General features: G+C 71.9%; 160 protein-coding genes, 3 pseudogenes and 1 riboswitch (1 of these 164 cut by a window edge). Of the genes and pseudogenes, 83 read left to right on the top strand and 80 right to left on the bottom strand.

The window, feature by feature from the left end; translation table 11 throughout:
• Positions 1-154: 154 nt before the first annotated feature.
• The 11 genes from ACIBJC_RS30115 to ACIBJC_RS30065 all read right to left on the bottom strand — a co-directional run bounded on the left by ACIBJC_RS30115 (position 155) and on the right by ACIBJC_RS30065 (position 9966).
• Positions 155-1435 carry an SPFH domain-containing protein gene (locus ACIBJC_RS30115; protein WP_399297823.1) on the bottom strand — a complete coding sequence of 427 codons (1281 nt, stop codon included), beginning with the start codon at positions 1433-1435 and terminating at the stop codon, positions 155-157.
• Between the two features lie 113 nt (positions 1436-1548).
• The gene (locus ACIBJC_RS30110; protein ID WP_399297821.1) at positions 1549-1770 is read right to left on the bottom strand and encodes a hypothetical protein; all 222 of its coding nucleotides are present in this window, start codon (positions 1768-1770) and stop codon (positions 1549-1551) included.
• 268 nt (positions 1771-2038) lie between these two features.
• Positions 2039-2203: a hypothetical protein gene (locus ACIBJC_RS30105; RefSeq protein ID WP_399297819.1), complete on the bottom strand. Its 165-nt coding sequence runs from the start codon at positions 2201-2203 to the stop codon at positions 2039-2041.
• A gap of 159 nt (positions 2204-2362) precedes the next feature.
• Entirely contained in the window at positions 2363-3175 is an 813-nt protein-coding gene (locus ACIBJC_RS30100) for an SAM-dependent methyltransferase (protein WP_399297817.1), read from the bottom strand.
• 99 nt (positions 3176-3274) lie between these two features.
• Positions 3275-3856 carry a helix-turn-helix domain-containing protein gene (locus ACIBJC_RS30095; protein WP_329825436.1) on the bottom strand — a complete coding sequence of 194 codons (582 nt, stop codon included), beginning with the start codon at positions 3854-3856 and terminating at the stop codon, positions 3275-3277.
• Between the two features lie 33 nt (positions 3857-3889).
• The gene (locus ACIBJC_RS30090; protein WP_399297815.1) at positions 3890-5059 is read right to left on the bottom strand and encodes a pyridoxal phosphate-dependent aminotransferase; all 1170 of its coding nucleotides are present in this window, start codon (positions 5057-5059) and stop codon (positions 3890-3892) included.
• A 26-nt stretch (positions 5060-5085) separates the two neighbouring features.
• A complete protein-coding gene (locus tag ACIBJC_RS30085) occupies positions 5086-5880 on the bottom strand; it encodes an SDR family oxidoreductase (RefSeq protein ID WP_399297813.1) in 795 nt (264 codons plus the stop codon).
• A 75-nt stretch (positions 5881-5955) separates the two neighbouring features.
• Positions 5956-6957, bottom strand: a complete 1002-nt coding sequence (locus ACIBJC_RS30080) for a biotin-dependent carboxyltransferase family protein (protein WP_399297811.1) — start codon at positions 6955-6957, stop codon at positions 5956-5958.
• Positions 6954-7691 carry an allophanate hydrolase subunit 1 gene (locus ACIBJC_RS30075; RefSeq protein ID WP_399297809.1) on the bottom strand — a complete coding sequence of 246 codons (738 nt, stop codon included), beginning with the start codon at positions 7689-7691 and terminating at the stop codon, positions 6954-6956. Before ACIBJC_RS30075 ends, ACIBJC_RS30080 begins: the two co-directional genes overlap by 4 nt.
• 21 nt (positions 7692-7712) lie before the next feature.
• On the bottom strand, positions 7713-8519 hold the full coding sequence (locus tag ACIBJC_RS30070) for a 5-oxoprolinase subunit PxpA (protein WP_399297807.1): 807 nt from the start codon (positions 8517-8519) through the stop codon (positions 7713-7715).
• Positions 8520-8589: 70 nt separating this feature from the next.
• Positions 8590-9966, bottom strand: a complete 1377-nt coding sequence (locus ACIBJC_RS30065; RefSeq protein ID WP_399297805.1) for an MFS transporter — start codon at positions 9964-9966, stop codon at positions 8590-8592.
• A gap of 699 nt (positions 9967-10665) precedes the next feature.
• Between ACIBJC_RS30065 and ACIBJC_RS30060 the strand changes: the two genes are divergently transcribed.
• From ACIBJC_RS30060 to ACIBJC_RS30045, 4 genes are all read left to right on the top strand, one after another.
• Positions 10666-11301, top strand: coding sequence for an RraA family protein (locus ACIBJC_RS30060; protein WP_329825429.1), 636 nt, complete (start codon positions 10666-10668; stop codon positions 11299-11301).
• Positions 11302-11375: 74 nt separating this feature from the next.
• Entirely contained in the window at positions 11376-12446 is a 1071-nt protein-coding gene (locus tag ACIBJC_RS30055; RefSeq protein ID WP_399297802.1) for a D-2-hydroxyacid dehydrogenase, read from the top strand.
• 40 nt (positions 12447-12486) lie between these two features.
• Positions 12487-13257 carry an SDR family oxidoreductase gene (locus ACIBJC_RS30050; protein WP_399297800.1) on the top strand — a complete coding sequence of 257 codons (771 nt, stop codon included), beginning with the start codon at positions 12487-12489 and terminating at the stop codon, positions 13255-13257.
• A 91-nt stretch (positions 13258-13348) separates the two neighbouring features.
• Complete coding sequence (locus tag ACIBJC_RS30045; protein ID WP_399297798.1) at positions 13349-14383, top strand: zinc-binding dehydrogenase; 1035 nt, start codon at positions 13349-13351, stop codon at positions 14381-14383.
• A 33-nt stretch (positions 14384-14416) separates the two neighbouring features.
• Here the strand turns inward: ACIBJC_RS30045 and ACIBJC_RS30040 are convergent, their stop codons facing one another.
• The 3 genes from ACIBJC_RS30040 to ACIBJC_RS30030 all read right to left on the bottom strand — a co-directional run bounded on the left by ACIBJC_RS30040 (position 14417) and on the right by ACIBJC_RS30030 (position 17899).
• Positions 14417-15070 (bottom strand): response regulator, encoded by a 654-nt coding sequence (locus tag ACIBJC_RS30040; protein ID WP_399297797.1) that lies wholly within the window; start codon positions 15068-15070, stop codon positions 14417-14419.
• Between the two features lie 4 nt (positions 15071-15074).
• Complete coding sequence (locus tag ACIBJC_RS30035; RefSeq protein ID WP_399297795.1) at positions 15075-16592, bottom strand: sensor histidine kinase; 1518 nt, start codon at positions 16590-16592, stop codon at positions 15075-15077.
• Between the two features lie 80 nt (positions 16593-16672).
• Positions 16673-17899 (bottom strand): Clp protease N-terminal domain-containing protein, encoded by a 1227-nt coding sequence (locus tag ACIBJC_RS30030; protein WP_399297793.1) that lies wholly within the window; start codon positions 17897-17899, stop codon positions 16673-16675.
• A 381-nt stretch (positions 17900-18280) separates the two neighbouring features.
• Here ACIBJC_RS30030 and ACIBJC_RS30025 point away from each other — a divergent pair, with 381 nt between their 5' ends.
• Complete coding sequence (locus tag ACIBJC_RS30025) at positions 18281-19738, top strand: cation:dicarboxylate symporter family transporter (protein ID WP_399297836.1); 1458 nt, start codon at positions 18281-18283, stop codon at positions 19736-19738.
• 36 nt (positions 19739-19774) lie between these two features.
• Here ACIBJC_RS30025 and ACIBJC_RS30020 read toward each other — a convergent pair whose 3' ends face one another.
• From ACIBJC_RS30020 to ACIBJC_RS30000, 5 genes are all read right to left on the bottom strand, one after another.
• Positions 19775-20947 carry an ROK family protein gene (locus ACIBJC_RS30020; RefSeq protein ID WP_399297791.1) on the bottom strand — a complete coding sequence of 391 codons (1173 nt, stop codon included), beginning with the start codon at positions 20945-20947 and terminating at the stop codon, positions 19775-19777.
• 118 nt (positions 20948-21065) lie between these two features.
• A complete protein-coding gene (locus ACIBJC_RS30015; RefSeq protein WP_399297789.1) occupies positions 21066-24365 on the bottom strand; it encodes a PQQ-dependent sugar dehydrogenase in 3300 nt (1099 codons plus the stop codon).
• Between the two features lie 37 nt (positions 24366-24402).
• Positions 24403-25386, bottom strand: coding sequence for a sugar phosphate isomerase/epimerase family protein (locus tag ACIBJC_RS30010; protein ID WP_399297788.1), 984 nt, complete (start codon positions 25384-25386; stop codon positions 24403-24405).
• Positions 25387-25604: 218 nt separating this feature from the next.
• Positions 25605-26558 carry a hypothetical protein gene (locus tag ACIBJC_RS30005; RefSeq protein WP_329825419.1) on the bottom strand — a complete coding sequence of 318 codons (954 nt, stop codon included), beginning with the start codon at positions 26556-26558 and terminating at the stop codon, positions 25605-25607.
• A 411-nt stretch (positions 26559-26969) separates the two neighbouring features.
• Positions 26970-27500, bottom strand: coding sequence for a DinB family protein (locus ACIBJC_RS30000; protein WP_399297786.1), 531 nt, complete (start codon positions 27498-27500; stop codon positions 26970-26972).
• 122 nt (positions 27501-27622) lie between these two features.
• Here ACIBJC_RS30000 and ACIBJC_RS29995 point away from each other — a divergent pair, with 122 nt between their 5' ends.
• From ACIBJC_RS29995 to ACIBJC_RS29985, 3 genes are read left to right on the top strand one after another with little or no spacing between them, the layout of a single operon-like run.
• On the top strand, positions 27623-28498 hold the full coding sequence (locus ACIBJC_RS29995) for an ABC transporter substrate-binding protein (protein ID WP_399297784.1): 876 nt from the start codon (positions 27623-27625) through the stop codon (positions 28496-28498).
• Between the two features lie 17 nt (positions 28499-28515).
• Positions 28516-29427 (top strand): amino acid ABC transporter permease, encoded by a 912-nt coding sequence (locus ACIBJC_RS29990; RefSeq protein ID WP_399297782.1) that lies wholly within the window; start codon positions 28516-28518, stop codon positions 29425-29427.
• A complete protein-coding gene (locus ACIBJC_RS29985; RefSeq protein WP_399297780.1) occupies positions 29424-30275 on the top strand; it encodes an amino acid ABC transporter ATP-binding protein in 852 nt (283 codons plus the stop codon). The genes ACIBJC_RS29990 and ACIBJC_RS29985 overlap by 4 nt, the downstream gene beginning before the upstream one ends.
• Before the next feature lie 55 nt (positions 30276-30330).
• Here ACIBJC_RS29985 and ACIBJC_RS29980 read toward each other — a convergent pair whose 3' ends face one another.
• Complete coding sequence (locus ACIBJC_RS29980) at positions 30331-31080, bottom strand: SDR family NAD(P)-dependent oxidoreductase (protein ID WP_399297778.1); 750 nt, start codon at positions 31078-31080, stop codon at positions 30331-30333.
• A gap of 93 nt (positions 31081-31173) precedes the next feature.
• On the opposite strand from ACIBJC_RS29980, the gene ACIBJC_RS29975 reads away from it, so the two are divergent.
• Positions 31174-31782, top strand: coding sequence for a TetR/AcrR family transcriptional regulator (locus tag ACIBJC_RS29975; RefSeq protein ID WP_399297776.1), 609 nt, complete (start codon positions 31174-31176; stop codon positions 31780-31782).
• Between the two features lie 74 nt (positions 31783-31856).
• The gene (locus ACIBJC_RS29970) at positions 31857-32171 is read left to right on the top strand and encodes a hypothetical protein (protein WP_399297774.1); all 315 of its coding nucleotides are present in this window, start codon (positions 31857-31859) and stop codon (positions 32169-32171) included.
• Between the two features lie 122 nt (positions 32172-32293).
• Here the strand turns inward: ACIBJC_RS29970 and ACIBJC_RS29965 are convergent, their stop codons facing one another.
• The gene (locus ACIBJC_RS29965; RefSeq protein WP_399297772.1) at positions 32294-33472 is read right to left on the bottom strand and encodes a low temperature requirement protein A; all 1179 of its coding nucleotides are present in this window, start codon (positions 33470-33472) and stop codon (positions 32294-32296) included.
• Positions 33473-34123: 651 nt separating this feature from the next.
• Between ACIBJC_RS29965 and ACIBJC_RS29960 the strand changes: the two genes are divergently transcribed.
• The 5 genes from ACIBJC_RS29960 to ACIBJC_RS29940 all read left to right on the top strand — a co-directional run bounded on the left by ACIBJC_RS29960 (position 34124) and on the right by ACIBJC_RS29940 (position 52260).
• On the top strand, positions 34124-38146 hold the full coding sequence (locus tag ACIBJC_RS29960; RefSeq protein ID WP_399297770.1) for an amino acid adenylation domain-containing protein: 4023 nt from the start codon (positions 34124-34126) through the stop codon (positions 38144-38146).
• The gene (locus ACIBJC_RS29955; RefSeq protein ID WP_399297768.1) at positions 38143-47559 is read left to right on the top strand and encodes an amino acid adenylation domain-containing protein; all 9417 of its coding nucleotides are present in this window, start codon (positions 38143-38145) and stop codon (positions 47557-47559) included. Before ACIBJC_RS29960 ends, ACIBJC_RS29955 begins: the two co-directional genes overlap by 4 nt.
• Before the next feature lie 73 nt (positions 47560-47632).
• On the top strand, positions 47633-48505 hold the full coding sequence (locus tag ACIBJC_RS29950; protein WP_399297766.1) for a TauD/TfdA dioxygenase family protein: 873 nt from the start codon (positions 47633-47635) through the stop codon (positions 48503-48505).
• 252 nt (positions 48506-48757) lie between these two features.
• Positions 48758-49090, top strand: coding sequence for a hypothetical protein (locus ACIBJC_RS29945; protein WP_399297764.1), 333 nt, complete (start codon positions 48758-48760; stop codon positions 49088-49090).
• Positions 49087-52260: an ATP-binding protein gene (locus ACIBJC_RS29940; protein ID WP_399297762.1), complete on the top strand. Its 3174-nt coding sequence runs from the start codon at positions 49087-49089 to the stop codon at positions 52258-52260. Before ACIBJC_RS29945 ends, ACIBJC_RS29940 begins: the two co-directional genes overlap by 4 nt.
• On the opposite strand, the gene ACIBJC_RS29935 is transcribed toward ACIBJC_RS29940, so the two are convergent.
• Positions 52241-53029, bottom strand: a complete 789-nt coding sequence (locus ACIBJC_RS29935) for an ABC transporter permease (RefSeq protein WP_399297760.1) — start codon at positions 53027-53029, stop codon at positions 52241-52243. The genes ACIBJC_RS29940 and ACIBJC_RS29935 overlap by 20 nt on opposite strands.
• Positions 53026-53997 carry an ATP-binding cassette domain-containing protein gene (locus ACIBJC_RS29930; protein ID WP_399297759.1) on the bottom strand — a complete coding sequence of 324 codons (972 nt, stop codon included), beginning with the start codon at positions 53995-53997 and terminating at the stop codon, positions 53026-53028. Before ACIBJC_RS29930 ends, ACIBJC_RS29935 begins: the two co-directional genes overlap by 4 nt.
• Before the next feature lie 146 nt (positions 53998-54143).
• On the opposite strand from ACIBJC_RS29930, the gene ACIBJC_RS29925 reads away from it, so the two are divergent.
• Complete coding sequence (locus ACIBJC_RS29925; RefSeq protein ID WP_399297757.1) at positions 54144-55859, top strand: tannase/feruloyl esterase family alpha/beta hydrolase; 1716 nt, start codon at positions 54144-54146, stop codon at positions 55857-55859.
• Between the two features lie 46 nt (positions 55860-55905).
• Here the strand turns inward: ACIBJC_RS29925 and ACIBJC_RS29920 are convergent, their stop codons facing one another.
• A complete protein-coding gene (locus ACIBJC_RS29920; protein WP_399297755.1) occupies positions 55906-56481 on the bottom strand; it encodes a TetR/AcrR family transcriptional regulator in 576 nt (191 codons plus the stop codon).
• Between the two features lie 101 nt (positions 56482-56582).
• On the opposite strand from ACIBJC_RS29920, the gene ACIBJC_RS29915 reads away from it, so the two are divergent.
• The 3 genes from ACIBJC_RS29915 to ACIBJC_RS29905 all read left to right on the top strand — a co-directional run bounded on the left by ACIBJC_RS29915 (position 56583) and on the right by ACIBJC_RS29905 (position 59649).
• The gene (locus ACIBJC_RS29915; protein WP_399297753.1) at positions 56583-57434 is read left to right on the top strand and encodes an SDR family oxidoreductase; all 852 of its coding nucleotides are present in this window, start codon (positions 56583-56585) and stop codon (positions 57432-57434) included.
• 383 nt (positions 57435-57817) lie between these two features.
• On the top strand, positions 57818-58534 hold the full coding sequence (locus ACIBJC_RS29910) for a lysophospholipid acyltransferase family protein (protein WP_399297751.1): 717 nt from the start codon (positions 57818-57820) through the stop codon (positions 58532-58534).
• Positions 58535-58599: 65 nt separating this feature from the next.
• Positions 58600-59649, top strand: coding sequence for an NAD-dependent epimerase/dehydratase family protein (locus ACIBJC_RS29905; RefSeq protein ID WP_399297749.1), 1050 nt, complete (start codon positions 58600-58602; stop codon positions 59647-59649).
• 79 nt (positions 59650-59728) lie between these two features.
• Here ACIBJC_RS29905 and ACIBJC_RS29900 read toward each other — a convergent pair whose 3' ends face one another.
• The 8 genes from ACIBJC_RS29900 to ACIBJC_RS29865 form a co-directional block, all read right to left on the bottom strand.
• Entirely contained in the window at positions 59729-61324 is a 1596-nt protein-coding gene (locus tag ACIBJC_RS29900; RefSeq protein ID WP_399297747.1) for an alpha/beta hydrolase, read from the bottom strand.
• Positions 61325-61447: 123 nt separating this feature from the next.
• Entirely contained in the window at positions 61448-62257 is an 810-nt protein-coding gene (locus ACIBJC_RS29895; RefSeq protein WP_399297745.1) for an urease accessory protein UreD, read from the bottom strand.
• A complete protein-coding gene (gene ureG / locus ACIBJC_RS29890) occupies positions 62254-62931 on the bottom strand; it encodes an urease accessory protein UreG (RefSeq protein WP_399297743.1) in 678 nt (225 codons plus the stop codon). Before ureG ends, ACIBJC_RS29895 begins: the two co-directional genes overlap by 4 nt.
• A gap of 76 nt (positions 62932-63007) precedes the next feature.
• Positions 63008-63682, bottom strand: coding sequence for an urease accessory protein UreF (locus tag ACIBJC_RS29885; RefSeq protein ID WP_399297741.1), 675 nt, complete (start codon positions 63680-63682; stop codon positions 63008-63010).
• 49 nt (positions 63683-63731) lie between these two features.
• Positions 63732-65489: an urease subunit alpha gene (locus ACIBJC_RS29880; RefSeq protein ID WP_399297739.1), complete on the bottom strand. Its 1758-nt coding sequence runs from the start codon at positions 65487-65489 to the stop codon at positions 63732-63734.
• The gene (locus tag ACIBJC_RS29875) at positions 65482-65793 is read right to left on the bottom strand and encodes an urease subunit beta (RefSeq protein ID WP_329823112.1); all 312 of its coding nucleotides are present in this window, start codon (positions 65791-65793) and stop codon (positions 65482-65484) included. Before ACIBJC_RS29875 ends, ACIBJC_RS29880 begins: the two co-directional genes overlap by 8 nt.
• A gap of 13 nt (positions 65794-65806) precedes the next feature.
• Positions 65807-66109 (bottom strand): urease subunit gamma, encoded by a 303-nt coding sequence (locus ACIBJC_RS29870; protein WP_329823113.1) that lies wholly within the window; start codon positions 66107-66109, stop codon positions 65807-65809.
• A gap of 274 nt (positions 66110-66383) precedes the next feature.
• Positions 66384-66704, bottom strand: a complete 321-nt coding sequence (locus ACIBJC_RS29865; protein ID WP_399297737.1) for a type II toxin-antitoxin system Phd/YefM family antitoxin — start codon at positions 66702-66704, stop codon at positions 66384-66386.
• A 70-nt stretch (positions 66705-66774) separates the two neighbouring features.
• Between ACIBJC_RS29865 and ACIBJC_RS29860 the strand changes: the two genes are divergently transcribed.
• The 3 genes from ACIBJC_RS29860 to ACIBJC_RS29850 all read left to right on the top strand — a co-directional run bounded on the left by ACIBJC_RS29860 (position 66775) and on the right by ACIBJC_RS29850 (position 68695).
• Positions 66775-67401, top strand: coding sequence for an ATP-dependent Clp protease proteolytic subunit (locus ACIBJC_RS29860; protein ID WP_399297735.1), 627 nt, complete (start codon positions 66775-66777; stop codon positions 67399-67401).
• A gap of 6 nt (positions 67402-67407) precedes the next feature.
• Positions 67408-67716 carry a hypothetical protein gene (locus tag ACIBJC_RS29855; protein WP_399297733.1) on the top strand — a complete coding sequence of 103 codons (309 nt, stop codon included), beginning with the start codon at positions 67408-67410 and terminating at the stop codon, positions 67714-67716.
• A 305-nt stretch (positions 67717-68021) separates the two neighbouring features.
• Positions 68022-68219: riboswitch (cyclic di-AMP (ydaO/yuaA leader) on the top strand.
• Between the two features lie 2 nt (positions 68220-68221).
• Complete coding sequence (locus ACIBJC_RS29850) at positions 68222-68695, top strand: C40 family peptidase (protein ID WP_399297731.1); 474 nt, start codon at positions 68222-68224, stop codon at positions 68693-68695.
• A gap of 59 nt (positions 68696-68754) precedes the next feature.
• Here the strand turns inward: ACIBJC_RS29850 and ACIBJC_RS29845 are convergent, their stop codons facing one another.
• Positions 68755-69198 (bottom strand): ATP-binding protein, encoded by a 444-nt coding sequence (locus ACIBJC_RS29845; RefSeq protein ID WP_399297728.1) that lies wholly within the window; start codon positions 69196-69198, stop codon positions 68755-68757.
• 260 nt (positions 69199-69458) lie between these two features.
• On the opposite strand from ACIBJC_RS29845, the gene ACIBJC_RS29840 reads away from it, so the two are divergent.
• Positions 69459-70316 (top strand): helix-turn-helix domain-containing protein, encoded by an 858-nt coding sequence (locus tag ACIBJC_RS29840; RefSeq protein WP_399297726.1) that lies wholly within the window; start codon positions 69459-69461, stop codon positions 70314-70316.
• A gap of 8 nt (positions 70317-70324) precedes the next feature.
• The gene (locus ACIBJC_RS29835) at positions 70325-70564 is read left to right on the top strand and encodes a DUF397 domain-containing protein (protein ID WP_399297724.1); all 240 of its coding nucleotides are present in this window, start codon (positions 70325-70327) and stop codon (positions 70562-70564) included.
• Between the two features lie 8 nt (positions 70565-70572).
• On the opposite strand, the gene ACIBJC_RS29830 is transcribed toward ACIBJC_RS29835, so the two are convergent.
• Positions 70573-71832: an 8-amino-7-oxononanoate synthase gene (locus ACIBJC_RS29830; protein ID WP_399297722.1), complete on the bottom strand. Its 1260-nt coding sequence runs from the start codon at positions 71830-71832 to the stop codon at positions 70573-70575.
• A gap of 208 nt (positions 71833-72040) precedes the next feature.
• Between ACIBJC_RS29830 and bioB the strand changes: the two genes are divergently transcribed.
• The 4 genes from bioB to ACIBJC_RS29810 all read left to right on the top strand — a co-directional run bounded on the left by bioB (position 72041) and on the right by ACIBJC_RS29810 (position 76298).
• The gene (bioB, locus tag ACIBJC_RS29825; RefSeq protein ID WP_399297720.1) at positions 72041-73231 is read left to right on the top strand and encodes a biotin synthase BioB; all 1191 of its coding nucleotides are present in this window, start codon (positions 72041-72043) and stop codon (positions 73229-73231) included.
• Positions 73224-74555, top strand: coding sequence for an adenosylmethionine--8-amino-7-oxononanoate transaminase (locus ACIBJC_RS29820; RefSeq protein WP_399297718.1), 1332 nt, complete (start codon positions 73224-73226; stop codon positions 74553-74555). Before bioB ends, ACIBJC_RS29820 begins: the two co-directional genes overlap by 8 nt.
• 6 nt (positions 74556-74561) lie before the next feature.
• On the top strand, positions 74562-75329 hold the full coding sequence (bioD, locus tag ACIBJC_RS29815; RefSeq protein ID WP_399297716.1) for a dethiobiotin synthase: 768 nt from the start codon (positions 74562-74564) through the stop codon (positions 75327-75329).
• Positions 75330-75422: 93 nt separating this feature from the next.
• Positions 75423-76298, top strand: a complete 876-nt coding sequence (locus tag ACIBJC_RS29810; protein ID WP_399297714.1) for a TIGR03621 family F420-dependent LLM class oxidoreductase — start codon at positions 75423-75425, stop codon at positions 76296-76298.
• A gap of 25 nt (positions 76299-76323) precedes the next feature.
• Here the strand turns inward: ACIBJC_RS29810 and ACIBJC_RS29805 are convergent, their stop codons facing one another.
• The gene (locus ACIBJC_RS29805) at positions 76324-77355 is read right to left on the bottom strand and encodes a medium chain dehydrogenase/reductase family protein (protein ID WP_399297712.1); all 1032 of its coding nucleotides are present in this window, start codon (positions 77353-77355) and stop codon (positions 76324-76326) included.
• A 100-nt stretch (positions 77356-77455) separates the two neighbouring features.
• Between ACIBJC_RS29805 and ACIBJC_RS29800 the strand changes: the two are divergent.
• The 13 genes and pseudogenes from ACIBJC_RS29800 to ACIBJC_RS29740 all read left to right on the top strand — a co-directional run.
• A pseudogene (locus ACIBJC_RS29800) lies at positions 77456-77872 on the top strand (GNAT family N-acetyltransferase); the annotation flags it as partial.
• A 147-nt stretch (positions 77873-78019) separates the two neighbouring features.
• Complete coding sequence (locus tag ACIBJC_RS29795) at positions 78020-79462, top strand: hemolysin family protein (RefSeq protein WP_399297710.1); 1443 nt, start codon at positions 78020-78022, stop codon at positions 79460-79462.
• Positions 79462-80475 carry a hemolysin family protein gene (locus tag ACIBJC_RS29790; protein ID WP_399297834.1) on the top strand — a complete coding sequence of 338 codons (1014 nt, stop codon included), beginning with the start codon at positions 79462-79464 and terminating at the stop codon, positions 80473-80475. Before ACIBJC_RS29795 ends, ACIBJC_RS29790 begins: the two co-directional genes overlap by 1 nt.
• 104 nt (positions 80476-80579) lie before the next feature.
• Entirely contained in the window at positions 80580-81410 is an 831-nt protein-coding gene (locus tag ACIBJC_RS29785) for an SGNH/GDSL hydrolase family protein (protein WP_399297708.1), read from the top strand.
• 73 nt (positions 81411-81483) lie between these two features.
• Positions 81484-82917: an adenylosuccinate lyase gene (gene purB, locus ACIBJC_RS29780; protein ID WP_399297706.1), complete on the top strand. Its 1434-nt coding sequence runs from the start codon at positions 81484-81486 to the stop codon at positions 82915-82917.
• A gap of 18 nt (positions 82918-82935) precedes the next feature.
• Positions 82936-83481: a G/U mismatch-specific DNA glycosylase gene (gene mug, locus ACIBJC_RS29775; RefSeq protein ID WP_399297704.1), complete on the top strand. Its 546-nt coding sequence runs from the start codon at positions 82936-82938 to the stop codon at positions 83479-83481.
• Positions 83482-83689: 208 nt separating this feature from the next.
• Positions 83690-84760, top strand: coding sequence for a LacI family DNA-binding transcriptional regulator (locus tag ACIBJC_RS29770; protein WP_399297702.1), 1071 nt, complete (start codon positions 83690-83692; stop codon positions 84758-84760).
• On the top strand, positions 84757-85746 hold the full coding sequence (locus ACIBJC_RS29765; protein WP_399297700.1) for a 2-hydroxyacid dehydrogenase: 990 nt from the start codon (positions 84757-84759) through the stop codon (positions 85744-85746). The genes ACIBJC_RS29770 and ACIBJC_RS29765 overlap by 4 nt, the downstream gene beginning before the upstream one ends.
• Positions 85743-86966, top strand: a complete 1224-nt coding sequence (gene manD / locus ACIBJC_RS29760) for a D-mannonate dehydratase ManD (RefSeq protein WP_399297698.1) — start codon at positions 85743-85745, stop codon at positions 86964-86966. Before ACIBJC_RS29765 ends, manD begins: the two co-directional genes overlap by 4 nt.
• A gap of 5 nt (positions 86967-86971) precedes the next feature.
• A complete protein-coding gene (locus tag ACIBJC_RS29755; RefSeq protein ID WP_399297696.1) occupies positions 86972-88495 on the top strand; it encodes a mannitol dehydrogenase family protein in 1524 nt (507 codons plus the stop codon).
• Positions 88496-88614: 119 nt separating this feature from the next.
• Positions 88615-89649, top strand: a complete 1035-nt coding sequence (locus ACIBJC_RS29750; protein WP_399297694.1) for an NAD(P)-dependent alcohol dehydrogenase — start codon at positions 88615-88617, stop codon at positions 89647-89649.
• A gap of 229 nt (positions 89650-89878) precedes the next feature.
• Positions 89879-91336 (top strand): MFS transporter, encoded by a 1458-nt coding sequence (locus tag ACIBJC_RS29745; RefSeq protein ID WP_399297692.1) that lies wholly within the window; start codon positions 89879-89881, stop codon positions 91334-91336.
• 202 nt (positions 91337-91538) lie between these two features.
• Positions 91539-92696, top strand: a complete 1158-nt coding sequence (locus ACIBJC_RS29740; RefSeq protein ID WP_399297690.1) for an ROK family transcriptional regulator — start codon at positions 91539-91541, stop codon at positions 92694-92696.
• Positions 92697-92790: 94 nt separating this feature from the next.
• Here the strand turns inward: ACIBJC_RS29740 and ACIBJC_RS29735 are convergent, their stop codons facing one another.
• Both ACIBJC_RS29735 and sigJ read right to left on the bottom strand, forming a co-directional pair.
• Positions 92791-93564: a GntR family transcriptional regulator gene (locus ACIBJC_RS29735; RefSeq protein ID WP_399297687.1), complete on the bottom strand. Its 774-nt coding sequence runs from the start codon at positions 93562-93564 to the stop codon at positions 92791-92793.
• A 201-nt stretch (positions 93565-93765) separates the two neighbouring features.
• Positions 93766-94662, bottom strand: a complete 897-nt coding sequence (gene sigJ, locus ACIBJC_RS29730) for an RNA polymerase sigma factor SigJ (protein WP_399297684.1) — start codon at positions 94660-94662, stop codon at positions 93766-93768.
• Positions 94663-94914: 252 nt separating this feature from the next.
• On the opposite strand from sigJ, the gene ACIBJC_RS29725 reads away from it, so the two are divergent.
• The 5 genes from ACIBJC_RS29725 (at position 94915) to ACIBJC_RS29705 (ending at position 104415) form a co-directional block, all read left to right on the top strand.
• Positions 94915-96534: an alkaline phosphatase D family protein gene (locus tag ACIBJC_RS29725; RefSeq protein WP_399297682.1), complete on the top strand. Its 1620-nt coding sequence runs from the start codon at positions 94915-94917 to the stop codon at positions 96532-96534.
• 112 nt (positions 96535-96646) lie between these two features.
• On the top strand, positions 96647-98053 hold the full coding sequence (locus ACIBJC_RS29720; protein ID WP_399297680.1) for an SWIM zinc finger family protein: 1407 nt from the start codon (positions 96647-96649) through the stop codon (positions 98051-98053).
• Entirely contained in the window at positions 98050-100932 is a 2883-nt protein-coding gene (locus ACIBJC_RS29715; RefSeq protein ID WP_399297678.1) for a DUF6493 family protein, read from the top strand. The genes ACIBJC_RS29720 and ACIBJC_RS29715 overlap by 4 nt, the downstream gene beginning before the upstream one ends.
• Before the next feature lie 31 nt (positions 100933-100963).
• On the top strand, positions 100964-102391 hold the full coding sequence (locus ACIBJC_RS29710) for a GNAT family N-acetyltransferase (protein ID WP_399297676.1): 1428 nt from the start codon (positions 100964-100966) through the stop codon (positions 102389-102391).
• A 341-nt stretch (positions 102392-102732) separates the two neighbouring features.
• Positions 102733-104415, top strand: a complete 1683-nt coding sequence (locus tag ACIBJC_RS29705) for a DUF885 domain-containing protein (RefSeq protein WP_399297674.1) — start codon at positions 102733-102735, stop codon at positions 104413-104415.
• A 24-nt stretch (positions 104416-104439) separates the two neighbouring features.
• Here ACIBJC_RS29705 and ACIBJC_RS29700 read toward each other — a convergent pair whose 3' ends face one another.
• Positions 104440-104844: a GNAT family N-acetyltransferase gene (locus tag ACIBJC_RS29700; protein WP_399297672.1), complete on the bottom strand. Its 405-nt coding sequence runs from the start codon at positions 104842-104844 to the stop codon at positions 104440-104442.
• Positions 104845-104932: 88 nt separating this feature from the next.
• Between ACIBJC_RS29700 and ACIBJC_RS29695 the strand changes: the two genes are divergently transcribed.
• Complete coding sequence (locus ACIBJC_RS29695) at positions 104933-105820, top strand: ATP-grasp domain-containing protein (protein WP_399297669.1); 888 nt, start codon at positions 104933-104935, stop codon at positions 105818-105820.
• A 130-nt stretch (positions 105821-105950) separates the two neighbouring features.
• On the opposite strand, the gene ACIBJC_RS29690 is transcribed toward ACIBJC_RS29695, so the two are convergent.
• Entirely contained in the window at positions 105951-106922 is a 972-nt protein-coding gene (locus tag ACIBJC_RS29690) for an ArsR/SmtB family transcription factor (protein ID WP_399297667.1), read from the bottom strand.
• Positions 106923-107158: 236 nt separating this feature from the next.
• On the opposite strand from ACIBJC_RS29690, the gene ACIBJC_RS29685 reads away from it, so the two are divergent.
• On the top strand, positions 107159-108379 hold the full coding sequence (locus ACIBJC_RS29685) for an MFS transporter (RefSeq protein WP_399297665.1): 1221 nt from the start codon (positions 107159-107161) through the stop codon (positions 108377-108379).
• 19 nt (positions 108380-108398) lie between these two features.
• On the opposite strand, the gene ACIBJC_RS29680 is transcribed toward ACIBJC_RS29685, so the two are convergent.
• From ACIBJC_RS29680 to ACIBJC_RS29665, 4 genes are all read right to left on the bottom strand, one after another.
• Positions 108399-111605 (bottom strand): AAA family ATPase, encoded by a 3207-nt coding sequence (locus tag ACIBJC_RS29680; RefSeq protein WP_399297663.1) that lies wholly within the window; start codon positions 111603-111605, stop codon positions 108399-108401.
• The gene (locus tag ACIBJC_RS29675; RefSeq protein WP_399297661.1) at positions 111602-112768 is read right to left on the bottom strand and encodes an exonuclease SbcCD subunit D; all 1167 of its coding nucleotides are present in this window, start codon (positions 112766-112768) and stop codon (positions 111602-111604) included. The genes ACIBJC_RS29680 and ACIBJC_RS29675 overlap by 4 nt, the downstream gene beginning before the upstream one ends.
• A gap of 119 nt (positions 112769-112887) precedes the next feature.
• Positions 112888-113523 (bottom strand): YigZ family protein, encoded by a 636-nt coding sequence (locus ACIBJC_RS29670; RefSeq protein ID WP_399297659.1) that lies wholly within the window; start codon positions 113521-113523, stop codon positions 112888-112890.
• A gap of 68 nt (positions 113524-113591) precedes the next feature.
• The gene (locus ACIBJC_RS29665; protein ID WP_399297657.1) at positions 113592-114008 is read right to left on the bottom strand and encodes a cold-shock protein; all 417 of its coding nucleotides are present in this window, start codon (positions 114006-114008) and stop codon (positions 113592-113594) included.
• A gap of 122 nt (positions 114009-114130) precedes the next feature.
• On the opposite strand from ACIBJC_RS29665, the gene ACIBJC_RS29660 reads away from it, so the two are divergent.
• Entirely contained in the window at positions 114131-114643 is a 513-nt protein-coding gene (locus ACIBJC_RS29660) for a CoA-binding protein (protein WP_399297655.1), read from the top strand.
• An 86-nt stretch (positions 114644-114729) separates the two neighbouring features.
• Here the strand turns inward: ACIBJC_RS29660 and ACIBJC_RS29655 are convergent, their stop codons facing one another.
• A complete protein-coding gene (locus ACIBJC_RS29655) occupies positions 114730-115302 on the bottom strand; it encodes a helix-turn-helix domain-containing protein (RefSeq protein WP_399297653.1) in 573 nt (190 codons plus the stop codon).
• 529 nt (positions 115303-115831) lie between these two features.
• On the opposite strand from ACIBJC_RS29655, the gene ACIBJC_RS29650 reads away from it, so the two are divergent.
• The 5 genes from ACIBJC_RS29650 (at position 115832) to ACIBJC_RS29630 (ending at position 120447) form a co-directional block, all read left to right on the top strand.
• A complete protein-coding gene (locus tag ACIBJC_RS29650) occupies positions 115832-117697 on the top strand; it encodes an ATP-binding protein (RefSeq protein ID WP_399297651.1) in 1866 nt (621 codons plus the stop codon).
• Positions 117698-117814: 117 nt separating this feature from the next.
• Positions 117815-118234: a roadblock/LC7 domain-containing protein gene (locus ACIBJC_RS29645; RefSeq protein WP_399297649.1), complete on the top strand. Its 420-nt coding sequence runs from the start codon at positions 117815-117817 to the stop codon at positions 118232-118234.
• On the top strand, positions 118231-118587 hold the full coding sequence (locus ACIBJC_RS29640) for a DUF742 domain-containing protein (protein WP_399297647.1): 357 nt from the start codon (positions 118231-118233) through the stop codon (positions 118585-118587). Before ACIBJC_RS29645 ends, ACIBJC_RS29640 begins: the two co-directional genes overlap by 4 nt.
• Entirely contained in the window at positions 118568-119182 is a 615-nt protein-coding gene (locus ACIBJC_RS29635; protein WP_329823159.1) for an ATP/GTP-binding protein, read from the top strand. Before ACIBJC_RS29640 ends, ACIBJC_RS29635 begins: the two co-directional genes overlap by 20 nt.
• Entirely contained in the window at positions 119179-120447 is a 1269-nt protein-coding gene (locus ACIBJC_RS29630; RefSeq protein ID WP_399297645.1) for a cytochrome P450, read from the top strand. Before ACIBJC_RS29635 ends, ACIBJC_RS29630 begins: the two co-directional genes overlap by 4 nt.
• A gap of 94 nt (positions 120448-120541) precedes the next feature.
• On the opposite strand, the gene ACIBJC_RS29625 is transcribed toward ACIBJC_RS29630, so the two are convergent.
• The 3 genes from ACIBJC_RS29625 to ACIBJC_RS29615 all read right to left on the bottom strand — a co-directional run bounded on the left by ACIBJC_RS29625 (position 120542) and on the right by ACIBJC_RS29615 (position 123218).
• Positions 120542-121768: a cytochrome P450 gene (locus tag ACIBJC_RS29625; protein WP_399297643.1), complete on the bottom strand. Its 1227-nt coding sequence runs from the start codon at positions 121766-121768 to the stop codon at positions 120542-120544.
• Positions 121769-121876: 108 nt separating this feature from the next.
• Positions 121877-122545, bottom strand: coding sequence for a DedA family protein (locus ACIBJC_RS29620; protein WP_399297642.1), 669 nt, complete (start codon positions 122543-122545; stop codon positions 121877-121879).
• Positions 122546-122765: 220 nt separating this feature from the next.
• Positions 122766-123218: a DUF4442 domain-containing protein gene (locus tag ACIBJC_RS29615; RefSeq protein WP_399297640.1), complete on the bottom strand. Its 453-nt coding sequence runs from the start codon at positions 123216-123218 to the stop codon at positions 122766-122768.
• Between the two features lie 93 nt (positions 123219-123311).
• Between ACIBJC_RS29615 and ACIBJC_RS29610 the strand changes: the two genes are divergently transcribed.
• Entirely contained in the window at positions 123312-124400 is a 1089-nt protein-coding gene (locus ACIBJC_RS29610) for a hypothetical protein (RefSeq protein WP_399297638.1), read from the top strand.
• 117 nt (positions 124401-124517) lie between these two features.
• Here ACIBJC_RS29610 and ACIBJC_RS29605 read toward each other — a convergent pair whose 3' ends face one another.
• From ACIBJC_RS29605 to tuf, 3 genes are read right to left on the bottom strand one after another with little or no spacing between them, the layout of a single operon-like run.
• Complete coding sequence (locus ACIBJC_RS29605; protein WP_399297636.1) at positions 124518-125165, bottom strand: class I SAM-dependent DNA methyltransferase; 648 nt, start codon at positions 125163-125165, stop codon at positions 124518-124520.
• A gap of 28 nt (positions 125166-125193) precedes the next feature.
• Positions 125194-126054, bottom strand: coding sequence for a spermidine synthase (locus ACIBJC_RS29600; protein ID WP_399297634.1), 861 nt, complete (start codon positions 126052-126054; stop codon positions 125194-125196).
• A gap of 57 nt (positions 126055-126111) precedes the next feature.
• On the bottom strand, positions 126112-127290 hold the full coding sequence (gene tuf / locus ACIBJC_RS29595) for an elongation factor Tu (RefSeq protein WP_399297632.1): 1179 nt from the start codon (positions 127288-127290) through the stop codon (positions 126112-126114).
• A gap of 377 nt (positions 127291-127667) precedes the next feature.
• On the opposite strand from tuf, the gene ACIBJC_RS29590 reads away from it, so the two are divergent.
• Positions 127668-128390, top strand: a complete 723-nt coding sequence (locus ACIBJC_RS29590) for a TVP38/TMEM64 family protein (RefSeq protein ID WP_399297630.1) — start codon at positions 127668-127670, stop codon at positions 128388-128390.
• Positions 128391-128397: 7 nt separating this feature from the next.
• Here ACIBJC_RS29590 and ACIBJC_RS29585 read toward each other — a convergent pair whose 3' ends face one another.
• Genes ACIBJC_RS29585 through ACIBJC_RS29570 form a run of 4 tightly spaced genes read right to left on the bottom strand, consistent with a single transcriptional unit; the run spans position 128398 to position 134644 of the window.
• Positions 128398-129483 (bottom strand): enoyl-CoA hydratase/isomerase family protein, encoded by a 1086-nt coding sequence (locus ACIBJC_RS29585; RefSeq protein ID WP_399297628.1) that lies wholly within the window; start codon positions 129481-129483, stop codon positions 128398-128400.
• Between the two features lie 58 nt (positions 129484-129541).
• Positions 129542-130528, bottom strand: a complete 987-nt coding sequence (gene meaB / locus ACIBJC_RS29580; RefSeq protein WP_399297626.1) for a methylmalonyl Co-A mutase-associated GTPase MeaB — start codon at positions 130526-130528, stop codon at positions 129542-129544.
• Positions 130529-130532: 4 nt separating this feature from the next.
• Positions 130533-132734: a methylmalonyl-CoA mutase gene (gene scpA, locus ACIBJC_RS29575; protein WP_399297624.1), complete on the bottom strand. Its 2202-nt coding sequence runs from the start codon at positions 132732-132734 to the stop codon at positions 130533-130535.
• Positions 132734-134644 carry a methylmalonyl-CoA mutase family protein gene (locus ACIBJC_RS29570; RefSeq protein ID WP_399297622.1) on the bottom strand — a complete coding sequence of 637 codons (1911 nt, stop codon included), beginning with the start codon at positions 134642-134644 and terminating at the stop codon, positions 132734-132736. Before ACIBJC_RS29570 ends, scpA begins: the two co-directional genes overlap by 1 nt.
• Before the next feature lie 524 nt (positions 134645-135168).
• Between ACIBJC_RS29570 and ACIBJC_RS29565 the strand changes: the two genes are divergently transcribed.
• On the top strand, positions 135169-136041 hold the full coding sequence (locus tag ACIBJC_RS29565; protein WP_399297620.1) for an undecaprenyl-diphosphate phosphatase: 873 nt from the start codon (positions 135169-135171) through the stop codon (positions 136039-136041).
• Positions 136042-136088: 47 nt separating this feature from the next.
• On the opposite strand, the gene ACIBJC_RS29560 is transcribed toward ACIBJC_RS29565, so the two are convergent.
• Entirely contained in the window at positions 136089-136268 is a 180-nt protein-coding gene (locus tag ACIBJC_RS29560) for a hypothetical protein (RefSeq protein WP_399297618.1), read from the bottom strand.
• A gap of 166 nt (positions 136269-136434) precedes the next feature.
• Between ACIBJC_RS29560 and ACIBJC_RS29555 the strand changes: the two genes are divergently transcribed.
• From ACIBJC_RS29555 to lnt, 3 genes are all read left to right on the top strand, one after another.
• Entirely contained in the window at positions 136435-136605 is a 171-nt protein-coding gene (locus tag ACIBJC_RS29555; protein WP_329823175.1) for a hypothetical protein, read from the top strand.
• Positions 136606-136730: 125 nt separating this feature from the next.
• Positions 136731-137186, top strand: a complete 456-nt coding sequence (locus ACIBJC_RS29550) for a nuclear transport factor 2 family protein (protein ID WP_399297616.1) — start codon at positions 136731-136733, stop codon at positions 137184-137186.
• Between the two features lie 78 nt (positions 137187-137264).
• Positions 137265-138896 carry an apolipoprotein N-acyltransferase gene (gene lnt / locus ACIBJC_RS29545; protein ID WP_399297614.1) on the top strand — a complete coding sequence of 544 codons (1632 nt, stop codon included), beginning with the start codon at positions 137265-137267 and terminating at the stop codon, positions 138894-138896.
• On the opposite strand, the gene ACIBJC_RS29540 is transcribed toward lnt, so the two are convergent.
• Positions 138820-139725, bottom strand: a complete 906-nt coding sequence (locus ACIBJC_RS29540; protein ID WP_399297612.1) for a Gfo/Idh/MocA family protein — start codon at positions 139723-139725, stop codon at positions 138820-138822. The genes lnt and ACIBJC_RS29540 overlap by 77 nt on opposite strands.
• Positions 139726-139877: 152 nt before the next feature.
• Between ACIBJC_RS29540 and ACIBJC_RS29535 the strand changes: the two are divergent.
• The 3 genes and pseudogenes from ACIBJC_RS29535 to ACIBJC_RS29525 form a co-directional block, all read left to right on the top strand.
• A pseudogene (locus tag ACIBJC_RS29535) lies at positions 139878-140375 on the top strand (TetR/AcrR family transcriptional regulator); the annotation flags it as partial.
• A 32-nt stretch (positions 140376-140407) separates the two neighbouring features.
• Positions 140408-140971 (top strand): DinB family protein, encoded by a 564-nt coding sequence (locus tag ACIBJC_RS29530; RefSeq protein WP_399297611.1) that lies wholly within the window; start codon positions 140408-140410, stop codon positions 140969-140971.
• Between the two features lie 159 nt (positions 140972-141130).
• Positions 141131-141625 (top strand): hypothetical protein, encoded by a 495-nt coding sequence (locus ACIBJC_RS29525; RefSeq protein ID WP_399297610.1) that lies wholly within the window; start codon positions 141131-141133, stop codon positions 141623-141625.
• Positions 141626-141646: 21 nt separating this feature from the next.
• Here the strand turns inward: ACIBJC_RS29525 and ACIBJC_RS29520 are convergent, their stop codons facing one another.
• The 7 genes from ACIBJC_RS29520 to ACIBJC_RS29490 form a co-directional block, all read right to left on the bottom strand.
• Entirely contained in the window at positions 141647-142105 is a 459-nt protein-coding gene (locus tag ACIBJC_RS29520; RefSeq protein WP_399297608.1) for a hypothetical protein, read from the bottom strand.
• A gap of 70 nt (positions 142106-142175) precedes the next feature.
• The gene (locus tag ACIBJC_RS29515) at positions 142176-142859 is read right to left on the bottom strand and encodes a uracil-DNA glycosylase (protein ID WP_329823188.1); all 684 of its coding nucleotides are present in this window, start codon (positions 142857-142859) and stop codon (positions 142176-142178) included.
• Between the two features lie 161 nt (positions 142860-143020).
• Positions 143021-143809 carry an SDR family oxidoreductase gene (locus ACIBJC_RS29510; RefSeq protein ID WP_399297606.1) on the bottom strand — a complete coding sequence of 263 codons (789 nt, stop codon included), beginning with the start codon at positions 143807-143809 and terminating at the stop codon, positions 143021-143023.
• Positions 143810-143826: 17 nt separating this feature from the next.
• Entirely contained in the window at positions 143827-144588 is a 762-nt protein-coding gene (gene fabG / locus ACIBJC_RS29505) for a 3-oxoacyl-ACP reductase FabG (RefSeq protein ID WP_329823190.1), read from the bottom strand.
• 241 nt (positions 144589-144829) lie between these two features.
• Positions 144830-145258 (bottom strand): DUF3037 domain-containing protein, encoded by a 429-nt coding sequence (locus ACIBJC_RS29500; RefSeq protein ID WP_399297603.1) that lies wholly within the window; start codon positions 145256-145258, stop codon positions 144830-144832.
• The gene (locus ACIBJC_RS29495) at positions 145255-146115 is read right to left on the bottom strand and encodes a HipA family kinase (protein ID WP_399297601.1); all 861 of its coding nucleotides are present in this window, start codon (positions 146113-146115) and stop codon (positions 145255-145257) included. The genes ACIBJC_RS29500 and ACIBJC_RS29495 overlap by 4 nt, the downstream gene beginning before the upstream one ends.
• Positions 146116-146246: 131 nt before the next feature.
• Positions 146247-146417: a tyrosine-type recombinase/integrase gene (locus ACIBJC_RS29490; RefSeq protein ID WP_399297599.1), complete on the bottom strand. Its 171-nt coding sequence runs from the start codon at positions 146415-146417 to the stop codon at positions 146247-146249.
• 143 nt (positions 146418-146560) lie between these two features.
• On the opposite strand from ACIBJC_RS29490, the gene ACIBJC_RS29485 reads away from it, so the two are divergent.
• Together ACIBJC_RS29485 and ACIBJC_RS29480 are read left to right on the top strand one after the other, a co-directional pair.
• Positions 146561-147088 (top strand): tyrosine-type recombinase/integrase, encoded by a 528-nt coding sequence (locus ACIBJC_RS29485; protein WP_399297597.1) that lies wholly within the window; start codon positions 146561-146563, stop codon positions 147086-147088.
• Positions 146986-147558 carry a tyrosine-type recombinase/integrase gene (locus ACIBJC_RS29480; protein WP_399297832.1) on the top strand — a complete coding sequence of 191 codons (573 nt, stop codon included), beginning with the start codon at positions 146986-146988 and terminating at the stop codon, positions 147556-147558. Before ACIBJC_RS29485 ends, ACIBJC_RS29480 begins: the two co-directional genes overlap by 103 nt.
• A gap of 17 nt (positions 147559-147575) precedes the next feature.
• Here ACIBJC_RS29480 and ACIBJC_RS29475 read toward each other — a convergent pair whose 3' ends face one another.
• Complete coding sequence (locus tag ACIBJC_RS29475) at positions 147576-148049, bottom strand: hypothetical protein (protein ID WP_399297595.1); 474 nt, start codon at positions 148047-148049, stop codon at positions 147576-147578.
• 75 nt (positions 148050-148124) lie between these two features.
• On the opposite strand from ACIBJC_RS29475, the pseudogene ACIBJC_RS29470 reads away from it, so the two are divergent.
• Positions 148125-148478 (top strand): annotated as a pseudogene (locus ACIBJC_RS29470) (Tn3 family transposase); the annotation flags it as partial.
• Positions 148476-148748 (top strand): MerR family transcriptional regulator, encoded by a 273-nt coding sequence (locus tag ACIBJC_RS29465; RefSeq protein WP_399297830.1) that lies wholly within the window; start codon positions 148476-148478, stop codon positions 148746-148748. The pseudogene ACIBJC_RS29470 and the gene ACIBJC_RS29465, both read left to right, overlap by 3 nt.
• Here ACIBJC_RS29465 and ACIBJC_RS29460 read toward each other — a convergent pair.
• Positions 148715-149203 (bottom strand): TetR/AcrR family transcriptional regulator, encoded by a 489-nt coding sequence (locus tag ACIBJC_RS29460; RefSeq protein ID WP_399297593.1) that lies wholly within the window; start codon positions 149201-149203, stop codon positions 148715-148717. The genes ACIBJC_RS29465 and ACIBJC_RS29460 overlap by 34 nt on opposite strands.
• Positions 149204-149340: 137 nt before the next feature.
• Here ACIBJC_RS29460 and ACIBJC_RS29455 point away from each other — a divergent pair, with 137 nt between their 5' ends.
• Positions 149341-149925 (top strand): TetR/AcrR family transcriptional regulator, encoded by a 585-nt coding sequence (locus tag ACIBJC_RS29455; protein ID WP_399297591.1) that lies wholly within the window; start codon positions 149341-149343, stop codon positions 149923-149925.
• A gap of 10 nt (positions 149926-149935) precedes the next feature.
• On the opposite strand, the gene ACIBJC_RS29450 is transcribed toward ACIBJC_RS29455, so the two are convergent.
• On the bottom strand, positions 149936-151636 hold the full coding sequence (locus ACIBJC_RS29450) for an FAD-dependent monooxygenase (RefSeq protein ID WP_399297829.1): 1701 nt from the start codon (positions 151634-151636) through the stop codon (positions 149936-149938).
• A gap of 87 nt (positions 151637-151723) precedes the next feature.
• On the opposite strand from ACIBJC_RS29450, the gene ACIBJC_RS29445 reads away from it, so the two are divergent.
• The 8 genes from ACIBJC_RS29445 to ACIBJC_RS29410 all read left to right on the top strand — a co-directional run bounded on the left by ACIBJC_RS29445 (position 151724) and on the right by ACIBJC_RS29410 (position 157711).
• Entirely contained in the window at positions 151724-152098 is a 375-nt protein-coding gene (locus tag ACIBJC_RS29445; RefSeq protein WP_399297589.1) for a hypothetical protein, read from the top strand.
• 11 nt (positions 152099-152109) lie between these two features.
• Entirely contained in the window at positions 152110-152235 is a 126-nt protein-coding gene (locus ACIBJC_RS29440) for a hypothetical protein (RefSeq protein ID WP_399297587.1), read from the top strand.
• 20 nt (positions 152236-152255) lie between these two features.
• Complete coding sequence (locus ACIBJC_RS29435; RefSeq protein WP_399297585.1) at positions 152256-152900, top strand: VOC family protein; 645 nt, start codon at positions 152256-152258, stop codon at positions 152898-152900.
• The gene (locus ACIBJC_RS29430; RefSeq protein WP_399297583.1) at positions 152897-153736 is read left to right on the top strand and encodes a fumarylacetoacetate hydrolase family protein; all 840 of its coding nucleotides are present in this window, start codon (positions 152897-152899) and stop codon (positions 153734-153736) included. The genes ACIBJC_RS29435 and ACIBJC_RS29430 overlap by 4 nt, the downstream gene beginning before the upstream one ends.
• An 87-nt stretch (positions 153737-153823) precedes the next feature.
• The gene (locus ACIBJC_RS29425; RefSeq protein ID WP_399297581.1) at positions 153824-154567 is read left to right on the top strand and encodes a hypothetical protein; all 744 of its coding nucleotides are present in this window, start codon (positions 153824-153826) and stop codon (positions 154565-154567) included.
• A 96-nt stretch (positions 154568-154663) separates the two neighbouring features.
• On the top strand, positions 154664-155653 hold the full coding sequence (locus ACIBJC_RS29420) for a hypothetical protein (protein WP_399297579.1): 990 nt from the start codon (positions 154664-154666) through the stop codon (positions 155651-155653).
• Positions 155653-156756: an alcohol dehydrogenase catalytic domain-containing protein gene (locus ACIBJC_RS29415; RefSeq protein WP_399297578.1), complete on the top strand. Its 1104-nt coding sequence runs from the start codon at positions 155653-155655 to the stop codon at positions 156754-156756. The genes ACIBJC_RS29420 and ACIBJC_RS29415 overlap by 1 nt, the downstream gene beginning before the upstream one ends.
• A gap of 67 nt (positions 156757-156823) precedes the next feature.
• Positions 156824-157711 (top strand): SDR family oxidoreductase, encoded by an 888-nt coding sequence (locus ACIBJC_RS29410; RefSeq protein WP_399297576.1) that lies wholly within the window; start codon positions 156824-156826, stop codon positions 157709-157711.
• A 201-nt stretch (positions 157712-157912) separates the two neighbouring features.
• On the opposite strand, the gene ACIBJC_RS29405 is transcribed toward ACIBJC_RS29410, so the two are convergent.
• The 5 genes from ACIBJC_RS29405 to ACIBJC_RS29385 all read right to left on the bottom strand — a co-directional run bounded on the left by ACIBJC_RS29405 (position 157913) and on the right by ACIBJC_RS29385 (position 163356).
• Entirely contained in the window at positions 157913-158068 is a 156-nt protein-coding gene (locus ACIBJC_RS29405) for a hypothetical protein (protein ID WP_399297574.1), read from the bottom strand.
• A gap of 109 nt (positions 158069-158177) precedes the next feature.
• The gene (locus ACIBJC_RS29400; protein WP_399297572.1) at positions 158178-159332 is read right to left on the bottom strand and encodes a sensor histidine kinase; all 1155 of its coding nucleotides are present in this window, start codon (positions 159330-159332) and stop codon (positions 158178-158180) included.
• Positions 159333-159458: 126 nt separating this feature from the next.
• A complete protein-coding gene (locus tag ACIBJC_RS29395) occupies positions 159459-160163 on the bottom strand; it encodes a response regulator (protein WP_399297570.1) in 705 nt (234 codons plus the stop codon).
• A gap of 697 nt (positions 160164-160860) precedes the next feature.
• Positions 160861-161949 (bottom strand): amidohydrolase family protein, encoded by a 1089-nt coding sequence (locus tag ACIBJC_RS29390; RefSeq protein WP_399297568.1) that lies wholly within the window; start codon positions 161947-161949, stop codon positions 160861-160863.
• An 807-nt stretch (positions 161950-162756) separates the two neighbouring features.
• Complete coding sequence (locus ACIBJC_RS29385; protein WP_399297566.1) at positions 162757-163356, bottom strand: TetR/AcrR family transcriptional regulator; 600 nt, start codon at positions 163354-163356, stop codon at positions 162757-162759.
• 143 nt (positions 163357-163499) lie between these two features.
• Between ACIBJC_RS29385 and ACIBJC_RS29380 the strand changes: the two genes are divergently transcribed.
• Both ACIBJC_RS29380 and ACIBJC_RS29375 read left to right on the top strand, forming a co-directional pair.
• The gene (locus ACIBJC_RS29380; RefSeq protein WP_399297564.1) at positions 163500-164294 is read left to right on the top strand and encodes an alpha/beta fold hydrolase; all 795 of its coding nucleotides are present in this window, start codon (positions 163500-163502) and stop codon (positions 164292-164294) included.
• 92 nt (positions 164295-164386) lie between these two features.
• On the top strand, positions 164387-164758 hold the full coding sequence (locus tag ACIBJC_RS29375; RefSeq protein ID WP_399297562.1) for an antibiotic biosynthesis monooxygenase family protein: 372 nt from the start codon (positions 164387-164389) through the stop codon (positions 164756-164758).
• A gap of 381 nt (positions 164759-165139) precedes the next feature.
• Here the strand turns inward: ACIBJC_RS29375 and ACIBJC_RS29370 are convergent, their stop codons facing one another.
• The 6 genes from ACIBJC_RS29370 to ACIBJC_RS29345 are packed head-to-tail and all read right to left on the bottom strand — an operon-like array spanning position 165140 to position 173040.
• Positions 165140-166801, bottom strand: coding sequence for a (2,3-dihydroxybenzoyl)adenylate synthase (locus tag ACIBJC_RS29370; RefSeq protein ID WP_399297560.1), 1662 nt, complete (start codon positions 166799-166801; stop codon positions 165140-165142).
• Entirely contained in the window at positions 166791-168848 is a 2058-nt protein-coding gene (locus ACIBJC_RS29365) for an acetate--CoA ligase family protein (RefSeq protein WP_399297558.1), read from the bottom strand. The genes ACIBJC_RS29370 and ACIBJC_RS29365 overlap by 11 nt, the downstream gene beginning before the upstream one ends.
• A complete protein-coding gene (locus tag ACIBJC_RS29360) occupies positions 168845-170398 on the bottom strand; it encodes an FAD-dependent monooxygenase (RefSeq protein WP_399297556.1) in 1554 nt (517 codons plus the stop codon). Before ACIBJC_RS29360 ends, ACIBJC_RS29365 begins: the two co-directional genes overlap by 4 nt.
• Before the next feature lie 16 nt (positions 170399-170414).
• Positions 170415-171140 carry a maleylpyruvate isomerase family mycothiol-dependent enzyme gene (locus tag ACIBJC_RS29355; protein ID WP_399297554.1) on the bottom strand — a complete coding sequence of 242 codons (726 nt, stop codon included), beginning with the start codon at positions 171138-171140 and terminating at the stop codon, positions 170415-170417.
• The gene (locus ACIBJC_RS29350) at positions 171137-171967 is read right to left on the bottom strand and encodes a fumarylacetoacetate hydrolase family protein (protein ID WP_399297552.1); all 831 of its coding nucleotides are present in this window, start codon (positions 171965-171967) and stop codon (positions 171137-171139) included. Before ACIBJC_RS29350 ends, ACIBJC_RS29355 begins: the two co-directional genes overlap by 4 nt.
• Positions 171964-173040, bottom strand: coding sequence for a cupin domain-containing protein (locus ACIBJC_RS29345; RefSeq protein ID WP_399297550.1), 1077 nt, complete (start codon positions 173038-173040; stop codon positions 171964-171966). The genes ACIBJC_RS29350 and ACIBJC_RS29345 overlap by 4 nt, the downstream gene beginning before the upstream one ends.
• Before the next feature lie 120 nt (positions 173041-173160).
• Here ACIBJC_RS29345 and ACIBJC_RS29340 point away from each other — a divergent pair, with 120 nt between their 5' ends.
• Entirely contained in the window at positions 173161-173934 is a 774-nt protein-coding gene (locus tag ACIBJC_RS29340; RefSeq protein ID WP_399297548.1) for an IclR family transcriptional regulator, read from the top strand.
• A 410-nt stretch (positions 173935-174344) separates the two neighbouring features.
• Here the strand turns inward: ACIBJC_RS29340 and ACIBJC_RS29335 are convergent, their stop codons facing one another.
• On the bottom strand, positions 174345-175607 hold the full coding sequence (locus ACIBJC_RS29335; protein ID WP_399297546.1) for an amidohydrolase family protein: 1263 nt from the start codon (positions 175605-175607) through the stop codon (positions 174345-174347).
• Between the two features lie 703 nt (positions 175608-176310).
• Here ACIBJC_RS29335 and ACIBJC_RS29330 point away from each other — a divergent pair.
• The 3 genes from ACIBJC_RS29330 (at position 176311) to ACIBJC_RS29320 (ending at position 179901) form a co-directional block, all read left to right on the top strand.
• Complete coding sequence (locus ACIBJC_RS29330; protein WP_399297544.1) at positions 176311-177375, top strand: zinc-binding alcohol dehydrogenase family protein; 1065 nt, start codon at positions 176311-176313, stop codon at positions 177373-177375.
• A gap of 769 nt (positions 177376-178144) precedes the next feature.
• Positions 178145-178813, top strand: a complete 669-nt coding sequence (locus tag ACIBJC_RS29325) for an RNA polymerase sigma factor (RefSeq protein WP_399297542.1) — start codon at positions 178145-178147, stop codon at positions 178811-178813.
• On the top strand, positions 178810-179901 hold the full coding sequence (locus tag ACIBJC_RS29320; RefSeq protein ID WP_399297540.1) for a CU044_5270 family protein: 1092 nt from the start codon (positions 178810-178812) through the stop codon (positions 179899-179901). The genes ACIBJC_RS29325 and ACIBJC_RS29320 overlap by 4 nt, the downstream gene beginning before the upstream one ends.
• Before the next feature lie 54 nt (positions 179902-179955).
• On the opposite strand, the gene ACIBJC_RS29315 is transcribed toward ACIBJC_RS29320, so the two are convergent.
• Positions 179956-180354, bottom strand: coding sequence for a MerR family transcriptional regulator (locus tag ACIBJC_RS29315; protein WP_399297538.1), 399 nt, complete (start codon positions 180352-180354; stop codon positions 179956-179958).
• A 253-nt stretch (positions 180355-180607) separates the two neighbouring features.
• Here ACIBJC_RS29315 and ACIBJC_RS29310 point away from each other — a divergent pair, with 253 nt between their 5' ends.
• Complete coding sequence (locus ACIBJC_RS29310) at positions 180608-181528, top strand: NmrA/HSCARG family protein (protein WP_399297536.1); 921 nt, start codon at positions 180608-180610, stop codon at positions 181526-181528.
• A gap of 87 nt (positions 181529-181615) precedes the next feature.
• Here ACIBJC_RS29310 and ACIBJC_RS29305 read toward each other — a convergent pair whose 3' ends face one another.
• A protein-coding gene (locus ACIBJC_RS29305; RefSeq protein ID WP_399297534.1) for a hypothetical protein crosses the window boundary here: on the bottom strand, positions 181616-181672 show its end. Its footprint extends 297 nt past the window's final position; the window shows 57 of its 354 coding nt (coding positions 298-354); its start codon lies beyond the right edge, outside the window; the stop codon is at positions 181616-181618.

The raw sequence follows: 181672 nt of genomic DNA, 5'->3' as shown, positions 1-181672 counted from the left end.
GGCCGAGGGGCCCGCCCGGCTCTCCCTCACCACGGGGCGCGCCGGGGGGGGGGGGGCGCCCGGCGCCGGCGGGGGGGGGGGGGGGTCGCGGGGGGGGGGGGGGGGGCCCGGGGGGGGCCCCCCCCCCACCACACAGGCCGGACGCCCTGTCACCTCACGCGCTCTCGCTCCTCGGCGGCTCCTCACTCCGTGTCTCGGTGGCACGGAGCGTGGGCTTCCCGTTGGCGCTCGGGGCCTTGGTGTCGGCCTTGGTGTCGGCCTTGGTGTCCCTGCCGTCCTTGGACGCGTCGGACGCGCCGGACGCGTTCTTCAGCGAGTTGAGGATGGCCATGCCCTGTCCGACCAGTCCGGCCGCCATGTCGTTGACGCCGCCGGTGCCGTTCAGGACGGTCAGATGGGCGCCCGCCATGCCCCGGGCCGCCGCGTCGGCCAGCGTCGGCAGGTTCTCGACGGTGCGGTTGGCGGCGATGAGCTCCTGGTTGCCGTTCTTCAGGGACTCGGCGCGCGCGGTGTTGGCGTCGGCCTGGGCCTGGGCGAGGGTGCGCTCGCTGTACGCGGACGCGTCCGCCTCGAACTTCACCCGGTCCCTGGCGGCCTCCGCCAGGGTGCGCTGACGGTACGCCTCGGCGTCCGCGGGGCGCCGTACCTCGGCCTCCAGCCGCTGCGCGGCCAGATCGGCCTGCCGCTGCGCCAGGGCCGTCTGCTGTTCGATGGTCTCCTGGGAGGCCCGCGCCTCGGCCAGCGGTCCCGCCTGCGCGGCGCGGGCGTTGACCTGCTCCGTCTCGGCGTGGAACCCCGCCCGCTTGATCGCGGTGTCCCGTTCGTACTCGGCCTTCAGCGCGGCGGCCTGCTGCTCGCGCTCGCTGGCCTCCTGGTCCGACTTGGCCTGGGCGATCCGCGCCTGGCTGGCGACGGCCGCCGCGTGCGGGGCGGCCAGGTTCTCGATGTAGCCGGTGGCGTCGTCGATCTCCTGGATCTGGAGCGCGTCCACGACGATGCCGAGCTTCTCCATCTCGCTGTGGCTGCCCTGCTTGACCTCCTGGGCGACCCGGTCGCGCTCCCGGATGATCTGTTCCACCGTCAGTCCGCCGATGATGGAGCGGAGGTGACCGGCGAAGATCCGGCCCACCAGCTCCTCCATCCGGTCCTGTTCGGCCAGGAAGCGGCGGGCCGCGTTGGCGATCGACACCGTGTCGTCGCCGACCTTGAACACGGCCACGGCACGGACGTTGAGACGGATTCCCTGCTGGGTGACGCAGTCCTCGACGATCTCCGCCTCGCGGAGCGCCAGGGAGAGCATCCGTACCTTGTGCTTGACCGGCATCACGAAACTGCCGTGTCCCGTGACGATCCGGAACTGAGTGTCCTGCGCCTGCCGTTTGGAGCCGGAGATGAGCATCGCCTCGTTGGGCGCGGGGACATGCCAGAACAGCATGGTGTGCTCCTGTCGTACCGCGCGTGTGCGCCGGTACCGCTCGGTATTGCTGGGTACTGCTCGCTACCGCTTCCTCGTGCTGGAGTGCGTCGTTCGGGGTTCAGGGTTCAGGTTCAGGAGGGGAGGGGTTCCACGATCACCGAGCGCGCCGAGATCGACTCGACGACGACCACACGCAGATCCCGGCCGATCGGGCGGTACGCCCAGGCCGCGTAGGCCTCGGAGCCACCCCGTACGGCCACCAGCACCTCACCGGGCCCGTCCGCCGGGATCGGGACGGTGACTCTCCCGACGGCCCCGACCGGGCTCTGCGAGAACTCATCTGCCACGGACATACGTCGCTGCCGCGATCATGTCGACCACGCCTCCCGGAGGCCGCGCCCGGCCACCTCGTCCTTCATCGAGAACGCCCTCGGCGAAGCGGCCGACGGCGACATACCCTCGATGTCTTCACAGTACTCCGCGGAGCGTCGGGAAGCCCTCGGGATGACGCGACCGAGCCGCCCCGCGCGGTCGGCGCGGGGCGGCTCGGTGGTGGCGCTCTCGTCCCGGCGAGGCGACCCGGGGGGGGCGGCCCGGCGGACGGCCCGGTCGGGACGGGGTTCAGTCGTGGCGCGCCGGCTCGGTGGGGAACCGCCGGTGCAGCCCGCTCCAGTCCAGCACGTGTTCCGCCTGCCGGGTCGTCTGGTGGGCCGCCTCGCGAGCTTCGGTGACGACGTCGCCGTGCTCCCGGAGAAGCTGGTCGTAGATCGGGGGGTTCGATGACACGTTCATGGTCTGTCAGGTCTTCCAGTCGTCGATCGTCCGGCGGTGCACTCTACTTCGGAGCCCACGGGCACGACCCACCAGGCCAGCGCCTCGACCTGTAATGATTGCCCGGCTGGAGCGGCGCAAACCTTCCCGGGATTCCCTGTCCGGGAGAGGAGGCTACGCCTTGCGGGCGATGGCGCCGTACATCGCGATGGCGCGGTCGTCCATGACCTCCTGGCCGACGTCCGGACGCCACTTGTGGACCTGGGTCACGCCCGGCTCGATCAGCTCCAGGCCGTCGAAGAACGTGGTGGCCTCGGCCAGCGTACGGAGCTGCATGGGCATGCCGCGCTTCGCATACTCCTCGGCCACATGGCCGACCTCCACCGGGGCGAAGTCGGCGGTGCCGATGGTCATCGCCAGATAGCTGCCGGACGGGAGCGGGTCGAGCAGCCGCTGGACGAGGCCGTGGTCGTCGTCGTTCTCCAGGATGAAGTGGAGAATCCCGATGATCATGAGGCCGACCGGCTCCCGCAGGTCCAGAAGCTCCTGGAACTGGGCCGAGCCGATGATCGCGTCGGGGTCCCGCATATCGGCGTCGATGTAGGCCGTACGGCCCTCGGGAGCGCTGGTCAGCAGGGCGCGGGCGTGCGCGAGGACGATCGGGTCGTTGTCGACGTAGACGACCCGGGAGTCGGGGGCGACCTTCTGTACGACCTCGTGCATGTTGGGCTGGGTGGGCAGACCCGTACCGATGTCCAGGAACTGCCGGATGCCCTTCTCCTCGGCGAGGTAGCGGGCCGCGCGGTGCATGAACTCGCGGTTGGCCCGCATGTGGATCGGGAGTGCGGGCCACTCCCGGCACATCGAGTCGCCGGCCTCCTGGTCGACCTGGTAGTTGTCCTTGCCCCCCAGGATGTAGTCGTACACCCGCGCGGAATGCGCCTCCCCGGTGTTGAAACGATCTTCTGGAGAGTTCTGCGGTGCCATGTTCGCTCCTCCCCGGTACGGCGGCCGGCACGACGCCGGGGCGCGCGTACCGGTACCGGTCCCGTCCCAAACTGAAGCCTTGGCCCAGAGCTTAGACGTTCAGTGACCTTGCGCCGCCGCGGACCAGCCGATCAGAGCGCCGCGCAGGGCGGCCACCAGACGGGTGGCGGCCTCCTCCTCGGGGCGTCCGCTCTTGATGAGGTCGAGGATGTCCCGGGGGTCGAACAGGGCGTTCCACAGGAAGAGGGCCTCGTCCCCGAGGTCCCCGAGCCCGAGTTCCTCGGCGGTCTGCCGCAGGGGCTCCGCGAGTGCCTCGGCCTGCGGGGTGAGATAGCCGGTGCCCTCCCGCAGCCGTTCGAGGTAGCCGCGGTGCGAGCGCATCTGCGCCATCGCCCCGCCGTGTTCGAGGACGAGCGACACCCAGTAGCGGGACACCTCCTCCAGCCTCGCCATGCCCCGGGTGGTCTGCCGCGCGCTGAAGTCACTCAGTTCGGAGCCGACTTGGGCCCGGAAGGCGTGCAGGATCTCCTCGACGGAGGAGAAGTGCCGGTAGGCCGTCGCGGTGGACACCTCGGCGTGCTTGGCGATCTCGGCCAGACTGACCGGCGTCGGCGAGTTCTCGAACAGCAGCGCGGCGGCCTTGATGAGGTGCCTGCGGTTGCGCTCGGTGTCGCTGCGCATGGGACGACTCCCCGGTTGCATGTGGGACGGCGGTCACTGAAGGGCTGAGAGGCCGCGGCCCAGTCGGCGGACGCCCTCGGTGATGGACTCCGGGCTGGCAGCGTACGACAACCGCAGATGGCCCTCGCCCTGGGCGCCGAACTCGCTTCCCGGCCGGACGGCGACGCCGTGCGACCGCAGTTCGGCGACGACCTGTGCCGAGGGCAGGTCGAGGTCGTACTGCGGGAACTGGTAGAACGCGCCTTCCTGCGTGCTCAGGGTGAGGCCGGGGATCGCGGCCAGTTCGGCGCGCATGATCTCGCCGCGCCGCTCGTACGCGGCGCGCATCCTGGCGATGTCGGCGTCGCAGGTCCGCACGGCGACGAGCGCGGCGTCCTGGACGACCGTGTTCACGGACCCGTTGAAGGTGTTGTGGATACGGGCGGACGCCTGGATGAGCGGTGACGGGCCCCAGAGGTAGCCGACGCGCCAGCCGGTCATCGCGTAACTCTTGGAGAAGGTCTGGCAGTAGACCGTACGGTCGCGCAGTCCGTCGACCGAGATCGCGGAGGTGAAGGGCCGGCCGGTGTAGTCCAGGTCGGAGTACGCCTCGTCCGAGATGACAATCGTGGACGTGCCCGCGAGCAGGGCGGCGAGCGCGTCGAGTTCCTCGCGGCTGTGCACGATCCCGGTCGGGTTGCTCGGGTTGCAGAAGACGAAGAGCTTCGCGCCCGTGAGGGCGTCGGCCAGCCGGTCGAGGTCCCAGTGCAGGTCCGGCGCGAGCGGGACGGGTACGACGACGCCTCCGGCCATGCTGACCAGGTCGGCGTAGAGGGAGTACGTGGGGTCGGGTATGACCACCTTGTCGCCGGGGTCGACGATGCCGAGGATCGACGCGGCGAGCCCGGCGGTTCCGCCCTGGGTGATCAGGATGTCGGCGGCGGAGACCGGTGTCCCGGCGATCCCGGCGAGCTTCTCGGCCAGCGCCTCGCGCAGCGCCGGTTCGCCGAGCAGCGGCGAGTAGTGGGTGCGTCCGGCGCGGATCGCGGCGTGGGCCGCCTCGACCACCTGCTCGGGTGTGTCGAAGTCGGGCTCGCCCATGGCGAGGGAGACGAGGTCGCCTCCGGACTGCGGCTGCTGCGTCCGGCGGGAGGCCGCGGCGATCCGGGCGACGGCTTCGGCGGGCGCGAAGGGGGGCAGCGAGGTGGTGACGGTGGGCGGCATACGGTCCTCCTGGAGGCGAGAGTTGGTCAGACTTGGCGTGAGGCGTCGGCGGGAGCGCCCGCCCAGCGGCTGATCTCAAGGTCGGCCGAGGTGTCGCGCTGCCGGGTGGGGGCCACGACGATCTCCTGGAGGACGACGCGCTGGGGCAGCGTGACCGCGAGGCGGACGGCCTCCGCCACGTCCTCGGGCCGCACCATGTGGGCGCGCTCCTCGGCGGCCGGCGGCCGGGCCCGGTTGTCGAGGATCGGGGTGTCCGCCTCGCCGGGCAGTACGGTGATGGCCCGCAGCCCCTGGTTGCGGAAGGTGTTGTGCAGGAAGGTCATGAAGTTGCGGACACCGGCCTTGGCCGCGCCGTAGGCGGCCCCGCCGAGCAGGTTGGGGTTGACGGCGGCGAGCGAGGAGACCGTGACGATCGTTCCGGTGCCGCGGCCGAGCATGTCGGGGAGCACGGCCTGGGTGAGCTGGAAGACCGCCGTGAGGTTCACTTCGAGAACATGGCGCCACTCCTCGTGCGGCAGCCACTGCGGGTTGAGCACTGTCGAGGCGCTTCCCGCGTTGTTGATCAGCACGTCGACCGGGCCGAGTTCGGTGTGGACGCGGTCGACGAGACGGTTCACGGCGTCCGTGTCGGTGATGTCCGCCGCGATCGCGAGGGCGGTTCCGCCCTCGGCGTGGATCGTGTCCCGAACCTCGTCCAGCGCCTCCTGCCGGCGGCCGACGAGGACGACGGTGGCGCCGTCCCGGGCGAGGAGCCGAGCGGTCTCCCGCCCCATTCCGCTGCCGGCCCCTGTGATGAGCGCGGTCCTGCCGGTCGACGTCACCGTTCCTCCTCCACGAAAGACTTGAGATACTTGAGACACTTGAGACGCGAATACTAAATGAGAATATCTTCTCATCTATGGCCGGGGCAAGGGTGCCGCGAAGCCCAGCGCGCCGAACGCCCGGGCGGCGGCGCGCTCCAGCGCGCGCACCTCGCCTTCCCGTTCGGCGTGGGTACGGAGCGAGGTCTCCCGGTCGACCCAGCGGAACCGCAGCTCCCGGCCCGGCCCGGCCTGACCCAGCAGAGGCAGCGACACCCGTGAGGCGACCCCGACGATCGGGTAACCGGCCGTCAGGCTCCGGTATCTGCCCAGGACGATCAGCTCGTCCGCGTGCGGAATCTGCAGGGCCCCGATCGGAACCCCGTGCGACACGATCTCGGTGTCGGTGTCCGGGTGGAGCACCGGTCCTTCGAGCCGCAGACCGACGTGGTTGGAGCGAGCGGTGACGACATAGGGCGACGCCTCGATCACCTCGCGGACCCCGGGGATCTCGTGGATCCCGTGGCTCTCGACGACATCGATGTCCCAGGGCCCCTCCGCGCAGCGCAGGACCGGGACGGGGAGCCGGAACAGCGGCGGTTCGAAGAGCCCGCGCGGGAAACCCCGGAACTCCGTCTCCAGCAGCACCTTCGATCCCCGCGCGAGGATCTGCCCGAACCCCATCCGCGCGTCCGGGGCCGCGCTGCCGAGGAAGGTCTCCGCGGCGATCGCGCCGTTCACGGCCAGGTAGGTGCGGGTTCCCCGGCCGATGTCGCAGCGGACCCGGATCTCGTGACCCGCCGGCACCACCACGGGCGACCAACTGTCGACCGGTACGTCGCCGACGGTCACCCGGGCGGGGGCGCCGGTCACGGCGACCAGGACGTCCGCGTCGGGAACGAGGGCCAGCTCGCCCCCGAGGTTCTCGATCAGCGTGGCGCCGCGCGCATTGCCCGCCAGGACGTTCGCGACGACCGCGGAGTGCTGGTCGGCCGCGCCGCCGGTGGGGACACCGCGGCGCTCGGCGTCCCGGCGGCCGAGGTCCTGGAACGTCGTGATCCACCCCGTGGCGGTGAGGTCGAGGCCCACGGTCGTCATGCCGGCACCTCCACCGGCAGCAGGAAGCCCGCGTCCAGCGCCGCCGCCTCGTCCCTGGTGACGGGGACGAACCGTACGAGGTCCCCCGTACCGAACGAGACCGGGTCCGGGCGGGAGATGTCGACGATGGTGTGCGGAGTACGCCCGACCACCCGCCAGCCGGTCGGGCCCGGGAACGGCTGGATGATCGCGTTGGTGCCGGCGATCATGATCGCTCCTGGTGCCACATCGGTACGCGGCTCGGCACGTCGGCGCACCGGACCCGGCACCCTGAGCCCGTCCATCATCGGGGCCATCGCCGCGCCCAGGAGGGAGATGGTGAACGTGGACTCCGCGATCGCCTCGACCACTTCGGCCGGGGCCAGACCCACTTCCTCGGCGACGGACGCCAGATCGGGTCCGGTCTCCTCGTCGAAGACGACCGGGATGGCGAACCGGTGGACCGGACGCGGCCGTGCCCGATCACCGGCCGGCAGGTGTTCGGCCAGGAGCCGGGCCGCGTACGTGACGTGCTGGAGCGCGGTCTCCAGCGGGTCGAACTCGATGAGCAGCGACTCCAGACCGGAGACGACGTCGAGCACGCCGTGCGGGCGGTACGCGAGGAACCGATCGCGGAAGGCGACGACGGCGGACCTGCGGATCGCCTGGTCGGCGTCGGGAACGGTCACCATCACCGCCGAGTCCCCGAAGGGTTCGACGGTGAGGGCGACGGTGGCGAACTGTGCGGTGGTCATGGAAGATCGCGCGCTCGTCCCTCAACGGGGGAGCGCCACCTCCGCCTTCTCCGCCAGGACGTCCCGCAGGCCCGTGACCCGGACGTCCGCCGCGTCGAGTGCGGCACGCAGCGCGGTGCCGTTCTCCAGCACCGTGGGGTGGTCGCCGTGCAGCAGCAGCACATCGGCGTCGTGGCCGAGCGGTACGACGTTGCCGTTGACCGAGCGCACCGTGCCCTCCCGTACGACCTGGACGCCCCGCTCGCCGATGAGCCCGGGGTCGTGGACCAGGCCCTGCTCGTGCGAGCGCGGGACGGGCATGCCGTCGTCGCCGTATCCGCGGTCGGCCAGGAACACGTAGCCGACCTCCAGGTCCCGCTTGCGCGACTCCTCGGCGAGCAGGCCGCGCTGACAGATGACGATGTAGTCGGTGTTGTACGCGGCGATCGCGTCCGTGATGGCACGGGCGTGTTTGGCGTCGGTCTGCGCGATCGAGCCCATCCGGCCGTGCGGGGCGACATGGCTGATCGTGCCGCCGTGGACGCGTGCGAAGGCGTCGAGCGCACCGAGCTGGTAGAGGACGTCGGTACGGATCTCCTCCTCCGACGCCTCGATGAGCCGGCGGCCGAACCCGACGAGGTCGGGGTATCCGGGGTGGGCGCCGAGCTCGATGCCGCGGGCGACGCATTCGGCGACGGTCCTGTCGATGATGCGCGGGTCACCGGCGTGGAAGCCGCAGGCGATGTTCGACGAGGTGACGAGGCCGAGCAGGGCGTCGTCGTCGCCGATCGTGTAGTTGCCGAAGCTCTCGCCGAGGTCGGCGACGACGGCTACCGAGTTGATTCCCATGGTGTCTCCCGGGAGTGGTGGCGGTTCAGTGGGACGCGAGTCGGTGGGATTCGAGTCAGTGGGATTCGAGTCAGTGGGTTGCGAGCGGCCGGCCCTTGGTCTCGCGGAGGAACGCGAGGGTGATCAGGGTGATCAGGGCGGTGATGATGGAGGCGAACGCCGGGATCAGGTTGGATCCGGTCGACTCGATCAGCGTAGTCATCAGGAGCGGGGCGCTGCCGCCGAAGATGATCGTCGAGATGCTGAACCCGATGCTGTACGCGGAGTAGCGCACCGTGGTCGGGAACAGCTCGGCGAGCACGGTGTGCACCACCGCGGCGTGACCGGAGAACGCGATCGCGAGCACGGTGGTGCCGATGCACGCGAGGCCGAACTCGCCGGTGGTGATGAGCAGGAACATCGGGTAGGAGACCACGGCCATCGCGACCGCGGAGAGGACGAGCACGGGCTTGCGGCCGATACGGTCCGACAGCCGGGCCATGAGCGGGATACAGATCACGATGGCGATCAGGCTGACCGCGGTGACCATGAGCGCCCGCAGCATCGGGAAGTTGTGTTCGCCGAGCGAGGTCTTCAAGTAGGTCGGCATGTACACGAACAGCAGGTAGTAGCCGGGGCCGTTGAGCGCGGGCAGGAAGATCGTGAGCGCGATCGCCTTCAGGTGGCGCGGGGAGGTCAGCGCGGCCTTCAGCGGGTTGCGTACGACGATGTTCTGTTCGCGCAGCGCCGTGAAGTGCGGGGTCTCCTCCAACTGGCGGCGGATGTAGAAGCCGACGTAGCCGAGCGGGACGGCGAGGAGGAACGGGACCCGCCAGGCCCAGGAGGTCATCGCGTCGTCGCCGAGGGTCGTGATGAGGACGGCGGAGAAGGCGCTGCCGAACATGAGGGCGACGAACGAGCCGACGGCGATGAAGCTCATCATGTAGTTGCGGCGCGCGTCCGGGGCGTACTCGCCGACGAAGGACATCGCGCCGGCCACCTCGCCGCCCGCCGAGAAGCCCTGCAGCACACGGAGCAGGACCAGGAGGATGGGCGCGAAGACACCGATGGCGGCGGAGGAGGGGATGAGCCCGATGGCCGCTGTCGCGGCGGATATGAGCACCAGGAGGGTGGCCAGGAGGGATTTGCGCCCGATCTTGTCCCCGAGGTATCCGCAGATGACACTGCCGAAGGGGCGCGCGATGAAGCTGACCAGGAAACCGACGTTGGTGAGGAAGAGCCCCCCGGCCTCGGCCTCGCCCATGATGTTGATCGCGAGATAGGTGACGAGCAGGCCGTAGATGCCGTAGTCGTACCACTCCACGAAAGAGCCGACCGCGCCGGCGACGGTGGCCTTGCGGACGACCTTGCCGTTCGCGGTGACGACGTCGACCTCTGTCGCGTCGGGCTGCTCCGACGCGGTCTCGTGCCGATCTGACGTGATGTCGAGTCGATCTGACGTTGTCATACGTTCACTTTCGGGGTCGCGGACTCCTGGAACGGTGTCCTGAGAATCGTGCGCTGAACGTGGTCGCTGTCGCTGTCGGCAGTCGCCCCTTGCCGAGGCGGTTCCGTCGGCGTTCCGGGTCCTCGTGGGAAGGCGACGACGGCGTCTCGGCGGAGTTGTGCGGCTTCGGCCCCGTTCGGGGACCCATTCACCGGCTCGGGCCGCCGCCCCCTGCCCGAGTGGGGCCGGGGAAGACATTCACGGCGCGGCGCCGTGGAAAAGTGCCGGAGCCAAGTTGAGACTTGAATCGCGAATGAGAATAGATTCGCATTCCTGGGCGGTCAAGGACTTGCGTTGCCCCGACGTCAACCTTGCGTTTCCATCAGGCTTCCACCCCGGCCACCAGGGGATCTTCCGGTGCCGTCGCGAGAATTTCCGGCGCCCGCGAGACCGCGCCACCTCACCGAAGCACCACTCCGACCAGGGGGACACCCCCCTTCGACCCTTGCCCCGGGACACGGATGGATGCACACTGGCTCTTGCGAAACGCGAAAGGTTTCGCACTTTATGGACCCGAGGGGATGCCCCTGGCCCTCCCGAGCAGGGCGACACCTCTCGGAACCAGGCAACTTCCCTGAGGCGTAAGCCGGTTGGGCGACGCCATGCACCGCAGCCACCCGCGGGCCTCCCCCGCCTCCCCACCCTCCGAAGGAGACCGTGATGCCCGAGGACAACGTTCGCGTGAACACCACATGGGACCGGGTCGACCCCCAGGTGCTCGATCAGTTCCGCGAACACTCCGTGGCCAACCTGGGTGACGCCCTCGACCGGCTGAACATCGTCGACGGAGGCATCGCGCCGATCTGGAGCGGGGCCAGGGCCGTGGGCACGGCGCTCCCGGTGCTCACCGTCGCGGGCGACAACAAGGCCGTGATCGCCGCGCTCGACCACATCCGCCCCGGCGACATCCTCGTCATCAACGCCTTCGGCTACGACGGCCGCGCCATCGTCGGCGACAACCTCGCCCAGCGGTTCGCCCTCTTCGGTGCCGCCGGCGCGGTCATCGACGGCTACGCGCGCGACGGAGCGATCATCGAGAAGCTCGGCGTCCCGATCTTCGCGCGCGGGCTCACCCCCGCCGGTCCGTTCAAGAACGGGCCGGGCACGATCGGCGAGGCGGTCGCCATCGGCGGCGTCGTGGTGAACCCCGGTGACATCGTCGCCGCCGACGAGGACGGCGTCATCGTCATTCCGCCGCACCGCGCCGAGGAAGCGCTCACGGCGGTCAAGGCGATCGTCGCCCGTGAGGCCGAGCTGGACGCCGAGGTCGAGGCGACGCGGAACAGGCTCGCGTGAGTACGGAACAGGCTCGCGCGGGTGCGGAACAGGCGGGTGCGGAACCGGCTCGCGCGGGTGCGGAACCGGCTCGTGTGAGTACGGCCGAAGGCCGGGCGGAGGACAGGCTCAGGGTCGTGGTCGCCGCGCCGCTGTCCGAGGAGAACTGCGCCCGTGTCCGGGAGCTGGAACCCCGGATCGACCTCGTCGTCGACCACGCGCTGCTCCCCCCGATGCGCTGGCCCGCCGACTTCGCCGGCGATCCGTCCTGGCGGCGCACCCCCGACCAGCAGCGTTCCTACGAGGCGGCCGTCGATTCGGCGGACGCCCTGTACGGCGTCCCCGACGTGGCCCCGTCCGCCCTGGCGCGAACGGTCCGTGCCAACCCGCGGCTGCGCTGGGTGCACACGATGGCCGCGGGCGGGGGGAGCCAGGTGAAGGCCGCCGGGCTCAGCGGTGACGAGCTCGACCGGGTCCGGTTCACCACCTCGGCCGGTGTGCACGGCGGGCCGCTCGCCGAGTTCGCCGTCCTCGGGGTGCTCGCGGGCGCCAAGGACCTGCCCCGGCTCAACCGCCAGCAGCGCGACCACGAGTGGAGCGGACGCTGGACGATGCGGCAGGTCGGCGAGCAGACCGTGCTCGTGCTCGGCCTCGGGGGGATCGGCCGGATCGTGGCGGCGAAGCTGCACGCGCTGGGCGCGACCGTCATCGGCACGAGCCGGAGGGACATCGACGTTCCCGGTGTCTCCGCCGTGGTGCATCCCGACCGTATCGTCGAGGTGGCACCGACGGTGGACGCCGTCGTGAACACACTCCCCGGCACCGCGGCGACCGAGCACCTCCTCGGCACACGGTTCTTCGACGCCCTCAGGCCCGGGGCCACCGTCGTCAGCGTCGGCCGGGGAACCGTCGTCGACGAAGCCGCCCTGATCGGCGCGCTCGACTCCGGGCAGGTGGGTTTCGCCGCGCTGGACGTCTTCGAGACGGAACCGCTGCCGGCCCACAGCCCGCTCTGGGACCACGAGCACGTGCTGGTGAGCCCGCACACCGCGGCGCTCGACCCCGCGGAGGACCGTCTCATCGCCGAACTCTTCGCGGCCAACGCCACCCGGCTCCTGGACGGACAGGACCTGCTCAACCGCGTGAACACCGTCGAGTTCTACTGACCAGGTCGCGTTCCACGCACCAGGAAGACGAGCAAGCAACATGACCTCAGCCTTCGATCTGACCGGCCGCGTCGCCCTGGTCACCGGTTCGAGCCGTGGAATCGGACTCGCCCTCGCCGAGGGACTCGCGGACGCCGGGGCCACGATCGTCCTCAACGGCGTCGATCAGGACCGTCTCGAAGCGACGCGCGCGGCGCTCGCCGGGCGGTTCGGCGACGACCGGATCGCGGCCCGGGCCTTCGACATCGTCGACGAGGACGCGGTGGCCAGGGCCGTGGACTCGATCGAGTCCGAGGTGGGCGCCCTCGACATCCTGGTGAACAACGCCGGCGTCCAGCACCGCGAGCCCCTCGTCGACGTGAGCCTCGACGACTGGCGGCGGGTGGTCGACACCGACCTCACCGGCGCCTTCGTGGTGGGCCGCCAGGTCGCCCGGCGGATGCTGCCGCGCCGGGCGGGCAAGATCGTCAACATCTGCTCGGTCCAGACCGACCTCGCCCGCCCGACCATCGGCCCCTACACGGCGGCCAAGGGGGCCCTGCGCAACCTCACCCGGGCCATGACCGCGGAATGGGCGGGTGAAGGGCTGCAGATCAACGGGATCGCACCCGGATACATCCACACCGAGATGACACAGAAGCTCGTGGACGACGAGACGTTCAACGCGTGGATCCTCGGCCGCACCCCGGCCCGGCGCTGGGGGACGGTGGCCGATCTGGTCGGCCCCGTCGTATGGCTCTCGTCCAGCGCGTCCGCCTATGTCAACGGCCAGGTCGTCTTCGTCGACGGCGGCATGACCGTCGTCGTCTGAGAGCCGTCGTCCGAGAGTCGTCGGCTGTCGACGTCCGAGAGTCGTCGACTGAGAGTCGTCGACTGTCATCGTCCGAGAAAGGGAATCGTTCATGACACCGCACACCACCACGGCTGTCGTCGCCCACGGTGCGGACGACCTGCGCGTCGAACGCGTCGCCGTGCGGTCCCCCGGGCCCGGCGAGGCGGTCGTCGCCGTCGCCTACGGCGGCATCTGCGGCTCCGACCTCCACTACTGGCGGCACGGCGCCGTCGGGGAGTCCGTCCTGCGGGCACCGATGATCCTCGGGCACGAGGTGGTCGGCACGGTCGTACGGGAGGCCTCGGACGGCTCGGGACCCGCTGCGGGTACCCCGGTCGCCGTCCATCCGGCGACGCACGAACACACCGACGTCCGCTTCCCGGGGGACCGGCCCAACCTCTCCCCCGGGGTGCGCTACCTCGGCTCGGCCGCCCGCTTCCCGCACACCGAGGGGGCCTTCGCCCGCGAGATCGTGCTGCCCGTGGGAATGCTCCGCGCACTGCCCGCCGGGATCGACCTCCGCGTCGCGGCGCTGGCCGAGCCGGCCGCCGTCGCCTGGCACGCCGTGTCGCAGGCCGGCGACCTCGGCGGCAAGCGCGTCCTCGTCGTCGGCAGCGGTCCCATCGGCGCGCTCGCCGTCGCCGTGGCCGCACGCGCCGGCGCCGCGGAGATCGTGGCGGTCGACCTCCACACCAAACCCCGCTCCATCGCGACCGCCGTCGGAGCGACACGGACACTCGACGCCACCGACACCGCGGCCATCGCCGCGGTGGACGCGGACGTCGTGATCGAGTCCTCCGGCAACCACCGTGGTCTCGCCTCCGCCCTCGCCGGGGCCACCCGGGGCGGCACGGTGGTCATGGTCGGCCTGCTGCCCAAGGGCGACCAGCCGGTGCCGATCGCTCACGCCATCACCCGCGAACTGCGTCTGGTCGGCTCGTTCCGGTTCAACGACGAGATCGACGAGGTGATCGCGGCGATCGCCGACGGTTCCCTGGCCATCGGCCCGGTCGTCACCCACACCTTCCCGGTCGACGAGGCGCTGGAGGCGTTCGGCGTCGCCGCCGACGCGTCGGTGTCGGGCAAGGTGCTCCTCGCGTTCTGACCACCCGGCCTGGGGCGAGGGCCGGAGGGAGTGTCAGCCGTCGGTGAGGAGGCCCGCATCGTGGGCCAGGACGGCGGCCTGTACGCGGTTGGCGCAGCCGGTGCGGGTCAGGATGCGGCTGATGTGCGCCTTGACCGTACTGGCGCTCAGATGGAGTTGATCGGCGATCTCCGCGTTCGACAGGCCCGTACCGAGCAGCCGCAGGACGTCGCGCTCGGCCGCCGTCAGTCCGTCGGTCCTGCGCAGGGCGGCCTCGGTCTCGTGGCCGGAGCGTACGTGCCGTTCCAGGAGCTGCCGGGTGATCCGGGGCGCCAGTACGGGTTCGCCGGTCGCGGCGAGCCGTACCGAACGGATCAGCTCGGTCGGGCCCGTGTCCTTGAGCAGGAAGCCGGTCGCGCCGACACGCAGCGCCCGGGTGACGCTCCGTTCCTCGCCGAAGGCCGTCAGCATCACCACGTGGGTACGGGGCGAGGTCCTGGCGATCTCCTCGGCGGCGGCGATGCCGTCCGTGCCGGGCATCTGGATGTCGAGCAGCGCCACGTCGATGTCCTGGCCCCGGCAGGCGGTGACCGCCGCACGGCCGTCGGCGGCCTCGGCGGTCACCTCGATGTCCTCCGCGTTCTCCAGGATCAGCCGGATGCCGGCGCGCATCAGGGTCTCGTCGTCGGCGATGAGGACTCGGATCATCGCCTCATCCTACGACCGCCACCACCAGCAGAATGACGAGGAAGGCCACAGTGGGAAGGATGACGAACGCCGCCGCGCAACCGGCGCCCAGCACTCGCGGCCAGGTCAGCACGGCGGTCGAGAGCGGGGGGTACGCCCCGGCGGTCTCCCCGGCCCTCTCCCCCGGACGCCCGGGGCGCGCCGCGTGCGCGGACGGCTCCCGGTGCGCGAACGGGTCCGGATGAGCGGACTGTTCCGGGTGTGCGGGCAGCAGGGCCTCGACGCGGAATCCGCCGAGCGCGACGGGGCCCGCCCCGAACGAGCCGCCGAGCAGCGCGATCCGCTCGTCCAGGCCGACCAGCCCGCTGCGGTTCCCGGGCTGCGGCCGACGGGCCACCCGGGGGCGCTCGTTGGTGACGGAGACCGCGATCCGGCCGTCCGCGGGGCGGACCTCCACCCGGGTGGGCGCGCCGGACGCGTGCTTGAGCGCGTTGGTCAGCGATTCGCGCACCACCCGGTGCAACGCCTGACGGGCCTGCGGGGCGGCGTCGGTGGTGTCGGGTCCCGACCAGTCGAGCGTGACGGCCATGCCCGTCCGCCCGGACTCGGCCACCAGGGCCGTGATGTCCTCGCGGGTGCCCCGGCGGCTCCCGGGGTCCGCGGTGGGGTCCTGAAGCTCCGCCCGGCGCAACACCCCCAGGATCTCGCGCAGTTCCTCCATCGCCGTACCTGCGGTGGTACGCAGCAGTTCGGCCTGCCCGGCCAGCGGCGGCGCCTGCCGGGCCGCGGCCATTTCCAGCGCGCCCGCGTGCACCGAGATCAGGCTCAGTTTGTGGCCGAGCAGATCGTGCATCTCCCCCGCGATCCGGTTCCGCTCCTCCATCCGCGCCGCCACGGCGGTCAGCGAACGGGCCTGCTCCAGATAGGCGTTGCGCTCCCGCAGCAGGCTGACGAGCGGACGCCGCTGCCCGAGCAGGGTCCCGGCCAGTGCGGGGAGGCCCAGCAGCAGCACCAGCGAGACCACGTCGCCCGCCAGTATCTGGGGCCATGTCAGGGATTCGGCCGCCAGGTCGCCGCTGATCCGGCCGCCGGTCACCAGGCCGTCCGCCACCCCCAGGACGACGGCCAGCGCGCAGGCCGCGCCCACGGCCTGCCAGGCGCGGCGCGAGGTGACGCGGCGGGTGGCGGACACCACGATCAGGGGCACCGCCACCAGGATCCACACGCTGGAGCCGATGAGCAGCGGCGCCGTGGCGGCCACGACGAGCGCGGGGTGGCGGTGGCGCCCGAGCACCAGGAGAACCGTCCACAGCCCTTCCAGGGCGGCGAGGACGGGCCGGTCCTGGGAGAGTTCCTCGGGCAGGAAGGTGAGCGGGATCAGGGCGAGGGCGGCGACCAGGGCGCAGGCCAGCGCCTCGGTGACGACGGTGCGGCGGCGAGCCGCGCGGAGGGCCGCCGCGCACTCCACCACCTCGCGCCGGGCGACGCCGCGTGCCTTCCGCAGGCCCCTGCGGGCCCGGTCCCTTATGTGTGTCCCCGACACCTTCGCCTCGCTCCTCGTCGTGTTTCCCCCCGGGACCGTAGCGCCCGTCCGACCGGCCGGGGGACGGCGGGTTCGCGTCCTCACGCGCCGGGGCTCGGGCTCAGCCGGTCCTTGAGCGCGGTCACGTCGACGCCCTCGGCGCGCAGCAGCCGCGCGGCCTCCCCCTCGTCGTCGGCGAGCAGGGCGGCCAGGAGATGTACGGTTCCGGCCGTGGTGGAGCCCTGCTCGGCCGCCGTGAGCTGGGCGACGGACTGGGCGCGTTCGGCGGCGGGCGAGCGCGGCACCTCGGTGGCGGCGGGGAAGGGGCCGGGGACCGGGGCGGACACGCCCGCCCTCGCCGCGCGGGCCAGGGAGGCCGGCCGGGCGCCGTACGTACGGAGCAGCGCCGCGGCCTCGTTGACGGCGGCGGTCGTCTCCGGGAACGAGCGGCCGGTGACGGCGAGTGCCCGGTCCAGCGCCATGACGGCCAGCAGCAGATCCGTCAGCTCGACCACGCCGTGTCCGCGCCGTACGGTCTGGCGCTCGGCCTCCAGGAACACCGTGGTGAGCATCCCGTCGCCGTCCGGGCCGCTGCGGAACATCCAGGACAGGAGGACGCGGGAGAGCCCGCCGCCCCCGTCCAGCACGCCCGTACCGCGCATGCCCCGGACGCTCGGAGGCTCCGGGAAGTCCGGATCCGCGGCGGCTCCCGCGTCCAGGGTGTCCAGTGCGGTGGACGCGGCGGCCTTGTCGATCCGTTGCAGCGTCATGGCCTCCAGCGCCCGGCTGTCGGGGAGTTGCAGCAGGGCGCGGGCCACATGCCTGCACCGGACGCTCGGCGTTCCTTCCAGGCGGGCGAGCCGCAGAGCGCGCAGGAGGCAGGCGCGCAGCGCCTCGGACGGCTCGGGCGGGAGGGTGCCCGCCTCGGGGGCGCCACCCCGCTTCTTCTTCTGCGCGGCGCGCCAGGTGGCTTCGCGCCACACGGCGTCGGCCTCGGCCTCGTCGCCGGAGTGGGCCGGGAGGGGATCGGGGGCGGCGGCCGTGTCGTCGTGCGCCCAGGGCCGCTTGCTGTCGGGGAAGGTGAGGGCCTGGATGATGCCGCCGAGGCCGCCGGCCTGGCGTATTCCGGGGGCGATCGCCTCGCCCGCCGTCGTCTCGCCCATGACGAGCATGTGCACCAGGTGTTCGGTGCCTGCGGTCCGGCTCTCGCACGAGGTGGCCTCGCGCGCGGTCTCCGTGAGGAGTTCGACGACGTCGTTCTCGAACTCCGTGGTGTGGACGGTGTCGGCGGGTGTACCGGCTGTGGTGGGTGTCGACGGCTCGGTCATCGGAAAGGTCCCCCCTTGGGTGCGGTGGCCGGTGGTCCGGCCTGTGACCACCGACGCTAGGCCCGGGTCCCGGGTCCGCGCGTCGGCCGACCGGCCATCTCCACCGGCCGATCGGCCATTCCCGTCGGCCGATCGGCCAGGACGGGGCAACCGGTCGGCCAGGGCGGCGGGCGGCCCGCACGTGGCCGTCCGGATTCCCGAACCACATCCCGACGTACCGCGGGGGGCAAGATCCGCAATTTTTTCCTGGCCGTAACACAGGGCCCTCCATCGGAAATACGGGCCCGGCCATAGTGAGCAGCGATCGGAAAAGATCTTCCGCATGACAGAACGCAACAGAAGCTCTCTGAGAAGAGCTGAGTGGAGCTGGAGAGAGTGACTGTGCCGCACACGTCCCCGTCCCTGGTCCGGCGCGCGGCCGGATCCCTGCGTACCTCGCTGTTCACGCAGGTCGTCTTCGCCCTGGTGCTGGGCATCCTGCTCGGCCGGCTCTGGCCGGACGCGGCCACGGCGGTCCAGCCGCTGGGCGACGGCTTCATCCGCCTGATCAAGGCCGTCATCGCCCCGCTCGTCTTCTGCGTCGTCGTGGTGGGCATAGCCGGGGCGGGCGACCTCAAGGGGTTCGGACGGATCGGCGTCAAGGCGCTGATCTGGTTCGAGGTGGCCACGACGGCGGCGCTGCTGCTCGGTCTGGTCGCCGCCAACCTCGTCGGTCCCGGCACGGGCATGAACGTCGACCCTGCCTCGCTCGACCCGTCGGCCGTGGACGGCAGGACGGGGGGCGGGGAGCTTCCCTCGACCTCCCAGTTCATCCTGGAGGCCCTGCCGGACAGCGCGGTCGGCGCCTTCGCGCAGAACTCGCTGCTCCAGGTCCTCGTCCTGGCCTGTCTGGTCGGCGCGGCGGTGCTGCACCTCGGGAAAACGAAGGTCCCCGCGATCCTCCCGGCCGTCGAGCAGGCGCAGCAGGTCGTCTTCGCGGTCGTCGGCTTCATCATGCGGCTCGCACCGCTGGCCGTCTTCGGCGCCACCGCCCATCTCGTGGGCGAGTACGGGCTCGGCGCGCTGAAGACGTACGGAAAGCTGATCGCGCTCTGCTACGGGGTGGCGCTGCTCTTCCTGCTCCTGCTGGCGGTCGCCCTCAAGGTGGTCACGGGGCTCAGTCTGTGGAAGTTCGTCCGGTACACCCGTGAGGAGTTGCTGCTCGCGCTGGGCACCGCCTCCAGCGAGACCGTCATGCCGCGCATGATGCAGAAGCTGCGGGCCGCCGGGTGCCGGGACGACGCGGTCGGGCTGGTGCTGCCCACCGGGTACTCGTTCAACCTCGACGGTGCCTCGATCTACCTGTCGATCGGCACGCTGTTCATCGCGCAGGCCGTCGAGGTGGATCTGAGCCTCGGCCAGCAGGTCACCGTGGTGCTGGTCCTGATGCTCACCAGCAAGGGCATGGCGGGCGTGCCGGGCTCGGCGTTCCTCGCGCTCTCCGCGACGGCGTCGGCGCTGGGCGTGATCCCGGCGGGCGCGGTGGCGCTGCTGCTCGGGGTGGACCGGATCATGGACTCGATGCGCGTCACCACGAACCTGCTCGGCAACTGTGTGGCGGTCTTCGCGGTCTCGCGGTGGGAGGGCGCACTGGACACCGAGCGCGCCGTGCGCGTACTCGACGGGAAGGAGCCGGTCGCGGTCGTGGCGAAGACGGAGGAGGCGGTGGAGGCAGGGGCCGGGGTCCCGCCCCAGGCGGAAGCAGCCGCCGAGCCCGTCAAGCCCGCCGAGCCTGCCGGGCTCACCAAGTCCGCCGAGCCCACCGCGCCGTCCGTGCCCGCCGGGCCCGCCGGAGGCTGAGGTCCCGCCCGTACGCCGGGGTCGTCGGTGCCGCGCTCAGGACTTCTCGTCCTCGCCGTACGCGAGTTCACTCGCCAGGAGCGCCGCGCCGACGACCCCGGCGCGCGGGCCGAGTTCGGACATGACGATCGGCAGGTTGCCGGTGGCCAGCGGCAGCGAGCGCTGGTAGACGACGCTGCGGATCTCGGCGAGTAACAGGTAGCCGAGTCCGGAGAGTCCGCCGCCGATCACGATCATCGACGGGTTCATGAAGCTGACCAGGGTGGCGAGGACCTGTCCGACCCGGTGGCCGCCGGCCCTGATGAGGTTGACGCAGGTGTTGTCGCCGCCGACGGCGCACTCCGCGACGTCGACGGCGGTCAGTGTCCCCTGGGCCGCGAGCCGTTCGGCGAGGGCCGGGGAGTCGCCGGAGCGCGCGGCCTCGGTGGCGTCCCTGGCGAGGGCGACCCCGCCGAAGTACGCCTCCAGGCAACCGGTGTTGCCGCAGGTGCAGACGGGCCCGTCCGCCTCGACCTGGATATGGCCGATGTCGCCGGCGCACCCCTCGGCGCCCCGGTAGATACGGCCGTGGTGCTGCATGCCGGAGCCGATACCGCTGCCGATCTTGACGAAGAGCAGATGTTCGACGGACCGGGCGACCCCGCTGTGCTGCTCCCCGAGGGCCATCACGTTGACGTCGTTGTCGACGACCACGGGGCAGCCGTGCTCCCGGGCGAGGGTGTCGCGTACGGGGAAACGGTTCCAGCCCACCATGATCGGCGGGGAGACGGGGACGCCCTCCCGGAAGCTGACCGGTCCTGGCAGGCCGATGCCGATGGCGTCGAGCCGGGCGCAGTGGCCCTGCGCGGCCAGTTTGTGGAGGAGTTCGCTGATCCGGTTCAGTACGGCGACCGGCCCCGAGCGGATGTCGGCGGCCTCGGAGTAGGAGGCGACGGGTTCGAGTTCGCCGTCGGTGATCTCGATGTCGAGCGAGCTGGCGCCCAGGTCCACGGCGGCGAACCGGAGTCCGGGGTCGAGCTGGACGAGCGTGGAGCGTCGTCCGCCGCGCGAGGCGGCGGGGCCCGCCTCCAGGACCTTGCCGGCGGCAAGCATCCGGTCGAGTTCGGCGAGGAGCCGTGGGCGCGGCACCTCCAGCCGGCCCGCCAACTGGGCGCGGGACAGTGGGCCGTTGTCCCGTAGCAGGGACAGAACGCGGTACTGGATGCTCACAGGCTCACTTCCTCCGACCGTCACTTTTCCACAACGTGGCAGAAGTTGCGTACATCTTGACGAAACTCGCACAGAGCTGCCCCGCCGGGGCGGGGCAGCTCCACGGTGCTTCTGGCCGTCAGCCGGCCAGTCCTCCCTTCACGGCCCGGGCGTCCCTGACGAGGGCCGCGCGCGCCGCCGCGTCCGGGACCAGCGCGGGGTCGCCCGCGGCGGTGGCGAACGCGTCCAGTACGGCTCCGGCCTGGCTCGTCCTGCCCGCTTCGGCGTGTGCGCGTGCCTGGTCGAGCCGGACCGTCAGCCGCTGCCGGCCCTGGTCCGTGACGAGTCCGTCGCCGTGCAGGCGCGGGATCAGCGCGGCGAGGTCACCGAAGGAGGTACGGGTGGTGAAGCGCACCGTCTTCGTGGTGGTGTTGCCCGCCCGGTCCACGGCCTTCACCGTGAGCTCATGGCCGCCGAGCGGGAGCCGCCACAGGTCGAGCGGCTGCCCCGGGGTGATCGCGGCGCCGTCCAGGGTGGTGGTCGTGGTGACCCCGCCCGAGACCGCGTCGGTGGCGGTGACCACGGGCTTCGGGCGCTGGGAGTCCCCGTACACCCCGTCGGCGTCGAGGCCGGTGACGGTGACCGCGGGTGCGGTGCGGTCGATCCGTACGGTCAGGCTGCCGGTCTCGGAGACGTTGCCGCCGCTGTCGGTGGCCCGGTAGCGGACGGTGGTGGTGCCCTCCGCCGACAGGGTGACGGCGGCGTTCGCCGACAGCCAGGTCGTACCGCCGTCGACCGAGTACTGGCGGCTGCTGACCGTGCCGTTGTCGGTGGCGGTGACGCTCAGCGACACGTTGCTCGTGTACCAGCCGCCCGCGCCGTTGGGCCGGGGCGGGTCGAGGGTGGCGGTGGCCTTCGGCGGGGTCCTGTCGGCGACGCCCGCGCCCTGGAAGGCCAGGGAGTCGAGGTCCACGCCTCCGGAGGTGGTGACGTAGAGCTGTCCGGTGCCCGTGGGCGCGTTCGGCAGCGGGGTGGTAACGGCCTGCCAGCCCTCGCCCGCCGGTACGGTCACGGTGGCGAACGGCGCGGCGTCGGCGGCGTTCCAGCGCAGCGCCAGCGTTCCGGCGCCGGAGGCGCGCGTCTTCACCCCGGTGATGCCGGCGAAGGAGACCGGATCGTAGGCGATCCAGTCCCCCGCGTCGAACGAGGTGACCTTGCGCTGTCCCGACGCGGTGGTGTCTTCGGTGACGGTGACCCCTTCGGCGGAGTCGTGGTGCTCGGCCTGCATGAGGGCCGGGTTGAGGATCACCTGGGCGTCCCCGGTGGCGGGCGGGACGCCGCCCGCGCCCTTGTCGGTGTAGGTGATGCCGAGGACGCCGAAGACGTTCTCGGTGTCTCCGTGTCCGGCGTCGGTCGGCGTGACGACGGCGCCCGCGCAGCCGGTGCCGCTGTTGACCGGGTGACCGTGCTGGTTGTGTCCGAGGCCGAAGGTCCAGGCGGCCTTGGCGCAGTCGGGCGTGGCGCCGTCCTCGGGGTCGTCGACGGAGATCGCGTACGGCACGGCGTCGCCCCAGGTGAAGAAGGACCCGTCCGGCGGTGAGGTGATCTTCACGGTGGGCGCGGTGTTGCCGACGGTGATCTGGCGGCTGGTCAGCCCGGTCTTGCCCTGCGGGTCGGTGACCTTCAGCCGGGCCTGGAACTGGCCGTTGTCCGGGTAGGTGCGGCTCGCCGTGGGACCGGTGGCGTCGAAGACACCGTCGCCGTCCAGGTCCCACTGGTAGGTGAGGGCGCCGTTCTCCGGGTCGCTGGAGCCGGTGGCGCTGAAGCTGACCGCGAGGGGGGCCTGTCCGGAGGTCGGGTCGGCCTTGATCACGGCGGTGGGCGCCTTGTTGCCCTCGGCGTAGTCGATCCGGTAGAGGCCCGCGTCGGGGTTCTGGCGGAAGAAGCCGTCACCGTAGTCGAGGACGTAGAGCGCGCCGTCGGGGCCGAACTCCAGGTCCATCGGGTTGTCCCAGGGCGGGATGCCGTTCTCGGACCGTTCGCTGTTGGGGAGGACGTTCTCCAGCTTGCTGACGGGCCCGTCGGGGCCTTCGAGGGTGAGGGCGGCGACGTAGTCCTGGGAGAACTCCCCGAAGAACGCCTTGCCGTCCCAGTACGCGGGGAACTTGCCCGGGGCCGGGTTGTCCGCGTCGTAGTGGTAGACCGGCCCCGCCATCGGGGCCTGGCCGCCGGGGCCGCCGGGACCGCGGAACGCGGTCAGCTCGGGCCAGGGCTGGTCGGTGTCCTTGTCCCCGTACCAGAGGGTGGCCGGGGTGGCCGGGGGCAGCACGCTCGCGCCGGTGTTCCAGCGCGAGTCGTTGACGGGGGCGGCGCAGTCGAAGGCCGGTCCCGGGGTGAGCGTGGCGAAGTCGAAGTCACGGTAAGGGCGCGTGTTGTCACCGGTGCAGTAGGGCCAGCCGCCGTTCATGGGCTTGGTGGTGGTCTGCCACTCGACGTACCCCATGGGTCCGCGGTTCGGGTCGGCGGTGCCCGCGTCGGGGCCGTAGTCGCCCCACATCACGGCGCCGGTCGCCCGGTCCACGGTCATCCGGAAGGGGTTGCGCAGCCCCATCACGAAGATCTCGGGGCGGGTCTTCGGGGTGCCGGCCGCGAAGAGGTTGCCGTCCGGGACGGTGTAACTCCCGTCGTCCTGCACGTCGATACGGAGGATCTTGCCCCGCAGGTCGTTGGTGCTGCCCGCGCCGCGGCGCTCGTCCAGACCGGGGTTGTAGCCGGCCGCGTCGTTGATCGGTGTGTACCCGTTGACGTTGGGTCCGGACGCCGGTGTGTTCCCGCCGGTGGAGAGGTAGAGGTTGCCGTCCGCGTCGAAGTCGACGTCACCGGCGACATGGCAGCACTGTCCCCGGTTGCTGTCGACGCGGATGATCTCCTGGGCGGTGGACAGGTCGAGCTTGTCGCCGGTCCACTTGAACCGGGTGAGGGTGTCGTACCCCTCCCACTGCTTCCAGTACGCGTCGGTCTGCCCGGCGGGGAGCTGGAGCGGGGCGGAGCCCGCCGGAGTGTCGAGCGGCGGGGAGTAGTAGAGGTAGACCCACTGGTTGGTGGCGAAGTCCGGGTCCAGGGTGACGGTCTGGAGCCCCATCTCGGAGTTCTGGTACACGTCGATGTGGTTGACGACCTTCGTCACCCCGCTGCCGGGGTCGGTGAGCCGCAGATCGCCGTTGCGGGCGGTGTGCAGCACCCGGCTGTCGGGCAGGACGGCGAGGTCGATGGGTTCGCCGGTGTCCTTGGTGAGGGTGGCCTTCTCGTAGTTCGCCCAGTCCAGGGCGTGTTCATGGTTCTCGTGCGCCTGGGCGGCGGGGGCGAGCCCCACCAGTCCCAGCGCGGGCAGGGCGGTGAGCAGGACCCCTGCCATCAGACGTCTCAGGGAACGGTGCACGGTGAATGCGTCTCCTCGGTCGTCGGCGGGCGGGGTCTCAGCGCAGGAGCTGGTCGATCGCCGCGAAGCTGCGTGCGGCGGCGCCGAGCGAACCCGGCGGGTTGGGCAGGGTGTTCGGCGCCGTGTCCTGCTCCCAGATGCCGATGTGGGCGGCGCGCGGGCCGATGTCGCGGATGAACCGCTCGTACGGCAGGTCCCCGGCGCCGAACTCGACGATGTCGTAGCCGTTGGCGTTGGCCGGGTTGGCGTCGCCGTCCTTCATGTGGAACAGCGGGTAGCGGTAGGGCTGGTTGCGGACGTACGCGGCCGGGTCGAACCCCGGGAAGCGGTACTGGCCCACGTACGCCCAGTAGATGTCCAGCTCCAGATAGACATGGCGCGGATCGGTGTTCTTGAGGAAGACGTCGTAGAGCCGTACGGAGGGCTGGTCGGTGGCGAAGGCGAACTCGCCCGCGTGGTTGTGCTGGTAGAGCTTGAGGCCGCGGGCGGTGGCCGCCGCGCCCCAGACGTTGAACTCGTCGGCGGCGGCGCGGTAGCCCGCGACCGTGTTGAGGTTCGAGGGCGCGTTGGCCGTCCCGACGTGCGGCATGCCGAGGATCTGCGCGGCGTCCAGCTCGGCCTGGAGGTTCGTGCGGAGATTGCCGATGCCGACATGGCTGCCGACGGCGCGCAGCCCGTTGTCGTCGAGCAGCTTCCGGATCTCGGGGAGGGTGATCTGCCGGCCCAGGATGGCGGTGTCCTGGGTGTATCCGGCGAACTCGACCTCGCGGTAGCCGATCCGGGACAGCTCCGCGAAGACGACGGCGAAGCCGAGGGAGGCGACCTTGTCGCGGATGCTGTAGAGCTGGATGCCGATGCGGTCCTGGGGAATGGTGAGCCCGCCGGCGGCGGTGCGCGGAGCCGGGGCCGCGGAGGCGGCCGTGGCCCCGGTGACGGAGGCGGCGGCGAGCGCCACGGTGGTGCCGGCGGTGGCCCGCAGGAAGTCCCTGCGGTCGAAGGACTTGCGCGAAGAATGGCCCATGGTCACTCCTGAGGGGATGGGCGGGGGGTGTCCGTCACGGGGAGGTGGCGGTGTGGGCGGGGAAGCGGGTGCGGGGGGGCGTGCGGACCCGGCGAGGTGCGCCGACAGGGCGAGGCCGCCGGGCGGTGTACGTACCGGCGGGGCACCGGCGGCGTACGGACCGGCGAGGTGTACGGACCGGGCGAGGCGCCCGGTGTGCCGTCATGAGCCGCCGGGGCTCACTTCAGCCGGGAGTCGCCCGCCGCGTGGGCGTCGGCCCGTGCCTCGGCCGCGCGCTCCGCCGCCTTCCCGGCGAGTTCGTTCCCGCGGTCCCGCGCGGCCACCTTGGCGGAGCGGGCGGACGAGGCCGCCGGGGCGGTCTCGCCGGTGATTCCACCACGGACCCGGGCCAGGTCACCGACCTTGAGCACGGGCGTGTTCCCGGTGGCGGTGAGCGCGCCCCGGACGATCGTGTTGTCGAGTACGGCGTTCGCGGTGTTGCCGGTGACCGCGAGATCGCCGCCGAGGTACGTGGCGCCCCGGCAGGAGCCGAGCAGCCCCTCGCCGCCGAGCTGGAGGGCGTCGGCGTTGTTCTTGTACACGGTGTTGCCCTGGACCTCACTGGCGCAGAGAACACCGCCCAGGGTGTTCCCGCTGACCGTGAGGGCGCCCTTGACGGTGGTGTCGTACACGTCGGTGTACTGGTTACGGTCCCCGGTCAGGGCCCCGCTGAGGGTGGAGCCCGACACGTACAGCTCGCCCGACTCGGCTCTGACGGTCCCGCCGAGGGTGGAGTCGACGGCGTACACGAAGCCCTCGGTGGCGGTGACGCCGGCCTTGACGGTGCTGTCCTGGAGGTGGGCGCCGAAGGCGGCGCGGGTGGTCAGCGTGCCCTTGACGGTGGTGTCGGTGAGGTCGAGATAGGCGTTGTCGCCCACGTTGACGGCGCCGTTGAAGGTGGCTCCCGCGGCGACGAGGTCGCCTCCGTCCTCGACGGTGACCGTGCCCTTGACCTTCGTTCCGGTCAGGGTGCAGGACTTGCCCGCCGGTACGACCAGGTCGCCGCTGACGGTGACGGCGCCGCCGTCCCCGACGCAGGTGGTGTAGAGCGCGGCCTGCGCGGAGCCGGCGAAGGCGACGATTCCTCCGGAGGCCACCAGCGAGGCCGTGGCGATGAACGTGCGTACCTTCATGTCGTTCCCTTCCGCTGCGGTGACGGCCGTGCCGGTGGCGCGGCCGTGACCCCGTACGTCGACGGGGGTGCTGCACAGTGCGTGAGCGTGCGACCGCCGGGGCGGCGGGCGCGCAGCGCCTCGGGACGGGTTCGGTCAGGAACCGACCCGGCCGTGGGGGGAGAGACGTGGAAAGACTCGTGCGGTGGAGGGCGTTCGAGGGAACGCCGGGCGGCTGCGGTGTTACCGCGGCGAAACACTTGTCCGGTGGGCCGAGACATTAGGACGCCGCGTGAGGGCTGTCCAGAGGTTCGGAACGAATCCGTGAAACTTTCCCATGATCCGTCAAAAGATCTGCCGCTCAGAAGAAAAGACTTTCCGGCGGTGCGGGGCCGCACCGCCGGAAAGCCCGTCAGGAAAGAGGTCGGCAGGTCAGTCGGTCCGTGCCGCGTGGAAGCGCTGGGTCAGGCCGATCTCCGCGACGTTCTTGGCCAGTTCGAAGTTGGCCCAGCCCGCCACGTCCACCAGGGCCAGTCCCTCGCCCCAGGGCAGCCCGGCGGTCCGCTCGGTGGAGTCGAGATCGGCGTCGGTGAGCGGGAGCAGCGCCGCGCGCCACTCGTCCCGCAGCCCGCGCAGCCAGTCGGCGGCGGCGTCGGCACCCCCCGGCCAGGTGATCTCCTCGCGCGCGGGCGCGCCGGACCCGAAGCAGTGGGCGTGGGTGGTCGTCCACCAGTAGCCGATGTGCCAGGTCAGCCAGGCGATGGAGGTGTACGGGGCGGGGTCGGGCTCCGGTGTCTCCCAGTCGGCCACCCAGTTCCCCCGGCCGTCGGGGCGCACGGTCCAGCAGCCCGGCACCGGCTCCCAGAGGCAGGCGTCGTCGTCCAGCTCCCGCAGGTAGTACTCGAACAAGGACCAGGTCAGGTCGAGTTGGCGGGTCAGCAATTCGACTCGGGCTGCTGTCATCCGAGGAGCCTGGCAGTCCCCCGATCGCCCGGCAAACCCTTTTGCGGCGTCCGGCGCGGAATTCACCCGCACGCAACGCTGTGATCTCGACAGATCCCCCCGGACGGTGGCACTCTCCCGCCATGCGCCTCACCGCCCGGAGTCCTCTCGTCACCCTTCTCGCCCTCACGGTCGCCGCCGCCACGGGGTGTGCCCCGCAGGAGGAGCCGTCGGCCGCCGGTACGCAGGCCGGCGCCTCCGCGTCAGCCTGTGCCTCGGGCGGGCTCGCCACCGAGACCGAGGGGAAGCTGACGGTCGGCACGGACAAACCCGCGTACGCGCCCTGGTTCCAGGGCGACGACCCGGCGAGCGGCAAGGGCTTCGAGTCCGCCGTCGCGTACGCCGTGGCCAAGGCCCTCGGTTACGGAAGGAGCCAGGTCGTCTGGCAGACCGTCCCGTTCAACAACTCCTTCGCACCGGGCGCCAAGAACTTCGACTTCGACCTCAACCAGGTCTCCATCAGCGACGAGCGCAAGCGGGCCGTCGACTTCTCCTCCGGCTACTACGAGGTCCGCCAGGCCGTCGTCGCGCTGAAGTCGTCCCCGTACGCGGGAGCGAGGAGCGCCGAGGCGCTGAAGGGCGCGAAACTCGGTGCCCAGGTCGGCACCACGAGCCTCGACACGGTCGACGGGATCATCAAGCCGACGCGGCAGCCCGCCGTCTTCCAGAAGAACGACTTCGCCAAGTCCGCGCTGCGCAACGGGCAGGTCGACGCGATCGTCGTCGACCTGCCGACCGCGTTCTACATCACCTCCGCCGAGGTCCCCGACGCGAAGGTCGTCGGACAGTTCGCCAACTCCTCAGGGAAGGCCGAGCAGTTCGGGCTGGTACTCGACAAGGGCAGTGCGCTGACCCCGTGCGTCACCCGGGCGGTCGACGCGCTCCGCGCGGACGGCACCCTCGCCGCGCTGGAGAAGCGGTGGCTCTCCGACGCCGTCGACGCGCCGGTCCTCAAGTGACCGGCGGGAGCGTACGCGTGGCGAAGGGCGGCGGCGGGGAACCGGCGAACGAGGGTGCGCGCGGCGGGCCTCACGACGGGGATCCGTACACGCCGTCGGCGCGGCGGCTCGCCCGCGAACGGTACAAGCGCGCCCGGGCCCGTCGCGCCACCGCGATCGCCGCGCTCTCCACGCTGGTGACGGGCGCCGTCCTCTTCGTCGTCATCACCGGGTCGCCGGGCTGGCAGCGCACCCGCGAGACCTTCTTCAGCGCCGAGTACGCCCGGATGGCGCTGCCCCGGGTCCTCGACGGACTGCTGCTCAACCTGCGGCTGCTGGCGGTCTGCGGCATCTGTGTCCTCGTCCTCGGGCTGCTGCTCGCCGTCGCCCGCACCCTGCGCGGCCCGGTCTTCTTCCCGGTCCGCGCGCTGGCCGCCGCGTACACCGACTTCTTCCGTGGACTGCCCCTGATCATCTGCCTGTTGATGGTCGTGTTCGGGGTGCCGGCGCTGCGGCTCCAGGGTGTCACCACCGATCCGGTGCTCCTCGGCGGCACCGCGCTCGTGCTCACGTACTCGGCCTACGTCGCTGAGGTCTTCCGCGCGGGCATCGAGTCCGTACACCCCTCGCAGCGGGCGGCGGCCCGTTCGCTGGGGCTGTCCAGCTCCAGAACACTGCGGTACGTGGTGCTCCCGCAGGCGGTACGGCGGGTGGTGCCGCCGCTCCTCAACGATCTGGTGTCGCTCCAGAAGGACACCGGCCTCGTCTCGATCGCGGGGGCCGTGGACGCCGTGTACGCGGCGCAGATCATCGCCGGAAAGTACTTCAACTACACGCCGTACGTGGTCGCGGGGCTCGTCTTCGTCGCGCTGACGATCCCCATGACCCGCTTCACGGACTGGGTCACCGCCCGGATGGACCGCCGCCGCGCGCAAGGAGGGACCGTATGACCGCCGACGCCCCGGACATCACCCCCGCACCCGCGCCGGACACGCCGGACAGCGGGGGCGGCGCCCCTCCCGTGCTGCGTCTGGAGTCCGTGCGCAAGACCTTCGGGCGGGACCGGGTCGTGCTGCGGGACGTCACCCTGGACGTGGCCCCGCACACCGTGACCGCGCTGATCGGGGCCTCCGGCTCCGGCAAGTCGACCCTGCTGCGCTGCGCGAACCTGCTGGAGGAGATCGACGACGGGGCGATCTTCCTCGACGGGGCGGAGATCACCGACCCACGGGCCGACGCCGACGCGGTGCGCCGCCGGATCGGCGTGGTGTTCCAGTCGTACAACCTCTTTCCGCACATGACGGTTCTCCAGAACATCACCCTCGCACCGCGCCGGGTCCTCGGCGTCCCCCGCGAGGAGGCGGAGGCGCGTGCCCGCGAACTCCTGACTCGGCTCGGCCTCGGCGACAAGGCGCGGGAGTACCCGGACCGGCTCAGCGGCGGCCAGCAGCAGCGCGCCGCGATCGTCCGCGCCCTCGCGGTACGCCCACGGCTGCTGCTGCTCGACGAGATCACGGCGGCGCTCGACCCCGAACTGGTGGGCGAGGTCCTGTCGGTCGTACGGGATCTCAAGGGCGAGGGGATGACGATGGTGCTGGCCACCCACGAGATGGGGTTCGCCCGCGAGGTCGCGGACCAGGTGTGCTTCCTGGACGGCGGCGTGGTGCTGGAACGCGGCACACCGCAGGAGGTCTTCGGCGCCCCGGAGAAGGACCGTACGCGGCGGTTCCTGCGCCGGATCGTGGAGGCGGGGCGCCTCGGGGACGTGTCGCGCGGGCCGCTCACCGACGATCAGTGAACGTTGACAGCGCGCCAACTCCGGGACCAGCCGTCGCCGAGCCGCGCGGGCCGCATCAGATCTGGTTCTCTCCGCCGTCGACGTACAGGTTGGCGCCCATCATGTAGCTGCTGTCCGCAGAGGCGAGGAAGGCGACCGCGGCGGCGACCTCCTCCGGGCGTCCGATCCGGCCGATGGCGACCTTTGAGCCGATGTCCGCCTTGAAGGCGGCCGAGTTCTCCTCGCCGACGAGTTCGGTGATGCCGGAGGTGTCGATGGGACCGGGCGAGATCGCGTTGACACGAATGCCCCGGCTGTTGAGTTCGTTGGCCCAGGTCCGCGCGAAGGACCGGACAGCGGCCTTGGACGCCGCGTACGCGCCGAACGCCGGTGTGCCGTGGTCGGCGGCCGTGGAGGCGTTCAGGATGACCGAGGCACCGTCGTTGAGGAGAGGGAGTGCCTTCTGCACGGTCAGGAGCGTGCCCTTGACGTTGACCGCGAAGATGCGGTCGAAGTCCTCGTCGGTGATCTGCTCCAGCGTCGCGAACGAGGCGGTGGCAGCATTGGCGAACAGCACGTCCAGGCCCCGGCCCCGCTCGCGCACCAGGTCGTACAGCCGGTCCAGATCGGCCGGGTCCGTGATGTCCCCCGGCACCGCGGTGACCGCGGAGCCGATGGATTCGACCGCCTCCTTCAGCTCGGCCTCGCGTCGGCCGGTGATGAACACGTGCGCCCCCTCGGCCGCCAGCCGTGCAGCAGTGGCCCGGCCGATCCCCCGGGTTCCGCCACCCGTGACGACAGCCGTCTTACCTTCGAGCGTTCCCATGATGTGACCTCTCCCTATTTCTGTTCCGATCGGGACAGAATAAGACCGTAGCACTTCTGGTCCGATCGGGACAGAAGAAGTACGATCTGGAGCGTGGAAGCTACGAGCAGGGCACCGATCGGCCGGCCGCGAGGGTTCGACACCGACGAGGCACTGCAACGGGCCATGGTCGTCTTCTGGGAACACGGCTACGACGGCGTCAGCCTCACCGACCTGACCCGAGCCATGGGAATCACCAAGACCAGCATGTACGCGGCCTTCGGCAACAAAGAAGACCTCTTCCGAAAGGCCCTGGAACGCTACGCCGAGGGCCCCGCCTCCTACAGCGCCCGCGCACTGCAGGAGCCCACCGCCCGGGAGGTGGCCACCGCCTACCTCACCGGCTCCATCCATGCCTCCACCCGGGCCGGCTGTCCGAGCGGATGCCTCGGCGTCCAGGGCTTCCTGGCCGCAGGCCACCTCGGACAGAGCGCCGGCGACGCGCTCGCCGCGTGGCGCAACGACAACCGAGCGCACCTTCGCGACCGCTTCCAACGAGCCATCGACGAAAACGACCTGCCCGCCGGCGCCCACCCGGACACCCTCGCCCACTACCTCATGACCATGGCGAACGGCATCGCAGTCCAGGCGGCCACGGGCGCCACCCGCGACGAACTCCAACGGGTCGCGGACGCCGCCCTCCACAACTGGCCACCCACCTGAGCCTGCTCTTTGGCACGTCGAGCGCGCCCGCGCCGGCTTTCCCGCTCTTGCGCGGGTTGACGCCCGGCGCCTGGATGCCTCTGTCCGGGCCGGCGAGGACGGCGCTGTCGCGGACGGCCCCGCACGAGGTACGCGACGGCGCGGTGGCCGTCGACGGCGGCCCCCAGGACCTGGCTCCCACCGGCGCCGAGACGATCACCGTCTCCGGGCCGGAGCCCCTCAATGCCGGACATGTCCCGGCCATGGCCCGCGTCCTCTCCGACGGCCGCGAGTTCACCGCCCGGGTCCGCCTGGACACCGCCCGTGAGGCCGACTGCTTCCGCCACGGCGGGGTCATGCCGTACGTCCTTCGGGGCCTGCTCGCCGACACGGCCGAAACCGGCCGGTGAGGTGCGCCGATGAACCATCTGCCCTCCCGGAGGACCGTGCTCCTGGCGTCAGCCGGCTCCCCGCTCGCCTCAGCGGCCACCGCGCCCTCGGCAACGGCGGCCACGCACGCGCGTGCCTCCGCTCACGTGCCCGCGTCACGAGGGCGGGCGAGCGTCACGCCCGCCGCGACCGTCGCCGTCGCCACCAGACCGGCGGCCGGTACGGCCCAGGCGCCCGCGAAGGTGCAGGCGGCCGTCGCCACCGCCGAGAGCGGCAGGACGAGTTGCTGGGCCGGGCCGGTCTTGAAGTGGCGTGCGTGCAGCAGCCAGACCGTGAACGGGAAGAGGGCGGCCGGTACGGTCACGGCCGAGGCGGCGGCGAGCGCGGAGACATGCGCCTTGCCGACCGCGTGTTCCACGGCCACCTCAAGCCCGGCACCGATCGCGGCGGCCGAGGCGAAGATCACGAAATGTCCGTAACCCCACTGGAAGGCCTGCCGGTTGCCGGTCAGCCGCTCGTGCGCGGGTACCGCGAAGTAGACCCACCAGGCGGCGAACACGATGAGGACGCCCCCGCCGGCGAGGGGCAGCAGTTCCCCGAGCGCCCGGCCCTCGTCGAGGGCCTCCTGGACGGCGACGGTCGTGGCCGACATCGTCTCGCCCAGCACGATCAGGGTGAACAGCCCGTACCGTTCCCCGATGTGGTGGGGGTGCCAGGGCGTCCGGTGGTCCCGCTCCGCGACCACCGGCACCAGGAGTTCGGCCGCGACCCCGGCCAGGAACAGCCAGCGCTTCAGGGGCTCAGGGGCGGCCAGCAGCGCCACCCAGGCGGCCTGGCAGAGCGCCACGCCGGCCGCGTACCGCAGGGCGGTGTGCCGGGCCGGGCCCGCGGGTTCCGACCAAGCCGCCCGGAGCCACTGCGCGGTCAGCGCCACCCGCATCACCAGATAGCCGAGGACGGTGACCGTCCAGTCGTCGTCGACGAACGCCCGGGGCACACCGGCGGCGTAGACGAGCACCCCGCAGATCTGCACGAGGACCGCGATCCGGTACGGGATGTCGTCGCAGTCGTAGGCGGAGGCGAACCAGGTGAAGTTCATCCAGGCCCACCACACGCCCCAGAAGACGAGGAGGTAGCCGATGACCCCGGCGCCCGCGTGCCCCTCGGCCAGCGCGTGCACGAGCTGCGCCCCCGCCTGGGCGACCGCCACGACGAAGCACAGGTCGAAGAAGAGTTCCAGCGGAGTCGCGGTGCGGTGCGCCTCGGTACGGCTGCGCGCGGTCATCCGGCGCAGCGGCCCCGCTGCGGAGGTCGGCGTCATGGGGCACAGCACACCAGAGGGGCGCGGGGTGTACGGGGAAGGCGCGCTTGTCAAGGTGTCCTGAAGGGCACGGTGCCAGGATCGTACGGGCACCACGAGGCGGCCCTGAGGGCCTTACGACGGGGCCGGGAGGGGGCATCCGTGCCCTCGCGCCGCCGCGCGGCGGAGAGCTGACGCGCCCTCCGCGAGATGCTGTTCCGCCCGCTCGAACGCCGAGGCGCCCGTGGTCAATTGCCATCAGCAACCCCGCCCGGACGCGAATGGCCTTACCCCGGACGACCATTGACATGATCAGAATCATGTCCAATCATCATCGAGCCAGCGATGCCGACCAGGTGTCGGTGGCCCGGCGTCCGGCCGGTCGACACGCAGCAACGCACGCACACGTACAGCACAGGTACGGGTACCGGCACCCCCGTACGGACGACACCGACAGCTACAACCACACTGCCACGCACACCATCATGCACACCGCCACGCACACTGACACTGTCTGACCCGGGCACGAACAGGGAACCACCGCCGGTGCGTCGACTGCACCGTGGAGGCGCGCAACGCTCCCCCGCGTGACGACGACGTCCGCCGCGCCCGTCACACCCACCCGCGCGATCTCACTCCCCACTGAGCTTCCCCCAGGGGAAAGGGCTGGTCTTGTCGGCGATACGCAGCTCCTCGGACACCTCCCACACCACGACCACGGCGCGGCAGCGCGCGATCCGGGCCCCCGGCGGCGGCAAGCCGCACGGGGAGCGGGGGACGCCGGTGCCGCTGTCGCCGACGCAGCAGCGGCTGTGGGTGCTGGCACAGCGGGAGGGGGGCGGCGAGGCGTACAACGAGCCGGTGGCCTTCTCCCTGCGGGGGCCGCTGGACCGTACCGTACTGCGGCGGGCGCTCGACGCGCTGGCTGCCCGGCACGAGTCGCTGCGTACCCGGATCGTCTCCGTGGACGGTGAGCCCTGCCAGTGGATCGACCCGCCGGAGACGGGGTTCGGGCTCGTGGTGGAGGATCTGACGGGCCGTCCCGACGCGGAGGCGCTGCTCGCCGCCCGGCGGTACGAGGAGTGCGCGGCGCCGTTCGATCTCGGCCGGGGCCCGCTGTCCCGTGGCCGGCTGCTGGTGCTGGGCGAGGAGCACCACGTCCTGCTCATCACGGTGCACCACATCGTGTTCGACGGGGCGTCCCGGGACATCATGCTCCGCGAACTCGGCCTCATCCACACCGCGTTGGCGCACGGTGAGCGGGCCGACTCCGTACTGCCCCCGCTGACCTCGCGGTACGCCGACCACGCCGCCTGGCAGCGGCGGTGGCTGGACGGCGAGGAGCCCGGTGCCGCAGGGGAGTTCGCCGCGCAGAGCGCCTACTGGGCCGGGACGCTGGCCGACGCCCCGCCGCTGCTGGAGCTGCCGACCGACCGGCCGCGCCCTCCCGAGCAGGACTTCCGGGGCGGCCGGGTACGGGTCGACCTCGACGCGGAGCTCACTACGGCGCTCAAGGACCTCGCGCACCGGCAGGGCGTCACCCTGTACGCAACACTGCTGACCGGCTGGTCCGTGGTGCTCGCGCATCTGACCCGCCGGTCCGACATCGTTGTCGGCGCGCCGACGGCGAACCGCCGGCGCGGCGATGTCGGCGGGCTGATGGGCTTCTTCGTCAACACCCTCGCGCTCCGGATCGACCTCTCGGGCACCCCGACGGGCGGGGACCTGCTGCAGCGGGTGCGCGGCACGCTCCGCGGCGCCCTGCGCCACAGCGACCTGCCGTTCGAGCGGGTGGTGGAGCTGGTCAACCCGCCCCGCAGCCCCGCGTACTCACCGCTCTTCCAGACCATGTTCGCGTGGGTGCCGTCGCTGCGGGGCCTGCTGGAGCTGCCCGGCGTCGAGACGGAGCCGCTGGACATCCCGCACGCGCCCGCCAAGTTCGACCTGGTGCTGGCGCTGACGGAGGAGGACGGCCGGATCACCGGCGATCTGGACTACGCGAGTGCCCTGTTCGACCACGGGACGGTCGAGCGGTACGCGCGCTACCTGCCCCGGGTGCTGGCGCAGATGGCCGAGCGGCCCGACCGTGAGATCGCGGACCTCGCCCTCATGGACGCGCGGGAGCAGCGGGAGCTGCTGGCGGAGTGGAGCACCGGGGAAGACGGCCCGGCCGGCCCCGCGCTCTCCCTCGTCGAGCGCTTCGAGGCGCAGGTACGCCACCGCCCCGCCGAAGCCGCCCTGGTGGCCGAGGGGGCACGGCTGGACTACGCCGCGCTGGAGCGGCGCGTCAACCGGCTGGCCCACGCCCTGATCGCCCGCGGCGCCGGGCCCGGCCAGGTGGTGGGCCTGCACGCCGGGCGGTCGGCGGAGCTGGTGGTGGGGGTGCTCGGCATCCTCAAGGCGGGCGCTGCCTATCTGCCGCTCGACCCCGGCCAGCCCGCCGAGCGGCTGGCCGCCATGGTGGAGGACGCCGTACCCGCGCTGGTGCTGAGCGACCTCGCCGTACCGCCGGCGCACTGGTCTTCTCTGACGGGGGTCGAGGCGGAGGGCGGACGCGACGACGCCCCCGGGGTCGCGGTCCGCCCGTCGGATCCGGCGTACGTCATCTACACCTCCGGCTCGACCGGCCGCCCCAAGGGTGTCGTGGTGACGCACGGATCGGTGACCAACCTGTTCGACCAGTGGCTGGCCCGGTTCGGGGACGCCCCCGGCGAGGCGGCGTCGGCCTGGTCGAGCATCGGCTTCGACGCCTCGGTGCACGAGCTTCTCCTGCCGCTCACGACCGGCGCCGTACTGCACCTGGTCCCCGACGGGCTGCGCGGCGACCCGCGGGCGCTGATGGGCTGGCTGCGGGAGCACCGCGTCACCCAGGCGTTCCTGCCCCCGGCCTACGTCAAGTGGATCGACGAGGCTCCGCAGGAGCGCCTGGCGGGGCTGGCCCTGCGGCAGTTGCTGACGGGGGTGGAGTCCCTGCCCGAGACGGCGCTGTACCGGATGCGGCAGGTCCTGCCCGCGCTGCGGATCTGTTACGGCTACGGGCCGACCGAGGCCACCCTCTACACCACCGCGTACACCGACTTCCGGCCGCTGGAGCGGCCCTGTCCGATCGGCAGGCCGCTGCCGGGCACCCGGCTCTATCTGCTGGACGACCGGCTGCGGCCGGTGCCGCCGGGGGTGGCGGGCGAGGTCTGCGTCGCGGGGGCGAGCCTGGCCCAGGGGTACGCGCACCGGCCGGACCTGACGGCGGAACGGTTCGTGCCCGACCCCTTCGTCCCCGGGGAGCGGATGTACCGTACGGGCGATCTGGCCCGGTGGCTGCCGGACGGCAACGCCACCTACGCGGGCCGGGTGGACGACCAGATCAAGCTGCGGGGCTTCCGGATCGAACCCGGCGAGGTGGAGGCGGCGCTGCTGGCGCTGCCGGGCGTGCGGGAGGCGGCCGTACTCGTCGACCGTACGGGCCCCGGGGAGCCGCGTCTGGTGGCGGGCATCGGCCGGGGCGACGCCGAACCCCGGCCGCCGCACGTGTGGCGGGCTGCGCTCGCGGAGCGGCTGCCCGACTACATGATCCCGTCCGCGTTCGCCGAACTCCCGTACCTGCCGCTGAACCGGAGCGGCAAGCTGGACCGTACGGCGCTGCTGGAGCACTCCCGGGCCGCGCGGCCGTCCCAGGTCAACACGGCCACCCCGCGCGACCAGGTCGAGATGGCGCTCCACCGGATCTGGAGCCGGCTGCTGCTCCATCCCCGTATCGGCATCACCGACAACTTCTTCGACCTGGGCGGCACGTCGATCTCCGCCATCAAGGTGGCCCACGCCGTCCACGAGGAGTTCGGCGAGGAGCTGCCGATCCGGGACATCCTGCTGCATCCGACCGTCGAGGCGCTGGCCGAGCGGCTGCGGAAGGGCGCCACGGGGCGGCCGGGTCCTGGCGGCCCGGACGATCACCTCATCGAGTTCCGCGCGGGGGACGGGGAGCGGCGGGTGGTCTGTGTGCATCCGGCCGGCGGGACCGCGTTCTGCTATCTGCCGCTGGCCGCCGCGCTGCCCGCGGCGGTCGGGGTCCAGGGCATCCAGTCCCCCGGCATCAACGCGGGCGAGCTGCCGCTGCCGAGCGTCGAGGCCATGGCGGAGGAGTATCTGAAACGCGTCGACCCGCGGCCCGGCGAGTCCCTGGTCCTGTGCGGGCTCTCGTACGGCGGTCTGGTCGCCCACGAGATGGGGCGGCGGCTGGCGGAGGCCGGACACACCAGGCTGAGTGTGGTCCTGCTCGACACCCACGGCACGGAGGACCCGGCGCGACGCACGGCGATCGAGCCGGTGGACGCGGCCGAGTTCCGGGAGAAGCTCGTCCGGTTCAACGGGATGTACCCGGGCATCGAGGACGACCAGGTCGACCGGTACTTCCGTATCTACAACCACAACCGGATGACCGCCCGCGACTATCTGCCGCCGCCGTCGGCGGCCCGGCTGGTGTTCGTCCAGGCCACCGCGGACGGCTCGGACGGCGAGGACGGCGAGGACGGAGCCGAGGTGCGCGAGTTCTGGCAACGACGTGCGGAACAGGGGCTGTTGACGGAGCCGGTGGAGTGCGGCCACTGGGACATGCTGGAGAGCGACGAGGTGCCCCGGGTGGCCGAGCTGATCACCGCGGAGCTGACCCGGCTCGCCTCCGTCGCGCTGGAGGCACGATGAGAACGGGAACCGGCCTGGCGCGGGCGGTGTACGAGCAGGCGCTGCGCACCCCGCGCGCCGTCGCCGTGGCCGACGGGGAGCGGCGGCTCGACTACGGTGAACTCGCCGCCGCGGGACGGGCGGTGGCCGAGGGGCTGCGCCGGGCCGGTGTCCGCCCCGGCGAGGCGGTGGCCCTCGCGCTGCCCCGCTCCTGGCGGCAGGTGTGCGCCATGCTGGGCGTCCTGCGCCTCGGCGCCCGCGTCGTACCGCTCGACCTGCAGAGCCCGCCGGAGCGGCGCCGCCACATCCTGACCGACTCGGCCGCTGTGGCGGTGATCCACGACGGGACGCCTCCGGACGCCCCTGACACGTCCCCGGACCCGGTGCGCCCGCTGTCCGTCGCCGGGCTCCTCGTCACGGAGACGGGGGACCTGGGAGAACAGGACCTGCCGGAGGCTCCGTTCGCGGATTCGCCGGTCTCCTTCCTCTTCTACACCTCGGGAACGACCGGTGTTCCCAAGGGGGTCGAGGTACGGGACGCGGGCATCCTGCGCCTGGCGATGCCCGGCTACATCCGTACGGCCGAGGGCGCGCGCTTCGCCGCACTCGCCAACCCGGCCTTCGACGCGCTGAGTTTCGAGGTGTGGGTGCCGCTGCTGACCGGCGGCTGCACGGTGATCCTGAGCGACGAGGCCGTGGGTACCCCGCACGAGCTGGCGGCGGCGCTGGAGCGCGAGCGCATCGACACGGTGTTCGTCACGACGGCGCTGTTCAACGCGGTGGTCGACACGGTGCCCGACTGCTTCTCCGGGGTCGGTCAGGTCCTGGTCGGCGGCGAGCAGCTCAACGCGGCTCTGATACGCCGCTGGTACGAGCACAACGCGTCGAGCGCGACCCGGCTCCACAACGTCTACGGGCCGACGGAGGCGACCACGTTCGCCCTGTGCCATGCCATCCCGCGCGACTTCGCCGGGGACCGCGTACCGATCGGGCGGGCGCTGCCGGAGACCGGGACCCTGCTGGTGGTTCCCGGCACCGAGCGGACAGCCACGCCCGGCGAGACGGCCGAACTCCTGCTGTCCGGAGCTGGGTTGGCGGCCGGGTACCGCCGTCTCCCCGAGGAGACGGAGCGCCGCTTCGTCCGGCTTCCCTGGCACGACGGCGGCCGTACGCTCCACTACCGCACCGGTGACCTCGTGCGCGCGGACGCCGACGGTGTCATCGAGTACATCGGGCGCGCCGACCGCCAGGTGAAGGTCCGCGGTTTCCGGATCGAGCCCGGCGAGGTGGAGCGGCGGATCGTGGCGCACCCCGCGGTACGCCAGGCGTATGTGTGCACCCGACGGGACGGGGAGTACGGGCCGAACGAGCTGCTGGCGTACGTGGTGTGCGAACAGGAGCTGTCCTTCGAGGAGTTCGACCGTCATCTCGCGGCCGGGCTGCCCGCCTACATGCGCCCGCACCACCTCCACCGGGTCGACGCCCTCCCCCGCAACGCCAACGGCAAGGTCGACCGGGCCGCGCTGCTGCGCCGCGACACTCCGCCCTGGCGTGCCGGCAGCGGCAAGGATCCGGCCGCGGTCACCACCGCCCGGCAGCGTGAGGTGCTGGACCTGGCCTCGGAGATCCTCGGCGTGCCGGACGTACGGCTCGACGACCGCTGGATCGCCCTCGGCGGCGACTCGCTCAAGGCCCTGCGGCTCCGCTTCGAGGTACGGCGGCGCTGGGGGCGTGAACTGCCCCAGCGGGCCGTGCTCGACGCAGACCTCGCCGGGATCGCCGAGGCGGTCGGGGACACGGCCGACGGCATGAAGGAGGTACCGGCCACCGGGGGCGCGGATGGTTCGCCCTATCCGGTGCCAGCCGCCCCCTCCGGGGCCCGGACCGCGCCCGCCACCAGCGAGCAGCAGCGCCTGTGGTTCCTGCAACAGCGCTCCCCCGGCTCCCGGGCCTACAACGTGGGCCAGGCGTTCCGGCTGGACGGTACGGTCGACGCGGTCGCCCTGCGCCGCGCGCTGCGCGGGCTGGTCGAGCGTCACCCGGCGCTGCGTACCGCCTTCGAGGCGGCGCCCGAGGGGCTGCGCCAGGTGGTGGGCGGGCCGTACGACCCGTGGAGCGAACCGGGTCCCGGCGCGCCCCGCGACGAGGCGGGCGTCCTGGCCTTCACCGACGCCTTCTTCGGCCGCCCCTTCGAGCCGGCCGAACCCCGGATGTTCCGGGCGTGCTGGCTGCCTCGGGACGGCGGCGGGGTGCTCCTGCTGCATCTGCACCACATCGCGGTCGACGGCTGGTCCCTCAACGTCCTGCTGGCCGACCTGTCCGCCGGTTACGCCGACGCGCTACGGGACGCGGACACACCGACACCGGCGGAGCCCGTGCCGCTTCCCGCGCCGCTTCCCGTGTCCGGGGCGCCCACCCCGCTCGACTACGCCGTCTGGCAGAACGACTGGTTCGCCGGTCCCGCCTACCAGGAGCAGCGCCGCGCGCTGCGCGACCACTACGCGGGCCCGGCGGGGACGGCGGAACAGCAGTCCGTACCGCCGACCGCCCACCCCTGCTCCCCCGGGCGGCTGCTGCACACCTCGCTCGACGCGGGACGCCGCGCCTCCGTGGACCGGCTCTGCACCGAACTCGGCCTGACCCGCTTCGAGTTGATGTACGGCGTCTTTGCGTGCTCGCTGTACGGAGTGACGGGCATGACCCGGCCACGGCTCGCCGGCCCCGTGGCCAACCGGCCGGTGCGGGAGTTCGAGGACAGTGTGGGGATGTTCGCCAACACCGTTCTGCTCCCGCTGACCGTCGCGCCCCGCGCCGGTCTGCGGGAGCAGGTGGCGCGCCTGGGCGCCGGTGCGCGGGCGGTGCTGGAGCGGCAGGACGTGGCGCTGGCCGATGTCCTGGCCGACCGGGAGCGCGGCCCGGGTGCGGCGAGCACCCGTACGGGCGGCGTCGGTACGTCACCGTTCGACTTCCTGTTCGTGCTGGAGAACACCGACTTCAGCGCGCTGGCCCTGCCGGGATGCGACTCCCGGCCGGTGTGGTCGGCGCCCGCCGAGGCCAAGTGCCCGATGACTCTCTCCGTGGTCGAGCGCGCGGACGGTCTCGACTGTCTGTGGGAGTACGCCGACGACCACTTCGAGGCGGCCGAAGTGGCGGCGCTGGCCGACCTGTTCACCCGGGGTCTCGACCTGCTCGCCGACGGGGCCACCACGACCCCGGCCGAACTGGCCGCACCGTACCGCCGCACCCTGCCCGAGCCGGGACGCGGGGCGACGGCGTCCCTGACCTGGACGACGGTGGCGGAGGGGTTCGCGCGGCAGGTCGCCCGGGCGCCCGACGCGCCCGCTCTCAACGACGGTGAGCGCGACGTCAGTTACGCCGAACTCGACACCTACGCTGCGGCCCTCGCGGCCGAGCTGCGCGCCGCCCATCGGCTGCCGGAGGAGGACGACGCCCCCTGCCATGTCGCACTCCACCTCGAACCCTCCGTCGAGCATGTGGTGGCGCTCCTGGCCCTGGCCCGGCTCAATCTGACCGTCGTACCGCTCGACCCGTCCTATCCGCCGGCCCTGCTGCGGGGCATCCTGGAGCGGGTGCGCCCGCTGTGCGTCCTGCTCCCGCCGGGCGGGGAGGCCGCGTTCGACACCGTCGACCCGGGTGGCATCGCACGGCACACCGTCACCCTGTCGACGGCCACGGCTCCGCCCGTACCACCGCACCACGGCGCCCGGCCGCTCTACACCCTGTTCACCTCGGGCTCCACCGGCGTGCCCAAGGGGGTGCGGGTGTCCGACCGTACGCTGTGCAACCTGCTCCAGTGGCAGGCGGAGTCCGGCGGTCTCGCGGGGGACGCCGCCACCCAGCAGTTCTCCATGCTCTCCTTCGACGTCTCCTTCCAGGAGATCTTCGGCACGCTCTGCGGCGGCGGCCGTCTGCATCTCGTACGGCCCGCCTGGCGGCAGGACCCGCCGGCGCTCCTCGCCCAACTGGAGTCGGCCGGCGCGGAACGCGTCTTCATGCCGTACGTGGCGCTGCAGCTCCTCGCCGAACACGCCGTACACCTCGGCCGGTACCCCACGCGGCTGCGCGAGGTGGTGACCGCGGGCGAACAACTCGTGTGCACCGACGCCATCCGACGGTGGTTCGCGGGGATGCCGGGCGCCCGGCTGTTCAACCACTACGGTCCCACCGAGACCCACGTGGTGAGCGCGCTCCGCCTCGACGGCGACCCGGCGCACTGGCCGGACCGCCCCGCCATCGGACGGCCGGTGGCGGGCGCCGTGCTGCGGGTGGTGGACGGGACGGGCGAACCGGTTCCGCCCGGACACACCGGCGATCTGCTGATCGGCGGCACGATGGCCACCCGCTGCTACCTCGGCGATCCGGCGCTCAACGAGACACGGTTCGTGGAGGTGCCCGGCCTCGGCCTCTTCTACCGCAGCGGCGACCGCGCCTCCTTCGACCGGGAGGGCCTGCTGCACTACCGGGGCCGGGACGATCGGCAGATCAAACTGAGCGGCCACCGGCTGGAGCTGGGCGAGGTCGAGGCGGCGCTGCTGCGCCACCCGGAGATCGTCCAGGCCGTGGTGGTACGCGACGGCGAACGCCTGGTGGCCTGCCTCCAGTTCCGCGGCCAGACGCCCGCGGCCGGAACACCGACGCCCCAGGCACCGCCGGTCGGGACACCGACCGTACGGGCGCTCACGGCGCATCTCGCGCCGCTGCTGCCGCCGTATGTACGGATCGACCGCTTCCGCCGGCTGGACGCCCTGCCGCGTACCCCCAGCGGCAAGCTCGACCGCGACGGCGCCCTGCGCGCCCCCGGCGAGGAGCTGCCCCGCGACACCGAAGGACCGGGCGGCACCGCGACCGCACTCCCGGAGACGGTGACGGGCGGCCCTTCGGGGCCGGAAACACGGCCGGAAGCGCGGCTGGAGGCGCGGCTGGCCGCGGCGTTCGAGGCGGCGACGGGCTCGCCGATCCGCCCCGACCAGACCTTCTTCGACGCCGGGGCGTCGAGCCTCGGTCTGATGCGCTTCCATCTGCGCTGCACCACCGAACTGGGCCTGCGCCTCACCGTCGCCGACCTGTTCGAACATGTCACACTCCGCACGCTGGCCCGCTTCCTCGACGGCCGGACACCCGCGACACACCCCGCCACGCCCGGAGCCGCCGCCCCCGCCCCGCATCGGCGCGGTGCCACGGCCGGTGAGCCCATCGCCGTCATCGGCATGGCGGTACGGCTGCCGGGCGCCGCCGATCTCGGCGCGTTCTGGGAGATGGTGCGGACGGGTGGCAGCGGGATCGAGTACTTCGACGCCCCCGACGGTGTCGTCGGGGCGCGCAGCCAACTGGACGGCCCGCTCGCCTTCGACCCCGACCACTTCTCCCTCAGCCGGCAGGAGGCCAGGCTGATGGACCCCCAGCAGCGCCATCTGCTGATGAGCTGCGCCGACGCGCTGGCCCACGCGGGCATCGCCGATCCCTCCGCTCTGCGCGTGGGGCTGGTCGCCGGCGCCGGGGAGAACACGTACTTCCAGGCCATGCTGCGCGAGGCCGACCCGGCGCTCCTGCCCGACGGCTTCCAGCTCGCCCTGCACCACGAGAAGGACTTCCTCGCCACCAAGGCCGCCTACCATCTCGGCCTGACGGGACCCGCGTTCACCGCCCAGGCCGCCTGCGCCAGCTCCCTGGTCGCCGTCCATCTCGCGGCCGGTCTGCTGCGCCAGGGCGATGCCGACGTGATGCTGGCGGGCGGTGTGCTGATCGACCTGGAGCTGACCGGCGGCTACCGCTACCGGCCGCAGCACATCTTCTCGGCGGACGGCCACTGCCGGCCCTTCAGCGACGACGCGAGCGGCACCGTCGGCGCCAGCGGGGTCGGGGTGGTGGTGCTCAAACCGCTGAGCCTGGCCGAACGCGACGGCGACACGGTCTACTCGGTGATCACCGGCTCCGCCCTCAACAACGACGGTTCCGAGAAGCTCAGTTACAGCGCTCCCTCCCTCACGGGCCAGCGTGAGGTGATCCGGGCGGCCCTGCGCCGCGCCGGCCGGACCGGGGCCGACCTCGGCTATGTCGAGGCCCACGGCACCGGCACCACGCTGGGCGACCCGGTCGAGGTCGGCGCCCTGCGCCAGGCCTTCGACGTCACGGAATCGGGCCGCTGCGCCCTGAGTTCGGTCAAGAGCCAGATCGGGCATCTCGGCGCGGCGGCCGGGGTGGTCGGGCTGATCCGGGCCACCCTCGCCGTCCACCACGGTGTCATCCCGCCGCACTCCGACTTCCGCGCCCTCAATCCGCGGATCGGCCCGGATCCGACGCCGTTCCACATCCCGGCCGAGGCGCGGCCCTGGCCCGCCGGGCGGGACCAGGTGGCGGCGGTGAGCAGCTTCGGCATCGGCGGCACCAACGCCCATGTGATCCTCGAAGCGGCCGGGCGGGACGGTTCGTTCGGGCCTGCCTCGCCCCCCACCACGCCCTGTCTGACGCTGTCGAGCAGCAGCGAGAGCGGTCTGCGCGCCGACGCCGCCCGCGTCGCCGACTACCTGACGGACCGCCCCGAGGCGTACGGAGAGGTCCTGCGCCATGTGCAGGCGGGCAGGCCCGCGCGCCGCTGGCGGATCGCGGCGGTCTGCCGGGACGTCGCCGAGGCCGTGGAGTGGCTGCGTACGGCGGTCCCGGTCGCGGTGACCCCGGCCGGGGACCCGCTCCCGGCGACCGGCGGTACGGCGCGGGAGCTGGCCGAGGCGTGGACGGCCGGGCGGCCGGTCGACTGGCCCGCGGGCCCCGCGCAGGCACCATGGGACTTCCCGCCGCCCGCCTTCGCGACGGCGGAGTACGACTTCGCGCGGGCCGCCCACCCGACCGACGGGAGCGGCCCGGCGGTCGAGGAGGGGCCGCGACGGCTTCCGGAGGGCGCCTGGCTGCACCAGCCCCAGTGGGTGCGGCTGCGCCACGCCGCCACCACGACCGCGGCGCGCACCTCCCGGCTCCTGGTGGTGATGACGGACGGTCCGGTACTGGCGGAGACGATCCGGGCCTTCGAGGCCGGCCACGCCCGGGTGGTGCCGGTCGTCGCCGCCGGTGGGTTCGCGCGGCGGGACGACGGTGGGTTCGAGGTCGACCCGGCCGACCCCGCGTCCCTGCGCGCACTCCTCGACGCCCTGGCGGAGGCGGGCCGCGACGGCATCGACTGGCTGCACACGCTGCCGCTCGGGCTCGAAGGGCCGGTCGGCGCCGACACACTGGAGCGCGCCCGCTGGGCCTGCCTCGACACACCGGCCGCCCTGCTGCGGGCGGTCGCGGAGGCGCCAGGGACGCCGCGGTTGCGTCCGTGGTGGCTGTCGTACGGGGCGCGGCCGGTGGACGGTCCCGTACGGCGGCCGGAGGCGAACCTGCTGGCCGGGGCGGTGGAGGTGGCTCCGCAGGAAGGTGCGTCGGCCGGACGGTGGCTGGATCTCCCGAGCGCGGAACCGGCCGACTGGGCCCCGCAGGTGGCCGCGCTGCTGGCCGGATCCGATGACACCGACACCGACACCGCGACCGCGCTGCGGCAGGGCTTCTGGTGGGAGCGGATCACCCTGCCGGTGTCGGCGGGCGGGGACGACACGGGCGGCGCGCAGGCCCCGGCGAGCGTGACGGGCGCCGACAGCGTCCATCTCGTCCTCGGCGGTACGGGCGGGATCGGCACCGGCGTCGCGGCCTGGCTGCTGGAGCGTACCGGGGGCCGGGTCCTGCTTCTGGCCCGAACGCCGCTGCTCCCACCGGAGTTGACGCCCTGGGCCGACCGGGTCGAGCTGATCGGGGCGGATCTCGCCGGGACGGCGCCCGAGGAGGTCGCGGCCCTGATCGGCGGGCGGACCGGGCGCCTCGACAGTGTGGTCCACGCGGCCGGGGTGGCGGCGGGCGGCCTGATCTCCCGGCGTGACGCCACGGCGATGCGCGCGGCGACGGCGGCGAAGGTGCGGGGCGCGCTGCTGACGGAGCTGCTGATCGCGCGCTACCTGCCGGGGCTCGCGGTCTACTGCTCCTCGATGTCGGCGGTGCTCGGTGGTGTCGGCCAGTTCGACTACGCGGCGTCCAACGCGCTGCTCGACGGCTTCGCCCACCACCGGTCCGGTGACGGGGAGACCACGGTGCGGCTCACCGTCAACTGGGACGTGTGGAGCGAGGCGGGCATGGCGTTGCGCGCGCCGCGCGCGGACGCCCGCCATCAGGCGCATCTCGCGGTCGGCCTGACCGTGGCGGAGGGAAAACGGCTGTTCGGGCGGGCCCTCGCGCTGCGACTGCCCCAACTCCTCGTCTCCACCACGGATCTCGACGCGTCCCGGGCGTTCTACGAAGAACCGGCGGCGCACTCCCCGGCGGCCGTGGCGCAGGCAACGCCCGCGGACGTCGCGGTGGGGCTGCTCACCGACCGGCTGTGCGAGTGGATGGGGGTGGACCACCTCGACCCGGACGTCCCGCTGTACGACCTGGGCGCCGACTCGCTGACCATGCTGGACCTGATCAGCGAGGTCAAACGGCACTTCGGGGTCGAACTCGAACTGTCCTGGCTCAGCCACCGGGTCTCGCTCGCCGAGATCCTGACCCGGCTGGCCACGGCGCCCCGCGACGGGACCTCTTCGGACGGAGCCTCTTCCGCCGGGGCCGCCTCCGGCGTGGCCTCTTCCGACGTGGAACTGGAGATCTGGCAGGAGGGCACCGGGCGCGAGGTGCTGTGTCTGGTGCACCCGGTCGGCGGTGACATCCAGGCGTACCGCTCGCTGGTCTCGGCGCTCGACCCGCGGCTGACCGTCTGCCTCATCGCCGACCCGGCGCTGCGCCGGCCCGGCCTCCCGGAGTGGTCACTGGCCGACCGGGCCGGCCGCTACCACGCCGCGCTCCTCGCGCGCTTCCCCGCCGGGGAGTGGCGACTCCGGCTGGCCGGCTGGTCCTTCGGCGCCTGGGTGGCCGCGGAGATGGCCGCCGAGGCCGAGGCGGCGGGCCGGGCGGTGGCCTCGCTCGACCTGCTCGACCCGCCACCGCCGGGCTCCGGGGCGCGCTTCCAGGCGTACGACGAGACCCAGCTCGACACGGTGTTCGCGGCCGAACTCGACCACGGCAGGGGCGCGTCGGCCGGTGAGAACGCGCGGGCCTACGCCGAACGGCTCGCCGCGTGCTGCCGGGCCAATCTGCGCAGCATGGCCGCGCACCGGGTACGGCCGCTCGCGGCCACCCCCGCGCGGTTGTGGCCGGCACGGCGGCCGGTGGCGGGCGTCCCCTCGCTGGGGTCGCCGGAGGAACAGTGGGCGCTGTGGCGGCCGTACCTCCCGGAGCCCCGCTCCTGGCATCCGCTCGACACCACCCACTACGGGGTGGTCCGGCAGCCGTACGTGGCCGCGGTGGCCGAGGCGATCAACGCGGCCTCGTACGACGCCCCCCGGAGCGGCTGACCCGGCGCGTGGGTCGCGCCCGTGCAACGCCCTTTTGTGTCACCCCCGTTCGCCCACCTCACAGGAGGAAGTTGTGGAGAGTTACGAACTGGAGGCGCTCGCACGCGTCACCACCCGGCCCGCGAAGGAGTACCGGACCCTGGAGGTCGCCCCCCTCACCCCCGTCATCGGCGCCGAGGTCTCCGGCGTCGATCTCTCGCGGGAGCTGTCGGAGGAGCAACTGGCCGAGGTGAAGGAGGTGTTCCTCGACCACCATGTGCTGGTCTTCCGCGACCAGGTCCTCACACAGGAGGATCACAAGCGCTTCGCCGGTCACTTCGGTGAGCTGCGCCCGGTCAACCCGCCGCCGCCCGAGGGCGATCCGTACGTCCTGGAGATCAGCACCACCGCGGAGGCGGCCAACGTAGCCGGCAACGGCTGGCACGCCGACGGCACCGCCGACGTGGAGCCCTCCCTCGGATCGATGCTCTACCTCACCCGGGTGCCGGAGCCGGGCAGCGGGGGCGACACCCTGTTCGCCAACATGCACCTCGCCTACGAGATGCTGTCCCCCGCCCTGCGCTCCCTCCTCGACGGTGTGACGGCCGTGCACGACGGTCTCGTCGCCTTCCAGGGGCAGACTCCGCCGCCGGGCTATGTGGTCCCCAAGAGCGAACATCCGCTGGTGGTGCGTCACCCGGAGACCGACCGGAGGATCCTGTACGTCAACCGGGCGTACACCGCGCGGATCCCCCAACTGTCGTCCGACGAGAGCCGGGCCCTGCTCGACATGCTCTTCGACGTGGTGCCGAACCGGCCCCTGCTGAGCTGCCGGGTCCGGTGGACGCCCAACACACTGGTGTTCTGGGACAACCGCTGCGTGCAGCACCACGCGACGTACGACTACTACCCGTACAGCCGCTACGGCCAGCGGGTCGCCATCAACGGCGGTCCGCTCAAGGGCTAGATTCGCACCCCTCCGCCGGGTCCGCCGCCACGATCGCGATTGGCGGACCCGGCGGGGCGCGGGACGTCCCCGGATTGACATTCCGTGGTGTTGACGAAATTCGGCGCGCCTTCGCATGCTGTACGGCATGCCACCCCAGGACGGCTTTCCGGCGGGACACCGGCATCCTGGACGACTGAGAAGGGCGTGACCGATGACCAGTTCGGAGAACGAGTCGCATGTCGACCGGCGGTCCTTGCCGGCGGGGGCAAGGTGTTGCAGCAGGCCAACGACTGGCGCGAGAAGCACCCCGAGGAGTCCATCGCCCCCGTCGCCGAGATGCTGGACGCCAGCCCGGCACAGGCGAAGGCCGACGCCTCGCACGTCGAGACCTTCCCCACCGACGATCTGGTGCCGAAGACCGGGAACGGCGAGATCGGCCGCGCGCTGACCAAGCTCGGGGACCTGTTCGTCCACAACAAGCAGTGGGAGAAGGCCCCCGACCCCGCCGAGTTCTACGACGGCGACCTCTACCGCAAGGTCCACGCCGGACAGTCCGCGGCGGGAGTTCCGGCGGTCGGCGCCTTGGCTAATCTGCACGGGTGACCACCGACCTGACCCTGCTGCCGCGCGTCGCCTATCGCGGGCGGGAGGTCACCGCGCCCCGGCTCCGCGGACTCCTCGCGCTGCTCGCGGGCGATGTGCGTACGGGCTGCGGCACCGAGCGGCTGGTGGCGGGACTGTGGCCGGACGAGGTGCCGCAGCGGCCGGCGAAGGCGGTGCAGGTCCTCGTGTCCAGGGCGCGGGCGCAACTCGGCGCCGACGTCCTCGTCAGCACGCCGACCGGATACCGGCTCGCCCTGGCCGAGGAGCAGGTCGACAGCTCCGCCCTGCTGCTGAACGCCGCCGCCAGCGCGGACCGGGCCAGGGCCGGGGACCACGCGGGGTCGCTGGCCGCGGCCGAGGCCGGTCTCGCGCTGTGGGAGGGCGCCCCTGACGGGTCCGGCGACACCGGCGACCCCGTGGCCGCGCTGCGCGCCGAGCGCGCCCCCGTACGCGGCACACTCGTCCGCGCGCGGTCGCTCGCGCTCGCCCGGCTGGGCCGGCACGCCGAGGCGGCCGGGCCGCTGGCCGTGGCCGCCGCGGAGCAGCCGCGCGACGAGGAGGTGCTCGCCGAACTGCTGCGCGGCGAGGCGGCGACGGCGGGCCCGGCCATGGCGCTGATGCGGTACGAGGCGTACCGCCGTGAGCTGCGCGACGAGCTGGGCACGGAGCCGGGCGCCGGACTCAGCGCCGTACACCGGGAGTTGCTGCGCGGCGGGGCACCTGTGGTCAGGCATGGTGTGCCGCACGAGCCGAATCCGCTGCTGGGCCGGGACGAGGACATCGCGGCCGTGGTACGGCTGTTGGGCGTCTCCCGGGCCGTCACCGTCGCCGGGCCCGGTGGTCTGGGCAAGACCCGGCTCGCGCACGCCGTCAGCCGCCGGGCCGAGCAGCGCGTGGTGTACTTCGTGCCGCTCGCCGGCGTCACGGCGGACGAGGACGTGGCCGTGGAGGTGGCCTCCGCGCTCGGCGCGGGCGAGGGGCGGCACGGCGCCGTGGGCGGGTACTCCCCGGTCTCCGGCATCCTCGGTGTGCTCGGCTCCGGGCCCGCGCTGCTGGTGCTGGACAACTGCGAGCACGTCGTCCGGGGCGCCGCCCGCCTCGTACAGGCTCTGGTGTCGGCCTCGAAGGACCTGCGGGTGCTCACCACCAGTCGGGCCCCGTTGGCCCTCACGTCGGAGGCGGTGTACGCGCTGCCGGAGCTCGGTCTCGACACCTCGGTCGAGCTGTTCACGCAGCGGGCCCGGGCCGCCAGGACCGGTGTGGAGCTGCCGCCGGACGCGGTGGACGGGCTGTGCCGCCAGCTCGACGGGCTGCCGCTCGCCGTGGAGTTGGCCGCGGCGCGGGTGCGGGCGCTGTCGGTGCCGGAGATCGCCCGCCGCCTCGGCGACCGGTTCGCGCTGCTGCGCGGCGGGGCCCGGGACGCACCGGAGCGCCACCGCACCCTGCACGCGGTCGTGGAGTGGAGCTGGAACCTGCTCGCGGATGACGCCCGGGCGGCGCTGCGCACCCTGTCCGTCTTCCCCGGCGGCTTCTCGGGCGAAGCTGCGGAACAGGTCCTGGGCGAGGACGCGCTGATCCTGCTGGAACAGTTGGCCGGTCAGTCGCTGCTCACCGTCGCCGACACTCCGGCCGGCGTGCGGTTCCGGATGCTGGAGACCGTACGGGAGTTCAGCGCGGCCCGGCGTGCGGAGGCGGGCGAGGAGGAGGAGACCGTCGGCCGATTCCTCATCTGGGCACGGGAGTTCGGGGTCACGTACCACGACGTGCTCTTCGGCTCGGACCGGCTGGCCGCCTGGGAGCGGTCCAGGGCCGAGCAGGACAACCTCGTCCTGGCCCTGCGGCACGCCCTGGCCCGTACCGACGGTCCCGCCATCGCCGCCCTCACCGCCGTCCTCGCGGCCCTGTGGGCCACCGACTCCAACTTTCCCCGCCTCGCCGCCCTCGCCGCGGACACCGGCCCGGCGCTGTCGCACTACTACCCCGAGCCCGAGTACGTCGAGGTCGCCCGGGCCGCCGCGGTGGTGTGCACGGCGGGCCTGTTGATGGGGTACGGCCTGCGCGCAGTACGCCAGCTCGTCACCCTCCGGCGGCTGCCCCCGGCCCCGCCGGACACACTGCTGCGGGCCACCGCGGTGGTGCTGAGCGCGGTTCCCGAGATGCGGCCTCCCGGCTACGAGGTGCTGCACGAACTCTGCGACGGCGACAGCGACAGCGACGGGACCGGGAACAGGAACAGGAGGGGGAACGGGAACGGCAAGCAGCCGCTGGTCGTCGGCATCGCCGAGTGCGTCGCCTCCTACATCTGGGAGTACGAGCACGACATCGACCGCGCGCTCGCCTCGGCCCGCCGGATGATCACCGCACTGGCTCCGGTCGACAACCCGTCCCTGCGACTCATGGGCCACTCCCGGCTGGGCGAACTGTGCCTGCGGACGGGGCAGGGCGAGGCGGCGTACGGCCATCTCAGGGCGGCGCTCACGGCGCTGCCGCAGCTCGGCGACGGGCACGACTACATCGGCATCCGCTCGGCCCTGGTCCTCGCCTGCCTGCAGCGTGGCGACCCCGACGAGGCCGAGTACTGGCTGCGGCAGGCGGAGAGCGACAACACCCCGCAGCAGGACGCCTTCTACAGCCCCGACCTCGGCGGGCGCGCCGAGATCGCGCTCGCCCGCGGGCGGACGGAGGCCGGGCTCGGCCTGTGGCGCGGCGCCGTGGAGCGGATGCCCGAGGCCGGTTCGATACACAGCGGCGATCCCTGGCTCGACCCGTGGGCGCTGGAGATCCAGGCGGCGGCGGTGACGGCCCACGCGCACGCCGGCCGTCTCGACCTCGTCACGGAGCCCGTCGACCGGCTGCGGAAACGGCTGCGGACACTGCTCCGCGGCCCGTCCCGCTCACCCATGGAACTCCCGGTGTACGGCACGGTGCTGCACGCGCTCGGGATGGCGGGGCTCGCGTCCGGCGACGCCTCCGCCGTACGGATGATCGCGCTGGCCGAACGGCTGCGGGTGCTGCGCGAGTTCCAGCCGACGATGTCGGCGGACCGCGCCCGGCGGGCGGCGCGGGAGGCCGACGGGGCGGCGTACGCCGACGCGGTGTCGGCGTACGCCGCCCTGGGGCGGGACGAGCTGCGGGAGGCAGCCCGCGTGCTCACTTCGGGTCGCGATTGAACAGTGAGGTGGACCAGAAGTAGCCGAGTGCGGCCAGGGCGAGGCACCAGGCGACGGCCAGCCAGCCGTTGTGGCCGATCTCGGTGCCGAGCAGCAGGCCGCGCAGGGTTTCGATGGCGGGGGTGAACGGCTGGTATTCGGCGATCGGCCGGAACCAGCCCGGCATCGCGTCGATCGGGACGAAGGCGCTGGAGAGGAGCGGCAGGACGAACAGCGGCAGTGCGTTGTTGCTGGCCGCCTCCGCGTTCGGACTGGCCATGCCCATCCCGACCGCGATCCAGGTGAGCGCCAGGGCGACCAACGTGAGCAGCCCGAACGCCGCCAGCCACTCCAGGGCCGTGGCGCCCGTGGACCGGAAGCCGATGGCCACGGCCACGGCGCCGACGACCAGCACGCCCGCGAGCGCCTGCAGCACACTGCCGACGACGTGCCCGATGAGCACCGACCCGCGGTGGATCGCCATCGTACGGAAACGGGCGATGATCCCCTCGGTCATATCCATGGCGACGGACACGGCGGCCCCCACCACGGTGCCGCCGATGGTCAACAGCAGGATGCCCGGGACGAGATAGGCGATGTACGCGGAGCGATCGGCGCCGCCACCGATTCCGGCGCTCATCACGTCGCCGAAGATGTAGACGAAGAGCAGCAGCAGGACGACCGGTGTGAGCAGGAGGTTGAGGGTGAGGGACGGGTAGCGCCGTACGTGCAGCAGGTTGCGGCGGAGCATGGTGTTGGCGTCGCGTACGGCGAGGGAGAGGGCGCTCATCGGACGGTCTCCTTGGACTGGTCGGGGATGTGGGTGGAGCCGGTCAGGGCGAAGAACACGTCGTCGAGGTCGGGGGTGTGCACGGTCAGCTCGTCCGCCTCGACACCGGCCGAGTCCAGCCGGTCCAGGACGGAGCGCAGATCACGCTGGCTGCCGTCGCTGGGAATCTGCAACGCCAGCGCCTCGTCGTCGCGTTGGACCTCGGTCAGGGCGAGGGCGGCGGACCGGTACGCGACCGGGTCGGTGAACCGCAGCCGCACATGTCCCCCGGGGATGAGGCGCTTCAGCTCGTCGGCGCTCCCCTCGGCGGCGATCTTCCCGTTGTTCAGCACCGCGATACGGTCGGCGAGTTCGTCGGCCTCCTCCAGATACTGGGTCGTGAGGAAGACCGTGACACCACCGGAGACCAGCTCGCGGATGATCCCCCACATGGTGTGACGGCTGCGCGGATCGAGACCCGTGGTCGGCTCGTCGAGAAAGATGATCCGCGGACCACCCACCAGCGTCATCGCGATATCGAGACGGCGCCTCATACCACCGGAATAGCTCTGGGCGGGCTTCTTCGCGGCCTCCACCAGGTCGAAGCGCTCCAGCAGTTCGGCGGTGACCCGCCGCCCCTCACGCCTGGACAAGTGGTGCAGGTCCGCCATGAGAAGCATGTTCTCCTCACCGGTGATCAGCCCGTCGACGGCCGAGAACTGCCCGGTGACACCGATCACGGCCCGCACCAACTGCGGTTCGGCGGACAGGTCGTGGCCGCCGACGCTCAGGTCACCGGCGTCGGCGGTGATGAGCGTGGAGAGGACCTTCACGGCGGTGGTCTTGCCGGCGCCGTTCGGGCCGAGCAACGCGAACACGGACCCCGCCGGGATACGCAGATCGATCCCGTCCAGGACGGTCCTGTCGCCGTAGGCCTTGCGCAGCCCCTTGGCCGCGACGGCGAGTGAGCACGATGTCGTTGTCGTCATGCCGCAGAGGGTGCGGCAGGGCGCATTCAGCGCGGTTTCACGATGGTTTCAGCGCCCCGGCACCCTTGTTGAGTACGTGAGTGGGTACTAAGTTACCTACTCCAGTACCGGATACTGCAACCCCATCGGGACGGGAGCAGAACCGCATGCGAGGTACCCAGCGGAGGAAACGGCTGCGCGTCCACGGCGTGGTGATCGCCGTCGTCATCGCGTTGACCGGCGCCACGAGCCCCACGACAGCCGACAGCGACAGACCCGTGGCACGCAGCGCGGTCACAACGCCGCGGATGGACTGCGCCGCGCTGGCCCAGCGCCCGATCGAGGCGCTGCCGGGCGAGTTGGCGACGATCGATTTCGTACGCGTCGCGCCCGCGACGGCGGACACCCCCGAGCGGTGCGAGGTGACCGCGCTCATCGCGCCGCAGCACCAGTTCACGCTGAAGCTGCCGACGAAGACCTGGACGGGGCGGTATCTGCAGTTCGGCTGCGGCGGGTTCTGCGGCCTCACCGAGCCGTACGGACAGACGCGGATGGCCGAGGAGTGCCCCGCCTACCGGAGCGGCGAGTTCGCGGTCGCCTCCGGCAACGGAGGGCACGTCGGGTCCAACGCGACCTTCGCGACCGACCCGAACCTTGTGGAGGACTTCGCCTACGAGGCGGAGCACCAGCTCTCGGTGGTGGCGAAGAACATCATCGAGCTGTACTACGGGAGCCCGCCGGAGCACAGCTACTTCACCGGCTGCTCGGGAGGCGGACGGCAGGCCCTGAACCTGGCGCAGCGCTATCCGAAGGACTTCGACGGGATCGTCGCCGGCGCCCCCGCGAACAACTGGGTGGCGATGTTCGTCTTCTCCGCCGGGTGGAACGCGCGGGCCAACCTGGCCCCGGACGGCACGCAGATCCTCACCTCCGAGGATCTGCCCGTGCTGCACAAGGGGGCGCTGGCCGCCTGTGACTCCGTCGACGGGCTCACCGACGGGCTCATCACCGATCCGCGGGCGTGTTCGTTCGACCCGGGAACGCTGCGCTGCACCGCGGACCGTACGACCGGTTGCCTCGGCGCGGCCGAGGTCGAGGCGGCGCGGAAGATCTACCGGGGCGCGGTCGACGAGCGCGGGGTCCCGTTCTACCCGGGGTACCCCGGTGGCGGGCAGCCGATCGGTTCCGAGCCGGCCTGGCAGAGCAACATCGTGCGCGACCACCCGGATGTGCCGTCGGGCGTCGAGCAGCTCGCCGACGGTCACCTGCGCCACCTGGCCGCGCCGAACCAGGCGAAGTCCTACGACTGGCGGACGATCTCCTTCGACCGCAGGACGTTCCGCGAGCTGTCGGTGATGTCGCCGGTCATGGACGCGACCGACCCGGATCTGCGCCCGTTCCGGGACTCCGGCGGCAAGTTGATCCTCTGGCACGGCTGGAACGACGCGCCGATCATGGCGCAGGGCACCATCGCCTACTGGGAGGCCATGCGGAAGGTCACCGGTGCCCGCACCGGCGAGTTCGCCCGGCTCTATCTCATTCCGGGGATGTACCACTGCGAGGGCGGTGACGGCCCCGACCGGGCGGACATGCTGACCCCGCTCACCGAGTGGGTCGAGGGCGGCACCGCGCCGGACCGCGTCATCGTCTCCGAACGTGACGAGGCCGGCGCCACGGTCCGTACCCGCCCGGTGTTCCCGTACCCCCGCGTGGCCGTCCACGACGGCACCGGCGACCCGGACAAGGCGGACAGCTTCGTCTCGGGACCGGGCCGTTCGTACCCGCCGGCGCGCTGGGTCGGTACGTTCCGCTCCGGTGACCAGCAGTGGTGCGAAGTCCGCGACGGCAAGCTGGTCTGCACCCCGCACCGCGGCGACAACTGAGCCCGGACCACACGTACGCGGGTAGCGCCGGTCCGGGGGCTCGGGCTCAGCTCGCGGTCGAGCCCTTGGTCAGCGCGTCCATGAAGAGGTCGACGATCGGGCGGGCCTGCTCCTCGGTGCCGTGCCGTACGGAGTAGGCGATGCCCCCCATGAGGAGCAGGACGTCGCCGGGGGCGATGTCGGTGCGCAGGCTGCCGTCCCGGGCGCCGGCCGCGAGGAGGGCGGCGACGGCGTCGGTGAGGAGGGCGCGGCTGTCGGAGTAGGGGTCGACTCCCGAGGCGATGACCGCGTTGAGGGCTTCGGACATGCCGCTCTTGGCCGTGGCGTAGTGGATGAAGTGTTCCATCCACATCCGGGTGGCCTCGGCGGCCGGATGCCGGGCGAGGAGTCCGTCCACCTTCTCGCACACGTGGGTGAGTTGGCGCCGGTAGGCGGCGTCGATGAGGACTTCCCGGGTCGGGAAGTGCCGGTAGAGCGTGCCGACACCGACGCCCGCCTGCTGGGCGATGGCGGCCGGGGCGGTGTCCAGCCCCTGTTCGGCGAAGACCCGCGCGGCGACCTCCAGCAGGCGCTCGCGGTTCTGCAGCGCGTCGCTCCTGGTGCGGCGGGGTGTGGCGGGCATGCGGGTTCCTTCGGTGTCGATCCCGGTTGCTTTCCGGAATACGTTCCGCTTAACTTCTAAGCGGAACGTATTCCGGTAACACTCTATGCCAGGAGACTCCCATGCCCGCTCCCTCCGACAAGGCCGTACGCCACTGGTTCGTCACCGGGGCCTCGGGCGGCCTGGGCCGCCACCTCACCGAGCACGCCCTCCGGAAGGGCGACCGCGTCACGGCGACGGTCCGCCGCCCCGCGGCTCTGGACGACCTGCGCGAGACGTACGGCGACCGGCTGACCGTCGAGATCCTCGACCTCACACGGCCTGCCGACGTCGACACGGTGGTCGGCAGGACACTCGGATCCGGGCCGGTGGACATCGTGGTCAACAATGCCGGATACGCGATCGTGGGCGCCGCCGAGGAGATGACCGCCGCGCAGGTCCGTGACCAGATGGAGGTCCTCCTGCTCGCCCCGATGGCGATCACCCGGGCCTTCCTGCGGCCGATGCGCGAGCAGGGCGGAGGCCGGATCATCCAGATCTCCAGCCTGGGCGGCCAGGTCGGCATCCCCACGCACAGCTCCTACCACGCGGGCAAGTGGGGGCTGGAGGGCTTCACCGAGAGCGTCAGCCGCGAGGTCTCCGACTTCGACGTCCACCTCACCCTGGTCGAGCCCGGCGCCACCCGCACCGGCTTCGCCTCGGCCCTGCACTACACCACCGAAACGGCCGTCTACCGCGACCATGCCGTCGGCCGGATCCGGCGCCACCTGGAAACCATCACCGAGAGCGACTTCCCCGGCGACCCGGCCAAGCTCGCCGCCGCCGTCTACGACACCACCCGCCACCCGAGCCCGCCCCTGCGTCTGGCCTTCGGCTCCGACACCTACAGCGCCGTCCACACCGCACTCACCGAACGCCTCACCGCGCTCGAAGCCCAGAAGGACCTTGCCGAATCCATCGCCTTCTCCCACTGATCCGGCCCACTGATCCGGCCCACTGATCCGGCCCACCGGGGCGCCGGTCCGGGCCCGTGTCGCGTCCATGGCCCTGCCGTACGGCGGTGGTGCGCGGCAGCGCGATCTGTCCGGTGACAGGCGCACTTCTTGCGGCGGTCGCCTTACGTGTGCGGCGTTGACGTTGTGGGCCGAATTGTTTTGCGGGGCGGCGCACGGGCTTACCCGAAAGCGATAAAGGAAAACACGCGTCCCTCCGGCACCTCGCATTCGTCCGGTGCATCTGAACCGGCGCCGCGAGCGGTTACAACCGGCCACGCCTGCACATACACTTGCGTCCGCCGAATCGCCATTGACCTGGGACAACGCCGTCCTGTGGCCGGTCGGGCCAGTGAGGAGCGCTCGTGTTCTACTACGTCCTGAAATACGTGCTGTTGGGGCCGCTGTTGCGGTTGCTGTTCCGGCCGAGGATCGAAGGTCTTGAGCACATCCCCGCCGAGGGCGCGGCGATCGTCGCCGGAAACCATCTCTCCTTCTCCGACCACTTCCTGATGCCCGCAATCATCAAACGGCGTATCACCTTCCTCGCCAAGGCGGAGTACTTCACGGGCCCCGGGGTCAAGGGGCGGCTGACGGCCTTCTTCTTCCGCAGCGCCGGGCAGATCCCGGTGGACCGTTCGGGCAAGGAGGCGGGGCAGGCGGCCATCCGGGAGGGGCTGGGGGTGCTCGCCGAGGAGGAATTGCTGGGGATCTACCCGGAGGGCACCCGCTCGCACGACGGCCGGCTCTACAAGGGCAAGGTGGGGGTCGCGGTGATGGCGATCAGGGCGCAGGTGCCGGTGGTGCCGTGCGCCATGGTGGGGACGTTCGAGATCCAGCCGCCGGGGCAGGTCCTGCCGAGGATCAGGCAGGTGACGATCCGGTTCGGTGAGCCCCTGGAGTTCTCGCGCTACGCCGGGCTGGAGAACGAGAAGGCGGCGGTACGCGCGGTCACCGACGAGATCATGTACGCGATCCTCGGGCTGTCCGGGCAGGAGTACGTCGACCGGTACGCGGCCGAGGTGAAGGCGGAGCAGGCGAAGGCCTCGTCGGCCAGGAAGTTCCCCCGTTCGCGTCGCTGACAGCGGATTCGCCACCAGCGAAAGGCCCTGGGCCGCGGTCCTCCCCCGCCTCTAGCGTGCCTCGTATGACCAGGGGAAACGCGATAGTGATCGGTGCGACAGGGCAGGTGGGGCGCGCCGCGGTGCGGGCGCTCGCCGGGGACGGCTGGGAGGTGTGCGCGGCCTCGCGCGGCGGGGGTGTGGACGACCGGTGGCCCGGGGAGGTGCGGGCCGTACGGCTGGACCGGGAGGACGACGCGGCGCTGGCCGCGGTGGTGGGTGACGGGTGCGACGTGCTCGTGGACGTGACGGCGTACGGCGCGGAACACGCCCGGCAGCTCGTCTCGCTGGCGGGGCGGATCGGTTCGGCCGTGGTGATCTCCAGCGTCTCGGTGTACGAGGACGACGAGGGCCGGAGCCTCGGCACCCAGGGCGAGCCGGGCGGCGCCCCGCGGTTTCCGGTGCCGGTCCCCGAGACGCAGCGTACGGTGGCGCCCGGTGAGGGGACGTACGCCGCCCGGAAGGCGCTGCTGGAACGGGAGTTGCTCGTGGCGGGCGGCGCACTGCCGGTGACACTGCTGCGGGCGGGCGCGATCCACGGCCCGTACTGCCGCTCCCCGCGCGAGCTGTACTTCGTCCAGCGGCTGCTGGACGGCCGCGGGCGGCGGGTCCTGGCGTACGGCGGCCGGAGCCGCTTCCATCCGGCGCATGTGTCGAACGTGGCGGAGCTGATCAGGCTGGCGGCGCTGCGGCCGGGGTCGCGGGTGCTGAACGCCGGGGATCCGCAGGCGCCGACGGTGGCGGAGATCGGGGCGGCGATCGACACGGCGATGGGCCGGGAGACGGAGACGGTGCTGGTGGAGGGGGCTCCGCCGGAAGGGGGCGTCGGCGATACGCCGTGGAGCCTGGAGCATCCGATCGTCCTGGACATGACCGCGGCGGAGCGGGAGTTGGGCTACCGGGCGGTGACGGGGTACGTGGAGTCGCTGCCGCAGACCGTCGCGTGGCTGGTGGGACAGGTACGCGAGCGGGGGTGGGAGGACGCCTTCCCCCGGATGATCACGGCGTACGGCCGGGACGCTCTCGTCGGGTACGCCGCGGAGGATGCCTGGCTGGAGCGGGCGGGAGGCGTCTGAGGGGAGGCAAGTGAGGGGCGTCGTGTGAGGGGCGGCCGGCCCGGGCCGGCCGCCCCCGTTCACCGTGGAGCGGTTGTCCCTACGGCTTGGGCGTGGCGTGCGGGGCGCAGGTCACGTCCGCGCGGTCCACCGCGCCCGTCAGGAGGTAGGTCTTCACCCGGTCGTTGACGCACGGGTTCACCAGGTTGGTGATGCCGTGCGAGCCCGCGTCGCGCTCGGTGATCAGGCGCGAGCCCTTGAACCGCTTGTGCAGTTCGACGGCGCCCCCGTACGGCGTGGCGGCGTCCCGGGTGGACTGGGTGATCAGCACCGGCGGCAGCCCCTTGCCGGTCCCCACCTCCACCGGGGTCTGCTGCTTGACGCCCCAGGTGGCGCACGGCAGGTTCATCCAGGTGTTGGACCAGGTGAGGAACGGGTGGTCGCGGTGGAGCCGGGTGGTGTCCCGGTCCCACTTCCGCCAACTGGTGGGCCACTTGGCGTCGGTGCACTCGACGGCGGTGTAGACCGCGTTGCCGTTCTCCGACTTGGCGTTGCCCACGGTGTCGGAGAGGTCGGGCGACCCCGCGTCGATGAGCGGCTGCGGGTCCCCGGCGACGTACTTGCTCCAGAGGGTCGCGGTGGGCACCCACGAGGAGTCGTAGTAGGGGGCGCTCTGGAACACACCGAGGAGTTCGGCGGGTCCGACCACACCACCGAGCGGGCTCTTCTTGGCGGCGGCGCGCAGGGTGTCCCACTGCCCCCGCACCTTGGCGGTGGTGTCACCGATGTGGAAGGTCGCGTCGTTCTTGGCGACCCACTCCAGCCAGTCGGTGAAGCGGGTCTCGAAGGCGACATCCTGGTCCAGGTTGGCCTGGTACCAGATCTTCTCCTTCGACGGGTTGACCACACTGTCGACGACCATCCGGCGCACATGCGTCGGGAAGAGCGTGCCGTAGACGGCGCCCAGGTAGGTGCCGTACGAGACGCCCAGGTAGTTGAGCTTCTTCTCGCCGAGGGCGGCGCGGACGACATCCAGGTCGCGCGCGGTGTTGGGGGTCGTCATGTGCGGCAGCATCCAGCCGCTGCGCTCCTTGCAGCCGTCCGCGTACTCGGCCGCCAGCTTGCGCTGGGCGCGCTTGTCGGCCTCGCTGTCGGGGACGGGGTCGGCCTTCGGGGCCTTGACGAACTCCTGCGGGTCGATGCAGGAGATGGGCGTCGAGCGGCCCACTCCGCGCGGGTCGAAGCCGACGAAGTCGTACGCCTTGGCGGCGTCGGCCCAGACGGCGTTCTTGGTGACGACGCGGCGCGGGAAGGCGAGTCCGGAGCCGCCGGGGCCGCCGGGGTTGTAGATCAGGGCGCCCTGGCGTTCGTCCTTGGTGCCGGTGGAGCCGATCCGGTCGACGGCTATCCTGATCTGCCGGCCGTGGGGCTTGGCGTAGTCGAGCGGGACGCTGACGTAGCCGCACTGGATGGGCTTCTCCAGCGCCCAGTCGGCCGGGCAGTCCTGCCAGTCGATGCCCTTCTTCGCGGCCCGCTCGGCGGCGGTCTTCGCGCCGTACGCCGCCGGGTCGCCCTGGTGGCGGCCGTCGGCGGTCGCCGCCGGAGCGGCCATGGCGCCCGCTATGAGTGTGCCGGCGAGCAGTGTGCCTGCCGAGCCGAGCACTGCGGTGCGTCTCACGTGGTACCTCCCCCTCATGGAGCGCCGCCCGCGCGGCGCCGTTACGTGCGAGCTTCCCGGATCCTTTCGCCTGTGAGGTGGCCGGGAACAGGGCGGACGGGGATTTCTTTACCCAACCAATAACCGGTGAGCCACCTCCGCTCAGCGGTACGCCGCCGCGCCGGTGCCGTACGGAACCCCCTCGGGCGGGTCTTCGGGTGGACGGCCGGGCAGGCCGTCGAGCAGGTCGTCCAGCGCCTCGTCGAGGATGTGCCGCAGCAGCAGCGCGTCCGGGGCTACCGCCGTGACGAGTGCGCCGGGTCCGGCGAGCGGGGTGCGTACGGCGGCCTCGCCCAGCAGCATCGGCGATACGGGCTTCTCCTCGAACCCGGGTGCCACCACGAGGAGTTGACCGACGGCACGGTGGCCGGCGAGGACCGCGGGACCGTCCCAGCCGGCCGGTGCGCCGGGCCCGTAGGAGAGTTCCTGGTCCAGGAGGGGGCGGCCCGCGCGCCGTACCGTGAGCCGGCTGAACAGGGTGCCGGGGGCCTCGCCGTGGCGGCCGAGGATCTGCTCCTCCCGCAGCACCAGCAGGGCGGTGGGGGCCAGTTCGACCTGGGTGCGCATGCGCAGCTCGCTGCCGTACGCCGAGATGAGCTGCTCGGGCAGCCAGCGCAGCTCCGCGCCCTCCCCCACGGTCAGCCGCACGTCGTAGTGGGCGGGTTCGGGCACCCGGCTGGGCAGGGCGACGGTCGCGGCTGCGGCGTCCACGGTGAGCGTGGCCCCGTCCCGTACCTCGGCCTCGACGGCGAGCCGGTCGCCGCCGAGCGGGGCGCTCATGGCACCGACGACGGTGACGCGGCTGCCTGGTCCGGTGGCCCGGGTCCGGCGGGGCGCGAGCGGCCCCTCGCCGGTCAGTACGGGCAGTCCGCTGCGGGTGGCGACGATCCGGGCGGTGGCGCGGACGCTCATGCGGTCCAGTCGGCGAGTCGGCCGAGCACCCAGTCGGTGACGGGCCGGACACCGTCCTCGCTCTTCAACGAGGTGAAGGCGACGGGGAGTTCGCCGCGCTGTTCCTTGGCGTCGCGGGCCATCCTGCCGAGGTCGGAGCCGACGTACGGGGCGAGGTCGGTCTTGTTGACGACCAGCAGGTCGGCGGTGGTGACGCCGGGGCCGCCCTTGCGCGGGATGTCGTCGCCGCCCGCCACGTCGATGACGAAGATCTGGGCGTCCACGAGGCCCTTGGAGAAGGTGGCGGTGAGGTTGTCGCCGCCGGACTCGACCAGGATCAGGTCGAGCGGTCCCACGGTGTCCTCCAGGTCCTCGACGGCTTCGAGGTTGGCGGAGATGTCGTCGCGGATCGCGGTGTGCGGGCAGGCGCCGGTCTCGACGGCCTGGATGCGCTCGGGCGGCAGGACGGCGTGGCGCAGGAGGAATGCGGCGTCCTCGCGGGTGTAGATGTCGTTGGTGACGACGGCGAGGGAGAGCCGGTCGCGCAGGGTGCGGCAGAGCGCGGCGACGGTCGCCGTCTTGCCGGAGCCGACGGGTCCGCCGAGGCCGATGCGCAGGGCGCGGCGCCGTCCGTCGGGGCGTACGGCGTCGGCGGAGACGGCCGCCGGGCCGGCGTGGCCGTGGTCGAGATGCATGGTGCGGCTCCGGTGTGTGAGGGGAGGTACGGGCGCGGGTGCGGGGACGGGGCTTCGGGCAGGGGCGGTTACGGGCTCACGAGGCGAACAGCCTGACCGGCCACTGCGCGTGGGCCTGCGCCATGATGTCGAGCAGGGGGGCGGAGGCGGCGGGCAGCGCGCAGGTCCCCTCGTCCACGGCCCGTTCCGCGCACGCGGCGGCCTGCGCGGCGACCTCGTCCAGCGCGGGCGCGAGCCGGGCGAGGACGGCGGTGGCCTCGAAGGGGTCGAGCCCGAGCAGCCGTACGACCGCCGTGACGGGGCCGCTGACGCTTTCGTACGCCGCGCAGTGCCCGGCGTCCAGGGGGGTGAGGCCCGCCGCGCGCGCGGTCACTCCGAGCACGACGGGCTGGTGCGCGCCGCGCGGGCGGGCGGCGGCGAGCGCGTCCAGTTCCGCGCTCGGCCAGGTGACGCGGGCGGCGCGCATGAGCTGGCGGCCGAGCCTGCGGGCGGTGGTCCGCAGGGCGGGTGCGGGCGTACGGGCGTCGGCCGCCTCGTCCAGTGCCAGGGGGTCCAGGCCCCGGGCCGCCGCGGCGGCGAGCGCCGCCGCGGTGAGCCCGGTGGTGTGCAGCCGTCCCCGGCAGAAGGCGGCCAGGTCCTCGGCGTCACGGATCCGGCCCGCCTTGACGGCGGGTTCCGCGCCGCCGGAGTGGGCGTGGCCGCCGGCGGGGAACCGGCCGTCGGCGAGGACGAGCAGGGCGGAGCGGCTCATCGCGCGCCTCCCCGCGGACCCGGGCGGCGGACCTTCGTGAGGGTACCCATCAGAAGAGGAAGTAGCGCTGAGCCAGCGGGAGTTCGGCGGCGGGCGCGGGCTCCACCGGCTCGCCGTCGATCCGTACCGTGAACGTGTCGGCGTCGACCTCCACGCGCGGCAGCGCGTCGTTCTCCCGCATGTCGGCCTTGGTGGTCCGCCGCGTGTTGCCGATCGGTACGAACTCCTTGGCCAGGCCGAGGCGTTCGGGCAGCCCGTCCTCGATCGCCGCCTGGGCGACGAAGTTGAGGGAGGTGGCCGCCGCCGCCCGTCCCAGGGCCCCGAACATCGGGCGGGGCAGCACCGGTTGCGGGGTGGGGATGGAGGCGTTGGCGTCGCCCATCTGCGCGTACGCGATCTGGCCGCCCTTGACGACGACCTGTGGCTTCACCCCGAAGAAAGCCGGGTCCCAGAGCACCAGGTCCGCGAGTTTGCCGGTCTCGACGGAGCCGATGCGCCCGCCGAGGCCCTGTGCGATCGCCGGGTTGATGGTGTATTTGGCGATGTAGCGGCGGACCCGGTGGTTGTCGGCGCGGCCGTCGCCGGGCAGGGCGCCGCGGCGCTTCTTCATCACATGCGCGGTCTGCCACGTCCGCATGACGACCTCCCCCACGCGCCCCATGGCCTGGGCGTCGGAGGAGATGATCGAGATGGCTCCGAGGTCGTGCAGGATGTCCTCGGCCGCGATGGTGGAGGGCCGGATCCGGGACTCCGCGAAGGCGAGGTCCTCGGGGACGGCCGGGTTGAGGTGGTGGCAGACCATCAGCATGTCGAGGTGTTCCTCGATGGTGTTGACGGTGTGCGGCCGGGTCGGGTTGGTGGAGCTGGGCAGGACGTACGGCTCGGAGACGACGGTGATGATGTCGGGTGCGTGGCCGCCGCCCGCGCCTTCGGTGTGGTACGCGTGGATGGTGCGTCCGGCGATGGCGGCGAGGGTGTCCCCGACGAAGCCCGCCTCGTTGAGTGTGTCGGTGTGGATGGCGAGCTGGGCGCCGCTCTCCTCGCAGACGCGGAGGCAGGCGTCGATGACGGCGGGGGTGGCACCCCAGTCCTCGTGGATCTTGAACCCGAGTGCTCCGCCGCGCAGTTGGGCGTGCATCGCGTCGCGGGACATCGTGTTGCCCTTGCCGAGCAGCCCGATGTTGACGGGGAAGGTCTCCAACGCCTCGAACATCCGGGCGAGATGCCAGGCGCCCGGGGTGACGGTGGTGGCCTTGGTGCCCTCGGCCGGTCCCGTGCCGCCGCCGACGAGTGTGGTGACCCCGGCCGACAGGGCCTGGTCCACGATCGTGGGCGAGATGAAGTGGACGTGCGCGTCGACCGCGCCGGCGGTGAGGATCCGCCCGTTGCCCGCGATGATCTCGGTCTCGGGGCCGATGACCAGGTCCGGGTGGACCCCGTCCATGGTGTCGGGGTTGCCGGCCTTCCCGATGCCGGTGATCAGGCCGTCCCTGATGCCGATGTCCGCCTTGACGATGCCCCAGTGGTCGATGACGACGGCGCCGGTGATCACGGTGTCGGGCGCGCCCTCGGCCCGGGTCGTACGGGACTGGCCCATCGACTCACGGATCACCTTGCCGCCGCCGAACACCGCCTCGTCCCCGGCGCGTCCGGGCCCGCCGCAGCGGTCCTCCTCGATCTCGACCAGCAGATCGGTGTCGGCGAGCCGGATCCGGTCGCCGGTGGTGGGGCCGAACAGGTCGGCGTACCCGGCGCGGGACAGCTCGTACGGTACGGGTCGACCCGCCGGCTCTGACGCGTCAGTCATCGAGGGAACCTCCGGTCTCTCCGCGCAGTCCTGGCACGATGCGCAGACCGGCGAGGGGTACGAGTGCGACGGCGACGGGGATGCCGGGTTCGAAGCGGACGGCGGTGCCCGCGGCGATGTGCAGCCGCTTGCCCCGCGCGGCGGCCCGGTCGAACTCCAGGCCGGGGTTGGCCTCGGCGAAGTGGTAGTGGGAGCCGACCTGGACGGGCCGGTCGGCGGTGTTGACGACGGTGAGCCGGGTGACCTCGCGCCCCTCGTTGAGGGCCACGGGCTCGTCGGCGTACAGGATCTCTCCGGGAATCATCGGCGCTCCCCCGTCAGACGATCGGGTCGTGGACGGTGACGAGCTTGGTGCCGTCGGGGAACGTGGCCTCCACCTGGACGTCGTGGATCATCTCGGGGATGCCCTCCATGACGTCGCCTCGGCCGAGGACCGTGCGTCCCGACGCCATCAGTTCGGCGACGGTGCGGCCGTCCCTGGCGCCTTCGAGGATGTGCGAGGTGATCAGGGCGACCGCCTCGGGGTGGTTCAGCCGCAGTCCACGTGCCCGGCGCTTGTCGGCCACGTCCGCTGCCACATGGATGAGCAGACGCTCCTGCTCGTGCGGGGTCAGTTGCACGCTTCCACCTCATCGTCTCCGGCCCGGTTCCGGCCGGGCGCGGCGCGACCCCAGCCAGCATCAACACTTCGTCGAACGGTGGTCGGGACTCTCCCCACCTGTCGGATCGCACCGTAGGACGGAAGTTTTTCCAACGCGTTAACTCGTGCGCCCGGAGACCTCCCGGCGCGCCGGTTCGTATACGGAACCCCGCACAGGGACCCGCACGGAGACACGCGTGGAAACCCGCATGGAGACCCGTACGGGGACCGGCCGCCCCGGCCGCCGCAAAGGGTCACCTGCCGGGCCCGGGAGGGCGCTCCCCGCCCTCCGGGCGGCGGTCGGGACGGTGTTCCGCGGCGATGCCGAACCGGCGCGGTTCACCCGGAGCGGACGACAGGGGGCGGATCGCCGAGACCGAGCTGACGACACGCTCCTCCGTCTCCTCCCCCTCCTCCGGTTCGCTCTCCAGCCGTTCCAGGTCAGCGGCGGACACGAGCGCGACCAGCGGCTTCCCGTGGCGGGTCACGACCACGCGCTCGCCGCCGTAGACGACGCGGTTGATCAGATCGGCGAGCTCTGCACGGGCTTGCGTCACCGGAATCTCATAGGCCATGCTCCCCATTCTAACGGCCTGTACGTCCTGTACATTTTTTACAGAGCCGCGTCATGAGGAGAGGTCTGCCATGAACCGCCCTTCGGCCCGCCACGTCCTGCCCGAGTTCACCGAGCGGACGAGCAACGGAACCCGCACCCTCGACCCGTACTCCCGGCTCCTGGAGGACCGGATCGTCTTCCTGGGGACGCCCGTCGACGACACCGCGGCGAACGATGTGATCGCGCAGTTCATCCACCTGGAGTACGCCGCGCCCGACCAGGACATCAGCCTCTACATCAACTCGCCGGGCGGCTCCATCAGCGCGATGTCCGCGATCTACGACACGATGCAGATCATCACCTGCGACGTGGCCACGACCTGTCTCGGCCAGGCCGTCTCGACCGCCGCCGTCCTCCTGGCGGCGGGCGCGCCCGGCAAACGGCTGGCGCTGCCCGGCGCCCGGATCGTCCTCCAGCAGCCCGCCGCCGAGGAGCCGATGCGGGGACAGCCGTCCGATCTGCTGATCCACGCGCAGGAGTTGCTGCGACTGAGGGAGCTGGTCACCGCGACGCTGGCGCGCCACACCGGACGGAGCGCGGAGCGGATCGCCGGCGACATCGACCGGGACACGATCCTCGACGCGCCGGGGGCCCAGGCGTACGGACTGATCGACCACGTCATCCAGAACCGCAAGACCTCCGCCGGCGGGCGGTGAGCGCCGGTGCTGCCCCCCGAACTGCCGCCGCTGCCCGCCCTCACCCGGGCCGAGGGCGAGGTCGTCGACCACTATCTGCGGATCGTGGACCTGCTGGGCCGGATCAACCCGGCGCGCGGGACGGACACGTACGGCGCCCTGCGCGCGGCCCAGGCGCTGCCGGCCCAAGTGACCGGGCTGCGGGACGCCCTGACGGCCATGCACCAGCGTGGCGAGAGCGAGGTGTACGCGGCGACCCTGGCCAGGGCGTTGCGGACGCTCGACGGGGAACGGCGGGCCGCGCGGGTCACCGTGCCGCCCGCGCGCCCGACCTGACGGGGCGTCGCGTTCCCGTATGGCCGCGTCCATATGAGAAGAACTCGCACGTTCGGCGTATGAACTGACTGGACGGATTCGGCGAGGCGAGTTGCGCGAACCGACCGGAGTGTCGGCGCGCGTGATCGTTACGTCGCAGGTAAGGCCCTCATCGGCCCGCGCCGACCGGGAGCGGAATACCCCCTCGCCACCCACATGGACCAAGGGTGAGGAACTTCACATATCGTCGTTTCAACTCGGAAATCCACTGGTTTCTGGGTCAAGATCCCTGGGACGACAAGCCCCCGCCACCCCTGGCGGGGCGGTCCGGGCGGACGCCGAGTCCTGCCGCCGTTCCGGATGTCGGGTCGACAGGAGTGGATCGGCAGGAGTGGAGGACCCAGGCAGTACGGGACGACGCCCGTTGTGGTCGTCCCTCGGGGTGAAGCCGTTCACGCGGCCGGGCAACTTCGCCAGCCCGAACCCGACAGGTCATCCTTCACAGGCGGCTGACGAAGGGGTGCGCATGACCGCGCAGACATATGTCCCGTCTTTGCTGTCCCGGGCGGGGGCCGTATCGGCCCTCACGATCGCCGCCGTCGCCGGCACCATGCTGGCACCTGGCGCGGCGTCAGAGGCCGAGGCCGCCACGCTCAGCGTCAAGGCCCTGAAGGTCGCGGCGTCGAAGAAGGGGTCCCCGTACAGGTACGGCGCGACGGGGCCGCACCGCTTCGACTGCTCGGGGCTGACGCTCTACTCGTTCAAGAAGGCGGGGAAGAAGCTCCCCCGTACGGCACAGGCCCAGTACAACAAGACGCGGCACGTCTCCTCCTCGTCGCGGCGCAAGGGTGACCTGGTGTTCTTCCACTACGGGAGGAGCGTGTACCACGTCGGGATCTACGCGGGCAGGGGAAAGATCTGGCACTCGCCGAAGACCGGTTCGCTGGTACGGCTGGAGAGGATCTGGTCCAAGAAGGTCTGGTACGGCCGGGTGAAGTGAGCACGCGTCGGCCGCCCCGCCCCGTGGAGCCCTGAAGGCCCGCCATGCCCTTGAAGGCCTCAGGCAGGGGTGGCCGGCGTCAGCGGGACCGTCCAGGGCAGCGCGATCCAGACGGTCTTGCCGCCCTCGGCCGTCGGGATGACCGACACCCGCCCGCCGGCCTCGGCCGTCAGCGAGCGGATGATGACCATCCCGCGGCCGTTGTCCTGCTGCACGGCCGCGGGAAGCCGCTGGGGCCAGCGCGGATGGCTGTCGGTGACCCCGACGCGCAACCGCTCCTCGCGGTCGAGCCGTACCTCCACGGTGAACGTGGGCGACTGGCCGAAGGTGTGCTGCACGGCGTTGGTCGCCAGCTCGGAGACGATCAGCCGGACGGTGTCCGCGGTGGCCGCCTCGCCCGGCAGCCCCCAGTCGGTGAGGAGGTCCGCGACGTATCTTCGGGCCGTCGGCACCGATGCGGGCTCGCTCGGCAGGGTGATGGATGCTTCCTGGTGGTCGGCCATGGCGACGCTGTCCCTTTCCCGCCGGACCGGACTCCGGCGCAGAGCTGATGGCTGCGCGGACGGCCTCGGAACCGTGCTGCGCGACAGCCTGCCACTGATCGCACCATCCGTACCTCCGATCCACCGAGATCTGCATATATCTGTCGCTCAAAGCGGTGAACTCTGCAACGCGAGACCGTATTTGGGCGCCGGAAAGATAACTTCTCCGCCTTGACGTCGTATCGGTGCGACGGAGAAGGAAGCGGAGAGGTGATTCGGCCATGCGGCATATTCCGGTGGTACGTCGGCAGCGACTCGGGGACGAATTGCGCAGGCTGCGCCGGAGCGCGGGGCTCACCAGTGATCAGACGGCCCGGCTGCTCGGCTGGCACCAGTCGAAGGTGAGCAGGATCGAGACCGGCGTCAGCGGGGTGCGGGACGGCGACCTGGCGGCGCTCCTCGACGCCCTGGGGATCGAGAACCGGCGGCTGCGCTCGCTGCTGCGGGCCCTCGCGGGCACGGCCGACGGCGCGCCGGGGTGGTGGACGGCGTACCGCGCGGTGATCCCGCCCACGTACCGGGACTTCATCACACTGGAGTCCCAGGCGAGCACCGCGCACACGCTGGAGACCTCGGTGGTGCCCGGACTGCTCCAGACCCCCGCCTACGCCCGCGCCGTGACCAGGGCCGCGCTGACGGGGACGCCGGACGGGACGGTGGACTCGCTGGTCGACGTGCGGCTCACCCGCCAGGAGGTGCTGACGCGGGCGGCGGCGCCGCTGCGTCTGCACGCCGTGGTCGACGAGGCCGTGTTACGGAGGGAGGTCGGCGGGCCCGGGGTGATGCGGGATCAGTTACGGCGGCTGACCGAGCTGGCCAGGCTCCCCCAGATCCGTCTCCAGGTCCTGCCCTTCGCCGCGGGCGGCTACGCCGGACTCACCGGCCCCTTCATCATCTTCTCTTTTTCGAACATTACCGATCTGGATTTAGTCATTCTCGACCATTTAACGAATAGCCTCTATCTGCAACGGAAAGAGGACCTGGAGGCGTACCGCGTCGCCTTCCACGCGATGCAGGCACACGCCCTCTCGACACAGGATTCATTGGATCTCATCGCCGGGATCAATGACGGCGCGTAGGGAGCATCATGTCCGCTTGCCTCGCAGGGCCCCCCACCTCTCTTCCCTTACCCCTTTCACCCCCGCGGAGGTGGCGGCGCAGCAGTCACAGCGTCGGCGCCAACAACTGCGTGGAGTGCGCCCGTAACGACGCGGGCGCGCTGGCCGTACGGGACTCCAAGAACGCCGCCCGCCCCCACCTGGCCTTCTCCGCCGGTGCGTGGACATCCTTCGTCCGGGCGCTGGACGGGCGGGCGCCTGCCGCGTAGACGGGCCGTCACTCCGCTTCCGGGGCCGCGGACATGGCCCCGGGCGCGAGCGCCACGACCGTACGCACCGCCGCGCCCATCTGGTCCTCCGTCAGGTCGGCGCGGGCGGTCAGTCTGATCCGGGAGATGCCGTCCGGCACCGAAGGCGGCCGGAAACACCCCACGGCCAGCCCCGCCGCCCGGCAGTCGGCGGCCCAGCGCACGGCCGCCTCCGGCGACGGCGCCTGTACGGAGACCACGGCGGCGTCGGGCCGTACCGCAGTCAGTCCCGCCCCGGTCAGCAGCCGGTGCAGCGTACGGGCGACCTCCCGGGCCCGCTCGGCCCGTTCGGGCTCGCGCCGCAGCAGCCGCACGCTCTCCAGCGCGGCGCCCACCGCCGCGGGCGCGAGCCCCGTGTCGAAGATGAACGTCCGCGCGGCGTTGACGAGATGGTCGATCACCCTGGCCGGTCCCAGGACGGCGCCGCCCTGGCTGCCCAGGGACTTGGAGAGGGTGAGGGTCGCCACCACCCCCGGGGCCCCTGCGAGGCCCGTCGCGTCGAGGGTGCCCCGGCCGCCCGCGCCGAGCACTCCCAGGCCGTGCGCGTCGTCGACGAGCAGGGCAGCGCCCCGGCCGCGGCAGACCGCGGCCAGCTCCGCCAGCGGCGCGGCGTCGCCGTCCACCGAGAAGACGGCGTCGCTCACGACCAGCGCGCGCCGCCCGGGATGCGCGTCGAGCGCCTTCGCCACGGCTTCGGGATCGGCGTGCGGTACGACGACGGTCTCGGCGCGGGAGAGCCGGCAACCGTCCACGATCGAGGCGTGGTTGCCCGCGTCGGAGACGAGGATCCCGTCGCGGGCGGTGAGCGCGGTGAGGGCGGCGAGGTTGGCCGCGTAACCGGACGAGAGAACCAGCGCGGCCTCGAAGCCGCAGAACTCGGCCAGCTCCCCTTCGAGTTCGGCGTGCAGGGCGGTGGAGCCGGTGACCAGCCGGGAGCCGGTGGCGCCCGCGCCCCAGCGGCGGGCGGCCCCGGCGGCGGCGGCGGTCACGGCCGGGTGCCGGGTGAGGCCGAGGTAGTCGTTGCTCGCCAGGTCCAGCAGGGCGGAGTCGGCCGGGCGCGGCCGGAGCGTACGGACCAGGCCGGCGCGCTCGCGGCGCAGCGCCTCCCCGTCGGTCCAGTCGAAGGGGTCGGCCCGGTAGGAGGCGTCGGCCCCGTCGGTGGGACCGGTCCGGTTCGAAGGGGCGGGCCCGTCCAGGGGAACGGTCCGGTCCGGGGGATTCTGCTCCATCGGTCCCGTCCTTGGGTCGGCGGCGTCGGGCGTCCGCGGCGGTGTCCCGTCCGGGACGATTCCCGCACCGTGTCCTTTTGTAGGCAGCTCACAGACCCTAACCGCCCGCGAACCCATTCTTAGTGTGGTCATGCACACACCTCGCTCGGGCGGTGTTGTGGGATTCCTCCGTGGTCATGACGCGCCCGGATAGGTCAGGATCGGCACCATGGATCTGCTGAACACGCTGGTGGAAAAGGGCCTGCGGCGCGAGTCGCCGACCCGTGAGGAAGCGCTCGCTGTGCTGGCGACCTCGGACGACGAGCTGCTCGACGTGGTCGCGGCGGCCGGCAAGGTGCGCCGTCAATGGTTCGGGCGGCGGGTGAAGCTGAACTATCTGATCAACCTGAAGTCCGGCCTGTGCCCGGAGGACTGCTCGTACTGTTCCCAGCGGCTCGGTTCGAAGGCGGAGATCCTCAAGTACACCTGGCTCAAACCCGACGAGGCCTCCAAGGTCGCCGCCGCCGGGGTCGCGGGCGGCGCCAAGCGGGTCTGCCTGGTCGCGAGCGGCCGGGGGCCGACGGACCGGGACGTCGACCGGGTCTCGCGGACCATCGAGGCGATCAAGGAGCAGAACGAGGACGTCGAGGTGTGCGCCTGCCTCGGGCTGCTCTCGGCGGGCCAGGGCGAGCGGCTGCGGGCCGCGGGCGCCGACGCGTACAACCACAACCTCAACACGTCCGAGGCGACCTACGGCGACATCACCACCACCCACACCTATGCCGACCGGGTGGACACCGTGCGGCAGGCGCAGGCGGCCGGTCTGTCGGCCTGTTCCGGGCTGATCGCCGGTATGGGGGAGAGCGACGAGGACCTGGTCGACGTGGTCTTCTCGCTGCGCGCGCTGGACCCCGACTCGGTGCCGGTCAACTTCCTGATCCCGATGGAGGGGACGCCGCTCGAACGGGAGTGGCACCTCACCCCGCAGCGCTGTCTGCGGATCCTGGCGATGGCGCGGTTCGTCTGCCCGGACGCGGAGGTCAGGCTCGCGGGCGGGCGCGAGGTGCATCTGCGGACGCTGCAACCGCTCGCGCTGCACCTGGTCAACTCGATCTTCCTGGGCGACTACCTCACCAGCGAGGGCCAGGCGGGCCAGGCGGACCTGGACATGATCGCGGACGCGGGCTTCGAGGTGGAGGGCGCGGGCACGACGACGCTGCCCGAGCACCGTACCGGCGGCTGCACGCCGTGCGGCGGTGACGGCGGCGGCACCTGCGGCGGGACCGAGGGGTCCGCGGTCGATGCCACGGGCGCGGCACCGGACGGCCAGAAGCAGGCACCGGCTCCGTCGGGACTCCGTACGGACCTGGTCTCCGTACGGCGCAGGGGCGCCGGCACCGACCTGGCGCCCAATGCCTGATCTCCCCTCCCCCGCGGGGCCGCTCACGCCCGACGCGCTGCTCGCCCTGGACCGGGCCCACGTCTGGCACCCGTACGGTCCGATGCCGGGCCGTACGGATCCGCTGGTCGTGGAGTCGGCCTCCGGGGTACGGCTGCGGCTCGCCGAGGCCGCGTACGGCCGGCGTGAGCTGGTCGACGGCATGTCGTCCTGGTGGTCGGCGATCCACGGCTACAACCACCCCGTGCTCAACGAGGCGGCGCGCGGCCAGCTCGACCGGATGAGCCATGTGATGTTCGGCGGGCTCACCCATGAGCCCGCCGTCCGGCTCGCGGCCCGGCTGGTCGAGATCACGCCCGAGCCGCTGCGCCACGTCTTTCTCGCGGACTCGGGCTCCGTCTCGGTCGAGGTCGCCGTCAAGATGTGCCTCCAGTACTGGCGTTCGGCCGGGCGTCCGGCCAAACAACGGCTGCTGACCTGGCGCGGCGGCTACCACGGCGACACCTGGCAGCCGATGTCGGTGTGCGACCCCGACGGCGGGATGCACGGGCTGTGGTCGGGGGTGCTGCCCCGGCAGATCTTCGCGGACGCGCCGCCGGCCGCGTACGACGAGACGTACGCCGACGGGCTGCGCGCGCTCGTCGCGCGCCACGCGGACGAACTCGCCGCCGTGATCGTCGAACCGGTGGTCCAGGGCGCGGGCGGGATGCGTTTCCACTCCCCCACCTATCTGCGGGTCCTGCGGGAGGCGTGCGACGCGCACGACGTGCTCTTCGTCCTGGACGAGATCGCCACCGGGTTCGGCCGTACGGGCACGCTCTTCGCCGCCGAGCAGGGCGGTGTGTCCCCCGATGTGATGTGCGTCGGCAAGGCTTTGACGGGCGGTTATCTCACGATGGCGGCGACCTTGTGCACCGCGCGGGTGGCCGAGGGCATCGCGCGCGGCGAGGTCCCTGTGCTGGCGCACGGGCCGACCTTCATGGGCAATCCGCTGGCGGCGGCCGTCGCCTGCGCGTCGATCGATCTGCTGCTCGGCCAGGACTGGGCGGGCGAGGTCAAGCGCGTCGAGGCTGGGCTGCGCGAGGGGCTGGCGGAGGCGGCGGACCTGCCGGGGGTACGGGACGTCCGCGTGCTGGGCGCGATCGGGGTCGTCCAGCTCGACCGTGAGGTGGACATGGCCGCGGCGACCCGGGCGGCGGTGCGCGAGGGTGTCTGGCTGCGGCCGTTCCGCGATCTGGTGTACACCATGCCGCCGTATGTGACGGGTGACGAGGACATCGCCCGGATCTGCCGCGCGGTGGTCGCGGTGGCGGCGGACGCGGCGACCGCACGACAGGAGGGCTGAACGGGCATGACGACAGTGATCGTGACCGGGACCGGGACGGAGATCGGCAAGACCGTCGTGACGGCCGCCCTGGCCGCGGCGGCGCTCGCCCGGGGCCGTACCGTCGCGGTGCTCAAACCCGCGCAGACCGGGATGGCTCCGGGCGAACCGGGGGATGCGGCGGAGGTCGTGCGGCTCGCCGGTCCGGTGACCGCGGTCGAGCTGGGCCGCTACCCCGAGCCGCTGGCGCCCGCGACGGCGGCGCTGCGGGCCGGCGCGGAGCCGGTACGCCCCGGGGAGATCGCCGCGGCGGCCACGAAGCTGGCCGACGAGCACGATCTGGTGCTCGTCGAGGGCTCGGGCGGGCTGCTCGTACGGTTCGACGCGGCGGGCGCCACCCTCGCGGACACGGCCCGGCTGCTGGGGGCCCCGGTCCTGATGGTGGCGCAGGCCGGACTCGGCACGCTCAACGCGACCGCGCTCACCGCGGAGGCGCTGCGGACGAGGTCGCTGACGCCGCTGGGCGTGGTGATCGGGAGCTGGCCGGACGAGCCGGGGCTGGCGGCGCGCTGCAATCTGGCGGACCTGCCGGAGGCGGCGGGCGCACCGCTGCTGGGGGCCGTGCCGGCGGGCGCGGGGGCGCTGGACCCGGCGGACTTCCGTGCGCGGGCGGCCACCTGGCTGGCGCCCGAACTGGACGGCGGGTGGGACGCGGACGCGTTCACGACCGCCTTCACCGCCGCGTTCGTGGACGCGTCCGTCGGTGTGGACGCCGCGGCGCCGGGGGTGACCTGACCCGGCTCGGACGGTCGGCCTGCGGGGCGTTCCCGTACCGGACTGGTAGGCCTTGGGCGATCTTCCCCACCTGCGAGTCAAGGAGCGGCGTCCATGGCACGGCCCTTCCGGTTCGGTGTGAACATGACGACGGCCTGCGGGGGCGCCGAGTGGCGCGAACGGTGCGGACGCGCCGAGGAGTTGGGGTACGACGTGATCCTCGTGCCGGACCACCTCGGCATGGTCGCGCCGTTCCCCGCTCTGGCCGCCGCGGCGGAGGCGACCGAGCGGGCGCGGCTCGGGACCTTCGTCCTGAACGCCGCCTTCTGGAACCCCGCGCTGCTCGCCCGCGAGATCGCGACGGTGGACGCGCTGTCCGGCGGGCGGCTGGAGCTGGGGCTCGGCGCCGGGTACGTACGGGAGGAGCACGAGCGGGCCGGGCTGGCGTTCCCACCGCCCGGCGCACGGGTGGACCTGCTCGGCCGTACGGTCGCGGAGGTGGACCGGCTGCTCGGCGACGCGGCGCACGTACCGCGCCCCGTCCAGTACCCGATGCCCCCGCTGCTGATCGGCGGGAACGGCGACCGGGTGCTGCGGCTGGCCGCGGAGCGGGCCGCGATCACCGCCTTCACCGGGGCGCGGCACACCGCGGAGGGGCTGCGGGCGCTCACCGCCGACGAGCTGGCGGAGCGCGTGGCCGCCTACCGGGGCTTCGAGTCCGGGCGCCCGGCGCCCGCGGAGCTGAATCTGCTGCTCCAAGTCGTCGCCGTGACCCGCGACCGCAGGGCGGCGGTGCGAGAGCTGCTGTCGGGAATGCGGCTCGGTGAGGACGAGGCGCTGGAGCTGCCGCTGCTCGCGGTCGGCACCGTCCGGCAGATCGCGGACCAGCTCAGGGCGCAGCGGGAGCGGTACGGGTTCACCTATCTGACGGTCCTGGACCCGTACATGGAGACGTTCGGCCCGGTGATCGAGGAGCTGCGCGGCGGCTGACCGTGGTCCCCCGACCCCCGCGGGCTCACGGGTTCAGTACGACCTTTCCGGCGACGGTGCCGGATTCGGCCAGGCGCAGCGCCTCGGCGACGCGGGTGAGCGGCAGTTGGGCGGCGATCCGGGCGGTGATGTCGCCGCGCTGGAGGGCCACGAAGACCTGGGTGAGGTCGGCGCGCAGCCGGGCCCTGAACCGGTTCTTGCCGAGGGCCTTGCCTGCCCAGACGTTGTAGAAGTAGGCCCGGCGGCGGTTGGGCAGCGCGTTCCACAGCCACACCCGGCCGAGCAGCTTGATCACGGGCCACTGCTTGGATCCCTCGTCGTCCCTGGTGGAGGCGGTGCCGTAGGAGACGAGCGTGCCGCCGGGCGCGAGGAGGCGCCAGGAGTCGGTGACGGACCGGCCGCCGACGTGGTCGAAGACGGCGTCCACCCCGCCGGGGGCGAGTTCCCTGACGCGCGCGGCGACGTCCTCGGTGCGGTAGTCGACGGGGACGATCCCCCGTTCCCGCAGGGCGTCGTGGTGGCGCGCCGAGGCGGTGCCGATCACCTTCACGCCCGCGACATGGGCCAACTCGGCCAGGACCGAGCCGACACCGCCGTTGACGCCGTGCACCACGATGGTCTGCCCCGCGCGGACCCGTGCCTTGCGGTGCAGCATCTGCCAGGCGGTGACGCCGTTGACCACCAGGGTCTCCGCCTCCGCCGCGCCGATCCCGTCGGGGACCTCCACCGTGTCCGCCGCGTCGACGAGCACATGGCTGGCCCAGCCGCCGACCTTGACCAGCGCGGCGACCCGGGTGCCGGCCAGGCCGGCCCCGACCCCCTCGCCGGTCGCCAGCACCGTACCGACCAGGTCGTAGCCGGGCACGAAGGGGAAGGGCGGCTGGTCGTAGTAGCGGCCCCGGCGCATCTGCTGCTCGGCGAAGGAGACCCCGGTCGCCTCCACACGGATCACGACCTGCCCGGGGCCCGCGGTGGGGACGGCTCCGTGCCGGATCCGGAGCCCTTCCGGCGCCACCTTGCCCGGCAGTACGACCTCGACGAGTCCTTCGGTGTTCATGACGACCTCCACTGCACTCCACGCTGGATACGCACTATCACGCTTGTTAGAAGTTATAACTCAGAAGCGGGCGGAGCGCCACCTCTGCTTGGCTCCTCCCATGAACGATCTCCACATACGCCGCGCCACCCTCCCGGACATCGACACCGTGCTGCGGTTCTGGCGCGAAGCCGCGGAAGGAACGAGCATCAGTGACGATCACGACGGGGTGGCCCGGCTCGTCGCACGGGATCCCGAGGCCCTGATCCTCGCGGAGCGCGACGGCCTCCTCATCGGGACGGTGATCGCCGGCTTCGACGGATGGCGGTGCTCCGCCTACCGGCTCGCCGTACACCCGGACCACCGCCGGCAGGGCGTCGCCACCTCCCTGATGGAGGCCGCGGAGCAGCGCTTCGGCGCGCTGGGCGGACGGCGGGTCGACGCCATGGTCCTGGAGACCAACGAGCGCGCGCACCGCACCTGGGCCACGGCCGGCTACCACCGCGAGGACCACTGGCGACGCTGGGTGAAGCCGCTGGACGGGCCGGTGCCGGCCGGGAGCACCGGGGACCACCCACACCACACGACGCCTGAACGCATGACACCCGGACACACGGGCACCTGAGGACGGCCGACGCCGCGCGGTCCCCGGCCCGTGCGGCGATCATGAGACGGAGGTGAACGGATGACCGAAGTGCTTCTGCTCCTGGTGGCGGTCCTGCTGGCGCTGGCCTGCGGGGCCTTCGTCGCGGCGGAGTTCTCCCTCACCACCGTGGAGCGCGGCGACCTCGAACGGGCCGTGGAGCGCGGGGAGCGGGGCGCGGCGGGGGCCCTGAAGGCCGTACGGAGCCTGACGTTCCAGCTCTCCGGAGCACAGCTCGGCATCACCGTGACCAACCTGGTCGTCGGGATGCTCGCCGAGCCGTCCATCGGGAAGCTGATCCGCGGGCCGGTCGAGGCGCTGGGCTTCTCCCCCGGTACGGCGTCCTCGGTGGCGCTGGTCATCGGGACGGCCCTGTCGACGATCGTGCTGATGGTCGTCGGCGAGCTGGTGCCGAAGAACTGGGCGATCTCCTCGCCGCTGGCGGTCGCGAAGGTGGTGGCCACACCGCAGCGGTACTTCACGGCCACGTTCCGTCCGTTCATCGCGCATCTCAACAGCACGGCGAACCGGATCGTGCGCGGGCTCGGCCTGGAACCCACCGAGGAACTGGCGTCCGCGCGCAGCCCCCAGGAGCTGGTCGCGCTCGCGCGGCACTCCGCGAAGGAGGGTGCGCTGGAGGCGGACACGGCGGAGCTCTTCGTACGGACGCTGAGCCTGGCCGCGCTGACCGCGGAGAACGTGATGACCCCCCGCGTACAGGTGATGGCCCTGGACGTACGGGCCACCGCCGAGGACGTCGCCAACGCGACCCGCGCCACCGGCCTGTCCCGCTTCCCCGTCTACCGGGGCAGCCTGGACACCGTCGTCGGGGTCGCGCACATCAAGGACGTCCTGACGGTCCCGGCGGGGCGGCGGCCCAGGCTCCCGGTGTCCGAGCTGCTGCGCGAGCCGCTGCTGGTACCGGAGAGCCTGACGGTGGACACCCTGCTCGACCGGCTGTCGGGCGGCGTCACGATGGCCGTCGTCATCGACGAGTACGGAGGGACCGCCGGGGTGGTGACGCTGGAGGACATCGTCGAGGAGGTCGTGGGCGAGGTACGGGACGAGCACGATCCGCACGAGCTGTCCGATCTCGCGCCGGTGGGCGAGGACGCGGACGGCAGGGCGCTCTGGTCGGCCGACGGCGCCGCGCGCGCCGACCAGCTCAGCTCGGTCGGGCTGCGGATGCCGGAGGGCCCGTACGAGACCCTCGCGGGGCTCGTCGCCACCGAGCTGGGCCGGATCCCCGCGGAGGGCGACCGGATGGCGCTGGGGGGCTGGGAGCTGGAGGTCGTGGACGCCACGGGCCGTCGCGCGGCCCGGGTGCTCCTGCGCGCGCCCCGTACGGCGGACGGCGGCGGTACGGACGCGCGGGCGGCGCCCGGGGACGCGGCGGACCCGGCAGACCCGGCAGACCCGGCGGACCCGGCGGCCCCCGCGGACCCGGCGGAGAGCGACGGAAAGGGAACGGGGGACTCCGGATGATCACCGCCGTCCAGCTCTTCGTCGCGCTGCTTACCCTGGTCGTCAACGCGTTCTTCGTGGCGGCCGAGTTCGCCCTGATCTCCGTACGCCGCAGCCAGATCGAGCCGACCGCGGAGGCCGGGGACCGGCGGGCGCGCAGTGTGGTCTGGGGGCTGGAGCACGTCTCGGCGCTGCTGGCTGCGGCGCAGCTCGGGATCACGCTCTGCACCCTGGTGCTGGGCATCGTCGCCGAGCCCGCCCTCGCCCACCTCCTGGAACCGCTCTTCGACGCGGTCGGGGTTCCGCACGGGCTCGTGCACCCGCTCTCGTTCGTGATCGCGCTCGCCGTCGCCACGTATCTGCACATGCTGCTGGGCGAGATGGTGCCCAAGAACGTCGCCCTGGCCGGGCCCGCGCGGGCCGCGCTGCTGCTGGGGCCGCCGCTGGTCGCGCTGGCCCGCGGGCTGCGCCCGGTCATCTTCACGGTGAACGCCTTCGCCAACGGCCTGCTGAAGCTGCTCAGGGTGGAGACGAAGGACGAGGTGTCCGCCACGTTCTCCGACGACGAGCTGGCCCGGCTGGTCACCGACGCGGGCCACGCGGGGCTGCTCGACGACCGGGCGACCGAGCGGCTGCACGACGCGCTGGAGCTGGGGCGCCGTCCGGTGCGCGATGTGGTGATGCCGCTGGAACGGGTGGTCTCGGCGCGGCTCGGGGTGACACCGGAGGGCCTGGAGCGGCTGGGCGCGGAGTCCGGCTTCTCACGGTTCCCGGTGGTGGACCCGGCCCGCCGGATCCTCGGCTACCTCCATGTGAAGGACGCGCTGGACGCGGCGCCCCGCGAGGAGCCGTTCCCGGTCTCGGGGATGCGCGCGATCGCGCGGGTACGGGCGACGACGCCGATGGACGACGTACTGACCGCGATGCGGCGCGGCCGTACCCATCTCGCGGCGGTGCTGGACGAGGACGGGAAGCTCGAAGGCCTGGTGACGATGGAGGACCTGCTGCGGGAGCTGGTGGGCCGGCACGCCTAGGGTCTTTCGTGGAGGCCCTGGGCTCGCCCCGTACCGCATCCGTGGAAGGGCCGCGTACCAGGCTTGCGAGGGCGAACCTACCGCGCGGTACGATCGGCTCCGCCATGGAGATGAATGCCAACTACACCAGTTTCGTCGCGGTCGGTGACTCCTTCACGGAGGGCATGTCCGACCTGCTGCCCGACGGCTCGTACCGCGGCTGGGCGGATCTGCTCGCCGCGCGGCTCGCGGCCCGTACCCCCGGGTTCCGGTACGCGAACCTCGCCGTGCGCGGCAAGCTCATCGGCCAGATCGTCGAGGAGCAGGTGGGCGTCGCGGCGGCGATGAAGCCGGACGTGGTCACGCTCGTCGGCGGGCTCAACGACACGCTGCGGCCCAAGGTCGACATGGGCCGGGTGCGCGGGCTGCTCACGGAGGCCGTGGAGCGGCTCGCCCCGGCGTGCGGACAGCTCGTACTGATGCGCAGCCCGGGGCGGAACGGTCCGGTGATGGAGCGCTTCCGGCCGCGCATGGAGGAGCTGTTCACCGTCGTCGACGAGCTGGCGGCGGCGCACGGCGCGCTGGTGGTGGACCTGTACGGGGTGCCGGCCCTCGGCGATCAGCGGATGTGGGACGTGGACCGGCTGCATCTGACGGCGGAGGGCCACCGCAGGGTCGCCGAGGCGGTCGGGCAGGCGCTCGGGCTGGCACCGGGCGACGACTGGCGTACGGAGCTGCCGCCCGCCGGGGCCGAACGGTGGCTCGCCCGGCGGACGAGCGACGCCCGGTTCGCGCGGCAGTACCTCGGCCCGTGGGTGATGCGCCGGGTGACGGGACGCTCCTCAGGGGACGGCCGGGCGGCGAAGCGGCCCGAGCTGCTGCCGTACGAGGTGCGGGACCTGACGTCGCGGGACCGCACGTCACCGGACCCGGCGTCGCAGGACCGAACCCCGTAGGCCACGCCTTGGAGGAACGTACGAGAACGGGCGCGGCGCCGCACTGCGTCAACCGACAGTAGAATCAGCTCACGTGACTCCCAAGCCTCGTATCCCCAATGTCCTTGCCGGCCGCTACGCCTCGGCGGAGCTGGCCGTGCTGTGGTCCCCCGAGCAGAAGGTGAAGCTGGAGCGTCAGCTCTGGCTGGCCGTGCTGCGGGCGCAGCGGGACCTCGGGATCGAGGTGCCGGACGCCGCCCTCGCCGACTACGAACGCGTCCTGGACCAGGTCGACCTGGCGTCGATCGCCGAGCGCGAGAAGGTCACCCGGCACGATGTGAAGGCGCGGATCGAGGAGTTCAACGCCCTCGCCGGCCATGAGCAGGTGCACAAGGGCATGACCTCGCGCGACCTGACGGAGAACGTCGAGCAGCTTCAGATCCGGCTCTCCCTGGAGCTGACCCGCGACCGTACGGTGGCGGTGCTGGCCCGGCTCGGGAAGCTGGCGGGCGAGTACGGCGCGCTGGTCATGGCCGGACGCTCGCACAATGTCGCCGCGCAGGCCACCACCCTCGGCAAGCGGTTCGCGACGGCGGCGGACGAGCTGCTGGTGGCGTACGGCCGGCTGGAGGATCTGCTGGGCCGCTACCCGCTGCGCGGGATCAAGGGCCCGGTCGGCACCGCGCAGGACATGCTCGACCTGCTGGGCGGCGACACCGCGAAGCTGGCCGAGCTGGAGCAGCGGATCGCGGGCCACCTCGGCTTCGCGCAGGCGTTCACCTCCGTGGGCCAGGTGTATCCGCGCTCGCTCGACTACGACGTGGTGAGCGCGCTGGTGCAGCTCGCCGCCGCGCCCTCCTCCGTCGCGAAGACGATCCGGCTGATGGCCGGGCACGAGCTGGTCACGGAGGGCTTCAAGCCGGGCCAGGTCGGCTCCTCGGCGATGCCGCACAAGATGAACACGCGCTCCTGCGAGCGGGTCAACGGGCTGATGGTGATCCTGCGCGGCTACGCGTCGATGACCGGCGAGCTGGCGGGCGACCAGTGGAACGAGGGCGATGTCTCCTGCTCGGTGGTGCGCCGGGTGGCGCTGCCGGACGCGTTCTTCGCGTTCGACGGGCTCCTGGAGACCTTCCTGACCGTCCTGGACGAGTTCGGCGCGTTCCCCGCGGTCGTGGCGCGCGAGCTGGACCGTTACCTGCCCTTCCTGGCGACGACGAAGGTGCTGATGGGCGCGGTACGGGCCGGGGTCGGCCGGGAGGCCGCGCACGAGGTGATCAAGGAGCACGCGGTGGCGTCGGCGCTGGCCATGCGCGAGCAGGGCGCCGAGCGCAACGAGCTGCTCGACCGACTGGCCGCGGACGAGCGCATGCCGCTCGGCCGGGCGGAGCTGGACGCGCTGATGGCCGACAAGCTGTCCTTCACGGGCGCGGCGGAGGAGCAGATCGCGACCGTGGTGGGCCGGATCGAGGAGATCCTGAAGCGGCACCCCGAGGCCGCCGGCTACACGCCGGGCTCCATCCTCTGATGTCCCCCGACTCCCGCCATGACTCCTGAGGAGCTCGAAGCCGCCCGCGACCGCGTCCTGCCCGACGTGGTCGCGGGCGGTTTGCGTGTGCTGTTCTGCGGTATCAACCCGGGCCTTATGTCGGCGGCGACCGGCCATCACTTCGCCCGCCCAGGCAACCGCTTCTGGCCGGTGCTGCACCTCTCCGGCTTCACCCCGCGCCGGCTGGCGCCCGCCGAGCAGGACGAGTTGCCGACGTACGGACTCGGCATCACCAACGTGGTGGCGCGGGCGTCGGCGCGCGCCGACGAGCTGAGCGCGGAGGAGTTCCGCGCGGGCGGGCGGATCCTGACGGCGAAGGTGGAGCGGCTGCGTCCGGCGTGGCTGGCGGTGGTCGGGATCACCGCGTACCGGACGGCCTTCGACGAGAAGCGCGCCCGGATCGGGCCGCAGGAGCGGACGATCGGCGGGACACGGATCTGGGCGCTGCCCAATCCGAGCGGGCTGAACGCGCACTGGACGGCGGCGACGATGGCCGAGGAGTTCGGGCGGCTGCGCGAGGCGGCGAGCACGCCCGCGGGGTGAGGGCTCCGGGGCACTCCGGGGCAGAGGCGGCCGGGGCGGGCCGGGCCGGGTCAGGGGCACTCCGGGGCCGGGCGGGTCGGCAACACCGCGCGCCCCCTTGCCAATTTTGTGGCAAGCATTGACAAGGTTGCACAACGGTGACGACCATGCAACATGCCGTTCACCCACCCCTCTCCGTCGAACCAGTAAACGGAGTATCGGAGCACCCATGGCCCCCACCCTCACCGACGTTGCCAAACGCGCCAACGTCGCCCTCTCCACCGCGTCCCGCGCGTTCAGCGACCCGGACCGGCTCGGACCGCACACCTTGCGCAAGGTTCTCTCCGTTGCGCAAGAGCTGGGATACGAACCGGCCGGGCCGCGGGTCACCGAGCCCGTCGCCGACGGGGACACCGCCACGGTGGCCGTGGTGGTCCCCGACATCGCCAACCCGGTGTTCGGCGCCTTCGTGAAGGCCGCCCAGGGTGAGGGATGGCACCGCAGGCAGACCGTCGTCCTCGCGGACACCGATCTCAACCCGGACCGCGAGCGCGAGGTCATCGCCCATCTGCGGGACCAGGCCGACGGGCTCGTCGTGGTGTCCTCACGGCTGGACGCCGACGAGATCCTCGGCATCTGCGGCCGTACGCCCGCCGTGCTGGTCAACCGCGAGACGACCGGCGCGGACTGTGTGCTCACCGACGCGGCGCACGGGCTGCGCCAGGCCGTCGACTACCTGGCGGCGCTCGGCCACCGGCGGATCGCGTACGTCCAGGGCATGCAGCGCTCCTGGTCGAACGCCCAGCGCGTCGAGCTGATCCGCGCGGAGTCCGAACGGGCCGGTCTTGAGCTGGAGTTGCTGGGGTGGCAGTCGGAGACCGTGGCGGGCGGTACCGCAGCGGCGGCCAGTGTGATGGCTTCCGGCGCCTCCGCGGTGATCACCCACAACGACCTGGTCGCGCTCGGTGTGATCGCGGGCGCCCGGGCGCTGGGGATCGGTGTGCCGGAGGACCTCAGTGTCATCGGGGTCGACGACATCCCGTTCGCGGAGGTGTCACAGCCCTCCCTCACCAGCATCGCCGTCCCCATGGCGAAGGCGGGCGCCCTCGCCATGGACCTGCTGGGGCAGGTTCTCGCCGGTGACCGCCACACACCGCGCACCCTCCGGCTGCCGACCCAGCTCATCGTCCGCGGATCGAGCGGTCCGGCCCTCACCCACGACTCCCGGCTCCCCACCACCGCGGGCCGGGCCGTCGTCGGCCGCCCGGTCGCGGGGCGAGCCACGAAGGACGCGTCATGACACTCACGGTAGTCGTCGCCGACTCCAACCTCCTGCCCCTGCGCGCCGAGTTCGAGGCCGCGCTCCCTGCGGGTACGGCCGTGCGCTGGCCCGACGTACGGGACACCGCGGCCGTCGAAACCGCCCTGGCGGACGCCGATGTCCTCGTCTCAGGACAGTGCACCGCCGCCATGGCCGCCGCGGCCCCGGGGCTGCGTCTGGTGCACGCCGCGGGCGCCGGTACGGAGAAGATCGAGACCGCCGCGCTGGCGGCGGGCACCCTGGTCGCCAACACGTTCCACCACGAGAACTCGATGGCGGAGTACGCCGTCTCGGCCGCGGTCCTGCTGCGCCGGGGCTTCCTGCGCCAGCACGACGCGCTGCGCCGCGGGGAGTGGGACTCCCCCGTGTACGACGCCGACGCACCCTGGGTGGACAGCCTGGGCTCGGCGACGGTCGGGTTCGTGGGCTTCGGTCATATCGGCGCCAGGAGCTGGGAGTTGTTCCGGGCGTTCGGCGCGCGGGGCGTCGCGGTCACCCGGCGCGGCGATGTCGACGCGGCGGCGCACCGACTGGAGTGGTCGGGGACGGTGGACGATCTCGGCACCCTGCTGGAGACGTCGGACGTCGTGGTGGTCTCCGCACCGCTGAGCGCGGCGACGACGGGGCTGATCGGCCCGGCGGAGTTCGCCCGGATGCGCTCCTCCGCCGTTCTGGTCAACGTGGGGCGCGGCCCCGTCGTGGACGAGGACGCGCTCTTCCGCGCGCTGAGCGGGCGGACGATCGGCGGCGCCGCGCTCGACGTCTGGTACCGCTACCCGTCCGAGGGCCACACCGGCGCGCCCGGCAACCATCCCTTCGAGAAGCTGGACAACGTACTGATGACTCCGCACTCCTCGGGCCTCACCCGCGAGACCTTCGCGCGCAGGGCCGCCGACATCGCCGCCAACATCGGGCGGCTGGCCGCGGGCGAAGAGCCGCACAACGTCGTGGCGGTGGCCCGATGACCAGGACCGACACCATCGCCGCCGTGGACGTGATCGTCACCAGCCCCGGCCGTAACTTCGTCACGCTCAAGATCACCACGGCGGAGGGGCTGGTGGGCTGGGGCGACGCCACCCTCAACGGCCGTGAGCTGGCCGTCGCCTCGTATCTGCGCGACCATGTCGCCCCCCTGCTCATCGGCCGGGACCCGGCGCGCATCGAGGACACCTGGCAGTACCTGTACCGGGGTGTCTACTGGCGGCGCGGTCCGGTGACGATGACCTCCATCGGCGCGGTGGACATCGCGCTGTGGGACATCAAGGGCAAGGCCACCGGACAGCCCGTGTACCAGCTCCTCGGTGGCGCGGTCCGCGACCGTGTCCTCACCTACACGCACGCCTCCGGCTGGGACGTGCCCGAGCTGCTGGACGCGATCGACGCGCAGCGCGAGCGCGGCTTCCTCGCCGTACGGGCGCAGAGCGGTGTGCCGGGCCATGACCTGGTGTACGGAGTGACGCGGGGCGGCCCCGGGTACGAGCCGGCCGGGCGGGTCGCGGCCCCCGTGGAAGAGGTCTGGGACACGGAGTCCTACCTCCGCCACGCCCCCGGTGTGCTCGCGGCGGCCCGCGCCCATGTGGGCCCCGAGCTGAAGCTGCTGCACGACGTGCACCACCGGCTGACGCCCGGTCAGGCGGCCAGGCTGGGGCGGGCGTTGGAGGACGTGGACCTGTTCTGGCTGGAGGACGTCACACCGGCGGAGAACCAGGAGGTGCTGCGGCACGTCCGGCAGCACACCACCGTGCCGCTGGCCATCGGCGAGGTGTTCAACACCGTCTGGGAGTGCCAGTCGCTGATCACCGAGCAGCTCATCGACTACGTACGGACGTGTGTCACGCACGCCGGCGGCATCAGCCACCTCCGGCGGATCGCCGCGCTCGCCGAGATCTGGCAGGTCAAGCTGGGCCCGCACGGCCCCTCCGACGTGTCGCCGGTGGCGCTCGGCGCCTCGCTCCATGTCGGCCTCTCCACACCGAACTTCGCCATCCAGGAGTACATGGGGTACGAACCGCTCGTCCACGAGGTGTTCCGGCACGCGTGGAGTTACGAGGACGGGCATCTGCACCCCGGCGAGCAGCCCGGTATCGGGATCGAGGTCGACGAGGAGCTGGCCGCCCGATTCCCGTACGAGGCCGCCTACTTGCCGGTGGCGCGGCGCCGCGACGGCTCGATGACGGACTGGTGACCGTGATGACGACAGCTCTTCCCCGGCTCGGCGCCGGGACCGTCGCGGCGAAGCCGCCGGCCGGAACCGGCATCGTCCATCTCGGACTCGGCAACTTCCACCGCGCCCACCAGGCCGTGCACACGGCCGCCGCGCTGGCGCACACCGAGGGGCCGTGGGGCATCCTCGGTGTGGCGAGCCGGTCGGCCGGGGTGGCCCAGGCCCTGCGGGAGCAGGACATGCGGTACGCGGTCGTGGAGATCTCCCCGGAACACACCGAGGTGACCGTCCCGTCGGTGCACACCGGGGCGCTGGTGGCCGCCGCGCAGCCGCAGGAGGTGCTCGACGCGCTGGCCGCGCCCGCCACGGCCGTCATCACGATGACGGTCACGGAGCACGGCTACACGTTCTCGCCCCGTACCCACGGACTCGACTTCGACGCCCCGGCCGTACAGGCGGATCTGCGCGGCGACGCGCCGCCGCGCACCACCATCGGGCAGATCGTCCGCGGGCTGCAGCGCAGACAGCGTACGCACGCCACCCCGGTCACGGTGCTGAGCTGCGACAACCTGGTGGGCAACGGCGCGCAGACGAGGCGTCTGGTGCACGAGTTCACCCAGGCGCTGCCCGCCGACGAGCGGGACGCGCTGACGCCGTGGCTGGAGAGCGCGGTGACGTTCCCCAGCTCCATGGTCGACCGGATCGTCCCCGCGACGACCGACGTCTACCGGGAGGCGGTCGCCGCCAGGCTCGGGGTACGTGACGCGGTACCGGTCCCGGCGGAACCGTTCTCCATGTGGGTGATGGAGGACCGGTTCGCCGCCGGGCGGCCACGCTGGGAGCACGGCGGGGCGCTGTTCACGGCGGACGTCGAGCCGTACGAACTGCTCAAGCTCCGGCTGCTCAACGGCACCCACTCGCTCATCGCCTATCTGGGCGCGCTGGACGGGCGGGCGACCATTCCGGAGTCGATCGGGCGGCCGTTCATCGCGGAGGCGGCGCGGGGTGTGCTGGGCACCGAGTACCTGCCGAGCCTCACCGTGCCCACCGACATCGATCTGGACGCGTACGTGGGGCAGCTCTTCGAGCGCTGGGCCAACACGGCGCTGGGTCACCGTACCCAGCAGGTCGGGTCCGACGGCTCGGTGAAGCTGCGCCAGCGGGTGCCCGAGCCGGCGCTGCTGCATCTGCGGGCCGGGCGCATGCCGCACCGGCTGGCGCTGACGGTGGCCGCGTATCTGTGCTGCGTGGCCCCGCCCGCGGGGTTCTCGCCCGGTCCGCACGCCGCCGCGATGGCGGATCCGGCGCGCGGGACGCTGGCCGCGATCGCGGACCGCGCGGCCACCGCGCCCGCCGCCTCCGGGGCGTCGCGCGCCGCCTTCGTCGAAGCCGTCCTGGACAGCGGGCTGCTCGGCGACGGTCTGACGGAGTATCCGGCCTTCGCCGGCCGGGTCGCCGAACTCATCGATGTCATCGTCCGGTTCGGACCCGGCGCGGCTGCCGCCGAGGCGGCGCGCGCCGCGGAGTGCGAACCGCAGCCCACGGGCTGAGGCCCCCGGGCCGGCCCCGATCCCCGTTTCCCGGGCCGGCCCCCCGTTCCCTGTCGGCGGACCACCGCTCCCTCTTCTCCCTCTTCCCTCCGGTTCCCGCTCACAAGGACGTGAAAGAAGTGTTCGCTCCCGATTCGACCCGCGCCGCCGTCCTGTACGGCCCGGGTGACCTGCGTGTCGAGGACCGCCCGCTGCGGCCCCTCGGCCCCGACGACGTCCTCGTCACGGTCGACGCCGTCGGTGTCTGCGGCTCGGACATGCATTACTTCGCCAGTGGCCGCAACGGCCGGAACGAGCTGCGCCAACCGACCGTCCTCGGTCACGAGGCGTCCGGTGTCATCAGCGCCAAGGGCTCCGACGTCGCCCTGGACGTGGGCACCCGCGTGGCGGTGGAGCCGGCGGTGGGGTGCGGAGCGTGCGCGACCTGCCGCTCCGGGCGCTACAACCTCTGCCCGGTGGGCACCTGCTTCGGCTCACCGCCCACCGACGGGACCTTCGCCGAGTACATCGTCGCCACCGCGCGCGCCGTCCACCCGCTGCCCGATGTCATCCCGCTGGAGGTCGGCTCGCTGATCGAGCCGCTGGCCGTCGCGGTGTGGGCGGTGCGGCGCGCCGCCGTCGAGTTCGGCGACCGCGTGCTGGTCACCGGCGCGGGGCCGATCGGCATCCTCGTCGCCCAGGTGGCGCGGGCCGCCGGGGCGAGCGAGGTGGTCGTCACCGATGTCAACGACGCGCGGCTCGCGCAGGCGCTCAAGCTGGGCGCCGACTCCGTCGTCAACACGGCGGACCAGGAACTCGAACTGTCCGGCGTCGACCGGCTGCTGGAGTGCTCGGCCCATCCGGCCGCGCTCCGGCAGGGGCTCGCGACCCTGCGTCCGGCGGGCCGGGCGATCGTCGTCGGGCAGGCCCCGCCTCTCATGGACGGGCTGCCGCTGGCGCATCTCCAGCGCTGGGAGATCGAGCTGTCCACCGCGTTCCGTTACGCCCACGCCTTCCCCACTGCCATCGCGCTGGTGGCCGGGGGACGGGTCGATCTCGCGGGCGTCCTGACCGGACGGTTCCCGCTCGACCTGGCGGCCGACGCGCTGCGGGCCCCGGGCACCGACCCGTCCCACCTCAAGGTCGTCGTACGCCCCGGCGACACCGCCGCCTGACGGGACGGACGCGCCCCGCGGCGATCCCGCAGGGCAACTCCGCCGCTCCCCCGCTCTCCCGGGGCCCCTGAGCCCCTGAGCCCCAGCCCCTGAGCCACCGTCGGCTCCGTAAAACCCCACCGACCCCACACGCACGACCAGCCACACTCCGCCGTACCCCTTTTGACCCGCTTTGCTTCGCCAACTCCGCTCCGCTCCGGAGTTCGATCCGTTCAAGGAGGCATGGATCATGGACAACACGACACCCGCCGCGGCACCCCCGCCCCCGGAGGCCACGACCCCGTCCGGGGAACCGGCACCGGACCCCGCCGCGACACGCCGCGCGGCCTGGGCCGGCCTGATCGGCACCGCGCTCGAACAGTACGACTTCGTCATCTACGGAACCGCCTCGGCGCTGATCTTCAGCGAGCTGTTCTTCCCCAACGTCTCGCCGTCCGTGGGCATCCTCGCCAGCTTCAGCACGTACGCGGTCGGCTTCGCCGCCCGGCCGCTCGGCGGACTCTTCTTCTCCCGCTACGGGGACCGGCTCGGCCGTAAGTGGGTCCTGGTCGCGACCCTCCTGCTGATGGGCGGCTCCACGCTCGCCATCGGTCTGCTGCCCACGTACGGACAGGTCGGCCTGCTCGCCCCGATCCTGCTGCTGATCTGCCGCATGGGCCAGGGCTTCGGCGCCGGCGCCGAGCAGTCGGGAGCCGCCGCCCTGCTCACCGAAACAGCCGCCAAGGGGCGCAGGGGCAGGCTCTCCTCCCTGGTCATGACGGGCGCGGCGCTGGGGACGGCCCTCGGCGCCGTGGCCTGGATCCTCGCCCAGCGCCTCTCGGACGAGGCCCTGATGTCCTGGGGCTGGCGGCTGGTCTTCGGATCCAGTCTCGTGGTGACCGTCGCCGCCATGGTCATCCGGCGGAAGCTCAACGAGAGCCCCGTCTTCAAGGACCTCAAGGAGCAGCAGGCGCAGAGCGAGGCGCAGCGGGAGAAGCCCGCGTCGCCGGTGAAGGAGGTCTTCGCCCACGGACGCAGGCCGATGCTCCTGGTCCTCTTCATGAACTTCGGGATCAGCACGCAGTCCTACACGTACCAGGTCTTCATGGCCTCCTACCTGGTGACGACGGTGGGCGTCGACAAGGACTTCGTACCGGAGGTGCTGCTGGTGGGCGCCATCTGCGGCGGTATCGCGGCGATCTGCTTCGGTACCCTCTCGGACCGCTTCGGGCGCAGGCCGGTGTACACGCTGATCCTGAGCGCCCTCGTCCTGCTCCCGGCCCCCACGTTCGTCGCGCTGAACTCGGGGTCCAAGGTGGCGATCACCGTGGCGATCGTCGTCGGCTTCATCCTGGCCTGCCAGGGCGCGGTCGGCGTCCAGATGAGCTTCTTCCCCGAGCTGTTCGGGAACCGCTACCGGTACGCCGGGGTCACCCTGGGCCGGGAGTTCTCCTCCGTGATCGGCGGCGGGGTCGCCCCGCTGATCTGCACCGCGCTGGTCACCGCCTTCTCAGGCTCGTGGATCCCGGTCGCCGTCTACATGATGCTGGTCACGACCGTCAGCCTCATCGCCACCCGGATGGCGCCCGAAACACGTGACCGCGATCTGACGCTCCCGTACGACAGCACGGACCCGGGGCACGTACGCGCCGAGCAGGAGCGGGCGTCGGCCAGGCCCGCGGACCGGCTGGAGAAGGTCGGCGACTGACCGCGGGGGCGGACGGCCAAGGTCCGTCCCGGCGCCATGGGCAGCGCGGCGTGTTCCCTGCCGCGCTGCCCGTTCCGGCGTCCGGGCGCGCCCGTCCGTGCACGCGGCGGGTCCGCCCGGCCGCGGCCGGTACGCGCCCCTCGCCGCGCCGTCGGGCACCGAGTACGATCCGCCTCACACGCGCACGAGTTGGAGGACTACCGTGGGGCGGCTGACCGGCGGAGACCCGTCCCTGCTGCGGAGGATCAACTCCGCGGTCGTCCTGCACGCCCTGCGTGACTCGGGCTCGCTCACCCTCACCGACATCACCCGGATCACCGGCCTGTCCCGGCCGACGGTCGAGGGCGTGGTGGAGGGGCTGATCGAGACCGGGCTGGCCGTCGAGTCGGCGCCGGAGGAGGGCGAGACCCGTAAACAGGGCCGCCCGGCCCGGCGGTTCCGGTTCCGGGCCGAGGCCGGACATCTGCTGGGCATCGAGATCGGGGCGCACCGGGTGGCGGCGATGGTCGCCGGACTGGACGGCGGGATCATCGGCGCCGGAGCCCTGGAGGTCGCGGAGAAGGCGGACGCGGACGAACGCCTCGCGCGCGTCCGGGCCGTCGCGGACGAGGTGCTGGGGCGGGCCGGGGTGGCGCACAGCTCCCTGCGCGCGGTCGGCGTGGGCAGCCCGGGCATCGTGGAGGCGGACGGGACCGTACGGCTCGGTACGGCGCTGCCCCAGTGGACCGGGCTGGCGCTCGGTGAGCGGCTGCGGCGCTCTTTCAGTTGCCCGGTCCTGGTGGAGAACGACGCCAACGCGGCGGCGGTGGCCGAGCAGTGGAAGGGCGCGGCCACCGACTCCGACGACATCGTCTTCGTACTGGCCGGGCTCAGCCCGGGGGCGGGCGCGCTGATCGGGGGGCGGCTGCACCGCGGGTTCGGCGGGGCCGCGGGCGAGATCGGCGCGCTGCATCTGCTGGGGCGCGGGGTCACTCCGGAGCGGCTGCTGTCGACGACGGACGAGCCGCTCCACCCGCTGGACGAACAGGCGGTGGCCCGGGTCTTCGCCGAGGCCAGACAGGGTGACGCACGGGCCAGGGAGGCCGTCGAGCGGTTCATCCTGCGGCTGGTGCACGATGTGGCGGCGCTGGTGCTCGCGCTCGACCCGGAGCTGGTGGTGATCGGCGGCTGGGCGGCGGGGCTCGACGGCGTACTGGACCCGCTCCGCGACGAACTGGCGCGCTACTGTCTGCGCCCGCCGCGCGTGGCCCTCTCGCTGCTCGGCGAGGCGGCGGTGGCGACGGGCGCGCTGCGGCTGGCCATCGACCATGTCGAGGAACAGCTCTTCGCGGTGGAGGGGCCGGTGACGGCCCGCCGCTGAGCGGCGGGCGTCCGGGCGTGGCACTGAGCAGGGGCGTCCGGGCGGCGGACTTCCGGGGTGGGCGTCCGGGCGATCGGCGGTGGGCCGACCCGCGTCAGGAAGCCCTGCGCTCCTGGCGGTCCTGCGTCTCGTCGCTGATCTCCAGGTCGCCGGAGTCCCCGAAGGTGAGCCGGCAGGTGTCCGCGCGGTACGTGGCCACGGAGACCGCGGCGATCCGGCCCGCCACCACGTAGCGCGTCGTGACCACGAGGACGGGCGCGCCGGGGAGCCGGTCCAGTTCCTTGGCGTCGTCGGCGCGCGCGGAGCCCAGCTCCACCGCGCGTTCCTGGGCGTCGAGTCCGAGGTGCTGGAGTTCCCGCAGGACGGCGCGGGCGCGCGCGGGCCCCGAGGGCGCCTCGATGGCCGACAGGTCGGGGACCGACGCCGCCGGTACGTAGATCAGCTCGGCGGCGACGGACTGGCCGTGCGTGACACGGATCCGGCGGACGGTGTGGACCTGTTCGCCGTCGTCGGTCTCCAGGAGCCGGGCCACCGCGGCGGGCGCCGTGGCCGTACCGCAGTCGAGCGGCTGCCAGGCGTCCTCGTCGGCGCCCGGCCATTCGTGCCGGGGTGTGGAGACGTCCACACCGACGCGCGGCGGGGCGACGGTCGTACCGACGCCGCGGCGGCGCTGGAGGCGGCCTTCCAGCTCCAGTTGTTCGAGCGCCTGCCGGAGGGTGGCGCGGGCGACACCGAAACGGGCGGCGAGTTCACGCTCGTTGGGCAGCACCTCGCCGACCACGAAGTCGGTGTCGAGCGCTTCGGCGAGCACCGTCCTGAGATGCCAGTACTTGGGCTCCGGCACCGTTTCGAGCCGCGTGGTCCCCACCCTGATCCTCCGCAATCGCCGGCTGGCCGACGGGTTTCCGTGCCCTTGTTTATTAAAGGTTCCTGCACTAAAAAGCGACGATAAGACGGCCCCACCCCTTGGTCAAGACCAATAGGCTCGCCGGTCACGGAAAGAAACGGATCTTTTACCCGGCGTGGACGGGTGGCCACGTACCCCAAGCGCGGACATCGCACCCGCGCCCTACAGGGTGGGCCCTCCCGCGGCGACGCCACCGAGCTTGTCCGGGTTGCGGATGATGTGAACCCGCTGCACCCGGCCGTCCACGATCTCCAACTGGAGGACGTTGTCGGGCTTTCCGTCCGCGCTGAACAGCACCGCGGGGGCACCGTTGACCTCGATGACGGTGATGTCGTACAGCCCGGCGCCGGACGCGGTCGCGGCCAGGAAGCGGCCGACCTTGTCGGCTCCCTCGACGACACGCCGGGGCGCCTTGGCCTTGCCTCCGCTGTCGCCGACCAGCCGGACGTCGGGGGCGAGCAGGGCGAGGAGTTCCTTGAGGTCGCCGCCGCCGGCCGCCGCGAGGAACCGCTCGGTGAGGTCGCGGCGTTCGGCCGGGTCGACGTCGTAGCGAGGCCTGCGCTCCTCGACATGGCGGCGGGCCCGGCCCGCGAGCTGCCGTACGGCGGACTCGCTGCGCTCCAGGGTGGTGGCGATCTCGGCGAAGGGGAAGCCGAACGCCTCCCGCAGGACGAACACCGCGCGCTCCAGCGGCGAGAGCGATTCGAGGACGACCAGGACCGCGAGGGAGACGGAGTCGGCGAGCAGGGCACGTTCGGCCGTGTCCGGCACGGTGGGGCCGAAGTCGGTGACGACGGGTTCGGGCAGCCAGGGGCCCACGTACGCCTCGCGCCGTGTCTGGGCCAGGCGCAGCCGGTCGATGGCGAGGCGGGTGGTGATCCGTACGAGAAAGGCGCGCGGCTCGCGGACCTCGGCGCGGTCGGCGGCGCTCCAGCGCAGCCATGCCTCCTGTACGACGTCCTCGGCGTCGGCGTACCGGCCGAGCATGCGGTACGCGACCCCCGTCAGTACCGGTCGGTGTGCTTCGAACGCGTCGGTACTCACGGTGTCGGCTGCCACACGCCCATCCCACCGGACGGGACGCCCCGTTGTCCAGGCGGCCCGCGCAGGGCATGGTGCGGGGGTGACGTCGCCGACGGTGCGGGACGGCCCGCGTGCGGACCCGGTACGGGACGGTCCGCGTGCGGACCCGGTACGCGCGGGCGGTTGTTCACCCGGGGTTCGCGCGGTGGCCGTCGCCGGGCGTTAGGCATGGCAGGACACTCCGGTCACCACTCGACCAGGGTCACCTCTCGCGCAGGAGACGCATCGATGCCGTACGGCCACCAGAACACCCCCGCTTCCCCCTCCCCCGACCCCGCGCGCCACCCCGGCCGGCGCGGTGTGCTGCGCGGCTCGCTCGCCGCCTCGGCCGCGCTGGCACTGCCCGGCGCCGCCGTACTGGGCGGTGCGGTGCCCGCGCAGGCCCTGTCGGGCCGGCCGCGCGCCGGCTGGGGCGTACAGGCGGGCGACATCACGACCTCCTCCGGGCTGGTGTGGGTGCGGTCGGACCGGCCCGCCCGGATGATCGTGGAGACCTCCGCCACCGAATCGTTCCGCCGCGCGCACCTCGTCCGCGGTCCGCTGCTGGGCGCCGGCACGGACTTCACCGGTACGGTCCCGCTGCGCGGTCTCCCCGCGGGCGAGCGGGTCCACTACCGGGTGACGCTCGCGGACCCGGACGACCCGCGCCGTACCGGTGAGCCGGTGTACGGCACGTTCCGTACGGCCCCCGCGAAACGCCGGCAGGACGTGCGCTTCGTCTGGTCGGGCGACATCGCGGGACAGGGCTGGGGCATCAACCCGGACCTCGGCGGCTTCACCGTCTACGAGGAGATGCGCCGTCTCTCCCCGGACTTCTTCCTGTCCAGCGGCGACAACATCTACGCGGACGGGGTGATCGAGCCGAGCGTGACACTGCCCGACGGCCGTGTCTGGCGCAATGTCACCACCGAGGAGAAGGCGAAGGTCGCGGAGACCCTGGCCGAATACCGGGGCAACTTCCGCTACAACCTGCTGGACAGCAATGTCCGGCGCTTCAACTCCGAGGTGCCCTCCATCACCCAGTGGGACGACCACGAGGTGCGCAACAACTGGTACCCGGGCCAGATCCTGGACGACGACCGCTACACCGAGAAGAACGTGGACGTCCTGGCCGCCCGCGCCTCCCAGGCCTTCCGCGAGTACTTCCCCGTCTCGACGCTGCACGCGCGCGGCACGGACCGGCGGGTGCACCGGGTGGTGAACCACGGTCCGCTGCTCGATGTGTTCGTCCTCGACATGCGGACGTTCCGCAACGCCAACTCGCCCGGCCGGCAGTCCGACGACACCACGGGCATCCTCGGCGCGGAACAGCTCCAGTGGCTGAAGCGCGAGCTGTCCCGCTCGCGCGCGGTGTGGAAGGTCATCGCCGCCGACATGCCGCTCGGTCTGGTCGTGCCGGACGGTACGGCGGACATCGAGGCGATCGCGCAGGGCGACCCGGGCGCGCCGCTCGGCCGCGAACTGCAGATCGCCGACCTGCTGCGGTACATCAAGCACCGGCGGATCACCGGCACGCTGTGGCTGACGGCGGACGTGCACCACACCTCGGCACAGCACTACCTGCCGGAGCGGGCCGCCTTCAAGGACTTCGAGCCCTTCTGGGAGTTCGTCACGGGCCCCATCGCGGCGGGACAGTTCCCCGCCAGCGCCCTGGACGGGACCTTCGGCCCCGACCGGGTCTTCGTCAAGGCCCCGACCGGCTCGAACCTCTCGCCGATGGAGACGCCCCCGCTCTTCGGCGAGGTCGACATCGACGGCGCCAGCGGGGAGTTGACGGTCCGGCTGCGGGAGCAGGGCGGCACGGTGCTGTTCACGAAGGTGCTCCAGCCGGGCAAGGTCGGCCAGTAGACCGGTCGGCACCACCGCATCAGGCGGCAGAAAACAGGGGTCACAACGGGTCCGCGAGCGGAGACTTCCCAGCTCAGGGCGATTGTCAGTGGTCGCGTCTACGGTTTTTCCCATGACGCGATCCACGCAGGCGCTGGCCTATTCCCGTCCGTCCGCCCTGGAGCACACCCGGGGCGGACGGCTGCTCGGTCTGGAGACATCGGGCGGGCTCACACCCGTCGGCGCCGAGGCGCACCCGCGCTTCTTCTCCGGCTTCCTCTCCTCGCCACGGGCCGCGGCGCGCGGCCTGCTGGCCGTCGCGGACGTGGCGGGGGCCCGGTACTACCAGCGGGTGCCGGGCCGCTCGCTGGACCCGGTGGTGACGGGGAACGGCGACCGGCTGCGCTTCGAGTCGTTCTCCGGCTGCTGCGGGGTGTACGCGCGGCTCGATGTCCTGGAGGACGGGCTCGGCGGGGCGGGAACGGGTCATGGCACGACCAATGTGGATGTGAACAACCCCCTGCGTGAGGCGCTGTCCCGGATGGCCGGCGACGATCCGCTGCACCTGCGGGTGGGGCCTGACGAGCTGGCGGTCACGACGGTCGGCGGGTCGGTGGTGGAGAAGAAGGTTCCGCTGCCGGACCGCTGGCTGCGAGGGTTCGCCGAGGCGCAGGTGGCCTCCGCCGGTTTCGATCTGCGGGCGGAGCTGACCGGGGCCGAGGCGGTGCGCTTCCTGCGTTCGCTGCCGCGTGGTGGGGGCAATGCCTCGCGCGGGGCGATGTGGGTGGTGCCCGCGGGGCGGACACTGCGGCCGACGACGCGGCCGGTGCCGGGCGCCGTCTGCCTGCCGGGTCCCGAGCGGCTGGCGTCGTTGGAGCGGGTGCTGCGGGACGCGACGGCGCTGCGGGTGTACGGGCCGCCGGTGGCGGACGGCGCTGCGGTGTCGAGCGCCTGGGAGGCGGTGCTGCCGGGGATGCGGCTGACGCTCACACTGTCGCCGGAGGCGGCGCGCGGGTTCTCCGGGGAGGGCGGCGTGCTGGAGGCGCTGGCCACCGAGGAGGCGGCCGAGGACGCCGCGTTGGTGTCGGTGCTGCTGGCGTGGGAGCCGCGCATCGATCCGGCGGAGCTGGCCGTGGAGTCGGGGCTGCCGGTGGAGCGGGTACGGGCGGCGCTGACCCGGCTGGGCACGGCGGGCCGGGTGGGTTACGACGTCGCGGACGCGGCGTACTTCCACCGGGAACTGCCGTACGACGCGGGGCGCGTGGAGCGGCACAACCCCCGGCTGGTCGCGGCGCGCGCCCTGCTCGCCGAGGGGGCCGTGACGCTGGACGACGGCCCGGCCCCGGCAGCCCCGGCTTCGTCCGTCGCCTCCGTCGCGTCGGGTGAACGCCGGTATCAGGTGCGGGAGTCGGGGGGCGTGCTGAGCTGTACGTGCCGGTGGTGGGCCGATCACCGGGGGCGCCGGGGTCCGTGCAAGCACGCGCTGGCCGTCCGGATGGCGCGCCGTGCGGCCGTGGCGACCGTGGGCGGTGCGCGATGAGCACGCTGCTCGACATGGTGAGGGCGGGGCGCGCCGAGGCCGTTCCCGGGCTGGTGAAGCCGCTGACGGCGGCGGAGCGCAGGACGGAACTGGCCGCGCTGAAGGCGCTCCGCGCGGAGCTGCGCGGCTGGGAGTGGGGCCGGTGGCGCGAGCGGCGGAGCATCGGGTGCGCGCTGGTGGTGGCGGGCGCCGGGTGTCTGACGGGCGCCGCGGCCACGGCGGCCTGGATCGGGGCCCGCGATCTACGGGAGAGCTTCACCCTCCCGCACGGCCTGCTGCTCGATGTCCTCGCCGACCGTGACCCGGGGTGGCTGGGCGATGTCGCCCACCGGCTCGCGGGCCGGGCGTCGACGGCCACGCTGGACTACCGGCTGATCGCGGGCATGGTCCGGCTGGCGGGGTGCCAGGTGCCGACCACGGACGCCTTCGTACACGGCTGGGCGGAGGCGACGCCGTCGCACGGCAGGCTGCTGCCCGCCCTGCGTGCGGACCCCGACGTACGGATCATGGTGCCGCGGCTGTTCGAGACGGCCGAGCTGCCGGGGCCGCTGGGATGGCAGAACGATCCGGACGACCCGCACCACTGGCCCTCGGTGCTCACCGTCCTGGCCGAGGAGGGGGTGGTGGAGCGGCGGGTACTCGTGGACGCGGCCGTGGCACGCCTGCTGCGCGGCGGGCGCCCCGGCGAGCTGACGTTCTTCCTGCGTCTGCTGCACCGGCTGACGCTGACGGTGGCGGAGGAGCGCGAGCGGACCGCCGACTGGATCGGCATGGCCGCGGACGGGCCGTCGGCCGTGGCGGGCCACGCCCAGGGGGTGCTCGGGCGGCTCGCGCTCTCGGGCGCGCTGCCCGCGCGGAGCCTCGCCGACCTGTCGGCCTCGGTGCTGTTCCGGCCGGAGAAGAAGCTCGTACGGGCCCAACTGGTGCTGCTGGGCAAGGTCCTGCGCGCCGACCGCGGCGCGGCGGGCGAGCTGCTGCCGGTGGTCGCCGAGGCGTTCGGGCACGAGGACACCGGTGTCCAGGAGCGGGCGCTCAAGCTGGTGGCCCGCCATCTTCCCGCCCTGGACGATGACCCGCGCTCCGAGGTGGTGCGGGCGGCGGCGCTGCTGAGTCCGGTCCACCGGGCCCGGGCGGGCGAGGTGTTCGGTGAGCTCCCGGTGGCCGACGAGGCGCCGTACGAGGAGATCCTGCCGCCCGCGCCTGAGCCGGTACGGCTGGCCCCGGCCTCGGTGGACCTGGCCGAGCTGGTCGAGGAGGTGGCGGCGCTGATCGCCTCGCCGGACGGCGGGATGCCGGCGTTCGAGCGGGCGTTGGACGGCCTGGTCCGACACGCGTACCAGGACCGGGTGGCGCTGGTGCGCGCGCTGCGCCCGGCGCTGGCGGGGTGCTGGTGGCTGGAGGACGACGAGCGCCATGACCGTGACCGGTGGTTCTCCCGGGAGACCTGCCGGCTGGAGGTCGTGGCCGCCGCGCTGCTCGACCGGATATCCACGCGGACGCTCCAGGCGCACACGCGGGAGAAGACCGTGGGGTCCTGTGCGCACTCGGCGCTCATCGGGGTGATCGACGCCCGGCTGCGGGAGGCCGCGTATCTGGTCCACGTGGGACCGCCGCCCTTCCTGCTCGCCACCCCGGCCTGGGAGACGGGCGCGCTGGACGCCGAGGTCCTCGTCGAGCGGCTGCGGGAGTACCAGCGGCTCGGCGCCGTCCCGGGGCCGGCCGATTTCGCCCAGGCGCTGCTGCGGGTGGACCGGGGCGGTGACCCGGCGACGGCGGGCGCGGCGGCGGCGCTCGGCACTCCGGAGGGGGACCGGCTCGCCGCCTGGCTCACGGCGGACGGCGCCCCCGTACCGGCGCTGCGGCCGATGGCGGAGCCTCCGCGGCCGGCGCGGGCCGGGGACGCCGTGGCCGCCGCGTGGCCGGCGCAGGCCCTGACCGGGAAGGCGGCGGCGTTCGCGGCGGGTCTGCGCCCCTGGCGGAAGGAGAAGGAGCAGGAGAAGCAGGAGAAGACCGAGCGGGCGGAACTGCTGGCGGTGCGGCGGGAGTTCCCTGTCGCGTTCGCGTGGCTGGGCCACCCCGGGGCCCGGGCGGTGCCGCGCTGCTACCACTGGGACGGGATGCGGGACGGCAACTGGACGGCCGTGCTGCCCCAGGACCGGGAGGCCCTTGCCGCCCGGCTGCTCACCGAGGCGATGTCGAGCGCGCGGGACGATCAGCGCGGCGGGACCTGGTGGCTTCCGCTGCTCGCCGAGGGCGGGGGCCTGGCGGGCCGGTGCCTGCACCGGGGGGTGGCGTACGGGCTGGGCGCCCGCCATCCGCAGGACCGGCTCTCGGCCGTGGACGCGCTGCTGGTGCTGGCCGCCCGTGGCGAGCTGGCCGGGCCGATGCTGGGCGAGGAGCTGGCCGCGCTGGTGATCTCGGGGGACGTCAAGATCAACCGGCTGGCCGACGCGGCCCGTACCGCCGCGGCGACCGGTGCGTACGGAACGGTCGCCTCCGTACTGCTGCCGGCCCTGCCCGCCCTGCTGGCCCCGGATCCGGCGGCCCCGGAGTCGGCGGCATCGGCATCGGCGGCATCGGAGTCCGCAGCATCGGAGTCCGCGGCCCAGGGCGCCTCCCGGTCCGTGAGCGCGCGCCCCGGGCTCGGGGAGATACTGTCCGTGGCCGCCGACTGCGTGGAGCGCCGCGGGGGCGCGGAAGAGATACCGGGGCTGCCGGAACTCGCCGGACGTGGCGGCACCTCACAGGTGATCACACAAGCGGCGCGGCTTCTGGCCGCAATCCGTCAGGGAAGCGATCACTCCAGGCCAAAAATGGCCGAAGATGGTCCAAAAAGGAACAGATCCAACCTTAACCCATCAGTCACAAACCGTTCGTGATCACGCAACACCGTTGCGTCAGAGTGAGGTCATGACCAATGTGACTTCCGCGAAGAGTGCCCGTCGCCCCCACCACTGGCGGCGGGATCTCGTCGAACTGGCCGCCCTGTTCACCGCGGTGGCGGTCGCCGACGCGCTGGCGAACCTGATCGCGCACGGACCCGACGGCGCGTTCCTGCTGGTCGCCTCGGCCGTGGCGCTGATCGCCACGGCCACCTTCCACACCTGGTGGGCACGGAGGCACGGGCACGCCCCACCGGCGTCCGGCACCGACGAACCTCCCGCCGCCCCGGCCACGGATCCGGACGTACGGGACGGGTCCGCTCCGGAGGAGACGACCCTCTGGCGGATGCGGACGACCGTACGGGACGAGCCGGGGAGCCTGGCCGCGCTGTGCGTCACCTTCACCACGCACCGGGTGGACATCCTCACCCTGCAGACCCATCCACTGGCCGACGGCACGGTCGACGAGTTCCTGCTGCGCGCCCCCGCGTCGCTCCAGGCCAAGGACCTCACCCGTGAGGTCTCGGCCGCGGGCGGCAGCAGCACCTGGATCGAGCGGGCCGACGCGCACGACTTGGTGGACACCCCGGCCCGGGTGCTGGGCCTGGCCACGCGCACGGCGCTGGACGCCGCGGAACTGCCCCTCGCGCTGCGCCAGTTGCTGGGCCGCTGCACCATCCACTCGCGGCCGGCCGGATCCACCGAGGGCCGGGCGGCCGACGGGAGCGGCCCGGAGGGTACGTGCGTCGAGGGCATCGAAGGACAGGACAGTACGGAGATGCGGCTGCGTGATCCGCACGGCGGCAGCATCACCATAGAGCGCCCGTACCTCCCCTTCACGCCCACGGAGTTCGCCCGCGCCCGTGCGCTGGTGGAGCTGGACACCCGGCTCGGCCCGCGTATCCCCCGCAGCCAGGACGTGCACACCCTCCCCCAGGGCGAGGAGATCACCGTCCGCCGCGCGGACACCGCCGACCTCGACGCCGCGCTCGCCATGCACGGCCGCTGCACGCCCCGCACCCTGGACCTGCGGTACCACGGTCCGGTGGGCGACGCCGACCGCTACCTGAACCATCTGCTCAGCCCGCGCTTCGGACGGACGCTCGCCGTCCAGACGTCCTCGGGGCGGCTCGTCGCCCTCGGTCATCTCCTCTGGGACGGCGACGAGACCGAGGTCGCGCTGATCGTCGAGGACGACTGGCAGCGGCGCGGCATCGGCTCCGAACTGCTGCGCCGGCTCGTCGCGCTCGCCGTCGAGGCCCGCTCGGGCAGCGTGTACGCGGTCACCCAGGCGTCCAACACGGGCATGGTCGCGGCCATGCGCGACCTCGGGCTGCCGCTGGACTACCAGATCGACGAGGGCACGCTCGTGATCACGGCCCGGCTGGAGCCGGCCGCCCTGGGCACGCTCCCCCCGTACGAGGACTCCGGGCTGTTCGGCCGGTCCGCTCCGTGACGCACACGGTCCGCGCTCCGTGACACGCACCGCCCGACGCGACTCGGCGCCGTCCGGCCCGTGACACACACGGTCCGGTCCGGCCCGCCCTCGCTCAGCGCGGCGGGAGCGTACGGATCCGGCCAAAGTCGACCGCGGGCCGCGGGCGCCGCTCCGTGGACCGGGATCCGGTGTACGGAGCGGCGGCGGACCAGGCTGGATTCCGGCGTCCGCCGCCGCCTCCGCGGGCGGCGCGGGTGACATCGGGCCGCCCGCGTCGCCCGCGCCCCCGATCGGCCAATCCGGCCGTGCCCCGGAAGATGTGAAGTGACGCGGCGGTCCGGGTTGGAGAGGATGGCGGTATGTCAGACACAGCCGGCAGCGCGCTGCCCCGCCAGGTCGCCGACGCCTACGTCGACGCACTCATCGAACTCGACCCGATCACCGGCACCTATCTCGGCGTGGCGGAGTCCTCGCGCCGTCTGCCCGACTTCTCCCCGGCCGGGCAGCAGGCCCGCGCCGACCTCGCCCGGGACACGCTCGCCCGGCTCGACGTGGCCGAGGCGCTGCCGGGTGCGGACAGCGATGCCGAGCGGCGCTGCGCACGGCTGCTGCGCGAGCGGCTCACCGCCTTCCTCGCCGTCCACGACACCGAGGAAGGGCTGCGCGAGGTCAGCAACCTCCACTCCGCCCCGCACTTCGTGCGCGGCATCTTCAGCGTGACCCCCGCCGAGACCGAGGCGGACTGGGCGGCGCTCGCCGAGCGGATGCGCGCCGTGCCCGCCGCGCTGGAGGGCTACCGCGCGTCGCTGGCCCTGGGCATCGAGCGCAAGCTGCCGGCGGGGCCGCGCGCGACGGCGACCTTTGTCGGGCAGCTCACCGAGTGGGCGGGCGAGGGCCGAGGCTGGTTCGAGGAGTTCGCCGCGGCGGGACCCGACGCGCTCCGTACGGAGTTGGACGCCGCCGCCCGTACGGCGACCGTCGCGGTGGCGGAGTTGCGCGACTGGATGCGCGAGGTGTACACCCCCGCGGTCGAGGACGCGCCCGACACCGTGGGCCGGGAGCGCTATGCCCGCTGGGCGCGCTACTACAACGGTACGGACCTGGATCTGGACGAGGCGTACGCGTACGGCTGGTCGGAGTACCACCGGCTGCTCGCCGAGATGCGGGACGAGGCGGGGAAGATCCTGCCGGGCGCGGGCCCCTGGGAGGCGCTGGCCCATCTCGACGTGCACGGCGCGCACATCGAGGGCGTCGACGAGGTGAGGACCTGGCTCCAGAAGCTGATGGACGAGGCCATCGACGCGCTGGACGGTACGCACTTCGAACTCGCCCAGCGGGTACGGCGCGTGGAGTCCCGGATCGCCCCGCCCGGCGGCGCGGCGGCCCCGTACTACACCGGCCCCTCCGAGGACTTCTCGCGCCCCGGCCGCACCTGGCTGCCGACCATGGGCGAGACCCGCTTCCCGGTGTACGACCTGGTGTCCACCTGGTACCACGAGGGTGTCCCCGGCCACCATCTCCAGATCGCGCAGTGGACGCACGTCTCGGACCAGCTCTCCCGCTACCAGGCGTCGGTGGGGCAGGTCAGCGCCAACTCGGAGGGCTGGGCGCTCTACGCGGAACGCCTCATGGACGAGCTGGGCTTCCTGCCGGACGCGGAGCGCCGACTCGGCTATCTGGACGCGCAGATGATGCGCGCCTGCCGGGTCATCGTGGACATCGGCATGCATCTGGAGCTGGAGATCCCGGCGGAGTCCCCGTTCCACCCGGGCGAGCGCTGGACACCCGAGCTGGCGGAGGAGTTCTTCGGGAGCCACAGCGGGCGTCCCGCGGACTTCGTCAGCAGCGAGCTGACCCGCTATCTGTCCATGCCGGGCCAGGCCATCGGCTACAAGCTGGGCGAACGCGCCTGGCTGCTGGGGCGGGAGAACGCGCGCAAGGCGCACGGCGACGCGTTCGACGCGAAGGCATGGCACATGGCGGCGCTGTCGCAGGGCTCGCTGGGGCTGGACGACCTGGTGGACGAGCTGTCGAAGCTCTGACCTCTCCGCAGGGCGGAGGCGGGCTCAGTCGCGTGGCACGAGCGGCATGAGCCCTGCCTCGGTCGGCCGGAAACCGCAGCTCGCGTAGAACGGCGCCAGCCCCGGCTCGTAGTCGACATGGAGCCAGTGCGCGCCCCGCGCGGACGCCTCGGCCGCCGCGGTCCGTACCAGCCGGCGGCCGAGGCCCTGGTGGCGCTGGTCCGGGTGGACGGTGGTGTCGAGGATGAAGGCGTGCACACCGCCGTCACCGGCGACGTTGACATAGCCGACGAGCCGCCCGGCGCGCCGGGCGGCCACCCAGACCAGGCTGCGTTCGAGGACGGGTGCGAAGGACGTCGTACCGTGGCCGGGCCACGAGGCGGCGAAGAGTTCGTTCAGCTCGTCGTCCGAGAGGGCGGGGCGGATGTCGAGTGTGGTGGTCGTGGACATGTTCTCTCCTGCCGAAGGCGCGGACGTCACAGGGCGCGAGCGTCACGGGGCGCGAAACTCACCTGCTGTGCAAGGTCTGGGGGATGCGATGGAAGCCGGATTCCTGTTCTGCGCCGATCCGCTGCGGGCGGTCCGAACCGATCCCGTGTTCGCCGCGGAGGCGGCCCTGGCGAGGTCCCCGGACTCGGAGTTCGCGCTCCTCGGCCATGAGGCGTTGCTCTCCGGGGACACGGCGGGCGCGCTGTCGGGGGTGCGGCGCGGTTCGGGACCGTACTGGTACCGGGGGTGGATGATGCCCGCCGCGTCCTACGAGGAGTTGGCGCGCGGCATGGAGGTACGGGGCTGCCGACTGCTGACCGATGCCGGTTCGTACCGTCGCGCACACGAACTCCCCGGCTGGTACGAGGAGTTCGCCGACGTCACGCCGCGGAGCGTCTGGCGGGAGCGGGCACCGGGCGCGCCCCTGTCGCGGGCGGAGCTGGCCGCGCTCGCGGCGCCCCTCGGCCCGGGGCCCGGGATCGTCAAGGACTATGTGAAGTCCCGGAAGGACCAGTGGGACGAAGCCTGCTTCATCCCCGAACTCACCGACCACACGCGGCTCATGGCGGTGGTGGACCGCTTCCTGGCGCTCCAGGAGGACTCCCTCGCCGGTGGGGTGGTGCTGCGCGCGTACGAGCCGTTCGTGCCGGGCGGTGAGGTGCGCGTGTGGTGGGTGGACGGGGAGCCGGTCCTGACCACCGCCCATCCGGACACCCCCGGCAAGCTGCCCGAACGGGAGCCGGGCCGGGCGCTGGACGCGGTGGCGGCGGCGGTACGGGCCCTCGGCTGCCGGTTCCTGACGACGGATCTGGCGCTGCGGGAGGACGGTGTCTGGCGGGTGGTGGAGGTGGGCGACGGGCAGGTGAGCGGGGCGCCGGCCGGTGCGGACCTGAGGGAGCTGTTCGCGGCACTGGCGGAGGCCGGCGCCACCGACTGACGCGCCCAGGGAGGCGGGCGGACGGCGACGTGAGGGCATGGGCGCCCATGATGGTCGGGCCGGGGAGGGATGTCATCCGGTTTTCGGGGTGCCGGGCGGGGCGGCTGCCGGGCCGCTTCCGCCTGCGCTCTCAGTGCTCCCCGCGGGCGTTGACCAGGGCCTCACCCGCGTCGGTCCGGGAGTAGAGCACGGACCGCCCGGCGCGTCGGCGCCGTATCAGCCCGGCGTCGAGCAGCACCTTGAGATGGCGGCCCACCGAGCCGAGGCCCTGGCCGGTCAGCGCCACCAGGTGTGTGGTGCTCTTCGGGGTGTCGAGCAGGACGAGGACGCCCGCCCGCGCGGAGCCGAGCAGCGCGCCGAGGCTCTCGGGGACGGGCGTACGGTCCGGTTGGGCCAGCACGCCGGAGCAGGGGTAGACCACGGCGTAACGGTGTGGCGCGTCCCAGGAGACCCATCCGTTGACCGGTGTCACGGGGACGAACATCAGGCGCGCTCCGGCGAGTTCCCTCGGCGGGTAGTCCCTCGTGTTGATCTGGAGGCGGCTCTGCCCGAGCCAGCGCAGCTCGGGGCGCATGTCCTCCAGGGCCGCGGTCCAGCCGCCCCGGCCGAGCCGGGCGGTGCGCGCGACGATGTCCGCCTCGATGATCCGGCGGCGCCGCGGCCAGGTGGGCAGCACGGTGCGCGCCCACACCCACGTCAGCGCCTCGGCGGTGCGTTCCGGCAGGTCGGAGCGGTGCAGCAGGGCGGGGAGCGGGCCGTTCAGCGAGACGGTCAGATCGGCGCGGACGGCCGCGGCGGGTGTCTCTCGTACGCGGGTGAGCTCGTCCTCGAACGGCTGGTCGCCGTCGCCGGTCGGGGTGGGGGTGAGGTAGTCCGCGTTCCAGTGACGCCCCAGCGCGGCCCGGACGAGCAGCGCGGTGACCGGGTCGGCTGCCTGGCGCCGACGGTAGGCGGGCAGGTGGAGGTCGAGCCAGGCGCGCTCGCCGGGGTGGGCGGCCGTACCCCGCTCCAGGGTTTTCAGGCTCGCGATCGTCTCGGCGATGGGGGAGACGACGAAGCGGCTGCTCGCGAGGGTGTCCGCGCTGATCTGCCACCACCCCATGCCTCACCACCCCATGTTTCACCGGCCCGTGTTTCAGCAGCCCATGTTTCACCGCCCCGTGTTTCAGCAGCCCATGTTTCGCCGCCCCGTGTTTCAGCAGCCCATGTTTCGCCGCCCCGTGTTTCAGCAGCCCATGTTCACCGGCCCATGTTTCGCCGGCCCATGTTCTCGCAGCTCATCTTTCGCCTCACCGCGAAAGAGTAACGACCCGGCCGCGGCCCCTCGACACTCCGGTCATGCGTACGTACCGCGAGCTCTTCCGCACACCGGAGTTCACTCCGCTGTTCCTCATGTCCGCCGGGCACGTGGGCGCCCAGACCGTGAGCGGACTGGCGCTGGGCACCCTGATCTACTCGGCGACCGGTTCCCCCCTGCTCTCCGCCCTCGCCATGTTCGGGCCCTCCCTCGCCCAGGTGCTCGGCGCGACCACCCTGCTCTCGGCGGCCGACCGGCTGCCGCCGCGCGCCACGCTGGCCGGGACGTCGCTGCTGTTCGGCCTCGGCACCGCCGTTCTGGCCGTCCCCGGGCTGCCGGTGTGGGCCTCCTTCGCGGTGCTGTTCCTCCTGGGTACGGTCGCCTCGCCGGTCGGCGGGGTGCGGTACGGGCTGCTCAACGAGATCCTGGAGCGGGACGGCTATCTGCTCGGGCGCTCCGTGCTCAACATGTGCGCGGGCGCGGCGCAGATCGGCGGATACGCGGTCGGCGGTGTGCTGGTGACCGTCCTGTCGCCGCGCGGCACGCTGCTCGCGGGCGCCGCCCTCTATCTGGCCACCGCGGTCGTCGCCCGCCTCGGTCTCAGCGGCCGGCCACCGCGGGCCACCGGGCGTGCCTCGGCCGCCGAGACCTGGCGGACCAACGCCCTGCTGTGGTCCTCGCGTTCCCGCCGCTCCGTCTATCTCGCGCTCTGGATTCCCAACGGGCTGATCGTCGGCTGTGAATCGCTCTTCGTCCCCTACGCGCCCCGGTACGCGGGGCTCCTCTTCGCGTGTGCCGCCTGCGGCATGCTCGCCGGGGACGTCGCGGTGGGCCGGTTCGTGCCGGCGCGGTGGCGGGGGCGGCTCGGCGTACCACTGCTTCTGCTGCTGGCCCTGCCGTATCCACTCCTCGCCCTGCGTCCCGCGCTGCCGCTGGTGGTGGCGGCCGTGGCTCTCGCCTCGGTGGGGTTCGCCGCGAGCCTGGTCCTCCAGGAGCGGCTGATGTCCCTGACCCCGGGTGAACTGAGCGGCCACGCCCTCGGGTTGCACACCTCGGGGATGCTCACGATGCAGGGGGTGGGCGCGGCGCTGGCGGGCGGTGTCGCCCAGCTCACCTCGGTGCAGACGGCGCCCGCCGTCATGGCGGTGCTCTCCGCCACCGTCACCCTGGCCCTGGCGCGCGGCCTGCGACAGGAACCGGCACACAGCGGCGGTACACCACGGCAGGCGCGGGGACCCCGTACGGAAACACCGTCGCCGTGACACCGCCCCGGAGGAGGGCTCACTCTCCCGCGACGCGCTGCCGTACCGCGGATCCGTGCCGCTCCTTGACGATCTCCAGTTGGGTGGGGATACGGCGGCGCAGGTCCGCGACATGGCTGACGATGCCGACGCTGCGGTCCCGTTCCCGCAGGGAGTCGAGTACGTCCAGCACCTCGTCCAGTGTCTGGTCGTCCAGGCTGCCGAAGCCCTCGTCGATGAAGAGGGTGTCCAGCCGTACCCCGCCGACCTCGTCGGTGACGACGTCCGCGAGGCCGAGCGCGAGGGCGAGGGAGGCGAAGAACGTCTCGCCGCCGGAGAGCGTCGCGGTGTCGCGGGCGCTGCCGGTCCAGGCGTCGATGACCTGGAGCCCGAGCCCGGACCGGCGCTGTCCGCCCGCGCGGGCGTCGGTGTGCGACAGGGCGTAGCGGCCGGAGGACATGCGCTGGAGGCGTACGGTGGCGGCTGCCGCGACCTGTTCGAGACGGGCCGCCAGGACGTACGACTCCAGGCGCATCCGGCGTTCGTTGTCGGCGGAGGTGCCCGCGGTGAGCCCGGCGAGGCGGGCCACCCGGTCGTACTCCTCGCGTACGGGGCCGAGCCCGCGCACCTCATCCTCGGCCCGCCGCGAGAGCCCGGCGAGCTGGTCCCGGCTCTCCCGGGCGGCGGCGTACCGGGCCGCGGCGGCGCGCAGGGCGCGTTCGGCGGTGTCGTGGGCGGACTGTGCGGCGTCCGGGGCGGCGGGCGGGCGCGCGGCGGCGTCCCGGGTGGCCGGTTCCGCGAGCCGGTCGGCCACCGCGGCGGCCTCGGCCTGCCAGTCGTCGATACGGTGCTGGAACGCGCGCCGGTCGGCGGAGCCGAGCAGGGCCTCGGCAGCGGCGCCCGGGGTGTCGAAGCCGGCCCGGAAGGCGGCGCCGGCCAGGCTCCCGTCGGCTTCCTTGAGGCGCAGCGCGGTGGCGTCCGCGACGCGTGCGGTCTCGGCCGCCTCGGCGAGCCACCGGGCCCGGTCCGCCAGTTCGGCCACACGGTCGGCGACGCTCGCGGCGGCTCCCCTGGCGCGGCTCAACTCGGCGTGCAGCGCGCTCTGTTCGCGCTCCAGCGCCTCGCGCCGCGAGGTCCGTGCGGCGGCGCGGCGTTCGGCCTGCCGCTGCGCGGTGACCCGGCCCTCGTACTCACGCTCGGCCCGGGCCAGGGACTCGCGCGCCGCGTGCGCCCCGGCGGCGGCACGGCGTGCCGCGGCGTGTTCGCGGTCCAACCGTTCGGTGAGCGAGGCGAGTTCGGCGACGGTGGGATCCGTGGCCTGGGGGGCCGTGGCGTGGGGATCCGTGCCGTGGGGATCCGTGGCCTGGGGGTCCGTGGCCTGAGGGGCCGTAGCGGTGGCGTCCGTGGCGCCGCGGCCGGCGTCGGTGTCCTGGGGCGGCTCGGCAGCCTGGGTGCGGGCCGTCGCGTACTGCTCCCGGAGCGTCGTGTACGCGCGCTCCGCCTCCTCCTGGACCTCGCCGCACCGCTGATACTCCCTCAGGGCGGCGTCCTCCGCCGCCGGATCGACCTGGTCGTCCGTGGGGCGCGCGGGCGCGGGGTGGTCGGCGGAGCCGCAGACCTCGCAGGGGGCGCCTTCCGCGAGGCGCGCGGCCAGTTCGGCGGCGATGCCCTTCAGCCGTCGTTCCCGCAGGTCGAGCCAGTTCTCGTGGGCGGTGTTGACGCGCGTGCCCGCGGCCAGGAGCCGCTGCTCCGCCTCCCGTACCGTCCCTTCGAGCGTGTCGCGCCGCCGGGCCGCGGCCAGCCGCCGTCCGGCCGGTTCGAGCTGTCCGGCGAGTTGCTCGGCGCGGGTCGCCGCCTCCAGGGCCTCTTCCACGCGGTCGAGCAGGGTGCGGCGTTCGGGCTCCCAGCCCGCCAGCCAGCCCGCCGCCTCCTGGAGGATGTCGTCGTCGGCGCGTGCCTGCCGGTCCAGTTCGGCGCGTTCGACGGTGATCTCCGCGCTGCGGCGCTCCGCGCGCCGGGCCGCGTCGAGCGCGCCGAGTTCCTGGCGTACGGAGCCTTCCAGGGCGGCGAGTTGTTCGGCTCCGGCGTCGGCGAGTTCGGAGGGCAGCAGCTTCCGGGTGCGCTCGTGCGCGGCGGACGCGGTGCGGTGGGCCGCGTCCGCCTCGTCGCGCAGGGCGAGCGCCGGGGCGACCAGCTCCGCCTTGCGGTCGCGCTCCAGCAGGGTACGGGTGCGCTCGTACTCGGGGCGGCGTGCTTCGAGGGCGGTCCCGCGCCGTCGGGCGTCCGCGAACCGCTCCTGGAGTCGGGCGAGTTCGTGCTCGGAGTCCCGTACGCCCCGGGCCTCCGCGAGCCGGTCCTCGGCCTGCGCGAGGGCCGACGCGGCGATGTCGGCCCGCTCGTGGGCGTCGCCGCGTACGAGGGCCGCCCAGGCGAGCACGGCCGGGGCGAGCCCCGCGTCACCGGGCTGCCGGTCGGGGGGCCCCGGCGCCTCCGCGTCCCCGGTCGCGGCCGAACTCCCTACCGCCGCCTGGGCGATGCGCTGCGCGATGCCGAGGAGCCGGTCGTCGCCCGCGCGCACCCGGTGCTCGGCGGCGCGCCGCAGTTCGGCCAGGCGTTCCTCGACCGCGGCGAACCTGCGGGTGTCGAAGAGGGTGCCGAGGAGTCTGCCGCGCGCCTCGGCGTCGGCGCGCAGGAAGCGGGCGAAGTCACCCTGGGGCAGGAGCACGACCTGGCAGAACTGTTCGCGGCTCATGCCGAGGAGCTGGCTGATCTCCTCCCCGATCTCCTGGTGGGACCGGCTCAGCGCCCGCCATCCGCCGCTGCCGGCACCGATGTTGGGGCCGGAACCGCCGCCGGGACCGCCGTCAGGGCCGGTGTCAGGGGCGTACTCCCGCAGCCAGCTCTGCGCCTTCTCGGTGGTGAACCCCTTGACGCGCTTCTTGGGGCGGAGCTGGGCGGGCCGCCGCGTGACCTCCAACCTCCGCCCGGCGACGGTCAGTTCGAGGACGACCTCGGTGACGGTCCCGGCGGGCGCGTGATCGCTGCGCAGGGTGGTGCCGGGGCCCTGCCGGGCGCCCGGTACGGCCCCGTACAGCGCGTAGCAGACCGCGTCCAGCACGGACGTCTTTCCGGCGCCGGTCGGCCCGTGCAGCAGGAAGAGCCCGGCGCCGGAGAGGGCGTCGAAGTCGATCTCCTGGGTGGTGGCGAAGGGGCCGAAGGCGGTGAGGGTCAGCCGGTGCAGTCTCACGGGGTCACCTCGCGCACCGTCGCGTCGACCCGTACGTCGTCGAACGCGTCGCGCAGCACGGTGCGTTCCGGCCCGTCCGGTCCCGACCCACCGCGTACGTGCGCCACGAAGTCCTCGGCGATCTGCTGGTCGGTACGGCCCGCGAGGCGCCTGCCGTAGGAGGCGAGCGGGTCGCCGGCCGGCCGCTCGGGGTCGAAGACGAGGCTGAGCGTGTACGGGAAGCGCGCGGCGAGCCGGGACATGGGCTCGGCCGGGCGCACGGGGTCGGTGAGGGTCGCCTCCACCCAGGACTCCTCGTGCCGGTCGAGGGCGGGATCGCCGAGCAGTTCGTCGAGCGTCCCGCGGATCCGGGCGAGGGCGCGCGGTACCGGGCAGTCGATCCGCCGCGCCTCGATCTCCCCCGCGGGCCCGAGATCCACCAGCCACATCGTCTTGCGGTGGGTGGTCTCGGAGAAGGAGTAGGCGAGGGGCGAGCCCGCGTAGCGGACGCGCTCGGTGAGGGCCTGGGAGCCGTGGAGGTGCCCGAGCGCGACATAGTCGACACCGTCGAAGACCCCGGCGGGCACGGCGGCCACCCCGCCGACGGTGATGTCCCGCTCGCTGTCGCTGGGCGCGCCGCCGACGACGAAGGCGTGCGCGAGGACGACGGAGCGGGTACCGGACGGACGGGCGGCGAGGTCGGCCCGTACGCGCTCCATCGCGGCGCCGAGCACCGCCTCGTGCCCGGCCTTCGGCGCCTTGAACTCCGCACGCACCAGGGCCGGTTCGAGATACGGCAGCCCGTAGAAGGCCACCTCGCCGTGGGCGTCCGTGAGTAGGACGGGGGTGGCGCAGCCCGCCGGGTCGGTCCGCAGGTGGATGCCCGCGCGCTCGATGAGTCCGGCGCCGACGCCGAGCCTGCGGGCCGAGTCGTGGTTGCCGGAGATCATGACGGTCGGCACCCCGACCTCGGCGAGGCGGTGCAGCGCGCGGTCGAACAGCTCCACGGCGGCGAGCGGCGGTACGGCCCGGTCGTAGACGTCACCGGCGACGAGGACCGCGTCGACGTCATGGGCACGGACCGTCACCACGAGGTGGTCGAGGAACGCGGCCTGGGCGTCGAGCAGGCTCACGCGGTGGAAGGACCGTCCGAGATGCCAGTCCGACGTGTGCAGAATCCTCAAGTGAGGCCTTCCTCCCGTTCACGCACTTTCGCGCCGCTCGTACCGTTCGCACGGTTCGCACCGTTCGTCCAGCTCATGCAGCCCATGCAGTTCGTTCTGCCGGCCGTGCGGGCGCGCACTCACTCCGGGGGGCCATCGCCGTACGCCTCCCCGCCCAGCTCCAGGGCGGCCGTGCCCGCCGTCGTGTCCGCGAGCCAGGCGCGGAACGCGTCGACCTCCGCGTCCGGCAGCCCCAGCTCGATGGTCACCGCCTCCGCGTACCGCACCTCGCGCACCGCGCGTCCCGTGGCGCGCAGATCGTTCTCCAGCCGGCCCGCGCGCTGGTGGTCGACGGTGACGGTGACCTGCCGGAAGCGCCGCCTGGTCCGGGTACCGAGGGCGTCCAGCGCCTCGCCGACCGCTCCCCCGTACGCCCTGATCAGGCCGCCGGCGCCGAGCTTGACCCCACCGTAGTAGCGGGTGACGACCGCCACCGTGTAGCGCACCTCACGTCGCATCAGCATCTGGAGCATCGGCGCCCCGGCCGTGCCGCCCGGCTCGCCGTCGTCGCTCGCCCTCTGCACGGAGGCGTCGGCGCCGATCACGTACGCGAAGCAGTGGTGCGTGGCCGTCGGGTGCTCCTTGCGGACGCGCGCGACGAACTCCTGCGCCTCCTCCTCGGTCGCCGCCGGTGCCAGCGCGCAGAGGAAGCGCGACCGGTTGACCTCGGTCTCATGGACGCCCGCGCGGGCGACGGTCCGGTACTGCTCCTGCATGCCCCCACCCTATGCGGGGCCCGGTCGCCGCCCCGACCTTCCGGGGCGCCGCCCCAGGGGCCGAGGGGTCAGCCGGTGATCCAGCCGTGCGCGCGGGCCAGTTCGACCACGCGCGCCCTGACCCGCTTGATCTGGTCGGCGGTCAGCGTGCCGTCCGCCTCCAGCAGCGCCTCGGTGAGTTCGCCGCGCAGACCGGCCGCGGTCGGTTCTCCGTCGCCCGTCGTCCCGTACGTCACCGGGCCCGACCCGAGGTCGCGCGCCGGGCGGCGCTGCGAGGGCTGGTGGATGAGCCGGATCTCCGACGCCTTCGGCCCCTTGTCCCCCATCTCCACGAAGAACTCGACCTCGCGGCCCGCCTGGTAGAGGTACTTCTCGTCCAGCAGGTCGTTCGCGTGCATGAACACGTCGTCACCCCCCTCGTTCGGGATGATGAACCCGTACCCACGCGTCTCGTCGAACCGCTGGATCTTTCCCGTCCTCAGCACAACCCCACCTCCACGCGAACCAGGACCTCGTACACCGCGGCCAGGATGGCACGCCGCGTCCCGTGCGGTGAACGGCACGGGGGCTCATGGAATGGCGTACGCGGTGAATCCGTTGCCCTGGCATGGACGCAGAGAGAGCACAGACCGAAAGCCCTCAGACCGGAAGCGCACGGACCGGAAGTACTGGGGCCGGAAGCGCACGGGCCGGGAACGCGCCGACCGGGGCCGGGCACGCCGATCCGGGGACGGTCCGCGAGATCCTTCAGCGGGGTGGCGACACCTGGGCCGTCGTGGGCCTGTCCGCCAACACCTCCCGGGCGGCCTACGGCGTCGCCGCGGTACTCCAGCGCTTCGGCAAGCGCGTCGTACCGGTGCACCCCAAGGCCGAGACGGTGCACGGCGAGCGCGGATACGCCTCGCTCGCGGACATCCCCTTCCCCGTGGACGTGGTGGACGTCTTCGTCAACAGCGAGCTGGCCGGGGCGGTCGCTGACGAGGCGGTCGCCGTCGGCGCGAAGGCCGTCTGGTTCCAGCTCGGGGTGATCGACGAGCAGGCGTACGAGCGGACGCGCGCGGCCGGGGTCGCGATGGTGATGGACCGCTGCCCCGCGATCGAGATCCCCCGGCTCGGCTGACCACCGGGGCCCGGCCGACCGGTCCTGGCTCCGCCCCCGACCTGCCCGGACCGACCTGCCCGGACCGACCCCGCCCGGACGGCTGGTCAGCGCACGGGCGGGACGGAGATCGACATGATCATTTCGACCGTTTCGGAACCGTCGTTGCGGTAGACGTGCGGAACGTCGGCCTCGAAGGTCGCCGACGCGCCCGCCGGTACGGGGTGCGGCTCGCCGTCGACGACGAGCGTCAGCTCACCGGCGGTCACATGGAGCAGTTCGGTGGTGCCGGGCCGGTGCGGGTCGGAGGAGCTGGCGTCGCCGGGCATCAGCGTCCACGACCACAGCTCCAGCGGGCCGCGCGCCTCCGCGCCGACCAGGAGGGTGCTGCGACTGCCCGCCGGGGTGGACCACAGCCGTACGGCCTGGCTCTCGGGGACGACCCTGACATGGGTGCCCTGTTCGTAGTCGAGCAGGGTGGTGATGGGGATACCGAGCGCGTCGGCGATCTTGACGGTGGTGCCGACGCTCGGATTGGTACGGGCCTGCTCGATCTGGATGATCATCCCGCGGCTGACCCCCGCACGAGCCGCGAGGGCGTCGAGCGTGAAGCCCCGCTCGCCGCGCCAGCGCTTGAGATTACGGGCGAGCGACTGGGTGAGCTGATCGAGGTCCGACACATTCCGTCCAATATGTTCATGGAGAGGTCCAGCAGATTGCACTACTTTGTGGTGCACCCGGGCATGCATCGCACTGTACTGCGAGCCCCGTCCCTCCGGCCTCACCCGGCACCGGCCCCTCAGGCGTGACGCGGACAGTTGACCGAAAACCATCGCTCCGGGTGCGCGATGACGCCAGATGATGCCAGGCGAGAAAACGTAACCGCAGCCGGATCCGGTCCACGGATGTCACTCCGGTCCCTCTCCGGCGTCACTCCGGTGCAGGTCAGGCGCATACGACACGGCGCGCAACGGCCAGCTCTCTCTACCATGTCGCCCCCACAGAACGAGCGACTTCGGGACGAAGTCGCTCGTTCTGTGGGCTCGGGGGGCCCTGAGTGCTCCCGTACCGCGTCCCGTGGTTAGCATGAGCGCCACATGTGGTGCGGAAGATCGCCGTCCCCATCGGTGTCAGATCCCGCCCGTGCGGCCGAAGCCCGCAGGTCGGCCGGTCTGTTCCCCCCGCACTCAAGTACCGAGGGACCGCGGAATGTCAGTGCCTGTCGCCCCCAGTCCGCACCGCATACCCACGACACGGTCGTTGTCGCTCGCCGTCCCGCTGACCCTGCTGGTGGTGGCCGGCGCCGCCGGAGGAGCCGTGGTCGCCGCGGCGCCCGGACCGGCCCGTGGCTGGGTGGCCGCCACCGTCGCCGTCACCTGGGTCTGTCTGGCCGCCACCGTCGTCACCTCCGCGCTGCTGCTGCGCAGAGCGCGGCGCGCCGCGTCGTCGGCGCAGAACGAGAGCAGGTCCGCGCAGACGCAGCTCGCCCAGAACGGCGCGGACGGCGCGCATCTGCTGAACGTCACTCTGCCCGCGGTCGTCAAGAAGCTCCGCGAGGGCGCGAGCGCCCAGCAGACCTTCGCGACCACCCCGCCCCCGTCCGACCCGCAACTCCGCCGTGTCCTGGAGCTGTTCACGGGCGAGATCGCCGCCGCCGAGACGCGCGCGGCCCGGGCGCTCGCCGACAGCGAGACCGCCGTGGTCCGGCTGACCAAGGCCGCCGACGAACTGGACCTGCTCACCGGCAAGACGCTCCCCGACGCACTCGCCGGACTGCGCGCCGGCGGCTCCGCCGACACCGTGCTCGCCACCCTCGTACCGCCCACCGACCCGCGGCTGCGCGTCCTGGTGGACGCCGTGGTCCGGGAGTTCGCCATCAGTGAGCGGCGGGCGGCAGCGGCGCAGGCGGCGAGCGCCAAGGCGCTGAGCCGGGTTCAGGCCAAGGCCGTGTCCATGCTGGCCGACCTGCGCGAGATGCAGGACCGGTACGGCGAAGAGGTCTTCGGCGACCTCCTCAGGCTCGACCACAACACCTCGCAACTCGGGCTGCTCACCGACCGGCTGGCCCTGCTGATGGGCGGGCGCGCGAGCCGCGCCTGGAACAAGCCGATCGGGATGGAGTCCATCCTGCGCGGCGCGGTCGGCCGTATCGCCGCCTACCAGCGGGTCAGGCTGCACTGCTCCAGCAAGGCCGCGATCGCCGGGTTCGCCGCCGAGCCCGTGATGCACCTGCTCGCCGAACTGATGGACAACGCGGCGAACTTCTCCCCGCCGATCGACGAGGTCCATGTCTACGTCGAGGAGCGCACCGCGGGCATCGTGGTGACCATCGAGGACAGCGGCCTGAAGATGGCCGCCGCCGCGATGCGCCGCGCCGAGGAGTCCGTCTCGGGGCAGGTCACCGACCTCGCGATGCTCCAGGGCACCCGGCTCGGTCTGGCCGTGGTCGGCCGACTGGCCGCCAAGTACCACATCAGCGTCAACTACCGGCCCTCGTCGCGCGGCGGCACCGGTGTCGTCGTCCTCTTCCCGCCGCAGCTCATGGCCCAGCAGCGCGGCATGGCGCCCGAGCAGTCGCTGCGCCGCCCGGCGCCGGAGGCGACCGTTCCGCCCGTCGTGGCGCCGCGGGTGACCACCGCCCCGCCGCCCCCGCCCGTCCCCACGTCCACGGCGTGGCCGGTGCTGCCCTCCCCGTCCGCCACCGGAGGCGGGCCCCGCGTCGCCACGCCCGGCGGCCTGCCCGTACGCCCGCCCGGCCGTACGATGGCCGCCGCCGACCGCGGTCGGCCGCAACCGGAGCCGGAGCCCACCGCCGGCCGGCCCGAACGCCGCGACGCGGGCGCCCAGTTCGGCGCCTTCCACCGCGCGCGCAACGCGGCCGAGGCCACCAACACCCCGGCCGACGCACCTTCGGAAGGCGGACAGTCCGACGGCGGGCGGTCCGACGGCGCGCCGTCCGACGCACCGTCCGACGCCGGGTGGTCACCGGCCGCTCCCGCGTCCCCGCCCCAGGACCCGGCCGGCCCTCCCGACGCTCCCGGCGCCTCCGCCACCCCCGGCACTCCGGCCGGATAGGACAGCGCCCACCCGTACGGCGCCCGGCGTATCGGCGCCCATCCCCCACCCCGGAACGCGAGAAGGAGGCACGGGCAGGTGACCGGACCACCGGCTCCATCCCGCCCCACGCACACCATGCAGACCACAGACAACAGCCTGACCTGGCTTCTTGAGAACCTTTTGGAGCGCACCCCCGGCACCCGGCATGCCCTCGTGCTCTCCCGCGACGGACTGAAGCTCTGCTGGAGCCGTCATCTCACCCTCGACCAGGCCGACCAGTTGTCCGCCATCTGTTCCGGCATCCAGGCGCTCGCTCAGGGCGCCTCGGTGGAGTTCGGGAACGGCAGCGGCGGCGTACGCCACTCGATGACGGAGTTCCACGGCGGATTGCTGTTCATCGTGGAGGCCGGTGACGGAGCGCATCTCGCGGTCGTGGCCGAGGACGGCGCCGACCCCGGTGTGGTGGGCCACCAGATGACCGAACTGGTCGAGCAGATCGGTGAGCATCTGCGGGCTGAACCCCGCACACCCGCCCAGGGCAGTCACCGCTCATGACCAGGCGGCCCGTCGACACCGGGGACCCCGACCGGCTGTACACCGTCACGGGTGGCCGGAGCCGGGCCGACGACGACACGTTCGATCTCGTCACCCTGATCGTCAGCGAGTGCGCTCCGACCGCCGGGATGCAGTCGGAGCACGTCAGGATCCTGGAGCTGTGCGACCACCCCACGGCGGTCGTCGAGATCGCCGCCGAGCTGCGGCTGCCCGTGACGGTGGTACGGATCCTCCTCGGCGATCTCCTCGCGACGGGCCGTATCACCGCCCGGCACCCGCGCGCGGCGCGCTCCGCCGACCTTCCCGACTCCGCTCTCCTGAAGGAGGTGCTCCTTGGACTCCGCAACCTCTGAGCTGCCGGCGCGTACCCCGCTGAGCGACGCCGCCGAGACCGGTCTGAAGATCGTCGTCGTGGGCGGATTCGGGGTCGGCAAGACCACTCTGGTCCGGTCGGTCAGCGAGATCCGGCCGCTCAACACCGAAGAGATCATGACGCAGGCCGGGGTCGGCGTCGACGAGACCGCCGGGCTGGCCACGAAGACGACCACGACCGTCGCCTTCGACTTCGGCCGGATCAGCCTCAACGAGCGCATGGTGCTCTACCTGTTCGGGGCGCCGGGACAGGAGCGGTTCTGGTTCCTGTGGGACCGGCTCTTCTCCGGCACCCTGGGCGCGGTCGTCCTGGTCGACACCCGGCGGATGAGTGATTCCTGGTACGCCATCGACCGGCTCGAACACCACCGGACGCCGTTCGTGGTGGCCGTCAACCGGTTCGACGACGACGTGTCGGCGTTCTCGCTCGACGAGATCCGCCAGGCCCTCTCGCTGCCGGAGCACGTGCCGCTGATCGACTGCGACGCACGTGTACGTTCGTCCGGCAAGAATGTCCTGATCACCCTTGTGGACCACCTCTACGAACTGGCCATGGCCCGGGAGCTGACACCATGACCGACCCCGCAGCACTTGTCGAAGGACAGGTACCGCCGCCCGGCTGCCCCGCGCACGCCGGCGGCGCCGTACGGCTGAGCGGCCTCGAATACCAGCAGACGCCGTCCCAGCTCTACCGCGCACTGCGCAAGGAGCACGGCGCGGTCGCGCCCATCATGCTCGACGGGGACATCCCCGCCTGGCTGGTGCTCGGCTACTCCGAGGTCTCCTACGTCACCGGCCACGACGAGCTGTTCGCCCGGGACTCACGGCGCTGGAACCAGTGGCCGAACATCCCGGCCGACTGGCCGCTGATGCCGTTCGTCGGCTACCAGCCCTCGCTGCTGTTCACCGAGGGCGCGGAGCACCAGCGGCGCGCCGGGGTGATCACGGAGGCGCTGGAGGCCGTCGACCAGTTCGAACTCGCCCACACCTGCCGGGAGATCGCGGAAGGTCTCATCGACGAGTTCGCGGGCAGCGGCGAGGCCGAGTTGATGGCCGCGTTCGCGCACGCGCTGCCGATGCGCGCCGTGGTCCAGCTCTGCGGGATGCCCCTCGGCGGCGTGGACACCGAGGATCTCGTACGGGACCTGCGGATCTCGCTGGACGCCCCCGAGGACGACGACCCGGTCGCCGCGTATCTGCGGGTGCAGGCGCGCATAGAGCAGCTCGTCAAGGAGAAGCGGAGCACCCCGGGCACCGATGTCACCTCGCGGATGCTGGCCCATCCCGCCGGGCTGACGGACGAGGAGGTCGTCCAGGACCTCATCACCCTGATCGCCGCCGCCCAGCAGCCGACGGCCAACTGGATCTGCAACTCCCTGCGGCTGCTGCTGACCGACGACCGGTTCGCGCTGAACGTCTCGGGCGGGCGGCTCAGTGTCGGGCAGGCCCTCAACGAGGTGCTGTGGCTGGACACCCCGACCCAGAACTTCGTCGGCCGGTGGGCGGTGCGCGACACCCAGCTCGCCGGGCGGCACATCAAGACGGGCGACTGTCTGGTCCTCGGCTTCGCCGCGGCCAACACCGATCCGCAGATCTGGCCCGAGGGCCATGTCGGGGCGGAGAACTCGGCGCACCTCTCGTTCAGCAACGGTGAGCACCGCTGTCTCTACCCGGGTCCGCTCCTCGCGGACGTCATCGCCCGTACGGCGGTCGAGACGCTGCTGGAGCGGCTGCCGGACGTGGTACTGGCGGTGGAGCCGCACGAGCTGACGTGGCGGCCGTCGATCTGGATGCGCGGGCTGACCGCGCTGCCGGTGCGCTTCACGCCCGCGGTGCAGTAGCGGGGATACGCGGACACACGCAGCCGTACGCGGGCATACGCTCACGTACGTACCGTCCGCCGGGCCCGGGAGTTTCCGGGCCCGGCGGTTTCCGTCACCCTCCGACCGGTGTGAACTCCACCGGCAGGGACTGCGGTCCCCGGGTGAACACCCCCTGCTCGACCGGGTCGAAGCCGTCCGCCAGCCGGATGTCCGGCATCGCGTCCAGCAGGTGGTTGATCCCGGTCTCGACCTCGGCTCTGGCCAGCAGCGCCCCGACACAGAAGTGGCGGCCGAGGGCGAAGGCGAGATGGTCGGCCGCGGCGGAGAACGCGGTCGTGGCGGTCAGATCGTCACGGAAGATGTTGAAGGAGTCCGGCTCCCGGTAGTGCGAGGCGTCGCGGTTGGCCGCCCCGATCAGGCAGGTGACCGTCGCGCCGGCCGGCACGGTGCCGCCGCTCAGCTCCACGTCCGTGGCCGTCTGCCGCATGATCATGTGCACCGGCGGGGTGAACCGGAGCGTCTCCGCGAAGGCCCGGTCGATCAGCGTACGGTCCCGCTGTACGGCGGCGAGCTGCTCGGGGTGGAGCAGGAGGTTGGCGAAGATGCTGGCGATCGCCTTGTCGGTGGTCTCGCCGCCGGCGGCGAGCAGCAGGCTGCAGAACGCCTTGATGTCCTCGTCGCTCATCCGTACGCCGTCGACCTCGGCGGCGCAGAGGGTGGAGAGCAGGTCGTCCCCGAGGTGGTCGCGCCGCTCCCGGATGATCGGCAGCATGTACTCGGCGAACTCGATCCGGGTCCGCTCGCCGGCCGCCGTCACCTCGGGGTCGCCCGAGAGGTTGCCGAGGAAGGCGATGACCGCGGTGTACCAGCCGTGGAAGCGGCCGTGGTCGGCCTTGTCGAGGCCCAGCATGTCGGCTATGACGTTGACGGGGAAGCGGGTGGCGTACGCCTCCACCAGATCGACGGAGCCGGTGTGCCGGAACGCGTCGATCAGTTCGCGGGAGTTGCGCTCGATGACGGGCTGGAACTTGTCCCGCAGATCGCTGCCGCGGAAGGCCGGTGCGACCAACGCGCGGCGTACGGCGTGCTCCCGCCCGCTGAGCTGCAGGATCGTCCTGCCGTGCACGGGCTCGATCTGCCAGTCGTAGTTGTCGGTGGTGAACACCGACTCCTTGTCCTTGAAGGCCCGTTCGACGTCGTCGTACCGCGAGATGATGTAACTCTTCGTGGCCTCGTGCCAGATGAGCGGGGCACTCTCCCGCATCGCCGCGTAGGCCGGGTAGGGGTTCTCCGCGAACTCCGGCGACAGTATGTCCGGGATCTGCTGTGCGGTGGCCATGGCGCTCCCTCGGTAGGTGCCGGTCCGATCGGTAACGGACGGCACCGTCAAGGGTATTGATCATCGGCCAACAGAAACAGGCCACCTCCTGGCCTGGTCCGGGGTACGTCAGTCCGTGACGGTTACGGTGTCCGGCTCGGCCGACTCCGCGGCCCTGGCCTGCCGCGCCTGCTCACCGGCCTTCTTGGCGCGGCTCTTCAGGACGAGCATGGAGGTGATCCCGATGAGCACGGCGAGCAGCAGTCCCAGCCAGGAGAAGCGCTTGAGCCAGGCCTCGGCGACGACACCCACCGAGTAGATGACGGCGGTCGTGCCGCCCGCCCAGACGATGCCGCCCAGCACGTTGGCGATCAGGAACTTCCAGTACGGCATGCGCAGGACGCCCGCGAGCGGTCCGGCGAAGATCCGGAGCAGGGCGACGAAGCGGCCGAAGAAGACGGCCCACATGCCCCACTTCTCGAACGACCGCTCCGCCATCGCGATCTGGTCGGCGCCGAAGTGCTTGGGGAACTTCGCGCCGAGCCGGCCGAGCAGGGGCCTGCCGCCCTTGCGTCCGATGGCGTAGCCGATCGAGTCGCCGATGATCGCGCCGGCCGTGGCGCAGGCGCCGAGGATGTACGGGTTGATGTCACCGTGCTGGGAGGCGAGCAGCGCGGAGCTGACGAGGACGATCTCGCCGGGCAGCGGGATACCGAGGCTCTCCAGTCCGATGACCACCCCGACCAGGATGTAAATACTGACCGCGGGGACGGTCTCAAGCCACTCCTGGACGTGCAACGGCGGTTCCTCCTGTGCGTCCCTGGTTCGGTGGGCCGATGTGCCCGGCGCGCGCCGCGCGGGCGCACGCCGGGCAGCCTACCCGGTGAGCGGGCGGGGTCAGGAATCCGCGATCAGGACCACGAACGGCGCAGAGGTACGGGCGGGCGCAGGAGTGCGGGCGGTTTCAGGAACGGGGGCGGGCGCAGGAGTGCGGGCGGTCTCAGGAACGGGGGCGGGCTCAGGAGTGGGGGCGGAGGATCCAGACCACGGTCATCTCTCCGGTGACCGCCCCGTCCTCACGGGTGAGGGTGACGGCCACGGGGAATTCGGGGCGCCCGCCGGCGTCCAGTTCCGCGACGACGTCCGCGACCGGGCGGCCGAGGACCGCGGCGGCGGTGACGGGGCCCATCGCGAGCTTCTTGTAGCTGATCTCCGCCTTGACAGCGAGGGGAACGACCCGGTCGAGGAGGTGACCGAAGGCGGCGATCACGATCGCGCCGCTGGCGGACTCGGCGAGGGTGAACATCGCTCCGGCGTGCGGTCCGCCGACGTGGTTGTGGTAGTCGGGCTGGTCGGGGAGGCGGACGACGGCCCGCTCCGGGGTGATCTCCAGGTAGTCGAGGCCGAGGGTCCTGGCCATGGGAACGGTCGCGGCGAGCATCTCGCCGACGGACATCTGATCAGCGCTCATGGGCGATTATGTTACCCACGGGTAGGAGGCTTCACCATCCCCTGACGGGGCGGACGTCACAGCCCCATGGGCTCCCCTCTATCGTTACTGGCCATGTGGCCAGGACAGCAGCCGCCCGGGGGCGAGCAGAACCCGCAGGACCAGAATCCCAATCCGTACCAGCAGCCGGGGTACCAGCAGCCGAACCCGTACCAGCAACCGGGGTATCAACAGCAGCCCGGTTACGGCTATCCGCAGCAGCCGGAGACCCAGCAGCAGCCCGGATACCAGCAGCCCAACCCGTATCAGCAGCCGACGGTGCCGCTGCCGTACCCCGCACCGGGGCAGCCCGGTGGGGCCGGGCCCTCGGGCGACGACAAGAAGAGGACGACGGTCGTGGCGGTCGTCGCGGCGGCCGTGGTCGTGCTCACCGCAGCGGGCACGGCGTTCTTCGTCATGGGCAAGGACGACGGTTCGAGCGACAAGGCGGCCGACTCGAAGGCGTCCGCGTCCGCGTCGGAGTCCGGCTCGGAGGAGCCGGACACGGGCGCGTCCCAGGAGAATCCGCGCAACGGCGCGGCGGCCAAGCCGCAGATCGACGGCTGGAAGGTCGTGACCAACCCCAAGTACGGGACGCAGTTCGACGTGCCCGCCGACTGGGAGGTCGCGAAGACGGGCGTCATATCCGGTTTCGAGGACATCGAGAAGGGTGACGGTTCGCCCGCGATCTCCTTCTCCGCACCGGCCTTCCTCAAGTCCGAGTGGTGCTCGCAGGACACGGACAAGGACGGCAAGCTGGAGTACAGCAGCCTCGCCGGTACCGGTACGAAGGGTGGCGAGGGCGCCACGGACACGGCGAGTGCCTCGTCGAACGAGGCGGGGAGCTGGGTGTGGGCCGCGTACGGCCAGCCGGAGCCGATGCCCACGCTGAAGAAGAAGATCAAGGTCAGCAAGCCCGAGGCGTTCACCACCACGGCGGGGCTCAAGGGGCACTTCGCGACGGCCGAGAGCACGGGTCTCGACAAGAAGGACAAGTGCGACACCGACGGCAAGTCGATCGCCTTCACCTTCACCACCGCCAAGGGCGACTACTCGACGTGGGTGCTCTACGCGAACAAGGGCGTGCCGGACGAGGTGTCCGAGGCGACCATGAAGAAGATCATGGGCACGGTCCGGCTCTCGGGGGCGGCCCCGGAGTCCTGACCGGCCACGGCGAACGCCGTTGACCGCCGCGAGCGCCGCCGCTGATCAGCGGCGGCGTTCGCGGTACCGGAGCCGGGCGTCGGCCCGGCCCGGCGCGGCCTGTAGCGGCCCGGTCCACTACGCGCGTCGGCGGGCCAGGAGGTACGCCTGCGGGACCTTCTCGTCGCCGCTGGGCTCGCGCACCAGACGGGCGCCCACGGTGAAGCCTGCCTTCTCCAGCGCGTCGGTGACCCGGTCGGGCGAGAGCCGGTGGAAGTCGAGGGAGACGGCGTGGCCCCACGCCTCGGTGAAGCTCAGCGGTGCGTCGCCGACCTGGAAGCCGACCAGGAGGTGGCCGTCCGGGGCCACCACTCGGTGGAACTCCGCGAACACCCCGGGATGCAGCTCCGGCGGGACATGGATGACGGAGTACCAGGCGACGAGGCCCGCGAGGGAGCCGTCCGGGAGGTCCAGCGCGGTCATCGATCCCTCCTCGAAGCGCAGCTCCGGGTGGTCGCGCCGGGCCAGTGCCACCATGGCCGGCGACAGATCGACACCGGAGACACGCACGCCGAGGGAGTCCAGGTACGCGGTCACCCGGCCCGCCCCGCTCCCCACTTCGACGACGGGGCCGCCCCCGGCGGCCTGTACCGACTCGGCGAAAGCGGTGAGCATGGCGCGGCCCAGTGGCCCGTCCACCAGCATGGTGGGAAAACGCTCGGCGTAGTCGGCGGAGATCTTGTCGTAGCCGTCGCGGGTGTCGCGCAGATAGGTGGGTTCGGTCATGGCGAGGACAGTAGCGGCAGCCCGCACCTCAGTCGACGGAAAACGCGCCGTCCGGAGGCTGCGGCGAGGGGACCGCGCCGCTGTCCCGTACGGGTGCCGCGTCCCCCATGAACTGCCGTAGCGACGCGCCGTGTTCGACGCGGGCGGGGAAGGCGTCCGAGGCGGTACGACGGGCCAGGGACGCCGTGTCGAGCGGGCGGTGCGAGGCGACCAGGACGGCGTTGCCGAAGCGGCGCCCGCGCAGCACGGACGGTTCCGCGATCAGCGCCAGCTCCTCGAAGGCCGTGGCGAAAGTGGCCAGTTGTGAGCGGAGAAAGGCGAACGGGGCGCCGTCCGCGAGATTGGCGGCGTAGATCCCCTCGGGGCGCAGCACCCGGGCGGCCTCCCGCGCGTACTCGACGGAGGTGAGGTGCGCGGGGATGCGCGAGCCGCCGAAGACATCGGCGATCAGGATGTCCACGGAGCGGTCGGGCGCCGTTTCGAGGAAGCGGCGGGCGTCCGCCGTGTGGGCGGTGATCCCCGCGCCGGCGGGTATCGGCAGCTCCTGCTCGACCAGGGCCAGCAGCGCCGCGTCGGCCTCCACCACGGACTGCGCGGATCCTGGCCGGGTGGCGGCGACGTAGCGGGGCAGGGTGAAGGCGCCGCCGCCGAGGTGGAGCACGGTGAGCGGCGCGGGGATCACCGCCCAGGGGGCGGACGCCGCGCAGTCGACGACATGGGCGAGGCGCCGTACGTACTCGAACTCCAGGTGCGCCGGCTCGTCCAGGTCGACGTACGACTGGGGCGCGCCGTCGACCGTCAGCAGCCAGGCCCGCTCCCGGTCCACGTCGGGCAGGAGCTTGGCGGTGCCGCGGTCGACAGCGCGGATGACGGGGATCGGCTCGTTCACCGTTCCATTGTGCGCCGCCCCCGGGACCTGGTCTCCCGGGCCCCGGGGGCGGCGTCGTCACAGCAGCGAGGTGACCGTACCGGCGCCGACCGTACGACCGCCCTCACGGATCGCGAAGCCGAGTCCCGGCTCCAGCGGGATGTCGCGGCCCAGCTCCACGGTCACGGTGACCGTGTCCCCGGGGCGCGCCACGCCCGTCGTGCCCAGGTCGATGTCGCCGACGACGTCCGCCGTACGGATGTAGAACTGCGGCCGGTAGCCGCTGCTCACCGGTGTGGTCCTACCGCCCTCCTTGGTGGACAGGACGTACACCCGCGCGGTGAAGCGCCTGCTCGGTACGACGCTGTCCGGCGCCGTGACGACATGGCCGCGCCGGACCGCGTCGCGCGGCACCCCGCGCAGCAGCAGCGCGACGTTGTCGCCGGCCTCGGCGGACTCCATCGGCTTGCCGAAGGTCTCCAGGCCGGTGACGGTGGTGGCCTGCGGTCCCGTGTCGCCGCCCAGCACCTCCACCCGGTCCCCGACGCGGACCGTGCCGCGCTCGACGGCGCCGGTGACGACCGTGCCGCGCCCGGTGATGGTCAGGACGTTCTCCACCGGGAGCAGGAACGGCGCGTCGGTGTACCTGACCGGCATCGGCACATACGTGTCGACCGCGTCGAGCAGCGCCTCCACGGCGGCGGTCCACCGTGGCTCGCCCGCCAGCGCGCCCAGCGCGGAGACCCGTACGACGGGTACGGCGTCACCGCCGTACCCGTGCTCGGTGAGCAGTTCGCGGACCTCCAGCTCGACCAGGTCGGTCAGTTCGTCGTCGCCCAGGTCCGCCTTGGTGAGGGCGACGACGATGTGGTTGACGCCGACCTGCCGGGCGAGCAGGACGTGCTCGGCGGTCTGCGGCATGATCCCTTCGAGCGCGGACACGACGAGGATCGCCCCGTCGAGCTGGGCCGCGCCCGTGACCATGTTCTTGATGTAGTCGGCGTGGCCGGGCATGTCGACGTGCGCGTAGTGCCGGGTGTCGGTCTCGTACTCGACGTGCGCGATGTTGATGGTGATCCCCCGGGCGGCCTCCTCCGGGGCCCGGTCGATCCGGTCGAAGGGCACGAAGGTGCCGGTCCCCCGGTCGCTGAGGACCTTGGTGATGGCGGCGGTCAAGGTGGTCTTGCCGTGGTCGACGTGGCCCATGGTGCCGATGTTGACGTGCGGCTTGGTGCGCACGTATGCCGTCTTGGGCATGATTCCTGCCTGAACTCGAAGCGTGAGCGGGACCCCTGGGCCTTGCCGACCCTCCCCCTGTGGGGTCCGCCGGACGTTCCGGGAAGGGTCAGCTTCGGGCGCCGCCGAGGGGCGCCGCGACGGCTGCTGCTGCGAGCGGCGCCGCTGTCAGATGTGCGGCAGCCTTCGGCGCGTCCGCGACTGCGGACGGCGCTGCGAGGAAGGCGTACCGGAACATGGGGCTGATCCTGTCCCATGCCGGGCGCCGCGTCGAATGGTTTTCCCGGGCCCGGCGGTTGGTGGATCCGGCGGCCGGAGCGGCCTCGTGGCGGGCGGGTCCGGTACGACGTGCGCCACACTTTACGTCGCTCCTCCATCGGGTCGGTTAGTCTCCCCGGATGCTCGACACCGTCCCCCGGTCTTCCCCGGACCAAGGCCCTGTTGTCGCTGACCACCGCTCCGGAGCGCTGCTCTCGCCCTGGTTCCGGTTCGCCGTGCTGGTCGTCGTGCTGGGCACGGCGGCCACCCTGGTGGTGCTGTACGAGCCGCAGCGGCTGCTCGCCGACGGCTGGCCGGCCCAGCTCGCCGGCGGCCCGGCCGTGGCGCTGTTCGCCGTGGCGTACGGGCTGTGCGCCACCGCGTTCGTCCCGCGCCCGCTGCTCAATCTCGCCGCGGGCGCGCTCTTCGGCTCGGTGTTCGGGCTGACGGCGGCGCTCGGGGGGACGGTGCTGGCGGCCGGGACGTCGTTCGCGCTCGGCCGCTGTCTCGGACAGCAGGCGCTGCGGCCCCTGTTGCGGGGCCGCTGGCTGAAGGCGGCGGACGGGCAGCTCAGCGGCCACGGTTTCCGGTCGATGCTGGCGATCCGGCTCTTCCCCGGGGTGCCGTTCGCCGCGGCGAACTATTGCGCGGCGGTCTCCCGGATGCGGGCGGCGCCGTTCCTGCTGGCGACGGCGATCGGTTCGGTCCCGAACACCGCGGCGTACGTGGTCGCGGGCAGCCGGGCGACCTCCCCGACGTCACCGGCGTTCCTGGTGGCGACGGGGTTCATCGTGGTCACGGCGGTGGGCGCGGGCGTCCTCGCCTGGCGTGAGCGGCACCGTCTCGCGGGGAGCCGCCGGTAGCCGCGTCTCAGGGCGCGAGGTGCGCCGTTCCGCCGGCCAGTCCGAGGTCGCCGCCGGGCGGCGGGGCCGCGAACCGTGCCACGTCCGCCTCCGTGACCTGCGCCAGCTCCTTGGGGGACCACTGCGGATCGCGGTCCTTGTCGACGACCCTGGCGCGGATCCCCTCCACCAGATCGGGGTGGGTGAGCGCGGCGCACGAGGCACGGTAGGCCCGGTCGAGCACCTCCTCCAGGGTGCTGGGCGGGCCGTCCCTGCGCATCGCGGCGAGCGTCGCCTTCAGGGCCGTCGGTGAGCGGGAGAGCAGCGTCTGCGCGGTGTCCTTGGCCGCGGGCAGCCCGCTGTCCAGCAGCCGGTCGACGATCTCCGTCACCGAGTCGGCCGCGTAACAGGCGTCGATCCACCCGCGGTCCCCGGCGAGCCGGCCCTCGGGGGGCGTGGCCGCGTACCGCAGGACCGTCTCCCGTACGTCCGCCGCGTCCCGCACCCCGGGCGCGGCCAGCGCCTCGCGGAGCGCGGTCAGCCGCTCGGAGGGTACGAAGTGGTCGGCGAGCCCGCACAGCAGGGCGTCCGCCGCGCCCGCCGTGTTCCCGGTGAGGGCGAGATGGGTGCCGAGTTCGCCGGGCGCGCGGGCCAGCAGATGGGTACCGCCGACGTCGGGGACGAGGCCGATGGCGGTCTCGGGCATGGCGACGGCGGACCGCTCGGTGACGATCCGCACCCCCGCGTGGCCGGAGAGGCCGACGCCGCCGCCCATCACGATGCCGTCCATCAGCGCGACGAAGGGCTTGGGGAAGTGGGCGATACGGGAGTTGAGCCGGTACTCGTCGCGCCAGAAGGCGGCCGAGGCGCCCCCGCCGGTACGGGCGTCCTCGTGGATGGCGCGGATGTCGCCGCCGGCGCAGAGCCCGCGCTCACCGGCGCCGGAGAGGATCACGGACGTGACGCCCGGATCGTGCTCCCACCGGTCCAGGGCGGCGGCGATGGTCACCACCATGGGGTGGGTCAGGGCGTTGAGGGCGCGCGGGCGGTTCAGCGTGATGCGGGCCGTGTTGCCCGTCCGGCCGAGCAGCACGGGTTCGTCGTCGTGGACCATAACGCCCAGTATCGGGTACGGCCCGCGCGTCCCCGCAGGACGGCTCCGGTGGGCGGGGTCACGGCAGGGCCAGCGCCTCGATGATCCGTTCGGCGGCGAGTGTCGCGGTGAGGGTGCCCTCCCGTACCTCCCGCTCCAGGGCGGGCGCCACCTCCCGTACCCCCGGGTGCTCACGCAGCCGGTCCAGCAGATGGTCGCGGACCATCGTCCAGGCCCAGTCGACCTGCTGGTCGCTGCGCTTGCGGGCGAGGCGGCCGTCGGCTTCGAGGACCTGGCGGTGCTGTTCGAGCCGTTCCCACACCGTGTCGAGCCCGGTCCCCTCCCGGGCGCTGCAACTGAGCACCGGGGGCGTCCAGGCCGCGTCCACCGGGTGCATCAGCCGCAGCGCACCGGCGAGTTCGCGGGCGGCGGAGCGGGCGTCGCGTTCGTGCGGGCCGTCGGCCTTGTTGACGGTGATGACGTCGGCCAGTTCCAGGACGCCCTTCTTGATGCCCTGGAGCTGGTCGCCGGTGCGCGCGAGGGTGAGCAGCAGGAACGAGTCGACCATGTTGGCGACGGTGGTCTCCGACTGTCCCACGCCCACGGTCTCGACGAGCACGACGTCGTACCCCGCCGCCTCCATCACGATGATCGTCTCGCGGGTCGCCTTGGCGACGCCGCCCAGGGTGCCCGCCGTGGGCGAGGGGCGGACGAATGCGGCCGGGTCCACGGCCAGCCGCTCCATCCGGGTCTTGTCGCCCAGGATGGAGCCGCCGGTCCGGCTGGAGGACGGGTCGACGGCCAGGACTGCCACCCGGTGTCCGAGGCCGGTGAGCAGGGTGCCGAGCGCGTCGATGAAGGTCGACTTGCCGACTCCGGGCACGCCGCTGATCCCGATGCGGCGGGCCCGTCCCGCGTGCGGCAGCAGTTCGGTCAGCAGCCGCTGCGCGAGCGCGCGGTGGTCGGTCCTGGTGGACTCCACCAGGGTGACGGCGCGGGCGATGTACGAACGGGAGCCGTCCAGGACGCCCTTGGCGTAGCTGTCGATGTCGATCCGGGGTGCCACGCGCTCACCGCTCGTGGCCGAGCGAGGCGGCCAGCGAGACCAGCAGGTCGTGCGCCGCGTCGGGGATCACCGTGCCCGGCGGGAACACCGCGGCGGCGCCCGCCCGGCGCAGCTCCTCGATGTCCTGGGGCGGGATCACCCCGCCGACGACGATCATGATGTCCTCCCGGCCCTCGGCGGCGAGCTCCTCACGCAGCGCCGGTACGAGCGTGAGGTGCCCGGCTGCCAGCGAGGAGACGCCGACGATGTGCGCGTCGGCCTCGACCGCCTGCCGGGCCACCTCGCCCGGCGTCTGGAACAGCGGGCCGACGTCGACGTCGAAGCCCAGGTCGGCGAAGGCGGTCGCGATCACCTTCTGGCCGCGGTCGTGGCCGTCCTGGCCCATCTTGGCCACCAGGATGCGGGGGCGGCGCCCCTCGGCCTGTTCGAAGTCCTCGACCGCGGCGCGGGTGCGCTCTACGGCCGGGGAGCTGCCTGCCTCGTTGCGGTACACACCGGCGATGGTACGGATCTGGCCCGAGTGGCGCCCGTACACCTTCTCCAGGGCGTCGGAGATCTCGCCGACGGTCGCCTTGGCGCGGGCGGCGTCCACGGCGAGGGCGAGCAGGTTGCCGTCGAGCCCGGGGCGCGAGCCGGCCTCCGCCGCGGCGGTGAGCGCGCGCAGCGCGTCCCGGCAGGCGGACTCGGATCGTTCGGCGCGCAGCCTGCGCAGTTTCTCGATCTGCTGGGTGCGTACGGAGGAGTTGTCGACCTTGAGGACGTCGATCTTCTCGTCGGTCTCGACGCGGTACTTGTTGACGCCGATGACGGGCTGGCGCCCGGAGTCGATCCGCGCCTGGGTGCGGGCCGCGGCCTCCTCCACCCGGAGTTTGGGGATGCCCGCGTCGATGGCCTGCGCCATGCCGCCGGCCGCCTCGACCTCCTCGATGTGCTGCCAGGCGCGGCGCGCGAGGTCGTAGGTGAGCTTCTCGACGTACGCGCTGCCGCCCCACGGGTCGGTGACCCGGCAGGTGCCGGACTCCTGCTGGATGAGGAGCTGGGTGTTGCGGGCGATCCGGGCGGAGAAGTCGGTGGGCAGGGCCAGCGCCTCGTCCAGCGCGTTGGTGTGCAGCGACTGGGTGTGGCCCTGGGTGGCGGCCATCGCCTCGACGCAGGTGCGGGTGACGTTGTTGAAGACGTCCTGTGCGGTGAGCGACCAGCCTGAGGTCTGTGAATGGGTGCGCAGGGAGAGCGACTTGGCGTTCTGCGGGTCGAACTTCTTGACCAGCTTGGCCCACAGGAGCCGGGCCGCCCGCAACTTGGCGATCTCCATGAAGAAGTTCATGCCGATGGCCCAGAAGAAGGAGAGCCGGGGCGCGAACGCGTCCACGTCGAGCCCGGCGCCGAGTCCGGCGCGCAGGTACTCGACACCGTCGGCGAGGGTGTAGGCCAGCTCCAGGTCGGCCGTCGCACCGGCTTCCTGGATGTGGTAGCCGGAGATGGAGATGGAGTTGTAGCGCGGCATCTTCCGCGAGGTGTACGCGAAGATGTCGGAGATGATCCGCATCGAGGGTTTCGGCGGATAGATGTAGGTGTTGCGGACCATGAACTCCTTGAGGATGTCGTTCTGGATGGTCCCGGCCAGCTTCTCGGGCGGTACGCCCTGTTCCTCGGCGGCGACGATGTAGAGGGCCAGTACGGGCAGTACGGCTCCGTTCATCGTCATCGACACGCTCATCCGGTCGAGCGGGATGCCGTCGAAGAGCCGGCGCATGTCGTAGATCGAGTCGATGGCGACCCCGGCCATGCCGACGTCGCCGGTGACCCGGGGGTGGTCGCTGTCGTAGCCGCGGTGGGTCGGCAGGTCGAAGGCGACCGAGAGGCCCTTCTGTCCGGCTGCCAGGTTGCGCCGGTAGAAGGCGTTGGACTCCTCGGCGGTGGAAAACCCGGCGTACTGCCGGATGGTCCAGGGCTGGTTGACGTACATCGTCGGGTACGGGCCGCGCAGGTACGGCGCGATCCCGGGGTACGTGCCGAGGAAGTCGAGCCCCGTCAGGTCCTCGGCCGTGTAGAGCGGTTTGACGGCGATGCCCTCCGGGGTGTCCCAGCGGAGGTCGTCGTCGCCCTTCCCGGTCTGCTCCTTGACGGCCGTGCGCCACTGGTCGACGGTGGTCCCGGCGCTGTCACCGGGGCCCAGCTCGATCTCGGTGAAGTCGGGGATCCCCATCACGCCACTCCCATACGGTCGAGGACCGAGGTGAGAACGGCGATCGCGTCGCCGCCCGCGACGACGAAGTCGTCGACCCCGGCCCGTACATAGGTCTCACGCTGTTCGCCGGGGCGGCCGGCGAGGAACACCTGTCGCGCGCCCGCCGACTTGAGCGCTTGGGCGACGGGTGCGGCGCCCTCGGCGTAGAGCGCGTCGCTGGAGCAGATACAGGCGACGCCCGCCCCGCTGCGGGTGAAGGCGTCGGCGGCGGTCGCCGCGTCGACGCTCATCGGATCGTGGACGGGTTCGATGCCGCCGGCCTGGAAGAGGCTGGTGGCGAAGGTGGCCCGCGCGGTGTGCGCGGCGGCGGGTCCGAGCGCGGCGAGGAAGACACGGGGCCGGGCGCCGGTGGCGGCGAGGTGCGCGTCGGAACGGGCGCGCAGCTCCTCGTACGCCTCGTCGCGGTGGACGACGGGCAGTCCGCCGGTGGGCGGCGCCGGCGGCGCCTCGCGCTCCACCGGGGCCTGGCCGAGCTGCGGGAACTCGCTGACGCCGGTGATGGGTTCGCGCCGCTCGGCGAGCCTCGTGGAGCGCTCCGCCCAGGTGGCGGCAAGCCGTTCGCCGACGAGTCCGGAGCGCAGGGCGGCGCGCTGGCCGCCGGCGCGTTCGATCTCCTGGAACCAGGCCCAGGCGGCGTGGGCGAGTTCGTCGGTGAGCCGCTCGACGTACCAGGAGCCGCCCGCCGGGTCGATGACCCGGCCGAGGTGGGACTCCTCCAGGAGGATCGTCGAGGTGTTGCGGGCGATCCTGCGGGCGAAGGCGTCGGGGAGCCCGAGGGCGTGGTCGAAGGGCAGTACGGTCACGGCGTCGGCGCCGCCCACTCCGGAGGCCAGCGCGGCGACCGTGGTGCGCAGCATGTTCACCCAGGGGTCACGGCGGGTCATCATCACCGCCGAGGTGACGGCGTGCTGACGCTGCGCCGACGCGGCGGGGCCCGCGCCGCTGACCTCCGCGACGCGGGCCCACAGCCGCCGGGCGGCGCGGAGTTTGGCGATGGTGAGGAACTGGTCGGCGGTGGCCGCGTAACGGAATTCGAGCTGGCCGCAGGCGGCGTCCACGGAGAGCCCGCTCGCGGTGAGGTCGCGCAGCCAGCCGACGCCGGTGGCGAGCGAACAGCCCAGTTCCTGCGCGTCGGAGGCGCCGGCCTCGTGGTAGGGCAGGGCGTCCACGGCGATGGCGCGCAGGCCGGGGCGGTCGCGGTCGCAGAGCGCGGCGAGTTCGGCGGCCTCGGCCGTACAGTCCGTCACTTCCCGTCCGGTGCGGGCGAATCGGCCGACCGGGTCGGCGCCGAGGGTGCCGCGCGCCGCCTCGCGGTCCACTCCGCGCTCGTCGTAGATCCTCAGCAACTCGCGGGCGGCGGGCGCGAATGCGTCGCCCGCGTCGAGCGCGACGGGCGCCAGGTCGAGGTGGACGCCGTCGAGCGCGGCGGCCAGCGCGGGGACGGGCACGCCGTCCGCGCCGACGGTGAGCCACAGGGAGGTGACGCCGTTCTCCAGGTCGGAGAGGACGGCCTCGTTGGTCAGGGTGGGGTCGGAACGCGTGTGCCGCTGGCGTACGTCCCAGCCGGAGACGGCACCGCCCTGCGGTCTGCCGCCACGGGTGAACGGCGCGAAGCCGGGGAAGCCGCCGGGGCCGGTGGCGCCGCCGGTACCGTCCGAGGCGCCGCCGGGGGCGTCTTCCGCCGTGTAGAGCGGACGGGTGAACAGCCCGTCCTGGAGCGGGGTGGAAAGCACCTCCTCGGCCGCTGCCCCCGCGACGTCACGGCCCGACTTGCGCAGCACACCTGACACCAGGTTCTGCCACTGCTCGCGGGTCGCGTCGGGGAACTCGGCTGCCAGGGAAAGCCCGTCGTCATTGAGGACCGTCATGGCGTGATCGTAGGACAGCGCTCTCATCGCGCAGCAGAGCGCGCGACTGTGAGGTTGCCCTCCCCCTGTTTTCGCCAATGCGGGGGTTTCCCGGGGCGCGATACGCGGTAACAGGGGCCCCGCGCATGCGGCGCACGGTAAGGAGGCGGCGGCGCGTACGCCGCGAGGGGGCGGCGCGTGCCGGACGGCGGACCCCGTGGCGTCAGATCCCTGCCGCCGTCCGTTCACCCACAGGCGCTACGCTGCCCACGCCCGGGACGACGAGATCGCCATAGTTTGTGCCTGAACGGGGTCATTTGACGTGCCATGAATCCACCTCGGCGGCGCCACGGCGGAGGAGTCAGCGCGGACGGGCCCCCTTCTTCCTCCATATGAGCGACTCCGCGCCCGGCCCGTCAGCCCCCACCCGTCCCGTGTCCCCCGCCCGTTCCCTGATCGCCCCTTCCCTGCCGCTCACCGCCGCTCATCGCGCCGCCACTGCGCCGGCCGGTGCCTGATCATCTTTTGGATGGCGTCGTACTCCCATGTCTTGGTTCGAATCTTTCATCCTGGGGCTCGTCCAGGGGCTGACCGAGTTCCTGCCCATCTCGTCCAGCGCGCATCTGCGGCTGACCGCCGTGTTCGCGGGCTGGCACGACCCGGGTGCGGCGTTCACCGCGATCACTCAGATCGGTACGGAGGCGGCCGTGCTGATCTACTTCCGGAAGGACATCGTCCGCATCGTCTCGTCGTGGTTCCGCTCACTGACGGACAAGGAGATGCGCGGCGACCACGACGCCCAGATGGGGTGGCTGGTCATCGTCGGCTCCATCCCGATCGGGGTTCTCGGGGTCACGCTGAAGGACCAGATCAACGGCCCGTTCCGGGACCTGCGGCTGATCGCCGTCACGCTGATCGTGATGGGCATCGTCCTCGGCATCGCCGACCGGCTGGCGGCCCGCGACGAGACGGGCGGCAAGCACCGCGCGATCAAGGAGCGCAAGTCGCTCAAGGACCTGAGCGTCAAGGACGGTCTGATCTTCGGTTTCTGCCAGGCCATGGCCCTGGTGCCGGGCGTCTCCCGCTCGGGCGCCACCATCAGCGGCGGCCTGCTGATGGGCTACACCCGTGAGGCGGCGGCGCGTTACTCCTTCCTCCTCGCGATCCCGGCCGTGCTGGCCTCGGGCGCGTACGAGCTGAAGGACGCGGGCGAGGGTCATGTCTCCTGGGGGCCGACCATTTTCGCCACGTTCATCGCTTTCGCGGTGGGATATGCCGTTATCGCGTGGTTCATGAAGTTCATCACCACCAAGAGCTTCATGCCGTTCGTGATCTACCGGGTCCTGCTGGGCATCGCCCTCTTCGTCCTGGTCGGTACGGACACGGTGAGCCCGCACGCCGGCGAGTCGGCCGGCTGACCGCGTACGGGCCGTACGGGCCCCAGGAACTCCTGCCGATCAGCGGATCAGGGGAACAGCACGATCCCGACAGCGATCACCAGGACGACGACGGCCACGATGGCGATGACGCTCCAGGTACCGGTGTGCACCAGGGGTACCTTCGGGCCTCCGCCACGCGGCCGGTCCTCCGGCAGCTTCGGGTGGGGCGGCCTGTCACTCGCGTAGAACTCCGCTTCGGTTTTCATACGAACCTCCTCACAGAGGTCACTCCTCACCGGACTTATACCCACAGAGACAGCAAATGCACATAAAATGAAATGCCGATGTGTGAGGGGTTGCCTACCACGAGTGTGAGCAAGGACGCTCCCGGATCGGCACCGGGAGCCCCTTCACTGCCCCTACGCTTGGGACATGTCCTCTTCTTCCGCATCCGCTGTCCCGGCCTCCGGCGCCGTCGCGGCCAATGAGCGGATCCGCGCCCTCGTCGACGCGGCCGATGGAACATGGCCCTCGGAGGCGTACGAAGTCCTCCTGCTGGAGTGGGCCGCGGCCCTCCACGACGAGGTCGACCAGGCCGCCTGATTCCCGCGGCCGACCTCCGGCCGCCGTCGCACCGCACAGCCCCTGGACCATCCGGGGGCTGTTCCTTTTTGCCATCGGTGTGCGCGCCTCTTGGCCCGGGGCGTTCCCTGCCGGAGACTGAGCCGATGACACAGCGTGTGGACCTCGCGACCGTGATGGACCGGCTCGCCATCGATGAGGTGATCACCGGTTACGCGGTCGCCGTGGACGAGGCGGACTGGCCGGGGTTCCGGGCCCTGTTCACCCCCGACGGCCGCGCCGACTACACGGCGGCGGGCGGTATCGAAGGACCGGCCGCCGAGGTCGCCGACTGGCTGGCCGGCACCCTGCGGCCGTACACCGTACGCCAGCACCTGATCGTCAACCGGCGGCTGCGCCTCCAGGATCTGGGCGGCTACACCGGCGACCGCGCCGAGGTGCGCGCCGACTACCTGAGCCCGCTGAGCCACTCCTCCGGCGCGGACCTGCTGCGCGGCGGCACCCTCGCGTTCGGGCTGCTCCGTGACGACGCGGAGTGGCGGCTGGGTACGGTCACGGTGCACGAGAAGTGGCGGCGCGGCGCGGATCCCGCCGCGCCCTGATCCGCTTCACCGCCGTCCGGCAGGGGAAGGGTCTGCTGGACGGAAGGGTCTGCTGGACGGACTCGGCGAGGAGGCAGGGTGACGGGGACCACGGCCGACCGGTCGGAGCGCTCGCGGTACCGCCCCGGCCTGGCGTCGCCGTGGTGGCGCGGGGCCGCGGCGGTGACGGCGGGCTCGCTCTCCGCGCTCGCGTTCCCCGCGCCGTCGCTGTGGTGGCTCGCGTATGTCTCGCTGGTGCCCTGGATGCTGCTCGTACGGAGCGCCCCCACCTCCCGCCGGGCCGCGCTCGACGGCTGGCTGGGCGGTCTCGGGTTCATGGTCGCCGTGCACCACTGGCTGATGCCGAGCCTGCATGTCTTCATCGTGCTGCTGGCGGGCCTGCTCGGGCTGCTCTGGGCGCCCTGGGGGTGGCTGGTGCGGTCCGCGCTGGGCGGCACCGCGCCGTCCCCGGGGCGGGCGGCCGGCGCGCTCGCCGTGGTGCCCTCGGGGTGGCTGGTGATCGAGCTGACCAGGTCCTGGGAGGGGCTGGGCGGCCCCTGGGGGCTGCTCGGCGCCAGCCAGTGGGAGGTCTCCCCCGCGCTGCGGCTCGCCTCGGTGGGCGGGGTGTGGCTGGTGAGTCTGCTGGTGGTCGCGGTGAACACCGCGCTGACGCTGCTGATCGCGGTGGCCGCCGCGCGGACCGCCGCCGCCGTGGCCCTGGTGGTGTGCGGGCTCACCGTCGGGTCGGTGGCGGCGTGGGCGCCCCGGCCGCAGCCGTCGGGCCACACCCGGATCGCGGTCGTCCAGCCGGGCGTCATAGGCGGCGCCGACTCCGTCGAGCGGCGCTTCGCGCGCGGCGAGGCCCTGACCCGCACCCTGGCCGGTCGGAGTGCCGGGCAGGGCTTCGGTCTGGTGGTGTGGGGCGAGAGCAGTGTCGGGATGGATCTGGAGAGGCGGCCCGATCTCGCGGGGCGGCTCGCCGCGCTGTCGCGCACGGTCGGTGCGGAGATCCTGGTCAACGTGGACGCGCGCAGCACCGACGCGTCGGGCCGTACGGGCATCTTCAAGCGGAGCGTCCTCGTGGGCCCGGACGGGCCGACCGGCGCCGCGTACGACAAGATGCGCCTGGTCCCCTTCGGCGAGTACATACCGGCGCGCGCCGCCCTCGGCTGGGCGACCTCGGTGGGCAGGGCGGCGGGCGAGGACCGGGTGCGCGGTACACGCCAGGTGGTGATGACGGCGCCGGGACCGGGCGGTGAGCTGCGGTTCGGTCCGCTGATCTGCTTCGAGTCGGCGTTCCCCGATCTGAGTCGGCGGCTGGTGCAGTCGGGCGCGCGGATGCTGGTCGCGCAGTCGTCCACCTCGTCGTTCCGGGGGAGCTGGGCGCCGGAGCAGCACGCGTCGCTGGCGGCGCTGCGGGCCGCGGAGAGCGGCCGTCCGATGGTCCATGCCACGCTCACCGGCGTCAGCGCGGTCTTCGGCCCGGACGGGCGGCGGGTCGGGGACGCCGTCGGTACGGACCGCTCCACCGCCGCGGTCTTCGACGTACCCCTGGCGACGGGCACGACCCCGTACGTCAGGCTGGGCGACTGGGCGGTGTACGCGGCGCTCGCCGTGCTGGCGGTCGCGCTCGCGGTGGAGGGCGTACGGTCGCTCAGGCCGCCTGGTCCAGCGCCGCGCGTACCACCCGCTCGCACAGCTCGTGCGTCCGCAGGGCGTCCTGTGCGCTGAGGTACCGGCCCGCCCGTACGGCGTCCAGGAAGTGCAGCACGCACTGCTCGATACCGCGCTGGCGGGCGACGGGCACCCAGTCGCCGCGCCGCCGTACGCTCGGCTGGCCCTTGTGGTCGACGATCGTCGCGAGATCGTGGACGGCCCGCTTGGTGTCCTGTCCCGACACTTCGAGGATCTCCTCGGCGGAGCCGTTCAGCCGGTTCATCATGCCGATCGCGGTGAAGCCGTCGCCGGAGAGCTGAAGGACGACGTGGTGCAGCAGCCCGTCCCTGATCCTGGCCCGTACATCGGTGTGTTCGACGGGTCCCGGCAGCAGGAAGCGCAGGGTGTCGACGACATGGATGAAGTCGTCCAGGACGAAGGTGCGCGGGTCCTCCGGGAGCCCGACCCGGTTCTTCTGGAGCAGGATCAGCTCGCGCGGGTGTTCCAGGCACTGGGCGTAGCCGGGTGCGAAGCGGCGGTTGAAGCCGACGGCGAGGCTGACGCCGCGCTCCTCGGCCAGCTCCACCAGGCTCCGCGCGTCGGCGAGTTCGTACGCCAGGGGCTTGTCGACGTACGTGGGCACGCCCGCCGCCACCAGGCGCCTGACGATCCCGGCGTGCGCGGCGGTCGGGGCGTGCACGAACGCGGCGTCGAGGCCCTGCGCGAGCAGCGCGTCCAGATCGGTGTGGCAGTGCTCGGCGGGGATACGGAAGGTCTCGGCGGTGCGCGTGAGGGTGGCGGGCGTACGGGTCTGGAGGTGCGGCTCGACCCCGGGCAGGGTGGTGAGCACCGGCAGGTACGCCTTGTGCGCGATGTCGCCGAGCCCGATGCAGCCGACCTTCACGGGGGTCTCCCTGGCGTGGGTGGAGTGCGGTGCTCCACGGTGGGGTTCAGTGCTCCGCGCGGCCCAACGACGTGATGCGGGGCGTCATCCCCGCTGCCCGCGCGGTGTCCCGGAAGCATACGTGCGCCGCGGGGGCCGCCAGTCGGCGATGGAGTCGAAGTTCCGCAGCACGAGCCCGGCAGGCGTTGCTGGAGGCGGCGGTACGGCGCCACGCGGAGCGCGAGATGCGGGTGCTCACCCCGGACGAGATGCCCGTGGCCATGGGCGGCGGGGCCGGCCCTGTCGACGCGCTGGCCCTGGCCCTGCACCGGTATCTGACCCGCCATCCCGATCTGCTCATCGCCCGCTACGAACTGGCGCTGGAGGCCAGCCGCCGTCCGGAGCTGCGGGCCTTCTACGACGCGACGGGCGGTCAGTTCCGGCAACCGCTGGTCGCGATGATGACGGCGGCGGGCTCCGCCGAACCCGAACGGCACGCGCTCTCGCTGGTCGCGTGGTGCGAGGGGCTGATGTTCGCCTGCGCGGCCGGCTCGTACCACAGCGCCGTACCCTCCCTGGACGAGCTGCGCCGGGGCTTCGCCGAACTGCTGCGCGGCATGCTGGGCGATGCCGTGCCACCCGCGGGTGACAAGGCGGGGCCCGTCGGATAACCGCTGGCCACGGCGGGCGGGCGTACGTGAGGATGACCGCCATGACCACCACCGAGAGCGCCTCCGCGCCCGCCGCCCCGGCCACCGACACCCGCACCGTGCCCTCCACCGTCGCGGGTGAACGCGAGATGCTGGAGGGCTGGCTCGAATTCCACCGGGGGACCCTGGCCCTGAAATGTGCCGGACTGAACGGGGAACAGCTCAGGGAAAGAGCCGTACCCCCGTCGGACCTGAACCTGCTCGGTCTCGTCCGGCACATGGCCGAGGTCGAGAGCTCCTGGTTCCGCAACCGGCTGACCGACGAGAAGGCCCCGCCGATCTACTTCACCGACGCCGACCCGGACGGGGACCTCCACCCGGGCGAGGACGACACCTGGGACGAGGCGTACGCCACCTGGCAGGCCCAGATCGCCCATGCGCGGGAGGTCGCGGCCCCGCTCCCGCTCGACCATCTCGGCACGGGCGAGCGCGGCCGGACGACCGGCGAGCCGTACAACCTCCGCTGGATCTACACGCACATGATCGAGGAGTACGCCCGCCACAACGGCCACGCCGACCTCCTGCGCGAGCGCATCGACGGCACGACGGGCGACTGACCCAAGCGCGCCCCGCGCGACCCGCCGCGTGCGCCGCGCGGCCAGTGGTCCCGAGCCGTCAACGGGCGCCGACCGCACCCCCGAATGGCTTCACCCGTACGGGCCACGGAGCGCGCTTCCGCTCGCCAACGGCGCCCCGCGCCCAGCAGAGTTGCGCGCGTGCAGCGAACGAGAAACGTGGTGATGGCCCTGGTGGGCGTGGCGGTCACGGCCACCTCCGGATGTGTGGCCGTGGGGCCGCGCCCCGCGCAGGACCTCAGGCCCGCGCCCTCGGCGACCGCCCCCTCCGGCGGGCCGGGCGACGTGGAACCCCAGGTCGTCCAGTCCCCGGCCAAGGAGGCCCTGGAGCGGATCGTCCCCACCCGGCCCCCGGGGCGGGACGCCTCCGCCTCCCCCGGGGCACGGGGCCCGGCGCCCGACGGGGAGGGCGTCGACGGGACGGCGGGCGGGGACCGCTCCCCGGCCTCGCGAACGCCGGGGCGGGGTCACGGGCAGCCCCACGAGGGGGCTCACGGGCAGTCGGCGCCCCGGCTGCCCGCATCGATCCCGTCCGTACCGACCCTCAGCGAGGTCTGTGCGCTCGGCGAGGGCTTCGGGCGCTGGCCGGCCGACAGTCCGCAGGCCCGTATCTGCCAGGGGGCGAACGGAAATTGAGCCCGCCCCTCACCCTCACCGCTACCCCAGCCGCCGCTCCAGGCGGTCGATGCCCGCCCTGATCCCGTTCCCGTATCCGGCGGCCCCGAGCGCGTCCGCCGCGTCCCGCGCCCGGTCGAGGTGGAGCCGCGCCGCCTCCGGCCGCTGGAGCTTGAGGTAGTCGGCCGCGAGGTTGAGATGGAGGGACGGGTAGAAGGCGCGCACGGCGGGCGAAAGCTCCCCCGCGCCCCCGTCCGGCCCCTCCACTGCGGTCAGCGCCCGCAGGTCCCACGCCAGTTCGTCCCCCGGGTCGTCCTGGGTGTCGGCCAGGTAATGCGCCAGCGTGCAGCGGTGGAGCGGGTCCCCCGCCTCACCGATCTCCGCCCACAGCTCGCCGAAGCGGTTGCGGGCCTCCTCGCGGTCGCCGCCGTGGAGCAGCATGGCCGCCTGGCCGATCCTGGTCAGAACGGCATCCGCCGACGTCTGCCGCTGCTCCGCCACTGCCGCCTCCGCTTGTCCGTCGCGTAACTCCGACGAACATCACGCTAACCGCCCTCACGGGCATTCGCCCTCAGCCGAGGTCGGGGATGCGCCAGTCGATGGGCGCGTGCCCCTGCGCGGCGACCGCCTCGTTGATCTGGGTGAACGGGCGCGACCCGAAGAACTTCTTCGCCGACAGCGGCGAGGGGTGCGCGCCCTTCACCACCACATGGCGCTCCTCGTCGATCAGGGGGAGCTTCTTCTGCGCGTAGGCGCCCCACAGGACGAAGACCGCCGGGTCGGGCCGCTCGGCCACGGCGCGGATCACCGCGTCCGTCACCTTCTCCCAGCCCTTGCCCTTGTGGGAGTTGGCCTCGCCCTCGCGGACCGTCAGCACCGCGTTGAGCAGCAGGACCCCCTGCTGCGCCCAGGGCATCAGATAGCCGTTGTCCGGCACCGGATGGCCCAGCTCCTCCTTCATCTCCTTGTAGATGTTCCGCAGGGAGGGGGGCGTCCGTACCCCGGGACGGACCGAGAAGCACAGCCCGTGCCCCTGCCCCGCGCCGTGGTACGGGTCCTGGCCCAGGATCAGGACCTTCACCTGCTCGTACGGCGTGGCGTCGAGCGCGGCGAAGACCTCTTCGCGCGGCGGGTAGACCGGCCCCTTCGCCCGCTCCTCCTCGACGAAGTCGGTCAGCTCCTTGAAGTAGGGCTTTTCCAGCTCCTCGCCGAGGACACCACGCCAGGACGCGGGCAGCATGTCGGTGTCGGTCACGTCAACAACCTCCGGTAAGCAATCACTTGTATCCCTGAACCTACCGGTGACCACTGACAACCGTTCCTACCAGCCCTTTCCGGGGCCTCGCCCCCTCACGTACGCGCCACCGTCCGCGGGGTCCCTGGCCGGGGTCCGGGGCCGGGGTCCCCGGCCGGCGGTCAGCCGACCCCGGCGTTGAGGAAGATCCCTCCGTCGACCACGAGCGTCTGCCCGGTGATCCAGTCCGACTGGTCGGAGGTGAGGAACGCGGCGGCGCCGCCGATGTCCTCGGGCACCCCGAGCCGGCCCAGCGGGTACGCGGCGGCGGCCTCGGCCTCCCGGCCCTCGTACAGCGCCTGGGCGAACCTGGTCTTGACCACGGCGGGCGCGATGGCGTTGACCCGGACGGCCGGCGCGAACTCGTGTGCGAGCTGGAGGGTCAGGTTGACCATGGCCGCCTTGCTCATCCCGTACGCGCCGATGAAGGGGGACGCGGAGATCCCGGCGACGGACGCGATGTTCACGATCGCGCCACCGTTCTCCTTCTGCCAGGCGCGCCAGGTGAGCTGTGCGAAGCCGAGGGCGGAGATGACGTTGGTCTCGAACACCTTGCGGGCGACATTGAGGTCCAGTTCGGCCATCGGGCCGAAGACCGGGTTCGTTCCCGCGTTGTTGACCAGGAAGTCGACGCGCCCGAACGCCTCCATGGCGCGCTCGACGGCAACGGCCTGGTGCGCCTCGTCGTGCGCCTTGCCCGCCACGCCGATCACCCGGTCGGCGCCGAGCCGCTCCACGGCCTCCTTGAGCGCGTCCTCGTTCCGCCCGGTGATGCACACCCGGTCACCGCGCGCGACGAACGCCTCGGCCACGCCGTACCCGATGCCGCGGCTCGCGCCGGTGACCAGCGCGGCCCTGCCGCTCTCCGGGGCCCGCCCGCCCTGTTCCGTACGATCCGTCTGCTCTGTCATGTCGGCTGCCTCCGGTATCAGTTGAGCGGTCCGCCGGCCACGTACATGACCTGTCCCGAGACGAATCCGGCCGCGTCGCCCGCGAAGAAGGCGATCGCGTTCGCGACGTCCTCCGGCCGCCCGACGCGCTGCACGGGGATCTGGGTGGCGGCGGCGGCCTGGAACTCCTCGAAGCCCATGCCGACCCGGGCGGCGGTCTGGGCCGTCATCTCGGTGACGATGAAGCCGGGGGCCACCGCGTTGGCGGTGATGCCGAACTTGCCGAGCTCCTTGGCGAGGGTCTTCGTGAAGCCCTGGAGGCCCGCCTTGACGGCGGCGTAGTTGGCCTGGCCACGGTTGCCCAGCGCGGAACTGGAGGAGAGGCTGACGATACGGCCGAACCCGGCATCCACCATGTGCTTCTGACACGCCTTCGCCATCAGGAAGGCGCCCTTGAGATGGACGTTCATCACGGTGTCCCAGTCGGACTCGCTCATCTTGAAGAGGAGGTTGTCCCGGAGCACGCCCGCGTTGTTGACGAGTACGGTCGGGGCGCCCAGTTCGGCGGCGACCCGCGCGACGGCCGCCTCCACCTGCGCGCCGTCCGAGACGTCACAGCCGACGGCGAGGGCGGTGCCGCCCGCCGCGGTGATCTTCTCCACGGTGTCCTTGCAGGCCGCCTCGTCGAGATCGAGTACGGCCACGGCGCGGCCCTCCGCGGCCAGCCGTACCGCGGTGGCGGCGCCAATGCCGCGCGCCGCCCCGGTCACGACCGCTACGCGCTGCTCGGTGGTGGACATCCCTGATCTCCTCGCCCTAGGATCCTGCGGCCCTGATGCTGAGCAACCGCTTAGTAGGTTCAGCAGACAGACGCTAGAAGCCGGAGCACGCCGTGTCAACGGCCGACGACCGCCGGTGGCGGAATCGGCCGCTGGAAAACACGGGAAGGGGCAAGGAGGAGCGCGGAGGGACGACCCGGAGGACAGCGGCTCGGAGGACAGCGGCTCGGAGGACAGCGGCTGGACAGCGACTCGGAGCGTTTCAGAGCACGAGGAGACGCAGCAGCCGTTCCGCCTCGGCTCGCGGGTCGGCCGTCAGCCCCGTATGGACGGGTCCCGGCTGTACGACGGTCGAGCGCGGCGCGATGAGCCAGCGGAAGCGCCGGCCCGCGTCGTCCACGGCTGCCTGTCCGGCCGCGTCGCCGCCCGCGCAGATGCCCTCGACCGCGCGCAGCGCCGCCCGTACCCCCGCGAGGTCCGCCCGCGGGTCGAGAGCGGACAGCTTGGCCTCGTCGAGGTGCGTGAGGGCGCCGACGTAGGAGCGCGCGCGGCAGTAGACCAGCACCCCGGCGTTGAAGCACTCGCCCCGCTCGACGCGCGGCACGACCCGCAGCAGCGCGTATTCGTACGTGTCCTTCTCGCCCTTGACGTTCTTGACGTACGTGGGTCCGGTGAAGTCCCTCGTGGTCACTGGGCGCCGCCCTTCTCGCTCGGCGCACCCTGCGCCCGGCGCGACCGCGGGGCCAGCCGGTCGGCCAGCCACCCCGGCGCCCGCGAGGGCCGCTCGGGGCTGGGCGCGTCCAGCGTGATGCGCCGGTGGATCGTCGCGGCGCGCTCCAGCAGCGGCGCCACGTAGGCCCGGCGCAGCGCCTCGGTGGAGTCGAAGCCGGGCTCGTCGGCCAGCCACTCCTCCGGTACGTCGGCGGTGACCTCGGTCAGCAACTCCTCGGTGACCAGCGGGGCGAGCTGTTCGGCGGCGGAGGCGACATCGGGGGTGAAGGGCGCGAGCGCGTGGTCGGAAGCGTTGTACGGCTTGGCGGCGGACGTCCGGGCGCCCGGCCAGTTGTGGTGCCAGATCATGGTGGCCCCGTGGTCGATGAGCCACAGATCCCCGTGCCAGACCAGCAGGTTGGGGTTGCGCCAGGAGCGGTCGACGTTGTTGATGACGGCGTCGAACCAGACGATCCGGCCCGCCTCCTCGGGGCTCACTTCGTACGCCAGCGGATCGAAGCCGATCGACCCCGGCAGGTAGTCCATCCCGAGGTTCGTTCCACCGCTGGCCTTCAGCAGCTCCTGCACCTCCTGGTCGGGCTCCGAGAGCCCGATGACCGGGTCGAGTTCCATCCGTACCAGCTCGGGGATCGGCAGCCCGAGCCTGCGCGCGAGCTGTCCGCAGATGACCTCGGCGACGAGCGTCTTGCGGCCCTGTCCGGCCCCGGTGAACTTCATGACGTACGTACCGAGATCGTCGGCTTCGACGATCCCGGGAAGCGAGCCACCCTCACGCAAGGGCGTGACATAGCGGGTTGCGGCGACTTCTCTCAGCACTTTCCCAGGCCACCCATCTCTTCAGCCCTGCAATCCACGGTCCGTTTCGGAGGGGTGCAGCAGCAGGATTCGTCCGCCCACGGCCTTGGGGAGAATCCGGGGAGTTTCAACTGGCATGCGGTTCTCCCTCCTTACTCGAGCAGTCCGTCGATGACGGTGCGCCCCTTGCTTCCGGCCTTCGGCATGAAGTGAGCATAGTAACCGAGGGTGATCGCGGGCGAGGAGTGCCCAAGCCACCGCGCCAAGGTCACCACGGACTCTCCGGCCTCCAGGATGATCGATGCGCAGGTGTGCCGCAGCACGTGGAAGCCGTCCTTCGGGGCCGCCGCCCACGGCCAGGGTTTCGCTCCCTCGGCACGCGGGGGAATGACGCCGGCCCCGGCCGACGCTGGCTTCCGGCTACACCCTCATCGGCGCGGGCGACGCACCCGAGTCCCCCCAAAAGGTGCCCCGCTTCATCCCCGACCACGAACTCGACAAGCTCATGCCGGTCATCGACGCGATCGCCTGCCCGTTCCAACGCGCCGCCCTGCTGGTGGCCCGCTGGTCCGGGGCCCGCCGCACGGAGATCCAGCGCCTCCCGGTCGACTGCCTGGACCGCTACCCCGACGGCACCCCACGGCTGCGTTTGTCCGGTCGCAAAACCTATCGAGAGCGGGTCGTCCCACTGCACGAGGACGCCGCCGAGGCCCTGCAAAAAGTCATCGACCTGCGCAGACACGCGCCCGAGCGACCCTTCACCGACGAGCGCACCGGCGAGGAAGTCCGCTACCTGTTCATGAGCCACGGCAAGCTGCTGTCGACCTACTACCTGTTCGAGACCTCGATCCAGGACGCCTGCAAAGCTGTCGGCCTGGTCCGTCCCGATGGCTGCGACGGCGCCGGCCGAGGCACCGTCGCGGCGCCCACCGATTCCGTCACACCGTCGGCACCCAGCTCGCCGAACGCGGCGCGAAGCTGCACACCATCATGAAGTTCCTCGGGCACACCTCCGTGAGCATGGCACTCGTCCACGCACAGGTCAGCGACCAGGAAGTACTGCGCGACTACCGGGCCGTCCTCGGACCCGGAGCAACGATCGCCGGGCCCGCCGCCGCAGAACTCAGAACCGGCGCTCTGCCGGACACCTCAATCGACTGGCTCAAGACGAACTTCTTCAAAACGGAGCTTGAACTCGGCCGGTGCCTGCGCCTTCCTACCGAAGGCCCATGCGAGTGCGACCTTTACCTGACCTGCGCCAAGTTCGTCACCACACCTGAGTACGTCCCACGGCTGCGGGCTCGACGTGAAGTCGAGCAGACCCTCGCTCACGACGCCGCCGTACGCGGCTGGGACCGCGAGGTGGGACGGCACCGCTGCACCAGCCGGCGCATCGACAAGCCTCTGGCGGACCTTGGGCAACCCGCCCATCCCGACGAGAAAGCCGAAGACTCCAGTGCGTGATCACTCCCCATCCGCGGCTACCGGACTGGTCCTCGCTCATCAACGAGCACCGTGGGTGGAAACAAGAACACATCGGATCCCACCGGGCCGTAAGCGATGTTGAACGTGTCAAGCCAGTACGACCAGCCCCGCACTCCCGCCGCGCTGCTGAAACGGTAGTTGAGCTGCCAGCGGACCCACTGACCGGGGACAAGGCGCACAGCCGGGGGCCGTCGTGGCCGAGGCGGTATGGCAAACAGTGGCTGGACCCGGGGTAGGACACGCAACCGACCGTCGTCTTCCCGGAGCTGGACGTCGACCTTCCGCAGGTCTTCCTGGCCGTCATGGGGAGCGAAGCCGTCTCGCTCATGCATGCGAACTACATGCGCGACCGAAGGCGACATATGCGGGACACGAAAGCCGACCGGGACCGCGTTCCTGCGAGCCGCAGCCTCTCCTCCTCGGGACTCCTTCGTCCAGGACGTCCGTATCCACTGAACGGTGACATCCAAGACGCTCTCCCCCCGCCACCTCATCGAAAGCCTCACCCTACTGGAGGAAGGTCAACTTGAACCGGCCACATAAACAGCGACATCGTGTTTGGGCTGCTCACGCTCGCTGGGTTCGCGTACGCGCCGCAGCTGGCGGACCTGCCGGAGCAGAAGATGTGGCGCATCGACCGCTCCGCCGACTACGGCGCCTTCACTGACGCTGCCCATGGTCGGGTGGACCTCGCCCGAATCGAGCGGCAGTGGGAGGACACCCTGCGGATCTTCGGCTCCGTCCACACCGGCGCCGTGCGCGCCTACGACGTCATCCGCATCCTGTCCCGGGACGGGCGGCCGACCCCGCTGGGGGACGCGATCGCGCACTACGGGCGGATCGCCAAGTCCCTGCACATCCTGCGCCTTGCCGACGAGCCCGGCTACCGCCGCCAGATCAACTATCGCGACTACAGCGAAGCGACCCTGGGCCGCGTCCAGCAGATCCGCGAACTGCTGAACGCCGGCCTGTCCACGCACGCAATCCGCGGGATCCTGCCCTGCCTGAAATCTCCGCGCGATCCGCGCGTCTTCGAAGGCGTCACACCGGAAACGATGGCGGCACTCGAACGCGAACGTGACAGGCTGACCGAACGCGTCGACATCCTGGCCCGCAACCGTGACGCGATCGCCGACTACCTCGCCGAACTCCGAGGGCGCGCAAACTGATCCGCCGCGAACTGATGACCCACGTTTCTCTGTCGGGTATCACGCCCGAATGGTTCTGTCGACCTTCTGGTCGCGGACTCCCGCCGACCGCCCCAGGTCACCGCCTGCTGTCGCCGGGCGCGAGCAGGTTGGTCACCTCGGCGACGGCATCCGGAGAGGGCTTGAAATACCGGCGGAGTACGCATGTCCGCGAGGCGCCGGGTCGGCGCGGTGAGCGGATCGCGGTCACGGAGTTCGCTGTCCAGCGCCTGGATCTCGTGGCGGAGCACCCCGTCCATCACCGCGGCGAACATGTCGTCCTTTGACGAGTAATACCCGTAGACATCGCCTCGGGCGACACCTGCCGCCGCGCTGATGTCCGCCATCGCCGTGCCGGCATGGCCGCGGGTCGGGCACAGTTCCGTCGCGGCGGCGAGCAGCTCCGCGGCACGATCCTCGCGCTGAACGCGCCGCATCCTCCCCGCTGAAGGATCTCCAGGGACTCTCCTCGCCGGGGACCGGTGGGCACAGCGCTCCTTCCTCCTGAGCAGGGCACGGCCTGCCGGGTGTCTACACTCACTTGAGATTTGGTGAACTCATGGGAGGAGTCGGGATGCCGCGGAACCGCCAACAGATCCCCCGGGAGGAGCGCACGGGTGATCTGCTAGCCGCGGCCACCGAGCTCTTCCTCTCGAAGGGCTACGCCAAGACCACGATGGCGGACATCAGTTCCGCCGCGGGCGTGGCCCGGGGCAACGTCTATTGGTACTTCGACTCCAAGGACCACATCTTCGCCGCCGTCATGAACCGCATGCTCAGTCGCGAGATCCGCATCCTCAACGAGGAGCAGGCCGGTGCCGACCCACTGAGCCGTCTGGTGCGCGGGCTGTCCGACATGCGCTATTCCCGGCCGCTGCACCAGGCCATGCACGACCGGCTTCCTCATTCGGAGGCAGTCCGCGAGGCCCACAACACCTTCCTGAACTGGATCGTGGGACTGGTCGACGAGCTCATGGCCGAGCACGGCCTCGATCAGGCCCCCGGCGTCGATGCCGCGCTCGTCCGCGATGTCGCGGTCGCCGTGTTCGAAGGGGCGAACGTGCCCAACGACCGGAACAGGCCGGCCCACGAGATGATCCGGTTCCTGATGGAGTCCGCCCTGGCCAGGAGTTCGAGGGCCAAGGGGCGGGAGCGCTGAGAGCGGTAACTCAGACGAGGTGAGTACCGGCTCCCGGTGATACCGTCCGCGCCGCTCCGGGCGCTTTCGCGTCCGGAGGCGGGACCGTCGCCCCGCGCAGCATGTCGAGCACAGCGACGGGATCCGCGGGAGCCTGCCGACCCCGCCAGCCGACGTGGCCGTCCGGGCGGACGAGGACGAGCGGCCGCTCGTACAGCTCTGCGGCGGCCGGGTCGGCGAGGCGCAGCACCGTCAACGGCACATCACACCGGCGGGCGGCCTGCACCAGCGGCGTCGGGTCCGAGGAACCCGAGACCACGAGCGTGAACCCGCGCCCGAAGTGGTCGAGCACCGAACTGCCGTCGGGCATCCAGACGTGCGGTGCGCGGCAGCCGGGCCACGTCGACGGTACGTACTCGTCCGGCTCGTCGGGCGGCTCCGGACTGCCGTCCGGCACGCAGATCGGGGAACCGCTGTAACGGTATCCGAGCTGGACGCCCGTGCAGCGGAACTCCTTGGCCCGGGACCGGCGGATCTCCTCGCCCAGCTCACGTCGGAGCAGTTCGCCTTCCGCGTCCATGCGGTCGAGCACTGGATCGGGGACGAGCTGCGCGTCGGCCCTCCAGTTGCTGGAGGCTTCCGTGACGTTACGGACGGCGATCGGCCGCCGCTCCTGGTCGTAGCTGTCCAGGAGCGCCGGGCCTCCCCATCCTTGGAGGGTCGCGGCGAGCTTCCAGCCGAGGTCCACGGCGTCGCCGATCCCGGTGTTGGCGCCGAAGCCTCCCTTGGGCCAGAGCAGATGCGCGGCGTCGCCCGCGAGGAACACGCGCCCTTCACGGTAGGTGCGGGCGACAACGCAGTGTCCGCTCCAGGGCTGCGCTGCGAGGATCTCCACGTCGATCGGCGCACCGGCGGCCTCGCGTATCCAGGCGACCGCGTCGCCGGGGTCGGGCTCCTCGTCCAGGTAGACCGAGAGCCGCCACTCGTCCACGCCGTTGACGACCGTGATGTACGGCCTGCGCACCGACGACAGGGTGTGGATCTGCACCGCTGGGCCGCCCAGCCGCTCCCGCAGCAGGTCCAGCAGCTGCGGCGAACGGAAGTGCACAGCGAAGTTGTGCCCCTGGGCGAACATGCCCTCGAACTCGATGCCGAGTGCCCGACGTATGCCGCTGCGGCCTCCGTCGCAGGCCACCAGGTACGTGCCGGTCAGCGTCTCGGTGGCACCGCTCGCCAGGTCGCGCACCACGGCCAGGACACCCTTGGAGTCCTGTTCCATCGTCTCCAGGCGGGTGCCGTACCTGATCTCGACTCCTGGCAGTTCACCGGCTGTGCGCGCGAGCAACGGCACGAAGGAGAACTTGGACAGGAACGCGGGACCCTCCGGCGTCAGCGGGTTGTACACGCCCGAAGACCGGTTGGTGACCCCGTAGTCGAACTCGGTGAGGACGTGCCCCGTGGCGGAGGTGGCGAAGACCGTGCGGTGCGGGTAGTCCGGGGCCGGTGCCGACTCCGTGCGTGCCTCTTCCGCGCAACCCCAGCGGCGCAGGTGTTCCATGGTGCGTGAAAATATCGCCTCGCCTGCCGGAAAGGGCACGCGGCCGTCGCCCTGATCGATCACGGTGACCGGTACACCACGCCACCCCAAATCGATCGCGAGCGCGAGGCCCACTGGCCCCGCTCCTACGACGAGGACGCGCCGAGATCCTGCTCTCTCGTGCTGGTCAGACATAGAAGATCTGCCTTCCTGAGCAAGGGTCGGACCGCTCATGGCCCCACCTCTTGAACCAGGGTCAGAATGGCACGCGCATGCCGCTGCATGGAAGACCTGGAAAAACGCAAGACTTTTGACCGATCGTGTGCGGTGCTACGCTCATCTCAGGTTCAAGAGACAGGGAACGTCATGGTGACTCCTGCTGATCAAGACGATGCCGGGAGCAACTGCCCGGCTCTGGTTTTCGGCTACCACCACGACATCGACAGAGGCTGGGCCACTGCCGGGATCGACGTGTTCGCGGACGATGCCGCATTCGAGGCCCACGGCAGGGCCCTCCGTGGGCGCAGTGAGATTCTCGACTTCCTCCGTGCGCGGGAGGCCGACACGCCGAGGCAGACCGTCCATGTGCTTGCCGATGAGGTCACCACGGTCCAGGCCGGCGGCCCCACGGTAAGTCCGTCCAGTTGCAGGCACTGATCCTGCTGCACGTGCGGCAGCCCGATGGCGCCTACCTCCCGGGCCGCGTCCTCAACACGACCCACTGGTTCCGCCGTACCGGCGCCAAGTGGCGCATCGCGCGCCGCACCTCAAGGCCGCTGTACCCCACCGTTTGACGGGCAAGGAGGCCCTCACGATGACGACGACCCCCCAGGCCGAGGCCGGGACAGGGGCCGGCGGAACGCAAGCCGTCGCGCTGCAGCTCTCCGAGCTGGTGCTCAAGACCGCGCGCTACGACGACATGGCCGCCTTCTACGCCCACGTCCTCGGGCACGGCCCGTTCTACGAGCGGGCCCCTGACCCGGACGCCCCGCCGCGCCCCGTCGGCATGCCCGAGCGGGCGGTCGACGTCCGGCTGGGCTTCTTCCGTATCGCAGACGCCCCGCACAGCCAGGTTTTCGCCCTGTTCGGCGTCGAAGGCCTGAGCGAGACGGAGTCCTCCGGGCCCGGTCTGCACCACTTCCAGTTCGGCGTCAGCGGCCTGGGCGACCTCATCTCCCAGCACGAACACATGGCCTCCATCGGCGTGCGCCCGCACCGTGCGGCCAACCACGGACAGGCCACCAGCTTCTACTACCGTGACCCGGACCGGAACATCGTCGAGTTCTCGTGCCCCAATTTCGCTACGGGCGAGGAGGAGGCGGCCTTCATGTCCGGGCCCGTCTTCGCCGCGAACCCCTCCGGGCTGGAACTGGACCCCGACCGCTTCGCCGCCCGCTTCCGCGCCGGTGACTCCGAGCGCGAGCTGCTGCGTCTCGACAACCGGGCGGTGGCCTTGTGACCAGGCTCGTCAGCACGGTCAAGGGAATCGGCAGGCTGGAGGACGACGGCGAGACCGTCGCCTTCCTCGACGTCGATGCAACCGACCTCGGTACGGCTCTCCAGGGCGGCCTCGACCTCGGCACCCTGGCCACGGCCGCGGTCCGCGACCGGGTGCCCACGACGCAGACCCAGTTCCTCGCTCCCGTCCCCCGGCCCTCGAAGATCTGGGCAGTGGGCTACGCCTACGCCGACCACCGCACCGAGGTGGCCTACAAGGGCGTCGCGGAGGAGCCGGTCGTCTTCCTGAAGGCGCCGTCCTCGGTCATCGGTACGGGCGAGCGGATCCGCTTCCCGAAGGCGGCCCCCGACGAGGTCGACTACGAAGGCGAGCTCGCGGTCGTCATCGGCCGACGCGCGACGGACGTGTCCGAGGCGGGAGCGTACGCGTTCGTCGCCGGCTTCACGATCGTCAACGACGTCAGCGCCCGTGACGTGCAGAAGGGGCGCATCCCCGGCCGGGCGGCCAATGTCACCGCCGCCAAGAGCTTCGACACTTTCACCCCCATGGGGCCGGCCCTGGTCACGATCGACGAACTCACCGACCCCGACGACCTGTGCCTGCGCACCTGGGTCGATGGCGATCTGCGCCAGGACGCACGCACCTCGCAGCTCATCCACCCTGTTCCAGCGCTGGTCTCCTATCTGTCTCGGCAGACGACCCTTGAACCCGGCGACGTGATCAGTACCGGAACCCCGGCCGGCGTAGGCCACAGGCAGGGACTTTTCCTGCGGTCCGGCACCGAGGTACGCATCGAGATCGAAGGCATCGGCACCCTTGTCAACACCTGCGCTTGATCGACCGGGCGCGCCGGGGCGGCATTCCAGCCGGAGGAACGGCCCCTGCACCACACGGTTCCGGCAGGCTACGGAGGACATGACGACATGAGTACACAAGCCAAGGACAGCTTCGGTGGCGGAGACCCGTGGGGATACATCCAGCCGTGGGACGAGGAGCGTTTCGGCCCGGAGATCCAGGACGTCAACCTGCGGGCGAAATGGGAAATGGCCATGGCCATCGCCGGTGGCCTGCCGTATATCTGGCAGGAGCTGGCGCGGCCGATTTCCGAGATCGTCTACGGTCTGCTCGAACTCCGTGCCGGAGACCGGGTTCTGCTCATCGGTGAGGGCATCGCGCCCTCCGGATGGGTCGAGGACATGCGGGCTTTGGTGGGGCCGGAGGGCGTCATCGACACCGTGGAGATCATCAAGGACGGACGAAACGCGGTCCTCGGCAAGGTCCCCGGCCGGAACGGCCAGATCGGCTGCTGGCGCTGGTCGTACACGGACTCGGTGGGCGACGAGGCATACGATTGTGTCGCTGTGTTGCAGGCGACCCAACACTGCGACGACTGGGCCGAGACGGCTGCGGACCTGCTGCGGGTGATGAAGCCCGGCCGGCGCATCGTGCTGGCCGAATCGGTCCTGAAGGGAGCGACGTTCTTCTCCCGTATCAACTCCGACGTCCACCTTCGGCAGTGGTTCGACAAACTCTTCGCGCATGTCCCCGTGGACGACATCCCCTACTACTCCGGAGAGCAGATCCGCGAGGCGTTCGGGGACAAGGTCGACAGTCCTCAGCTGATGGAATGGAAGGGCATCGAGATGTACTGGGGCCGAAAGAGGTGACCACTGCCACGAGCTTCGGGCAACAGGCTGCGGCACACATTCCCTCCCCGTCACCCGAGTCGATCCACTCGTTCACCCAAGGACAAGGAGGTCCCCGTGAGCGTCGTTGAAGACGTCATGGTCTTGGGCTCCGACCATCCGTTGCGCAGTATCGTCCGCGACGAGCACCTGCTTCTCTCGCCGCCGCATCCCCCGAAGGTGCCCGTCAAGCTGTGGGCGGAGCACCCGCCGCTGACCGTGGTGCACTACCCGCAGCAGTACGAGCCGGAGGCATTCGCCCCGCCGCGCGGCGTCTACGAGAACGAAGAGATCCGCGTCGAGTGGCAGAAACTCGACGGTCGGCAGCCGTTCTACCACCGCAACTGCGACGTCGACGAGATCTCCTACCAGATCAGCGGCGAGCGGACGCTGATGTCCGAGCTCGGTGTGATCGAGTTCCAGCCCGGCGAGTTCTCCCGTATCCCGCGCGGCGTCGCCCACGACAACTACGGCCGCGAGGACAGCCACCTGCTGTTCTACATCCCCGCGCCGGTCACCGAGCTGGCGCCGGCCCAGCGGGAGTCCGCGGCCGTTTTCCCGCCGTTCCCCGGCTGGCAGCCCGGCGGGGCCAACGAGGCGATCACTCAGTGCATGGCCGCGCTCGGCCACGACATCACCGTCTTCGGGGTCGACGAACAGCTCCTGCTCGAGCAGGTGCACCAGGAGGACCGGCGGATGGCGGTGCTGCGGGCCGATCCCGGTCAGGACGTCACCTGGCTGTACACGACCGATCGCATCCGCCTCGGCATGGTCGCCACCATTCCCGGCGGACAGCGCCGCTACCGGCGCACCCTGGACGCCGACGAGATCCAGTACCAGGCCCATGGTCACCGCACGCTGATCACCCAGCGGGGCGTCGTCGACCTCAAGCCGGGCGACTTCGTGCGCATCCCGCTCGGCATCTCCCACGCCAGCGTCGTGACCGAGCCCGGGGACTACGTCAGTCTCCTCTCGCACCAGGAACTGCCCCAGGTCGCCGAGACCACGCGTACGGCGGATGCCTACACCCCCGAACGGCTCCCGAGCCTCACCGTGGAGGTCCGCTGATGGCCACGATGCTTGCCCTGCGAGCGCACCAGGGCGCCGAAGCACTCGTCCTGGAGAAGGCGCCCGTCCCCGAGCCAGGTCCGCTCGACGTGGTCGTGAAGGTCGCCTCCGCCGGCCTGGCGCCGGGGATCATGCGCCTGCTTCGGATGGGAGCGCTCAAGCACCTGCCCACCACACTTGGTCACGAGGCCGCAGGCGTCATCTCCGCCGTCGGCCGCGACGTCACCGGCCACGCGGTCGGCGACCGGGTGCGGGTGCACCCCCTGCTGAACTGCCGTGAGTGCGAGTACTGCCGTACCGACCGGGACATGATGTGCGCCCAGCAGGCCATGCTCGGCCACGCCGCCTTCGGCGATGGCCCGATGCCCCTGTACGAGCAGTACCACGACGGCGGACTCGCGGAGTACGTCCGTGTCCCGCACTGGCTGACCGATTCCCTGCCGGACTCCGTCGGCTTCGACGTCGCGGCCAAGGTCCAGGATCTGGCCAACGCCGTGCGCGCGCTCAAGTGTGCCGACCTTCCGGAACGGGCCACCCTCGTGGTCACCGCCGCGACCGGCACCATGGGAACCGCGACGGTCAAACTCGCGGAGCACTTCGGAGTCGCCCGTCTGATCCTCGTCGGCCGCGACAGCGAGCGCCTCCACCGCGTCGCCGAGCTCGCCGGCGGTGTACCGGCCGGCATCGTCGCACTCGACGAACTCCCTGAGAACTGGTCGACCGACGGCACTCTCACCCGTCGGCTGCGCGAGCTGGCACCCGAGGGAGCCCAAGCCGTCATCGACTTCATCCCGGAGGGTCCCGCCCTCGGCCAGACCATGGCCGGCATGGCCACCGGCGGCACACTCGTGCACATGGGCGGTAACTCCACCCCGCTGTCGCTGCCCCCCATCGCCCTGATGATGCATTGCTGGCGCTTCGTCGCCACTCGCGCGTGCACCCGCCAGGACACGACGGATGTGCTGCGTCTGCTCGCGACGGGCGCCCTCACCGCCGACGAGCTCATCACCCATCGGTTCCCGCTCACCGAAGCGCTCAAGGCCATGGACGCCATAGAGCAACGGGTCGACGACCCGATGTGGATGACCGTGATCAACCCCTGATCCGACGCACGAGCGCGTCACGACTCTGTGCGAAGTCGCCGCGGAACTGCGAGAGAAAGCCGGGAAAGTGTCCGAATCACCATCCGTACGCAGCCAGGAGCCGCCCCTGATCGCGGTGATCGGAGCGGCCGGGCTCTGCGGTACGTACGTGCTGGAGGCCGCGCTGCGAGCTCCATTCCGGGTCCGGGCCGTGGTGCACAGCCCGGCAGGCCGGGAACGAGTGGCTGCCCTGGGCGTGGACGACATCGTCGAGGCCGACCTGGAGAAGCCCGACACCGTCCGTCAAGCGCTGGAGAACGCGGACTCCGTGTTCATGATCCCGCCGGCGTTCCACCCGGAGGAAGACGTGCTCGCGATGAGGGCCGTCGAGGCGGCTGGGCACGCGCGCGCCCGCCGGTTCGTGTACCTGTCCGTCCTCCACCCGCACACCCCAGGGCTGCGCCACCACCTGCGCAAGGCGAACGCCGAGGCCGCCGTGCGGGCCTCGCGGCTGAACTGGACGATCCTCCAGCCCTCGATGTTCGCGCAGATCGTCCTGTCGACGTGGGGCAGGGCTCCGGCCGGCTCCGTCGGGGTGCCGTTCAACGTCGACAACGAGTTCTCGTTCATCGACTTGCGCGACCTCGGGGAAGCCGGCGTCAAGGTGCTCGCCGAGAACGTGCACGACTCGGCGACCTACGAACTCGCGGGACCCGCCCTGACGTTGGCCGACGCGGTGCGCCTCGCCGGGCGCGCGCGAGGAGTGGATCTGGAGGCGAGGACGGTGGACTGGGCGGACGCACCGCTCCCGCCGGGAGTGGACGGCTCCGCGTCCCGGGCCTCGGACATGCGCGCCATGTGGCAGGACTACGACCGGCACGGCCTGCGCGGCAACAGCAACGTCCTGCGGATGCTGCTCGGCCGGGTACCCACGTCCTTCGCGGAAGCGGCCACCGCGTTCACCGCGCGAGACTGAGCGCCCCCGACGCAGTCGTGGGATGCCCCCAACGGAGGGGAGACACTCCACGTAGGGACAACGGAAAACCACCACCGCGCTGACGGCTGGTCGGTATGCGACAGACAAGCGGCCGGGGCGCACCACCATGTCGGGTTCGCGCGCCCACCGGGTGCGGTGCTGCGGGCGGGTGGCAGGGGCCGCGCCTTCGTGTCTACGCGTTCAACTGCGTGGGGAGCTGACGGGCCGTAGGCCATGGAGGACGGTGTCGAAAATCCCTTCAGGCAGTCCATCCGGGAGGTCGGGGTCGTGGCGTACGAACGTGCGGATGAGCAGCGGGCCGACGAACATGTCGATGGCCAGTTCCAGGTCGATCACCGCGATGCGGGTGCGCGGCGCCTTTCGATGTCGCCCTCGCCGACTCCGGAGTCGGCGAGGGGACCACTGAGCGCACTGCTCGGCGCCCTTCGCCACCGCGACGTGCTCGTCACAACCGCTGTGGGGCCGCTGGGTCGGGGGAGACCGGAGGCAGGCCGCCCGCGGGAACGTGATCCTGCGGTAGGTGCAAGGTGATCGTCGCTCCCTGGCCCGGGCCGGCGGATTCCGCGGTGATGTCTCCGCCGTGGGCTCGGGCGATGCCCCGGGCGATGGTCAGGCCGATGCCGCTTCCGCCGACGGCAGCGGGTCGGCCGGGATGCTCAAGGCGTTCGAAGCGGTGGAAGATGCGCTCCCGGTCGTGTTCGGCGATGCCGATGCCGTCGTCCATGACGCGGACGATCACGTGGTGCGCGGAAGACGGTTCAGCGTGCACGGACAACGCCACACGTCCTTGCCGGTCGCATGCGGCCAGTGCGTTGCCGAGCAGGTTCACCAGGACCTGGGTGATCCGGTCCGGGTCGCAGAGAGCAGCGACGGGTGTGTCTGCGTCAACGACGAGGGTCACCATCTGGTCGTCGTACTGGGGGCGCAGTCGCTCGGCTGTGCTCCGAGCCAGCATGGCCACGTCGGTGGGCCTGCGGCGAAGATCGAAGGCGCCCTCCTCCGACCGGGACAGGCTGGAGAGGTCGCCGGCCAGGCGCTGCAGCCGGTCGAGGTCGTCGGTAAGGGAGGCGAACATCGCCTCATCGGGCGTGAAGATGCCGTCGGCGATGCCCTCTATCTGGCCGCGAAGGATGGTGATGGGGGTGCGCATCTCGTGGGCGACCTCGGAGATCAGCCGGGCGCGGCGGCGCTCGGTGTCGGCGAGGGCAGCCGCCAGCGTGTTGACGTCTTGGACCAGCGCTGCCAGGCCCGGCTCGCTGGGAAGTTCGAGGATGTCGTCGTAGTGTCCCTCGGCGAGCCGGCGCGTCGCGGCGCGCACCCTGTCGAGCGGACGCAGCAGAAACCGGGACAGAGCGACGGACGCCGGGAATGCCGCGGCCCCTCCGAACAAGAGGCCGATCTGCAGGACCACATCGCCTTCGATGTCGTCGAAACCGAGCCACACCTCGATCAGCGCGCTGATCGCCGCCATGGCCGCCAGTGCCAGGAGGAGCACCATGACGTGCGAGAGCACCAGCCGGTTGCGGAGCGACATCCGCTGCTGGATTCGGCGCAGCCGCGCACGAGACCGGTGGTAGGCCGGAAAGCGGGGGGCAGGCATGGGTGGGTGTCCTTCCTGGCCGCCAGGGCCTCTCGTTCGGATCTTGCTGGGCTCGCGTGCCCGCCGTGACATCAGCCGCTGCCGCGGCGGGCGCTCCCTGACCCAGCCGGACCCAAACGAAAGACCCTAGGCGGTGCGCCCGATGAATCGGTAGCCGATGGTGCGGACGGTTCCCACGAACCGGGGTGCGCCCGCGTCGTCGCCCAGCGCGCGCCGCAGCGTGCGGATGTGCACGTCCACGACGCGCTCGTCGCCGAAGAAGTCATCGCCCCATACTTGGGCCAGCAGGCCGCGCCGGGTGAAGACCCGCCCGGGGACACGGGCCAACGCGAACAACAGATCGAAGTCGAGAGCGGACAGCTCCACCGTTCGGTCGGCATCGACCAGCACGGTCCGCGTCGCGGGATCGACAGTCAGTCCGTCGAAGCACAGCACGCCGTCCTCGTGGTCCGCCTCGGACCGGCTGTCGGCGCGGCGCAGGATGGCGCGCACCCGTAGTGCCAGTTCGCGGGGGCTGAACGGCTTGGTGACGTAGTCGTCACTGCCGGTGGTGAAGCCGATCAGCCGGTCGACCTCCTCGTCCCGGGCGGTGAGCATGATCACCGGAATCTGGCTCGCTTCCCGGATGCGGCGCAGGACCTGGAATCCGTCCAGCCCCGGGAGCATCACATCGAGCACCACGAGGTCCGGCCGGTCACGGGTGACCGCCTGCAGAGCGGACCGTCCGTCCGCGGCTTCGACGACGTCGAACCCGTCCGCCTCCAGGTAGCCGCGCACGGTCATGCGGATCTTGGGCTCGTCATCGACGACCAGAACGCGCTGCGTACTCATCGTGCTCGCTTTCCATCGCCGAGATAGGAAGAGGGAGGAGAAAGGGCGGCATGGCCGCAGGGGCACCGGCGGCACGGAGGCAGAGGGCCTCGAATGCCGCCAGCGTACGGTGTCTGTCGTGGCCGGCGACGCTCTGTGGGCCGGCCTCGCCCAACGAGCGCCGCGCCGCCGGGGCGCCGAGCAGCTGGGAGTCGGCAAGGGTGCCCAGCGCAGGAACTTTCACCGACGATCTCGCCCAACGCATCCAGGTCGGCCCACCAACAGGACGCAGGCGCGCGTCTTGTCATGGTTCCTGGCCGCCCGCGAGTCGGGCCGGAAGCCGGGTGTGGTCCAGGAATTCTCCGGCACGAAGTGGTTCGTGGCCGCCACCCGTGTCCCCCGTCGGCGCGGGGCGGGCGCCGGACTCCGGCAGACGGCGAAGTGGGACGGGATGCGCTCGCCGTCGGAGCCGATCTCCTCCAGAAGACGCGGGAGGCGGGATGGAACGGGGTGCGGTGGGAGGCCGGCCGACGCACCGTGCTCCCCTTCTCCACCGGTCCCGGCACCGGCTTTCCCGTCCTGCGTGCCGCGTTCGCCCGGCCGCCGACGCCGATTTCCGTCAGTGCCTCCCCGTGGGTCGGCTCTGACCTTTGCACAGGGCGCCGCCCGCTGCCCCGTCCACGGGGCAACGGACGGCGCCCTGGTGTGCGGTCGCGGCTCAGCGCGAGCCGGCACGGCGTATACGCGCCCGCAGCTTCGGGAACTGGTCGAGGGCGTTGTCCCGCTCAAGAGCGATCCGCTGACGCCGGCTGTAGATGTCGTCGACGGTCGGTTCGGGGTCGCCTGCCTTGAGAAGCGGCAGGCTGCCCTTGAGGAAGGGCATCGTCTCGACGTTGTCGGCCGCGTAGAGGTGGCGGGTCGCCGGCCAGTCGCTGCCGAACATGATGTGGTCGGCGGGCACAAGCGACGACAGCGGCTGCAACTGCGCGGCGGTGAACGCCTGCGCGTCGTCGAAGTACAGCCGCTTGATGTACGTGAGGGGGCCTTCCGGCAGCACCTCGTTGAACGGCGGGAAGGCCGAGTGGCGGGTCGCGAGCCGGTAGGCCAGGAACGGCAGTGCCCCGCCGCTGTGCGTGAAGTGCCAGCGGATGTTCGGGTAGTCCCGAAGGACACCGTTGTAGATCAGGCTCGTCATCGCACGGGTCGCGTCGAACGTGTACTCGAAGACATTGTTCCCAGCCGGGATGTCAGGGCCGAAGCAGAGCTTCGGAGCCGGGTTCACCTCCGGACCCGTCGGGTGGACGTAGACGTAGGCACCACGGTCATTGAGGATCTCGTACAGAGGAGCGAAGGAAGGATCCCCCAGGTAGGTGCCCTTGTAGTTGGTCAGCAGGCAGATGCCGTCGAGGTCCAGTTCGCCGAGCGCGCGGTCCACCTCGGCCACCGAGCCCTCGATGTCGGGCATCGGGGTGACCGCGAAGATCCCGAACCGGTCACCCCGGGTCTGCACGAGGTCGCGTGCGTAGTCGTTGACCGCGCGGGCGGTGGCGCGCCGGTCGTCGACCGGGCCGACGGTGACCTGGAGGTCGCCGAACGACAGGACGCTGGCCTGAATCCGGTACTGGTCCATGAAGGCCAGGTGCCGATCTACCGACCAGGGACCGTACGCCCCGGTAATGGCGCCGAGGAGGCCATAGCGCTTCAGGTAGTCGTTGTACACGTCGGGGGAGTAGTGCGCGTGGGTGTCAATACGCCAGTTGCCCTTCGGTAGCCCCGGCCCGGACGCTGCCGTATCCGGACTGGCCATGGCAGCAGGCACCGTGGCCGCAGCCGCCGTGACAAGCGCCGCGGCCGATGCTCCTTCGATCATCCTTCGACGCGAGATGTTCCGTCGCAGGTTCATTTCCGGTTCCCCTCTTCATTCTGTGTGCGAGTCAGGTCGTGTGTGCGTGCGTCACGGCGCCGTCGCCAGGCCGGCAGGGCCTGCGCGGGAGGGCGATGGTCCCCGCGATGGTGGAGATTGCTCTCTCCTCGGGCGGGCGGGCGCGCGGTCCAGGCCGACCGCGGAGCGCGAGCGGTCAAGTCGCTCCTCGGCCGGGCTGGTTGCCGCCAACAGGCCGGTCCGGCGCTCAGGCGTGGGAACCCATAGCGCCGACGTAGCCGCGTAGGCCGGCGGTTCCTTTATGCAGTGCGTCAGCGCCGAGCTCGTGTCCAGCGGGCTCCATGTGCCTGGCCGACCCCGTACCAAGGAACGCGCCGGTCACGACGGAACGGGACAGCGCGGTGCCGACCGCCGAAGTCAGGTGCCGCACAGCAGGGTGGTCGACGTTGTCCACCGGCGGGACGAGGAGTACGTGTGCATGACCGCCAGACAACAGCCGCCTCGTGAAGCACGTACCACTCAGCACATGAAGCCTCCATGAAGCCGATCGCCGGACTGACGTCCGTGCCTTCGAGAGCTTCGTACCGGTGCAGGGCCTCGCTCAGATCGGTGGTCGACCACACCGGCGCGGCCGACCAGGGGTCGGCGAGCACGTCCGGGAGTACCCGACGGCGTTCCCATTGCGGACCCGGGCCGCGGTTGTTCCTCTCTGTCGGGAGCTTTCGGTTACTACTACCGGGAGTCCTGCGGTGCGTCGGCAGGCTGCAGCGTGGTGAGCCATTGGGCCACGACGGCGTCGATGAAGGCGTCGGTGACCTGGCCGCGGTCGAGGAAGAGCCGGGCGAGGACGGGCCCGTAGAGCAGGGTGAACTCGTCGTCGCTGATCTGGATGCCCGAAGGCTCCAGCAGCCTGTTGAAGCCGACGTAGCGGTCTTCGCCGATGCGGACGAGCGCCCTCGCACTGTCGGGGTCGTGATCGGCCTGGGCGGTGACGGCCAGGGCCGCGGCTCGCACGGCCGGCACGCTGACGCCGGCGCGCAGGCTCTTCAGCCAGGCGGTGGCCACGGCGCCCACGTCGCTGCCCGGTTCGGGGTAGGTGCCGAGGTCAGGGCCTTCGAGGACGAGGTCGAAGAGCAGCGCGGCTCGGGTGGGCCAGTGCCGGTAGAGGGTTTGGCGGGTGACGTCCGACCGCTCGGCCAGCAGGGCGTAGGTCAGCCCGGCCGGCCCGACCTGAGGCAGCAGTTCCCGCGCGACGGCCAGCACGCGATTGCGGGTGCGCTGTACGCGCGGGTTGCCCGGGGTCGGCTGACGGCGGTGGAGGGGCTGCTTCATGCCGCCACCCTACCGGCACATCATACGGAGCGTGTGATTGACGCCACAGGTATCAATCATACGCTCCGTGTGATAGACCTGGAGAAGTAATCACACGCGCTGGATGATTCTTGCGTGTCGGCGCATTCGAAAGGCAGACGGCCATGTCACCTCGCAACCTGATCGCACCCACGTTCGCCCGCACTCGCCTCGGTTCCGGCCCCGGCCTGCTCCTCGCCCACGGCGCCGGCAGCAGCCTGGCCGGCACCTACGGGCCCGTCCTGGAATCCCTCGCCGCCCGCCACACCGTCGTCGGCGTCGACTACCCCGGTAGCGGCGAGACCCCCCGCTCCACCACTCCGCTGTCCGTCGACGACCTCGCCGACCAGCTCGTCGCCGCCGCCGACGCGGAAGGCCTCGACCGCTTCGCCGTGTCCGGCTTCTCCCTCGGCGGCCCGGTCGCCATCCGAGCCGCCGCCCGCCACCCCGAGCGTGTCACCGCACTCGTCCTGACCGCGGCCTTCCCGCACCGCGACAACCGGCTCGCTCTCGCCTCCTCGGTCTGGAGCAGGATCGCCGCCTCCGGCGACCGCGAACTGCTCGCCGAATTCCAGCTCATGATGGCCCTCGGCACCCAGGCGCTGGAGTCCATGCCCGCCGAGCAGCTGCGGCAGACCCTCGGCTACGTCGCCGCCGGCGCGGCCGACGGCAGCTCCGAGCAGACCGACCTCGTCGGCCAGGTCGACGTCCGGGACGACCTCGCCGGCATCGCGGTCCCCACCTTGGTCGTCTCGACCACCGACGACCGGCTCACCTCCACCGCCCTGCACCGCCGGCTCGCCGAGACCATCCCCGGCGCCCAACTCGCCGAAATCGCCACCGGCCACCTGCCGATGCTGGAGCGGCCCGACGAGTGGCTGCAGCTCATCACCGACTTCCTCGACAAGCACCACGCCTGAACGCACACCACGGGCGGTGCCGCAGGGACCTGGCCCCTCACCCGGACCGCCCCTTGATCACACCTCATCACACGCGAGTTCATGGAGGAATCATGCTCAAGTTCGGCCACCTCGACGAGTCCACCCACTTCCACGACCAGCAGAAGGAGGAGGCCGGCCCGGTCACCGTCATCAACACCTTTGTCGCCCCGGAGGGCAAGGAGGACGAGGTGGTGGCCGCCTGGACGGACGACGCGGAGTACATGAAGAAGTCGGGGAGCCTCCTCTCGGTGCAGCTGTACCGGGGCATCGGCGGCAGCCGGCTTTTCACCAACGTCGCAGTCTGGAAATCCACGGAGCACCTCCGTGCAGCGCTCGGCACGCCGGAGTTCGCCTCGCATCTGGGGAGCTACCCCGCCGGTACCGTGGCCTACCCGCACCTGTACCAGAAGTTCGCCGTCGAGGGCGTCTGCGAAGGGGAATGACGACCGCTACCCGATTCCGGCGGCCGTTCGCCACGCGCACGACGTGTGGCGACGTTCGGTCCCTGCTCAGCCGCGGGCTCGCGCCGACGACGCCGAGCTGTGTCCTCCTGACCGGCCGGCCGGTGCTCGAAGTACTCGGCCTGGTCCGCGCAGAGAAGGACTCAGCGGCAGGACGTACGCGAGGACGCATATCGCTGGTCACCAGGCCGGGGTACATCCCGCAGCTGGTCCGACGGTCGGGGCGGGTCGGCGGCGATGGCGGTACCCGGAGCTGCTTCCCCGGGTACCGCCAGAAGGCCGGCGAAGCCGTTCGACTCCCTCCGGGGAAGCGGGAGCGTCACCGCAACGCCGTCGGCCCGTTCGCCGCCGCGGCGAGCGCAGTCACACCGCCTCGACGGAGTCCGCCTTGCCACGGACGACATCCCGCAGACGCTTCTTGTCGATCTTGCCGACCTTTGTCAGCGGCAACTCCTCCACGACCAGCAGGTCTTCCGGGAGCTTGTATCGCGCCACCTGCATCGCCGTGAGGGCGGCACGGACCGATTCGAGGCTCAAGTGGGTCCCCGGCTCGACGACCACGACGGCGCACACCCGCTCCCCCAGGTCCGGATCGGCCTTCGCGACGGCCGCGACGCGGGCGACACCGGGCAGGCGGTAGATCAGGTTCTCGACCTCCTCGGCGGAGATCTTCTCGCCGCCCCGGTTGATGAGGTCCTTGTCTCGTCCTTCGACGACGAGATTGCCCGACGGGTGCAGCCGTACGACGTCACCGGTGCGGTACCAGCCGTCGGGCGTGAACGCACGGGCGTTGTGCTCGGCGGCACGGTAGTAGCCGCGTGGGGTGTACGGGCCGCGGGTGAGCAGGGCGCCCATCGCGCAGGGCCGGACCGGTTCGTCGGAGGCGTCGACGACGAGGATCTCGTCGTCCGGGCACATGGGACGCCCCTGCGTCTCGATCTTGATGTCGTCGGGGTCGCCAGGGCACGTGTAGTTCAACAGCCCCTCTGCCATGCCGAACACCTGCTGGAGCGTGCCACCGAGCACGGGTTCGGCGCGGCGGGCCACCTCCTGCGCGAGGCGGGCGCCACCCACCTGCAACAGCTGCAGTGCGGGCGGGGCGGGGTGGCGGCCGGAGGCCACCGCGTCGATCCAGCGCTGGACGACGGCCGGTACGGCGGCGGTGGCGGTCACGCCCTCGGCGGCCATCAGTGGCAGCACCTTGCCGGGCTCCGGGGTGCGGGCCAGGACGACCCGGCCGCCGTTCATGAGGGTGCCCAGGATGCCGGGGCAGGCCAGGGGAAAGTTGTGCCCGGCGGGCAGCGCCACCAGGTAGACGGAGTCGGAGTCGAGGCCGCAGACCTCGGCGCTGCGCCGAGCGTTGTACTCGTAATCGTCATGGGTGCGGGTGATGAGCTTCGGCAGTCCGGTCGTGCCTCCGGAGAGCAGGAAGACGGCGATGTCGCCGCTGTCCGGGGCGATCCGGTCGAGCCGGGCCCGTGCGGCGACCGGATCGTCGGCCGGTTCCGCCAGGGCGCGCAGATCCGTGGCGTCTGTGCCGACCGTGCCACCCGTGACGAGCAACAGCCGTACGCTCGGGGTGGCTTCGGCGATCTCACGCCCCAGGGCCTGGTGGTCGAAGTCGCCGAGTCGGTCCGGTACGGCGATCGACGTGACCTCGGCATGTGCCGCCAGGTAGCGCAGTTCGTGACCGCGGTGCGCGGGCATCGCCATCACGGGAGCGATTCCGGCCCGCAGACAGGCGAGGGTGAGGGTGACGAACTCCCAGCCGTTGGGCAGCTGGACGAGCATCGCGTCACCGGGGTTGAGACCACTGTCCAGCAGACGGCATGCCAATCCGTCTGCTCTGTCGATCAGTTGACGGTACGTCAGGCGCATGTCCCCGTCCACGACGGCCACCGTGTCGTCGTAGGCTTCGGCCCACTCGTGAAGGTACGAGCCCAGTGGCCTGCCACGCCAGTACCCGGCCTCGCGGTAGCGGTCGGCCGCCTCCTTGGGCCAGGGCACGAATCCCTCACGTGTCATCGGATCCTCCTTGATCCCGGGCGTCTCGCAGCAGCAGTACGGCGTCGAGCGCGACGACGTCGCCGTCGGGCAGGACGCGCAAAGGGTTGATCTCGCACTCGGCCACGGCATCGTCGGCGGCGAGGGAGGCGAGGGCGAGCAGCACGCGGGTGAGTCGCGCGCGGTCGACCGGGGCGGCGCCGCGCGCGCCGAGGAACATCTGGCGGGTGGCGAGCTCGTCGAGCATCGCGTGGGCCTCGTTCGCGGACAGAGGCGCGAGGCGCAGGGAGACGTCGCCGAGGATTTCGGCAGCCGTTCCCCCGGCGCCCAGAGCCAGCACGGGGCCGAAGACCGGGTCGCGGCGTACGCCGACGATGAGTTCGGGTCCCGCGGGGGCCATCTGTTCGACCAGCAGCGCGGGGCTCGCGGGCATGCGGGCGAGGGCTTCGTCGAGCTCCTCGTGCGTGCGGATGCCGACCTGGACCCCGCCCACTTCCGTCTTGTGCAGGATGTCCGCGTCGAGGATCTTCACGACGACCGGTCCGCCGAGCTCATCGAGAGCCGCGTGCGCTGCGGCTGGGTCGGCACACACGCGCCGTACGGGCGTGTGGATGCCCAGGTCCGCGAGGACGCCCTTGGCGGTGTGCTCGTCGACCGGGCCCGGCGGGGGCAGGGTGGGGGCATCGGAGGCGGTGACGACAGCCGCCAGTCGGGTGCGGGCAGCCGCGTCCTCGACGAGCGCGCGCACCATCGCCGATCCGGAGGCCGGCGTGGCCGCGCAGGGAATGCCGGCTTCGCCGAGTTCACGGCGGGTCCGCCGCGCCTGCTCCACGGGTCCGCCGACGACGGCGACGAGCGGGGTGGCCGTACGGGCAGCGGTCAGCGCGGCCGGGAGGTCCACCGCCGTCGGTTCCAGCAGCCCGTACACGGCGGTGACGTCGATGCCGGGGTCCTCCGAGACCCGCTCCACCACCTGCGTGAGCACGGGCGAAGGACGGCCGGTGTCGACGGGGTTGTTCAGATGGGTGAGGGCCGGGAGCAGCGCGCGCAGCTCCTTCACCGTCCGTTCCACCAGCGGGGGAACCTGGATGCCGTGGGAGCGCAGGTCGTCCGTGAGCAGCAGTCCCGGTCCGGCCTGTGCGGTGACCAGGCCGATGCCTGGGCGCGGGTTGGCGGGGAGGCGTACGCGGCTGAGTGCGGTGACGGCGTCCACGAGGTCGCGCTCGTCGTCGACGAGGACGGCTCCGGCCTGGCGCAGCGCCGTCCTGGTCACGCGCCAGGAGGTGGCCAGGGCACCGGTGTGGGAGCGGGCGAAGTCTCCGATGTCGCTACGGCCCACGACCAGGGCCACCACGGGGACACGATCGGCCAGACGCCGTACCGCCTCGGTGAGGCGCCGGCCTTCCGCGGCGGTCTCCACGTGCAGGGCGACGGCCCGTACGCCGTCGTCCTCAGCGAGGTGGCGCAGGACGTCGCCCTGGGTGACGTCCAGGCTGTTGCCCAGCCCGACCCCGAGGCGCAGGCCGACGCCGGCCTCGGCCAGGGCGAACGCCAGCGCGTGGTTCACGCCGCCGCTCGCGGCCACGACCGCCACCGGACCCGGTTCCAGGTCGGGCGCGCCCGGGACGAAACTGGCCGTGAGCCGTCGGTGGGGGACGAGGAAACCTGAGGTGTTCGGTCCGAGGACCCGGATGCCGGTGTCCCGCACCACCTCGGCCAACACCTGCTGGTGCAGCGCACCGTCACCCCCGGCTTCCGCGAATCCGCCGGCGCACACCAGTGCCGCGCGGGCACCGACGGCTGCCGCCTCGCGCAGGGCGTCGGCGGTCACGGCGGCCGGAATGCAGGAGACGACCAGGTCGGGTGTGATGTCGTGGGCTGCGGCGGCCTCGCCGACGGTGGGGAACAAGCCCCGATCGGGGTCCGGGCGACCGGAGTTGACCTTCATCACCGGCCCCGGGAAGGAAGCCAGGGAGTCGGCCATCGCCGCGCCGAGTTTCCCGGGCGTGGCCGATGCGCCGAGCACGGCAATGGCTCGGGGTGCGAACAGCGTTTCCAGGGCGCTCACTTGCTGCCTCCAACGAGGTCGGCCCGGCCGGAGAGCACGAGCGTGGTCGCGGTGTCGTCGTCGTACGCGCCGACGATCGCGGCGGGCAGGCTGTGCACGAGCCGGGCCTCCCCCGCGACCAGTTCGCGGGTCAGCGCCGTACCGCCGCGCACTCCGACGAGCAGGGCGCCCGCCTCCGCCGTCTCACGCACCTGATCAAGGGCGAGCGGCAGACCCTCCTCAGTGTCCGGGGCGTCGATCCACACGCCCACCCCCGACGGCTGACCGCTGAAGGGGACCATCGGGATACCGGTGCCGTCGGTCCCGGTCAGGACGTCGTCGTCGACCGTCACCCGCCGCGTGGGAAGGCGGTACGGCCCGCCCCGGAAAGGCGTCTTCAGGGGCCCCGCGTCGTGACGTCGCCGCCACCATCCGTCGACGCGGTCCACGTACGACGCGTCGCGCACGGCGAGTTTGCCCCGCGGGATGCTGCGGGTGAGGAAGTGGAAGGCGAACTGCGTGGGATCGTCGAAGGAGCGGACGTAGCGACCGAAGTGTTCCCACCAGGACAGGCTGGGCCGCGCCGAGTCCTGGATCCTCTCGACCTTGGGGCGGCGGCGCTCCTCGTACAGGTCGAGTGCCTCCGGCACGCCGTGTGACGTCTCCCCCAGTGCCTCGGCCAGTGCGACCGCGTCCTCCATGGCCATCCTGGTGCCGGACCCGACAGAGAAGTGCGCGGTGTGCGCCGCGTCGCCCAGCAGCACCCACTTGCCCCGTCGCCACGAACGGGCCCTGCGGGTGGTGAAGTTGGCCCAGCGGGAGTTGTTGCCGACCAGCGGGTGTCCGTCGATCTGTTCGCGGAACAGGTCTTCCAGGTAGCTCTTGGTCTTCTCGTCGCTCGTGCCCGGCGGGGTCGACGGATCGAAGGCGTCGAGACCGGCCCTGGCCCATGAGTCCGCGTCGGTCTCGACGATGAACGTGCTCAGCGAGTCGCTGATCGGATAGGCGTGGGCGGCGAAGACACCGTGGGGACCGTCCTGGTGGACGAAAGTGAGGCCGTCGAACGCGTAGGTGGTGCCGAACCAGATGAACTTGGCGCTCGCCACTTCGGCGGTCGGTCCGAAATCGTCGGCGAACAGGGTGCGGAAGCGGCTGTTGGCGCCGTCGCACACCACGACCAGGTCGAAGTCGTCCAGCTCGGCGGGATCGCGGACCTCGTGCTGGAAACGCATCTGCACGCCCTCGGCGCGAGCCCGTTCCTGCAGCAGGCTCAGCAGCGTCTTGCGTACGACAGCCGCCATGCCCATGCCTCCGACGCGCTCCCGTGCCCCGTGCACGCGGACCTCGATGTCGTCCCAGTGCCGGCCGTGCTTCTCCAGCGCCTCGCTGAGGACGGGATCGGCGGCGTCGATGGCGTCGAGTGTGGCGTCCGAGAACACCACTCCGAAGCCGAACGTGTCGTCGGGGCGGTTGCGTTCGAAGACCACGACCTCGGCGCCGGGCCGGTTCCGCTTGAGCAGTGTGGCGAAGAACAGTCCTCCGGGACCTGCGCCGATGCAGGCAACTTTCATCGTCTTTCCTTCGTGCTCACAGCCACGCGGGCAGCTTCGGCAGGGATCCCCCGCCGGTCGGGTACAACGGGCCGGGGACGGGGCGCCCGGTCGCGTAGGCGGCCAGGCTGGGCAGGTCACCGCTCACCACGACCGGCTCGACGTCGGCCGAGTCGCCCAGCAGCCAGGTGTGGGCACCGGCCTCGGACCGCAGCCGGACGCGGGGACGGTCCGGTCGGCCGGGGAAGGAGGCGGCCACGTCGTCGACGAGGGCCGCGCACACGTCGTGCGGCACGTCGTCGAAGCCGGTGTCGATGTTCAGGTCGACGGCGTGGACCCATACCTCGCGCGCCCGCATCCAGGGCACCTGGGAGACGGGCACCTCACGGCCTCGCGCGGTGCGGACGGTCGCAGCCCAGCACCCGTCGGGCAGCGCGGCGAGCTCCTCGGCGAGACGGCCGTCGGCCGCGAGCAGCCCGGCACGCAGCTTTTCGGCCGGCTGCCGGGCGCCCTCCTCGATCTCGCGCGCCCGCTGGTCGCCACTTGCGTACATGGGCGTCTCGACACCGGTACGCGCCCAGACCAGCAGGTTGACGAGTGCGTCGGCGTTGCGGGCGACGTGGGCGACGACGTGGGCGCGGCTCCAGCCCGGCAGGTACGAGCACCTGGTGAATCCCGGGTCGGTCAGCCGGTGCACGGCGGCCTCGAAGGCCGCCGTGCCCTTGGCCGCCTGCTCCAGCATCGCGGCAGGGCGTTCGCTCACCGTGTCTCCCGACGGCAGGTGTTGCGGGTCTCGCCGATCCCCTCGATCCGGGTGACGAGGAGTGATCCGTCCTGCAGATAGCGGGCGGGCTTGCGGGCGTGGCCGACCCCGCCCGGAGTGCCGGTGGCGATCACGTCGCCGGGCACGAGGGTGACGACCTCGGACAGGTACGCGACCAGTGCGGCCGGGTCGAAGACGAGGTCACCGGTGTCGGCCTTCTGGACCGTGTCGCCGTCGACCTCACACGTCAGGTTCAGGCCCTGTACGGAGACCGCGGGGTCGTCGGCGGTCACCAGCCACGGTCCGATGGGCGTGGTGGCCTCGAAGTTCTTGCCCTGGTCCCACTGGGTGGTGCGGTACTGCCAGTCGCGGGCGGTGACATCGTTGAGCACGGTGTACCCGGCGATCGCGGACCGCGCCTGCTCCGTGTCGGCGTGCCGGACCTCGGCGCCGATGACGACGCCGAGCTCGGCCTCCCAGTCCATCTGCGTGGACGCGGCGGGCAGGGTCACGTCGTCGTACGCACCGACCAGCACCCGCGCGAACTTGGAGAACAGCGTCGGGTGCGAGGGGAGTTCGCGGCCCATCTCCAGAATGTGGGTGCGGTAGTTGAGACCGACGCACACGACCTTCTCCGGCGCGACGACCACGGGGGCGTAGTCCAGGGCGCCTTCGTACGTCTCACCATCGGCGTCCGCGGCACGCGTCGCCCAGTCACCGTGGCGCAGGAAGGCCACAAGGTCGCTCTCGCCGAGGTCCACGGCCTTGTCCTCGTCTACGCGGACCGCACGCGTGGTGCCGTCGACCCGGATGGTGGCGAGCTTCATTTGTGTTCTCCTCCAGAGGTACGGGCGAGGCCGAGGGCCTCGTAGACGGGCTCGTCGCTGAAACGGAAGAGGTCGACCTGGGTGCGGGCGGACAGCGAGACCTCGCACCAGGACGGGACGACGAACAGGTCGCCCTTGGCGATCTCGAAGACCTTGTCTCCGACCTGGGCGACCGCCTCGCCTTCGAACACCTGCCAGACCGCGGAGCCGACCGTGCGCACCGGGGTGGTCCGGGTGCCGGCCCTCAGGCGGCGCATCTCGGTGCGCATCGTGACCAGGGCGTCCCTGCCGGTGGTGGGGTTCGAGAAGCGGACTCCGGCGTGCCCGGGCTCGAGCACGCCGGGCACACCCTCCTGCTCCAACTCCAGCTGGGCGGTCAGGGCGGCGTCGGTGTGCTCCCAGCGGTACGCGTTCAGCGGGGAGTTGGGCTGGTCGGGCCGGCCGATCGGGCGCAGCCCGGGGTGGCCCCACAGTCGCTCGCCGCGCGAGCGCTCGGGGGTTTCGCGGGTGGCGAGCTCGTCGGGGCCGAACTCGAAGAAGCCGGCGTCCAGCTTGGAGACGAGCGGGATGTCCAGGCCGTCGAGCCAGGCCATCGGCTCATCGGTGACGTTCTGGTGCTCGTGGAAGGCCCAGCTCGGCGTGAGCAGCAGGTCACCCCGCCGCATCGCCACCGCGTCCCCGTCGACGTTGGTCCACACGCCCTCGCCTTCGACCACGAACCGGAAGGCTCCCTGGCTGTGCCGGTGCGAGGGGGCGACCTCGCGCGGCCCCAGGTACTGGATCGCGGTCCACAGGGTCGGAGTGGCGTAAGGCAGGCCCGGAAGACCGGGGTTGGACAGGGCCATGGCGCGGCGCTCGCCGCCACGCCCCACCGGTACGAGTTCTCCGGAGCGCTGTGCGATGGGCAGCAGCTCCGCCCACCGCCACAGGTGAGGAACCGCGGCGGGCTGCGGCACCATCGGCATGAGGCCGTCCACCTGGGTCCACAGCGGGATCAGGCCCGCGTCCTCGAAGTCCGCGTACAGCTCGTTGAGCAGCTTGCGCTCGGTCTGTTCGCTGGTGGTGTCGGTCACGGAAACCTCCACGTCGTGTTGTACGGCGACCGCCGGAAGAAGCGCGCATCGTTCCGCGCCGTCCCTGACGCTACGCCGCGATTTCCCCTCATCGGAATCCTGGAAGGGTAGGATTCCTCTATGAAGAATTCAGGCAGCCCTTCGCCGAGCCCTTCGTATCCGGTGAGCGCCGCCGGCAACGCCCTGCGCGTCGTCCGACTCCTGCACGAGCTCGACGAGCTTCGGGTGATGGACGTCGCCGACCGGCTCGGCGTCGCGCGCTCGACCGCGCACCGGATCCTCGCGATGCTCGTCTTCGAGGGATTCGCCGTGCAGGACCGCCACAAGGTGTACCGCCCGGGGCCGGCTCTGCAGGCGATCAGGGGAAGCCAGGCGGCCCCTCCTCCGGACCTGATCACCATCGCCCACCCCCACCTGCAACGGCTGGCGGACGCCGTCCGGGAGACGACCCACCTGATGGTGCTCGAGGGCAACGGCAGCCGCTTCCTCGACGGCGTGGAAGGCCCACAGGCGCTGCGCGTCAGCTACCGCACCGGCACACTCCTGCCCGCCCACGTGACCTCGGGCGGCAAGGCCCTGCTCGCGGCACTGCCGGCTGACCGGCTCCGGGCCCTCTACCCCAACGGGCTCCCCGAGGACCGGGCCAAAGCTCCCAAGGACTTCGAGAGCCTGATGAACGAGCTGGTGTCCGTGCGCCGCCACGGCTACGCCCTCAATTTTCAGGAGAGCGAGCGCGGAGTGCACGCCGTCGGCGCGTGTGTGCGCGACCGTACGGGCGCCGCCGTGGCTGCCGTGGTCGTGGCGGCTCCGTCTGTCCGCTGCACCCGCCCAAGGCTCGCTGAACTGTCCCAGCCTCTGCTCGCGACCGCGCGGGACATCGGTGAGGGTCTGTGAACGGCAGCGGCGCACACCACTGTCAAACCGCATGGTGGCGTGCGCCGTAGCGTCTTCGAGGCATGCCGTACGACCTCTGCGAAGGGCATCCCGGGGAGGGCGGCAGCTGTAGTCCATCACCATCGGCGATCAGTGTGGTGACACTCGGCGGCACATTGCCCTCGCCACCGCGCAACGTCCATCTTGGTGCCGCGCCTCGCCGCGCCCGCGGAGTCGATGCTCCTTGCGAGGTCGCCGTCCGGCCCGCAGGACGCCACCGGAAACCCGTCGTACAGGATCCCGTGCCGGATCGCGGCCTCGCCCGGGTTGATCCCGGCGGCCGCCACCTTGACCGTTCACCGGGCTGGGGCCGTTCGACGCCGACCGCGTTCCGTACGTCGATGCCCCCACCCTTTCGGCATCGTGGCTCGTCACAGTCCCAGAACGCGCTCGGCGTTGCCGTGCCCGAAGCTCGCGAGGTCGGCCGGCGCGTACGGTGCGGAGCGCAGGAATTCCACCGCCGCAGCGCTGGACTCGAACGGGTAGTCGATGGAGAACAGCACCCGGTCGACACCCACGGCATGGACGGCTCCCAGCAGCGCTGCATGCGACATGACTCCGCTGGTGGTGACGTACACGTTGTTCCGCAGGTAGTACGAGGGCAGGTGTTGCACCCTGTGCTCGGGGGGCACCTGGTCGTAGCGGCTGTCGAGCCTGGCCATCTGGAACGGCAGCAGCTCGCCCATGTGGCCCAACATCACCGACGCGCGCGGGAACTCGTCGAACACTCCGCCGTAGATCAGCCGGAGCGCATGGGCACCCGTCGTCGCGGTCCATCCCCAGGAGGGCCCGACCAGCACGGGATACCCGTCGAAGACATGCCAGTTGTCGGCCGGAACGACAGCCGGATGCAGATACAACGTCACACCGAGGCGCTCCAGTTCGGCCCATACCGGCCTGAACTGCGGCTCGTCGAGGTAGTGGCCCCGCACATGGTCGTTGTACAGCACGCCCTTGAAACCGAGCTCCGTCACCGCCCGGCGCAGCTCCACGACCGCAGCCTCGGGATCCTGCAACGGAAGGGTGGCAAAGCCCGCGAAGCGGGTCGGATGGGCGGCGATGGCCTTGGCGAGACAGTCGTTGATCTGCCGCGCGGCAGCCACGGCCTCCGCGGGATCCTCCATCACCTCCACGCCCGGCGTGGAATACGAGAGGACCTGGACGTCGACGCCGTTCGCGTCCATGTCCGCCAGCCGCAGCTCGGCCAGATCGTCCAGGCGCCGGAACCACTCCTGTTTGATCGCCGCCGGCACCGCCATGTGCTGACGGATCGCTTCCTCCTGCCGGATGGCTCCAGGAACGGAGAACGCCTCTTCAACGGCCACAATGCGCATCTTTTCCTCCGAAGTGTTCCGATGGTCCTTCGAGCGGCCGCCTGCGGGCCTGGGCGGCGGACCTGACGTCGGGTGCTTGGGGTCGGCTCCCTGGACGCCGGTGACCGCCGTGGAGACCCGGCTGCCGGGCACGGCCTCGGCTGCCCGCGCGGGCGACCCCGCGACCAGACCGCCGACCACGGCGGCTCCTGAAGCAGCGGCGGTCGCTGCGATGAATCTTCGCCGGGTGGCCTCGGCAGCAGGTTTGGTGCGGGGCTCGGCGGGCGGAGTCACGGCTTGGAAGGGACGGTCGTCGGGCATGTCCACTCTCCCTCAAGGGCGCGCGGGTGATTGCCGGGGTCCTGTCAATGGCTGTTGCGCTCCGCGAGGGTGCGCGCGTCGTTCGCCAGTGGTCCGACGGCCCTTCCAGCCGCGGCCGCTGAAGGCATGGCGTCAGTCAGGGTGCTGGTCGTGACCGGCTGGTCCTGATCGGCTCGCAGAGTCGGCGGGCCGCGTCCGGCGACTGGGGCCGACTGCGAGTGCACTCTCTCGGGCCGGAGCCGGCCCGAGAGGTCAGGCAGTTTCTCGGTAGGTCGCTGATGCTCGTCCCTGCGTGCCACCTGACCATCAGCGTCCGAGCAGAGGAGGTGTTGGTTCATGCCGCTACAGAGCGCTCCTGGGTGACGTGGGACTGCCGTCTCCCCTCTCTTGAACTAGAGCCAAGCTAGTTCTAGGGTACTTTCCAGTCAAGGCCAGCAAGGAAGCTGCGTAGGCTCGAATTTTTCTCATGACTCGCATCCAAGAGCAGGGGCGGGCTGTCAACGTGTGGCGGCTGCCGATGTGGCTGCGTCGGGGGTGCCGAGCGTCGGGTGCGCCGGATTCGGTCGCTGTTGCGTTCGTGGTCCGGCCCTGGTGAGCCGCCTGGCCGGGATCCGCTCGCCCACGGCGTCGCCGGGGCGGGTGAGGCGCGGGCATCTGTGTGGAGCCTGTGGTGAATTGCGTAACGATCTGAAGGAACGTGAGAGTGGAACAGACCATGATGGCGGTCCGCCTGTTCGAACACGGCGGGCCCGAGGTGCTCAAGTACATCGAGGCGCCGATTCCCGAGGTCGGCCCGGATGACATCTTGATGCGCGTGCATGCCACGGCCGTCAACAGCTGGGACCTGCGCTACCGGTCGGGCAACCTGCCGCAGCCCCTCCCGGGACGCCCGCCGTGGCCTGTGCCGTTCCAGCTCGGCCGGGACGCGGCCGGTGAAGTCGTCGCCACCGGCGAGAACGTCACCAGGTGGCGCCCCGGCGACAGGGTGGTGCAGCTTCCGCACCCGCCGTGCCGTAACTGCGCCTTGTGTGTACGCGGACTCGAAAACCTGTGCATCGACACCGCCTACCCCGGACACCAGGTCTTCGGCGGATACGCCCAGTACGTCGCCCGCCGCCAGGACGCCATCCTGCCCATCCCCGACGGCGTCGACTACGAGACAGCCGCAGCCACCATGTGGACCTACACCACTCCGCTCAACTGCGCGCGGCAGGCACCTGTCGGTCCCGGCGACACGGTGGTCATCACCGGCGCCAGCGGCGGAATGGCCATCGCCTGCGCACAACTGGCCAAGCTGAGCGGAGCCACCGTCATCGGCACCACCACCAAACCGGACCGCGACGAAGCCCTCACCAAACTCGGCTACGACCACATCGTGCACTCCACCGATCCCCGACTGCCGGCACAGGTCAGGGAGCTGACGCGCGGTCTGGGCGCGGACGCCGTCTGGGACTGTGTCGGCGGCAACGACTTCTTCCAGCTCTCCCTTTCCTGCATACGGCTCGGCGGCACTGTCATCGTCCTGGGCACACCGACCGACCAGGGATCCCGCCTCGAACTGGACGCACTCGCCCTCATCGGCCAACAGGTGACAATCGCCAGCGTGCGCGGCGCCACCCTGCGCGACCAGCAGCTGTGCCTCGAACTACTGGCAGACAGAAAGATCACCCCGATCATCGACCGTGCCTACCCCCTCGAACAGGCCGCCGAAGCCCACACCTACCTCGAAAGCCACCGACAGACCGGCAAAGTACTCCTCCTGCCCTGACACCCCGAGCCGATCACTGCAGAGGTGAAGGCGGCACCACCCCGCCAGAGGTCGGTGGTACCGCTGTTGTCGTCCCACTTGCAGGCGTCCCGCTCGGTGACCGAGAGCTGGTCGACCCACCCCGGATCCGCGGGCCGGGGAGCCGGCTCACAGCGGGTGATGTCTCCTTGAACAGCGACGCCCAAGCGGCCATGTGCACGACTCACTGTCAAGGACACCAGCGCCGTGCCCGACGACCCGCAGGCTCGACGACCCGCAGGCTCGGCGCACTCAGCGGTAAGAGCACGCAAGGGTTCACGGCTGCACCGCAGGCTCTCCTCCGTGCCGCCTCGTACTGTTGCAGCGCCTGCTCGGGGGGCGTTCGCACACGCGGCCAGGCAGCAAGCCAGAGCCGCAGCGTGCTTCGCCGTCGTTCCCGACACCCGCTTCCTCGGCGCCCTGGCCAGGGCTCAGCACAAGGGCACCGACCTGACGAGCGGCGCGGTGGACGGAGGCGGTCCTGATACCCCTACGGTTCGTCAAGCAGCCCACCACCGTGGAGTGATCGACGGGATCGCCTGGAAGTTCCAGACCGGTGCGCGGACCCTGATCTCGGTCCCCGGCCGGTCTCAGCCGTGGGGCAGCAGCGGAAGGCCGCGTCTCCCCGGTGGTCCGTGGATCCGCGTCCGGTATCAGCGGCCCCGTGGTGTGGCGCGGGTCACGGGAACTCCTCGGCCCGGCCGGAGAGGTAGGTGGTGTGAGATGTGATGAACAGGAAGATCGGGAGCGCATGCGCGCACGAATCCGGGCGGGCGACCGCGAGGCGTTCGCCGCGCTCTACGAGGAGTACGCGCGGGCGGTCTACAACCACGCCTACCGGCTGACGGGCGATTGGTCGACGGCCGAGGAGGTTCTGTCCGAGACCTTCCTGGCCGCCTGGCGCACCCGTCACGCCGTCGAGCCGGAGGGCGACTCGCTGCGGCCGTGGCTGCTCGGGATCGCCACGAACAAGGCCCGCAACGCCAATCGCGGTACAGGGCGGCGCCTGGCCTTCCTGGCCCGCCGCCCCGCCCCGGAACCGGTGGCGGACATCGCGGACGCCACGGCCGGACACGTCGACGACACACGGCGGCTCGCCGCGGTCCGGCAGGCACTGGGCGGGCTCCGCCGCCAGGAACGCGAAGTGCTGGCCCTCTGTGTCTGGTCCGGGCTGGACTACGCCGAGGCCGCGGAGGCCCTGGGCATCCCGGTGGGCACCGTACGGTCGCGCCTGTCCCGCGCCCGTGCCCGGCTGCGCCGGCTCACCGACGAGGAACTCGGCCGGACGCCGGACGGGTCCGCGCGAGAAGCACTCCCCGGAGAAGCGGTCCGATCCGGAAGGGAACCCCGCCCCCGCCGCGGAGAGGTAGAGAGCAGGGCCGCGTTCGTGGCCCTGCCCATCCAGGAGGAAGCCCGATGAGCGACCGTACCTCCGGCCCCGAGCGGGCCGAACGCGAGGAACTGGCCCGGCTGTTGCCGGCCCCGGCCGAACGGGACCTGCCCCCTGGCCGTCATCTCCACCACAAGGACACCCTGATGCGTCTGATCGACCAGGACGGCGACCGCGCCCCCGCACGCCCCCGCCCCCGCCTCCTGCGCCCCGCCGTCCTGCTGCCCGCCGCCGGACTCGCCCTGGGCGGAGTCTTGTTGACCACGCTCGCCGTGACCGGCCAGGACCGCGCTCCGGCACCGTCCGCCGCGGGCACGGGTTCCCAGGCCACGGCCCCGCGTGGCGCGGCCGTGCTGCTCGACCGGGTCGCCTCGGCTGCCGCGAAGAAGGGCGAACAGAAGGTCAGCGACGACCAGTTCGTGTACGTCAAGACACTGCAGACCCGGAACGACGGCGATTTCGGCGGCCCGGTGAAACTGACCGAGCCCGGCGAGCGTGAGGCCTGGATGTCACAGAAGACGGGGCCGGTGATCGATATCGGCCTGATCCACGAGGACGGCTCGTACGCCCCGATCACCGTCGGGGTCCCGGACGGCGAGCCCGCCGTCGGCTACCCGGCGGGCCTCAACCGGCCGACGTACACGTGGCTGGCCTCGCTGCCCACCGACCCCGACGTCCTGCTCCGGCGGCTCACCACCGAGATCACCCGGGACCAGGACGCGCGCGACACCCCGGCCGAGGAGCGGGACCAGGCCCAGGACACCTTCGACGCCATCGGTGAGCTGCTGCGGGAGACGCTGATGCCGCCGAAGACCGCGGCCGCCCTCTACAAGGCCGCGGCGAAGATCCCCGGCGTGACCGTGGACTCCGACGCGGTGGACGCGGGCGGTCGGCACGGGATCGGCGTGGCCCGCGACGACACTCGGGCCGGTTGGCGCACCGCCTGGATCTTCGACTCGACCACCCTGGAGTACCTGGGCGAACGGAGCTACCTCATCAGGGACACCTCCATGGGCAAGAAGGGCACCCTGATCAACAAGTCGGCGGTCCTGGAGCGCGCGGTCGTCGACGCCCTCCGCGAAGAGCCGTCGACCGAGAAGCCGTCGACGACGACCTGATCCCGGCAGGGAGCTGCCGGGGCGGGACTCCGCTCGGGCCGCCGCCCCTCTACCTCACGATGCGTTTTCTGTTCCGTTCTGGGGACCGGTAGGCAGGCAGAGGGGATCCGGGTCCTGCTTGTGCGCCTCGGTGATGCAGTCGTTCAGCCGCTTGCGCACTTCCCGCAGGTCCGTCATCTGCCGGTTGAGGCGGTCGCGTTCGGCAGCGAGCAGCTCCAGCAGTTCCGTTGACACCGCACCGGAGTCGGCGAACGGCAGTACCTTGCGGATGGTTCTGCTGGGCAGGCCCGCGGAGTAGAGCTGTTGGATCAGCCTGACCCGTTCGACCGCACCGGCCGGATACTGGCGCTGACCACCCGGATTCCGGGTGGAGTGCAGCAAGTCCTGCTGCTCGTAGTAGCGCAGCGCCCTGACGCTGACTCCTGCCTTCGCGGCGACCTCGCCGATCCGCATCCCGGCCTCCCGACTCGAAGCCACCTCCGGCTTGCACCTGACGTTGGCGTCAGGTTTTAGCGTAGCGGACGCCAGCGCGGGCCATCCCTTCCGTGATCTGGAGCACGCCATGACCAGCACGTTTCCGTAAGCCGACCGCAATCGGGAGACCGTCCCGGAAACCTCGCCCAACTCGCTTCTCAGTACCCCGGAAAGGATGAGCAATGCTCGTCAGGAACACGGCCGTGATCGCCGAGAGCACAGCGTGGTTGGCATGACCGACATCGACAGAACCGTCGTCGTCCTGGGCGCCACGGGACAGCAGGGAGGATCGGTCGCCGCAGCGCTGCGGGCCGACGGCTGGGCGGTGCGTGCGGTCGTACGCGATCCGTCCGGCCACCGGGCCCGATCCCTCTCCGCCGCCGGCGTCGAAACCGTTCGCGGTGACCTCAGCGATCCGGAGTCGCTCCGCGCGGCCTTCACCGACGCCCATGGCGTCTTCAGCGTCCAGCCGAATACAGGCCAGGCCGGCGCCGTCGTGACCAACGAGGACGAGGTCCGCTTCGGCACGACGGTGGCCGACATCGCCGAGCGCTGCGGCGTCGCCCACCTCGTCTACAGCTCGACGGTCGCTGCGGGGCCGACACCGACGGGCGTCGCCCACCTCGACACCAAGAGCCGCATCGAGGCCCATGTCCGGAATCTGGACATCGCCAGCACCATCATCCGGCCGGCCACGTTCATGGAGACCCTGGTTCTCCCCGGAATGGGCCTCGACCGAGGGCGCATGTCCTTCCTGATGCGCCCCGACCAGACCATGCAGTTCATCGCGGTACGCGACATCGGCCGGATCGCCGCCGCGGTCTTCGGCTCACCCGAGCGCTACGCCGGCCACACCGAGGAGATCGCCGGTGACGCTCTCACCGGCAAGGGCCTGGCCGGACATCTGGCCCAGGCCGTTGGCCGGCCGATCAGCTACGGCCGTCTGCCGACGACGCTGCTGGAGCAGGATGAAGCCCTCGGCGGATCGGCAGCACTCGTCGACTCCGGCAGGCTGGTGGGAAGGACGAACCTCGACGCGTTGCGCGCGGAGTTCCCCTTCCTGCTGCGCTTCGACCGCTGGCTGGCGGGCCCTGGTGCGCGCCTCCTCGCGGAGGCGCTCCGTCCCACGGACACGGGCATCGCTCTGCGCTGAACGAGGCCCTGCGTACGATCCGGTCGGACCCCGGAGCGCTGTCGACCGGCAGACGGCGCCGACCTGTCCTGCCCTGCGGTACGTGGTTCAGAGCGCCGAGGCCACGTCCGCACGCAGCGCGGGCAGGTCGTCGTGGAGCACGGC

This window comes from Streptomyces sp. NPDC050509 (assembly GCF_044457965.1).
Lineage (GTDB): Bacteria > Actinomycetota > Actinomycetes > Streptomycetales > Streptomycetaceae > Streptomyces.
This window is presented reverse-complemented; position numbering and strand designations above follow the sequence as displayed.

Excerpts from the sequence above, each read along its gene's own strand:
- ACIBJC_RS29755 (WP_399297696.1), top strand. The coding sequence starts at position 86,972 with ATGACGACAGCTCTTCCCCGGCTCGGCGCCGGGACCGTCGCGGCGAAG.
- scpA (WP_399297624.1), bottom strand. The coding sequence starts at position 132,734 with ATGGGGATCCCCGACTTCACCGAGATCGAGCTGGGCCCCGGTGACAGC.
- ACIBJC_RS29565 (WP_399297620.1), top strand. The coding sequence starts at position 135,169 with ATGTCTTGGTTCGAATCTTTCATCCTGGGGCTCGTCCAGGGGCTGACC.
- ACIBJC_RS29810 (WP_399297714.1), top strand. The coding sequence starts at position 75,423 with ATGGCACGGCCCTTCCGGTTCGGTGTGAACATGACGACGGCCTGCGGG.
- ACIBJC_RS29935 (WP_399297760.1), bottom strand. The coding sequence starts at position 53,029 with ATGAGCGCCCTCTCCCTCGCCGTACGCGACGCCAACACCATGCTCCGC.
- ACIBJC_RS29400 (WP_399297572.1), bottom strand. The coding sequence starts at position 159,332 with ATGCCTGCCCCCCGCTTTCCGGCCTACCACCGGTCTCGTGCGCGGCTG.
- ACIBJC_RS29805 (WP_399297712.1), bottom strand. The coding sequence starts at position 77,355 with ATGAACACCGAAGGACTCGTCGAGGTCGTACTGCCGGGCAAGGTGGCG.
- ACIBJC_RS29385 (WP_399297566.1), bottom strand. The coding sequence starts at position 163,356 with ATGAAGCAGCCCCTCCACCGCCGTCAGCCGACCCCGGGCAACCCGCGC.
- ACIBJC_RS29880 (WP_399297739.1), bottom strand. The coding sequence starts at position 65,489 with ATGACTGACGCGTCAGAGCCGGCGGGTCGACCCGTACCGTACGAGCTG.
- ACIBJC_RS29715 (WP_399297678.1), top strand. The coding sequence starts at position 98,050 with ATGAGCACGCTGCTCGACATGGTGAGGGCGGGGCGCGCCGAGGCCGTT.
- ACIBJC_RS29640 (WP_399297647.1), top strand. The coding sequence starts at position 118,231 with ATGACCAGGCGGCCCGTCGACACCGGGGACCCCGACCGGCTGTACACC.
- ACIBJC_RS30110 (WP_399297821.1), bottom strand. The coding sequence starts at position 1,770 with ATGTCCGTGGCAGATGAGTTCTCGCAGAGCCCGGTCGGGGCCGTCGGG.
- ACIBJC_RS29700 (WP_399297672.1), bottom strand. The coding sequence starts at position 104,844 with ATGTCCACGACCACCACACTCGACATCCGCCCCGCCCTCTCGGACGAC.
- ACIBJC_RS29785 (WP_399297708.1), top strand. The coding sequence starts at position 80,580 with ATGGAGATGAATGCCAACTACACCAGTTTCGTCGCGGTCGGTGACTCC.
- ACIBJC_RS29320 (WP_399297540.1), top strand. The coding sequence starts at position 178,810 with ATGAGCGACCGTACCTCCGGCCCCGAGCGGGCCGAACGCGAGGAACTG.
- ACIBJC_RS29895 (WP_399297745.1), bottom strand. The coding sequence starts at position 62,257 with ATGAGCGTCCGCGCCACCGCCCGGATCGTCGCCACCCGCAGCGGACTG.
- ACIBJC_RS29765 (WP_399297700.1), top strand. The coding sequence starts at position 84,757 with ATGACACTCACGGTAGTCGTCGCCGACTCCAACCTCCTGCCCCTGCGC.
- ACIBJC_RS29875 (WP_329823112.1), bottom strand. The coding sequence starts at position 65,793 with ATGATTCCCGGAGAGATCCTGTACGCCGACGAGCCCGTGGCCCTCAAC.
- ACIBJC_RS29610 (WP_399297638.1), top strand. The coding sequence starts at position 123,312 with ATGTGGCCAGGACAGCAGCCGCCCGGGGGCGAGCAGAACCCGCAGGAC.
- tuf (WP_399297632.1), bottom strand. The coding sequence starts at position 127,290 with ATGCCCAAGACGGCATACGTGCGCACCAAGCCGCACGTCAACATCGGC.
- ACIBJC_RS29415 (WP_399297578.1), top strand. The coding sequence starts at position 155,653 with ATGGCCACGATGCTTGCCCTGCGAGCGCACCAGGGCGCCGAAGCACTC.
- ACIBJC_RS29915 (WP_399297753.1), top strand. The coding sequence starts at position 56,583 with ATGCCCGCTCCCTCCGACAAGGCCGTACGCCACTGGTTCGTCACCGGG.
- ACIBJC_RS29670 (WP_399297659.1), bottom strand. The coding sequence starts at position 113,523 with ATGCAGGAGCAGTACCGGACCGTCGCCCGCGCGGGCGTCCATGAGACC.
- ACIBJC_RS29310 (WP_399297536.1), top strand. The coding sequence starts at position 180,608 with ATGACCGACATCGACAGAACCGTCGTCGTCCTGGGCGCCACGGGACAG.
- ACIBJC_RS29850 (WP_399297731.1), top strand. The coding sequence starts at position 68,222 with ATGACCGCGCAGACATATGTCCCGTCTTTGCTGTCCCGGGCGGGGGCC.
- ACIBJC_RS29510 (WP_399297606.1), bottom strand. The coding sequence starts at position 143,809 with ATGACAGAGCAGACGGATCGTACGGAACAGGGCGGGCGGGCCCCGGAG.
- ACIBJC_RS29795 (WP_399297710.1), top strand. The coding sequence starts at position 78,020 with ATGACCGAAGTGCTTCTGCTCCTGGTGGCGGTCCTGCTGGCGCTGGCC.
- ACIBJC_RS30115 (WP_399297823.1), bottom strand. The coding sequence starts at position 1,435 with ATGCTGTTCTGGCATGTCCCCGCGCCCAACGAGGCGATGCTCATCTCC.
- ACIBJC_RS29720 (WP_399297680.1), top strand. The coding sequence starts at position 96,647 with ATGACGCGATCCACGCAGGCGCTGGCCTATTCCCGTCCGTCCGCCCTG.
- ACIBJC_RS29930 (WP_399297759.1), bottom strand. The coding sequence starts at position 53,997 with ATGACGACAACGACATCGTGCTCACTCGCCGTCGCGGCCAAGGGGCTG.
- fabG (WP_329823190.1), bottom strand. The coding sequence starts at position 144,588 with ATGTCCACCACCGAGCAGCGCGTAGCGGTCGTGACCGGGGCGGCGCGC.
- ACIBJC_RS29340 (WP_399297548.1), top strand. The coding sequence starts at position 173,161 with ATGAAGAATTCAGGCAGCCCTTCGCCGAGCCCTTCGTATCCGGTGAGC.
- ACIBJC_RS29450 (WP_399297829.1), bottom strand. The coding sequence starts at position 151,636 with ATGTCTGACCAGCACGAGAGAGCAGGATCTCGGCGCGTCCTCGTCGTA.
- ACIBJC_RS29335 (WP_399297546.1), bottom strand. The coding sequence starts at position 175,607 with ATGCCCGACGACCGTCCCTTCCAAGCCGTGACTCCGCCCGCCGAGCCC.
- ACIBJC_RS29585 (WP_399297628.1), bottom strand. The coding sequence starts at position 129,483 with ATGGTCCACGACGACGAACCCGTGCTGCTCGGCCGGACGGGCAACACG.
- ACIBJC_RS29445 (WP_399297589.1), top strand. The coding sequence starts at position 151,724 with ATGGAAGACCTGGAAAAACGCAAGACTTTTGACCGATCGTGTGCGGTG.
- ACIBJC_RS29660 (WP_399297655.1), top strand. The coding sequence starts at position 114,131 with ATGGACGCAGAGAGAGCACAGACCGAAAGCCCTCAGACCGGAAGCGCA.
- ACIBJC_RS29380 (WP_399297564.1), top strand. The coding sequence starts at position 163,500 with ATGTCACCTCGCAACCTGATCGCACCCACGTTCGCCCGCACTCGCCTC.
- ACIBJC_RS30090 (WP_399297815.1), bottom strand. The coding sequence starts at position 5,059 with ATGCCGCCCACCGTCACCACCTCGCTGCCCCCCTTCGCGCCCGCCGAA.
- ACIBJC_RS29865 (WP_399297737.1), bottom strand. The coding sequence starts at position 66,704 with ATGGCCTATGAGATTCCGGTGACGCAAGCCCGTGCAGAGCTCGCCGAT.
- ACIBJC_RS29980 (WP_399297778.1), bottom strand. The coding sequence starts at position 31,080 with ATGGGAACGCTCGAAGGTAAGACGGCTGTCGTCACGGGTGGCGGAACC.
- ACIBJC_RS29530 (WP_399297611.1), top strand. The coding sequence starts at position 140,408 with ATGACCGCCATGACCACCACCGAGAGCGCCTCCGCGCCCGCCGCCCCG.
- manD (WP_399297698.1), top strand. The coding sequence starts at position 85,743 with ATGACCAGGACCGACACCATCGCCGCCGTGGACGTGATCGTCACCAGC.
- ACIBJC_RS29325 (WP_399297542.1), top strand. The coding sequence starts at position 178,145 with ATGCGCGCACGAATCCGGGCGGGCGACCGCGAGGCGTTCGCCGCGCTC.
- ACIBJC_RS29570 (WP_399297622.1), bottom strand. The coding sequence starts at position 134,644 with ATGACGGTCCTCAATGACGACGGGCTTTCCCTGGCAGCCGAGTTCCCC.
- ACIBJC_RS29770 (WP_399297702.1), top strand. The coding sequence starts at position 83,690 with ATGGCCCCCACCCTCACCGACGTTGCCAAACGCGCCAACGTCGCCCTC.
- ACIBJC_RS30070 (WP_399297807.1), bottom strand. The coding sequence starts at position 8,519 with ATGGGAATCAACTCGGTAGCCGTCGTCGCCGACCTCGGCGAGAGCTTC.
- ACIBJC_RS30005 (WP_329825419.1), bottom strand. The coding sequence starts at position 26,558 with ATGAAGGTACGCACGTTCATCGCCACGGCCTCGCTGGTGGCCTCCGGA.
- ACIBJC_RS29650 (WP_399297651.1), top strand. The coding sequence starts at position 115,832 with ATGTCAGTGCCTGTCGCCCCCAGTCCGCACCGCATACCCACGACACGG.
- ACIBJC_RS29555 (WP_329823175.1), top strand. The coding sequence starts at position 136,435 with ATGTCCTCTTCTTCCGCATCCGCTGTCCCGGCCTCCGGCGCCGTCGCG.
- ACIBJC_RS29370 (WP_399297560.1), bottom strand. The coding sequence starts at position 166,801 with ATGACACGTGAGGGATTCGTGCCCTGGCCCAAGGAGGCGGCCGACCGC.
- ACIBJC_RS29395 (WP_399297570.1), bottom strand. The coding sequence starts at position 160,163 with ATGAGTACGCAGCGCGTTCTGGTCGTCGATGACGAGCCCAAGATCCGC.
- ACIBJC_RS29725 (WP_399297682.1), top strand. The coding sequence starts at position 94,915 with ATGCCGTACGGCCACCAGAACACCCCCGCTTCCCCCTCCCCCGACCCC.
- ACIBJC_RS29745 (WP_399297692.1), top strand. The coding sequence starts at position 89,879 with ATGGACAACACGACACCCGCCGCGGCACCCCCGCCCCCGGAGGCCACG.
- ACIBJC_RS29995 (WP_399297784.1), top strand. The coding sequence starts at position 27,623 with ATGCGCCTCACCGCCCGGAGTCCTCTCGTCACCCTTCTCGCCCTCACG.
- ACIBJC_RS29860 (WP_399297735.1), top strand. The coding sequence starts at position 66,775 with ATGAACCGCCCTTCGGCCCGCCACGTCCTGCCCGAGTTCACCGAGCGG.
- ACIBJC_RS30050 (WP_399297800.1), top strand. The coding sequence starts at position 12,487 with ATGACCTCAGCCTTCGATCTGACCGGCCGCGTCGCCCTGGTCACCGGT.
- ACIBJC_RS29970 (WP_399297774.1), top strand. The coding sequence starts at position 31,857 with ATGCCTCTGTCCGGGCCGGCGAGGACGGCGCTGTCGCGGACGGCCCCG.
- bioB (WP_399297720.1), top strand. The coding sequence starts at position 72,041 with ATGGATCTGCTGAACACGCTGGTGGAAAAGGGCCTGCGGCGCGAGTCG.
- ACIBJC_RS29315 (WP_399297538.1), bottom strand. The coding sequence starts at position 180,354 with ATGCGGATCGGCGAGGTCGCCGCGAAGGCAGGAGTCAGCGTCAGGGCG.
- ACIBJC_RS29550 (WP_399297616.1), top strand. The coding sequence starts at position 136,731 with ATGACACAGCGTGTGGACCTCGCGACCGTGATGGACCGGCTCGCCATC.
- ACIBJC_RS29625 (WP_399297643.1), bottom strand. The coding sequence starts at position 121,768 with ATGGCCACCGCACAGCAGATCCCGGACATACTGTCGCCGGAGTTCGCG.
- ACIBJC_RS30100 (WP_399297817.1), bottom strand. The coding sequence starts at position 3,175 with ATGGCACCGCAGAACTCTCCAGAAGATCGTTTCAACACCGGGGAGGCG.
- ACIBJC_RS29390 (WP_399297568.1), bottom strand. The coding sequence starts at position 161,949 with ATGGCCAGTCCGGATACGGCAGCGTCCGGGCCGGGGCTACCGAAGGGC.
- ACIBJC_RS30065 (WP_399297805.1), bottom strand. The coding sequence starts at position 9,966 with ATGACAACGTCAGATCGACTCGACATCACGTCAGATCGGCACGAGACC.
- ACIBJC_RS29835 (WP_399297724.1), top strand. The coding sequence starts at position 70,325 with ATGTCCGCTTGCCTCGCAGGGCCCCCCACCTCTCTTCCCTTACCCCTT.
- ACIBJC_RS29605 (WP_399297636.1), bottom strand. The coding sequence starts at position 125,165 with ATGACCGAACCCACCTATCTGCGCGACACCCGCGACGGCTACGACAAG.
- ACIBJC_RS29560 (WP_399297618.1), bottom strand. The coding sequence starts at position 136,268 with ATGAAAACCGAAGCGGAGTTCTACGCGAGTGACAGGCCGCCCCACCCG.
- ACIBJC_RS29845 (WP_399297728.1), bottom strand. The coding sequence starts at position 69,198 with ATGGCCGACCACCAGGAAGCATCCATCACCCTGCCGAGCGAGCCCGCA.
- ACIBJC_RS29690 (WP_399297667.1), bottom strand. The coding sequence starts at position 106,922 with ATGGGGTGGTGGCAGATCAGCGCGGACACCCTCGCGAGCAGCCGCTTC.
- ACIBJC_RS29905 (WP_399297749.1), top strand. The coding sequence starts at position 58,600 with ATGACCAGGGGAAACGCGATAGTGATCGGTGCGACAGGGCAGGTGGGG.
- ACIBJC_RS29460 (WP_399297593.1), bottom strand. The coding sequence starts at position 149,203 with ATGCGGCGCGTTCAGCGCGAGGATCGTGCCGCGGAGCTGCTCGCCGCC.
- ACIBJC_RS29830 (WP_399297722.1), bottom strand. The coding sequence starts at position 71,832 with ATGGAGCAGAATCCCCCGGACCGGACCGTTCCCCTGGACGGGCCCGCC.
- ACIBJC_RS29900 (WP_399297747.1), bottom strand. The coding sequence starts at position 61,324 with ATGAGGGGGAGGTACCACGTGAGACGCACCGCAGTGCTCGGCTCGGCA.
- ureG (WP_399297743.1), bottom strand. The coding sequence starts at position 62,931 with ATGCATCTCGACCACGGCCACGCCGGCCCGGCGGCCGTCTCCGCCGAC.
- ACIBJC_RS29965 (WP_399297772.1), bottom strand. The coding sequence starts at position 33,472 with ATGACGCCGACCTCCGCAGCGGGGCCGCTGCGCCGGATGACCGCGCGC.
- ACIBJC_RS29375 (WP_399297562.1), top strand. The coding sequence starts at position 164,387 with ATGCTCAAGTTCGGCCACCTCGACGAGTCCACCCACTTCCACGACCAG.
- ACIBJC_RS29920 (WP_399297755.1), bottom strand. The coding sequence starts at position 56,481 with ATGCCCGCCACACCCCGCCGCACCAGGAGCGACGCGCTGCAGAACCGC.
- ACIBJC_RS30045 (WP_399297798.1), top strand. The coding sequence starts at position 13,349 with ATGACACCGCACACCACCACGGCTGTCGTCGCCCACGGTGCGGACGAC.
- ACIBJC_RS29360 (WP_399297556.1), bottom strand. The coding sequence starts at position 170,398 with ATGAAAGTTGCCTGCATCGGCGCAGGTCCCGGAGGACTGTTCTTCGCC.
- ACIBJC_RS29590 (WP_399297630.1), top strand. The coding sequence starts at position 127,668 with ATGCTCGACACCGTCCCCCGGTCTTCCCCGGACCAAGGCCCTGTTGTC.
- ACIBJC_RS30095 (WP_329825436.1), bottom strand. The coding sequence starts at position 3,856 with ATGCGCAGCGACACCGAGCGCAACCGCAGGCACCTCATCAAGGCCGCC.
- ACIBJC_RS29645 (WP_399297649.1), top strand. The coding sequence starts at position 117,815 with ATGCAGACCACAGACAACAGCCTGACCTGGCTTCTTGAGAACCTTTTG.
- ACIBJC_RS30075 (WP_399297809.1), bottom strand. The coding sequence starts at position 7,691 with ATGACCACCGCACAGTTCGCCACCGTCGCCCTCACCGTCGAACCCTTC.
- ACIBJC_RS29820 (WP_399297718.1), top strand. The coding sequence starts at position 73,224 with ATGCCTGATCTCCCCTCCCCCGCGGGGCCGCTCACGCCCGACGCGCTG.
- ACIBJC_RS30000 (WP_399297786.1), bottom strand. The coding sequence starts at position 27,500 with ATGACAGCAGCCCGAGTCGAATTGCTGACCCGCCAACTCGACCTGACC.
- ACIBJC_RS30030 (WP_399297793.1), bottom strand. The coding sequence starts at position 17,899 with ATGACCGAGCCGTCGACACCCACCACAGCCGGTACACCCGCCGACACC.
- ACIBJC_RS29350 (WP_399297552.1), bottom strand. The coding sequence starts at position 171,967 with ATGAAGCTCGCCACCATCCGGGTCGACGGCACCACGCGTGCGGTCCGC.
- ACIBJC_RS29710 (WP_399297676.1), top strand. The coding sequence starts at position 100,964 with ATGACCAATGTGACTTCCGCGAAGAGTGCCCGTCGCCCCCACCACTGG.
- mug (WP_399297704.1), top strand. The coding sequence starts at position 82,936 with ATGACTCCTGAGGAGCTCGAAGCCGCCCGCGACCGCGTCCTGCCCGAC.
- ACIBJC_RS29985 (WP_399297780.1), top strand. The coding sequence starts at position 29,424 with ATGACCGCCGACGCCCCGGACATCACCCCCGCACCCGCGCCGGACACG.
- ACIBJC_RS29885 (WP_399297741.1), bottom strand. The coding sequence starts at position 63,682 with ATGAGCCGCTCCGCCCTGCTCGTCCTCGCCGACGGCCGGTTCCCCGCC.
- ACIBJC_RS30060 (WP_329825429.1), top strand. The coding sequence starts at position 10,666 with ATGCCCGAGGACAACGTTCGCGTGAACACCACATGGGACCGGGTCGAC.
- ACIBJC_RS30080 (WP_399297811.1), bottom strand. The coding sequence starts at position 6,957 with ATGACGACCGTGGGCCTCGACCTCACCGCCACGGGGTGGATCACGACG.
- bioD (WP_399297716.1), top strand. The coding sequence starts at position 74,562 with ATGACGACAGTGATCGTGACCGGGACCGGGACGGAGATCGGCAAGACC.
- ACIBJC_RS29955 (WP_399297768.1), top strand. The coding sequence starts at position 38,143 with ATGAGAACGGGAACCGGCCTGGCGCGGGCGGTGTACGAGCAGGCGCTG.
- ACIBJC_RS29630 (WP_399297645.1), top strand. The coding sequence starts at position 119,179 with ATGACCGACCCCGCAGCACTTGTCGAAGGACAGGTACCGCCGCCCGGC.
- ACIBJC_RS30010 (WP_399297788.1), bottom strand. The coding sequence starts at position 25,386 with ATGGGCCATTCTTCGCGCAAGTCCTTCGACCGCAGGGACTTCCTGCGG.
- ACIBJC_RS29695 (WP_399297669.1), top strand. The coding sequence starts at position 104,933 with ATGGAAGCCGGATTCCTGTTCTGCGCCGATCCGCTGCGGGCGGTCCGA.
- ACIBJC_RS29615 (WP_399297640.1), bottom strand. The coding sequence starts at position 123,218 with ATGAGCGCTGATCAGATGTCCGTCGGCGAGATGCTCGCCGCGACCGTT.
- ACIBJC_RS29435 (WP_399297585.1), top strand. The coding sequence starts at position 152,256 with ATGACGACGACCCCCCAGGCCGAGGCCGGGACAGGGGCCGGCGGAACG.
- ACIBJC_RS29840 (WP_399297726.1), top strand. The coding sequence starts at position 69,459 with ATGCGGCATATTCCGGTGGTACGTCGGCAGCGACTCGGGGACGAATTG.
- ACIBJC_RS29705 (WP_399297674.1), top strand. The coding sequence starts at position 102,733 with ATGTCAGACACAGCCGGCAGCGCGCTGCCCCGCCAGGTCGCCGACGCC.
- ACIBJC_RS30040 (WP_399297797.1), bottom strand. The coding sequence starts at position 15,070 with ATGATCCGAGTCCTCATCGCCGACGACGAGACCCTGATGCGCGCCGGC.
- ACIBJC_RS29685 (WP_399297665.1), top strand. The coding sequence starts at position 107,159 with ATGCGTACGTACCGCGAGCTCTTCCGCACACCGGAGTTCACTCCGCTG.
- ACIBJC_RS29425 (WP_399297581.1), top strand. The coding sequence starts at position 153,824 with ATGAGTACACAAGCCAAGGACAGCTTCGGTGGCGGAGACCCGTGGGGA.
- ACIBJC_RS29455 (WP_399297591.1), top strand. The coding sequence starts at position 149,341 with ATGCCGCGGAACCGCCAACAGATCCCCCGGGAGGAGCGCACGGGTGAT.
- ACIBJC_RS29925 (WP_399297757.1), top strand. The coding sequence starts at position 54,144 with ATGCGAGGTACCCAGCGGAGGAAACGGCTGCGCGTCCACGGCGTGGTG.